This is a genomic window from Paenibacillus pabuli NBRC 13638, assembly GCF_001514495.1.
GTDB classification, from domain to species: Bacteria; Bacillota; Bacilli; order Paenibacillales; family Paenibacillaceae; genus Paenibacillus; species Paenibacillus pabuli.
On record NZ_BCNM01000008.1, the window covers coordinates 1 to 230,686 of the forward strand.

At 45.3% G+C, this 230,686-nt stretch carries 189 protein-coding genes, 6 pseudogenes and 1 riboswitch (1 of these 196 cut by a window edge); of the genes and pseudogenes, 36 read left to right on the plus strand and 159 right to left on the minus strand.

Going from position 1 to position 230,686, the window contains the following annotated elements:
• Window positions 1–135: 135 nt before the first annotated feature.
• The 5 genes and pseudogenes from PPA03S_RS12305 to PPA03S_RS12330 form a co-directional block, all read right to left on the minus strand.
• Entirely contained in the window at window positions 136–480 is a 345-nt protein-coding gene (locus PPA03S_RS12305; protein WP_062323242.1) for a hypothetical protein, read from the minus strand.
• 662 nt (window positions 481–1,142) lie between these two features.
• Window positions 1,143–1,481: a VOC family protein gene (locus tag PPA03S_RS12310; RefSeq protein WP_062323243.1), complete on the minus strand. Its 339-nt coding sequence runs from the start codon at window positions 1,479–1,481 to the stop codon at window positions 1,143–1,145.
• Between the two features lie 361 nt (window positions 1,482–1,842).
• A complete protein-coding gene (locus PPA03S_RS12315; RefSeq protein ID WP_062323245.1) occupies window positions 1,843–2,802 on the minus strand; it encodes an L-threonine 3-dehydrogenase in 960 nt (319 codons plus the stop codon).
• 37 nt (window positions 2,803–2,839) lie between these two features.
• Window positions 2,840–4,030 carry a glycine C-acetyltransferase gene (locus tag PPA03S_RS12320; RefSeq protein WP_062323247.1) on the minus strand — a complete coding sequence of 397 codons (1,191 nt, stop codon included), beginning with the start codon at window positions 4,028–4,030 and terminating at the stop codon, window positions 2,840–2,842.
• Window positions 4,031–4,756: 726 nt separating this feature from the next.
• Window positions 4,757–5,907: pseudogene (locus PPA03S_RS12330) on the minus strand (IS3 family transposase).
• A 314-nt stretch (window positions 5,908–6,221) separates the two neighbouring features.
• On the opposite strand from PPA03S_RS12330, the gene PPA03S_RS12340 reads away from it, so the two are divergent.
• Window positions 6,222–6,737 (plus strand): hypothetical protein, encoded by a 516-nt coding sequence (locus PPA03S_RS12340; protein ID WP_062323252.1) that lies wholly within the window; start codon window positions 6,222–6,224, stop codon window positions 6,735–6,737.
• A 106-nt stretch (window positions 6,738–6,843) separates the two neighbouring features.
• On the opposite strand, the gene PPA03S_RS33285 is transcribed toward PPA03S_RS12340, so the two are convergent.
• Window positions 6,844–6,984 carry a hypothetical protein gene (locus PPA03S_RS33285; RefSeq protein WP_167666018.1) on the minus strand — a complete coding sequence of 47 codons (141 nt, stop codon included), beginning with the start codon at window positions 6,982–6,984 and terminating at the stop codon, window positions 6,844–6,846.
• An 18-nt stretch (window positions 6,985–7,002) separates the two neighbouring features.
• Here PPA03S_RS33285 and PPA03S_RS12345 point away from each other — a divergent pair, with 18 nt between their 5' ends.
• The gene (locus tag PPA03S_RS12345) at window positions 7,003–7,347 is read left to right on the plus strand and encodes a peroxiredoxin-like family protein (protein WP_245683586.1); all 345 of its coding nucleotides are present in this window, start codon (window positions 7,003–7,005) and stop codon (window positions 7,345–7,347) included.
• A gap of 694 nt (window positions 7,348–8,041) precedes the next feature.
• Here PPA03S_RS12345 and PPA03S_RS12350 read toward each other — a convergent pair.
• The 21 genes from PPA03S_RS12350 to PPA03S_RS12450 all read right to left on the minus strand — a co-directional run bounded on the left by PPA03S_RS12350 (window position 8,042) and on the right by PPA03S_RS12450 (window position 41,233).
• Window positions 8,042–9,613 (minus strand): response regulator transcription factor, encoded by a 1,572-nt coding sequence (locus PPA03S_RS12350; RefSeq protein ID WP_062323254.1) that lies wholly within the window; start codon window positions 9,611–9,613, stop codon window positions 8,042–8,044.
• A gap of 75 nt (window positions 9,614–9,688) precedes the next feature.
• Entirely contained in the window at window positions 9,689–11,539 is a 1,851-nt protein-coding gene (locus PPA03S_RS12355) for a sensor histidine kinase (RefSeq protein ID WP_245683587.1), read from the minus strand.
• Between the two features lie 73 nt (window positions 11,540–11,612).
• The gene (locus tag PPA03S_RS12360; protein ID WP_062323256.1) at window positions 11,613–13,247 is read right to left on the minus strand and encodes an extracellular solute-binding protein; all 1,635 of its coding nucleotides are present in this window, start codon (window positions 13,245–13,247) and stop codon (window positions 11,613–11,615) included.
• A gap of 49 nt (window positions 13,248–13,296) precedes the next feature.
• Entirely contained in the window at window positions 13,297–14,169 is an 873-nt protein-coding gene (locus tag PPA03S_RS12365; protein ID WP_062323258.1) for a carbohydrate ABC transporter permease, read from the minus strand.
• Between the two features lie 79 nt (window positions 14,170–14,248).
• Window positions 14,249–15,205, minus strand: coding sequence for an ABC transporter permease (locus PPA03S_RS12370; protein ID WP_062323260.1), 957 nt, complete (start codon window positions 15,203–15,205; stop codon window positions 14,249–14,251).
• A gap of 220 nt (window positions 15,206–15,425) precedes the next feature.
• Complete coding sequence (locus tag PPA03S_RS12375) at window positions 15,426–19,220, minus strand: family 43 glycosylhydrolase (RefSeq protein WP_245683588.1); 3,795 nt, start codon at window positions 19,218–19,220, stop codon at window positions 15,426–15,428.
• Window positions 19,102–19,509, minus strand: a complete 408-nt coding sequence (locus tag PPA03S_RS33900; RefSeq protein WP_245683589.1) for a hypothetical protein — start codon at window positions 19,507–19,509, stop codon at window positions 19,102–19,104. The genes PPA03S_RS12375 and PPA03S_RS33900 overlap by 119 nt, the downstream gene beginning before the upstream one ends.
• A gap of 314 nt (window positions 19,510–19,823) precedes the next feature.
• The gene (locus tag PPA03S_RS12380; RefSeq protein ID WP_245683590.1) at window positions 19,824–21,101 is read right to left on the minus strand and encodes a Gfo/Idh/MocA family protein; all 1,278 of its coding nucleotides are present in this window, start codon (window positions 21,099–21,101) and stop codon (window positions 19,824–19,826) included.
• Complete coding sequence (locus tag PPA03S_RS12385) at window positions 21,098–21,919, minus strand: sugar phosphate isomerase/epimerase family protein (RefSeq protein ID WP_062323264.1); 822 nt, start codon at window positions 21,917–21,919, stop codon at window positions 21,098–21,100. The genes PPA03S_RS12380 and PPA03S_RS12385 overlap by 4 nt, the downstream gene beginning before the upstream one ends.
• A gap of 38 nt (window positions 21,920–21,957) precedes the next feature.
• On the minus strand, window positions 21,958–23,127 hold the full coding sequence (locus PPA03S_RS12390; RefSeq protein WP_062323266.1) for a dihydrodipicolinate synthase family protein: 1,170 nt from the start codon (window positions 23,125–23,127) through the stop codon (window positions 21,958–21,960).
• Between the two features lie 15 nt (window positions 23,128–23,142).
• Window positions 23,143–24,294, minus strand: coding sequence for a Gfo/Idh/MocA family protein (locus tag PPA03S_RS12395; RefSeq protein WP_062323268.1), 1,152 nt, complete (start codon window positions 24,292–24,294; stop codon window positions 23,143–23,145).
• Between the two features lie 258 nt (window positions 24,295–24,552).
• Window positions 24,553–25,389, minus strand: a complete 837-nt coding sequence (locus PPA03S_RS12400) for a helix-turn-helix transcriptional regulator (protein WP_062323270.1) — start codon at window positions 25,387–25,389, stop codon at window positions 24,553–24,555.
• Between the two features lie 854 nt (window positions 25,390–26,243).
• The gene (locus tag PPA03S_RS33290; protein ID WP_167666019.1) at window positions 26,244–26,486 is read right to left on the minus strand and encodes a hypothetical protein; all 243 of its coding nucleotides are present in this window, start codon (window positions 26,484–26,486) and stop codon (window positions 26,244–26,246) included.
• A 93-nt stretch (window positions 26,487–26,579) separates the two neighbouring features.
• Window positions 26,580–31,346 (minus strand): polysaccharide lyase family 8 super-sandwich domain-containing protein, encoded by a 4,767-nt coding sequence (locus PPA03S_RS12415; protein WP_062323275.1) that lies wholly within the window; start codon window positions 31,344–31,346, stop codon window positions 26,580–26,582.
• A gap of 880 nt (window positions 31,347–32,226) precedes the next feature.
• Window positions 32,227–33,285 carry a BtaManbiosPhlase gene (locus tag PPA03S_RS12420; protein WP_062323276.1) on the minus strand — a complete coding sequence of 353 codons (1,059 nt, stop codon included), beginning with the start codon at window positions 33,283–33,285 and terminating at the stop codon, window positions 32,227–32,229.
• A gap of 17 nt (window positions 33,286–33,302) precedes the next feature.
• The gene (locus tag PPA03S_RS12425; RefSeq protein WP_062323278.1) at window positions 33,303–34,835 is read right to left on the minus strand and encodes a response regulator transcription factor; all 1,533 of its coding nucleotides are present in this window, start codon (window positions 34,833–34,835) and stop codon (window positions 33,303–33,305) included.
• Entirely contained in the window at window positions 34,810–36,498 is a 1,689-nt protein-coding gene (locus tag PPA03S_RS12430) for a sensor histidine kinase (protein ID WP_167666020.1), read from the minus strand. Before PPA03S_RS12430 ends, PPA03S_RS12425 begins: the two co-directional genes overlap by 26 nt.
• A gap of 150 nt (window positions 36,499–36,648) precedes the next feature.
• Window positions 36,649–37,485: a carbohydrate ABC transporter permease gene (locus PPA03S_RS12435; protein WP_062323282.1), complete on the minus strand. Its 837-nt coding sequence runs from the start codon at window positions 37,483–37,485 to the stop codon at window positions 36,649–36,651.
• A gap of 15 nt (window positions 37,486–37,500) precedes the next feature.
• Window positions 37,501–38,376: a carbohydrate ABC transporter permease gene (locus tag PPA03S_RS12440; RefSeq protein ID WP_062323284.1), complete on the minus strand. Its 876-nt coding sequence runs from the start codon at window positions 38,374–38,376 to the stop codon at window positions 37,501–37,503.
• Window positions 38,377–38,465: 89 nt separating this feature from the next.
• Window positions 38,466–39,788, minus strand: a complete 1,323-nt coding sequence (locus PPA03S_RS12445) for an extracellular solute-binding protein (protein WP_062323287.1) — start codon at window positions 39,786–39,788, stop codon at window positions 38,466–38,468.
• A gap of 674 nt (window positions 39,789–40,462) precedes the next feature.
• Complete coding sequence (locus PPA03S_RS12450) at window positions 40,463–41,233, minus strand: ANT(4')-I family aminoglycoside nucleotidyltransferase (protein ID WP_062323289.1); 771 nt, start codon at window positions 41,231–41,233, stop codon at window positions 40,463–40,465.
• A gap of 598 nt (window positions 41,234–41,831) precedes the next feature.
• Between PPA03S_RS12450 and PPA03S_RS33905 the strand changes: the two are divergent.
• Window positions 41,832–42,074: pseudogene (locus PPA03S_RS33905) on the plus strand (IS5/IS1182 family transposase); the annotation flags it as partial.
• 355 nt (window positions 42,075–42,429) lie between these two features.
• Here the strand turns inward: PPA03S_RS33905 and PPA03S_RS12460 are convergent.
• The 4 genes and pseudogenes from PPA03S_RS12460 to PPA03S_RS12475 all read right to left on the minus strand — a co-directional run bounded on the left by PPA03S_RS12460 (window position 42,430) and on the right by PPA03S_RS12475 (window position 49,314).
• Window positions 42,430–42,948, minus strand: a complete 519-nt coding sequence (locus PPA03S_RS12460) for a GNAT family N-acetyltransferase (protein ID WP_062323293.1) — start codon at window positions 42,946–42,948, stop codon at window positions 42,430–42,432.
• A gap of 81 nt (window positions 42,949–43,029) precedes the next feature.
• A pseudogene (gene tnpA, locus PPA03S_RS12465) lies at window positions 43,030–43,380 on the minus strand (IS200/IS605 family transposase); the annotation flags it as partial.
• Window positions 43,381–43,738: 358 nt separating this feature from the next.
• Window positions 43,739–47,878: a carbohydrate-binding protein gene (locus PPA03S_RS12470; protein ID WP_062323295.1), complete on the minus strand. Its 4,140-nt coding sequence runs from the start codon at window positions 47,876–47,878 to the stop codon at window positions 43,739–43,741.
• A 776-nt stretch (window positions 47,879–48,654) separates the two neighbouring features.
• Complete coding sequence (locus PPA03S_RS12475) at window positions 48,655–49,314, minus strand: TetR/AcrR family transcriptional regulator (RefSeq protein WP_062323297.1); 660 nt, start codon at window positions 49,312–49,314, stop codon at window positions 48,655–48,657.
• A 233-nt stretch (window positions 49,315–49,547) separates the two neighbouring features.
• Between PPA03S_RS12475 and PPA03S_RS12480 the strand changes: the two genes are divergently transcribed.
• Entirely contained in the window at window positions 49,548–50,546 is a 999-nt protein-coding gene (locus PPA03S_RS12480) for an aldo/keto reductase (RefSeq protein WP_062323299.1), read from the plus strand.
• Window positions 50,547–50,967: 421 nt separating this feature from the next.
• On the opposite strand, the gene PPA03S_RS12485 is transcribed toward PPA03S_RS12480, so the two are convergent.
• Together PPA03S_RS12485 and PPA03S_RS12490 are read right to left on the minus strand one after the other, a co-directional pair.
• Window positions 50,968–51,939 (minus strand): oxidoreductase, encoded by a 972-nt coding sequence (locus PPA03S_RS12485; protein ID WP_082704128.1) that lies wholly within the window; start codon window positions 51,937–51,939, stop codon window positions 50,968–50,970.
• Window positions 51,940–51,941: 2 nt separating this feature from the next.
• Window positions 51,942–52,322, minus strand: coding sequence for a MerR family transcriptional regulator (locus PPA03S_RS12490; RefSeq protein WP_062323303.1), 381 nt, complete (start codon window positions 52,320–52,322; stop codon window positions 51,942–51,944).
• A gap of 137 nt (window positions 52,323–52,459) precedes the next feature.
• Here PPA03S_RS12490 and PPA03S_RS34370 point away from each other — a divergent pair, with 137 nt between their 5' ends.
• A complete protein-coding gene (locus PPA03S_RS34370; RefSeq protein WP_167666021.1) occupies window positions 52,460–52,657 on the plus strand; it encodes a GerAB/ArcD/ProY family transporter in 198 nt (65 codons plus the stop codon).
• Window positions 52,658–52,828: 171 nt separating this feature from the next.
• On the opposite strand, the gene PPA03S_RS12495 is transcribed toward PPA03S_RS34370, so the two are convergent.
• From PPA03S_RS12495 to PPA03S_RS12515, 5 genes are all read right to left on the minus strand, one after another.
• Window positions 52,829–53,737: an oxidoreductase gene (locus PPA03S_RS12495; RefSeq protein WP_062323305.1), complete on the minus strand. Its 909-nt coding sequence runs from the start codon at window positions 53,735–53,737 to the stop codon at window positions 52,829–52,831.
• 69 nt (window positions 53,738–53,806) lie between these two features.
• A complete protein-coding gene (locus PPA03S_RS12500) occupies window positions 53,807–54,439 on the minus strand; it encodes an NAD(P)-dependent oxidoreductase (RefSeq protein ID WP_062323307.1) in 633 nt (210 codons plus the stop codon).
• Between the two features lie 104 nt (window positions 54,440–54,543).
• The gene (locus PPA03S_RS12505; RefSeq protein ID WP_062323309.1) at window positions 54,544–55,116 is read right to left on the minus strand and encodes a TetR/AcrR family transcriptional regulator; all 573 of its coding nucleotides are present in this window, start codon (window positions 55,114–55,116) and stop codon (window positions 54,544–54,546) included.
• Between the two features lie 306 nt (window positions 55,117–55,422).
• Window positions 55,423–56,439, minus strand: coding sequence for a zinc-dependent alcohol dehydrogenase family protein (locus PPA03S_RS12510; RefSeq protein WP_245683591.1), 1,017 nt, complete (start codon window positions 56,437–56,439; stop codon window positions 55,423–55,425).
• Window positions 56,440–56,686: 247 nt separating this feature from the next.
• Window positions 56,687–56,989: an ArsR/SmtB family transcription factor gene (locus PPA03S_RS12515; RefSeq protein ID WP_062323311.1), complete on the minus strand. Its 303-nt coding sequence runs from the start codon at window positions 56,987–56,989 to the stop codon at window positions 56,687–56,689.
• A 675-nt stretch (window positions 56,990–57,664) separates the two neighbouring features.
• Between PPA03S_RS12515 and PPA03S_RS12520 the strand changes: the two genes are divergently transcribed.
• On the plus strand, window positions 57,665–58,198 hold the full coding sequence (locus tag PPA03S_RS12520; RefSeq protein ID WP_062323313.1) for a GNAT family N-acetyltransferase: 534 nt from the start codon (window positions 57,665–57,667) through the stop codon (window positions 58,196–58,198).
• A 28-nt stretch (window positions 58,199–58,226) separates the two neighbouring features.
• Window positions 58,227–59,066, plus strand: a complete 840-nt coding sequence (locus PPA03S_RS12525; RefSeq protein WP_062323315.1) for a MerR family transcriptional regulator — start codon at window positions 58,227–58,229, stop codon at window positions 59,064–59,066.
• A 349-nt stretch (window positions 59,067–59,415) separates the two neighbouring features.
• Here the strand turns inward: PPA03S_RS12525 and PPA03S_RS12530 are convergent, their stop codons facing one another.
• The 3 genes from PPA03S_RS12530 to PPA03S_RS12540 form a co-directional block, all read right to left on the minus strand.
• Entirely contained in the window at window positions 59,416–60,135 is a 720-nt protein-coding gene (locus PPA03S_RS12530) for a hypothetical protein (protein WP_245683592.1), read from the minus strand.
• Between the two features lie 113 nt (window positions 60,136–60,248).
• Window positions 60,249–61,631 carry a sensor histidine kinase gene (locus tag PPA03S_RS12535; protein WP_062323319.1) on the minus strand — a complete coding sequence of 461 codons (1,383 nt, stop codon included), beginning with the start codon at window positions 61,629–61,631 and terminating at the stop codon, window positions 60,249–60,251.
• Window positions 61,632–61,672: 41 nt separating this feature from the next.
• Window positions 61,673–62,380 carry a response regulator transcription factor gene (locus PPA03S_RS12540; protein WP_062323321.1) on the minus strand — a complete coding sequence of 236 codons (708 nt, stop codon included), beginning with the start codon at window positions 62,378–62,380 and terminating at the stop codon, window positions 61,673–61,675.
• A 154-nt stretch (window positions 62,381–62,534) separates the two neighbouring features.
• Here PPA03S_RS12540 and PPA03S_RS12545 point away from each other — a divergent pair, with 154 nt between their 5' ends.
• Window positions 62,535–62,792 carry a GlsB/YeaQ/YmgE family stress response membrane protein gene (locus tag PPA03S_RS12545; protein ID WP_062323324.1) on the plus strand — a complete coding sequence of 86 codons (258 nt, stop codon included), beginning with the start codon at window positions 62,535–62,537 and terminating at the stop codon, window positions 62,790–62,792.
• Window positions 62,793–62,990: 198 nt separating this feature from the next.
• On the opposite strand, the gene PPA03S_RS34225 is transcribed toward PPA03S_RS12545, so the two are convergent.
• Window positions 62,991–63,149, minus strand: coding sequence for an alpha/beta hydrolase (locus PPA03S_RS34225; RefSeq protein ID WP_082704129.1), 159 nt, complete (start codon window positions 63,147–63,149; stop codon window positions 62,991–62,993).
• 70 nt (window positions 63,150–63,219) lie between these two features.
• Window positions 63,220–63,768, minus strand: a complete 549-nt coding sequence (locus PPA03S_RS12550) for a TetR/AcrR family transcriptional regulator (protein ID WP_062323326.1) — start codon at window positions 63,766–63,768, stop codon at window positions 63,220–63,222.
• A 174-nt stretch (window positions 63,769–63,942) separates the two neighbouring features.
• Here PPA03S_RS12550 and PPA03S_RS12555 point away from each other — a divergent pair, with 174 nt between their 5' ends.
• Complete coding sequence (locus PPA03S_RS12555) at window positions 63,943–64,692, plus strand: SDR family oxidoreductase (protein ID WP_062323328.1); 750 nt, start codon at window positions 63,943–63,945, stop codon at window positions 64,690–64,692.
• A gap of 454 nt (window positions 64,693–65,146) precedes the next feature.
• Here the strand turns inward: PPA03S_RS12555 and PPA03S_RS12560 are convergent, their stop codons facing one another.
• From PPA03S_RS12560 to PPA03S_RS12600, 9 genes and pseudogenes are all read right to left on the minus strand, one after another.
• Window positions 65,147–65,710 carry a GNAT family N-acetyltransferase gene (locus PPA03S_RS12560; RefSeq protein ID WP_062323330.1) on the minus strand — a complete coding sequence of 188 codons (564 nt, stop codon included), beginning with the start codon at window positions 65,708–65,710 and terminating at the stop codon, window positions 65,147–65,149.
• A gap of 278 nt (window positions 65,711–65,988) precedes the next feature.
• Window positions 65,989–67,962 carry an elongation factor G gene (locus PPA03S_RS12565; RefSeq protein WP_062323332.1) on the minus strand — a complete coding sequence of 658 codons (1,974 nt, stop codon included), beginning with the start codon at window positions 67,960–67,962 and terminating at the stop codon, window positions 65,989–65,991.
• 592 nt (window positions 67,963–68,554) lie between these two features.
• Window positions 68,555–68,918: pseudogene (locus tag PPA03S_RS33915) on the minus strand (IS66 family transposase); the annotation flags it as partial.
• 55 nt (window positions 68,919–68,973) lie between these two features.
• Window positions 68,974–70,227 (minus strand): macrolide family glycosyltransferase, encoded by a 1,254-nt coding sequence (locus tag PPA03S_RS12575; protein ID WP_062323336.1) that lies wholly within the window; start codon window positions 70,225–70,227, stop codon window positions 68,974–68,976.
• A 70-nt stretch (window positions 70,228–70,297) separates the two neighbouring features.
• Window positions 70,298–71,662: an MFS transporter gene (locus PPA03S_RS12580; protein WP_062323338.1), complete on the minus strand. Its 1,365-nt coding sequence runs from the start codon at window positions 71,660–71,662 to the stop codon at window positions 70,298–70,300.
• 196 nt (window positions 71,663–71,858) lie between these two features.
• On the minus strand, window positions 71,859–72,146 hold the full coding sequence (locus tag PPA03S_RS12585) for a HesB/YadR/YfhF family protein (RefSeq protein ID WP_062323340.1): 288 nt from the start codon (window positions 72,144–72,146) through the stop codon (window positions 71,859–71,861).
• A gap of 21 nt (window positions 72,147–72,167) precedes the next feature.
• A complete protein-coding gene (locus PPA03S_RS12590; RefSeq protein WP_082704130.1) occupies window positions 72,168–72,527 on the minus strand; it encodes a HesB/IscA family protein in 360 nt (119 codons plus the stop codon).
• Window positions 72,517–72,852, minus strand: a complete 336-nt coding sequence (locus PPA03S_RS12595; protein ID WP_062323342.1) for a winged helix-turn-helix transcriptional regulator — start codon at window positions 72,850–72,852, stop codon at window positions 72,517–72,519. Before PPA03S_RS12595 ends, PPA03S_RS12590 begins: the two co-directional genes overlap by 11 nt.
• Window positions 72,853–72,946: 94 nt before the next feature.
• Entirely contained in the window at window positions 72,947–74,308 is a 1,362-nt protein-coding gene (locus tag PPA03S_RS12600) for an MFS transporter (protein ID WP_062323344.1), read from the minus strand.
• Between the two features lie 166 nt (window positions 74,309–74,474).
• Here PPA03S_RS12600 and PPA03S_RS12605 point away from each other — a divergent pair, with 166 nt between their 5' ends.
• Window positions 74,475–75,134 carry a helix-turn-helix transcriptional regulator gene (locus PPA03S_RS12605; protein ID WP_062323345.1) on the plus strand — a complete coding sequence of 220 codons (660 nt, stop codon included), beginning with the start codon at window positions 74,475–74,477 and terminating at the stop codon, window positions 75,132–75,134.
• 216 nt (window positions 75,135–75,350) lie between these two features.
• On the opposite strand, the gene PPA03S_RS12610 is transcribed toward PPA03S_RS12605, so the two are convergent.
• The 5 genes and pseudogenes from PPA03S_RS12610 to PPA03S_RS12630 all read right to left on the minus strand — a co-directional run bounded on the left by PPA03S_RS12610 (window position 75,351) and on the right by PPA03S_RS12630 (window position 81,237).
• Window positions 75,351–77,282 (minus strand): fructose-bisphosphatase class III, encoded by a 1,932-nt coding sequence (locus PPA03S_RS12610; protein ID WP_062323347.1) that lies wholly within the window; start codon window positions 77,280–77,282, stop codon window positions 75,351–75,353.
• 360 nt (window positions 77,283–77,642) lie between these two features.
• Entirely contained in the window at window positions 77,643–78,581 is a 939-nt protein-coding gene (locus PPA03S_RS12615) for a VanZ family protein (RefSeq protein ID WP_082704132.1), read from the minus strand.
• Between the two features lie 209 nt (window positions 78,582–78,790).
• Entirely contained in the window at window positions 78,791–79,222 is a 432-nt protein-coding gene (locus PPA03S_RS12620; protein ID WP_062323349.1) for a universal stress protein, read from the minus strand.
• A 5-nt stretch (window positions 79,223–79,227) separates the two neighbouring features.
• Window positions 79,228–80,455, minus strand: a pseudogene (locus tag PPA03S_RS12625) (CynX/NimT family MFS transporter).
• 221 nt (window positions 80,456–80,676) lie between these two features.
• On the minus strand, window positions 80,677–81,237 hold the full coding sequence (locus PPA03S_RS12630; RefSeq protein WP_062323351.1) for a helix-turn-helix domain-containing protein: 561 nt from the start codon (window positions 81,235–81,237) through the stop codon (window positions 80,677–80,679).
• Window positions 81,238–81,576: 339 nt separating this feature from the next.
• On the opposite strand from PPA03S_RS12630, the pseudogene PPA03S_RS34375 reads away from it, so the two are divergent.
• Window positions 81,577–81,669, plus strand: a pseudogene (locus tag PPA03S_RS34375) (hypothetical protein); the annotation flags it as partial.
• 67 nt (window positions 81,670–81,736) lie between these two features.
• Here PPA03S_RS34375 and PPA03S_RS12635 read toward each other — a convergent pair.
• Window positions 81,737–82,462, minus strand: a complete 726-nt coding sequence (locus PPA03S_RS12635; RefSeq protein WP_062323353.1) for a PA5033 family protein — start codon at window positions 82,460–82,462, stop codon at window positions 81,737–81,739.
• A 732-nt stretch (window positions 82,463–83,194) separates the two neighbouring features.
• Between PPA03S_RS12635 and PPA03S_RS12640 the strand changes: the two genes are divergently transcribed.
• Window positions 83,195–84,139 (plus strand): NAD(P)-dependent oxidoreductase, encoded by a 945-nt coding sequence (locus tag PPA03S_RS12640; protein ID WP_062323355.1) that lies wholly within the window; start codon window positions 83,195–83,197, stop codon window positions 84,137–84,139.
• Between the two features lie 699 nt (window positions 84,140–84,838).
• Here PPA03S_RS12640 and PPA03S_RS33295 read toward each other — a convergent pair.
• A complete protein-coding gene (locus tag PPA03S_RS33295) occupies window positions 84,839–84,985 on the minus strand; it encodes a hypothetical protein (protein WP_167666022.1) in 147 nt (48 codons plus the stop codon).
• 721 nt (window positions 84,986–85,706) lie between these two features.
• Between PPA03S_RS33295 and PPA03S_RS12650 the strand changes: the two genes are divergently transcribed.
• A complete protein-coding gene (locus PPA03S_RS12650) occupies window positions 85,707–86,081 on the plus strand; it encodes a hypothetical protein (RefSeq protein ID WP_062323359.1) in 375 nt (124 codons plus the stop codon).
• Between the two features lie 88 nt (window positions 86,082–86,169).
• Here PPA03S_RS12650 and PPA03S_RS34230 read toward each other — a convergent pair whose 3' ends face one another.
• From PPA03S_RS34230 to PPA03S_RS12720, 15 genes are all read right to left on the minus strand, one after another.
• On the minus strand, window positions 86,170–86,304 hold the full coding sequence (locus PPA03S_RS34230; protein WP_281189044.1) for a hypothetical protein: 135 nt from the start codon (window positions 86,302–86,304) through the stop codon (window positions 86,170–86,172).
• 166 nt (window positions 86,305–86,470) lie between these two features.
• The gene (locus PPA03S_RS12655) at window positions 86,471–87,646 is read right to left on the minus strand and encodes a serine hydrolase domain-containing protein (RefSeq protein ID WP_217998938.1); all 1,176 of its coding nucleotides are present in this window, start codon (window positions 87,644–87,646) and stop codon (window positions 86,471–86,473) included.
• Between the two features lie 210 nt (window positions 87,647–87,856).
• Window positions 87,857–88,525 carry a pentapeptide repeat-containing protein gene (locus PPA03S_RS12660; RefSeq protein WP_245683593.1) on the minus strand — a complete coding sequence of 223 codons (669 nt, stop codon included), beginning with the start codon at window positions 88,523–88,525 and terminating at the stop codon, window positions 87,857–87,859.
• A 112-nt stretch (window positions 88,526–88,637) separates the two neighbouring features.
• Window positions 88,638–89,303, minus strand: a complete 666-nt coding sequence (locus PPA03S_RS12665; RefSeq protein ID WP_062323361.1) for a TetR/AcrR family transcriptional regulator — start codon at window positions 89,301–89,303, stop codon at window positions 88,638–88,640.
• A gap of 245 nt (window positions 89,304–89,548) precedes the next feature.
• Window positions 89,549–90,715 (minus strand): MFS transporter, encoded by a 1,167-nt coding sequence (locus PPA03S_RS12670; RefSeq protein WP_062323363.1) that lies wholly within the window; start codon window positions 90,713–90,715, stop codon window positions 89,549–89,551.
• A gap of 16 nt (window positions 90,716–90,731) precedes the next feature.
• Complete coding sequence (locus PPA03S_RS12675) at window positions 90,732–91,124, minus strand: MerR family transcriptional regulator (protein WP_062323624.1); 393 nt, start codon at window positions 91,122–91,124, stop codon at window positions 90,732–90,734.
• 398 nt (window positions 91,125–91,522) lie between these two features.
• Window positions 91,523–94,780: a hypothetical protein gene (locus tag PPA03S_RS12680; RefSeq protein WP_157284129.1), complete on the minus strand. Its 3,258-nt coding sequence runs from the start codon at window positions 94,778–94,780 to the stop codon at window positions 91,523–91,525.
• Between the two features lie 25 nt (window positions 94,781–94,805).
• Window positions 94,806–95,813 (minus strand): zinc-dependent alcohol dehydrogenase, encoded by a 1,008-nt coding sequence (locus PPA03S_RS12685; RefSeq protein ID WP_062323365.1) that lies wholly within the window; start codon window positions 95,811–95,813, stop codon window positions 94,806–94,808.
• Between the two features lie 26 nt (window positions 95,814–95,839).
• Window positions 95,840–96,703 carry a carbohydrate ABC transporter permease gene (locus PPA03S_RS12690; protein WP_062323366.1) on the minus strand — a complete coding sequence of 288 codons (864 nt, stop codon included), beginning with the start codon at window positions 96,701–96,703 and terminating at the stop codon, window positions 95,840–95,842.
• The gene (locus PPA03S_RS12695; protein ID WP_062323626.1) at window positions 96,697–97,674 is read right to left on the minus strand and encodes an ABC transporter permease; all 978 of its coding nucleotides are present in this window, start codon (window positions 97,672–97,674) and stop codon (window positions 96,697–96,699) included. The genes PPA03S_RS12690 and PPA03S_RS12695 overlap by 7 nt, the downstream gene beginning before the upstream one ends.
• A gap of 88 nt (window positions 97,675–97,762) precedes the next feature.
• Window positions 97,763–99,352: an extracellular solute-binding protein gene (locus tag PPA03S_RS12700; RefSeq protein WP_062323368.1), complete on the minus strand. Its 1,590-nt coding sequence runs from the start codon at window positions 99,350–99,352 to the stop codon at window positions 97,763–97,765.
• A 70-nt stretch (window positions 99,353–99,422) separates the two neighbouring features.
• Window positions 99,423–100,295 carry a Gfo/Idh/MocA family protein gene (locus tag PPA03S_RS12705; RefSeq protein WP_062323370.1) on the minus strand — a complete coding sequence of 291 codons (873 nt, stop codon included), beginning with the start codon at window positions 100,293–100,295 and terminating at the stop codon, window positions 99,423–99,425.
• The gene (locus PPA03S_RS12710) at window positions 100,292–101,383 is read right to left on the minus strand and encodes a dihydrodipicolinate synthase family protein (protein WP_062323372.1); all 1,092 of its coding nucleotides are present in this window, start codon (window positions 101,381–101,383) and stop codon (window positions 100,292–100,294) included. The genes PPA03S_RS12705 and PPA03S_RS12710 overlap by 4 nt, the downstream gene beginning before the upstream one ends.
• The gene (locus PPA03S_RS12715) at window positions 101,383–102,399 is read right to left on the minus strand and encodes an NAD-dependent epimerase/dehydratase family protein (RefSeq protein ID WP_062323374.1); all 1,017 of its coding nucleotides are present in this window, start codon (window positions 102,397–102,399) and stop codon (window positions 101,383–101,385) included. The genes PPA03S_RS12710 and PPA03S_RS12715 overlap by 1 nt, the downstream gene beginning before the upstream one ends.
• A 181-nt stretch (window positions 102,400–102,580) precedes the next feature.
• On the minus strand, window positions 102,581–103,954 hold the full coding sequence (locus PPA03S_RS12720; protein ID WP_062323377.1) for an extracellular solute-binding protein: 1,374 nt from the start codon (window positions 103,952–103,954) through the stop codon (window positions 102,581–102,583).
• Between the two features lie 551 nt (window positions 103,955–104,505).
• Between PPA03S_RS12720 and PPA03S_RS12730 the strand changes: the two genes are divergently transcribed.
• Complete coding sequence (locus PPA03S_RS12730) at window positions 104,506–105,396, plus strand: hypothetical protein (RefSeq protein ID WP_062323627.1); 891 nt, start codon at window positions 104,506–104,508, stop codon at window positions 105,394–105,396.
• A 725-nt stretch (window positions 105,397–106,121) separates the two neighbouring features.
• Here PPA03S_RS12730 and PPA03S_RS12735 read toward each other — a convergent pair.
• The 7 genes from PPA03S_RS12735 to PPA03S_RS12765 form a co-directional block, all read right to left on the minus strand.
• The gene (locus tag PPA03S_RS12735; RefSeq protein WP_062323381.1) at window positions 106,122–106,760 is read right to left on the minus strand and encodes a DedA family protein; all 639 of its coding nucleotides are present in this window, start codon (window positions 106,758–106,760) and stop codon (window positions 106,122–106,124) included.
• A 23-nt stretch (window positions 106,761–106,783) separates the two neighbouring features.
• Window positions 106,784–107,428 carry a hypothetical protein gene (locus tag PPA03S_RS12740; RefSeq protein ID WP_062323384.1) on the minus strand — a complete coding sequence of 215 codons (645 nt, stop codon included), beginning with the start codon at window positions 107,426–107,428 and terminating at the stop codon, window positions 106,784–106,786.
• Window positions 107,429–107,445: 17 nt separating this feature from the next.
• Window positions 107,446–107,748, minus strand: coding sequence for a PadR family transcriptional regulator (locus tag PPA03S_RS12745; protein ID WP_245683594.1), 303 nt, complete (start codon window positions 107,746–107,748; stop codon window positions 107,446–107,448).
• Window positions 107,749–108,090: 342 nt separating this feature from the next.
• Window positions 108,091–108,513 (minus strand): DoxX family protein, encoded by a 423-nt coding sequence (locus PPA03S_RS12750; RefSeq protein WP_062323388.1) that lies wholly within the window; start codon window positions 108,511–108,513, stop codon window positions 108,091–108,093.
• A gap of 160 nt (window positions 108,514–108,673) precedes the next feature.
• A complete protein-coding gene (locus PPA03S_RS32295) occupies window positions 108,674–108,979 on the minus strand; it encodes a phosphotransferase-like protein (RefSeq protein WP_082704133.1) in 306 nt (101 codons plus the stop codon).
• A 171-nt stretch (window positions 108,980–109,150) separates the two neighbouring features.
• A riboswitch (ZMP/ZTP riboswitch) is annotated at window positions 109,151–109,233 on the minus strand.
• Window positions 109,233–110,873, minus strand: coding sequence for an SNF2-related protein (locus tag PPA03S_RS12760; protein ID WP_062323390.1), 1,641 nt, complete (start codon window positions 110,871–110,873; stop codon window positions 109,233–109,235). (Overlaps the previous riboswitch by 1 nt.)
• A gap of 63 nt (window positions 110,874–110,936) precedes the next feature.
• Window positions 110,937–111,467 (minus strand): DUF6022 family protein, encoded by a 531-nt coding sequence (locus tag PPA03S_RS12765; RefSeq protein ID WP_245683595.1) that lies wholly within the window; start codon window positions 111,465–111,467, stop codon window positions 110,937–110,939.
• 110 nt (window positions 111,468–111,577) lie between these two features.
• Here PPA03S_RS12765 and PPA03S_RS12770 point away from each other — a divergent pair, with 110 nt between their 5' ends.
• Window positions 111,578–112,279, plus strand: coding sequence for a MerR family transcriptional regulator (locus PPA03S_RS12770; RefSeq protein WP_062323394.1), 702 nt, complete (start codon window positions 111,578–111,580; stop codon window positions 112,277–112,279).
• A 74-nt stretch (window positions 112,280–112,353) separates the two neighbouring features.
• Here the strand turns inward: PPA03S_RS12770 and PPA03S_RS34235 are convergent, their stop codons facing one another.
• Complete coding sequence (locus PPA03S_RS34235; RefSeq protein ID WP_281189045.1) at window positions 112,354–112,479, minus strand: hypothetical protein; 126 nt, start codon at window positions 112,477–112,479, stop codon at window positions 112,354–112,356.
• Window positions 112,480–112,859: 380 nt separating this feature from the next.
• Here PPA03S_RS34235 and PPA03S_RS12775 point away from each other — a divergent pair, with 380 nt between their 5' ends.
• Complete coding sequence (locus PPA03S_RS12775; protein ID WP_167666024.1) at window positions 112,860–113,468, plus strand: DUF6597 domain-containing transcriptional factor; 609 nt, start codon at window positions 112,860–112,862, stop codon at window positions 113,466–113,468.
• A gap of 108 nt (window positions 113,469–113,576) precedes the next feature.
• Here PPA03S_RS12775 and PPA03S_RS12780 read toward each other — a convergent pair whose 3' ends face one another.
• From PPA03S_RS12780 to PPA03S_RS12800, 5 genes are all read right to left on the minus strand, one after another.
• Window positions 113,577–114,656: an alkene reductase gene (locus PPA03S_RS12780; RefSeq protein ID WP_062323405.1), complete on the minus strand. Its 1,080-nt coding sequence runs from the start codon at window positions 114,654–114,656 to the stop codon at window positions 113,577–113,579.
• A 42-nt stretch (window positions 114,657–114,698) separates the two neighbouring features.
• On the minus strand, window positions 114,699–115,397 hold the full coding sequence (locus tag PPA03S_RS12785; protein WP_062323406.1) for an SDR family oxidoreductase: 699 nt from the start codon (window positions 115,395–115,397) through the stop codon (window positions 114,699–114,701).
• A 216-nt stretch (window positions 115,398–115,613) separates the two neighbouring features.
• Window positions 115,614–116,192, minus strand: a complete 579-nt coding sequence (locus PPA03S_RS12790; protein ID WP_062323408.1) for a TetR/AcrR family transcriptional regulator — start codon at window positions 116,190–116,192, stop codon at window positions 115,614–115,616.
• Between the two features lie 73 nt (window positions 116,193–116,265).
• On the minus strand, window positions 116,266–117,060 hold the full coding sequence (locus tag PPA03S_RS12795; protein ID WP_245683596.1) for an SDR family oxidoreductase: 795 nt from the start codon (window positions 117,058–117,060) through the stop codon (window positions 116,266–116,268).
• A 35-nt stretch (window positions 117,061–117,095) separates the two neighbouring features.
• Window positions 117,096–118,097: an NADP-dependent oxidoreductase gene (locus PPA03S_RS12800; protein ID WP_062323411.1), complete on the minus strand. Its 1,002-nt coding sequence runs from the start codon at window positions 118,095–118,097 to the stop codon at window positions 117,096–117,098.
• Window positions 118,098–118,349: 252 nt separating this feature from the next.
• On the opposite strand from PPA03S_RS12800, the gene PPA03S_RS12805 reads away from it, so the two are divergent.
• Window positions 118,350–118,898, plus strand: coding sequence for a TetR/AcrR family transcriptional regulator (locus tag PPA03S_RS12805; RefSeq protein ID WP_062323413.1), 549 nt, complete (start codon window positions 118,350–118,352; stop codon window positions 118,896–118,898).
• A 565-nt stretch (window positions 118,899–119,463) separates the two neighbouring features.
• On the opposite strand, the gene PPA03S_RS12810 is transcribed toward PPA03S_RS12805, so the two are convergent.
• A complete protein-coding gene (locus PPA03S_RS12810) occupies window positions 119,464–120,342 on the minus strand; it encodes a hypothetical protein (RefSeq protein WP_062323415.1) in 879 nt (292 codons plus the stop codon).
• A 124-nt stretch (window positions 120,343–120,466) separates the two neighbouring features.
• Here PPA03S_RS12810 and PPA03S_RS12815 point away from each other — a divergent pair, with 124 nt between their 5' ends.
• Entirely contained in the window at window positions 120,467–121,408 is a 942-nt protein-coding gene (locus PPA03S_RS12815) for a zinc-binding dehydrogenase (RefSeq protein WP_062323419.1), read from the plus strand.
• A gap of 106 nt (window positions 121,409–121,514) precedes the next feature.
• On the opposite strand, the gene PPA03S_RS12820 is transcribed toward PPA03S_RS12815, so the two are convergent.
• From PPA03S_RS12820 to PPA03S_RS12925, 21 genes are all read right to left on the minus strand, one after another.
• Entirely contained in the window at window positions 121,515–122,309 is a 795-nt protein-coding gene (locus PPA03S_RS12820; RefSeq protein WP_062323421.1) for an undecaprenyl-diphosphate phosphatase, read from the minus strand.
• Between the two features lie 347 nt (window positions 122,310–122,656).
• On the minus strand, window positions 122,657–124,048 hold the full coding sequence (locus PPA03S_RS12825; protein ID WP_062323423.1) for a (Fe-S)-binding protein: 1,392 nt from the start codon (window positions 124,046–124,048) through the stop codon (window positions 122,657–122,659).
• Window positions 124,041–125,456 carry an FAD-linked oxidase C-terminal domain-containing protein gene (locus PPA03S_RS12830; protein ID WP_062323426.1) on the minus strand — a complete coding sequence of 472 codons (1,416 nt, stop codon included), beginning with the start codon at window positions 125,454–125,456 and terminating at the stop codon, window positions 124,041–124,043. The genes PPA03S_RS12825 and PPA03S_RS12830 overlap by 8 nt, the downstream gene beginning before the upstream one ends.
• A gap of 166 nt (window positions 125,457–125,622) precedes the next feature.
• On the minus strand, window positions 125,623–126,102 hold the full coding sequence (locus tag PPA03S_RS12835; protein ID WP_062323427.1) for a PTS sugar transporter subunit IIA: 480 nt from the start codon (window positions 126,100–126,102) through the stop codon (window positions 125,623–125,625).
• 55 nt (window positions 126,103–126,157) lie between these two features.
• Entirely contained in the window at window positions 126,158–127,174 is a 1,017-nt protein-coding gene (locus PPA03S_RS12840) for a sugar kinase (protein WP_062323429.1), read from the minus strand.
• Window positions 127,167–127,922: a 2-dehydro-3-deoxy-phosphogluconate aldolase gene (gene dagF, locus PPA03S_RS12845; protein WP_062323431.1), complete on the minus strand. Its 756-nt coding sequence runs from the start codon at window positions 127,920–127,922 to the stop codon at window positions 127,167–127,169. The genes PPA03S_RS12840 and dagF overlap by 8 nt, the downstream gene beginning before the upstream one ends.
• A gap of 1 nt (window position 127,923) precedes the next feature.
• Window positions 127,924–129,027, minus strand: a complete 1,104-nt coding sequence (locus PPA03S_RS12850) for a DgaE family pyridoxal phosphate-dependent ammonia lyase (RefSeq protein ID WP_062323432.1) — start codon at window positions 129,025–129,027, stop codon at window positions 127,924–127,926.
• Window positions 128,993–130,105 (minus strand): amidohydrolase/deacetylase family metallohydrolase, encoded by a 1,113-nt coding sequence (locus tag PPA03S_RS12855; RefSeq protein WP_082704134.1) that lies wholly within the window; start codon window positions 130,103–130,105, stop codon window positions 128,993–128,995. Before PPA03S_RS12855 ends, PPA03S_RS12850 begins: the two co-directional genes overlap by 35 nt.
• Window positions 130,106–130,135: 30 nt before the next feature.
• On the minus strand, window positions 130,136–131,008 hold the full coding sequence (locus PPA03S_RS12860; protein WP_062323434.1) for a MurR/RpiR family transcriptional regulator: 873 nt from the start codon (window positions 131,006–131,008) through the stop codon (window positions 130,136–130,138).
• A gap of 49 nt (window positions 131,009–131,057) precedes the next feature.
• Entirely contained in the window at window positions 131,058–132,107 is a 1,050-nt protein-coding gene (locus tag PPA03S_RS12865) for a DUF871 domain-containing protein (RefSeq protein ID WP_062323436.1), read from the minus strand.
• A gap of 182 nt (window positions 132,108–132,289) precedes the next feature.
• Complete coding sequence (locus PPA03S_RS12870; RefSeq protein ID WP_062323438.1) at window positions 132,290–133,762, minus strand: PTS transporter subunit EIIC; 1,473 nt, start codon at window positions 133,760–133,762, stop codon at window positions 132,290–132,292.
• A 20-nt stretch (window positions 133,763–133,782) separates the two neighbouring features.
• The gene (murQ, locus tag PPA03S_RS12875) at window positions 133,783–134,667 is read right to left on the minus strand and encodes an N-acetylmuramic acid 6-phosphate etherase (RefSeq protein ID WP_157284132.1); all 885 of its coding nucleotides are present in this window, start codon (window positions 134,665–134,667) and stop codon (window positions 133,783–133,785) included.
• A gap of 486 nt (window positions 134,668–135,153) precedes the next feature.
• Window positions 135,154–137,565 (minus strand): glycosylhydrolase-like jelly roll fold domain-containing protein, encoded by a 2,412-nt coding sequence (locus tag PPA03S_RS12885; protein WP_245683597.1) that lies wholly within the window; start codon window positions 137,563–137,565, stop codon window positions 135,154–135,156.
• A gap of 355 nt (window positions 137,566–137,920) precedes the next feature.
• A complete protein-coding gene (locus PPA03S_RS12890; RefSeq protein WP_062323446.1) occupies window positions 137,921–139,492 on the minus strand; it encodes a type 2 periplasmic-binding domain-containing protein in 1,572 nt (523 codons plus the stop codon).
• A gap of 63 nt (window positions 139,493–139,555) precedes the next feature.
• The gene (locus tag PPA03S_RS12895; protein ID WP_062323448.1) at window positions 139,556–140,425 is read right to left on the minus strand and encodes a carbohydrate ABC transporter permease; all 870 of its coding nucleotides are present in this window, start codon (window positions 140,423–140,425) and stop codon (window positions 139,556–139,558) included.
• A 2-nt stretch (window positions 140,426–140,427) separates the two neighbouring features.
• Entirely contained in the window at window positions 140,428–141,309 is an 882-nt protein-coding gene (locus PPA03S_RS12900; RefSeq protein WP_245683598.1) for an ABC transporter permease, read from the minus strand.
• Between the two features lie 173 nt (window positions 141,310–141,482).
• Window positions 141,483–143,066: a helix-turn-helix domain-containing protein gene (locus PPA03S_RS12905; RefSeq protein WP_062323453.1), complete on the minus strand. Its 1,584-nt coding sequence runs from the start codon at window positions 143,064–143,066 to the stop codon at window positions 141,483–141,485.
• Entirely contained in the window at window positions 143,044–144,882 is a 1,839-nt protein-coding gene (locus PPA03S_RS12910) for a sensor histidine kinase (protein WP_157284135.1), read from the minus strand. Before PPA03S_RS12910 ends, PPA03S_RS12905 begins: the two co-directional genes overlap by 23 nt.
• 320 nt (window positions 144,883–145,202) lie before the next feature.
• Complete coding sequence (locus PPA03S_RS12915; RefSeq protein ID WP_062323455.1) at window positions 145,203–146,057, minus strand: carbohydrate ABC transporter permease; 855 nt, start codon at window positions 146,055–146,057, stop codon at window positions 145,203–145,205.
• Window positions 146,058–146,061: 4 nt separating this feature from the next.
• Window positions 146,062–146,934 (minus strand): carbohydrate ABC transporter permease, encoded by an 873-nt coding sequence (locus PPA03S_RS12920; protein ID WP_082704148.1) that lies wholly within the window; start codon window positions 146,932–146,934, stop codon window positions 146,062–146,064.
• 127 nt (window positions 146,935–147,061) lie between these two features.
• Window positions 147,062–148,372, minus strand: a complete 1,311-nt coding sequence (locus PPA03S_RS12925; protein ID WP_062323459.1) for an ABC transporter substrate-binding protein — start codon at window positions 148,370–148,372, stop codon at window positions 147,062–147,064.
• A gap of 121 nt (window positions 148,373–148,493) precedes the next feature.
• Here PPA03S_RS12925 and PPA03S_RS12930 point away from each other — a divergent pair, with 121 nt between their 5' ends.
• Entirely contained in the window at window positions 148,494–149,453 is a 960-nt protein-coding gene (locus PPA03S_RS12930) for a helix-turn-helix transcriptional regulator (RefSeq protein ID WP_245683599.1), read from the plus strand.
• A 119-nt stretch (window positions 149,454–149,572) separates the two neighbouring features.
• Here the strand turns inward: PPA03S_RS12930 and PPA03S_RS12935 are convergent, their stop codons facing one another.
• The 3 genes from PPA03S_RS12935 to PPA03S_RS12945 form a co-directional block, all read right to left on the minus strand.
• Window positions 149,573–153,556: a DUF5695 domain-containing protein gene (locus PPA03S_RS12935; RefSeq protein ID WP_082704136.1), complete on the minus strand. Its 3,984-nt coding sequence runs from the start codon at window positions 153,554–153,556 to the stop codon at window positions 149,573–149,575.
• 120 nt (window positions 153,557–153,676) lie between these two features.
• Window positions 153,677–155,662 (minus strand): glycoside hydrolase family 127 protein, encoded by a 1,986-nt coding sequence (locus tag PPA03S_RS12940; protein ID WP_062323462.1) that lies wholly within the window; start codon window positions 155,660–155,662, stop codon window positions 153,677–153,679.
• Window positions 155,663–155,907: 245 nt separating this feature from the next.
• The gene (locus PPA03S_RS12945; RefSeq protein ID WP_062323465.1) at window positions 155,908–156,828 is read right to left on the minus strand and encodes a ketopantoate reductase family protein; all 921 of its coding nucleotides are present in this window, start codon (window positions 156,826–156,828) and stop codon (window positions 155,908–155,910) included.
• 150 nt (window positions 156,829–156,978) lie between these two features.
• Between PPA03S_RS12945 and PPA03S_RS12950 the strand changes: the two genes are divergently transcribed.
• On the plus strand, window positions 156,979–157,530 hold the full coding sequence (locus PPA03S_RS12950; RefSeq protein ID WP_062323468.1) for a TetR/AcrR family transcriptional regulator: 552 nt from the start codon (window positions 156,979–156,981) through the stop codon (window positions 157,528–157,530).
• A 309-nt stretch (window positions 157,531–157,839) separates the two neighbouring features.
• Here PPA03S_RS12950 and PPA03S_RS12955 read toward each other — a convergent pair whose 3' ends face one another.
• The 4 genes from PPA03S_RS12955 to PPA03S_RS12970 all read right to left on the minus strand — a co-directional run bounded on the left by PPA03S_RS12955 (window position 157,840) and on the right by PPA03S_RS12970 (window position 161,665).
• Window positions 157,840–158,208, minus strand: a complete 369-nt coding sequence (locus PPA03S_RS12955) for a VOC family protein (protein ID WP_062323470.1) — start codon at window positions 158,206–158,208, stop codon at window positions 157,840–157,842.
• 658 nt (window positions 158,209–158,866) lie between these two features.
• On the minus strand, window positions 158,867–159,730 hold the full coding sequence (locus tag PPA03S_RS12960) for an SDR family NAD(P)-dependent oxidoreductase (RefSeq protein WP_062323472.1): 864 nt from the start codon (window positions 159,728–159,730) through the stop codon (window positions 158,867–158,869).
• A gap of 45 nt (window positions 159,731–159,775) precedes the next feature.
• On the minus strand, window positions 159,776–160,726 hold the full coding sequence (locus PPA03S_RS12965) for an NADP-dependent oxidoreductase (RefSeq protein WP_062323474.1): 951 nt from the start codon (window positions 160,724–160,726) through the stop codon (window positions 159,776–159,778).
• A 180-nt stretch (window positions 160,727–160,906) separates the two neighbouring features.
• Window positions 160,907–161,665 (minus strand): SDR family oxidoreductase, encoded by a 759-nt coding sequence (locus tag PPA03S_RS12970; protein ID WP_062323476.1) that lies wholly within the window; start codon window positions 161,663–161,665, stop codon window positions 160,907–160,909.
• A 182-nt stretch (window positions 161,666–161,847) separates the two neighbouring features.
• Between PPA03S_RS12970 and PPA03S_RS12975 the strand changes: the two genes are divergently transcribed.
• Window positions 161,848–162,486, plus strand: coding sequence for a TetR/AcrR family transcriptional regulator (locus PPA03S_RS12975; RefSeq protein ID WP_062323478.1), 639 nt, complete (start codon window positions 161,848–161,850; stop codon window positions 162,484–162,486).
• 272 nt (window positions 162,487–162,758) lie between these two features.
• On the opposite strand, the gene ilvB is transcribed toward PPA03S_RS12975, so the two are convergent.
• The 3 genes from ilvB to PPA03S_RS12985 form a co-directional block, all read right to left on the minus strand.
• On the minus strand, window positions 162,759–164,489 hold the full coding sequence (ilvB, locus tag PPA03S_RS12980) for a biosynthetic-type acetolactate synthase large subunit (protein WP_062323480.1): 1,731 nt from the start codon (window positions 164,487–164,489) through the stop codon (window positions 162,759–162,761).
• A 262-nt stretch (window positions 164,490–164,751) separates the two neighbouring features.
• A complete protein-coding gene (locus PPA03S_RS33305) occupies window positions 164,752–164,949 on the minus strand; it encodes a hypothetical protein (RefSeq protein ID WP_167666025.1) in 198 nt (65 codons plus the stop codon).
• Between the two features lie 357 nt (window positions 164,950–165,306).
• Window positions 165,307–165,783, minus strand: a complete 477-nt coding sequence (locus PPA03S_RS12985; RefSeq protein ID WP_062323482.1) for a MarR family transcriptional regulator — start codon at window positions 165,781–165,783, stop codon at window positions 165,307–165,309.
• A gap of 266 nt (window positions 165,784–166,049) precedes the next feature.
• On the opposite strand from PPA03S_RS12985, the gene PPA03S_RS12990 reads away from it, so the two are divergent.
• Together PPA03S_RS12990 and PPA03S_RS12995 are read left to right on the plus strand one after the other, a co-directional pair.
• Window positions 166,050–166,475, plus strand: coding sequence for a RidA family protein (locus tag PPA03S_RS12990; RefSeq protein WP_245683600.1), 426 nt, complete (start codon window positions 166,050–166,052; stop codon window positions 166,473–166,475).
• Window positions 166,476–166,499: 24 nt separating this feature from the next.
• Window positions 166,500–167,996, plus strand: coding sequence for a monooxygenase (locus PPA03S_RS12995; protein ID WP_062323484.1), 1,497 nt, complete (start codon window positions 166,500–166,502; stop codon window positions 167,994–167,996).
• Between the two features lie 186 nt (window positions 167,997–168,182).
• On the opposite strand, the gene PPA03S_RS13000 is transcribed toward PPA03S_RS12995, so the two are convergent.
• From PPA03S_RS13000 to PPA03S_RS13015, 4 genes are all read right to left on the minus strand, one after another.
• Window positions 168,183–169,358 (minus strand): MFS transporter, encoded by a 1,176-nt coding sequence (locus tag PPA03S_RS13000; RefSeq protein WP_062323485.1) that lies wholly within the window; start codon window positions 169,356–169,358, stop codon window positions 168,183–168,185.
• Between the two features lie 128 nt (window positions 169,359–169,486).
• Window positions 169,487–170,554 (minus strand): Atu2307/SP_0267 family LLM class monooxygenase, encoded by a 1,068-nt coding sequence (locus PPA03S_RS13005; RefSeq protein ID WP_062323487.1) that lies wholly within the window; start codon window positions 170,552–170,554, stop codon window positions 169,487–169,489.
• 148 nt (window positions 170,555–170,702) lie between these two features.
• On the minus strand, window positions 170,703–170,984 hold the full coding sequence (locus PPA03S_RS13010; protein ID WP_015736966.1) for an ArsR/SmtB family transcription factor: 282 nt from the start codon (window positions 170,982–170,984) through the stop codon (window positions 170,703–170,705).
• Window positions 170,985–171,101: 117 nt separating this feature from the next.
• Complete coding sequence (locus PPA03S_RS13015) at window positions 171,102–171,707, minus strand: TetR/AcrR family transcriptional regulator (protein ID WP_062323489.1); 606 nt, start codon at window positions 171,705–171,707, stop codon at window positions 171,102–171,104.
• 195 nt (window positions 171,708–171,902) lie between these two features.
• On the opposite strand from PPA03S_RS13015, the gene PPA03S_RS13020 reads away from it, so the two are divergent.
• Complete coding sequence (locus PPA03S_RS13020; RefSeq protein WP_062323491.1) at window positions 171,903–172,682, plus strand: nuclear transport factor 2 family protein; 780 nt, start codon at window positions 171,903–171,905, stop codon at window positions 172,680–172,682.
• Window positions 172,683–172,988: 306 nt separating this feature from the next.
• On the opposite strand, the gene PPA03S_RS13025 is transcribed toward PPA03S_RS13020, so the two are convergent.
• The 5 genes from PPA03S_RS13025 to PPA03S_RS13040 form a co-directional block, all read right to left on the minus strand.
• Window positions 172,989–174,728, minus strand: a complete 1,740-nt coding sequence (locus tag PPA03S_RS13025; protein ID WP_062323493.1) for an ABC-F family ATP-binding cassette domain-containing protein — start codon at window positions 174,726–174,728, stop codon at window positions 172,989–172,991.
• Window positions 174,729–174,864: 136 nt separating this feature from the next.
• Complete coding sequence (locus PPA03S_RS13030; RefSeq protein WP_157284138.1) at window positions 174,865–176,454, minus strand: glycoside hydrolase family 32 protein; 1,590 nt, start codon at window positions 176,452–176,454, stop codon at window positions 174,865–174,867.
• 342 nt (window positions 176,455–176,796) lie between these two features.
• Window positions 176,797–176,925, minus strand: coding sequence for a hypothetical protein (locus PPA03S_RS34240; protein ID WP_281189047.1), 129 nt, complete (start codon window positions 176,923–176,925; stop codon window positions 176,797–176,799).
• A 156-nt stretch (window positions 176,926–177,081) separates the two neighbouring features.
• On the minus strand, window positions 177,082–177,429 hold the full coding sequence (locus PPA03S_RS13035; protein ID WP_062323496.1) for a winged helix-turn-helix transcriptional regulator: 348 nt from the start codon (window positions 177,427–177,429) through the stop codon (window positions 177,082–177,084).
• A gap of 43 nt (window positions 177,430–177,472) precedes the next feature.
• Window positions 177,473–178,219, minus strand: coding sequence for an SDR family NAD(P)-dependent oxidoreductase (locus PPA03S_RS13040; RefSeq protein WP_062323498.1), 747 nt, complete (start codon window positions 178,217–178,219; stop codon window positions 177,473–177,475).
• A gap of 492 nt (window positions 178,220–178,711) precedes the next feature.
• Here PPA03S_RS13040 and PPA03S_RS13045 point away from each other — a divergent pair, with 492 nt between their 5' ends.
• Together PPA03S_RS13045 and PPA03S_RS13050 are read left to right on the plus strand one after the other, a co-directional pair.
• A complete protein-coding gene (locus tag PPA03S_RS13045; RefSeq protein WP_062323500.1) occupies window positions 178,712–180,079 on the plus strand; it encodes an MFS transporter in 1,368 nt (455 codons plus the stop codon).
• 205 nt (window positions 180,080–180,284) lie between these two features.
• On the plus strand, window positions 180,285–181,751 hold the full coding sequence (locus PPA03S_RS13050) for an MFS transporter (protein WP_062323502.1): 1,467 nt from the start codon (window positions 180,285–180,287) through the stop codon (window positions 181,749–181,751).
• A gap of 149 nt (window positions 181,752–181,900) precedes the next feature.
• Here the strand turns inward: PPA03S_RS13050 and PPA03S_RS13055 are convergent, their stop codons facing one another.
• The 4 genes from PPA03S_RS13055 to PPA03S_RS13070 all read right to left on the minus strand — a co-directional run bounded on the left by PPA03S_RS13055 (window position 181,901) and on the right by PPA03S_RS13070 (window position 187,336).
• The gene (locus PPA03S_RS13055) at window positions 181,901–182,773 is read right to left on the minus strand and encodes an AraC family transcriptional regulator (protein WP_062323503.1); all 873 of its coding nucleotides are present in this window, start codon (window positions 182,771–182,773) and stop codon (window positions 181,901–181,903) included.
• A gap of 114 nt (window positions 182,774–182,887) precedes the next feature.
• Entirely contained in the window at window positions 182,888–183,250 is a 363-nt protein-coding gene (locus PPA03S_RS13060) for a hypothetical protein (protein ID WP_062323505.1), read from the minus strand.
• A gap of 98 nt (window positions 183,251–183,348) precedes the next feature.
• The gene (locus PPA03S_RS13065) at window positions 183,349–185,262 is read right to left on the minus strand and encodes a serine hydrolase domain-containing protein (RefSeq protein WP_062323507.1); all 1,914 of its coding nucleotides are present in this window, start codon (window positions 185,260–185,262) and stop codon (window positions 183,349–183,351) included.
• Between the two features lie 34 nt (window positions 185,263–185,296).
• A complete protein-coding gene (locus tag PPA03S_RS13070; RefSeq protein WP_062323509.1) occupies window positions 185,297–187,336 on the minus strand; it encodes a serine hydrolase domain-containing protein in 2,040 nt (679 codons plus the stop codon).
• A gap of 348 nt (window positions 187,337–187,684) precedes the next feature.
• On the opposite strand from PPA03S_RS13070, the gene PPA03S_RS13075 reads away from it, so the two are divergent.
• Window positions 187,685–188,287: a DUF7010 family protein gene (locus tag PPA03S_RS13075; RefSeq protein WP_062323511.1), complete on the plus strand. Its 603-nt coding sequence runs from the start codon at window positions 187,685–187,687 to the stop codon at window positions 188,285–188,287.
• Between the two features lie 660 nt (window positions 188,288–188,947).
• Here PPA03S_RS13075 and PPA03S_RS13080 read toward each other — a convergent pair.
• From PPA03S_RS13080 to PPA03S_RS13085, 3 genes are all read right to left on the minus strand, one after another.
• Window positions 188,948–189,466, minus strand: coding sequence for a P-loop nucleotide/nucleoside kinase family protein (locus PPA03S_RS13080; RefSeq protein WP_245683612.1), 519 nt, complete (start codon window positions 189,464–189,466; stop codon window positions 188,948–188,950).
• Between the two features lie 54 nt (window positions 189,467–189,520).
• Window positions 189,521–189,679 (minus strand): hypothetical protein, encoded by a 159-nt coding sequence (locus PPA03S_RS33310; protein WP_167666026.1) that lies wholly within the window; start codon window positions 189,677–189,679, stop codon window positions 189,521–189,523.
• A gap of 631 nt (window positions 189,680–190,310) precedes the next feature.
• Window positions 190,311–191,546, minus strand: coding sequence for a CynX/NimT family MFS transporter (locus PPA03S_RS13085; protein WP_062323516.1), 1,236 nt, complete (start codon window positions 191,544–191,546; stop codon window positions 190,311–190,313).
• A 489-nt stretch (window positions 191,547–192,035) separates the two neighbouring features.
• Here PPA03S_RS13085 and arr point away from each other — a divergent pair, with 489 nt between their 5' ends.
• Together arr and PPA03S_RS13100 are read left to right on the plus strand one after the other, a co-directional pair.
• Window positions 192,036–192,452 carry an NAD(+)--rifampin ADP-ribosyltransferase gene (gene arr, locus PPA03S_RS13090; RefSeq protein WP_062323518.1) on the plus strand — a complete coding sequence of 139 codons (417 nt, stop codon included), beginning with the start codon at window positions 192,036–192,038 and terminating at the stop codon, window positions 192,450–192,452.
• Between the two features lie 680 nt (window positions 192,453–193,132).
• Window positions 193,133–194,437, plus strand: coding sequence for a hypothetical protein (locus PPA03S_RS13100; protein WP_062323522.1), 1,305 nt, complete (start codon window positions 193,133–193,135; stop codon window positions 194,435–194,437).
• Window positions 194,438–194,594: 157 nt separating this feature from the next.
• Here the strand turns inward: PPA03S_RS13100 and PPA03S_RS13105 are convergent, their stop codons facing one another.
• The 8 genes from PPA03S_RS13105 to PPA03S_RS33925 form a co-directional block, all read right to left on the minus strand.
• Window positions 194,595–195,068 carry an HIT family protein gene (locus tag PPA03S_RS13105; RefSeq protein ID WP_062323523.1) on the minus strand — a complete coding sequence of 158 codons (474 nt, stop codon included), beginning with the start codon at window positions 195,066–195,068 and terminating at the stop codon, window positions 194,595–194,597.
• Between the two features lie 113 nt (window positions 195,069–195,181).
• Entirely contained in the window at window positions 195,182–195,748 is a 567-nt protein-coding gene (locus PPA03S_RS13110) for an NUDIX domain-containing protein (RefSeq protein ID WP_082704138.1), read from the minus strand.
• A 445-nt stretch (window positions 195,749–196,193) separates the two neighbouring features.
• Window positions 196,194–196,973: an alpha/beta hydrolase gene (locus PPA03S_RS13115; protein ID WP_062323524.1), complete on the minus strand. Its 780-nt coding sequence runs from the start codon at window positions 196,971–196,973 to the stop codon at window positions 196,194–196,196.
• Between the two features lie 395 nt (window positions 196,974–197,368).
• The gene (locus tag PPA03S_RS13120) at window positions 197,369–197,926 is read right to left on the minus strand and encodes a dihydrofolate reductase family protein (protein WP_062323526.1); all 558 of its coding nucleotides are present in this window, start codon (window positions 197,924–197,926) and stop codon (window positions 197,369–197,371) included.
• A 110-nt stretch (window positions 197,927–198,036) separates the two neighbouring features.
• The gene (locus PPA03S_RS13125; RefSeq protein WP_062323530.1) at window positions 198,037–199,059 is read right to left on the minus strand and encodes a hypothetical protein; all 1,023 of its coding nucleotides are present in this window, start codon (window positions 199,057–199,059) and stop codon (window positions 198,037–198,039) included.
• Window positions 199,020–199,607, minus strand: coding sequence for an RNA polymerase sigma factor (locus PPA03S_RS13130; RefSeq protein ID WP_062323532.1), 588 nt, complete (start codon window positions 199,605–199,607; stop codon window positions 199,020–199,022). Before PPA03S_RS13130 ends, PPA03S_RS13125 begins: the two co-directional genes overlap by 40 nt.
• Window positions 199,608–199,827: 220 nt before the next feature.
• On the minus strand, window positions 199,828–199,986 hold the full coding sequence (locus tag PPA03S_RS33315; protein WP_167666027.1) for a hypothetical protein: 159 nt from the start codon (window positions 199,984–199,986) through the stop codon (window positions 199,828–199,830).
• Window positions 199,987–200,126: 140 nt separating this feature from the next.
• A complete protein-coding gene (locus PPA03S_RS33925) occupies window positions 200,127–200,597 on the minus strand; it encodes a glycoside hydrolase family protein (protein WP_245683602.1) in 471 nt (156 codons plus the stop codon).
• A gap of 31 nt (window positions 200,598–200,628) precedes the next feature.
• On the opposite strand from PPA03S_RS33925, the gene PPA03S_RS34245 reads away from it, so the two are divergent.
• Complete coding sequence (locus PPA03S_RS34245; RefSeq protein WP_281189049.1) at window positions 200,629–200,763, plus strand: hypothetical protein; 135 nt, start codon at window positions 200,629–200,631, stop codon at window positions 200,761–200,763.
• A gap of 3 nt (window positions 200,764–200,766) precedes the next feature.
• Here PPA03S_RS34245 and PPA03S_RS33930 read toward each other — a convergent pair whose 3' ends face one another.
• The 12 genes from PPA03S_RS33930 to PPA03S_RS13185 form a co-directional block, all read right to left on the minus strand.
• The gene (locus PPA03S_RS33930) at window positions 200,767–201,078 is read right to left on the minus strand and encodes a hypothetical protein (protein WP_245683603.1); all 312 of its coding nucleotides are present in this window, start codon (window positions 201,076–201,078) and stop codon (window positions 200,767–200,769) included.
• A 226-nt stretch (window positions 201,079–201,304) separates the two neighbouring features.
• Complete coding sequence (locus PPA03S_RS13140) at window positions 201,305–203,605, minus strand: chondroitinase-B domain-containing protein (protein WP_062323533.1); 2,301 nt, start codon at window positions 203,603–203,605, stop codon at window positions 201,305–201,307.
• A gap of 141 nt (window positions 203,606–203,746) precedes the next feature.
• Entirely contained in the window at window positions 203,747–204,877 is a 1,131-nt protein-coding gene (locus PPA03S_RS13145; protein ID WP_062323535.1) for a glycoside hydrolase family 88 protein, read from the minus strand.
• A 21-nt stretch (window positions 204,878–204,898) separates the two neighbouring features.
• Window positions 204,899–205,774, minus strand: coding sequence for a carbohydrate ABC transporter permease (locus PPA03S_RS13150; RefSeq protein WP_062323537.1), 876 nt, complete (start codon window positions 205,772–205,774; stop codon window positions 204,899–204,901).
• A gap of 12 nt (window positions 205,775–205,786) precedes the next feature.
• Complete coding sequence (locus PPA03S_RS13155) at window positions 205,787–206,740, minus strand: ABC transporter permease (RefSeq protein ID WP_062323539.1); 954 nt, start codon at window positions 206,738–206,740, stop codon at window positions 205,787–205,789.
• Window positions 206,741–206,842: 102 nt separating this feature from the next.
• Window positions 206,843–208,513 carry a type 2 periplasmic-binding domain-containing protein gene (locus PPA03S_RS13160; protein ID WP_062323541.1) on the minus strand — a complete coding sequence of 557 codons (1,671 nt, stop codon included), beginning with the start codon at window positions 208,511–208,513 and terminating at the stop codon, window positions 206,843–206,845.
• A 174-nt stretch (window positions 208,514–208,687) separates the two neighbouring features.
• Window positions 208,688–211,042, minus strand: coding sequence for an AraC family transcriptional regulator (locus PPA03S_RS13165; protein WP_062323542.1), 2,355 nt, complete (start codon window positions 211,040–211,042; stop codon window positions 208,688–208,690).
• A gap of 21 nt (window positions 211,043–211,063) precedes the next feature.
• Entirely contained in the window at window positions 211,064–212,245 is a 1,182-nt protein-coding gene (locus PPA03S_RS13170) for a polysaccharide lyase 6 family protein (RefSeq protein WP_062323544.1), read from the minus strand.
• Between the two features lie 279 nt (window positions 212,246–212,524).
• On the minus strand, window positions 212,525–213,235 hold the full coding sequence (locus PPA03S_RS13175) for a metallophosphoesterase family protein (RefSeq protein ID WP_062323546.1): 711 nt from the start codon (window positions 213,233–213,235) through the stop codon (window positions 212,525–212,527).
• On the minus strand, window positions 213,232–213,441 hold the full coding sequence (locus tag PPA03S_RS33320; protein ID WP_167666028.1) for a hypothetical protein: 210 nt from the start codon (window positions 213,439–213,441) through the stop codon (window positions 213,232–213,234). The genes PPA03S_RS13175 and PPA03S_RS33320 overlap by 4 nt, the downstream gene beginning before the upstream one ends.
• A 903-nt stretch (window positions 213,442–214,344) precedes the next feature.
• Window positions 214,345–215,847: an alpha/beta hydrolase family protein gene (locus tag PPA03S_RS13180; protein WP_062323548.1), complete on the minus strand. Its 1,503-nt coding sequence runs from the start codon at window positions 215,845–215,847 to the stop codon at window positions 214,345–214,347.
• 357 nt (window positions 215,848–216,204) lie between these two features.
• Complete coding sequence (locus PPA03S_RS13185) at window positions 216,205–217,236, minus strand: NAD(P)-dependent alcohol dehydrogenase (protein WP_245683604.1); 1,032 nt, start codon at window positions 217,234–217,236, stop codon at window positions 216,205–216,207.
• Window positions 217,237–217,623: 387 nt separating this feature from the next.
• Here PPA03S_RS13185 and PPA03S_RS13190 point away from each other — a divergent pair, with 387 nt between their 5' ends.
• Window positions 217,624–217,899, plus strand: a complete 276-nt coding sequence (locus PPA03S_RS13190; protein ID WP_062323555.1) for a hypothetical protein — start codon at window positions 217,624–217,626, stop codon at window positions 217,897–217,899.
• A 44-nt stretch (window positions 217,900–217,943) separates the two neighbouring features.
• On the opposite strand, the gene PPA03S_RS13195 is transcribed toward PPA03S_RS13190, so the two are convergent.
• The 3 genes from PPA03S_RS13195 to PPA03S_RS13200 form a co-directional block, all read right to left on the minus strand.
• Window positions 217,944–219,179, minus strand: coding sequence for a glucoamylase family protein (locus PPA03S_RS13195; RefSeq protein ID WP_411835395.1), 1,236 nt, complete (start codon window positions 219,177–219,179; stop codon window positions 217,944–217,946).
• Window positions 219,176–219,307, minus strand: coding sequence for a hypothetical protein (locus PPA03S_RS34250; protein WP_281189050.1), 132 nt, complete (start codon window positions 219,305–219,307; stop codon window positions 219,176–219,178). Before PPA03S_RS34250 ends, PPA03S_RS13195 begins: the two co-directional genes overlap by 4 nt.
• A 299-nt stretch (window positions 219,308–219,606) precedes the next feature.
• Entirely contained in the window at window positions 219,607–222,708 is a 3,102-nt protein-coding gene (locus PPA03S_RS13200; RefSeq protein ID WP_062323556.1) for a glycoside hydrolase family 2 TIM barrel-domain containing protein, read from the minus strand.
• Window positions 222,709–222,847: 139 nt separating this feature from the next.
• Between PPA03S_RS13200 and PPA03S_RS13205 the strand changes: the two genes are divergently transcribed.
• Window positions 222,848–223,681, plus strand: coding sequence for an AraC family transcriptional regulator (locus PPA03S_RS13205; protein ID WP_062323557.1), 834 nt, complete (start codon window positions 222,848–222,850; stop codon window positions 223,679–223,681).
• A 511-nt stretch (window positions 223,682–224,192) separates the two neighbouring features.
• Here PPA03S_RS13205 and hmpA read toward each other — a convergent pair.
• A complete protein-coding gene (gene hmpA, locus PPA03S_RS13210; RefSeq protein WP_062323558.1) occupies window positions 224,193–225,413 on the minus strand; it encodes an NO-inducible flavohemoprotein in 1,221 nt (406 codons plus the stop codon).
• Window positions 225,414–225,616: 203 nt separating this feature from the next.
• Here hmpA and PPA03S_RS13215 point away from each other — a divergent pair, with 203 nt between their 5' ends.
• The 4 genes from PPA03S_RS13215 to PPA03S_RS13230 all read left to right on the plus strand — a co-directional run.
• A complete protein-coding gene (locus tag PPA03S_RS13215; protein WP_082704142.1) occupies window positions 225,617–227,134 on the plus strand; it encodes a spore germination protein in 1,518 nt (505 codons plus the stop codon).
• 13 nt (window positions 227,135–227,147) lie between these two features.
• Window positions 227,148–228,365, plus strand: a complete 1,218-nt coding sequence (locus PPA03S_RS13220; protein WP_062323559.1) for a Ger(x)C family spore germination protein — start codon at window positions 227,148–227,150, stop codon at window positions 228,363–228,365.
• A 31-nt stretch (window positions 228,366–228,396) separates the two neighbouring features.
• Entirely contained in the window at window positions 228,397–229,527 is a 1,131-nt protein-coding gene (locus PPA03S_RS13225; RefSeq protein ID WP_062323560.1) for a GerAB/ArcD/ProY family transporter, read from the plus strand.
• Window positions 229,528–229,663: 136 nt separating this feature from the next.
• On the plus strand, window positions 229,664–230,686 hold the 5' portion of the coding sequence (locus PPA03S_RS13230; protein ID WP_245683606.1) for a methyl-accepting chemotaxis protein. 717 nt of this gene lie beyond the right edge of the window; the window shows 1,023 of its 1,740 coding nt (coding positions 1–1,023); its start codon is at window positions 229,664–229,666; its stop codon lies beyond the right edge, outside the window.

The window sequence follows — 230,686 nt, forward strand, 5'->3', positions numbered from 1 at the left end:
CTTGAAAGTATCCTGCCCGTTAGTTGAATAAAAGCAGCCGATCACATGGATCAGCTGTTTATTATGCTATCGTTTCCCGTTTAGCGTAATGATGTATGTTCATATTTCTCTAATGATTCAAAGTCAATTCTATCCCTAATTAATCCCCTTAAGTCGTGACCTAATTTCCCTAATCGTCAAAACACCAGATATGAGGTACATAAAAGAAGTAACTCCAAACAACTTAAAAATACTTGGAGTCATCGTCAAATATAGACTGATAGGAAGTGACCAGACAAATGCAACAAACATAAGTGATGGTTTTTTGATAACGGATGCTAACAATGCTAAACAAGCTGGAACCAAAAGCGAAAATAATGTGCTTATGATAACATCATTCTCAGCACGTTCATGAGTGTAAGGATTTAATAAAGCTAATATAATCCATAGTATCATGGTGCAAATTGAAGATACTACCCCAATACTTTTTGCTATTCTCATTTCCATCCCCCTGTTTTACTTTATCATAAGTATGTTGAAAACAAAGAAATCATTAAACTAACCTACCCGTTAGTTTAATGAATTAACGACAAAATAACGATTAGATATACGCCTAATCGGCAATAGGAACTTGTTCTTGTCCATTTCGGCTATCGGAACAAGTTCTTGTCCTCAACAGCTAGTTTCAGTCCGACATTTCGCTCTTTAATACGCGTCTTTAACCTCTCATCGTGTCTGTTGTTCCATAACAATGTGAACACATTCTTGTATTATGGTACTTAATGAGATTTTAAGTGCATGTGCTCATCGTTAGATATACATCTAATCGGCAATCGAACTATGTTCTTGTCCATTCCGGCAATCGGTACAAGTTCTTGTCCTTGGCACGGGACAAGAACTTGTACCGATAAAATAAAAAAAGCCGCTAAAATAGCGACTTCAATGGGACCATGTTCTTGTCCCTTGACACCTTTCCTCCAAGTCGGACTTTCTCGACACGAAGAACGAACCAGGTCGGAGGCTTCTTCGTGTTTTGATGTTGAGTTTGCGAACGCGTTCGTGGGGACTTTTTTTCTTAGCTTGAATACTCGGACGCGTTCTTCTATCTAGATTCTTTTCCATACGATTAGTAATTGATGGTGAAAATCACTCAGACCTAGAGATTAACACAAGACTTCAACAGTAAATCCACCTGGGGCTTCAACATAAAAAGTATAACCGTGTGCATGCTTAGGTGCGTCTACTTCGAAGCCATTGTCTTTTAAAAGACTATATATCCTGTCAACCTCTTGTTCGGTCGGTTGGGGAAATCCGATATGAAAAGTCACTGGATAGAGTACGTTTTTACCTTTCATTAGAGTGAGAATAAAGCCTTCATCATCAAACATAACTGCAAATGCGTTTCCCCTCGTACCTTCACATTTCATACCAAAATAAGTCTCTAAAAACTCGCGAGCAGCTGGAACATCAGTAACTGTTAGGTTCAGATGATTTAATTTCATAATTACACCCTTTCCTACATATTTTGTACGTCCTCCGTAGAGCTTTATCTTCAATCCAAATAATACCACATAATGGAACTATTCGGTCCGTTACTTTAATGAAAAGTCGTTTTATTTTTGTTCTATACAGACGATAATCTAAATCAACAAAAAGCCGCCCTATTAGGCGACTATGAATAGAACAATGTTCTTGTCCTTCAACATTGTCAGTGTTCTTTATCTGATAAGCCACAGACACGGAAATGTCTGGGCTGGAGGATGAAAAAAAGAAGCTGCAACAAAAGGTCCGGGTAACGCCAAACCTCTTGATGTAGCTTCATTTGTACTTCTACTCGCTTTGCACAGCGAATTCATAATAACTTTAAGCCTTGCGAAGCATTTGTCGCTCGCTTAGCTTTGAAAGCATATCCTTCGTCATCGCCTTCAGGTCGTAGCGGGCATGAAATCCCCATTCTGTTTTCGCTGCCGTCGCATCAATGGAATGCGGCCAGCTATCGGCAATCGCCTGTCTCTTCGGATCAACGTCATAATCGAGAATAAAGCCGGGAAACTCATCCCGAATCGCTTCAGCGATCGCCTCCGGATCCACGCTCATTGCGGTGACATTAAATGAATTTCGGTGCATCAACCGGGAAGAATCCGCTTCCATCAATTCGATGATAGCGTTCAGGGCATCCGGCATATACATCATGTCCATGTTTGAGTCCTTGGCGATATAAGATGTATACCGGCCAGCCGTCACGGCTGCGTAATAAATTTCCACCGCGTAATCCGTCGTTCCTCCGCCGGGAGGCGTCATATAAGATATCAAACCTGGGAATCGCAGCCCCCTGGTATCCAAGCCGTATTTGTGAAAATAATAATCACAAAGCAGTTCGCCAGACACTTTGTTCACGCCGTACATCGTATTGGGCCTCTGGATCGTATCCTGCGGGGTATTGTCTTTCGGAGTCGAAGGACCAAAAGATCCAATGGAGCTTGGAGTGAAAAATTGGCAGCCGAGCTCCCTGGATATTTCAAGTGCATTCATCAATCCGCCCATATTCAAATTCCAGGCAAGCAGCGGTTTCTCCTCTGCGGTAGCCGACAGCAGCGCAGCCAAATGGATGACGGTATCAACTTCGTACCGCTTGGCGATTTCGAACATCGCCTTATCATTCGTCACGTCCAGCAGCTCGAATGGCCCGGATCGGGTAATTTCGTGGGCTGATGACCTGAGATCCGTAGCAACGACGTGATCCGCACCATAAATTTCACGTAATTTAACAACTAACTCAGAACCGATTTGGCCCAGTGCTCCGGTCACCAAAATCTTGTTCATAAGACATTCCTCCCGAAATATACTCCCGCGAATGCAGCTAAATCAGCTTCATTTCCTTGCCAACTTTCTCATAAACGGAGATCACCTGGTCGAGCATCTCCTTGGTATGGGCAGCTGTCGGCATGTTGCGTATTCTTCCGGTTCCTTTCGGAACCGTCGGAAACAGGATTGCCTTGGCGTAAACGCCTTCTTCATAGAGCCGTTTGCTGAACTGTTGGGTGGTTACTTCATCGCCAATGATACAGGGTGTGATCGGCGTTTCGCTTTGGCCTACATCATATCCAAGCCGGCTCAAGCCATTTTTCAAATCATTGCCGTTCTCCCACAGCTTCTCGATCAGCTCTTTGTCATTCATCAAAATGTCGACAGAAGCGCTGCAAGAAGCGATTACAGCCGGAGGTAGCGATGTCGAGAACAGAAACGGACGGCTTCTCAGCTTCAACCATTCGATCAGTTGTTTTTTACCCGCCACATAACCGCCGACAACGCCGATCGCCTTGGAAAGAGTACCAATTTGAAAGTCAATGCGGTCGGACAATCCAAAATGCTTCACGGTTCCCGCACCTGCTCCGAGAACGCCCGAACCGTGGGCATCATCCACATAAGTAATCAGATCGAATTCTTCTGCTATTTTCACGATTTCGGGCAGCTTTGCTATATCACCATCCATGGAGAAAACCCCGTCGGTGATGACCATAATTTTATGGTACTGACCGGATTCCTTGGCATCTTTCGCCTGCTGTCTTAAATCATTCATATCCGAATGCTTAAAGCGAATCACCTTGGCTCTCGACAGGCGGCAGCCATCAATAATCGAAGCGTGGTTCAGCTCATCTGATAAAATCGCATCATGCTGGTCCATTACCGCGGATATAGCAGCCATATTGCAGTTAAATCCCGATTGATACACGATAACGGCTTCCGTTTTTTTGAAACGGGCCAGTTTTTCTTCAAGCTCAATATGAAGATCCATCGTACCATTAATTGTTCTCACAGCCCCTGCGCCTGCCCCGTATGTCTGCGACGCCTTAACTGAAGCATCAATCAGGCGGTAATCTGTTGCCAGTCCCAAATAGTTATTGGAAGACAAATTGATTAGGGACTTTCCGTCGATACGAATAACAGGACCATTTGCGCCCTGCAGCGTATCGATGACGTTATATAAACCTTTAGTCTTTAGATCTTCGATGTTCGAACTTAAAAATTGGTCCAATGCTTGACTTGACATTCCATTCCCTCCTCGATATACGTATGTCCTCGTACAGGAGACATAGTATTCTTCAAAAAAACCTGTTATAAAAGGAATTAAACTAATTTCAATGTATCATCTTTTTTATTTATTGTACACATGTGGCGGACAAAAAATAAAAATATCCGCAAAAAAACATAGCGATTGCTTCCCCCATTCCCGGAAGCAATCGCTACTAAAACTTTGCTTATATCTTTTGCTGCTCGGTAACTTCTTGTGCAGCCATTATTTCTTTTGCTTATTCCTTTAAATCAATCGATTTACCCCGGTTCAAACGGGATTCTTCCGCGGCAAACGCAATGAGATGACTCCGTACGGAAGCGCTAGCCGAGGTTAGGCTCTCCTGACCACTATAGTTCCATAGCTACAAACTCCTTAAGGTGCTAGCATTACCCATGCCAACAGCGCTGTTCGGATCATCATGTTCGCCTGTAGCACAAGCTGCCTCTTCAATATAATAGACACTCTTTTCTTTTGAAAAATGCCGACGCCATCATGCGAGAAACGGGTGGCCGCGGAGTCGATGTCGTGTTCGACACCATCGATGGCAACACAATGCCGCGCAGCCCCGACACGCAAGCACTCCTTGAACGAAGCTATTTTTCAAGCCCTTGCGCAAGGGATACTGCCTTAGCAAAAAAAGACATCACTCAACCTTAGGTTGGTCATAGCCCCGTCAAGTAGACAATAAAAAAAGAAATTTTATTAAGCGGCGACTTTTTCCCGGAATTCAATCGGGGAGAGGTCGCCCAGTTTGTTTTGGAAACGTTCCATGTTGTAAAACGAAATATACTCCGTAATTTGGCTCCTTGCTTGCTCCAGATTCTGAGGTTTCTCCAAATACAACTTCTCCGTCTTTAAGTGGGAGAAGAATGACTCAATACAAGCATTGTCGTAGCAGTTCCCACGCCGAGAATGGCTTCCGGTGAGCTTCTTTTCTTCAAGCAACTTGGCATAACTCTGTGTTGTATACTGAAACCCCTGGTCCGAATGGAGCAAGGAAGATCCACATTTCAGTTTCTTCACCGTGTCCGTAACGAATCTTAAGTCATTTTGCTCGGAGAATTCCCAGGCTACAATTTCGTTGTTGTAGAGATCCATCACCACCGAGAGATAAGCAAAAATCATGCCCAATCCGGACATACGTAATATCCGTCACGAGCTTCTGCACAGGAGCTGCCGCCGAGAATTCCCGATTTAGGACATTACGGAACAGAACTGACGGTTTCCGGCCAGCAAATGGGCGTTTCTTGCGAATCACGGAACGAATCTGAAGTTCTCTCATTAAGCGGCGTACCTTCTTGTGATTCACCACGAGGCCTTCCTTTCCTAACGCGGTTCGCATACGTTTGTAGCCGAAATAAGGACGAAGTCGGTGAATGCCAATAATATGTGCTTTAAGTCCGCATCCCGATCTGCTCGTTTCTCTCTGAGGGCAGCGTTTTTCTTCCATTTGTAGTAACCTGCACGTGAAATTTCAGCCATTTTACACAGCCAAACCACAGGTGCCCACTTGCTTATTTTTCGAACGGACTGGCACCGGGCTTCGAAATCCAGCTTCCCTCTCCGTGCAAATTCGGATTGAGCTTTTTTAGATATTCTACCTGCGCTTTCAAATAAACATTTTCTTCTTCTGCACCACTAAAATGCTTCTTCGTCCAACGTCCCCGGTAATCCTCAAAACTCTCTCCGTTTTGACTTTTACGAACCCATGTAATAATCTGACTCTCGCTCTTAATCCCAAACTTCTCCATGATCCGACTGTACGCCCAACCTTCTTCCATTCGCAGACGAACGGCCTCTTTCTTCGTTTCTTCGCTATATCGATTAAAGGTTTGGCCTTTCTTCGCTGACATAACAAAAATCCCCTCCGGTATCCAGTGTTTGAGTTCATTGTAACATGTCCTCTTTTTTCACTGTCTACCATGAGGGGATAATACCACCTCAGCACCGCTACCCACAATTTTAATATTATATGGCTTACAGTGGGTCATGACTAAGAGAAGGCGGACTCACGATGCCGGCACATTCCTCATTAGATGTGCAGGTTTAAATGTCGATGCTTCCTGTCATTACCGATTAGTTCATAGACACTGCCAGCCTCTAGCATCGACTCGCATAAGACTAAAACTAATCACCGTTGTTCGTAAGGACTGAAAGGAGACAAAATATGTTTGGAATCTCATCACTAGGCTGGGTGCATACGCTCAGTAGCTTGCCCGCCATTCCACTGGCTGCCTATATGTTTGTACGCTTCGGTCGGATTGTCCCTCGATCAAGGTCCGGCATCCTCTACTTCATTTCGATGATGGTCGGCGCTATCACGGTATTCCCCATCGCTCATCAGTCGGTAAGCTATGTCATTAGTACAGCAACGATCTTTCTTTTGCTCGCCGGATACAGTGTCGGGCGTATTTCAAGCTTTGGGCGAACCGGTAAGTACCTTGAAACCATCTTCCTCAGCCTGACCGCGTTTCTGCTGATGTTGCCGACTGTTACCGAAATACTGACCCGTGTTCCAGACGAAAACCCCATCGTCGCCGAACTGAATTCACCAATTCTACTTGGTTCTCAAGCCGCTCTTCTCACCATTCTCACCATTGGTTTGACAGCCCAAATCATCCATTTGCGCAGGCAACACAGGTTCAATTCATATGACGACTCATCAACTGAAATATCTGCCTAATGATGTGGCAAGAAAATAAATTAAGGCTTTAACAACGATGATGGAAGATTAATAGGGGGAGTATAATCCCCTCTTCCAACTAAGATGACACATTTTCCTCGCGACCTCACGGATTTTGACCATCAATCAACAGGTTGAGCTTCCAGTCTAAAATGGCCTTAGCACCCTCATGTTCTACTGGCTGAGACATGCCCTCAGCCAATTCGCCACATTTTATTTTATGCTTCGGCAAAATACGATAAATCATAATAAGGAGGAGTAATACATGTCATTAACTCAAGATTTAGCAAAAGCGAAGGATCTCACACTCAAAAATGCTTTGGGAGAAACGGTTAACCTTTATGATGAACTGTCCAAAGGACCTGTTGTCTTGACCTTCTACCGAGGTGGATGGTGTCCATTCTGTAACACACAGCTTAAGAGCTATCAGAAAATACTTCCGGATATTGAAGCACTGGGAGGCCAACTGATCGCAGTGAGCCCGCAAAGTCCGGACAACACGCTTTCTCAACAGGAGAAAGAAGAGTTGTCCTTCCAAGTTCTTAGTGATACAAATGGCCTCGTAGCTGCTTTCTATAATATTCTTTACGACGTTCCAGACTACCTCTAGAACATTATGAAACAAGTAGGCATGGATCTAACCGAATACAACGCTATGAACAGCTGGGTCTTGCCCATTCATGATCGACGAATCTGGAATTATCCGTTCCGCTTATGTGAATCCTGACTTTATGCAGCGTTTGGATCCGGAAGATATTTTGCATGAGTTGAGAAAGCTTTAATTTACAACGGTTTCTCAGGTTCTAACATACTCAACTAATTTAAATCTTTGAAGTCACAAGCATAAAAGTTTTGTTCTTAGTCAGAAAAAATATCTGCGCAGCAGCCTGCGAAGCCTCGGTGTATAAGCTACTTTGAAAGATTTGCTATGATTAATAGGCATTTCCAATAAACAGTAATTTCTCCAATAAGACCACTGTAGAATATACAGCAAGTCAGTTGAATAAATGCAGCCGATCATTGATCGGCTGTCTTTGTTTTTATCCAGCTAACGTTTCTTCGTTAGTTCAATGGGTTAATTGAAATCAAGGTAGCCTGCAAGCCATTCTCCCGGAGAAGTCTGAGCGTTGTATCCAGCACTTTTTTGGTGAATTTTTGTATTTGTCGAACATCGCGCTTCTCCTTCGCAGTCTATTAGAAAGAATGTTCAATCTAATTTTAATACGTATTTATTATTTACAACTTTGATCATAAATGCCGCGGTATTCCAAGCTACCTCAAGAGAATCAGACTGCCCCTCCGCATCAAAATCCATCCGCGACTCCCTGCGGCGGCTCTGCTGTCCGCTTGCGGTATTCCTTGGGCGAGAGCCCTGCTACCTTGTTGAACGTATGCGTGAAGTAATTGGAATCGTTAAAGCCGATGGCTTGGGCGATTTCGAAAATTTTCATGTCGGTGCTTTTGAGCAGGATCTTCGCTTTCTGTACGCGCAGGTTTTGGATATAGCCGGTGACGCTTTCGCCGGTTTCTTTTTTGAACAGGTTACTGAAGTAGCTGGGGTTGAGATGAACATGCGCCGCCACCTTAGCCAATCCGCATTCGTCCATATACTTCTCTTCGATAAACCGGATGGCTTGCTTGATCGGATTAGCTTTTTTGCCGGCAAGCCAGTTGTTATGTGAAAGTAGGAATTCATGGCTGTATACCTGCAGCCAAGCCACAATCTCTTCGAGCGTCTCGCATTTGTAGACGGAACCCCACTCGATGGAACGTGCAGCCATCCGCCATACAGGAAACTGTACTTGCACCAGCCGGAGAAGGGCTGTGGCCAGGAGCAGGGCTTCGATTTTAGCGGTTTGCAGGGGCATACTGCTGATCCGTACCTCTTGATCTAGAAGCTCCTTGTTCAACCTGCCGTTGTCTCCCGACATAAGCCAGGATACGATTTCCTTCTCCTTTTCGTAAAGCGCCGTCTGGTTAAGTAAAGATTTATAGCCAGTACTGCGCTCAGAGGCCGCCTCCCGGTCCAGCCCGCTGCAATACCGCTCGTAAGCCTGACGCAGGTCCTCCGCCGTACGGCATCGTCCTTGTCCGCAGCAGGCAAGCGCCAGTTTCAGATACTGCTGAATCGAATCGGTGAGGATCTGCAACCAGGAAGTAGGCATTTCCGGCTGGGAATCCGTCCTATCCGCCAATAAAGCCCATTCCGATGAACTCAAGGAAAAAAACCTGAAGCTGCTGCCATACCACTTATGCAAATGCTCTCTGACAATGTTGCCGAGAGCAAATTGCAATAGCGGCATATCCTGGGCGGCATAATGTTTTTCCGAGGAAATATAGGAAGGGATGCTAAGAAAGTAAAGCTCGCATTCCTTCATCCTTCCGAGCAAAGCCTCCACCTCTCCGTTGTTGCAGGACATGCCCATAATCGCTGAGTGAAGCTGGCTGTCCTCATGCTGGCGCTTCCAATCCTCCACTAGCCGCCCGGACTGATTCTCTTCGATCAGCCGTAAATAGGTCCGGTCGAGCATGTCTAATACATCCGCTTCTACGCAAGGTTTCGTGATAAAATCCAGCACTCCAAACTTGAGGGCGGACTGGGCGTAAGCAAAATCTTTGAATCCCGTGATGATCACAATCTTGGTTCCCCAGCCGCGAGCCTTGATTTCCTCGGCCAGTTCGAGCCCATCCATATGGGGCATGCGAATATCGGTTAACAGCAAATCCGGGACGCATTGCTCCATTGAAGACAGAGCGGCCCGGCCATTTGCCGCTTCTCCCGCGACCACCCACTCGGCGGACCGTTTCCCGGCCAGCTTGAGCAATCCTTTGCGAAAATTCGGCTGATCCTCGGCGATAAACAGCTTGGCTTTCATCCATTTCCCTCCTAAAAGTTTTGTGAGCGTTACCTCTTGATAAGCTTCGTGAAAAACTCGCTTCGGAAGTATAGCCTAGTACTCTTGCGGCATCGTCTGAATGGGAAGCCTGATGTGTACGGTCGTTCCTTTTCCCTTGACGCTGGAAATCTCTACTTCGTAAGGAGCCCCGTACACCAGTTCAATCCGCCGCAACACGCTGTTAAAGCCAATTCCCGTTTTGTTGTTCTCCGGCAGCGCATCCTTAGCTTCCCTCAAAGCATATAAAGTGCTGTCATCCATGCCGCAGCCGTTGTCAGCCACCTCGATATGCAGCGCTCCGTCCCGTAAAGCCGCCTTCACCCTGAGCACCCGGTCTTCATCCATATTTCGGAAGGCATGCACAAAAACATTTTCCACCACCGGCAGCAACAGGCATCTCATCATCCGCAGACCCAGCAACGATTCTTCGGCCTGAATAATCGTTTCAATCTCGCCGGTAAACAATTCGGTCTGTATCTTAATGTAATTCCGTATCTGCTGCAGTTCTTCTCCCAGTGTCGTATCGGTCTTGACGGATTTAAGCGAATACTTCAGCATCTCCGAGATGGCGTTGATCAGTAGAGCCGCCTCCGCCTGGTCGTCGTTATACAGCTTCCAATACAGTTCATTGAACAGGTTATGCAGATAATGAGGGTTCAACTGTGCCTGAATGGCTTTTAATTCCGACTCCCGCTGGCTAATCTGGGCCAGGTACACTTTATTGATCAGAGTGCTTACTTGCTCCGCCATGCTGTTGAAGCTCTCGCCGATAAAACCGAGCTCATCGCCGGAACGGACGCTGATCCGAGCCGAGAAATCCCCCGAGCGCAATTTGCGCAGTCCCCGCAGCAGATCGGCCAGAGGCTTCAGCAGGGTTCTGGTAGAAATCGTTATCAGCAGCGCGCTAAGAAGCACGACGCCAATTCCAGCAATAACAAAGATATGGATGATGTCTTTGTTTTTACGTTGAATCTCTTCCAGAGAAACCCCTCCATATAACGTGAATCCTGCCGGTTCCAGACGATGACGGACAAATAAATAGGTGACCCCACTCATCTTGACATATTCGGGATCGCCGGCTTCGATCAAGCGCATGAGTTGTTCCGTCTCCTCCTGATTCATATTGGCGTAGAGCAGTCCCTCCAGAGGCTCCAGCAACAGTACCTTACCGTTGCCGTTCTCCGTAAGATCCCGCAGTATCTTGGACACCAGTCTTTCCTCCATGACCACCACCATGGTTCCGTACGGGATCAGCTTATCATTGAGCATCCGTCTGGCGGCGATCAGCACCGTCCGGCCGCCGCCGGGATCGACGGCACTGGGCAGACTGGTCCGCCCCCAGACCAAGTTCCCCCGATGCGATTCCAGCTTGCCCATCAACATGGCCATTTCTTCAGGTCCGGGTTCCCCTGATGCCCCATTTTGGGAGCGAATAGCCAAATCTCCATTTTCATTGAACAGAAAGATGGAACGGATCGACGGCGTATCCACTTGCAGCGTGATCAGCTGCTCTTCTACGTACTTACGGTTCTTGTATTGCGTATAGAGATCACCTCCGGGATCAAGGCTCTCTGTGACAAACAATTCTATAGAAGGGTTCAGTATAATGGATTGGGATACCCGGCTTACCTCTTGGAAGGTGAGTTCCAGCCGGGCCAAAGCCTGTTCATTGGCAATGGAGAACTGCTTGCTGATCTCGTCCTCCATCAATTGGACATTTAAGCGGTAGACCAGCCATCCCGCTAATGCAAAGGCTAGCGTGACCATACACGAGAGCAGTACAATCAGCTTCAACTTGAAGCTGCCCTTCATTTCTCCGGCAATTCTCCCCGGCCAACTTATCGGATTCAGTCTGGCTCCCTCCCCGAAACGATGATGTAATCCGATTGTAACCCCTTTCATCATGATTTAAAACAAAACTTGGCCCGGCTTCTACCGGACCAAGTCCTTATTCTATTCCCAGTGCTCCGTCCGAACTTTACTTTAGCTGGGAGCGGACCATTTCCAGTACATCATCGCCCAGGAAGGCCGTGTCTTTATTTTCTTGATACCACGTATTCATGTATTCCTCGATCTGCTTGCCACCGCCTTTATCCCAGGCTGCTTTTGCATCCGCAATAGCTTGCTCGGCCGTATATTTGGACCCACCGATGATTCCTTTGACAATGATGTCGCTCACTTCTTTGCTCACGTTGGTATTGATAACCACCAGATCGCTTGGCAGAACCGGCATATGCTCGTAGTGACTCAGAGCGGGATATTTGGCGTCCGGATTGAGCAAGAACTGGTCCGCCTGCTTCATCATCTCCAGCCCCGCCTTCTGATCCGGATCCTCTACATTAAATGCCGATACGGAGGTCAAAGATTCGTTCTGCGGGAGAGAATAGAACATGGTGTAGTCCGCGGCCCAATCCACTTCCTTCGTATTCTTGTCGGGATCAATCACGATGGGTGCACCGTCCGCTGACTTGTTCCAATGTTCTCCCTCCAACCCCTTTCTCAACGTCAGCGACGTATCCGGCTGGAGCATAAAGTTGATATATTCCATCACAGCCTTGGGATCTTTTGCTGCGGCGTTAACCACCGTTGTCATCTGTATCGGGTTGGTCACGTGATGGGTAAACTGTCCCACAGGAGACTCGGGCTGCATCATCGGCGCAATTTCCGCATCCGGGACCACCTTTCTGATGGTCTTGATATCGGTGACCGTACTCTCAAACCAGTTGTTGATTTGCGGAGGAAGGAAAACGCCCACCTTGCCGTTCAAATAATCCTTCTTAGCTTTGGAACCGTTCGTGTCCGCCAGGTAATCCGGATCGATCAGTCTTTCGTCGAACAGTCTCTTCTTGAATTTCGTCGCCTCCAACGTGTTATCCCAGCTGCGGATGATTTTGTCGTCAGCCGTGATGGCCCAACCGCTCGAGCCGAACATGGAATCGACCATGCCGCCGGAGGTATAGCTTATATTCGTTCCGTACGTATCCTTCTTGCCGTTGCCGTCAGGATCTTGCTCTACAAAAGCCTTCAAGACTGTAATCAGCTCTTCGGTCGTCTTCGGCACCTCTAGGTTCAGCTTTTTCAACCAATCCACCCGGATAAACGCCACGCTTTGCAGATGGGGCTCGTTAATTTTGCCGATTTCGTAAAGCTTGCCATCCGGCTTGGTGCCCACCTCGCGCAGCTGGGGATACTTCTCCAGCAATTTTTCATATTCAGGGGCATACTGCAAGTAATCGTCCAGGGGCAGCAGTTGCTTCTGCTGATATAGGGAATCCCTGAAGCCCGTATCATAATCATTGACCATATCCGGCGCGCTGCCGGATGCGAACATCACATTTAGCTTCTGAGTCGATTCCGACCGGAGCACGGGCACAAACTTGGCCTCCACCGGAGAATGTTCATTAATCCATTTGGTCCAGCGGTTCTCCTCCACGGTTCCCTCCGCGGCCGGGATATTGCCTCTGTCATAGTTTGACACGGTAATGACAGGTTTATCTCCGCTTTGCCCCTCTTCTTTTGGCTGGCTGCAGCCGGCAGCCCCCACCGTCAACACGATAGCCAGTACTGCGGATGACCAGACCCTTTTGTTCCACTTGGATGTTTGTTTTAACATTTACAAGCTCCTCTCGACCCATGATCTATAATGAATAGATGTGTTGCCGCTAACCTTTAATGGAACCCAGCATAATCCCTTGAACGAAATACTTTTGCAAAAACGGATATACCACCAGCATCGGCACCACCATCACCATAACTCCTACCGCCTTCAGTTTCTCGGAGATCAGCTCCTGCTGCTGCATGATATCCATCGCCATCATATTGTCCATGCTCTGAATCTGCAGCATGCTCTGGACAATGACCGTGAGATTCTGCAGTTCCGTTCGATTGATGTAAAGAATGACATTCATGAACATGTTCCAGTAACCAACGCCGTAGAATAACGTCAATGTGGCCAGCATGGGCAGGGATAAAGGCAAAATAATGCGCAAAAGCAGTTGCGTCTCTCCGCAGCCGTCAATCTGAGCCGATTCCGTCACTTCACTCGGAATGTTTTCAAAGAAGCTTTTCATGATTAACATGTTATAGGTACTGATCAGCCCAACGAACCATAAGGACCAGTACGTGTTCGTCAAATGCAGATTGTTCATCACCAGATACGTGGGAATCATGCCGCCGCTGAACAACATCGTAAATAGCGCGGCCGTTGTGAGCGGCTTGCGGGCATACAGATAACGGCGGGACAAAGGATACGCCGTCAGAACCGTAGTCAGCATGCTAAGCGCCGTTCCGCCCAACGTGATGATGACGCTGTTGCCAAACGCCCGCAAGGCTGGCGTGTTCTGAAAAAAATATTTGTAAGCGGTGAAATCAAGGCCCGCCGGCCAGAACAAGACTTGTCCCAGATCCACTGCCTGCCCTTCGCTTATGGACAAAGCGATCAAATGCAGGAAAGGCAGAATGCAGGTGAGTGCGATGATAATTAAAACAGTGTGAACGAAGAACGAAAAAACCCTTCCGCTAGCCGACTCTCTCAATGCAGGTCCCCTCCCTTAAAGTTTTGTGAGCCCTGCTTTCCGGATAAGCTTCGTACAAAACTTGCTTCGGAAGCATGGGCTAGAATAATCCCTGGTCGAATTTCCTGGCCAGTGCGTTAGCCGACAACAGCAGCACCAAGCCGACAATGGACTCGAATAGACCCATGGCCGTGGTCAGACTGAATTGGGCCTTCTGCAGCCCCACTTTGTACACATAGGTGCTGATGACCTCGGCTTTTTCCAGGACTGTGGGATTCTGCAAGTTGTAAACCTGATCGAACCCTACCTCCATCAACCGGCCCATGCCCAGGATCAGCAGAAGGATAATCGTAGGACGGAGGCCCGGCAGCGTAATATGCCAGATCTGTCTCAGCTTACCCGCGCCGTCCAAGGCGGTGGATTCGTACAAGCTGGGATCAATGGACGAAAGGGCGGCGAGATAGATAATGGCACCGAACCCCATTTCCTTCCACATCCCGGAGCCGATAAAGATCGCAACCCAGGATTCGATCCGATACAAAAACGGCACCGGCTCCATTCCCCATTGCTCCAGCAGCTTGTTAACGGTGCCGCCATCGATCGAAAACAAGGTGAGAACCAGCCCTGCTACGATGACCCATGACAGAAAGTGGGGAAGATAAATAATCGTTTGAATCCATCGCTTCAGCCATCTTTTTCGAACCTCATTCAGCGCGATGGCGATAATGATCGGCGCGGGAAAACCGAAGATCAGATTCAGAATACTTAATTCGAGGGTATTCCAGATGATCTGCAGCGTAGCGTCGGACTGAAATAAAATCTTGAAATACTTGAGTCCCACCCAAGGGCTGGACAAAATGCCATCGCGGAAATTGTAATCCTTGAAAGCGATCACAAGTCCGCCCATAGGAAAATACCGGAATATCACGTAATACAGGATCCCCGGTACGAGCATGAGGAACAGCGGAATATTCTGCCGAAACCTCTTGGTCTGGTAAAAGGCTTGTTTGGCCATCGGCACACTGTCCGTTTCGGCGGTCGCAGGTGTTGTTGGCATGTTCTAACCTTCTTTCTTGGTTAATTGCTTTTCGATGATGTTTATACTGTATCGTAGTCCCACCGGTGCATACCTTAAAAATCTCTAGGTTTTTCTATAGTTTTTTTTGTTTTTCACGTACCAGAAAAAAAGACGCGAATTCGCTCGCGTCCTTTTGGGCTTACCTTTCCCGTTTGCGTTAGCTTTTCATTTAAATGCCAGAGTTAATGCTTCCTTCACATTATTGCCGGGACAACAAGAAGCGTGCGTCCCTAAGTAAATAGTTTGCCGCATCGTTCGATATGTGTTTTCCGTCTTGCGCCCGCACCTCGTTAACAAAACTGTTCAAATTGCCATTCTCCAGTTTTTTCTGCAGGCTACGGGCGATTCCGGCATTATCGATTTCCTTGCTCTCGGCAAAACGCGTCACCAATGCCTTTAATGAATGGATGCTTGCCACAGTATGGAAAACAACGCTTTTACTGCCTGGATTGCCGGCTAGATCAACTGAAGACACCTCAAGCGTATGTGTTCCCAGCGGCAATGAAAAGAGTGGGGCCGTCGTGCCAACCGGATAAGAATACGTATCCAGCGTCACCATCGTCTTGCTGTTGTCGACTCCCGATGCCGTATCCAGCATAGTCACCAAAGGGGTCAAATCCCCGCTATCTTCATGGATGCTGCCGTCTTCAGGAATGGCAACTTCTATAGTTGGCGCCTTCGAATCCAGTTTAAAACTGACGGCTTTCGCAATCTCCTCATTCCCTGCTGGATCAGTCGAACGATAGGTAACCGTGTAAGTACCGTCTTGGCTGAATGTGATCGGTGCCGTATAGGTTTGCCAAGTTGCCCCGCCGTCCAGACTGTAGACGGTTTTTGCAACGCTTGCCCACGGGGCCTTTGCTGACAAACTTACCGTTACAGGATGCGTGTACCAGCCATTTTGGCCATTCGGAACTTCAGGCGAAAGAACCGCGGATGTGATCTGCGGGGTTTCCGATCCTCCCTTAACCATGACTTTGAAATCGTCGAAGTCGATTGAAGCGTTGGCGTAGCCGTCGATGCCGAACAGCTGGCCGGTCAACTTACTACCGCCTGTATGACGGAAGAGGAAGTCAGTGGCCGCCGGAACAGGATCATCGTTGATATAAACGGTATAAGTCTTAGCGTCCCAGTTTGCCACCATTTTAATTTTGTACCATGTATTGTAGGAAACGTCCTTAACCGGCTTCTTGGAAGCTCCATTCTGCACGATCATTTTACCCATATCAAAAGCCGTGACCATGGAATAATTACCTGTGCCACTGTCATTTCTCACCATGGCACCATTGGCGTACTGAAAGCTGCTGTTTAATCTGGCACGATACTCTATGACGATGTGCTGATCCGCTTCTGCCTTGACCTCGCCTGCATAGGGCAGGAACAGGTTTGCCTTGCCAGAAACCGTGGTAGTGGCCAGCCGAAGAAACTTATTACCATCCTCTTCTTGCACAGTGGCAGTAGCGCTATTGGTCAGAGCTTCGATGGTAATGCCGTAAGGGTACTTGCCCGTCTCATCGCCGGAGAAATCCCGGTAGGCGTTATAGGTCACGCCATCCTCGGTAAGGTTAAGTGAGTCTAGCAGGGCTGCTTCCGCTTCAGCAAGGCGATCCAGCGCCTCCTCAAACTGCTCTTCACGCAGATCAGGGTCTACGGACAACTCTTCCGCATGATCCAGCTCAGCCAAGAGAGCATTATACGCATCTTGACTATAGGTTCCCAAGCCTTTGCCCAGCGGATATGAGAAACCGACTATCCTGCTGCGCATGATATCTACAATCTCATCAAGACCCCATCCCGGGATCACTTCTACGGGAATGGTAGCTGGATTCTTCTCGCCATTCAGTGTCAATATAACAGGAACCTGAACCGTGCCTAGTGAGTTGAAGGATATTCCTTCCAGCTTCCAGCTGACCTCGGCGATGCTTATCTCACCCTTATAATTGACATCAACAACGCCGGGCAGCCTAGGTGTCACTCCGGAGGGAGTCTTTACTTGAGAAAGAATCTGAGGAACCTGAGACGGATCAGATGTTACCGTCAAGTTGAATTTTGCTTCCTTGCCGCCGTATACGGCTGTAATCACCGTATGCCCCGGCCCAGTGTCATATACCTGACCGGTGACCGTGACCTTGGCCACGTCTGGGTTGCTGCTGAAGTAAGTGGCGTCGGCGGTCACATCCTGAACTTCATGGGTGTTGTAGTTTGCTGTTAACTGCAGTTGCCCTGTCAGCCCGCTGGTCAGGATGTGGTTCAATCCGCTGATGGCAATGGACTGCACAGACTTAGGTTCAGCGGCAACGGTAACCGTGGCTGTAGCCGTCTTTCCGTTATATGTCGCGGTGATCGTGGCGCTGCCTGCCTTGAGTCCCTTGACCCCAATCCCATCAATATCAGCGACCTCTTTGTTGGAAGAACTGAAGGAAACTCCGCTGTCCACAGGGGAATAGGTAGTACCTGTTACCGTATACACGGGCAAACTGCGGCTTTCACCTAACCCCAGCGTGTACCCTGGAGAATCGAAAAGAATTTCCGACGCAACATCAAGCTTGAATATATCCATGCTGTCAATTTCGGCAAGGTTGGCACCCGTCGAGAAACGGATGGTATTGTTGCCTTGTTTAAGATAGACTTTCGCCGTGGAGGCTCCCCAACGATTCCAACCGGCATAGACGATGTTCAAACGGGCGCCGGAACTGCCGTTGACCGACAAGATATGGGAGGCATCTGCCCCATTCGATGAACCGTTGGCATTGCGCACAGACAGCACATAAAATCCCGCCTCTGGCACGTTGACTGTAAACTGAGCATAATCATTGGCGTTCTTGATATTGGCGATCTTCTTCCCGTTGGAAGCGGTACCTTCCCACCAAACGCCGGGACCGGTTCCGCCGCTGGGATCTTTCACCAACAGGGCTGCTTCCGCCTCATAGCGCTGACGTGCCGGCTCCCCTGAAGGCGTGGCAATCGGTTTGTTCGGATCGACGGGTTCCCCCAGGATTGGCGTTCCATCTGCGTTCCAGGTGAATTTCTGCGCTCGGACATTGCGGGTCCACCCTGATCCTGGCCAGCGGGCGGAATGGTAGATAATCCAGTCCTCACTGCCGTCGGGAGAGGTGGTGAGACTGTGGTGACCCGGGCCGTAAACGCCGTTGGCGCTGGAGAAAATCGGCTTGTCCTGTTTTACCCAGGAGCTGGGGTTCATCAAATCGTCGCCAATCTTGGCCGTGATCAGTCCGAGGCAGTAACTGTCTGTCCAGCTTCCGTTTGCGGAATAGACTAGGTTGATGGTGTTGCCGCGTATATTGACTTGGGGACCTTCGTTGATCCTGCCCGGGGACGTTTCCCAATCATGGTCAGGCGTCGAAATCAATACCCGCTGCGAGCTGATGGTCCGTGGATCGCTCATTTCCGCAATATATAGATTTTGGAAACTCCCATCCGTTTCCTCCCAGCCGGACCAGATGAAATAGTGTTTCTCATCTACAGTCAGCACCGTGCCGTCTATTGCCCAGCGGTTGGTGGAATCGGTTATTTTCCCTTTGAACTCCCAGGTTCCGGTCATCGGACTCTCACTCGCGTTCTCCAGCACATACATGCGGTGGTTTGCGTTGGTTCCGTTGTCAGCCGCGAAGTAAATATACCATTTGTATTTGCCATCGGTATCTTTGAGATAGTGCATTTCGGGCGCCCAAACATTGGAACTGTACATGGTACCCTTAACCGGTGTCCAGGCTAGTCTCCTCTCGCCCGCTTCAATGCCGGTAATGGTCATCGATCTGCGGATCATGATGCCGCTGGCGTTGACAAAAACGTTGTAATAATAGCCGTCCGTATGCTTGTAAACCCAAGGGTCGGCTCCTACCTGCATAATCGTATTATACAGATTTGACACCTCCGACACCGCCGTTGTCGACGCCGACATCGAATCTTTCGCATCGGGCGCCTTGTCTGCCGCCGCAGCCGCACCGCTCCATTGCGGCAGCATCAGCAGCATCGCGAGACAAAGCAGCAGGTACCTGAATCTTTTCCTGAGCATTAACAGTCCTCCTTGGAATCATATAGCTCTCAGCATTCACCGAAAACACTTTACACTCCTTATTTGCTTTATTGCCGGCGATTCGTCCGAACGTTCTTCGCACCCTCAGGTTCAGTTTTTTCAACCAATCCATCCGGGTGAACGCATTGAAAATGATTTCAATCCCGCCCATAGAAAAATACCGGTAAAAGGCGTATTTTTGGCCTTCGGGACGCTGTCCATTCCGGCGGCTGCAGGTTGTTGGCATGTTCTAACCTTCTTTCTTGGTTGAATGCTTAACGATATCGTGTATACTGTACCGCAGTCCTTCCAGTTCAAACCTTAAAATTCTCAAGGTTTTTCTTTATATTTTTTGTTTCTCGCATACAGATAAAGGGACGTGAAATCTGGTCATAGCTCTGCCAAGTAAACCCTTCCTCTAAATAAAGACGTACAGCCTGCCTTGATCTCAACTGATAGGGGGATAAGTGAATCAGAACCCTACTAAGGAAGAGGCAAGAAGGAAACCAAGAAAAGGGGCCCCTGCCGCGAAGCCGCAACAAGAGCCCGGAAGTGACACATCTAATTAGTCAGTCGACCGCTACTTGCACGCATGTCGGCAGGCAGCTCGAATCGGCTGTAGCTCTCCATCCTGAACGGAAGGGTAGGCGTTGCCCAAGGAAGCGGATATTCACTGTACAGTTGCCGCTTCGCTGCCGCGTCTCTCATCTTCTCGGACAAGCTAGGCAGCAAGCGCACCGTGGAGTCGCTACCCTCCTGCTCGGTCACGAACCGGTCGGGAATGGCGCGAACGGCGCGGGCCGACTCATAGGCTCCATTGGATACAAGCACGAAGCTTCGGCTTGCCTTGAGCGGCGAGAAGAGTGGTTTCCTTGGGGTTTCAATCGCTTCCATCAGGCTCAGATACATGCTGCACATCAAATCGGTCGGACCAAACGCCAAATCCTCTTCGGCGTCCTGTGCGCGAATTGTCAGCTTGTTCTGGTAATTCCAATGCGCTTCCCCTCGCGTTCCGTAAACGGCAATCGAAGGCACTTCGCTTACTTCGTGACAAAGCATGGAGTAAAAATGAACGTTCACACCGTTAGCCATAACGGCGCGAATACAGGAGACATCGTCCCCCTCGATGTCATTGACGTGGTAAAGCTCGGCCTGCACCGATTCCGGGTACAAGCCTGCGGCGCCTCCTCCGGCTGCTAGCAAGCTATGGTGCAGCAAGTGGGCGAACGGATTGTTGAACGTCCCGTCCAACACATACTGGCCGTCGCTGACCAGTTTGCCGGCCCAGCGGGTTCGATCGTAGTACGAGCGAGAGCGTTTCCACATGCCAATGCCGACCACATGCTCCACCTGCCCGAGCACACCGGAGCCGATCCTTTCCAGCAGCGCTCGGAACGCCTGGCCCGACGTATTCTGGAAGTTCACCTGGCACAAGCGCCCGGTCTCCATCTGCACCGCGATCATCTCGTCCAAGTCCTGAATCGTTACCGCCGGGGGCTTCTCCACCAGCACGTGAAAGCCCATCCGCATCACCTGGATGCACATCGGCTTGTGGGTGGGGATCGGCGTGACGATCACGACGAAATCGATGTCCGGATGAAGCGTGAGCATCTGTACATAGTCCGTATAATGGATGGCCCCAAGCGCGGTCAGCTTGCCGTAAGACTCCTGATGGGCGCCGACATTAGGCTCCGCAAAAGCGACAACCTGCAGGCCGCCCTCACCGGCCAGCTTCTGCATGATATTTACATGCTGAGCGCCGAATCCCCCGATCCCGATCAGCGCGGTGCGACAAATCTTCACATTCCTTCCCTCCAAAGCTGCAAATTTATAATTCATACATGCTGCAAATAACGTTCCTTGATGAGCTTGAGCGCCTCGTCTCCCGGCATATCCCATACTTGCTGGTTAAAGATTTCCACCTCGATCGCCCCTGAGTATCCGGCCTTCTCGACGGCATGACGCATCCGGCGCAGCTCGATAACGCCGTCCCCCATCATCCCTCTGCCCATTAGCAGGTCGGGTACCGGCACGATCCAATCGGAAACGTGGAAACCCAGTATCCGCCCTCTGGCAAACTCAATTTGCGCGTATAGCTCAGGATCCCACCAGACGTGGAACGCGTCAACAACGACGCCGACGTCCTGTGGGTCATGCTGCTCCGCGAGCGTGTTGGCTTGCGCCAGCGTATTGATGACGGAGCGTTCAGCGGCGTACATCGGGTGCAATGGCTCGATTCCGAGCTTGACTCCGTGCGAGCGGGCGAAGGGCACAAGCTCCGCGATTGCCTCTTCGACCGTCTTGCGGGCAAAATCGATATCCCGGTCAGGAGCTGGTCCGCAAACGAGCACGAGTACGTTCGTGCCGAGCTCAGCCGCTTCCTCGACAGCCCGACGGTTGTCATCCATCCGCTCTTTGCGCGCAGCCGCGGTGGACGCCGGAAAATAACCTCCTCGGCACAGGCTGGAGACGCGCAGGCCCGCGTCCCGTACAAGCCGCTTGCTCTCGGCCAGGCCGGTCTCGGCCACTTTATGCCGCCACAGCGCGATCCAAGGCACTTCCGCATGAACGCATGCTTCCACGGCCTCGCGCATATCCAGCCGATCGGTCGTAATCTGGTTCAAGCTGAGTCTGTCTATGGAACGAAGCAGTTCCATGCTGATCCCTCCCGGATTTCAAATATTGCTATAGATGATTACAGCCGAATACCTGCCAGCGCTAAGACAGGCTTCATCCGCTCGGCGGCAAGCTCTGGATCGGCCAATAGCCCGGCCCGGTCGGCAAGCACGAACAGCTCGGCCAAATGGACGATCGAGCGCGATCCCTCAGCTCCCCCGATCATGCGGAAATGCGGTTGGTGACCGTTCAAATAGGCCATGAACACAATTCCCGTCTTGTAGGTGTACGTCGGCTTCTGGAAAATATGACGCGACAAGGCAACGGTAGGCTCCATAATCGCCTCATAACTGACCAGATCGCCTGCGTCTAGCGCATGAAGCGCCTGGGCAGCGGCCGGCCCGATCGCGTCGAATATGCCGAGCAGCGCATGGCTGTAGCCGTGCTCATCACCCTTGATCAGTTCCGGGTAGTTGAAGTCGTCGCCGGTGTACATCTTGACGCCTTCCGGCAGCAGCCGACGCATCTTGATTTCTTTACCGGCATCGAGCAGCGAGATTTTAATCCCGTCGACCTTGTCCACGTTTGCCCGAATGACGCGCAAACAAACGTCCATCGCCTCATCCAGATCGTCCTTGCATCCCCAATAGCCGGCCAGAGCGGGATCGAACATGTCGCCAAGCCAATGCAGAATGACCGGCTGTTTCACCTGTTCCAAAATGCGCCCATACACCCGCTGGTAATCCTCGGGCCCTTTCGCGCAAGCGGCAAGCGCGCGGCTCGCCATCAGAATGACTTGACCGCCCTCGCCTTCGATGAAGCCGACTTGCTCTTCATAGGCGGCTTCCACGTCGGCGATCGTGACCGACGGTCCCGGGAGCAGATGATCGGTTCCCGCGCCGCAGGCGACTTTGCCGCCAACCGAGCGCGCTTCCACGATCGAAGTGCGGATAAGCTCCTTCGAGCGGTTCCAGTCGAGGCCCATCCCGCGCTGCGCGGTATCCATCGCTTCCGCCACGGCCAGACCGAGCGACCACAGATGGTGACGGTAGGCGAGGGTCGAGTTCCAATCGATCTGCGCGTGATGCAGCGGATCGGCATCCGCAAACGGATCGCATACGACATGGGCGGCCGAGAAGGCAATACGGCCCGTAAACGGCTTGGTCGACACAGCAAGCGAGCCGGCTTTGCCAAGAGCATATTCATACAACGCTCCCCCTGCGCGGGGGAGGAGCAGCGATTTAGTCATCTGGACTCCCCTCCTTTACAGGCTCAGCTTCGGCACGTCGATCCAGCGGCGTTCCTGCCACGACTGCAAGCTTAGATCGGCAAGCTGGGTTCCCTTCGCACCTTCGAGCAAATCCCACGGAAACGGCGTGCCGATGACGACATGCTTCAAGAAGAGTTCCCATTGCACCTTGAACGCGTTGTCGTATGACGCGTTGTCCGGTACCTCCACCCATTGTTCACGGAACTGGAACGGGTTCGGAATGTCCGGATTCCATACCGGCTTCGGCGTATTGACCCGATGCTGCGTCTTGCAGTCCCGCAAACCCGCCACGGCGCTGCCTTCGGTGCCGTCGACCGTAACTGTGAGCAGATCGTCGCGGTCTACGCGCACCGCCCAGGACGAGTTGGCCTGCACGATAATGCCGCCTTCCAGCTCAAATATGGCGTACGCCGCATCATCTGCCGTGCAGTCGTACGGAACGCCCTGCTCATCCAGACGTTTCGGAATATGTGTAGCGGCAAGACAGGAAACAGCCTTCACTTCCCCGAACAAATTCTCGAGAACATAGCGCCAGTGTGCAAACATGTCGACGATAATACCGCCGCCGTCTTCCTTGCGGTAGTTCCACGATGGCCGCTGACCCTGCTGCCAGTCGCCTTCGAACACCCAATAGCCGAACTCCATCCGCACGGACAAGATACGCCCGAAGAAGCCGGAGTCGATCAAGCGCTTCAGCTTAAGCAAACCGGGTAAAAATAGCTTGTCTTGCACGACGCCGTTTCTCACGCCCGCCTCGGCGGCGATGCGGGCCAGTTCGAGCGCTCCTTCGAGATCGACGGCTGTCGGCTTCTCGCAATAAATATGCTTGCCCGCCGTGATCGCCTGCTTGATGCTTTCCGCGCGGCGCACCGTCGTCTGGCTATCGAAATAAATTTCATTGTATGGATCGGCGAGGCATGCTTCAAGATCGGTGCTCCAACGCTCGACGCCGTGGGCGGCGGCCAGAACCTGCAGCTTCTTCTCCTGACGGCCGACCAGAATCGGGTCGGGCATGATGACGTCTCCGCCCGATAGCGCGACGCCTCCCTGCTTGCGAATTGCAAGGATCGAACGGATTAAATGCTGGTTGGTTCCCATCCGTCCGGTAACGCCGTTCATAGTAATGCCGATGTTGCGAACTGCCATCGTTCATTGCCCCCTTCGCTTCGTATATCCGTATTATAGTCGGTGCGAAACCGCTTTTCTTACGATTCCGGGAACACGATTCTCAATTTCGGAAGCGAATTGTTCAAGCGAAAAACAACATCCCCCGCGGGCGCTTAGCCAATGGGGGATGAAGGGGAACTTACGTTTCAATCAATCGGCCATTCGGCCGCTGATTGCATTCTTGTTCGTTTGATCGCACGATTGTGCGCTCGCTTGTCCTTTTTGACGGAAGGCTGCCTACTCGGCTTGCGCGGGTGCGTTCAGCTCCCGGTACGTTTTTGGTGACAGCTTCGCGACAGCTTTGAACGACCGGTAAAACGTAGATACGGAATCGTAGCCGACCTCGAAGCAGATCGAAATAATGTCCTTACTTGTTTCCACCAGCAACTTCTGGGCGATGCGAATGCGTACCTCGGTCAAATATTGCATTGGTGTCATGTTGTACCGTTCCTTGAAGATGTTGTTCACGTGCCGCGTGCTGATGTCCAGCTTGGAGGCGATGTCCCCCGCGGTCAGCGGATCAAAATACTTCGAATCGATATAGCTGCGAATTTTCTCGGCACGAAGCTTGTTGGAGCTGGAGCCCGCTCCGGCGGCCTCCGTTCCGGCCGATCGAACCAGCAAGAGCAGCAGCTGAGAGAGCTGGACTTTGAGCGAAAGCCGGACGAGCAGCGACAGCTCCCTGGACTGCTCGAACAGCATTTTCCTCAGCAGCTGACGCAGTTCGCTCGCAGCAAACAATCCCGGCTTCATCAGACAGGAGGCCGGAAAGTAGTCGTGGAGCAGCTGCGCCCTCATATCCGGATCGAGCACCGCCTCATCAAACGCCAACACTAGCAGGGTCAGCCTAGAGTCGGACATGACCGAGTGGACGGAATACGGCACGATCAGCGCCGTATCGTCGACCACCAGCTTCCGTTTCTCCCCCCCCAGCCGGATAGCGCCTTCGCCCTCCAGCACAAACAGCAGCTGGTGCGTCTGGTGATAGTGCTCAGACACGAGATGTCCGCCAGTATGCTTCTGCTCGTATAAATCTATCGCATTCCTGGACAAGTCAATCCATTTAATTGTCACGGCGAAGCCTCCGTTTTATTGAAGCGTTTCATTTAAAGCCATTTTAGCGCGATCGGCGGCTTCGGACAACATTTTAGAATAAGCGCAGCCCGGACACCGCAAGCACCACCGCTTTCTCACTAATTTCCTATTTACTCATCATGCATTCGTTTTACCTGATCCATTTTCACCAATCAGAGTGTTTACCTCACATATGGTTAATTTAGAAGTATGCATTGAGGTGGACCTCCCAAAACCCCTTTTTCTATATTCCACCATACGAATACAACAACAACACATAAAAATCTTATGAGCAAAGAATAGCGATGCTCCTAAGAATTTGCTGACACGAACACTTCCGATCCCGTCCGCGTGCTCGACTTTTGGTCAGACAAGCTCGGGGGCAGCTCTGCATAGAATTTCAACTCTTCCAAATAAAACAAATGATCTTAGAGGATCAAAGTCTTAACTATCCACATACCTTTCAGCACTCTTGCAAATTCCCCACAACAAAATTTCTCACCGTAACTTATATTCATTAATCAATCCGACTAAATATTTATAATTATCCTCTGTAATTCCAAAAGTATTTTGGAATTTTTTTGATAAAAATCTTCTGCAAATTTTATAGTATCATCGCATAATTGATTTGCCTCAAGAATATTCTCCTTCCAATATTCAATACATTTAATTGCTTTCTTGTCTTTTGAAGACAATTTATGCTCTAAGCAAAAATTCAAGTCTTTTATAAATTTATTCCAACTTTTATATTGAAGAAAAATTTGCATCTTTTTTCTGTGCCACGTTTTCAATCTGCAATTTTGAAATTCTAGTATCATTTGTTATTTGTGAGAAAAACGGAAAAATATAAGGGGTTATATCCTGTTTTTCGCTAACTGCTCATCAAGACTGGACAATCGCATTAAATGTAATTGTAAATCTGTAATTGCTGTCTCAATCCTACGTTTTTCTTCTTTAATAATAAGCCGAATATCAAAATCATTATTATTTACATATTGATTAATGTTATTTAAACTCATCCCCATATTTTTAAGTGAAATGATCACGAAAATTTTTGAGTAAAGAATTTGAATCATAAAATCGATGACCATACTCATTGATAATTGTAGACGGGTTGTAGATGACCGGGAAAAAGCGCCGGCACAGCATGAGGAACATATCTGTTCCTACGCTGTGCCTGCTGTTATTTGTTATTGTTCCAATATTCGAACCAATATGGTCACCGCTTCCGCCCGGGTCGCAGTACCTTTCGGAACGAACTTATTGTCGCCGCGGCCGCTCACGATGTCCAGCTTGCGAACCGCCTCAATTGCGCCTTTCGCCCACTTCGGGATGTCCTTATCGTCCGCGAAGCCGGTCGTTACGCCTGCTTCAGCAGAATGTTTAAGCGCTCTAGCGATCATCGCTGCCATTTCCGCACGGGTTATACGCGCATTCGGCCGGAAGCTGCCGTCCGCGTACCCGCTCACAATGCCTGCTTCAACAGCATTCGTGATTTCTTGCTTCGACCATCCGCCGATTTTGGCCTCGTCCGTAAACGCAGCCACTGAACTTGCTCCTTCCAGACTAAGCGCCTTGGCCAGCATGAACGTAAATTCGGCGCGGGTAATGGCGGTATTCGGCTTGAATGTTCCGTCCGGATAGCCGCTAACAAGCTTCATGCCCGCCGCGCTCAGGATGGCGCTCTTCGCCCAATGTTCCGCGATGTCTGTGAACGATGGCGCCGGTGCGTTCGATTCGCCGCTTTCGTCATTCTTCTCGCCTACCGCCATGACCGCAAACTTGGTGAAGTGATCCACCTCGGCCGTAATTCGATCGCCGTTCACAACGCTGCCTATTTCAACCCATACTTTATTTGCTTCGTCATAGTAGAAAATAGCGGCTCTTTGATTGTCTTCTACGAGAGACGGATCGAACTTCATCGAGATGACGATCGGCTTCTTAAAGTTGCCGGCTGTATTTTTCGTCAATTCAAAGACGTTGCTGATAAGCGTTTCCTTATCGAATATGAGGTTTGCCGTACTGAGCAGCTTCTCGATCTCGATGCGCAGCTCTTGCTCCGCCGCCCCTGCGCCTATCGTTAGGATAACTTCTTTATCAAGGCTGACCTCGCCGGCCCGTCCACTCGGAATAAGAATGATGCCGTTAGTCGATTCGATGACGGAAGTATCATTGCCATTACCTGTGCCGCTGACCGGCGTTTCCGGTTGCGGATCCGTCGGTGTCTCCGATTGCGGAGCCTTCGGTGTCCCCGTCACGGCATTGGAGAACTTGCTCTCGCCCCCCACTCCCACGGCTTTCACTGAGAATGCGTATTGCGTTCCATTCGTCAGACCGGTTACGGTGTATGCGGTTTCCGTGACGTCCGCCTGTACTTGCACCCAATCGGACGGATCCACCGGAGCCGCAGACCCTGCATACTTGTAAACGACATAGCGATCCGCTCCAGCCACGGCATCCCAACTCAGTGAAACTTTCCGGTCGTCCGCCAAGGCGGCAAGACGAACCGGCGCTGTCGGAACCTGCGACAATGTCGAACTCGGCGTCGCCGTCACGGCCATGGAGAAATCGCTCTCGCCTCTCGCATCTACGGCTTTTACCGCGAACGCATAGCTCGTTTCATTCGTCAATCCGGTTACCGTATACGTGGCTTCCGTTACGCTGTCTTGAACCAGCTGCCAGTTGACCGGATCGGCCGGCGCCGCCATGCCTTCATATTGGTACACGGAATAGGTGACGCTTTCCGCCGAAGCATCCCATTTTAAGGTTACGGATTGGTCACCGGGCGCTGCTGTCAAATTCGCAGGCGAAGCCGGAACAGTTGCTTCATCCGACGACGGGATCACTTCGTTCGACGGAATGGATGCCGCCGAATCGCCTTGGGTGGTTGTAGCGACTACCGTAAAGGTATACGCCGTACCGTTCGTCAGACCGGTGACGGTGATTGGGCTGTCCGAACCTTCCGCCGTCGCAACAGCTTCTCCGTTTGCCCACGCGGTTACCTTATACCCTGTAATTTCGCTTCCGCCGTTATGAACCGGCGCGGCAAAGCTCACCTCAGCGGACGCGTCATGACCGACGGCATGCACATCGGCAGGTGTGTCCGGGACGGTAGCAAGAGCCGAATATACTTTAAATTCCCAGAGTGAGTAGCCGTATGTGGTTCCTCTTTTCGCGCCATTCATCTGAACGTATCTTGCATTCACGGGTTCGAAGGAGATTGTATCGACTCCGCCGTCTCCGGTTGTGGTGCCATAAACTGGAGTCCAATTCTTCGCGTCGTCGGAAACCTGAATTTCGTATGCCTTGCCGTATGCGTCTTCCCAATGTAGGGCGACCTCCTGGATGGACTGGCTAGAGCCAAGATCAACATAGATCCACTGCGGATCGGAATAGTTAGATCCCCAACGGGTACTAAGTGAGCCATCGACTGCATAACCGGGCCCCACGTTCGCGGCTCTGGATGAGCTTGCCACTACCGGCTTGCCTTCTGCAAGATTGGGTGGTACTGCTTCATACACGTTAAACTCATTAAGCGAGTAGCCATTTCCGGTACCCTGCTGAACTCCTTGCATACGAACGTACCTGGCACTGACCGGACTAAAAGAAATGTCTTCGATTCCGCCTTTACCCGTCGTCGTTGAGTAAACATCCGTCCAGATGACAGCATCGTTCGATACTTGAATTTTATAACTCTTCCCGTATGCTTTCTCCCAATTTAGCCTAACTTTATTGATCAAAAATTGATTTTGCAAATCAACATAAATCCATTCATTATCCGAATCGTTTGAACCCCAATACGAAGTTCTATAAAGATCCGTAGCCTTCGAGGCATATAGGTTGTCTTTGCTGGATGAAGCGGTTGCACCTTTATCGTAAGCGAGATCGAATCCGCTGTCGTCGATGGAGGATCCCTCATTCAAAGTAATGCTTCTGCCTGTGAACGTATCCTTGCCGAGCGTATAGCTTGTCGTGGATGTTTCTCCGTTCCGATCCAGCGTCACGTTCACTGTAATCCCCGGTGTTTCGGGATTGGCAACTGAAATACGGACAGGTGCTGTGGATTCGTCAACGATAACCATTGCGGGTTGATCTACTGTGACAGTCAAACCGTCTCTCACCGTCACCGTTCCTGGTTGATAAAACAGCAACTCCGCAATTCCCAGAGACGTATGCCGGACAGCCTGGACGGACGATGTATTCGAAAGAATACTTATCGGGTTGTCGCTCGCGTAGCTGCTGACCTCTCCGGAGGTTTTATTCGGCAATACAATGTATTGGTAGGAAGCGTTTGTGGGATTCACGCCATGATCTAGCCAAAGCGAAAAAATCGGCTTGGTAATCGCCTCCGTTGAACTTCCCGAGATGACGTCGCTCCATTTTCCGGTTTTCGTCTCCCGTTTTACTTGAAAATCCGTCGGATTCGGGAATATATATCCGATATTATCGTTATAGGCCCAGCGTCCGTTAGTTTGCATCGTTCCGTCCGCTATCGGATTGCCGTCTACGAGAACTTCACCTATCGCCTGACTTTGGTTCAATGTCGTGTGGATCGGCGCGGTATTCGTCGAAGCGATTCCTGCACCAAGCGCCACCATTTCATCATCGAAAAAGAAGTAGCCTTTCTTTCCGCTTGTACTCAACTTGTTAAAATCAAATGCGGTGGCTCCGTAACGCTCGTTTGTCACTCCGCCTACAAACGTTTTGGGATTGTTGAAATTCCCGTCTTTCGTGAGTGCGTACGGGGCCGTCGTACCGGGAACATGAGCCCAGTCCATCAACGGGTAAACGGGTCTGTATTCGTCGCCGGTTCTCTGAATGGCGGTAGCTCCTTGCGGCGTCCAGTACAACAGGTTATATCCGCTGGGATTAATCGTTCTCCATTCGCCGCCTTTAACCGTGCTGGAGGACATCTTGACCGTAATTCCGTAGTCGGTCCGCATATGGGAGGAGACGAGCGTCTGCCATTGCGTCATATTGTTGGCGTTCAGTCCGTTGCTCGTGTTCGTGCCGATCATGCGAATATTATCAAGGAAACTCGCAAACTCCGCAGCTCTCTTCGGATTCGCCGCCTGCATCCACTGCAACGGATCTTCATAGAAGGTCAAAGCCGCGCTCGCATAATCCGGCCAGTCAGGTCCATTCATCCCCATGCCCAGATCGGCAACGTCACCTCTCACGAGATACCGGGTGCCGTCCAACAAATAGGACGATAACGAATCAATCGCCGCCTCGCTGTATGAGAACATGGTGCCCGAGGTAATGAACGCCCAGAATGACATATCTCTGGCAAAGCTTCTTCCATAGCCCGTCGTATAATTCGTTTTGCCATGCATGAAAAAAGACATGTCCGACTGGATTCCCGTCAACGTCGTCGTCACATTCGACAGTACGTTAAACGCATTCACGGCGTTCCGCACGATCTGGGCATCCTCCAGCAATAAGCCCCGGTACATATAATTTTGATTGTACCAGGACGAATTGGCTCCATCGACAGTGTGAGGGCTGCTGTCTAACGTGTCAATAATATTGGAGACTTGCGTTGCCGTTAAATAGCCTTCACATAGAAGCGCAATTTTTTCCAGCCTTAGTTGTTTGCCGATTCCGGTCTCCCACCAGTTGGTTGAAGTCGGCTTTACCGTGAACCAATAATCCAGCGCCTTTTGAATACCATCTAACAACGTTTCACTATGATAGTTTGGATCATTCGGGTCAGCAAACGCCTGCGCCATCGACTGCAACCGGTCTAATGCAAGGTAGGGTGACCAACCTCTCCCATTGGCGGCGGAAGTTGTACTCGCATAATCGACATCGCCCCAGCTTCCATCCGGTTTTTGATTGGATAAATAAGTACCTGCCTGTGACTTGAAGGTCCATTCGACCCGGCCGTTCGTTCCGTCATTTATGATATCTTTGGAGATGTAAAAATCAACCATACGCTTTTTCATCATTTTCATATCAACGATTTCTTGAGAAGCATTCGTTTCCTCGGGAGTGCTCGCCGATACGGGCGAGTATAAAAATATGGACGATATAATTGAACAAACAATAACAAGACATATCCACCTCTTTACAAACCTTTGCATTTGGTTAGTCATTCACATGCGCTCCTTTGTTTAACTAATCTTAAAAATTTGATGATAGCGCTTTCCACTTCATGGATGGAAGACCGTTTACTTGTCAAGTTGCTTTTTGCATCGCTTTCCTCCTTTCATCGAGACCGGCCAATCGCATCAGCGTCCCGTTATCTATGCCGTTACTTTACAAAGCCCTCGTTGCAACGGCAATTCCGGATAGCTCCAATTTTTCCTGTAAGCGCAGATTTACGAACTTCCCAAAAACAAACGATTTTACTCTCTTGACACACACAAATCATCGTTAACACTCTATTACCGACAGGCAATCGGTCGGTAGTAAAGGAGGTCCAATAATGAGACTAAAAAAAGAAACAGATGAACGCTGAGCTATTCGGTCAGAAAGGCTTCGACGGTACGAGTACTTTAAGTATTCAGCCCCATTGTAAGGATCCGTACGAACCATCATCTCAAGCGGCTCGATGAAGTCCGCAGAATAGCTAGTTACTCCTTTGATCGGGTCTTTGCTAGCGCTACCCGTACTGGATGTACCTTCGCTAGTTGAACCTTGGCTTGAATTGTCTGATCCACATGCTGCTAGCATTGATATGGTCAGTAATAGAATGGTTAGCAGCTGTACCCCTTCCGCTCAAATGTAAGCGCATACTTTATTTCGCTTATGTTAAAGACTATCAACTAACAGAGTTTAACGTAATCCCAAAATACTCTAAAAACATCCAAAATTGTTCAAAGAAAATCAACCTTATACATAATCCAAGCTATCCAGCAGCTCCGTTATGCTGAATTCACAGCCAGCCATACTTGTATCCGCTGCTCCGTAGTACATCTTTACTGTATCTCCTACGACTATTGCACCGCAGGAGAACACAACCCCGCCAAAAAATCCTTTCATCTCATACTCAGCCTCAGGCACAAGAAAAGGTTTAGTTGAGCGTGCAATCACCTTCGATGGATCATTCAGATCAAGCAGTATAGCGCCCATACAATAACGATTGTCCTTAGAAGCACCGTGATACAGCTCAAGCCAGCCTCTCTCAGTCTTAAACGGGACTGCTCCTCCACCGATTCTGCCATCGTCCCACATGCCTTCTCGGAGCCCTATTAAATGCTGATGATTGCCCCAATACAATAAATTGTCAGATTCAGCTATCCAAATCTCAGGATCAGCATTACTCTTCGGCACAGGTCTGTGCAGTGCATAGTATTTTCCGTTGATCTTCTCTGGGAATATGAGCACGTCCTTATTCTCAGGTGCAAATATCATGCCTCGCCGTTCGAATGTAACAAAATCCGCAGTGTATGCAAGAACCTCACCAACCCCATAGGAGGAAGCGGCGCTATAGTAGATGTAGTAGCCATCGTCCATTGCTGTAATGCGCGGATCTTCTATCCCATAGACCTCTAACTCACTGAAAGGATAGATTGCAGGCTCGTCATCTACAGTAAAATGACGTCCGTCTTTACTTCTTGCGATGCGAAGATAGGATAATGAAGTGAGAAACTCCCATTTGGACTCTCCTCTCCTGCATATAAACCGAGGATCGGAAAAATCATAGCGCTCATCACTCGTGTGAAATTCTAGAATCTCCAGTTGATGGGTATCTGCTCGATAGACAGGTGCCCTCACAACATCTGGCTCGTAGCTAATGGGTCTTTCAGCAACGCGAAGCAGCATGATGATCTCATCACCATAACTAGTTATTCCAGCGTTAAAGGCCCCTATTACCTCATACCCTTCCTTATGGGGCTTCACATCTTCTGGCCCGACAAGCGGATTGTTTTCATATCGGTAGATTTTCAATTTCTGTCACTCCTAGATTAAGTAGTTGAGGACTCACCATGCAGGATCTTTCTATATTCTGTTGGTGTGACCTTAGTAAATTTTTTGAATACTTGTACGAAATATTTATACTCTTGATATCCAACTTGGCTAGCAATATGCCTTACCTTGTCCGGTGTTTTTTCCAGCAGCAGCTTTGCCTTCTCAATTCGAAATTCATTTAGATATTCATTGAAGCTTATGCCTACATCCTGCTTAAATAAAGAGCTGAAGTAGTTCGGAGATAGATTAATAAGATCTGCAACCTCTGAAGCTTTGATGTCACTTGCATAGTACTTTTGAATATATTCAATCGCACTTTCCATCGCCCAATGTTGATGTCTGGTCTTGCCTTGACCCACGAAATAGGCAGCAGCAGCCATATCTTCCTCAAGCAATTGGCGCAGCCTGTTATAGGAACCATATGAAGTAACAGACTGAATTTTAAATTCCCGAATAGGAAATTCTTTATTTCGAACTAACTTTTCATATTGAAGCACGATCTTTTTCTCAATGTATTGGCATTGCTTATATGCATCTGGCAATAAACAGACGTTCTGTATAAAAAATTCAATCAACTTTCTAACCAATTCCATAATTTGATTGATATCCGACTTGAATACACCCTTAATTAATTCATCAACCAATTCTGTGGGCACATCATGCTTGCTGTTCCATGAAAGATTACTTGGATTATGATGCGATCGCACATAGGTGAAGCGACGATTGCGTGCAATACTCTCAGTTAAAGTGGATCTAAGATTAGAATAAATGTGATTCACTTTACTTATAAGATGAGGAGTAGTGTTTAATGCAATGAAGTCCACATTGGATTTCTTAACTTCCTTTAGCAGATGCCTCAACTCTAGCTGAGAGAGCGTTTGCAACCATTGATAGATACAGATGAATGAAAGATGCTCATCCAGTTCGATAAACAGTGCTTTTAATTGGTATTGCTTCAATACAGCTTGAATACAAGCGTATTGGCTATCACTCCTCATGATGGATTGATCAGTCTTGCTGCTTAGTGCAAAATAAGCGTTCCTTTGTAGGAGTTCATTATCCTGATTAAAGAGGCGCTCATCGCCCTCAATTTTCCCAAAAATGATATTTCGGAGTTCCATCTCCAAATAATATTCATCTTCTTGTTCCTTACGATTGATCTTTTCCACAACTGTACGTACGGTTTCTATTAACTCACTAATTTCTACAGGCTTCAGCAAATAACTTTTAACGCCTACCCCCATTGCTTTTCTGGCATACTCAAAATCATCGTATCCACTAAGGAGTATGACTTTAGGCGTTTTCGGTAGCTTATGAAGCCTTTCAGCCATCTCCAGACCGTCCATTATAGGCATTCTGACATCACTTAGTATAATATCGACGTCCCCATATGCCTCCAGCCAGTTAAGGGCTTCAAGACCATCCTGGGCAACGCCAACAACTTCTGCCCCGCATTCTTCCCATGGTACAGTCAGCCTGAGACCTTCACACATAATAGGTTCGTCATCTACCAAAAGTATCTTTCTCATTGTGTGATTCCCCCAAAGGTTGATAGAGCCTTTCCACATTTATATCTTTTGGAATGATCGGTAAACAGATTGTGATCCATGTTCCCGATTTGTTAGGTTTATTCCATCGGAGTCCGTAGTTGCTTCCAAAGGCTAGCACCAAACGATCTTGAAGATTTTTGAGAGCATGCCCTTCATTTTCATGGATACAGCGATTGAACTGCTTGAAAGTCAGTCCACAGCCATTATCAATCACATCAATGACCAGCATCGAGTTCTCTTCATAGCAGCGAACACATATCGTCTTAAGTGCTCGTTGCATTTTGAACCCATGAACGATCGAATTTTCAACCAATATTTGAATGGTTTTCTTCATCAAGGTTAAAGATTCGATGGTACAGTCATAAAAGATGTGATATTGCAGCGTATTGCCGATTCTTTTCTGTTGCAGATCCAGATAACTAGATAAGAAAAGAATTTCGTCTCCAAGGGAATTCCATATTTTTTGCTGCAGATTGACTCGAAAAATACGAGACAATTGTTCAATTAAGATACTTGTCTCTTCTGCCTTCTCCAGCCTCGCTTTCCAGCGAATCATATCAAGTGTATTATAGAGAAAATGAGGATCGATTTGGCTGAACAATGCCTTCATCTCAAACTCTTTCTGCTTGATCTTCAAGTTATACTCAATCTCAATATAGCTCTGAATCGTTTCTACCATCTGGTTGAATCTCGTCCCGAGTTTGCCGATCTCATCCATAGCAGTGACATGAACCCTCACGGAGAAATCGCGCTTCACCATCCGCTCTGTCTTTCTCGTTAAGTCGATGATGCGACGAATAATAGAGTAATAGAAACCGAACAGCGCAACCAGTCCTAATATCGTTAAGGTGATAACCATATTACGGATCAACGCACTAATTTGAGCGAGTTGATTTGCTACTGACTTTTCATTGACCACAGCAATTAAGTTCCAATTGACATCTGCAATTGACCGCTTAACTACAAGATAGTCCTTTTCATCTGCTGAATATTGGAATGATGATTCTTGCGTGTTATCGATATTTTGAAGCAACTGCCCCAGCTCTGGACCATCATTGCCCACTTTAAGAATGGCTTGATTATGTTCATTCGTCAGATACACTGCTCCACTAGTTCCAATATTTGGTATTTCCACAAGCTTATTCAGTTGCTGCACATCCAGTCTGATGCGGATAAGACCAATTTGTTTCCGAATATCGTTATAATCATTAATCACTCTAGATAACGAGATCACCTCTTTACTCTCACCGCTCCATGCGCTTTGTAATTGGTAGGCATCACTCCATACCATACGACCCTTCTGCTGAACTGCAATTGTATTCCATTGCTGCTCATCTCCATTCATAGGTTCGCCAGCATCAATGGATTGACTATTTACACTCTCAAGTTTAATAGATGTGATAAATTCTTTGGACTGCAACTGAAAGAGCAAATAACCATTAATATTAGCAATGCGCTGCACCATATCCCGATCATTCAGTTGCTCTGTTGATGTCAACATATATCTTCGGATATCATCATTAAATATTGCGTAGGCTGAGATGTTCTCCACTTCCCTAACAATAGAAATCAGATTGTTTTCAATTTTGTCCAGTACATCTTGAGTCGATTCCAATGCTTGCTTTTTGAATACTAGATCCATCTCATAATAGATATAGGTTCCAATAAGCATCGTTGGTAGTGTAATGACAAGTAGAAACACAATGAGAAATTTATATTTAAGGCTCAAGTGCTTGTAGTATTTGTAAAAAGGCCATCTGAACATCGTATCAGCCCACAATCTATTGATTTCTTAACCTTTGACTGCCCCTGCTGTCATACCATTTACAATATATTTTTCCAACAACAGATAGATTACTAGAATAGGTATCAGTGCCATGGTAAGACCAGCCATCTGACTTACATAATTGGTTGTATATTGCCCTGCAAAATTCTGCAGACCTAATGGCAGTGTCATCAGCTTAGGATCATTAACCAATACTAGTCCGAATACAAACTCATTCCAATTATTGATAAAGCTGAGTATAGTTACTGTTGCAATCGCTGGTCTTGTCATGGGCAGAATGATGGACCAAAAAATACGTAGTGTCTTCGCCCCGTCCATAACAGCAGATTCCTCTACGTCTTTGGGGAAAGCCTTCATAAAGCTAACTAACAAAAAGATAGCAATAGGCAGGTTAAATGCTGCATATGGAAAAATCAAAGCGCTTCGTGTATTAATCAGATTCAGCTGCTGCATAAGCAAAAACATGGGAATTAAGGTAGCATGAATCGGTACAAGCATGCCAAATAAAAAGAAGTTATAAGCCCATTTGTTTATTTTCAAATTGAATCGGGCAATAAAAAATGCGGCCAATGCTCCAAAAATGACAGTAATAAGAACCGAAACCACTGACACAAATATACTGTTGCCAAAATAATCACTGAAATTTGCTGTACTCCAAGCGTCCACATAGTTTTGAAAATTCATGCCATCTGGCAGACCCAACTTGTCTCTTGAAAACTGCTCTTTCGTTTTAAAAGAATTAATAACCATCCAGATAAGTGGATAAAGATTGATCAGCGAGTATGCTACTAATATCAAATAAATAGTTACTTTTTTTATTTTTTTTACATATCCAAGTTTCACCTCTCATCACTCCTATTAATTCGTTCTTTGTCCCATTAATTTGTTAACCATCGCAATCAAGGCAATACCGACTATAAATATAACGACAGCTACTGAACTACCATAACCAAACTGAAGCGTGTCAAATGACTTGTTGTACATGTAGATAGCCGTTACTTCCGTGGCATGAGCTGGACCTCCAAGAGTCATGACAAATATCTGATCAAAAGTCTTTAAGCTACCAGAGATTGCTAGGACAATGGCAGCAAAAATGGTTTCTTTCATCATAGGAATAATAATTTTCGTGGTTTTTGTCCATTCTGAAGCCCCATCTATCGCGGATGCCTCCAAGATCTCACCAGATATATTCTGAAGCGCTGCTAAAAATATCATTAAATACAATCCGATAAATTGCCAAATTATCGTTACACACACCGACAACATAGCGTATTTCGTATCACCAAGCCAGTTCTGAGCCCACGAATCAAGACCAATTAGTCTTAAAAACTCATTAAGCAAACCGGTTTCCGAATTATAGATCAAGCTCCATGTCAAGGCGACGACAACGGAAGAGAAGATGACTGGAATGAAGCCAACTGTACGAAAAAATTTCAGACCTCTTAATTTACGATTCATCAACAAGGCGATAAATAAAGCTATCGACAATTGACCAACAACCGAAGCCAGAATAACGTATCCATTATTCAGGAGAGAATGCCAAAATACAGAATCTCCAAACAACTTTTTAAAGTTATCGAACCCAATATAGCGCATCTCCGAGAAGCCATCCCAGCTCATAAAAGAATAGTAAAAGGAGATAAATATGGGTGCGATGGAAAACACAGCGTACACAAACAATGCAGGTGCTAACCCTGCCAACACGATCCATTTTGTATTTTTATTTGTAATCATACTGTCACTCCTAAGGAACTAAAGTAGACTGTGCGTACTACAATTCAATCTTACGAAGCACGCACAGTCGGTGCATGGTGAACGATGATCTATGGAACTTGCAATTCCTTCTGCATATCAGAAGCCAGCTGTTCTGGAGTGATCGCCCCCAGTGTGATTGCTTGTAAGCCATTGTTCAGCACCGAGATGACCGTTGCTGGCAATACCGAATCGTATACAGGCGCCTTACCATCATTCGTTGCCTCAATTACTTCCTTCGTCACTTCTGACACACCTTCTGGTATCTCAATGTTAGCTGGAATCATCAAGCCATCTAATACGAGATTCGCATACAATTCCTCGCTATAGAAGTACTTCAAAAATGCAAACGCTGCTTCTTTTTCCTCACTGCTCAGATCAGCATTCAGCGCAATACCCACACTGCTAACACCTGAGACGTTCTCCGCCCTGCCTAATCCGCCTTCCAGTGCCGGGAACCGCGCTACACCGATATTCTTGCCTTCTGGCTTCACTTCCAAGATCGGTCCTACATCCCATGATCCTCCGAAGAACATAGCTCCCTTACCTTGAATAAAGTTATCTCTCGCTTGGAAGTCGTCCAGCGTATTCATATCCTCATTGAATGCCTTCAAACTAGTCATCTCTTGGATAACGGACAATCCTTGCAGAAATTGTGGATCAGAGAAAGTGGCGCTGCCATTCAACACCTTCGTCAAATAGTCGCTTCCCGTCGCGCGATCCGCTATTGTTGACAAGTAAACTGATTGCAATACCCATTGTCCTTTGTTTCCCAGTTGGATCGGCGTTGTGCCTCCCCCAACCAGCTTGGCGATCATATCCTTGAAGCTTGTATAGGTATCTGGAAATACATCGTATCCTGCCGCCTTCAGCATATCCTTGTCATAGAAGATCAAGCTGGTGTAGCTCATTGTTCCAGGTACCGCATATTGCTTGCCGTCATGCGCATACTCTGCCATGATATCGTCAGCAATCAAGTTGCTCCAATTGGACTTGATCTCATCAATCGGCTGTAACACTCCACCTCTTGCCAGCGGCTCCAGCTCTGCTCCTGGCCAGACTTGAAGCAATTCTGGTAGTTGCTTGCCAGCTGCTTGCGTTTTCAGCTTCGTCTTGTACTGGTCATGCGTCGTCGTCTCCATCTCAATCGTAATTCCCTCTTGACTTGCATTGAAGGCTTCAACACGCGCCTTCGCCGCCTTGCCCTCGGCAGCCTCATCCGTCCAGGTGTTCCACAGTACCAACTTGATCGGGTCTTTGCTAGCGCTACCCGTACTGGATGTACCTTCGCTAGATGAACCTTGGCTTGAATTGTCTGATCCACATGCTGCTAGCATTGATATGGTCAGTAATAGAATGGTTAGCAGCTGTACCCCTTTTCGTTTTCCTAGCATTGTGATTACCCCTTCCGCTCAAATGTAAGCGCATACTTCATTTCGCTTATATTAAGTCTATCAACTAACAGAGTTTAACGTAATCCGAAAACACTCTAAAAACATCCAATATTCTTCAATCTGGGCATTGGAAAGGTTATTGCACAATACAAGAAGGTCAGTCTCATCAAGTAAACATTTTAAATTTACTGAACGATATGCTACCATCCGATTAATAGAATCTATTACTATTCAATAAGTTGGGGTTAAGCGATGAAAAAACTAATTATTGGAGGCACTGCATTCGTTATCCTTGCGTTTGGGGTTGCAGTAACGTTTGTATATTTATTCCAAATCCTTCTCGCACTACCCTGCCTGTTAGCTTAATGAAACAGATAAAGATTCTTATCAACATTGGTACCAAGTTCTTAAATAAGATACAAGGCACAACCGTTTCCTGATGGACATCAAGTCCAGTGCATGTTTCTAAAATCTCATCCATGGATGTGTCACAACCTTTATGTGAGGTTAGACTGATTGCCTAATCGGCATTTGTGTTACTGTTGGAATTTTTGCGTATCCAAGTACTAGCTTGCCCGTTTGTCTTAGCGATAGAAAAAGGCTGCCGGTTTAAAAAGTAAAAGCCCCCTCGTGATGAAAGGGGGCCTCAGTCTAATCAAAAAAGGATTTGTCGGTTAAAATGGGATTCGTTTTGTACTAATAACATAGCCATGTTTGGCTGCCCAATTCACAAGGCCACTCCAGAAATTTTCACAAGCTGAAACGATCTTTGAAGGTTCTGCTAATTCTCCAGACATAACCATTCGCGCAACATTGTCGAATCCTTCTGGACGACTTGGCAGTTCCAATGCCTCCGGTAGAACCAATGAGCCAGTCGAGAAAAGTTTTTGGTGGTGTAACCCGACTAACATGGCTCCGTATTGGGCAAACTCCACTGCCAAGTAAGGCAAGTAGGTATGGGGACCACTTAGACTAACATTTCTTAGTTTCCCAACAAACTCGTACATTTCCCCTACAAGGACTTCATTGATTGCATGACGGAAATCTTCCATTGTTGGTGATTCAGCAACTTCCTTCAATTTTGGGAAAAAGCCTTTAGGATCATACAGGCTTAGTTGGGAAAAGAACGGACCATGCGTCAACGGCCATTCCCCCTCAACGGTAGAGGCGGTTTCAAGAAGAACGTCCGCACTACAGACGTTCACTTCAGCTTTCCAAGGCCCGGCCGACCATTCATAGCTAAACTCCACGGATTCGCTTGATTCACATAGTACGCAAAACATCTCAATGTCTGAAAAAGGGCCGTCAGTACCTCTGGATACAGAACCGTAGACTCCAATGGCTAGGATTTTTTCTCCATACACCTCATGTAATCTCGAAGCAATTTCGTTGCAGGTTTGAATTCTTTCGTTTCGAGGAATATTTACTGGTCCATTCATGTGCATTAGCTCATATCTCCCTTTGATATATTTTGGTGATAGTCACTAACACATGGATGGAGGACCTCGGGCTTAACGGGGGACTTTTTGGGGATGCATTGGATTTCCTCCTACAATGTTTTCTTATAAAAATTATATCCATAGTAATTTGATTTAACAAGGTTTCTCAAAAACTTGCCGCTGCTTAAAGCGCTTTGAACCTTATCATTATTTTAAGAATCTACTTAGTTATATAAGCAATATCTTCTCCTCTATACGTTTACATATGAACTGGTGAACCATGAACCTGTTAAGCTGCACTTTGAAAAGGACAACTTCTGTCACCTGTTGGGTCTGGAAAAGGAGGTCGTGGGAAAAATACGTTTTATAGACTTGAAACTGTATAGGGGGCCAGAAGGCAGGGACAACTATTAAAAACGGCACGATTGAACTTGGCATAAGAATCCGAATTCAAAACGTGGTGTCCGCGAACCATTCTGGAAGAAGGCAAACCCCTCCGCTATACGGAACCAAACATATTAATGGGCAACCAACACTTCAGAGTGAGCGGGGAGTGAAGTAACATGAACTATTGGCGCAAGAACCAGGATCGTAGTTGCTATACAGAACATACTCCGTAAGTATTAAGTCGAACGAACATGCGGAGCAAGCAATGTTTCAAGAATATGGGAACTTTAGAGCAAAGTCGAATGAGCGCTACAAAATAGAGGCAAAAAACAGTGAATTAAAACACAGGCACTCGTACGATGTAGCGGCATTCTTGGGTCTAATCGGTATGGAGATACAAGGACCACTTGCAATATTTATAGTAAATTTGCAGCGAATATTGAAACTCAATAATGTATGAAAATAGAAAAAAGACGACTCCGTCCATCAGAAAATGGAAATAAGTCGTCTACTAAATTAGCACTCTCGCTGAGATCGATGCTCAGATCAAAGAACTGTTCCGACCCTGCCGAACAGCCTGCCAAGCTGGTGGTCGATAAACGGGATTGACCCATAATACCAATCCGGGCTCGCCGGATCAGCCCATGGTTCATGACGCCTCGCCAAGCGTCAAAGGCGGCAGCGCGTCAGTCTGATCGTCCTGTAGGGATACCAGCGTAACTGACACCACCCGCAAACACATGGATAGAAATGTAAGAACCCTCCGCTTCTGGAGAGTTCTTTTTATGAGTCCGTTCGTTAAACTACCGTTCCCTTTAGTTTATAAGTCGCAATCTTAAAATCATTAAGTCTTCATCGAAATACTGTTCATCAAACTTTAATGCATGTGGTTCTATACCGTAAACTTCAAACCCAAGCGAGACATATAAGCGTTTTGCTGATTTGTTATTAGACACAACCGTCAAATGAATCTGTTCCAACCCTTCACATTCTTTTGTTGCTCTTTCAATCAAGGCTAATAGAAGGACTTTACCTAACCCCCGTCCTCGAAATTGAGGCTCTACGTACATACCGTAAATGTTACCTTTATGTGCCGTCTTAAGCCTGTTTTCACGTGAAAAATTGACAATGCCAACTAATTTGTTACTGTCGTCAAAACATCCCATTGTAAATTGATCTTTTGTATGGTGTATCCTTTCTATAATGTGCCCCAGTGGTTTAGTTTCTTCTTGCTCATACGTTGATCCAAATGCATCGGGGTCATTTTTCAATGCACGCAACCTTACTTCTCTATACACTTGGGCATCAGAGTCATTCAACAGACGAATGTTCATTAGTCACTTCCGATCATTTATCAAATTGTTCTAAATAAAACTTGCGGATTGAAGTAAACTACCCGTTAGGTTAATCCGCCCTCAATATGGAATTAATTCAACATTAGACCGATAAACCCTCCATTCTCTCAAATGACAAAGTTCCGAATATATTTTTGTAAATGGAACATTGGGATTTTTGAAACTTATATTGTCTAAAATTTGCCGTTTCGATATTACCTTGGGAATATACTTTCTTACTGTTGCTTCGTTTAGACCCACTGTGCTCACATCGTACCCTTCTGCCCAAAACTTTCGATTTCCATATTTATACTTTAACTGGGCATGTTTTTCGAATATCTTTAGCGAACTTTTCCCCTTTAGATATCCCATGAACGTTGAGACTGCCATTTTCGGTGGAATCGCTACCAACTTGTGAACATGATCGGGCATCATGTGACCTTTTTATGGGAATGGTCATGGTGGTCAAACCCTCAATCCCTCCACCCGCATAGCGGGTGGTTTTTTGATTCGTGCGTTTCACGCACTCAACTGGCTAAAGCCATAATCAAAAAAAGCCGCTATATAGCGACTTTGAATGGAACAATGTTCTTGTCCCTCGACAATTTTATACAGATAATATGGTCGGATTGACTCCCCTTTATTTTGACATGCTAATTCTCTCTGATGCGATCTATTTATCCACAAGTCGATAACCATCATAACTTCCGGTACAACAACGCAAAACGTCCCAGCACCGAGTCTCCTTCGGTACAAGGACGTTTTTATTATTTTGTCGCCACTTGGCCGGCTACTTGCTTAGATTTGCGCTCCACACCTCAATGAGTGCTTTAAGGGTCCGATTAAGCGTTGTCTTTGCTTGATCAGAAACCTCTTCCTGCTTACTCTCTTTATTCAGCTTCTTCAGTAAATTCTCCAGATGCTTGATCCCCTGCTTCCAGTCCGGCTTCTTCTTGCTGACCGCATCGACGGCATGCTCAAAACCCTTATCCAGCTGCTTCCAGATCTTCTCGTCTAACTGCCCGGCTGAGCCAAACCATTCCAGCTGCTTTCCGATGGCTGGAGCATTAATGGGGGCAGGGAGAACCGTGAAATTGTCATAGCTCGTTTCATTCATGAACGTCCGCATGCCGACTTTGCCGTGTGTGAATGGATTGCCGCTGCGGTCCGTGTAGTCGATAATCGGCTTGTTCATATCATCGACAAACACTTGGATGCGGGCACCTTGCGCAACGACTTTCACATGCTTCCATTCATCTGTCTTCTCCTCGAGTGGCGCCCCTGTCAAATAGGTCCAGCTATAGTTCAGCTTGCCGAGATGAACGCCCTGTTTGTTCAGGTAGGCGACATATCCTTGCACGAAATCCGCATTATTCTGATTCAGCTCCTTGCCGTGAGCCGGGTTGCTCGCCCGGAACAGAATGCCTCCGTCACCTGTATCGCTAATCAGCTTGATATCGGACTCCACGCTGTAATCCGACCAATTGGCATCGCCGATCAACGTTTTCCCGAAGCTGCCGACCGCTGCTTGATATTCGCCGATATGAGCAACCTTCGGTTCGACCGGATTCTGATGAATCCGTATTCCTTTGAAGTCGAATTCGCCTTTCACGGTTTCGACCTTCAAGGTATGTGCACCTGCAGGGAGATAAATGCCTTGCTTCGTCGTTGTCGCCCAGTTCTCCCAGGTAACGGAATTCGGAATATCGACTTCACCGGTTAGATCGGTTGCATCGTCGAGCCACAGACGGACCTTCGCGCCGTCCATCGATGTAGCGGTCACGAAATCGACGTTGTACACGCCGGCCTTGGCAATATCTACGTTGTAGGCCAGCCATTCGCCGGTAGCGTTCCACCCCACATTGTAGCTGCCGCCCGCATTTCGGCGGATGTCGACCGCATCACTCCGGTATTCCGCACCGATGTTAGCGGGAGTCAGATCATGGTATCCCGTACCTTCGCCGCCTGCCTTATAATCAACAGCCTGGATAAATCCGGGCAGCACATGCGGCTTATCGAACTGGGTGAGCGATAGTCTCGTCATGTCAAACTCGCCTTTGACAATTTCGACCTTCAGTTCATGATCACCGGACGGCAGCCTAATACCGGATTTCGTCACCGACTTCCACTTATTCCAGTCGCCTGAAGCAGGAACATCCAGTATGCCTGTCAAATCAGTTGTATCATCCAACCATAGCCGGACTTGTGCATCCGTGAACGTCGTAGCTGCCCACAAGTCAAGATCGTACAGCCCCTCTTGCGCAACGTTTATGTTGTACTTCAGCCATTCGCCGGTTTGATTCCAGCCTACGATCTGATCGCCGGATGCAGCGGATCGAATGTCGACGCTATCGGTGCGGTATTTGCCCCCAATGTTCTCAGGCGTCAAATCATGGTAGCCTACACCTTCACCGCCGGGCTTGTAATGCTCGGCTTCGATGACGCCGGGTAGCGGTATCGGCTGATCCGTCCTCGTCATCGCTATACTTGCAAAATCAAATTCTCCGTAGACCGTCTCGGCTTTCAATGTATGCTTGCCTGCTGGCAGTGTAACACCGGATTTGCGCACTACATTCCAGATGTTCCAGTCACCAGTTTTCGGAATGTCTACAATGCCGGTTAGATCGGTCGTATCGTCAAGCCATAACCGGATCTGACCTCCATCGAGCGTAGTAGCTACTTTGAACTCTGCATTATAGGTTCCGGCTTCCGCTACGTCAATGTTAAACTTCAGCCATTCGCCCGTCTGGTTCCAGCCGACGTTGTAACCGCCGCTGACCGGATTGGAGCGAATGTCGACTGAATCTCCTCTGTACTGGCCGCCGATGTTTTGAAGTGTATTCTCATGATAACCGACACCTTCGCCGCCAGAGATATAGTGAACCGTACCAATCTCACCCGGGATCGGATGATAAGCGTCGTAAGCCTGCTCCTCCTCGGCAACGTCGCTCTTCACACTCCAGAAACCTTCATAGCGCTGCCAGCCGTCATCCTGGCCATCATCGAAGTTATCATAGAGAAGCGGAACGTCCGCGTGTCGGTGGAACATCAACTTGTCCATCGAGATCGTGCCCGATACGACAGCGACCTTTATGCTATGCTCACCTCCCGGCAGTTCTACCCCATTCAGCTGTGCGGTTTCCCATCCTACATCAGCAGTATTGGTTTCTCCAGCCAGCTCAAACTCGCCCAGCGGCTGTCCATCATCCAAAGTGAGCTGTACTTTGCTGCCCGGAGCTGCATCCGCATAAGAAAGATCGATATCGTATTTAGCCTTTTCCGCGATGTTCAGCCGGTATTGCAGCCATTCCTCCTTATCGAAAGCGGTGACATGTGAGGTGCTGTCATCTGCTTTGCCTGTATCCACACCATCTCCGCGGTAATTACCGTTGGTTCCCGGTGTCTGGTCGTGATACCCGACCCCATCGCCACCCGACAGGTAATGGACGGCCTCGACTTGGCCCGGTACTGGTTTTGCGGCGTCATAATCGCTGCTGCCGTTCACGTCGTTGCTGAAAGCGGCATAACCGAAATTAGCCTTCGCGTTCTCCGTGACGTAACCGATGCTACCGCCGCCAAGCATCACGCTGCGCGTCTCCTTCAGCATGCCGTCGACGTAGATCTTGAACGTATCTCCTGCCTTCTCAACGCGGATATTGTGCAGCTTCGTATAATCGTACCCTTCCGGCAGCGGGCTCTCCACCCATCCCAGATCGGCGCCGTTCACCCGGAACAGCGTCTTCAACGAATTGCTCGCTGGATCTAAAAGCGCTGTTCCGAAATTGTTATCGTCATTATAGGAGAATACGACCCCGAGCCGTTGGCCACCGGTATTGCTGGACTCAGCCAGCTGCAGGTTAAATTCTGCCGTATAGCTGCTATCGGCCGCAGCAGTGGTCAACAGTCTGTTAGTACCGGCGGCTTGCTGCCGCAAAAGGCCAGAATCAATGCTCCAGCTGACACCGTCCGCATTCGTCCACGTCGGGCTGAGTTCTGTACCATTGAACCGATCCTCGAAATCCGGCATTTCCGGATCCGGCTGTTCGGTTGCCGTCGGTCCGAGCACTGACATTTTATCCCCGTTGAACACGATCCGGTCCATTCCCAAATGGCGAAGAGGTCCGACAATGCCCTTTCCTTCGAGATTGTGGTAGATGATATAGCGGGCATCCAAGTTCGGTCCAACGACGACCGTATTATGGCCGAGACCGACTGTTGGACCTTCCGTACTGATTAAAATCGGGTTATCCGTATCACGCACGAATCCCGTGAGCGGGTTTGAGCTGACCGCGTAATCGACCCGATAGCCTTTGCTGAATACATGGTTGCCGGTATACGTCATATAGTATTTGCCGTCACGCTTGAACAACGTAGACCCTTCCGTCCAACCTTCCATGCTTGCACCTGTATTGACGCTGTTGCCGATCGACGTTGGCGTAGGCATCGTAGCCGCTAGAATTCCCGCAGCGTCTGCATGATAGAAATACCACTTGCCATCATCGTCAATGAAGACATTGCCATCGATCGAATGCCCCAAATTGCCCGTCTGCACAGTGAACGGGCCGGTTGGGCTCTCGCTGCGCAGCACGTAATGACCATTGCCGGCAGGAGAGGTATACATGTAGAAATATCCGTTCCAATAAACAACTTCAGGAGCGTAGGCTCCCTTCGTAACCGGATCGGTTGCGGCCAATCCTCCATAGCTCCAGTGGGTAAGGTCTGGAGAGCTCCACACTTTGACTCCGATATCGGTATCTCTTGTGCTCACATATAAATAATATGTACCGTTAAACTTCAGCACGTAAGGGTCGCCAAGTCCATATTGTCCCCATTCATCCGGCAGCGATGCCGGATTCTTATAGGCGAATGCCGCATTAGGGGCAATCAATAGCAGCACACACAGCACGACCGTAATACTTCGTTTTAACATCAAACTTATCACCTCATCGATTTAATTAAAACGCTTTCATATTATGATTGTATGGATCTTCTTTACCTGAAACCGATATCTCATCACCTCTATTCATACAATATATTTGTAATACATCGTGAGTATATCGGCATTTCCCAGGAAAAGTCAACATTTTGCTTCGAAATTCTTGAATAATCCAACGAAATATTTACTTTATTTAATTTAATACAGAATTATTGTATTTAATCAGAGAACGATGAAGTAGTTATTTGACAGGTGACCACACCCCTAGCGAATATAAAAAGAAGCTGTCCGCGACAGCTTCTTCAAGATCTTAGTCAATCAACCTCATCAGCCAGACTTCCTGTCAGAGCGGCAGACAATCAGGACTCATTATCGCTGCCATAGCAGGCCGTACTTTGTACTCGTTGGTGTGAACATATCAACCCAGCCGTATCCGAGTAGGTCGTCTCGAAATTATAGAAGGCTCCGTTTGCTGATGGACATCTGATCTTTCCACTTTTCCGAGCTCCTTTCAGCTAGGTTGAAGCCGGTATGCTGTAGCAATACATTGCCATACATAACCGCTAGATCTCCAGCTTCACTCAAAATGTCGCAACAGCCAGGCTACTCATGCCCTTCTATGTCTAATGGGTAAGCGGATTATGTTCTTGTCCATTCCGGTAATCCGTACAAGTTCTTAGCACACTGGTTAAGTTTCCACACTCCTGTGGCTTAAGGTAAGGCGTGGCGTGTTCACTTTATAGAAAATTAGATAATCCAAATTGCTAAGATTAATATAAGTTTTTTGAAATTTTTTGTGCCATGCACTCAATTCTAGGGATCATCAAGTTGTCATCCATCAATTTGATTTTATCAGGTTTAAACAACTGAATTTTCTTTAGATTGTAATAGTCAAATAGCACCTGATACACAGTCAAATGGTTCTCCATCAGGTACTTTACATCTAAAATGTTACTTAGAATCTCATCTTGCATAATGATAAGCCTACCATCAATCTTATTAAAAAAACCCTCTTTTATTCCTTCATCATAAAAAGCCAATTCCTGATATTCTCGTTGCTTCATGGCTTCTTTTAGTCGCTCATAGTTCTCAGGATAACTATTTTCAAGTTCCCTTAAGAAAATGTCTGTGATGAACTCTTTTAATAAGATTGTTTGTTCAAATGTTTGCTGAAATCGCTGAACAAATACTTGATCAGCATCAGAATCTTCAATAATTTCGTGGATGTATTCGACAAATGTACTCACAATAAACGAAATAATATCTTCTTTGGTAGAGAAATATTTATATAAAGTCGCCCTGCTTATATCCATAATCTTTGAGATTTCATCCATTTTCAAACCTTGAAACCCATTTTTTCTAACGTGGAATAACAATCTATTAGTAAGCTTTTGCCTCATCTGATGTTGTTTTTCAATCTGCCGTTCCATCTAACTGCCCCCTTATAAATTATATTATATCTCATAATCATCATTTTAAACAAACTATACTAAATAGACATTTTATATACTTTTTGTTTACTTTATTCAACTCCCATGATATTATGTTTTTTGTTCCTATGAATAACAGTGATGAAAATTCATATTGAACGAGCTAAGATTGGATACCTTTTTATCTAGGCTTTAAACACTTAGGTGATAGAATTATTTAAGGAGGAACAAAAATGCAAACCCGAAGTCTTGGTCAACAAGGTTTAAAAGTCTCTTCTATTGGTTTGGGTACGATGGGGATGACAATGGCATACGGTCCTTCAAATGAAGATGAAGCAATAGCAACTATTCGTCGAGCTTATGAGCTTGGAGTTAACTTTTTTGATACGGCAGAATTATATGGATATGGAAATGGTCACAATGAACAGTTGCTGGGTAAAGCTGTAAAGGATTTTCGTGACAAGGTAGTACTGGCTACCAAGTTTGGCTTTGATATGACAGCCGAGCAGATTGGAACACGTTTTAACAGCCGGCCAGAAAATATTCGTAAGGTAGCTGAGAACAGTCTTCGCTATCTGCAGACTGATTACATTGATGTGTTCTATCAGCATATCCCAGATCCCGATGTTCCTATCGAAGAAGTAGCGGGGGTCGTCGGAGACCTTATCAAAGAAGGCAAAGTTAAATATTTCGGTTTGAGCAACACGGGTTCAAACACAATTCGTAAAGCTCACGCGGTTACCCCGGTCTCTATGCTTCAGACTGAATACTCGATATTCGAACGCGAGATTGAGGACAACAATATACGAAAGACATTGAATGAACTCGGTATAGGTTTAGTGCCTTACGCTCCTTTAGGCAGAGGGTTCCTGACAGATGCTGTTAAACCAGCCCAAGAGTACGCGGAAGACGATATGCGCCGTTACGACGAGCGCTGGCAAGGCGAAAATTATATTTACAATTTACGAGCAACGGAACAACTTAATGAACTGGCTTCTAACAAAGGTATTTCTGTAGCTGAATTGGCACTGGCTTGGCTTCTCGCCCAGGGAGAAGATATCGTTCCGATCCCGGGCACACGAAGTGCTAAGCGGGTTGAGCAAAACGTTGCTGCTGCTAACGTTAAACTTACAGAAGTTGATCTTCAACGTATTAAAGAGATCCTTCCACACGGATCAGCCGGTAGCCGGTATCCAGCTGGAATGATGGAGAATTTCACAAGAGATTCATAATTTTTATAGAAAATTAAAAAGATGAATAAAAAACAGCTAACTAAAGACATAGTCATAGTTAGCTGTTTTTTTATCAACACACTTAAAACTCAGTATCATCCTGTTCGAAAAATCCTATAAACTATATTTCGCTTTTTTAATACCTAACCGACCGTGTTTAACCTCTCGTCGTGTCAGTTGTCCCATATCAATGTGAACATCTTCATGTATTATGGTACTTAATGAAGTTCTAACTGCATGTGCTCTATGTTTAGCTATGCATCTAAATCGGCAATCGGACCATGTTCTTGTCCCTTGACATCTATAGAAAAGCTTTAAGGCCATCCATCCTCTTCCGGGATGGCCCTTTCTTTGCTTAGGTTCGCCATTAGTTTCATTGATTAAGATTATTCCTCGGACATTTTCATCAAACCTAACTTTTCTAGTCCTTAAATTCCATGCGGGTCAACTTCTCGCTGATTTGCCAAAGTCGTTCCGCAAAATCCGGATCAATCGCCCAAGGAAATACACCTGTTAGCTTTTGGCTCAGTCCTTGTGGAGCTTCTGCCGTAATGACTTCGGCAATATCAACATCTAAGCAGAAAACGCCGCCTTTGTCCTTAAGTTGAGGACTGGTCGCGCACCACACGCTAGTAGCAGCACCTTGTTCAGTGGTCTTTAATTCTCCAGTTGCTGCAGCCCTTTCTTCTTCTGACATAAAACGTACTAAATCGGTCATAATTCTTCCTGGATGTACGGAAAAGGCACGGACACCATACTCATAACCACGCTTGTCCAGTGCAACGGCGAATAGCGCGTTTGCTGACTTGGATTGGCCATAGGCCTTCCACTTATCGTAATCCCTCCTTTCAAAATTAGGATCCTCAAAATCAACGCCACCGAAGCGGATACCTGTAGAGGAAACAGATACAACCCGGGCGTTTTTCGCCTTTTTCAAGGCGGGCCATAGCATTAACGTCAACTGAAAGTGCCCCAAATGATTAGTTGCAAATTGGGATTCGTAGCCTCGCTCGTCACGTACTAGCGGAGGTGCCATGATACCCGCATTATTGATCAAAATATCCAGCTGTCGTCCAGAGTCCAGAAACCTTTGCGCGAATGTCTCGATAGAAGCAGGTTCGATTAGATCCAACTCTTCTAACTCAACTCGAGGGATGCCTACAACCGATGCGAGAGCTTTCACTGGTGTACGGGCAGGAACAATGACTGTCGCTCCTGCATCAGCTAAGGCGCGGGTTGTTTCCAGTCCGACCCCTGAGTATCCCCCAGTTACAATGGCGACTTTCCCATTCAGATCAAAGCCTTTGAGTACTTCCCGTGCTGTTGTTTGCGACCCAAAGCCCGAATGGATTGGTTTTTGAAGTGTAACTTGATAGTTGTTTGCTTCTTTCATGTTCATTCATCTCCTAGTCCTGATTTTTTCATTAGGTCCTTAAAATGATCCAGTTTATAATTCACCAATTCCAACGTTGCTTTTATTTCTACCATTTGCGATTCAATTTCGTGTTTATGCTTATAAAGTAAATCATAACATCTCTCATAATTTTGAGCAGTTGCCATGGTCAGGTATTGTTTAATTTCCTTAAGCGGCATGCCGGTTCGTTTGAGATGTGAAATAAAGATTAGTCGTTCGAGATGGATTGTGCCATATTCCCTCTGCCCGTTTTCCTTACGCTTCGTAGGCGGCAGGAGGCCAATCTTCACATAATACCGTATCGTATCGTAACTTAATCCTGACTTTTCCAAAATCTCTGCGATGGAAAACATAGAATCCATCTTATCCCTCCCTTCTAATTTCAGTTAAGCTGTTTCGTATCAACCGCACCTGTATCTTAAAATATGGAGTTTACTCCATGTCAATGCTTGGTTGTCTGCACTAATAGCACCTATCACGGGAATCGTTAGTTTGGGTGATGATCGAGCTTGCGAAACGGTATCCAGGTGAGACTATTACTCATTACAGTTCGAAAATCCTCGGTAAGGGCCTGGGAAAATTAGTGGTAGCTAACTATGTATATTATTGGTTTATTTCTGTCTCAACCATTACGATGCGCGTATATGAATCAACTCTTTATCTTGGGATGGCTCCTTCCATATTTAAATCATCCTAAGATAGCATACAAAGTTTCGTATATAACGAAAAAGGAGCAGCTGCAAACCAGCGAACTGCTCCATGCTATTTTGAATTAATGTCTCCCGTTTGCGTAATGACCTGGCATATGTGATACGGTTCATCTTAACGGTTCTATGAGCGAAAAAAAGGATCCCTCTTTGATAGTTTTTTACAAGTCATAATGTACTCCGGTTAAATTCTCGGATAGTAACCAAAGTTTTTCCGCAAGCTGCACATCCAATGCCTTTTTGGGGAAATCTACAAACTTCGGTTTCTTAGCCTTTAGAGGATTCATTCCTAGCCCTACGTAAATATCTCCGGTGATTGTCGAATCCGTCGCCGCAATAAGTGATGGCCAAGATGATTGATCAGGAGGAGTTCCAAATATTTTCATTAATAGCAGTCCAAATGCTTTGGTTCCCTTCGGTGCGTTTCTCCCGATTCCTGTAGGACTTGTACCAGGATGTACTGCTATAGAAGTGATACCCTTCTTCTTCGCACGTCGATTTAATTCTCGGGCAAACAGTATGTTTGAAAGTTTCGAGCGATTGTATCCTGCCATTGGTCTGTATTTCTTGTCCATTTTTAAATCAGAAAAATCTATATCACCCATTTGAGCTGACTGTGCGCTAACTGTAACGATTCGACCGTGGTTCTTTTCAATTAACGGCAATAACAGACCTGTCAACGCGAAGTGTCCAAGATGATTGGTTCCAAAGTGCATCTCAAAACCATCGGCCGTCAGTTCACGAGTGGGAACTGCCATTACCCCGGCGTTGTTTATAAGGACGTCTATTCCTTTCACTTTCCCGTGGATCGTGTCGGCAAAGCTTCGAACTGACTTCAGATCAGCCAAGTTTAATGGCTCCACTGTTACATCTATATTTGGTGCCGTTTGTTTCATCTTTATGATTGCTTCTTCGCCGCGCCTAGGATCACGGCTTCCAATGATCACTTTGGCACCGTGCTTCGCTAGCTCTAATGCCGTATAATAGCCTACCCCGCCATTGCCTCCCGTCACGATAGCGGTTTTTTCTCTTAAGTTTGGGAGATCGTCAGGCGTCCAGTTTAGTCTCATGATTTATTCCTCCGAAGGCTTATATTTTAAAATGTAATTGGGTCATTACTACATGCAAAGCTGTTTCAGTCAGTCGTGAATAAACGAGGATTGTTTAATATACCGAGCATGTTCGACTGAATCGATCATGAATCTAGCCACATCGTCACGAGAAATTTTAGCTAACATGGAAGGAGTAAAAGCACCGTGCTCATATCGCCCTTTGCCCGGCTGATTGGTGAGCCTTGAAGGCTGAACGATAGTCCAGTCCAATCCACTTTTCCGCACAATACCATCCTGCCTTTCCTTATCGTAAAACTCTCGGAATGTTATTAAAGAAACTAGTTTTACAATCATTCTCATCCCAATTCCGAGCTGATTCCTGCTTTCTCTGCTGGTTCCAAAGCCCGTAAGAACGACCAGTCTCTTTACTTTATGCCTTCTCATCGCGTTCACAATTGAACGAGTCCCACGTAAGCATAGATCTGAAGGGCTTCCTGCTGTGGCTCCTAAAGCTACAAACACCGCGTCTTGCCCCTCAACAGCCGATCCTACATCCTCTTCACTAAATACATTGCCTTCTACAACTGTTAATCCCTCCCGGGTAAATGGGATTCGATCTGCGGCACGTACAAAGGCTTTTACGGTATGTCCCTTGTTGATCGCTTGGTCAATTAGCTGTAAGCCTGTACCCCCGCTAGCTCCAAAGATGGTAAACTTCATTGTTCTTTGCCTCTCTTTTATCTATAGTGTACCATTAATAAGTGAATATTCATTTATTAATGGTGGAAAGAACAGCGATGCTACGCATCGCTTAAAATACTTTTCTATGCCTTAATAGCGTCCCAACTCATCTTGATGGCAGAATCTAATTGTTTACTATTCAATATGGTCCCGTTCTTCAAATGTGCTTTCAACAATTCGGCTATGGGCAAGATGGAGTAAACAACTAGCATGTTAATATCCTCCTTCTTCAAGATCTCCTGTCGGATGCCGGCTTCAAACATCTCGAAGATCGGTTGAAACTGACTTGCCGTATCCTCTAGGCACCATTTCTGGGGCAAAGGCGAATTCATTATTTGCTCCAGAAACAAAAAATATTCTTTGAAGGATTGAATAAAATCAACATAGTTGCGGATGATAGCCTCAAATCGTTCGTATACTGTTCGGGTATGATCCACTCCCTGAAACATTTCCTCGCTCATCTTGCCTTTAATCTTCAAGTAGGTCTTGTAGAGCAGATCCTCTTTGTTCTCATGGTAAATATAAATCGTCGCTGCCGATACACTCGCTCTTTTGGCAATTTTTGATATCGACGTATCAGAGAAACCGATCTCATTAATTAGCTGTATGGTCGCGTCAAATATTGCTTCGACTTTGTTATCATCTCTATATCTCATGAATCAATAATAAACGATCGTTTATTTATTGTCAACGTTAAGGTATTGCTTGATTGGTTAGGGCTTTTTCTTTACCCGCCCCCAAACTTGACGCCCATAGAAAGAATCTCAGCCTAAAAATTCGCTCTGCTTGTGATACGGTTCACCTCGCATGACCTTAAAGTAACCTGCCCCTTAGTTGAACAAAAACAGCTGATTAATGTAATCAGCTGCTTTCTTAATTGTATTGAGCTATCGTTTGCCGTTAGTGTAACCCAAACCATAGGCAACTTCTAAGACCTGTCGCCACAAGATCTCAAGAATTCTTTACTCTGACACTTTAATTACGATCTTACCGAACGCTCCGCGTCCCAAGTGCTCATATGCTTTAATGGCTTCATCAAAGGAATAGACCGTATCGATCACCGGATTAATGTTTAATTCATTAAAAGCCTTATTCATTTCATCAAAAGATTTACGATGCCCTACATAGATTCCCTGTACGCGAGCTTGTTTCGCTAACAAAGAGAACAAATTCACTTCTGCTGTCATACTCTCTAAAAATCCTACAATAAAGATATTCCCTTGCAGGGCTACTGCATCAATAGAGCGATTAATACTGCTCCCCCCAACAACTTCAATGATATGTTGTGCACCTTCACCGTTCGTAAGTTTTAACACCTCTTTCTCCCAATCCGGTGTTTTTACATAGTTGATAATTTCTTTTGCACCAAGCTTACGTACTCGTTCGCCTTTCTCATCACTGCTTGTTGTTACAATGACTTTCGCTCCCAGTGCTGAAGCCATTTGAATAGCGTAAATAGATACGCCACCCGTTCCTTGAACTAGAACCGTGTCGCCCGCCTTAATCTTTCCATACTCCACTAGAGAAAACCAAACTGTCAGGGCTGCAATAGGGAGTGTAGAAGCTTCTTCATCTGTCATATTTGATGGTGACATTACCGCTGCATCCTCATCAAGTAGCACATACTCAGCAAGTCCACCGTTGTTTGGTCCGCCAATAGCAGTTGGAGCATAGTCTTGGCTCGGTGCACCATCAATCCATTTGGTATATAGGTGAGATACAACTCTGTCTCCATCTTTAAATCGAGTAACTTCAGAACCTACGCTTACCACAACCCCCGCGGTATCAGACACGGGTACAAATGGCTTACTCATCAAGTCCGGTAAGTAATCACCGTCCATGATTGATTTATCACGAAAATTTAGTGAGACTGCTTTTACTTTCACTAAAATTTGTTTGGGGCCAGGATTAGGAACTTCTAAGTCAACCAATTTTAAATTTTCGAGCCCTACGCCTTGTTTTTGCCATGCTTTCATCATTATTATCTTTCCTCTCTATTCTTGGTTTTATTTAAAAGGGAACGAAGGTTTACTTTAAACATTTGTGTAGCCTTTATGCCTTTATGCCTTTATGTGAACCAAACATAACAAGTTTCACCCCCTTTCAAATTCAAACACATTGTAATATTGCAAAACGTCAATATGTTAATTTAAAAAAATTTACACTTTGCAAATTGTCAAAATGTACTCCGAAGAAAAACTGAATTCCTCAGAATTCAGTTTACTATTAGGTATTCTTTTTTAAGAATAAACCAATTTGATCAATAGCATCTTCATTTCTTTTGTAATACGTCCACTTTCCTAAACGAGTGGCGCTAATTAAACCGGCTCGCTGCAACATCGACAGATATTGAGAGGCTGTAGATTGATTCATGTTTAATTTTTTTGTAATTTGACTTACGCAAACCCCCACATCAACTAAATCAATCCCTTCTTGGGGAGAAAAGTTAGCTTTAGGATCCTTCAGCCAATCTAATATCTGAAGACGTGCTTCGTTAGACAATGCTTTAAAGACTTCAATTTGTTCCATATTGCTTATTATATAGTCATATTGTAAATTGTAAATATGTTATTATTTACCAAGTGTAAGGTGCTCACTCATAAAATCGAACTTATGGTTTATTGGCTTACATCGGCAGTCAATAAACTACTCTTAAAATTTAAAGTCAATCTTTATTTCCATTATACTAACCTGCCCGTTAGCTTAATGAATTAACGAGGAAAAGAACCGTTTAGTTATATGTCTAATCGGTAATCGGCTCATGTTCTTGTCCTTTTCGGCAATCCTGTACGAACACCCTCTACTGCTACTGAGGATTCCGTAAAAAGATTCTAGCCATATATATAGATCAAATGAGTTCTTTTTTATAAATATCTAAGCAAATATTTACCTTTATCTTCTGAGTAAAACTTATACACATTACTTAGACTAGACTTTAGGGTGGTATGTCTAGTGTGAATTGCCTCTTGTCACATGTGAGGTTAAATATTCACTTCTACTCGGTTTACAGCACTGGCTAGAATATAAGTATGAAGTGAGAGCTTATTTACTTGAAATCGTCGGTTCCAAAATCACATAATGACATCTGCAGCCCTGCTATATCGCTTGTTGTTATTCCTCCGCTTGACTCTGGTATAATGCCAGGGTTTATCGTAATTCACATCAAGTCGTTAAGTCGTTATACAAAAACCAGGGGGAACACTTATGACATTAAATCAATTTGATCAAGTATTTTCAATTATGAAACAATCCTTTCCTGAATCAGAGTATCGAGAATACTCGAAACAGAAGGAGTTGCTGGCTAATTCACATTATCGACTTTTTACAGAAGTGAACGAGCAGAATGAAGTAATTGGCTTTTTGGCTGCTTGGGAATTTGAAGAATTTAGATATGTTGAAAATGTAGCAGTGTCTCCAGCCATTCGCGGAGGTGGTATAGGTAAGAAGATGATGAATCATTTCATGCAGCAGTCCGACAAACCCATAATTTTAGAAGTTGAATTGCCTGAGAATGAGCTAAAACGCAGAAGAATTGGTTTTTATGAAAGACTAGGGTTTCACTTGGAGGATTATGCATATGTTCAGCCAGCACTTCGTGTGGGGCAGGATGCCTTACCTCTTCGGATCATGAGCTACCCAGCACGAATGACGTCAATTGAATTTGAAGCGATGAAGAAAATACTGTATAAGGAAGTGTACGGTCTTTCCGACGCTCATGTGTACGCATTGAATAGATAAGTGGAGATTGAAAGGAAATCAATAATCAATGAAAAACGATTATAAAATTAATGAGATATCGAAGCTTTACGGCATAGGTGTTGATTCACTTCGTTATTATGAGAAGTTGGGCTTGCTTACTCCTCGTCGAGACAGCAATGGATATCGCCTGTATGGTCTTCATGATATGTATAAATTGAACATCATACGCGACCTGCGGCAGTTGGACTTCACGATGCAACAGATAAAGTCGTATCTCGATCACCAAAGTGTTGAAAACACGCTTGAATTGTTATTCAAGGAACAAAGGCTAATTCAAGAACAAATCGCCAAGCTTGGAAAGACTCAGCAGATCATCCAAGGTAGAATTAAGGTACTAACTGAAGCTACACAAATGAAGACGGGCATTTTCTCTATCAAAACATATTCCGAAAGACCATGCTTGCAACTCAACACACGAATCACCAGGGATGAGGAGATGGATTACGCCATTAAGAAGTTGCACCAGATGCATAAAAATCATATCCTGGACTTCGGCAATCAGTTGTACGGGGCATCGGCCTCACTTCAGGATTTGAAGCAAGGTATAAAGGATGTATTTAATTCGGTTTTCTTCATATTTAATTCTGACGAAGCTGAGCTAATTGATCCCGACTATGCCCTGCCTGCTGGTGAGTATTTGTCGCTCTATTATCGGGGAGATTATCGTCAAAGCTATGAAAGAATGTTGGACATTATCACTTATGCAAGCGAACAAGAGCTACGTATTCTAGGAGACCCTTTTGAAATTTATGAAATTGATAATCGAGATACCGTTGTTACTGATCAATTTTTGACCGAGATTCAAGTACAGGTTTCCGCTGACTCTGGCTCTGAAAATAACGCATAAAAAAGAGGGTATAATCCTTTCTCGATAGCAAATAAGAAAAGTAACATTTTTTCCTCCCGCTTTTTTAGATAACTCATTTTATCTATATCACTAGAGTATTTTGTTCAGCTAACCTGCCCGTTAGTTTAATAAACAGATAAAATATAATATTCTAATCGACATTGATACCAAATCCAAAAAAAGTTGTGTATGGCAAAATTGTACCATGTCTATGTTTTTTCAAGAGAAAATCTGTCAGCTCGATACCATTCTATAAGCGAGTCTATAAACGAGAAAATACCTGCCCCTCTCCCGGGCAGGTATTAAAGGTGAATCGTATGAATGGCTTACCAACATCGATCACTAAATATTAGTCCAGAAGGCTGTAGATCTGAATGCTCTCCACCTTGGCATTCTTGATATGAAACGACATCACATCCACATAATTGGATGGCTCGTAACGGAAATCATCCTCCTCATCAGGGGCTCCATCACCAAGCAGTTTTCCCTCAGGATAGGCCGTTTTGAGTGTGTCCAGGCTGTCTCCTACTTTAATGTTTCGCGCTGTCGCGTACTTAGGATCTGTAATTTCGATATGAAAGATGGAGTCTTGTTTCCCCTCCGGTATACTGATTGTTTTAATCTCCAGACCAGGATATGTGTATACTTTTTCCGTGAATCCAATTAAAGTATCCATATTTGTTCCATCATCTGCAGTATACGTATGAGATTTCAGGTTATCCGGTTTGCCCAGCATCTGTTCCATCTGATCTTCATTCGCTGTATCCGAAATCGCAATGGTGTGCTCATTATAGACAAAAGCAAGCTCCTTCAGCACCACATTGCCTTCCTTCTCCATCGAACCTTCCTTAATAACTTCAGCACTCTGACCTTCCGAATTTTCTGAAGCAGGCGAAGTAGAATTTGATGCTCCTTCGCCTTTGGCCTGTTCGTCGGGCGTGTTTTTTTCAGCCAAGTTCTGCGCCGCTTCTGGCGACTTGGCACCATTGGACTGACAGCCCGTCAGTGCCATCGTTAGTAAAATACTCAGCAGGATAACAGCTGTGGCTTTGTTTATCCATTTCATCATGATCCCTCCATAAATGTGTGATTTCTTCTTATGAAGTAATTATAAAAAAAACATTTGTTAGTCTCATAACAGAATTGTATCAATCTTGTAACGTTAACTATTTACGAGCGTGGTTACGCACGGGGTAACACAATCGTAACGGTCGTTCCTTCCCCGATTTGACTTTCCATGTCGATATATCCATTAAACCGCTCTACAATCTCTTTGCAAATAGAAAGTCCAAGACCTGAACCGTTCGCTGTGCTTGCATTTTTCGCCCGGTAAAAGCGTTCCTGCACTCTCTCCAGCTCATCGCCCGCGATACCGATACCTTGATCACGTATCCGTATAACTACCTCGCTTGGCGTATGTTCCAACTTTAATTCGATTAGCGATGGACTGCCTGAATATTTGATGGCATTGTCCACAAGGTTGGCGATCGCATGGGACATCAGCATTGGATTCACGTTGGCGTGGACTCTCGTCAGAAGCTTATCCTCCGGTTCCGCTTCCGCCTCCCTGAACATAATCTCGATTCCTTTATCTTTGGCCTTGGCACCCATACTCACTGCGACTTGCTGAATCAGTTCGTTCATTTCCGTCTTCCGGGCTTCCAGTTCGTTAGAACCAGCCTTGTCGAATCGGGATAGCAACAACAGTTCATTAATCAAGCGCGTCAGCCGATCCGATTCCTGCAGCAGATGAGCATAGACTTTTTGCAGCTCTTTGTTCTCGTTCTCCCCTTCATACAAATATTGAGAGAAACCACGAATTGCTGCCAAGGGTGTTTTTAACTCGTGAGATACGTTAGAGACAAATTGTTTCTGGTACTGAATGTAATCATGAAGCTGCCGCCCCATGGAATCCAGCCCGTCTGCCAGCATGCCCAGCTCATCCTTCCGGTTTAGATGAACTCTCCGAAACTCCTGTCTAGAGAAACTTTGCGCAGCGCCAAGCAACAGCTTAATCGGCTTGGTTGTGTTGCGGGCAATCCACAGACTGGATAACGTAATCAGTACAATAAATCCGCCTGCACCGACAAACAAGATATAACGGATTTGATCCATGATCGCATAAAAGTAGGAAATGTCCTCCACGAACTCATACACATAAGCGTTTTGGTAATATTGATCCTGAATGGGAGTGGCAAAATAAAGCAGATGATCTTCCGTTACGGAGTAGGCATAACTGCCGCTCAGGGCTTTCTCAATATTCTTTTCAAAAATAAGAGGTTTCCCATCATTAATGATGATGCCATCCACAGCCAAGCCCAGCAACTGCTTGGAGCTATCATAGATACGCACTTCCTTGCCTGAAGCTTTCAGCTTCTCCAGAGCAAGTCTGACGATTTCTTTTGTCTGCGGCTCTCCTGTCGATGATCTATGCTGTGCCAACACCTCACGGAAGGACAACTCGGACAGATCCGCCTTCTCCATCATCTGTTTTTCAATGGTAATGAAGCTGTAGTAATCGATGGCTTTATTCACCGCAAAAATGATGATGCCAAAGGACAGCACGGAGAAAAATAAATAATTCAGCAGTAACCGGGTTGCATACTTCAGGCCTCGCCACCTCCAAGTTGATAGCCAAATCCATAGATTGTCCTGACATACTTCGGTTCGTCCGCGTTATCCTCCAGCTTCTTCCGTAATCGCATGATGGTCATATCCACACTGCGACTGTCCCCCATAAAGTCATATCCCCATCCGATCTGCAGCAGCTCATCCCGGGTAAAGATTTTGTCTGGCCTTTTGAGTAACGTTTCCAGAATTTTAAACTCTTTGGCCGTTAAAGACACGGGTACACCGTTTTTCAGCACCCTTCGGCTTTCCAGATCAAATGTCAGCTCTTCATGAATGATGCGGGTAGATTTCACTTCTGTACCTTCACTTGATTCCTCCTTGCTCTCGTTTCTTCTCAGAATCACCTTGATCCGAGCGAGCAATTCACGATTGTCAAAGGGTTTGGTCATGTAATCTTCCGCCCCTAGCTCTAGTCCGAGCACCTTGTCGATTACCTCATTTTTGGCAGAGAGCATGATCACAGGAACGGCACGCTTCCCGGTGATTTCCTTGCACAGGTCATATCCGGAGCAGTCAGGCAGCATCAAGTCAAGCACCACCAGGTCCGGCCCAAAAGCATCCAGCAGCTGCAGGGCTATTTTACCGTTTTCAGCCGTTTGAACGAAGTAGTTTTCTCTTCTCAGTACGAGCTCAATTAAATCTCTGATTGCGACTTCATCGTCAATGACAAGTATTTTCTTCAATGTGCACCCCTTCTAGCCTTGTTCCCCAGCTTGAATCATCATTTACCCTCATCTTAGCACAGACACTTTAGATTCCTCCACCAACTGGAAGATGAGGTATATTCCACTGAGCCCATCATAACTTGTAACAAACCCGAAGAAAGGAGAACAATCCATGGATCTACTCTGGGTACTCATTGTTGGTGGACTTATTGGCTGGTTAAGCGGCAACTTGATTGGGCGGGACGTACCGGGCGGTGTACTTGGGAACATTATTGCGGGTTTTATCGGTTCCTGGTTAGGAACGGAATTGCTGGGACCAAGGGGGCCGGTGGTTGGCGGATTTCATATTATTCCAGCCATCGTTGGCTCGATTATTGCCTTGCTCATCTTCTTCGCTCTGGCACGTGGCGGAGCCTTCCGAAGACGTTAACAAAAAGAGGAGGAAACCGATACCGTCGTTCATTAGATATTTTATAAAGATGCTGCCAGGGCATAAAGGTACAGGATAAACATAAAAGGACCAAAAGCATTCATCGATGGAAGATGAACACTTACGGTCCTTTTTTTATTTTTGTACTCATTTCATCCATTTTTTCAGTGCCTGAGCAACCTGCTGAAGCTGTTCCTGTTATGTAACCTTAGGCGCGCTGTCTCCCTTTTGCATCCCGTAGGAGCCAAATAGACCATGGTTGCCACTCTTTATACTCACGAATGTCGTGTTTTCCGGATCTGGGTGTGCTGCGGCATATCTTGAGGCAAACACACCCCCTTGACTATTAATTATCACCCTATCTTCTCAAACATAAGAAAACACAAAAGAAGCCGCCAAATTAGCGACTTCCAATGAAACGATGTTCTTATCCTTCGACAACTGGGTTCAGCAAATTCCAAAATTGTTCAACCATGACGGATGGCGGATACGGCATCGAACGGATAATCCACCATTCCAATACACCCACTGATGCTGAAATTAAAAATTTTACTGTAATGTCCCTGTTTCTGTCCTGATCGAGATGGATTGAATTCAGATGTTCAATCAGACTTTTTCTGAACATGGTCTCCATTTGGTTTCGAAATACCATGCTTCCCTTGCTCTTCAGCATAATCGAGTAGAAAGAAGCATGCTGCTCCAAATATTCAAAAGTGTGAAGTAGTGCGGTTTTGGAAGGAAGATGAACTAGGTCATCTCCAGACATACAATGTCGAAGCAACTGGTTAACCTCAGCAGAAATGCATTGCTCGCGCAGATCGTACTTGTCATCGAAATGCAGATACACCGTTCCTCGATTGACATTCGCTTCTGCCGCAATTTGATTAATCGTTATGCTCTCGAATTCCTTTTCTGACATTAGCCTCATAAAAGCATCACTAATCGCTTGCCTTGATTTTGGAATACGCTTGGCCATAATCCTGCTCCCCTTTATCCCATCCTACAAATGGTCACTTTGAAGTCCTGTGTTGAAGAATCAACAACTGAGCTTGTTTTAACCATTGAACCCCATTTATCGCTCTGATACATTCACTATATAAAACTCATGTTGATAGATCAACATGTGATAATTCAAGAGGAGGTTTACAACATGAAACTTACAGGAAACACGATTTTTATTACAGGCGGCGGCTCGGGAATTGGACGTGCGTTAGCAGAAGCTCTCCACCATCTTGGAAACAAAGTTATTATCTCTGGTCGACGTAAAGAGCGATTGGATGAGACAATCACAGCGAATCCCGGTATGTCCGCAGTGGAATTGAATGTACAAGACCCTGCCAGCATAGAGGTGGTTGCCAAGCAGCTAATCGAAGAATTCCCGGATCTGAATGTCTTGATTAACAACGCAGGCATCATACAGCCCGATGACGCGGCGGGCGTGATCGATGAGGATGTTTTGATTTCGACGGTCGAGACAAACTTGTTAGGCCCAATTCGGTTGACTTCTGCATTAATCGACCATTTGAAGTCCAAAGAAGAAGCCGTTGTCATCAACACGACTTCGATACTTGGATTTGTACCGCTAGCGGCTACTGCTGTATACTCCGCGACGAAGGCAGCACTTCATACCTATACGCTGGCCCAAAGATACATGCTTAAAGACACTTCGGTAAAAGTGATAGAAATTGTGCCACCGTGGGTTCAAAGCAACAACGATGAACCACGTGCGATGCCACTCTCGTCATTCATTGATGCGACGATAAAGGTACTTGGTACGGATACAGAGGAAGTTCTGGTCGAAGAAGCGAAAATGTTTCGAAATAACCCTGGCCCGAACGAAGGTGTTTTTGTGACCCAACTTAACGATACGATGAAGTCTGAACCTCCAAAGATTCATTAAATGTGTTTGAACCCTTCCTTTACTCTGATTGGTGAGCGCCTCAATCGTTATTCCATAACGTTGAGACTGTGGATTTTTCAACTTCCAGGAGCTTTGGCGGGTCATTCCGTTGCAGCACCCAACCTTTGTTACGTAAAGTTTAAATTCTGACAGCATCTCTATATAGAATGCAGTTAAGTCATATGAGCATCAAAGCATGTTTTTTGATCTTAATGCAGCCTTTAGCGTTTAGTCACTCAAAAGAGCTACACTGCCCATACTTAGATATACATCTAATCAGAAATCGGACTATGTTCTTGTCTATTACGGTAATCGGTACAAGTTCTTGTCCTTGGCTCGGGACACGAACTTGTACCGATAACATAAAAAAGCCGCTAAAATAGCGACTTCAATAGGAATATGTTCTTGTCTCTCGACACGCTACCTCTCGTGTCATTTGCGTTAGCCTAATGAACTAACTCTTCCGGTAAGCAACCTTGTGAAAAGCATTGATATAACGAAACAGTGCTTCACCATCATCAGGCACATGCGTGCTTTTATCCAGTGGCAGCATCATTGCCTGATACGGCTCTGGCACCATTCTATATTGATAGACATAGGAGGTCAGGACGAACCCGTTGCGTTGCCAGAACTGAATGCGTTCCTGATGAGCCTCCGTTGCCCCGGACTCCGCTTCGATAATCACACCTTTGATCCCGTGTTCCCTTAACGCCCAGACTCTGAGCTGCTCCAGCATCCAGGTCCCTATGCCCAACCCGCGCTGCTTCTGTTCAACCGCGAGGTAATCGATGATCAGGATGCGGTCCGCAGCCTTTCCCTCCAGTCCAGTAACAGCCATCGCAACCACTTCTCCATGATGCACGCCCGTGTGTAAATAACCAATCCCCCGGTCCAGCATACTGCGCAGAATCGCTTTTGTCTTAGCGCCGCTTTGAAAAGCCTCATGATAGATCCGCTCCATCCGCGCCCACAATGCTTCATCCCACTCCTCTATAGTAGTAAACTCTAATTCCAGCATCTCATTCGCCTCCAGATCCACGTTCCATAAAGGTATAAGCTTTAAGGATATGTAAGATAAAAAACTGAATTGACCCTCCGTTATTCCAATGTATTCTATTCTTTCACATGGTGACTCATCCAACTGATGCAGCTTTAAATCCAGTTCGTGTGCCTTAGCCCTAAAGCTTTATTCAGATTTATCGTGATCACTCTTTTTCTGTCTAGTTCTTCTATAAATGAGTCAAAGAAAAAGCAGTGTACAACGCATGTACGCTGCTTTTTACTCGCTTTATCAGCTTACACCGAATTCAAGACATGTAAGAGATATTCCTTCCGATTTAATGGATTATGATCGTATCTTGTACATGATGGCACTTCACCATCGAAAGGCTGATAGCCATAAAATTCGGATAGAAATACACCTTCACCTTGGGTCCAACCTGGAAGCTGGTTCTTGAATGACTGAATATTCTTAATCGGGATCATGCCATATATCATAAATACCTGGTCATTCTGGATAGGATCCTGATAGGTTGAGGAGGCTTGAGTTAGTTTAAATAAAATCCTACTTAGATATTTAGCCGGAACCTCTAATTCGAACCGATGAATAGGTTCATAAATTTGAGTAGTTGCTTCAGCTAGTGCTCTCATTAACACAAGAGGCGTTAATTTTCGAAAATCACCAGCCGTACTAACTGCACTTGCATAGGCGGTATCAGTAAGTGTCACGATTAGATCGCGAACTTCCCAACCATATAGTCCTTGCTTAAGCGTCTCATAGACGGTTTCTTCAATTGCCTTATGAAACGATAAAGGTAGGGAGCCGAGCTCTACTTCTAGATGATATTCAATACCGGTTGAACGAGGATTCGGATCAATCCGAAAGCCTACAGTACTATAAAATGGGTTTCCCTTGTCTCCCATTCTCTCAACTGCCTCCCCTGTAAAGATAGGCTTTTCAATATAAATAGGCTGTGTCGCAAGAAATTCGATATCGATTTGAGCGTCTTTTTTCAATTGATCCCGAATCACTTCTTTTTGAATTTCACCATAAAGATGAATAGATAGCTCTCTTTGAAGAGAATTCTGTTTGATATGAATAAATGGATCCTGTTCGGCTAATTTTTTCAATGCTCTGAATAAATGAATGGTCTCGTTTTCGTCAGAGGCTTTGATCGTTGTTACTAAACTAGGCGGCGAGAACAGAGTTTCAGTCATTTCATTGGAAGGAACACCGATGTCATCGCCAACCTGGCACTCTGTTAACCCCATAATCTTTACGATATCTCCACTTGCAGCAATTGTTCCATCTGTTGTTTTTCCAGAAAAGAAGTGTTTCAACCCCGTGACCTTGTTGGTAAATTTGATAATTTCTCCTGTTTGATTCATCCGATAATAGGAAAGACTCTCACGTATCTTGATTTCACCAGAGAAAACTCGTACGTAAGCGATCTTTTCGTCGTTCTTTCCACGTTCAATTTTAAAAACTTTCCCTCTTGTAAAAGAAGTATTTTCATAATGAACGGAAGAATGGCAATTCTGTATGGCTGTAATCAAATGGGAAATGCCCTCACCAGTCATTGCTGAACCAAATAGGACCGGATACAGCTGTGCTTGCTTGAACTGTTCTAGAAACTCCGATTCAAAGTCAACGGGGGCTAAGTCTTTAGCGCTGTAAAGATATCGTTCGAGAAAGCGTTCATTATTATCAGCTAAACGATTTGCTAGGCCCTCCATAAATTTCTGATTATTTTCCGTGAACAATTCCATATGGGCGGCTGATGTGCCGATATTATAAACAAAGCCCATTGCTAAAGCATGGGGTGTCAATTTATCATGGATCTCAGTTAGTAACGATTCGTACCTAGCACCCACCCGATCAATTTTATTGATAAAGAAGATTGTAGGGATTTTCAATTTAGCAAGTGTCTTCATCAAAACTCGTGTCTGAGTTTGAACACCTTCGACAGATGAAATGACAAGGATGACTCCATCTAATACTCGTAAAGCCCTCTCAACTTCAGAGATGAATTCGGGGTGACCTGGTGTATCAATCAAATTCACTTTCACATGATTAACCGTAAAGGAAACGACAGCAGATTGAATGGTAATTCCTCGTTGTCTTTCCATTTCCATAGAATCTGTTTGCGTATTTCCTTTATCAACACTGCCGATTTCAGATATGATACCAGTTTCAAAAAGTAATCTTTCAGTTAAACTCGTCTTTCCTGCGTCTACATGCGCAAGAATCCCTATATTTATATTTTTCAATCGTTATCATCCTTTTTATTTTCATAGTATTCTCCTTTTGTATAGTCATAGTATTTTTTCGCATACTATTCACGCTCCTTATATGTAATACTCTTATTATACTTTTTATGAATTTTATTACAAACCTCCAACATCGGCGCAGCCGTGAATCCGACCCACTGGTTGGGCTAATGGGAATATGTTCTTATCCCTCGACATCAATCCTCATTTCATAGATGTTGGGATTGAATTCGTTCCATAACGCCTTCTTGCGGCGGTTAGAGTCCTTCCTCTTGCGATTCAGCATCATCCTAAACATTCTGGGAGTCACGGGTCTTATTGCTGGCGGGTTGAATTGGGCTAGAAAAATGCCCAGAATGAACTTAATCAGTCTGGGCATTTGTTTGAAACTTTTTTGAAAAAATTCGTGCTTTATATGCCGTATTTTGTTTTCAATCGGTCGTTACTTCTTTTAATGTAAAGTTTGACAAAAATTTTACCTCTGGCGTTACATTAATTTTATCTGGATGTTCATAATCTTCTGTCTTTACATCGTCTCGCACCGATCAAGGAGCCACAGGGGAAATTGTCATCGGGTTACTATGATCGCGAAGCTGTAGACCGCTGCACTTGCGGTTGCACCCCGTGGGCTGCCACTGAATAACCAGTTTTTACGTCCCACTGTAAAGGGACGATGCTCTCAGCTAGATTGTTCGAGATCACACAGTCCCCATCTTGTAAGTAATACACCAACTCTTGCTTATGGTTACGTGCATACTTTAGCGCTTCGCCTAGCTAAGATTTGGGAAGTACCTTGCCTTTGACCGTTTCTACCCATGACCAAAAAGCACCGAGTACAGGCTTTTCTGCACCAGACGTTGTTCCTTTCGCTCTTCAGGAGGATGTGAGGCAAACTTTGCCTCCAGCTCAAAATGCTTGTTGCAATAGGCTAGCTTTTTAATGTACAGGGTTCTTTCGTTTTTGACGTGAGATAACTTTACTCTAAATTAAAGTTCCTTATTGATTGGAAACCTATTTAGTAATCAACTTGGTATTGGAGATATTACCATGGACTGAAGCCATATGACTCATAATCATTTCGGCGGCCCGCTTATAACCGCCGGACTGCCGTAAAGATTCACCGATGAGGCAAGCCTGCTGTTTATAAGATGGATTGCTTAGGACTTCTGATAATGCCTCTCTCAGATCAGTTGCACTGAGGTTATGTTTATTTAAAGTGATACCCGCCCCCAACTCCTGTACCCGATTGGCAACGAGTGGCTGATCCGACGTTAATGGAATCATCACCAACGGAACGTTGTAATAAAGCGCCTCACTCGTACTGTTCATTCCGGCATGTGTAATAAAAACATCCGTATGCTGTAGCATTTCCAACTGAGCGATGTATGGCCTGACGATGAAATTAGAAGGAATTTGATCAGCCAGCGGTTCCATATCCGTGTATTTTCCTGAAGATAGAACAACGTTTAATGGCAGATCTCCCAGTGCTTCAAAGCACAGCTGGTAGAAATCCAAATTTTTATTCAAGATGGTTCCCATGGCAATGTACACCGTATGCGGATGACGTTCATGAAGCAACTCGAACGAGAAGGTTGGAGCATCTTGGCGCGGTATGATCGAAGGACCCGTGAAAATAAAACTAGGATCCAGCTTTTCGGCCTGCGGCTGAAAATAACGACTTGTATACACAAGCTTTAACCGACCTGCATGTGCCGGAATCTCTTCTATGGCTGGAATACTCACTTGAAACTCTTGCGCTAACTCATGCGTTATCTTCATCGTAGCCTCATACAGTTCCTTCGTATCCGTATCCGTTTCCTTCTCATTCATGCCTTCGCCAGCCCCTAGAGGATCTACAAAAGCAAAGGAGGCAATCGAACACACCGCGGGAATTCCCAGTTTTTCTGCAAGAATAGTCCCTCCCCAGCCCATCAGGGAATCAAAGATCAAATAATCGAACTTTTGATTTTCGATCACTCGAAGCACCTCGGGGATCACCCTCCGAATGATACCGCCTACCATCATATAAATGAACTGATAAGCATGTTTGTACTCCTGCGGTTTCAACACTGGATCATGAGAGAAGGCATCTTGCGGAAATGGATAGGTCATCAACTGGGCACCGGTTTGTTCAATTCGGGAACGGTACTCCTCCGTGCACACATAGATGACTTCCTCACCATTGTTCGCCAACTGAGTAACTAATCCTAATGATGGATTCACATGTCCTTCAGCTGGAGTAATGACTACTAATACACGTGCCATCTTACCCACCTCCCAATGCAATTAGTCCCCCCGTTCTTCATGATGTATTTAACGACGCGGTCGTCATCCGTTACATGGAGATGTTATCCTTCACTTGGTTGATTGGATGATGTTGTTGATGAACGAGTTTGGTAATTCGTAGTGATGCTAAGAAACTTAACAAGACCCATAGTAATTGTAGTGTTAACACGATCAAAACACCTGTAGATATGCCCCACTGTAACGTTTCGGACAAGGCAATCAGAGCGCCACCAACTCCAATGCTTACTCCCATATAGAAGGAATCCACAAATTGCAGATTCGCGGACATTTCTCCCTCTTTCCTGGGCAAGGCATGTTGTAAAGCAATGGCTGCCGTTGTAGGGTTGGCCAATCCAACACCAAACCCTGTAATCATTTGTGAGAGAAGGATGAGTATAATCCCGCCGTCCGTCAAAATAAGAGCCAGGATCACAAGTACAGTTCCAACGATCATAATCCCAATGCCCGTCATGACCCTACCCTTTCGGGCACGACCTTGATCTCGTGCATCAAGCTTGGCTTGCAACCACGCTGCGGCGGACCAGCTCAGAGAACCTGCTGCTACAATGAGGCCGGCAAGGTCAGCTGATAACCCCTTCATTTCGGTTAGTGCCAAGATCACAAAACTTTCCGTTGTAAAATAACAAGCAACATATAGACCCCTCGATACCAAAGTAGCAGGCAATCCTTTTTTTACCGAAAAAGTGCCCACAGGCAGCAATTTACGCATTGGTGTGATCATGACGGCTAATCCACCCAAAGTGAGTACTATACCTTTCCAATCGGTTATCATACCAAGTCCTGTGAGTAACAGCCCCGTTCCAACGGCAAGCAGAATCGCATACATAATCTTTGAGTCGGTTGCTCGCGCTGGACCTGACAGATCTTGCTGAAGCTGCAAATTATGGAAAGAACGGAATGTGAGACTCAACGCTATTCCAATCAAGGGTAAAACGATCCAGAAAACATATCGCCACGAGATGTAGGAAGCAATAAGGCCTGCTGCATAAGGTCCGATTAAGGTTGGTAGGACAAATGCCATAGAGAATGCGGCCAGGATTTGAGTACGAAGTGTATCTGGATAATGTAACGTCACACAGGTATAAACACATGTGATCAGGGCCCCCGCTCCAAAACCTTGAAGGGCTCTTCCCGCAATAAGCATGTGCATATCGAAAGAGATAGCGGAGACCACAGTTCCTAACACAAAAACACTAAAAGATATCAGCATGGATGTAAAAACACCGCGCTTGTCAATCTGCTGACCCATAACCAAGGTTCCAATAAGCTGAGATAACAAAAATGCGCTGAAGATCCAACCGTATAAATGAATGCCCTCTAAACTTTGTGCCATTTTCGCAGCAATCGTTGTGATAGCCAGTCCTTCGAAAGCTACGGTTGCCAGAACCAGCATAATCCCAATTGTGGGCGCCCTGTACTGAACATCAAAAATCCCAATCTGATTGTTATTTGTCTTCTACACCTCCATTATTTGATGGAAATTATGGTAAAATAAACCTATCAACTTCCTGAATATACATGAAGCGTTATACTTTGTAAAGTTAAATGTTTAAAAAGTAAGATTATGGTCTAGAATAGGGTTCCCATGTTCAATAGGAGATTTTGCTTGAAAATATGCCGTCTTCATTACAGTCAATTTGGAGAAGTTCACCCTCCAGAATCCAGGCATCTGTTTTTTCAACAAAGAAATGAAATCCTCCAATGGATTGAACCAATGCGGGATCGACCGGTGTAGCACTCGCATTTATGCCAATTGAAAAAGCATCGGAGCCTCCTCCGACATATTTTGCGTAAATCCTTACATATTGGTCCTCTTCCAATTCCCATTCATTCTGAAATGAATCGATTGCTTGTTCAGATACTACAAATGAGATCATTGCTCTGCACTCCTTCCTTCATTAATCACATTTTTTCACTTCGCCACGATAATTGGCCATTCTGAAACTGGCCCCGCATCCACACGAAACTTTGGCATTTGGATTATTCATGGTGAATCCGCCTAACATTCCGCTCTCTTCATAGTCAATCTCAAGACCATCAATATATGGAATACTTTTCGCGTGAATCAATATCTTAAATTGCTTTTTATTTAACACAATGTCTTCTTCTGCCTGCTGTTCATCCACGATAAGGGTATAAGATAAACCACTGCATCCCCCTTCATCAACGCCTACTCTAAGAAAGGCATTTTGGATATCCGCACTTGATAAGATCTCAACGATTTTGTCCGATGCTGTATCACTGACCTCAATGATCATCTTTATTCCTCCCGGTGGTAACATTTTGAAATTTGGTATCCCAGTCCATTAGACAGGGTATGAATGCTGCAAGAGCAGCTCCTTTTGGTGTAAGTTCATAGATGGTTTGTGTAGGGCGTTTCAGACTTGTTCTTTTAACCAAATGATGATGTTGAAGATCCTTTAAACGTTTGGAGAGGATCATTTCCGAAATGGAAGGAATACTCTGGGAAATTTCGCTAAATTTCTTCGGACCGTAAGAAAGAGTGAATAATATATGGATAGTCCATTTAGTCCCGATGATGCGATAAGCTATAAAAAGTTTCTCCGTATCTTCAGTGGACAATGATCGGTACACCCTCTTTCTTATGATCAGCATTCTTTGAAATGTATTTAAATCGTTCCACGTCTTTAATGACGTGGAACGTTTTTTTATCATCCTAGATGGATTGTTGTGAGATCCGAGTGCTCGCAGTGATACTCATGACGATTAACAAGAGATGGAAACCCATGGCTGCAATTAAGCCGGATTGCAGTGACATTCCGCCAGCCTGACAAACTACAAGGATGGAACCACCAATTCCGATAACTACGCCGGGTGTAAAAGAATCCGCAAATTGCAGATTTGCCGAGGTTTGGCCCACGCCTTCTTCCCCCGTTTGGGAAAATGCCACAACACCGCTAATCGGATGCGCCAATCCAATACCGACTCCTGCGATGATCTGACCAATAACTGCAATGGTAATGGTCACAACAGGTACCCAAAATACGATGGCAATCCCTATCGCAAGCAACAATACCCCAAGAATAATTCTCATATGACGTCCACGGCCCTGGTCTGCCGCATCCCACCGTCCTTGCAGATACGCAATGATACACCAACTTAATGCAGCACTAGCCACAATTAATCCGGCCAGAGAAGGTGTAATTCCTTTCACATCGATCAGAGCCAATACCAAGAAATTCTGTGTGCTGGTATAGGCAGCGAAGAACAACCCGCGTGTTGCCAAAATAGCTGGCATTCCTCTGCGCAGCGTAAGTGTACCCTTCGGTAGCAACTTACGTAGCGGAAATAACATCAATACGAAGCCAATTATGACTAAAACAAATCCCATAATGCTCGGAAGCATACTTAGACCAACCAGGAAAATCCCTGTACCTAACGTTAAGAGTAACGCCATCCAAGTGGATGAAGATCCGCTATCCCCTCCCTTCTTCTGCACTTTCAACTTCCTAAATGCTGGTAAACTAAGCAATGCTGAAACCACCAGCACAGGTAAGATCCCCCAGAAAACAAAGCGCCAGGACCACTGATCTGCGATAAGACCGGCTACATATGGACCGAGCATGGACGGAAGAACATAGGCTGTACCAAATGCTCCAAGTATTTTGGCACGTAACTCATCCGGGTAACTTAAGGATATAGCCGTATACACACAAGTCATCATAGCTCCGGCACCCAAACCCTGCAGGGCCCGTGATCCTATCATGGTATACATGTCGCCTGCGGTTGCGGCAGCGATCAGCCCTACGATAAACAACAGAAGTGCAAACGTGAACGGTGCTGCAGGTCCTCTTTTATCAATGATTCGACCGACGACCAGTGTTCCGATAATCTGCGCAAGCAGGTATGTACTGAATATCCACCCGAACAGGCTAAGGCCGTTCAAGTCTCCTGCAATCGAAGGAGCAATGGTGGTTACGGATAGACCTTCGAATCCAACGGCCATCACTGATAAAATAATCCCTATGGTTAGTGCAAAATAACGCGGGCTGAAAATACTTTGATGATTAGACGACATGAAATGTGACCTCCAAGAAAATTGGTATGTATACATCGTATCCGGATACTTAGTAAACATTTTTGTTTATAATGTCTAAGCTACAGTTCGGCTTTGACTTTGTCAACATTTTTGTTTAAAATGTAGTTAATCATGAAGATTCAGTTGCGTCACAAGGAGGTGCACCATGAGCGAAAATCAAACTAAAAAGGATGTCTCGACCAGTACCCGGAGAGCAATCATTAATCTGTTAAAAGAGCGCGGAGGAATGGATGTTGTCACTCTCTCCTCTCAGTTTTCGTTATCCGGAATGGCTATTCGTCAACATCTGAATGCGCTAAAAGGAGAAGGATTGGTTACGAATGTGGAAGAGGCCCGTCCTATGGGGCGACCTACCAAGCTATGGATATTAACTCCCGCGGCTAATCGTTTTTTTCCAAGTGGGTATTCGGATTTATCTGTCAGCCTCATCCATTCGATGAAAGAAGCTTTTGGTAATGAAGGGCTGGACAAGCTGCTGGATGTTCGAAATAAAAATATGCAAGAACAATATCTTCAGCATCTTGGCGATGCATCAGGAGTCAGAGAGAGATTGGAGAAATTGGCAGAGATTCGTACCAATGAAGGTTATATGGCTGAGGTTAAGGAGCAGGATGATGGCAGTCTCCTATTCATTGAGAAACACTGTCCAATCTGCGAAGCGGCGGCTGTATGTACTGGGTTATGCAAGAATGAGTTACATTTATTCAAAACGGTTCTAGGCGATAATGTTCATATTGAACGGGGAGAATACATCTTAGCAGGCGGAAGAAACTGCGTATACGCCGTTAGGCAAAATAAGCCGTGACAAAAAGAGCAACCTCATTGGAGATTGCTCTTTTGTTTACTTTACATCCTTAGATACGAGCCTTCCTTCTTGTCCTCTCTTCCTATCAGCCTATGGACGAATGGGGCAGGCAGAAGCCGCTAAAATAGCGACTTCAATGGGACTATGTTCTAAGGTTGCGTCTACGTCAAATTGCACTCAAACGGTTGATCCGGGTGTGTACTTTTAGCAATTGTTTCATTTCATGTAGCGATATTCCAGGAGATCCTTCAAATTTGTGATTTTCTGCAGCAGCTTCTCCCCGACATTGGTTTCCCTCACCAGCTTCCGCGCCAGTTCTTTGTCCACCAATCTTTTTACAGACAATACGTCCGTTCCGTTACATAACACATCTTCTTTTGAATTAAATTTCTGATGGGCGACGAGCTGCATGCCAAAGGAGTTATACAACAAGGTATATCCGGCGATGCCCGTTGTGGATTGATAAGCTTTGGAAAAACCTCCGTCAATGACGACCATTTTTCCGTTTGCTTTAATGGGGCTCTCTCCACGAATTTCCTTAACTGGCGTGTGGCCGTTAATGATATGCCCATGATCCGGATTCAAACCAAACTCCAGCAGGATTTTCCGACAGATCTCCTCATTTTCACGTAAATGGTAGTAAGGATTCTTTCTCTCCTTGTGTGCTTCTTTATCTTGGATAAAATACCGTTCAAACGTGGTCATTTCTCTCTTTCCAAAGAGCGAGGAACATTCCCCTGTCCAGATGTACCATACCATATCCGTCGCCAGATCTTCTGTCTCTTCCGGATGCGCAAAGGCGTAACGTAAATGATTTTCAAGAACATCAAGAAGCTGACGGCCCGAATACGTCTTGTTCTCAATCTGCATTTCTTCCATATTTCCTTCTTCATCCAAAGGAATACAGCCGTGGATTAACAAATTCCCGTTGTATTTTAAATAAAGGCTGCCCTTTTTCATGAGAAAATTCATATGTCTGGACAGCTTTTCGGAATGCTGAACGGAGAACAGCAGCTTTTCCATCACTTCCTGTTCTTCCTCCAGCAATTGTTCAGGCTGCTGCGGATTTACGGTTGCAAAACAGGTGTTTTCAAGCGGGTACGTTTTTCCGCCGATCTTGATTTCATTTTTGTCGTAATCAATCTGCTCAAGCAAAAGTCTTTCAGACATATTAAAGTATGGGCGTCTCTTGATAATCGGGATTTCAAGTTTAAACTGGATCATGGCAATGGCTTGGTGAATTTTGGTGATCTGCAGAATTTCCTGCTCCGATACGCTATGGCCAGCCTGTAGCTTAGGTCTGAAAGGCGGATTGTCTTCATAGTATTTCTCCGCCAAGTTTAGCAGTGGGCGCAGATTGATTCCGTACACATCTTCAATGATGTCGAGATTGTCGTATCTGGCGCAGATCCGGATAATATTCGCAAGGCAGACCAGAGAACCCGCGTAGGCACCGATCCAGAGGACATCATGGTTCCCCCACTGAATGTCTACTGAATGGTAGTTGATTAGCGTATCCATAATTTTATCGGGGTCTGGCCCCCGATCATAGATATCTCCAACCACATGAAGATGGTCAACCACCAGGCGCTGGGTCGTATAAGCAAGGCCGATAATGAGCTTGTCCGCCTGGCCCAAGGATATAATTTGCCGATATATTTCCTCGTAATAAGGATCCTTATTGTTGGTCAAATCCGTCTTGTATAGAAGCTCTTCTACAATATATACATACTGCTCCGGCAGAGCTTTACGCAATTTCGAGCGCGTATACTTGGAAGAGGCATAAGAAATAAGCTTAAGCATTTGTTCAATCGTTAGTCTATACCACTGGTTCAAAGCCTGTTTATTGCTCAGTTCCCCTATAACCAGCTTTATTTTTTCTTCCGGATAATAAACCAATGCCGTAAAATCATTGATTTCTTGATCCGTCCAAACCTCCCGAAATAATTCTTTGATTTTCTCTTTGACGGTACCCGAACCGTTTCTTAGTACATGCTGAAAAGCCTGGAACTCCCCATGCAAATCACTGACAAAATGCTCGGTTCCCTTCGGGAGATTGGAGATCGCTTCAAGGTTGATGATCTCTGTGATGATTTTTTCTTCCGTATCATATTTCTCGGCCAATAAATCTAGAAACTGCTCATCCAAAACAGATGTCCCCCTTCAAGGAAGTATGGTGATTATTCAGCATTGCCTTCCCCTATCGTACTCCAGTTCCTCATATTTGAACAAATTTCATTGAAAGGATGTATTTTGGAGTTGCTCATTTAAGCCCACCGACTCACGTAATATCCCGCTTTTCGTGTATTATGATACTTAATGAAGTTTTAAGTGCATGTGCTCATACTTAGATATCCATCAATTCGGCAATCGGTCCAAGTTCTTGTCCTTTGCTCGGTACAAGAACTTGGACCGATAACATAAAAAAGCCGCTAAATTAGCGACTTCAATGGGAATATGTTCTTGTCCCTCAACATTCCAGGCGGATCAGAATGGAAGATCAAGCACTCAGCTCCAAAAATATTGCATCCTCCGATACCCGACATCCCATACTTTTTCGCTCCCTTCAATGGTAATCTTCAGTTCACTCCCCGGTTCGAGAGGAATCTTGAATATCAACGGGAATAGTTCAGGATCACTCCGCTGATCTTCTCCAGAGCCGGTCATTATCTCGCTTCCATCGAGGGTAACACGGATACTTCCGGAATAATCTGTTGGTTCAGGGATTCCGTAATAAAAAGAGAAAATCGTCTCCCCCTCAGACGTATACGTATACGTTTTAGAATCTCCGCCTTCAGCGCCGTACATGTTATAGAGAGGCTTTACATTCTGATCGCCTATTTTGATGCTGTCCGGCTTGTCTTCAGGTGATGAACTCCCCGAACTGTCCACCCATTCGTTGATCGCCACAAACGGGCCTTCTACTTTAGTTGCTGCTTTATCGATCACCCCGAATAATCCCCATACGACTAATAAAAGAACCATACCGGAAATAGCCGTTGTCGCCAGATTGCGCCAGAGATTCCGGGAGCGGAAACCAAGTTTGTACGCCCCAAAACCGACGGCTGCTCCTATCGTATTCTGAATGGCATCGTTTATATCGAAACTGCCAAGTAAAGAAAGGGCCTGGATGGTTTCCAGCACAAGAATTGCTATAAAAAACAAGGTCATGAACCGGGCAAAGGTGATCTGGTACAACCATGGAATTAATATACCAAACGGGATAAAGGCGGCAATGTTACCGAGATCCACCAAAGTCATGAGGCTGGGATGCAGGAGATCAGATAGAGCCGGCAGCCTAAAAAAGTTTTCGGGCAAAAAAAGAAAGGTGTAGCCAGCTGTTGTCTCTGCAGCATCTCCTCTACCGAAGGCGAAGAACATAAAATAAAGAATAAACAATGTGTAGAATATGGTTATGGTTAAAATAATCTTACGTGGTTTAGTCATGATTGACTCCTTTGCCGGATGCATGTTATTAACTGGGCTTACTGCCCATCTATTCTACCACATATTAGTATCAGCAGTTGAGCAAATAAAGGGATATCGAAACAGCGGCATTGTAGGACACGAATATCCTGAATGCCGCTGTATGATTCATACTATAAACGCTCCCCCATTAGTAAAACAATGCATCATCTCAACAGTTCCCGAAGAAGTTAATGTACAATGAGGACTGGGCAACTTGATAACTGTGAAACCTTGTGACTGACACTTCCAAGCATCATTTCTTTTACGCCCCTTAGCCCACGGCTTCCGATAATAATAAGTTGCTGCTCGGTATCCCTTGCATATTTCAAAATCTCATGCCCAGGATCTCCCTTAAGATGAACCGTTTCCGGGTTAATCCCCGCAGACTTTAATTTAGATTTGGCTTGGTGCAACTGTTCCAAACTCGCTTTCTCCATTTCGTTCAGTACGTCTTCCAAAAAATTCTCTGGTACAAATGTCATGCCGTTCGACACATAATCCTGGCTGACATTAACCAAGGTAACTTGAGTTTGTTTATTTCGGGCTATTTCAACGGTTGCATCAAGGAGTTTGTTCGTTATTTCAGCTTTATCAATGGCCACCATAATTTTGTCAAACATCGTTATCATCCTTTCCGTGGCAGCTCGTAACTACTTCGGCTACCTACAAAACGATTACTTGCTGCTCCTATACCCACTAAAAAGAGTAAGACCGAAGCCCCTAGCAGAATGAAAAGTGGCAGGTTCCAACTATTTGTCGCATCATGCAGATATCCTATAAGGGCGGGACCGATTGCGGCAAGAAGATATCCGATCGATTGGGCCATGCCAGATAGTTCCGCTGCTTGATGCGCATTTTCAGTCCGCAACCCGAAAAACATCATGGACAAACTAAAGGCGAAGCCTCCACCAATTCCGAGTATAATGATCCACAACAGAATGATATTGGAGTTTCCGTAAAGAAGTCCGAGCGTTCCCGTCAAAAGCAAAATGGTTGTGATGACCACTAACAAACGTTGATTAAACATGCGCCCGGCAATAACGGGGACAATAAAGGTAAATGGAAGCATCGCTAACTGCATGATGGAGAGGTACCATCCTGATTGGTTTGAGCCAATTCCTTGCTCTTTTAAAATTTCAGGCAACCATGCGATTAGCACATAGAAAACCATGGACTGTATACCCATAAACAAGGTTACTTGCCAGGCAAGCGGGGATCGCCAAACATTGACATCGTTGCTGACCATCTTTTGACTCGTCTTGGCTGTTTGTTTCGTTTGATTTCTTAATTGGGGTAGCCAACAGAGGATCGATACAAAGCTTAGAATCCCCCATATTCCCAATGCTCCCTGCCATTTTAGACCTGCGTTCACGGCTAGCGGTACACTGATTCCCGATGCAATTGCTCCACATAAATTCATTGAAATGGAGTAAACACCTGTCATGGAGCCAATTTTATCTGGGAAATCCCTTTTGATTATACTTGGCAATAATACATTACATACGGCAATTGGCCAATCCAAGAACTGCTGTCCCAATAAACAGATTAACTGCCCCAGATAATGAACGTATTACAATACCAGCAGTCAGAAAGATTAGGGCAATCAAAATGATACGCTCTACCCCATATCTTCGTCCTAATTTTGGTACCAGAGACGATAATAAAGCAAAGGTAAGCAAGGGTACAGTTGTGATCAGGCCCGCTAATGTATTTGAAATATGAACGTCATCCCTTATAAGACTCACTAATGGTCCGACTGAGGTTAAGGGAGTACGTAAATTAGCTGCAATAACAATAATGCCGAGAATGATCAGCCCTATAGAGGACGGTACGTTTTTTTGTTTATTCGGCATTCTTCATTTCTCCTTCCTGAATTCTTACGTATTATATTTGCTTCCTGCTGATTGAAAAAAATTTGCTATAACATCCGCGCGAACAACAAAAGTATATTATAATACATTATTTTTAACAAGAAGTATTTTATAACAGACTGGAACTTATCTAAAACAAAAATAAAACTCCGAATTCCCGTCATGGAATTCGGAGTTTTATTTAATAAGCAGATTTTCAACTTTTAGAAACCATATTTCAAGGATATATGGAGCACTGTTTCGCTATTCGTATGATTGGTATAAGAGTGAGGATAATCTGCACGGAAACTGATCGTATCATATTGATTCAATGTGTAAATATCTCCATTGACTTGTATCTCAATGGAACCAGTCATTACAGTCGCAATTTCAGTTGTATTCACATGATGACCTTCAGGGTAATACGAGCTATTTGGCTGTAAGTATGCCCGACACATTTCAATATCGTTGCTTTTAAAGACGGGTTCAATGATCCAATTTTTTTCATCATTAGAAAACCGCAGTCCTTCGCCTGCGCGATACAAACTAACAGGTTTCTCTGATTTGAACAAAGCCAATAGCGGTAAAGATATGCCTTTTGAAATTTTCCATATCATTGCCAAAGTTGGATTTGTATCGCCACGTTCGATATTTCCCAGAGTAAGTTTGCTTACGCCCGTTAATTCCGATAAGTCGTCTAAGGTCATGTTTTTTTCTTTTCTGTACTTTTTCAAGGCACCGCCGATTTGTAATACAATTTGTTTTGATTCATCGATTTCATCCATTTAATATTCACCTCAACAAAAAACTGTATAGCTAGTATATTGTTTATCTAGATTCTTTTCCATACTTCCCTAACGTACTTAAATGGTTCACAAGTTCAATATAAAATAAAATCTCGATAAAAGAAATTGTCTCTCATCTGTATAACCAATTTTTCAAATCCAGGAAAGAACCCCCACATCAATATTTCTGCCGATTTTCATTTGATAATTGAAGACAAGAACAAATAACGGGAAATTACAACTTGGCTAGATGTATTTTCCCCCTTCTTAAACGACGTTTGAAAGAACATACCTATTCTATTCTTTGTCTTTGGTTCATTCAAGTAACTTGATAAATTTCACGTCATGAGACTGGTGAATGAAACCGTTGATGAAGTTCGAATCGCAGAGCAGAAGCAACCGCCAGCGTCGAAGCACATCAATCTGAAATAAAAAAAGCCCAGGAAGAACTTAATCAGTCTGGGCAATTTTTTGATATTTTTTTGAGAAAATTCGGACTTTATATGCCGTAATTTGTTTTCAAACGGTCGTTGATAGCAAAGGTACCTAAGTATGTCGAATAGATAATTTCATTTCCTGCAACGTTATCATGGTTATAAATACCCGCAAGCGTCCAATTGGCAGGCATGTCGTAAGTGTCCCAAGTGCCTGTGATTTCGTGGAAAATTTTAATACCGCCGACGACTCCCATATTCAATGCGATTTCGGCACCGGGTACACCGTCCAAATCGGAAATGCCCCCTGATATGAGAATCCAATTGGCGCCCACGTCATAATCTTTCATGGTTCCTGTTTTATCATGCAGGAATCTAAGGTTTCCGTTAACGTTAAACACTAACTCTGCTCCAGCAACGCCGTCTGTATCTGCAATGCCTCCTTTTAAGAGCCACCAATTGGTGTTCATCGGGTAGCTGCTCGTTGTCTGTGACGCGTCATGTACAATTTTTACAGTACCGCTTACATTAAAGATAAGATCAACCCCTGGAGCTCCGTCCGTATCCGCTGCACCCATTATAAACCAGTTGCTTGCAAGTGGGTATGTACGGGAGCTGCCGTCGGATTCTTTAATGGTGATATTGGAGCCGCTATTATAGACGGTTTCAATAGCTCCGTCGCCATCCGTATCCCAACCGCCCATTACAATATCGGCTGCGTAACTCGTGGGCAAATACGCGAAGAACAGTAGTGTGGCCATTACAAATAGACCCAGTAACCTTTTTTTCATTTGATAATCCCTCCAATAGTAAATTTGTACTTACGAAGAGAATACTTCTATTTATAAGATGAAAACACCTTCTTTTAATGTAAATTTTGACAAAAATTTACCGCTAGCATTTCACTAATCTTATCTGGATGTTCATAATCTTCTGTCTTTACATTGTCTCGCACCGATCAAGGAGCCACAAGGGAAATTGTCATCAGGTTACTATGATCGCGAAGCTGCTTAATATGTGCAGGGATCTAATAAAGAATATTCATGGCTGTATGCGGCTACGCGTCTAAGAGCCAGGTGTATTGAAAAAGAAAAAAAGCCCCTGATTCTTGAAGATCCACACGCTCTGTGTTATGTACAATGTTGTTGAACAGCTGAAGGTACACATCAAATCGTTCTGGCTGCTGACGAAAAGCAACCGCTGGTTAGTGTGATTCGAATAGACTCTAAATTACCCATATTATAGTTCACAAAGTAGTTGAGTTTTACAACATTATACTTTATGTTTAAAATTATTCTTAATAAAGACGTGGGGGCAAATGTTTTTTCACTGGAGAGTCCTCGTCCTGATTACTGTTGAAATGGCAAGAACAGCAAAGTCTTTTCCATTGCTCCAAAAGTTCTTTTATTATCTTATATTACGTTAGCTTGGAAATAATTATAGCTTCATTAAATGGATAAAATGACGAGCACCCAAACGGGTTTCTTCGAAGAATGATAAAGGTTATGAAAGGTGGTTTAACAATGAAGATTCTCATCGTTGGCTATTTTAACGAGACCGCAAAATCAAATATTACAAGGTATTTTCCGCAAGACTGGAACGTTGTTGTTGTCCCGCCCGGAAAAGAAATGCTGCATCATGTTGAAGATTGCCAGGTAATCATCCCTGAACATATTAAAGTGGATCACAGCCTGCTTTCTAACGCAAAAAAACTAAAATTGGTCCAGACGGGTGCAGGATTTGATAATGTAGATGTCCCTGCCTGTACACAGCTCGGCATTTGGGTGGCCAATGCTGCAGGAGTGAATGCACAGGCAGTGGCCGAGCACGTAATGGCACTGATATTGTCTTATTATAAAAACATACCGTTTCTTGATACTTTCATGAAAAACAAGATGGATGAAAATCAATTGGATTATACAGGGAGTGAATTAAAGGACAAAACGATTGGGATTATCGGTTTGGGCGCTATCGGAAAAAAGGTAGCTGCGTTTTGCAGGGTTTTTGATATGAATGTGCTGGCTTATGCGAGAAATGCTGTTGTACAATCGGACGGTTTTGTGAAAATGACGGATTTCGATACTCTTGTAAGCACATCGGACATAATCAGTGTACATATACCCTTGAATCAGCAAACCAAACAGATGTTCGACAAAGCGGCATTCAAGAAAATGAAGAATACCACTCTTTTTATCAATACAGCCCGCGGCGGGATTGTCAACGAAAGAGACTTGATTGATGCATTAAAAAACGGGGATATTTCAGGCGCTTGCCTGGATGTGTTTGAATCTGAACCGCTTCCTATTGACAGTGAGCTCCGGAATCTGGGTAATGTGATACTTACTCCCCATACTGCAGGAATGCCTGATGGTCGGAAATTTCATAAAAAAAGATATGATTTCTTTATAAATAATATAAAACGTATAGAAAACGGTGAAGAGCCTGAAAGCAAGCTTAATCAGTTATGATAGTTTTGGTGCAATAAAATATAATGGAAAGGGGGACACGGCAGCGTTGCAGACAGGCCAGCAGTTGCATAATTTGTTTCAATCGAAAATTTCGGCGATCACCTTCGGAACCTCCTCCACGATACCGGCTTGGAAGAAAGCACCGACGGGATGGGAATCCACACCTGCTGGTTCTCATAGAATCATGCTAATCCAACTTTTACAGTCAACAAAAATGGTTGATCTATTGCGCTAACCTGCCCGTTAGCTTAATAAAACAGATAAATATTCTAATCGACATGGTACCTTGTTCTTAATCTTTACGAATGGAACAAGTTCTTCCTTAGACATAAAAACCTGTTTCCTGATACAAAAAAGTTTTTAAACAGTGAATTCTTATATTCATGTGCTTTATTTAGCCACATGAGTTCCATCATGATACTATTTAGATATATACCTAATTCGAAATGACACAATGTTCTTGTACTTTTCGGCAATCGGACTATGTTTTTGTCACCCAACAATTTATTTTTCTATGCTTATTTCATTATCTTATGCATTTTTTTCAATGCATAATGATAATGAAATAACCTCAGCTGGGTTAACCGAGCTGAGGTTATTTCACTTACCACTATTGGAGTCTTTTGATTCCGTTGATTTTCGCATCAGGGGCTTCGAATCCCCCCTAATTGGGAACTACCAGAGTCACACCTAGCTTCTTCATTTAATAACTTCAACCTTTTTATCCCCTGCTGACTTCGCTACCTCTAACGTTGTTTTACCTTGGATAGCGACTATCACGCCAGCAGCCAGCATAGAGACGATTAAAGCTGCGCTGAGGGCTGTGGAAATTTTCTTCTTGACCATAACCATACCTCCCATATCTATTATTGTAATAAGCGACTCAAGACTATGACGAGCCGAGGGTGACTACATGACTGTGAAAAGGAGATAATCCAACCTAAATTTACATGGTGTCCATCACCCAACACTATGTTTCGTTAATCAAAATCGGTTATTACTGAGATTTCACTAATATATTACAATATTTTACTTTTTTTGTTGGGTAATCCACCTGATGATTGTATTATAACGTACTGACAATGATTGTAAAACGATTTTTTTCCTTGGTTCAAATAAAAGAATTACCATTTTTATCATAAAATCTTCTGTGAGTAAGATTACCTTTCTCATCTATTTTATCCATATTAAAAAAGCGGAACGCACTCTTCCATGATTCAAGGACCGTTGAAAAATCATCATCATCACGCATTCATTATATGACTTCCCCATTCGCCTCATGACTAATCATTAATAGGACCCTGTTCTTGTTCATCGACATTTAGACCTTCTGAAAGAAACGGAATGTATTCATCATTGTAATCCGACCAATGAATACAACACCCCCATTCATTACTCCGTGTCCCCAAGAATAAATGGTCGCCAGCTTGAGCATGACTTTTTTTGAACTGTCTACTTTACTTGACAGGGTGTGACCAAATTAGCGCCCTTCTATGGGCCCCCACCCATTCCCCTGCTCGAATGTCTACATACAATACACTAGACTAATGAACAGGAGTGATGTTATATGACATTTTTACCTCCTTTTGGACCTGGCGGAGGATTTGGCGGACCTGGGAGTCCCGGAGGACCCGGTGGAGTGCCTGGTCCTCCATCATTCCCTGGAGGTGGAGGCGGCGGACCACAAGGCGTGCAGGCACCTACCGGGCCGCCCCCATCATTCATTCCACAGCAACCCGCTTCGTTGTTTGCAGTAGATCCAAGAGCCATATCCGGCTGTCTGTTTCGCTACACATATATTTGGCCGAATCGTGGTCCCGGCTTCTGGATGTTTCCGGTATTTGTCGGCAGAAATTCGGTGGCTGGCTTCCGCTGGAATGGCTTCTTCTGGCTGTACAGCGGCATTGACCTGCAGCGAATCAGCTCGTTTAGCTGTTTCTAGAATTAATCACCCTGTATGCGGATCAATCCGCATACAGGGTGATTGACATTTATTTTATAAGGATAAATATCCGTTAGCTACTCAACCATTAAGGTGCCTTCATTATATATTGCGGATGAAACAGAGAGGCTGCTCCAATCAGCCCTGCTTTATTGCCTAGCTTAGCTGGAATGATCTGCGTATGTTTAAAAACGATCCTACTTACAAGCCATTCTTGCTCCATAATACCGCCACCAACACTGCAAGAGGACTGAAAATATCAATCAGCGTTGCAATTCCTCTAGATACTTCAAGCTCCGAGTTTTACAACAAAGAAAGTATGTCAAGTTCGCTTTACCCCATGCGTATTCGGAAGGAGTCCATCCTCAAGGCGTACGGGGCCACGCTGCTCAGCCCTGTTTACCGCCCGCGTCAGCCGACCCGGCCAGCCCGCCGCCGAACACCTCTTCGACGAGCCTCTGCGTCGCCTTCTGGAATGCAACTGCCAGGGACATTGCGACGTCGTCCACATAGTTCACGGAGGCGGTCAGGGTCTTGCTGCCGTCGGGCGTACTGTACATCAGTGCCGCGTACCCCGAGATGCCGCCGTTATGGGTGATGATGGTACCATCGCCGTTCGGGCTAACGTCCTGCACGAACAGCCCCAAGCCATAGCCGATTTTGGGATACGGCTTGCACATCTCGGCCAGCAGCGAGGCCGGGAGGAGCTTGCCGCCCATCAGCGCGGAGATGAACGTGTGGAGATCCTGGGTGGTCGAGATCATGTCACCTCCGGTTGAGATCCAGGAGGGGTTCTGGCGGGTGACGTCGACCGTCTTCTGCTCGCCGGCGTCCTCGTACCTGTAGTAGGCGTGGGCGTGCGGTCCGGGGATCTCCGGCTGGGTGTCTGGTACCACGGTACCCGACAGCCCAAGCGGCCCCAGAATCAGCCGCTGCATCTCCTCGGCGAGCGAGCTGCCGGAGACCTTCTCGATCAGCAGTCTGGCCAGCACGTAGTTGGTGTTGGAATAGCTCCAGTCCGTTCCCGGCTCGAATCGCACCGGCTTGGACAATGCCAGCCGTGCCAGCTCCTCCGGCAGGTAGGTCTTGAACCGGTTGTCTACCCACTCCTGGCCCTGCCAGGGGATCCCCGGCACGACCGTCCCGTCTTCGTAGTATTCGCCGGTGAAGTTGAACACCCCGCTGGTGTGTTGCAGCAGCATCCGCACCGTGATCCGCTGGTCCAGCCCGAACTCGGGCAGGTAGTCTACCACCGGGTCATCCAGCCCGATCCTGCCCTCGGCAACCAATTGCAGCACCACGGTCGCGGTGAAGGTCTTGGTGTTGCTGCCTATCCGGAAGCGCCCGTTTGTAGGCGGCTTCGCCGCCTCGCCCAGCCTGCTCACCCCGGCGCTGCCGACCCACTCGCCCTGCTCATCGTGCACGCGCAGCTGCACCCCGAGGAAACCGGAATCGACGATCTCCTGGATGGCCTTCTGCAGCTCCGGGCGATCCTGCCCGGCAGCGAATCTTTTTTCCTTCATATTTTCTGACGAACTAAAGTCTTCTGTTGTTATCTTTTCCATTTAGTTTCCCTCACTTTACTTTTTTATCAGTCCTATTGTTTTAAACTATAAATTCTCTTCCTGCTTGGCGTTTTCCCGTATCTGAGAATCCGCTTGTGTTCTTTTACTATAGAAGGCTCCGAAACGTCACCTTTCAGCACTTGGAGCTGCTTGTTGGATTTTTGCAGTCCTTTTACTTGAATGGTCTTGGTTTGCATCGGATCCCCTCTCTTAAATGACTGTGACTTTTGACAAATTGGCATCCATGCCTTTGAGAGAAGCAAATGTCAGTTTATCCATCGTCGCGCCCTCAAAGCAGATCGTTTTGATCATGCGATAGTACTTCTTAGTAAAGGTAAACCCCGGGTGGAAAGAAACATTATTTAATGTAGCACCCTTGAACGAAGCATTGCTTAATCCCGCTCTGTCAAACTTCACTTCAATAAACGTCTGTCCGTCGAAACGCTGCCCGCTCAGATCGGAGTACTTGAAGTCAACCCCGTCAAATAAACAGCCTTCAAATAACGTTGTTTTAAGAGCGGTCGTCGCTAACGTGACGTCGGTCAGTCTAGCTCCCGTGAATTTAGCTCCTTCAAGCTGCGAACTGTTGAAATTGGTTCGTACAAGAATCGACTTGTTGAAGCTTGCATTCGAAAGGTCAAGCGCTAAGAAGCTGCAGTCCGTTAGATTCGCGCCATCAAAATTGGCATTGCATACATCGCTGCCCTTAAACGAACTGCCGGTCAAATCCGCGCCCGAAAAGTCGGAACGGTGAAGCGCGCTGCCGTTAAACTGTCCTTTATGGGCCGTAACGCCCGCTAAGTCGCTCTTCGCCAGGTTGCTTCCGCTAAAGTTGATCACGACTTGCCGCTCCAGTGAGCGGGAGGTCTTCTGATTCATAACATTTACATCTCCTTATAAAATGTTTTCTTACAAGCGCTTTAAGTCTGAATCACTTATACATACCAACCGACGGTATGTATAGGTGAAAAATAAGCTGCCTTTCGACAGTTTACTTCTCTATGCTGACTTCTCTAGCCGACATACGAAATAGTTCCTCGTATCGTTGAAACATTTGCTCATCGAACAGGTCAAGCCCCAGACCTTTCAATATTTCATCGAAAAACCTTACCTTGCGCAACATCATCTCGGGCGAAGCTGGGATAACCGCCGGGTTTAGCCACAGATTGGTGAGAATTATCAACACTTCGCTTAGCTCCCTAGGATAGTCGGTTCGGATCGAGCCGTCTCGCATACCTTGTTCGATAATGGGCTGGATATAGACGGGTATGGCTTTTTCGATCATGTTCTCGATCTGTGCCGCCAGCATCTTCGGATTGCGTAAGAGATTCGGAGTCACCGATGCCAGTTCATCTTGGGCGGGATTGTCGAGTGAGACGCGGGAAATCTTGCGAAGCTTTTCCAGTCCGTTCAGCTCTTTGTCGTCCCGGATACCGGACAGCATATTATCAGCACCTTGGAACAAATGGTCGGTGACAGCCTGCAGAATCTCCTCCTTCGACTTGAAGTGATGGTAAATTGCCCCTTTTGTCAGCCCACCCAGCTCATTAATGATATCCTGAATGGACGTCTGCTCGTATCCTTTTTGTATGAACAGGTTAAGAGCCACGGTTAGAATTTGGTTGATAGTTTCTTCAGGATATTTATTCCTTGCCATTCGCCTTCTCCTTTCATACATTCGGTTGGTATGTAAAAAATATATCCGATCATCCTTTTAATGTCAACACCAAAACAAAAACATTTGATTTGGGTGTTCGGGCGCGAAGCAGCTCTTCAGTTAACCTTTCAAGATCATTTAGTGGATGAATGTATCACCTACCAACGTAATCCACCTTATATATCCTTACCACGCATTCCACATGTATTGAAGTGCTATGTGTGGGAGACTTGTAATCCTGTTACTCAGTAGTGACCTTCTATTCTTTTTGCATCAAAGAGCTTGATTTTCATTCTAATGCACATAAATGCAAGGGTCAGAAACAATAAACCGCTCCATATAATCTGGTGTGTTCCAATCCGAGATAGGAACCAGCCTCCCAAGGTGGTTCCTATTGTGACACCCAAATTTGCAAAAGATACGAATAAGCTATTGGAAAACTCGGGCGCTTCTGAAGCCTCTGAGGTTATCCATGTTTGACTTACAATGAGTCCTCCGGTGAACACTGCTCCCCATGCCATAATAATAAGGATCATCGGAATGGTATGGCTTCCCGCAATAAATATCAGCAAATAAATAATTCCGAGAAGTATAGGATAAAAAAGGATTGTTTTAACGACACTTTTGCCTAATAACTTAGCTGCCTGTAGATTGCCGATCACTCCGCTTGCTCCAAAAAGAATCAACATAATGCTTATCATTTTACCGTTCATGCTTGTCACTGCCGTAAGATATTCAGCAAAATAGGAGTATACAGCGTACAGTGCAGCAAGAATGAAACTGGCTGCAGCAATATTAAGCCATAATTGAGGTTTTACCAGAACCTTCAGCTGGTTCCCGTAGGATAGTTTCTCTTCTACTGGCATGGATGGGATCCATTTTAAAATTCCCGCAAAAGCGATGGCATTAATGACAGCGGAAAAGAGAAAGGCAGCTTCAAGTGAAAACTGATCACCTATAAATGATGTGATCGGTACGCCCAATACCATCCCCACTGTTAGCCCAGTAAAAACTTTGGCCACAGCTGTGGCACGTTGCTCTTCTGGAACTGAGCTTGCAGCTGCCGCAAATGCGACTGAGAAATAAACCGGATGAAAAAATGCGGGTAGTAGTCGAAGTAACAATAAGACCGTATAGTTGGGAGCAAAAGCCGAAAGTACATTGGAAATCACAAAAATTACAAGTATACCTGCTAGAATTTTTTTGCGGTTTATTCCAGAAAATAATAAAGTCATGAATGGACCAGAAATGGCAATGATCAGTGCAAACAGGCTAACAAGCATACCTGTTTGCGAAACGCTGACTTGAAAGTGCTTCGAGATCTGCGGTAAAATGCCCACAACGCCAAACTCGGTATTCGTTATGCCAAATACGCCGAGGGCAATGATGGATGTTAGCAATGACTTTTTCATTAGGATGTCCCCCTGTCTATTTATTTGGCCGGTTATTCAAATAATTATTTTCCATTTCCTTATATGTAACGATTTTATTTGCAAGCAAATTTAGATTGTTCTGAAGCTCAATCATATGTTGTTGAACTTCTTTATAATGCTCTTCGAGAAATTTCCTCCTTGCTGTTAAAGTTGAATCCCCCTGCCTCCTAAGTTCGGCGAGTTCAATCATTTTTTTGATTGTCATTCCTGTGGCCTTCAGTCGATTCAAAAATTCAATCCAAGTGATATCTTCTATTGAATAACACCGATATCCATTTTTATCGCGTTGAATTGAAGTAATAAGATTCATTTTTTCGTAATACCGAAGTGTATGAACACTTAGACTTGTAGCAGCAGCAACCTGTTGGATGGTTAGTAATTTGTCCATGAACACAGTATAAACTTTCGAGTTAACTCTAATGCAAGCTCTTTTGATAAATTCTCTTTCTCGTCCATTGAAAATAAACTCAAGCAATGTTGAGCTTGAGTTTTACGAATTTTTAAGGTAAATGTGGCTTCAATATGTTACTTCCTCACCAGCAACACACAGCATTCCAAATGTCTCCCTTCCTTAAAAGAGTTTTCATCCATTTATCCTATCATAATGCCTCAGAGCGAGTAGGAGAAACCATTATTGGAACCGAAAAAAAGACATTGTCATGTGCTATGACAATGCCTTATCGTTTACAGACTTGCTATCCCCTGCTCCAAACCTGTATTGAGCGTATTACGCATGCAAGTCTGGTCGTTATCTGGATGTGGACGAACTCCTCTTTTCAAATAAAATTAAAATTGGGACCCAAACTGTACCAACAGCTCAGCATGTTCTTGTGCTAATTCCTTACCACTTTTGGCTTGCACTTGATGGATAAATCCGTTTATTGCGCCTTTTTTTCCTCCCTCGTTACCCGATTCCTCGGCTCTTTGTACTTTTAACAGTTGATCCTTCAGTCTCTCAGCCAGCGCTTGATCATTAGCTAGGAACTTGTCTATAAGACCTGCAATGCCTTCATAGGTAAGGATCACTTCATAAGAAAAAGAGGAGTTTTCCACGTTCCCGGCTATATCATTCACGGAAGCATTAACCAAATGCCCCCCCATACCCGTTAAATAGGCGGGGCTATCTGCAAGCACAGCATCGCAATCACTTTTGGCTACACCTGATAATGCATCCTGAGCGGAGCATTCGATCCGAATCACATCATCCACTTCATAAACGGGTTTTCCTGAAAATTCGATGACGGGGGCTGTTTTGTCTATCTTGACTTCAGTAGTCGAAGGCAGCCCGGATACGCCATAAGCCGATTCTGCCCAATACGTTACTGAAGTTACGCCTTCTCTGCTTACTGTAAACTCCGTGGTACCGCCTGCGGTCTCATGCTGTTCAATCCTCTCAGCACCCGTAGTCTCGTAGAAGAGAGAGGCTGCTCCTTCCGAGTTCAACGTTATGGAAACATCTCCATTGTTCCAACCTTGCTCATTTGCCTGTGGACTAAAGGCAACTTCAGTCAAGGGAGCAGGAGTATCCTTAACAGTTACGGAAAAATCGTCATAGTACGCTGTTGAGATATTATAGCGGCTGGTTACTGCGATCAGTCTGGCATAAGCCGTTCCTTCCGGTGCCGTACCGCGCAGGGTTACTTTTTGCCATTGGTGGAGTCGCGATTCATCCAGATGCGTTTCCAAAGTGGACAAACTCTGCCCTTCCGCATTATAAAATCTGAACATGAACCCGGGCTGGCCGGATTCAATATAAATTTGGGTGCTTGCGGTATACTCTCCTCCAGGTGATACTGCGATAGGATCGCTTTGCACCGCGACGGACGCAGTACGAATCAGATCCGTTGTTTTCAGGCTGTAATCACCCGCATAACGCTTGTCGCCGCTTCGCTCAAAATGAGCATCCCCGCTGGTCGCAAACATCGAAGTCCAGCCCGGTAGCTTTCCGTTCCCATCCGGCGCCAGCTCCACCCCGGCATTGTTTACCGGCAAAGGCACCCCCGGCGGATCGGGTACAATCTCTCCATCGATATTAATTCTATAGAGAACCGTATTCGTTGCGAGATCGGTGAAATACAGATTGCCATCCATTCCAAGATCGAATCTCGATGCATCCGTTAACGTTCTGAAATCCAGCGTTTCTGGATCAATTACCGTTAGCTTGTTGTTAAACAGTACATACAAAAGTCCGTCTTCCGACCAACGCATCGGATGATGGTGCCACTGGGTGTAATAAAGTTTTGGATAGATTTTTTTATATTTTACAAGTTTGTACGTGTCCGGATCGATGGCAAAAATATATTCATAGGATGCTCCCCAGATCAGTCCATCCGGTCCGAGAGACAGGTCCCCAATAAAGATTGGATCGATAAGTTCGGGAATATCCAGGGTAAACTCCGTAATTTTTTGCTCGTTCTGGACATCCCATACGAAAATTTTGGCCTCCTGCTCGCTTGGCGTGGAGCCCAGTCCGCCCCTGATGGTCGTAGATCCAAAAATCTTTCCGTCCACATAAGCGGTACTGAGCACACTCTGATTCTGAACCACATTGCGATGGACTTTGGTTTCCCCTGTCACTGTATCATGGACCGTAAGTGATCCTCCCAGCGTACCGTATCCGGAGATGGTCGAAATAAACAGTTTACCGTCCCCTTCAGACATATGCACAAGCCGTTCCTGATCGTTCCCGAGCACCGCGAGACGCTGCGGATTCGTACTCCCAGGTTCTTGATTCAGATCATAAACGTACAAGCCACCTTCCGGATAAACACCCATATAGACTTTGTTTCCAATCGGGTACACACTGTCCGCCTGACCTATGCTGAAAGGTTTTGCCGTCATAGTTTCTAAGTCAACCAACGAAGATCTAGCTTGTGAACCCGTTGTTATCAGTTGCGTATCCGATACACTTTGAAGCCGATTGACAACGCCCGGCAATCCCGGGATAATCGGCGGTTTTACAATTACTTTTTTGGTATCGATATTCAGCATGGCTACCCCGCCGTCATAACGGACCGTAACGAGCGTTTTACCTGGCAGTTCTGGATTGTTCTGAAACTCTACCCAGTCCGCCCCCCTGAATCCGCTCTCATAGGTCATGCCGGTTTCCTCTACTTGGTGTGTGGAAAGGTCAAAGGTTTTCAATTTTTTCTCTGACATGTAATACAGCTTTCCATCCACCGAGTCGGTCGCATGAAGACCAGTTACCTGCTGGAGCTCCACATCAAGCCATGATCCTGTTGTCGTATCGTAGATGTAACCTTCACCCGGTATACCGCTTCCGTCCGTATAACGGGCGAACAAATAACGGTTATCAATCGTACTCAGATCGTATACCGTATCGTTTTTGACGGCAAGCGAAGCGGCGATATTCGTTTTCTCGCCTGTAACCAGATCCACACGCACGATCTGTTCGTGGGCGGTACCGGCATAAATATATCCTCCCTGGTAAGCGATGGAGCGGACATATTCCTGATCCAGCGCGCCAATAACGCGGTCGTAATCCCTCACTTGCTTGGTAGCAGGGTCATATTGCCAAACTTTGCCACCAGGATAAGTCCCGACGTATACTCTCCCCTGTTCATCCGTCGTGATGCTGTTGGAGACAGACTGCCCCTCAAATGCAGCCACTTGAACGGCCTCATGGGTGACTGGAGAATACTCCCATAATCGTGCGCCCGATCCTTCGGCCGCCACATAAAGCGTACCATTCGGCGCAACGGTATGAGCCCATGAGCTTTCGGATGGCGCAAGAGAAACGGTCCGAAGCAGTTTGTACTCATCCAGGTCTATCACATTCAGATAACCTGGCTTACCTTTGCTCGTGGCATACATCACAGGTTTTCCATCCTCGTAACCTACGGTTCCGTTAAAGACAGCTACGGTGTAGTTGTTGGGAACAAGCAATTCTTCGGGTTCGCTGAAGTTTTTTTGAGCAAGTTTGGATGCCTCCGCTTTGGCAGGAGCAGGCTGTACGGGAAACATTACAAAAACAAGTAAACAACTCATGAACATGGTGATCAGGTTGAAAAAAGGCTTTTTCATCACTTATCTCCCCTTCCTCATGTCATTAAAAATACTTGATCAACGTAGCTAGTGCCCCTTGAGCCGAGTCGGATTGGTAATTTCCGTAGGCTTCAAACGCCTCTTCCAACGCAAACATATGCGTGATGGCAGGACTTACCGTGATTCGCTTATCGGCAAGCAACCTTACGTACTCTTCCATATTTCTTCCTTCCGTCCACCGCACGAAACCGATGGGATAATCCTGATTGTCTTTCTCGTATTGCATATCGTACCTTCCGGGCCCGCCCGCTCTCGAGATCAGGATCTGCGCTTCTTTGCGAAACATCAAATCTCTTGAAAACTCCATGGACAAATCACCAACGATCACGACTTTCCCCCGGTCACGAAGCCACTCAAGCGACTTGTTAATCAATGTTTCTCCGGGTCCGCCAGCACACAAGAGGATGGAATCAAATCCGACTCCCCCCGTCTCGTTCAACACAAAACGTTCCACTTCCTCTTCACTTGAAAAGCCTGCTTCAATTCCCATCTGCCCCTGAAGCAGCTGCACCCGTGCTTCGCTCAAATCGTATGCAGCAGTGTGGCATGCAGCCGCTGAGGCAATTTGGGCGACAAGATTACCGAGGATACCCAGTCCAACGACAAGCACCTTGTCGCCGAACCTCACGTCGGCTGTACGCAGCGCATGTATGGCAATAGCCCCGAGCCCTGTAAATGCGGCCTCCTCAGGTTTGACATGATGAGGCACTTTGGTTACCAGATTGGTCGGTACCGAAATCACTTCTGCATGTCTTACGAAAGGCACACCGTAACAAGCCACTCGATCTCCCGGAAGAATATCCCTGACTTCACTTCCCGTTTTTTCCACAATCCCGACCGCACTATAGCCAAGATATACGGGAGATAAGCCAGATCTCTTAATGGCACTCATCTCCGTACCGGGACTAATACCTGAATATTCCGTTCTCACTTGGACATGTCGTTTGTTCAGTTCGGGTATCTCCTCTTGCAGTATCGTGACTTTTCCTTCCTTCGCGGCAACGGTTTTCATTCGATATGGCTCCTCCTTATGTCTATTTAGCCTTTTTCCGAACCGAGCATCACCCCTTTAGCGAAATACTTTTGGGCAAATGGATAGATGAGCAGAACGGGGATCATGGAAAGCACGATGGTTGCATTTTTGATGGACTGAGGGGCCAGAGCTGAACGATCCACGAGTCCCGCGTCGTTTTCTGCGCTGTAGATTAACATATCCCGCAGCACAACCTGCAAAGGGTATTTATCCGGATCGTTCAGGTAAATCAGCGGCAGGAAAAAGCTGTTCCAATGCCCCATGAAATAAAAAAGACCGATGGAAGCAAGCGCAGGCTTGGATAAAGGAATAACAATATTGAACAGAATCCGGTATTCGGAAGCGCCGTCGATCAGGGCCGCTTCGCGTATCTGGGAAGACATGTTTTCGTAGAAGCTTTTTAGAATGATCAGCTCCATTGTCCAGATGGCATTGGGAAGCACGAGGGCCCAAACCGAATCCGTTAACCCCAGCTGCTGCACGACCACATAAGTGGGAATAATGCCGGGATTCAGGAACATGGTTAGAACAATGGTCATCATAAAGAACTTACGTCCGAAAAATCCTTTTTGGGACAATGGATAAGCGGCGACAGCCGTAAAGAGTAAATTCACAAACGTACCGAATGCCGTATAAAAAATTGAATTCAGATAGGCTCTTGGGATCGTGTCATTTTTAAGCACCTCGACATAAGCCTCCAAGTTAAGACCCTTTGGAAAAAGGAACACCTTACCCTGAACGACCGCTGCTGTATCGCTTAAAGAAACGGCTGTAATGTACACGATGGGATAGAGTGTCGCTACAGCAACAAGAATGAGTACCAGCGTGTTAATGACTCCAAAAATAGATATTCTGCGCTCTCCTACCATAAGCCGTTTCCTCCCAGCCGTTTGCTGATCGCATTAGCGGATAATAGCATCACCATTGCCACCAGCGCTTCGAAAAGCCCTACAGCAGCTGCGTAACTGTAATTCGATTCAAGCAGTCCTTTACGGTACACATATGTTGAAAATACGTCAGCAACGTCATAGGTCATCGGATTGTAGAGCAGCAGTACTTTCTCATAACCGACACGAATCATGGAGCCGGTTTTGAGTATGAACATGATGAGCATCGTGGGAAATAATCCGGGTAGCGTAATATGACGGATCATGTGAAAACGACTGGCCCCGTCCACCTTGGCCGCTTCATAGAGTGTAGGACTGATCCCCGCAATCGCCGCTAGATAAATGATCGATTCGTATCCCGCGTTCGCCCAAATTTCCGAAATGACATAGATCGGACGGAACCACCCCGGATCAACGAGAAAGTATTTTTTCTCGAAACCGAACGCAGCCAGCATTTGATTCAAAATACCATGGTTCGGAGACAGAAAATCGATGATCATGCTGCTGATAATGACGACGGACAGGAATGCCGGCAAATAACTGAAGGTTTGAACGGATTTTTTAAACCATTTGTTTCTGACTTCGTTAAGAAGAAGGGCCAGCATGATTGGAAAAGGAAAACCGAAAATAAGCGTATACAACCCAAGCAGCAGCGTGTTCCGGAACAGCATCCAGAAATCTTGGTTCGTAAAAAACTTGATGAAATGCTCAAATCCCACCCATTCACTGCCAAGCACTCCCGTAAACACACTGTAGTCTTTGAAGGCAATAATCAGTCCATATAGTGGCCCGTAACGAAAGATGACGTAAAATAGGATGCAAGGAAGAAACAGCAGAAGCAGCTGCCTGTCGCGCTTGATATGATTCCACGTTTTTCTAAAACGGCTTCTGAAGCTCTTCTTTGGCACTGCTTTATGATAAGCTGTCGGATGTTCCGTGCCGATGTCTGCCATAAGATTTTCGCCTCCAATACCTTTTCCCATAAGGAGAGAACCGTTCCATGCATCGTCCCCTCCTGTTGATTCACAGGCTTAAGGCCTTTTATTTGGACTCATCGTATCTTTTTTGAGCTTCATTATAAATCGCCATCAGTTCCTCCACGCCGCCTTTGCTGATTTGGGCTTTGAAATCTTCCCACTCGGCATCTCCGTATCCGGCGTCAAGAATATATTTCGCGTTAAATTCTTCAGCTGATTTTTGCAGCGAGGTCTGCAGCTCGGCAATCTTGGAAGTTTCTTCGTCCGTAAAATTAAGGATGGGATCAAGCGGTTCGAAACGATCCTCGTTCACGATTTTATCTTGCGCCTCCTGCTCTTTTTCCGAGAAACGATAGTAAATGCTTCGATGGTCCGGTCTTAGGTAAGCTCCTTCCAGCCACATGGCATAACGATCCTCAAGCACGGTAATATCCACAAGTGGAAGATCCTTCAGTTCAGGGTATACCGGATATCCATCTTCGCCCCATTCGAAGTTAACCCCTTCCACCCCGATGGTCATCAGTTCACTTCCGGATGGGCTGGTCAGATAGTCGAGCAGTTTGAGCGAGGTTTCCGTATTTTTGTTCTTGGCTACGGCAACGCTGAAATCCGAAACTTCTGGCAGTGTTCTGATATTGCCGGTCGGTCCGACGGGATTCGCATACCTGAGATCATAGTCTGGATTTTGCTCTTTGATCTGGTTGTAAAAGAGATCCAGGCGTCCAATCCAGTCAAATGTGACAAACGATTTGTCCGTCGTCATCTTGGTCGTCCAGGAATCCTGCGTATCCGTCAAAAATTCCGGATCAAGCAGTTTTTCGTTGTACAGTTTCTTCATGAAATCGAGCATGTCTTTATGCTCTTGCTGTACTGCAGCGTACTTCCAGGTGCTGTCTTTTTCATCGTAATAGGCCGGGTACTGATCCGTGTTGCCGAGCCCCCAGCCGAAAGCCCAGTCCCTGAAGATATTGGCCAAGCTTTTTGATGCGTAGGGGTAAGAATCGGGATAAGCTTCTTTTACTTTTTTCAAAGCTTCGTAAAACTCATCCGTATTTGTCCATTCCTTAATACCAAGCTCATCAAAGATATCCTTCCTGTACATGAATCCGTGATTCACTTTGCGATTCAGATTGTAAATAGGCCAGGTATATACATTGCCGGCTTCATCGCCGAAGGATTTGATGACCCAGTCGTTTTCTTCCATATATAACTTTTGGAAGTTAGGGAGTTGATCGGCGTATTCATTGATGGCAACTACACCATTTTGTCTACCGATTTTTTTGAGTTCGGCCGGTTTTAACCCTGTAAAAATGTCCGGCAGCTTACCGGATGCGACAATAACTTTTAATTTATCCTGATAGGTTTGCGGGGAATAGGTTTGAAAGTTAACTTTAATGCCGGTCCGTTTTTCAAGCTCCTGGACGACCAGTTTGCTCGGACCGAGATCTTTCGCGTTGCTTGGCAGCATGTAAGTAATGGTAGTCGGTTCATCTACAAGGGGCAAAGTCAAGCCGCCGGTATCACCGTACTGTCCGGGCTCCTGAGGCGGCAAGGCGGCAGAACCGCCTTTGTCCGTACCGCTGCTACATGCGGCAAGGATCGAGGTTAACAGCGTGGTCGCAAGCAGCATGGAAATCCTCTTTTTCAGCTTCATCAAACATTCCTCCTTCAGATAGGTGGATCTGATTAACTAGAATGCAAGGGTCACCCCATATAAGGCCATATCACATTTCCATGAGGGCGGTGCGTTTTTGAATACGGCTTTGCTCTGCACATTCCAAAAACCGGATGACTTCCAGCGTTTCAGAGGGATGAACAGTGCATACACCGTTTTTGAACAAATTCATGACAGACTTTAAAAGTTCTTTATAACTCGGTTCAATCGGGACATGCTTGGTGGCATTTCTGGTGTGCAGGCTTAGTCCAAAAGACTCTGCACCACGTTGGATTCCGCGGATCGTTCCCATTCTCCCCTCTTTCCAGGTTCCGGTAATGAGATCGTTGTGATCTGTGGAAAAGGCGGTCACTTCCCTGCATCCGGGGCCCATGATTCGAAACAGCAGTTCTGCCGCATGGATGCCGTACCAAAAATAATGCCCCTGTGTCGATTCAACGTGCATTGGGCCATATACGTCGACACCCAATATGTCCCCTCTTGTGCATTCAGGCAGGGCTTCTGCATAACGTAAACTTGAAGCACTCATTAACGGGGTTTGATACTCTTCTGCAAGTCTGATGATTTGACTTGCATCTGCCGTTGTCAATGCAAAAGGCTTATCGATAAATACAGGCTTCCGGTAAAGGCAGATTGCCCTGAATTGATCCAGATGCACCCTTCCGTCGGCACTCAAGATAAGGATAGCATCGGTGCTTTCCGCAACGTGCTGAGCGGTGGGCATCAATCTCACTCCGTATTCTTGCGTCATCCGGGCAGCGAAAGTGTTAACACGGCTCACGCTGAGCGGAAAATCCGGAGATCCGCCCGCATATGCGGCCGTCACGGTCACATTTGAAAAAAGAGTCTCCTGGCTTTCGTGAAGAATACGGGTGAATGCCAGGGCATGCGAACTGTCAAGTCCGATAATTCCGATATTCATGGCTGAGAAGCAAGCCTAAGCCACTCATCCAGATGCTGCTTCACAAAATCGTCATCATGGAGGTGAGGATACTGGCGGTATACACGATCGATTTCCTCTTTTTGTCCTTTGGATAAGGTCTCCTGCGGATTCAAGCACCAGATCCCTCTCATGAGACCCTGTCTTCGTAGAACTTCATGTATCCCTGGTATGCAGCCGGCAAACTGATGGGCGGGATCAAAAAGAGCGGCATTGGCATCCGTGATCTCCACGCTGCGCGTGAGCCATTCCGGTGACAACGGCGATCCCTCTTGCTTGCGGAGACGTTTCACTTCTTCCAGCAGCTGGACCGCTTTATGTGTCCAGACAGCGAAGTGACCCAGCAACCCGCCCACGATCTGTTTCTCAATGGTGCCTTCTTCCGTTTGGAACCGATAGGTAGTGAGTAGATCAATGAGGATGTTGTCGTCGTTTCCCGTGTACAGCGCAATTTCATCCCGACGGCTTGAGCAGCAAACCGCGCGCACGACATCGATGGTTTGATATCGGTTAAAAGGAGCCATTTTGATGGCGACGACATTATCGATTTCGGCAAAAGCCTGCCAAAAAGCGAAGCTCAACATACGGCCGCCGACGGAAGGTTGAAGATAAAATCCGATCACCGGCATGATTCCGGCTATCCTTTCCGTACGTCGAAGCAGGTCCTTCTCGCTCCATCTGTCAAGTCCACCCATGCTCAGCAGGGCAGCATCATATCCGAGGCCTTTGCTGATCTCAGCTTCTTTCGTCGCCTGTTCCATGTCCCCGCAGATGCCTGCCACTTTAATGAATGGCCGTTGCAGGCCGGCTTGCTCCGTTTCCTCCGCGGCCAAGCGGAGCACCCGTTCATAGAGGTTAACGCTGGGATCCCGAATCTCGAACTGGGTTGAATGCACGCCAACCGCAATTCCGCCGGCTCCTGAAGCGATATAGTATTTTGTCAGCAGTCTTTGATAAACTTCATCCAGCTCTCTGCGTTCATTCAAGGCCAGCGGATGAGCCGGGATGACCAGGCCTTCATGGAGAGCAGATGCCTGCTCCGGGGTAAGTGATGCTTGTGTTTTGTGCACTAAAACCTCCCCTTCCTTTCCGAAAAATGGGTTGGTTTGTTCCACGTATGTCCGCCTGATTCAACCCATTCGGCAATGAAATCAATCATTTCCAGCAAGCTTACTCTCGGATAACCGAATTCTCGATATGCCTTGGCTGCATTGCTGAGTAGAGCCGTTTCGGATTCGCTTCCATCAAACGATGGTGCAAGACCGAACCGTTTGGCAAACTGCTGCGCTGCCCAGCGAACCGAAATGGTTTCAGGGCCGGTTACATTCAAAATTTCGGGAGGGCTCTGGCACTTGAGCAGACTTCTTAACGCAATTTCATTGGCATCTCCCTGCCATATTACGTTGGCATGCCCCATCGCAAGCGACACTTCCTTGCCTTCGTGCACCTTTTTGGCAATTTCGAGCAGCACCCCATAGCGTAAATCAATGGCATAGTTCAAACGATACATCAGCATCGGCGTGCCATACTTGTGAGAGAAGTATTCAAATATCCGCTCTCTCCCCAGTGTGGATTGTGCATATTCACCGAGAGGTTCAGGGGTTACCGATTCATCTACTCCGCCGAGACCCACTGGGGAGAAGGGATAAACATTCCCTGAAGAAAAAACGACGATCCGCGAATCTTTATACTTTTCTGCCACTCTTCCGGGCAAGTAAGTATTCATTGCCCACGTAAAATATTCTCTACCCGTTGTACCAAATTTGTTGCCTGCCATGTATATGACGTTGTCCGCTTCAGGCAGCTGCATGAACTCTTGATCGTCTAAAAGATCACAGGAAATCGTCTTTACTCCAGCGCTTTCTAGATCGTTCTTCACCTCCTGATCCTGAAATCGGGATACAGCTGTCACCTTTTTGTTCATTCCTCCCGCCTTGATGGCTTCCGCGGCCAATCTAGCAAGACTTGGACCCATCTTTCCACCAGCGCCTAAAATAAGAAGATCCCCGTCCACTTTATGTAAGTCGTTGATTAGCCGGTCTGATGCCTCCGAAAGCTTTGCTTCCAATTCAGCCACGGTCTTCATCCGAATAAGGTCACCTCTCCTTGTTAAATCCTTATGATTGGATCATATGTGGTACTTATTTTCAATAAGAAATTAGCATATGCCACATTATCTGTCAACTGGTTCTTTTGTAGTTCATATAAAATCTCAAAAAAAGCACTACCCAAGGGCAGTGCTTTTTTTGGAGCTGCTATATGTTTTTTTATGAATTGAGACTGTTGGATGGAAGCAACACTTCAGCGAGTCCCTCTTCATCCGTTAAATAAGACATGTACTGCTTTAGAATTTCTCCGAAACGGATCTGGGTTTGCATGGATATCGACATCTCTCGATACGTCGTATATTTCGAACTGTAATCTCGATGAAGCTCCAACCTGGACGGTTTGTTTTTAAGCTCTACAGAAAACGTTTCCGTAATATATCTGCTTGCAGGTAAACTGAATGTGTGCTGTCTGATATAGGTCTGTGCCTCGTCTGAAGTGAGATAATTCACAAAGCAGGCTGCCGTATCCCTATGGCTCGATTCTGCACTGAGAGCAATAGCTGTAGACAGAAGGAGTGTCCGATCATTCTTAAAATGTGGCAGTTGAGCAATATCAAAGGAAAAATTCGCATTCTTCAGCTCATTCAGCATGTAATACGTGGTGAGCATGACCGATACCTTCTGCTCCTTGAACAATTTCTCCGCTTCGAATTCACCTTGGGCTAAGGCAAGCGGAAATATTCCTTCCTCCGTCACAAGATCCCTGAGCCAGCGTAATCCTTCTGTAGGCAGGGATGTTCCGTTCTGGGCTGGACTGTAATCGAGCGAAGATGGATCGTCCTCATTTTGCATCCAGAAAATAGGCCATCGGTTCATGGAAAATAACTGAAAAGCAATGCTGTAGCGATGAGGCGCCTTGAGCTCCCTGAGCAGCGTTGCCAGCTCATCCCAGCTCCAACTGCTGTTAGGTTCTCCAAGTCTTTTCTCTCTCAGGTGCTCCTTGTTGTAACACAAAATAACGGGTGAGTACACGAAAGGCTGGGCAGCCAAAATACCCGATTCCTTCTCAAAATAAGGTGTAAGAAAAGGATATATATGATCGTGTCGATCCTGGTCGACAAGCAAATCAAGGTACTTTCTTTCCTGGAATTGGTACATATCCTGCAGGTTGATCGTTAATGCATCCACAATCCCTAGTTTGATGAGGTTGGCGATACTGTCCGAATTCATGTAAGGAAGCTCAATCGTTTCCACATGAATATGTGGATATTTCTCGTGGAATCGTTCAATCAATTCCTCCATCCCCGCTTCCTTATATAACGACGGGTAAACGCCAAAACGGATGGTTTCCTTGGCTGTAGGCTTTGCCACCTGTGTGCCCACCCGGGGAATTTTAATAATCAATCCCTCCTGAACAAGCTCATCCAGAACGTACCTTACGGAATTTTTGCTTAGTTTGTACAACTCTGTTAATGCCAACTCAGAAGGCAGGTATTCTCCCGGACTGTAAGCTCCGGAGTTAATTTTTTGCTTCAAATCGGCAGACATATGTCTGGTTCTGGTCTGAAAAGTATGACGATCTATTTTCGCCATTGGCCGTTCCACCTATCCTCTTCATCTTTTTATAGTTTAGCTATAATTCAATGTATTTCCTGATAATTATTTTTATTATACCAGATATGAACCAGTTTCACAGTAGTGAGTAATTAATTTTCTAAAATAAATTTTTGAAATTTTTACGCCTTTATGGATATTTTAGATACCGTTTACATGGGGTTCTACACCACTCATTCCATTAAGGATTTATCAGATTTAAAAAACCGTCACAGGAAAAGCACCTTTGCAGGTATTTACGATACGGTTCAGCTTAACGGGGCTACAGCGGACAACCTTATAGTGGTAAAATATAGATATGGAACATTGGGGGTGAAGTTATGTATGGCTGAGTACAAAGATAACAGGAAGTTGAACTTTCTATTACGGCACCTAGAATATCATAACACCTACAAAAAAACGTTCAATAATGAGGAAGAAAAATGAAAGAAACTTATCCATTTTATAGTGGATCGTCCCGGCAGCGTCGCGGGGAATCCCCCTCCGCCGCTCAGGGTACGAGTATCTTCTTCCTCGGGGGGGCGATGTCGATGAGGGATGCTGCGAAGGGTCAGCAGAAGCACGGGCAGCAAGAACATATGGAGACGCTGCCGCTGTTCTCCACCATGGATAAGAACGGACGAATGACTATGCTACGGCCGGGACATCACATCGGACGCGCAGCTCCGCTGATACCGTGGCTGCTTACAGCCGCATCCCTGTGGGCGCTGGCAGGCTCCGTGCCGTTCGGCGCACTGCTCGGCATGGCGCCGACACCGGCGATCGGCATGTTCCTCGGTCATCCGGTCACAGTGGGCGTTGCCGTTTTGCTGCTGTTCGTCGCGATCGGTATGACCGGTGTAGTGTACTCCCGATCGATTGAGCAGTTCGGACAGATCAGGGTGGCAGGCCTGTTCAAGACGCTATCGGTAGCAGGAGGGCTCGCAGCAGTTGCGGGAGTCCTCCTGTTCTGGACGCTGAAAAGCGACCTGTCGCGCCCCTTTGACTTTGAGGCCATAGTGACATCGCCGACGATCCCGAAAGAGCTCGGCGCTGTCGTCGGAGCTACCTTCGCCCTCTGGGCCGCCATCGCACTCCTGCGGTTGCCCGGCTCTATAGCCCACGCCCGGCGGCGTCAGGCGGACATCGAGCGACTCCGCGTGGAAGGTTCGTCATGCACCGGGACGTTGAGCGCCGTCCATTTTACTAACAGTTGGCTCTTTAATCTCCCGTTGTTCACGGTTGAGGTAAATTATATCGTTGACGGTGCTCCTCGTGTCGTCTCAGCACACATGCGCACCAGCGACGACCGCGTTCCCGTCGTCGGGTCGCAAATGATCGTGCTGACCGACGATCGAGGAACCACCCACGTGGAGTTGGACCTGGCGAGTGGAGCGGCATTCGAGCCGGACGTGGGTAAGTACGCCCCGTCGGACGGTTGATTTTACGGCCCTGATGGCAACATGGTTATAAGGAGTTCAGGCAACACGGAGCTAAAGCTTCGCTCAACCATTTTTAACGAAGGATAGATTGAGCGCTCTCTCGGTATTCCTATGCCCAGCAAGTAGAAAGAGAGGCCTTGGTGGATCATCCGTATCACCACATGGAAATTATCGGGTTATTTTCTAGTCAGAAAGAACTAAAAAGCCTCTGAAACTAAAGGTCTCAGAGGCTCCCACCAAGACAATTTTTCGCCGTCACTTATGATACGGTTCACCGTGATGTATCTAAGCACAAAGTACAGTTTGACCACAAGATATACATATCAAACATTCTGGGAGAGGCCGGTCTTGTACAAATTCTGTAGTCACTTAAGCTACGACATTACTTGTTGACCTGGCTTAAAAACAGGCACCGATGTCCTGCGAGCGCTTCGTTTAAATTCAATATCATAGATTTTTCGTATTTAGCCCATAGAAAAATCCCCTCCAAGTAGACTTTAATGCGCTTTAACCTGTCTGCTTAAAGGGGATGATATTACACGGCAGCCTTTCGTTATTGCTTCTTCCCTTCCTGGATTACTCCCGCGGGCCGATTGTTAAAAAGTAACAGCTTCTTTAGAATGGCTTATGGACCATAGTCGGATGAAATGATTATGATCACATTGCTTAAAGATTCATTGATAATGGGAGTATCCTCAGATTAACAAGATCATGTATCATAGCATTTATACTTTTCTTTCGTTGTTTTTTCCATGGACCTTAATGATCCGTTTACGAATAAATATAAACCCAAAGACTGCCAGGCTAAATGCTAAAAGACCATAAACCGCATTAGAGTATATATCCATGTAACCCACAATAGAATCCCAGGATGCTCCGACGGCAGCCCCAATATAGACGAGACCGATATTCCAGATTAAGGATCCTAAAGTTGTGAGAAGAAGGAACGGGAGAAAACTCATATGCGTACTACCTGCAGGGATGGAAATCAGACTGCGGATCAACGGTACCAAGCGTCCGAAGAATACTGCCTTTGCGCCATGTTTATTAAACCACGCCTGTGCTCTCCGAATATCTTCTGGCTTCAGTCGTAGAATTTTACCATAAGTCGTGATAATCGTTTCCAACCGAGAGGTCGAAAATATCTTTCCGACACCATAGAGACAGATGGCTCCGGCAATCGAGCCGGCAGTTGCAGCCAAGACGACGCCGAGTATTGTCATTTCTGATGTTGTGGTCATAAACCCGCCAAATGTCAGGATGACCTCCGAAGGGATCGGGGGAAATAAGTTTTCCAATGCAATGAGTAGAAAGATGCCCAGGTACCCGTAAGCGTCCATCATCTCCGTAATCCAATGTTCCATTCGTCATCACACTCCTTATTTTCTCAAGAGAAATAGTCCTTTATTTTCCAGAAAATAATTCTGTCTAAGACTTTATACAGGATCAATAAAGCAAAGAAGCAAGTGCCGTAAACTGCTAATACGGTTTTTATAATTAACATAAATAGCGAGAACGATGGAAAAACATAATCGATCAGTACAAGGAAGACAGAAGCTGCAATAGCCAAGAATCCGTAACCAAGTAAATAATGATGACCATGAGATTCGAACGGACTCGTATATTTTGACATGGTAAGGAACTCTTTGGCTTTAAACTGGTTAATGGCTTCCTTAACAGCCTCTTCCTTTATCATGCCGTGGAGTTCGAGATCCGTTGCAAAATCCTCTAAATAATTCTTCAACTCCAACTTGTCCTCCCCGCTTAACGCGAGTTGATCGACATAAGTATGAATATCGTTTTGCTTCCGAAATAAATTGTTCATTCGAATATGTCCGACGTAGTTCATACCGCCCCAAATAGCTGCCAACGTAAAAGATGTAAAGTAGGCTATTGATAACCAAAATTGATCGCCGGGATCATAATGTTCATCAACGTAGAATGTAGCGATGCATATAACGATGGAAATGAGTAGTAACCAACCATATTTCAGCTCCCCCATACTGAATATTTTTCGTGTCAAATTCGTCATTTTATCACCTCCGTCTTTCAAATGAATCGATTAACGATCTCGGTTGTCTTCTCCCAGTCCGCAATAAATTTTTTTAGCATGCTCTGACCGTCGTTTGTTACTGAATAATACTTGCGTCGTCCTCCATGACTTTTGTCTCCCCAGTAAGCTGTAATCGCTCCCTGCTTCTCTAGCCGCTTCAGGGAAAGATAAAGCGTAGCTTCCTGAATTTCAAACTCGCCCTCTGTCTGTTCTTTGATTGCTTTAGAGATTTCGTAACCATAGTTGTTTTGTCGCACAAGCACAGACAGAATGAGGAGATCAATAGTTCCTTTCAGCATTTCCGCATTCAAAGGCATTACCTCCAGATCAATTACTCAATTTAATTGAGTACTTAATAATAATATGTTATTTTACTCAACATTGCAAGGTACTTTGATAAGGTTTTATTTACTCGGCTGGTGGAGGAATATGGCCTCACCTCTCGGCTTTAATATGTTTTGTGCTTAAGGTGCTTCTCCATAAGCTGGATTACATACCGAAACGATGCTGGAGCAGGTAAGTAAACAAGTTTAAAAAAGCCGCTATAATAGCGACTTCAATAGGAATATGTTCTTGTCCCTCGACATGGTTCCCTACTAACTTCTCGAGCCATTCACGGCTTTGTGTTATTTCCCTACCCATTACAGTTTGCGGCTTTTCGGACGCAGCGCCCAGGAGGCAATGCCAAGCACGGCATAGAAAAGCGGAAGAATAATATGAAATCCGTAATCGCCGTAATCGTTAGCGAACGCATGGGATAGGGCAGCACCCGTCATTAGAAAAAAGAGACCGCTATAAGCCCATTCCTTAAGCCGGGGAAAACCTGGCATTACGATCGCGATGGCTCCAAGCAATTTCCAACCTCCAAGAATGTTCGTGACATATAAAGGGAAACCAATATCGGTCACTAGATCGACATTCCCCCCATATCGCATCAGTTGCCCGATACCGCTTAATGCAATGGAGAATGCGAGTACTATTGTGACAACCCAATAAGCAACCATCCTTCCAATAGGACGGTATTCTTCTTTCGCAATTTTTTCATTACCAATGATCGTACTCATTTTCATTCCTCCAATGATCTCTTTTATTTTGAATTAATCAAATGATTTGTTATTTCACTTGATACGTTTATAATAGCTATAAATCATGTCAAAATAAGATACTGTTTAGAGGGCCAAATGAAAAAAAAGAACGGATTAACATAAGGACTTTCATCAACGTTCATCTCCGGATGAGTTGGCCGAAATAACAAATTGCTGCTTTCCCCAAGTCAGATATCAAGGGCAGATAAGTGTACTCAGCTAATAATGAACTTTTGTGAGTTTTATGGTATTGGGAAAAGGCATCTAATTTTCTTGTAGGTTCATCTGGAAATTTTTTATTAACAAACTCATTGTAATTATTAAAAAAATCATCAATTGATAAATGATAAAAAGGAATATCTTTCTGATTTTTCAGTTCAGTCGATATGGAGGATTTTCCAGAACTTGAGGTGCCGTTCAAAAACACAATGAGTCCTCGGTCCACATAAATCACCCTTATCTATAAGATTTGCGCTGAACATCTCAAATTTATTGGAATGGGGTCTCAGTGGTCAAACCCTCAATCCCTCACCCGCATAGCGGTTGGTTTTTGTTTCGCTCGTTTCACGCATTCAATTGGCTAAAGCCATAATAAAGTGTTTGATCAAAAGATCAAACACTTTGCCCAGGCGTACGGCATATAAAATATGTGCTTCTCTCGTGGTATACTCCATGTTTACGCCAGTCATACCATTCTTTTATAGGACCTGATTGATAAGCGCTTGGGTCCTGTTTAAATTCTGAACTGGTTTAGTGTTCGATAGATCGTGAGGGTCGATTATTTCTTCTGATTGGGCTTGCTTCAGGCCTAATACGTCTAGCATGACCGGATCGGAACCTTCCTCTGCGTTTAAGTATACTATTGTAATTTTCTCCTCTTGGCCTTCCCTGTTTAATCGACCAATGACCTGCTCATGCACCTTAGGCGACCAATCCAACTCTCCGAACAATATCGTCGAGCAGCGATACTGCAAACCGTCCAACCCTGCACCGCTACGCAACGATAGTATGAATACATTTGTCTCCCCTTGGACAAACCGCCTAACGGATTCGATCTTCTGCATATCTGACTCACTGCCCGTATACATAGCTGGTCGATAATCTGCCAATTCCTTCAGCCATATCTCATAAACATCGCGGTGCCACCCAACAAGAAGCAGGGGGATCCCTGCTCCCAACAACTGTTTCGCATATTGCGCAACACCTGCAGCCTTAGCCACACCAGTTACCTGTCTCATCAAAAGGTCCAGCTCACGAGCTGCTGGACCACGTTCCAGGTATGTCCCTTGGGAAGCTTTTAAGGCAAGTTGCTTTGCTTGTGCTTTCACTGATTTTAACTTTGATAGATCGGGCTCGACGATCTCAACGATCCGGTTGATGGGGGGCAACTGTTGTCCAACTTCGCTTTTCGTCCGCCGGAGCATGACATTCTGCTCGCGAAGGAAACTGCCTAGTACAACCGGGTCATGTACTTTCCGATCATTGCGGCACCATTCTCGAACAAACTCCGAATAGGTTCCCAATAGGTCGGGATCGAGGAATTGTAAAACATTCCAGATTTCAGTACCGTAGTTATAAATCGGTGTTGCCGAAAGACCCAACCGAAATTCTGCTGCATCGGACAACATTTTCGCGGCCTCACCTTTTTTACTGGTGAGACCGGTTCGAAGTTCTTGAATCTCGTCATAAATGACACATTGGAAGTTACCGTCTGCAAAAAAGTTCTTCCAACCGGCAAGCTGGCTATACTTGAACAAATAAACATCTGCAACGGGGAGCGAATACGGTCTTGTTCTTTCAATTTTATGAACAATAAGCTCCGTAAAGGATTCAATCTTCTCTTTCCACTGGTCTTGGAGATGTGCCTGAACGACAACAGCAGCAGGATGTGTATCCGGTTCCAGCAGCATGCCAGCCGCTGCGTATGTCTTTCCTAGACCAACATCATCACCGAGAAGCAGAGAACGGCGTTCTAAGCACAGATCGATAGCCTGTGATTGATAGTGGCGAATCTTTTGTCCAGGTTTAAGTCCCGTGCGCAGGATGGGATCATAATCTGGAGTGAGTATATGTTCCATGTACGCTTTCTTCTCAAAGAACTTATTGTTGCCACGCAATAGCTTAGCCCTGTCTTCAGAAGTTATCTCCATCGGAAATCGCTGAATAAACCAGGCTAGATCCGCGCATATATTCGATCTGTTCGAAAACAAAAATGTGCCCACTTGTTTCATTGAAACCCCTGGAAACAGCTGCTTCAAGCGAATCGCAACATGCGGATGAACTTCACTTAACTTCCACCTTCCGCTCACTAACTCCAGTTTTCCATACATCATTCCCATTCAACCCCACCTTCCAATAGATCATATTATGCCAGCACAGCGTTCATCCATAATTCCCTCAATCTATCCCTTGATACGTCGGATTTCTTGCATGATCTGTTCCCTCTTACTCTCCCTCAACGAATAGAGTACAGGTGCTGTAGGGATCTCAAACTTCAGATGAGAATGAGGAATTTCCATCAATAAAGTTCCAACAGGCTTTTGGCTTTTTTTACTACGTACAACATTCCAAAATATCCTGGATCTATTTTCCTCGGATCCCCATTTTTCAAGCGAATTTCGGAATAGTAAACATTTGCCGATAACGAAATCATCCTCCTTGAAAGATTCGGTTGCTTCGAAACCGACGTCCTCAAGGCCATCAAATAGTGCTGGCATCAGCCGGTCCAAATACAGCCCATAAGCAGCATCTTCGATCTCACGAAAAGCGACCATTAGTTGATCGTGCATCGAATCGTACAAGGGCTTCCAAGCCGATTCAATATACCGATTACCTACTTGGCCAATCTCCTCAATTGTCATCTCGTAATGGAATACTGGATTAAAAGTCATTTTTATTCCTCCTTGATTTGAATTGTCTTCATCATACAACATGTAAGCCAATTGGAAGGTTTTTCGATAATTATCAAATAAAACACCATAATTATTGGGTATACGTTACAATAGTTTTAATGTTCTTTTATTCATTAGAAAGGTGGGATAACATGGGAATAGGACCCAAAAAACTGGCGAATAAATTTATGATAAGCGCTAACACTTTGCGAAATTACGAAGCGAAGGGATTAATCCCACCTGCTGAGCGTTCTGCCAATGGATATCGTATGTATACCCAACAGCATGAGGCCTATCTGGCATGTATTCAAGCCATGGTTCCTGCATTCGGGATGGAAGTGACCACCGAGGTGCTTTGTGGTCTCCAAAGAAATGAGTTGGACGACGCATTGTGGGTCGTCAGGGAAAGGGAGGTCATGTTGCATCGGGAGAAAGCGAGTTTGGATCAATTGGTAAGGGAGTTGGATTCGCATGCCGGCGGAAGTCAATCTTACGACTTGAATCAACACTTCCGCATCAATGAGGTCTCTAGACGGACGGGGGTCCCTAAATCAGCGATCCGTTATTGGGAGGCAAGTGGCCTTTTCACTACTGCGCGTGACTCTGGTAACCAATACCGTCTATATAATGAAGCTCACCTGTTTAAAATTAAGATGATCCAGATATTACAAAGTTCTGTTTATTCCGAGGAGACCGTAAACTTAAAGCAATCCATTGCACTTGTAGAATTCCAAAACATCGAACAGGCAATGAAGCTTGCAGAAGATATCCGAACTTATCTGAACAAAACGATTAAACTTCAGATGAGAGGTCTCTACTTCCTACAGCGATTGATTCAATCACTAGATTTTTAATCATATAACCGAAACCCCGTACATGTTGCCAACACCGGATAGTTTTATTGATCTATCGTCATGGAGTTAAAGAATTATTTAGAATCACCTCTTCGGAAAAGTCGAATGTCCAACCTGACTTCCTCGACGTTTTTGGCATCTTCCACGATTGCTTCAATGTTCTGCATCGACTCTTCTGTTTCTGGGTCTAAGTAATCCATGACGTCATCTCCCTTTGCGCCGTCCTCACTTGTTATAACGTAAGATTGCGTTATGTGACATTCGCGAAAAAAGAAAGGCAATATATTCGATACGTGAGTGGAATTCGATACATTTCCATTCAGATTTCTTTGTGATTTATTCAATAAATGAAGACATTCCTCTTGGTTTGGTAATTAAGCTAAACTTTCCGTTAGCTTAAGGTTTGAATCCTTCTTCTGACTCACACCATAAGTTAACTAGATTTATAGCCTATATTGAAAATCATTTAAATAAGCTGAGTTTTCGTTAACTGAAGTATAATAAGAACTATGGAACAAATTACAGTAGACAAGATGAGGTTAACATGAATCATTCCTATCACCCTATACATTCTCCCAAATTGCAGCCGGAATTGCATCGCCCTTGGTACAATTACCGGGAATATAAGCCGAGTCGCCGCTTGGAATCGCATGTTGCTTCCTTTTGGACAATGGATTTTCAGCCTGTGACGGAGGAGGACCAATGGCATCGGATTATACCGGATGGCTGTGTCGATATCATTATCAATCTTCTTTCTCTCACAAGCCGAAAGTCCACCCATGTCCTAGGGCTTACGACTCGATCTGAAGTTTTGCATTTCTCTGAAGCTCGTTCTATATTCGGCATACGAATTTATTCAGAATCGGCCCGGGCTTTATTAAAATTTCCCCTCTCGGCGTTTATGAAACATCATGTCTTTCTGGAAGAGGTCTGGGGTCTTAACGGGCTGTATTGGGTCGAAGCAATCCTGACAGCTAAGACAACGTCGGACATTATAGAAATTGTCGAGCATAATTTATGCAAAATGCTAACTGACAGCAATATTCATACTCCTTCTTTGGTGTACCAAAGCATGCAGCATATGTATGCCTACAAAGGGAATCTTACCGTAACGAATCTGGCGGATAAGGTGAATTTCAGCGAAAGGCACCACCTTCTTAATGTGCAAGATACAAATCTTCTTTGGTAGGTCGATTTTTACATAACCAGATTATCTGCTAAGAAAACTATGGCGTACAATTGAATATATGTACGCCATAGTTTCTGTAAAATATTGATTTTTTGATTTAACTACTCCTTAGCTCTTTTGTGCTTCTAATTCTTTCAAGGTAGGATAGTCCGTGTAACCTTTGCTTCCCGCTGCGAAGAAGGTTTGGGGATCTGCATCATTTAATGGAGCCCCTGTTTTAAGGCGCTCTACTAAATCCGGGTTGGCTAATGACCATGCACCGACCGGTACAATATCAGCTATACCGTTATCAAGATCAATACTCAGATCTTCCAGTGCACGTCCCGCCCGGTTGACTAATAGTGGATTGGTCCAAATGGAGCGGACGTTCTGGAGCAGCTTTTCATTTCCAAGATGCATCACATGAAGGTAAGCCAACTCCAGCTTCGCTAATTCTTTGACCAGGTAGAGATACAGTTCAGGGCCTTGTTCCCCATCCTGAATTCCTCCGAGAGGTGTTCCCGGTGAAATACGGAAGCCTGTTCTTTCTGCGCCAATTTCTTCTACGACGGCTTTCGTCACTTCAATCGCGAAGCGGGCCCGGTTTTCGATCGATCCCCCATATTCATCTGTCCGTGTATTCGAATTTTCACCGATAAATTGATTAATGAGATATCCATTGGCTCCGTGAATTTCAACGCCGTCCGCACCGGCTTCAATAGCCGCTGCTGCTGCTTTGCGGAAATCGGCAATGGTCGTCTGAATATCCTCTTTGCTTAACTCGCGCGGAACAGGGATGTCTTGCATTCCTGTAGCGGTAAACATCTGAACACCGGGAGCAATCGCTGACGGCGCAACGGGCTGACGATGATGGGGTGTATTGTCGGGATGCGACATACGGCCAGCATGCATTAACTGAATGTACATAAATCCGCCTGCCGCATGAACGGCATCCGTGACTTTTTTCCACCCTTCAATATGATGTTCCGTATAGATCCCCGGCGACCATAAGTATCCTTGACCATCGTCAGAAGGTTGTGCACCTTCCGTAATTAGAAGCCCCATCGATGCTCTTTGCGCATAATACAGGGAGCTTAATTCTCCTGGTGTACCATCTTCTTCTGCTCTGCTGCGTGTCATGGGGGCCATGGCTAAACGATGCGGTAAATCCATGTTTCCGACTTTGATTTCACTCCATAATTTTTTCATTTTGTACACTCCTCTTTAATTTTAGTTTAAACCGTAATGTGATTAGGAAAGATGCGGGTATAGTGTAGAAACGCCGCCTGCAAGCCCAGCTTGGATCATCCGGCTGTTATCGTCGGCAAGAATTTCAAAGCTGCCCGCTGCTATGCCATCAATAGCCATTTTCGCAACATCTGAAGGGTTCGATTTGGGAGTGTCCAGGCCGGCTGTCATGTCTGTCTCCATATAACCCACATGTAATCCCGCTACTCTAATATGACGAGGATACAAATTCAAACGGAGATCGTTCGTCAACGCCCATGCTGCAGCCTTCGCAGCTGTATACGCTCCCGCAGCTCCGCCACTAAACCAAGATAATGCGGAAAGAATATTCAGAACCGATCCTCCCCCGTTGTTTTCGATCACCGGTGCAAAAGCGCGAACCATGGATAACGTACCGAAGAAATGCGTATCCAATTCCAACTGGATTTTTTCTACATCCCCTTCCAGCAAAGAAGCACCTGTAGATGATCCTGCATTGTTGATCAAAATCGTAACATCCTTAGCAAGGATGGCAGCTGCTGCTACCTCTTGAGGGTTGGTTACATCAAGCTTTACAGGTGTAACCCCTGGAATATCGATGGTATCCGGATTTCTTGCTCCTGCGTAAACCTTGGCCCCTCTAGATAGTAGTTCAAGCGTAAGATGGCGGCCAAGCCCCCGGTTTGCTCCAGTAACAAATGCGACTTGTTCAGAAATGTTCATTGTATTAGCTCCTTTTTATGAATGTAATTATTCAGTTTATAAATCAGGGATCGAAAGGCTAAATAATTCAAGAATGATCATTCTAATAAGTGTAGAATAAAGCACCCTTTATAAAGGTTATTTGAATGAAGGAAAGACGAACGATTCAAGAACGATCATACTAGAAAATGCACAGGGAATGATACAATAATTTTTTCTCAACCAGAACTTCAATAATTATTTAGATAAAAGTTTAATCGATACATCGGCCATATGTTGCAATTTTTCTTTGCGTATAGAGGTTCTTGTCATAACTCTTATCCCTACATAAACCGCATGCAAATGTTCTGCTTGGTCTTCGGCACTATATTCAGCGCTAAACTCTCCACTCTGCTGTCCCCACTGTATAATATCTTTGAACAATTGTTCCGATAAAGCAAACAATTCAGTGGTTTTTAAATCCACATCAGCATCCCGCATTGCCAATTCCACTGCCGAATTTACCATCATACAACCGGAAGGTGAATCATCTACACTACAGATCACGGAACTGAAAATAAGCTGTAATGCCTCCGTAGCAGTCTTAGAGCGTTTAACTTCTCCTACAAGCCCATCACATAACTTATCGTGAAATCGGTCCAAGGCTTTCAAAAATAGCGTGTGTTTATCGCCAAAGGTATCATATAAACTTCTTCGATGAATTCCCATATGCTCAACTAAGTCCGATATCGATGTTTTTTCGTAACCTTGTTCCCAGAAGAGCTTCATCGCCTTTTCTAATACCTCATTATCTTCGAATTCTTTGCTTCTTGCCATTCGATTCCCTCCCTGTTTCTCAATATAACATATTGAGAACGATCGGTAAAGAATTTTATAAATATCAAACTTATTAATGTTCTGTTCCCTTTGACTTAAGAAGCATATGCCCCCAAGTATGTGTGATAAAATCTGGAGCAAACTTCATGGAAAAGCGCATAACTTTCGTAAATCCCGCATTCACTCGCAGTTTATTTTTCTGCATCCCTTTAATACCGACATGTACAAGCTTCTCCAATGGCAAAGAAATGATCTTATTCAAGAAGCCTTCGTCAAAAGTGTCAGTGAGATTGGTTTCAGAAATAACCGGTGGACAAAGTTCCATTACATGGATGTTTTTACCTTTGGCCCGGATTTGCTCACGCAATGCATCACTGAACATGTGAATACCGGCCTTTGTAGCAGAATACGTTGGTGCGTTGGCAACTGTAATACTAGCAAGTAGAGAGCTAACGTTTACAATCATTGCCTCCTGTTGTTTGGCTAACAATGGCAATAATGTCTTGGTAATATATATTGTTCCGTTCAAATTTGTGGCGATTTCAGTAGTAAGTTGCTCGTAGGTGACAGTTTCATCAAACAAGTCGAATTCGTGTATAATACCTGCATTATTCAAAATAATATCCAGTTTGGGATAGTGAATTATTAGTTCCTTAGCAAGATGCTCTACACTATTGGGATCACTAACATCAGCCACTATGCCGATCAGCCCGGGATTGTTTTCTACGATCTGGTCGATTCGTTGCTGCGAACGCCCCGTTATGATTACAGTATTCTCCATATCGAGTAAACGTTTCGCAAAAGCAAAGCCGATTCCAGACGTACCGCCGGTCACCAAGATTGTTCTGCCTTTCAATTTCATGATCATTACCCACTTTCAATATGGCCTTTATTGCGTGTTCTTTAAAATCGGATAATTACTTTCCCTTTAGGATGACCTGCAGCAACAAAATTTAGAGCTTCATTGATATCTTCAATGTGGAACACTGTAGGGTCCACCGCGGGTACAATCCGGTTCTCTTCAATAATCTTTGTAATTTTCCGTAATTGCTCTCCATCGCTGCGTACAAAGACGAAATGATATTCGATCTTCTTTTTCTTTGCTTTGTGATCATACTTAGCCCCAGCAATACTGAATAGCTTTTGTTTCCAGCCCGGCAAGCCCAATGCTTTAGCGAAACGTTTGTTAGGACCAGTCCTTAGAGAAAGAAGATGACCGCCTGGTTTAATAATAGAGAGTTCACGATCAAATTCACTGGGTCCCAAGGTATCAATCACATAATCAAGATCACGAAGTCGTTCCCAGTAATTCTCAGTCGTGTAATCAATGTATTGATCCGCTCCCGCGGCCATTGTGCGTTCGCGCGCTTTTGGACTTCCACTAACGATAACCTTAATCCCCATGTTTTTAGCGATAGGAATAGCCATTTGGCCAAATGAACCAGAGCCGCCGGGAATGAACAAGCTTTCGCCAGCTTTAGCGGCTAGCTCTTCATGTAAACTTTGATAGGCTGTCAATCCTGTTAAAGGCGCAGCCGCACCGGTTACAAAATTCAGATTAACAGGTAAGTGAGCGATGGCATCCGCATGAATCGCCGCGTATTCGGCAAATGCTCCGATTTTTTGCAGCGGCAGGCGTGAATAAATGGCATCACCAACTTTGAAACCAGTGACGTTCTTGCCAATCTTCTCGACAATACCTGTGAGCTCATTACCGAGTGTCAGTGGGAACTCATAGTCCTGGATTAACTTCACGCTTCCAGTAGCGATAAGCAGTTCCAAGTGGTTGACCGCCGCAGCTTTCACCTTAACCAAAACTTCCTGATCCGTTATTTCCGGGACTGGGATATCACGCACTTCAACTTTAAACTGTTTTGAATATTTGGTAATCTGTGCTGCTTTCATAAAATATCCTCCTATTCGTAATTTACCAAGTAACATTTATTATGTTTTGTAACTTGCACAGCAAGCATAATATCATTGGTTACAAAAGTCAACGTTTGTTACTATATATTTTATATGCTAAAATAAATTGAAGGTATGATTACCGGTTGGTAAAAACTAATTAACGAAAGAAGGGTTGGCAGCACGGTGTGAGACTGGGGTATAACAGTAACTGCTCGCTTCAAAACGCCCCATATTCACCTGCCATAACAAATGGCTAAAATCACGCAGCAGCTTATTATTGAAACTGCCGAGGCATTAATTGAGCGCACGGAGAAACCCGAAGTGACGCTCTCACAAATAGCGGATGAATTGAATATCACCCATGCAGCACTCTATAAGCATTTTAAAAATAAACAAGAACTCTGGGCAGCTGTAGCTAAAGACTGGTTCAATCGGATGATTTCAGAACAAATCAGTATAAACATGGTTAATTTGGCCTCACCGCAGGAAGTGCTCCACGATTGGCTTTGGGCATTTGTGAATGCCAAAAAACGCGCTTATCAGGAGAATCCCAAAATGTTCGCTTTGAATACACAATATGTGGACAATAATCCATTGGTATTACGTGATGTGCTCTGGGATTCATATCAAATTATTGATGAATTTATGGATTATCACGATCCTCACTTTGAACGGGCAGAGGCAATCCTTTCTGCGTTTGCTGTGTTTAGTCTCCCCTCTTTTAAAGAATCCTGGAATTCACCAGACTACCAAGAGCGGTTTGAACGCATCTGGAGTTTAATCAAACAGGGTGTTTGAAATGATATTCTATATGAATTATTGAATTGAGTGGGAATTAAAGTCTTGATCTTTTGTCGAGGTATGTCAGGTCCATGGTATATTGTATATACAAAGAAACCGTCTCCTTTCAAATGGTGGGTCGCACTCCATTTATCAAAGAACGGTTTCTTTTTGTTTTTAATTTTGAAAACAGAGCTGTCCCTAGCCATTTTATAACTTATGGGACTGCCCCTGATTAGAAGATTCAAGTGGCTCTGAATGTCGACCCCGATAATCGATTAACAGCCGCTGCATTTTCTCCAACGTGCCGTCATGATGGGGAACATGGATGGAAATGGACAAATTTAAATCGTTCAAATACTGAGACGATACAAGATCAAAATTTAATTTCCCTAGATTCGGACAATGCAGCGTCTTCGGGGAAGTTTCATGAATTTATGCTTGAAGGTGCCCACGAAACAATTGAACTATTCTGCCATTAGTTTTAATAAAAGGGCGTCTTCCATCGTGGATGAAATCATATCGGGAATGTAATCAAGTTCCAATAACTTTTTTTTGATATCATTCTCTTGTTCGTGTTGGGCTAGAGAAACGCACAATCAGTTGGACATCCCAGGGCCTCGAAAACTGTACGCGCGGCAGAATCTACTGGCAGGAAAACCTCAATTTGCGGATACAAGCGGCTGCCTTCGGAAATCGAAACCTGCCTGTAGCGAATGGGAATAAGCTCGCCGGCGCTTTTCATTCTGGCTAGTATGGTTTGTGTATGATCAACCACTGCCTCTGCATCCGGTCCATTCAGATATTCATCCACATTATATTTCTGAACTCTATCAAACAATTTTTGATACCACGCATCATAACGCGAGAGCATATGCTCCCTCTTGAAGGTGTGTATCCCGTTTTTGGCGTGCTGCTCCCACTGCTTAAACGAAGATTTGTCGAAAGTGGAGCGGGGCCGGATTGGCAAATCGGAATTAAAATGAAAATCGACCCTATTCATTAAAGCGTCATATGAACGGTCGAGAGGAATATCGAACAAATGACGAAACGGCTCGTTAACCCCCTTGATATCCTGGGTATTTGTTACGATCATCGAGGGGAAAGGAATGCTCCTCATCGTTTGCTGAGCCCATTCCAATGCACGTTCCAACGACCGCCCCTCCAATTCGATCTGGATCGGAAGATAGCCGGCTGCCAAAAGTAAATCGTTACGCTCGTCGGATGTACACTCAAGATAATCAGCAATATGGATAATCGTCTGACGATTCGGTATGCGCCGGGTACGTCCAACCAGCAGATTTTTATACGAAAGAAAAGCCTCGTCATTCAGCTCTTGTTGAGTAAATCGTTTTAAGGACGGGTGAGGTTGGTCAGCAAACTTCTGCTGACGTTTCATCCGCAACGCTTCAATTTCTCCCATTACCATCTTATGTCTGGATTTCTCCGTATCTATATCCACCTTCTATTCCCTCCTTTTAAGAAGTGTAATTCTGCACTTGGGCCGAACATTTATTTAAAGTATACTCCTCATTAAAGTGTCAGTCATTTAAATGACACTAACCATACAATGGAGGAGAAACCATATGATTCGTACGATTGTAGTTGATCCGCTTGCCCCGTCATATTTGGCATTTAAGGAAGTTGACGCCCCGCAGGCCAAGCCTTGGGAAGCACTCGTGCAAGTGAAGACCGTCTCTCTCAATCGCGGTGAAGTGAAAGACGCTAAGGATCAGGAATCATTCAGCCGCCTCGGTTGGGATTTCGCCGGAATTGTCATTGAGCCGGCCAAGAGCGGCGAAGGACCACAAAAAGGGGCCAAGGTTGTTGGTTTGCTCCCGATGGGAGCCTGGAGCGAACAAGTCGCTGCCCCCATATCGATGCTGGCCGAAATCCCGGAAAAGCTAACTTTTACGGAGGCTGCGACCCTTCCCGTAGCAGGGCTCACGGCGCTTTATGCACTCCGCAAAGGCGGCATGCTGCTTGGCAAACGTATTTTCATTACAGGCTCTACCGGCGGAGTTGGACTATTCGCCCATCAGCTTGCGGCCCAATCAGGCGCATACGTCGTAGGTACGGCAAGCACGGAGGAGAAGGCAGATCTTGTTCGGGAGGCTGGATCCGACGAAGTGATCATTGGATATTCCGCAATTTCATCAGCCCGCAAATTCGGGCCGTACGATCTGATCATCGATTCAGTAGGCGGCAATACACTAGCGGTGTTACTACCGCAGCTAGCGCCCCAAGGGATTTGCGTTGCGGTAGGATTTTCCTCTTCAAATACCTCAACGATCGATATGATGAATCTGGTGACCAGCGGAGGAAGAACCTTGTACGGCTTTTTTCTAGGTGAGGAACTCACTCGTCAATCCGCTGCGGACGATCTGAGTTTGCTAGCCCGACTGGTCGCTGATAAGCGGTTAATCCCCCGGATCGAAGTGGAGGCTCCTTGGACCGAAATTAACACCGTTGCAAGGAAGATGATGGAACGTAAATTCTCCGGCAAAGCCGTGCTTCACATAGGCTGATCGTATAAACTTGCTATGCAAGTAACGCGTTACTCCCTTACTCGTTTCGAGTAGGGAGCATCTTTGCTTTACGATGAACCCGGCTTTATGACAATTATAGTTTAAATTACAGTATGACGATAAAATAGAAAAGAGCTGCTAATACAAAACGGTATAGCGCAAACCACTCCAATCGAAGTCGCTTGATTAGTCTAATAAACGTCACTACCGCGATAATAGCCACAAGGAAGGATGTCATAAAGCCGATTAGCATTAGATATAAATCTTCTAGATTAAGCAAATTGCGGCTATCGTATAAATCCAACAAGCTAGCACCCAACATAACAGGTACAGAAATAATGAACGTAAAATCTGCGGCAGCTTTTTGACTAGTACCGAGTAGAAGGCCACCAGAAATCGTCGAACCCGATCTCGAAAAACCCGGCCACAAAGCTAAACATTGGAATAAGCCAATCCCAAATGCTTGTTTGTAACTAATCGTATCAACGCTGTTTTTTCTCTTACTCCGTGCTGCGATGATCATTAACAAACCACCAGCAACTAGACCAATCAAGACAGGTGTTGGGCCGAATAATTGGCTTTTTATAGTGTCCTTTAGAAGAAGATATAGGATTAATGCTGGTAACATAGCCAAAATCATATGTATAACGTTTAATCCTTTACTTTTTGAAAATTCCATTTTAATTAAGTTTGACCCAATCTCCAAATAATTTTTCCAATACAGAATTAGAACTGCCATCACTGCACCCAATTGTATAACAATTTTAAAGGTTATTGCTGCGTCTCCCTCAAAGTTAAGCAAATTGCCTGCTAAAATAAGATGTCCTGTAGACGATACTGGTAAAAATTCTGTTAAGCCTTCTATGATGCCAAGTATTATTGCTTTTATTACATCAGTCATCAGAAGATATCCCCTTTACTAAAATAAACTCGTTCAACAAGTTCAAGTATAAGGGTGAGTGGCTATATATCCCCATCGATTCGCATAACATTATTGATTTCAACGTGACATTTTTGTCACCTCATTTAAATGATACACAGATATACAGATCATATAGATGCATCTTGATAAACTAACCTGTCCGTTAGCTTAAAGAAGGCCGCCGGTCATTTAGCTGGCTGCCTTCTTGTAAGGATGGGGTTAGATTTTCCGGTTAACTTAATAAATCTCGAATTATCAGCTACCAATAAGCTGGAATATGCCGAGGAAGATCTAATTGTGAAACGTAAAGCCGTTTATAACCCGAATTAGCAATTGGTTACTTCATCACGGTGACATATTCTTTCATACAAGAAATCCACAATATGTTTGATCTCCATCTGCCTGTTTACGCCATGCTTCTCAACACCCAGTTTCATCTGCAACAAACAACCAGGGTTACTTGTGAGCAGGTAACGGGCCTGTGTTCGGTTGGCATGCTCCATCTTATGCTCCAAGATCTCATTGGCCATCTCGGGTTGCGTAACATTGTAAATCCCCGCAGACCCGCAGCAACGATCTGCTTCTTTCATTTCGATGAAATTAACGTTGGCGACTTGCTTCATCAGCTGTCTGGGAGCGTCAGAGCTTTTCATCACATTACGTAAGTGGCAAGAATCCTGGTATGTAATCGTCATCGGTTGAAAAGCAGATTCTTCCGATTCCACGAACAAAGGAATTCTGCCGTGATCGTGCAGCAGCTCGCTAACATCAATCACGCGTGAAGCAAACCACTTGGCCAGAGCGGAGTGTTCCATATCATCGTTAAGCAAGTGGTCGTATTCCACCAGTAAAGCGCCGCAACCGCCTGCGTTGGAGACGATATAGTCGATACCCGCTTCTTTGAATACGTTCACATTCGTGCGCGCCAAACCTTTTGCCAACTCCATTTCTCCGCTGTGTGCATGAAGAGCTCCGCAACAAACTTGCTCATTCGGAATGACGACTTCGAATCCAGCTTCCGACAATAATTTGACCGTATTTACATTGGTCTCAGCAAATAACACATCCATTATACAGCCGCGGAACAAGGCGACTCGAGCAATGACATCCCCCTTAGCAGGATATACAGTGCCAATTCGTTCCACAACGCCTTTGGAAGTTGCATTCGGTAAGATTCGCTCCATTTCCGCCAAATGCTTCGGGAACATACGCATCACTCCACTGTGTCTAGCAATCTTCCTAAGACCGGATTTTTGGTAGAATGCGAGCGTTCCCCCTAATACTTTTAATCTGCCTCGGTGTGGGAACATCCCTTCGAACACCATTTTACGCAGACCTTTCACGGGAATACTATGCTTGGCATGGTCTTCAATAGCTTCTCGAGCTTGCTCGATTAACTGTCCGTATTTTACATCGGCGGGACATGCCGGTTCACAAGCCCTACAACCAAGACAATGATTCATTTGATCTTGGAATGCCTGATCCGGAGTCATCAGACCATCAGCAACTGCTTTCATCAGTGCGATTCGTCCTCTAGGAGATTCCGGCTCCAGTCCCGTTTCCCGGAACGTTGGGCAAGCCGGCAAACAAAAGCCGCAGCGCATGCAGTTTGTTAACTGATCATAATCAAGCTTGATGTGGAGCCTTTGAGCCAACGAATTATTAAGCTTAACGTCAGGTTTATTCGGAATGGGGGTTGTGCGATTCTCATTAACCACGGTGAATCACCACCCTCTTTCTCGTCTCCTTCGCAAACATTTTACCTGGATTCAATAAGTTATCGGGATCAAAAGCCTGCTTTATCCCACGCATGACTTCAATTCCTGACTTCCCGACTTTCCATTCCAGAAACGGCGCCTTGACGAATCCGACGCCATGTTCGCCGGTAATCGTTCCCCCCAGTTCGATTGCCGCTTCGAAGATTTCCTCGAAGGCTTTCTCCACACGATGTACTTCATCGTGATCCCTAGCATCCGTTGTTGCTGTCGGGTGAAGGTTCCCGTCACCCGCATGCCCAAAAGTAGCGATGGAGACATCGTATTTTCTTGCAATTTCATTGATTCGCAATACCATGTCCGCAATTTTCGACCGTGGAACCGTAGCATCTTCCAGAATCGTTGTAGGCCGTAAGCGCGCTAATGCCGTAAAAGCGCTGCGCCGTGCTGTCAACAGCCTTTCTGCGTGTTCCCGGCTCTCCGCCACTTCAAGCCGATCAGCAAGTTCCAGTTTGCATATAGCACAAATTTCATCCATGTCCCGCTCCACCGCTTCGGGGTCTCCGTCTTGCTCAATGAGCAGAATCGCCTCCATATCCCTCGGTAGACCTAATTTAGCGAAGTCGTCCACGACCCGGATTGTGGGATTATCCATAAACTCCAATGTCGCAGGGATAATACGAGATTCGATGATTCGAGATACAGTCCTGGCAGCTCCATATAGATCTTTGTACATGGCAATCATCGTCTTTTTCGTTTTAGGAGGAGGTACTAACTTAATTGTTGCCTCTGTAATAATAGCCAATGTCCCTTCGGACCCGATAAGCAGCTTGGTTAAATCATACCCGGCCACATCCTTCATGAGTTTTCCTCCGGTACGTAGTACTTCCCCATTCGCGAGAACCGCTTCGAGACCAATTACATAGTCCTTTGTAGTTCCGTATTTTAAACCACGCAAGCCTCCCGAACACTCGGCAATATTTCCACCAATTGTCGATATACGCATACTGCTCGGATCCGGAGGATAGAACAACCCAAGCGACTCAATCTCTGCTATGAATTCCGCAGTAATTAACCCTGGCTGCACCGTTGCCGTCAAATTTTCCAGATCCACTTCGACGATCCGGTTCATACGATGCATCACCATGACTATACCTCCCTCTATAGGGACCGTTCCGCCACAGAGATTGGATCCTGACCCCCGCGAAACCAATGGTATGCGGTGCGCAGCGAGCGTTTTCATGATTTCAACTACCTGAGCCGTATTTTCCGGATAAATAACGCCCTCCGGTAAACTTTGCAGCATCGGTGTCCCATCGTAGGAGTGAGTAATCAATGCTTCATTATCGTCTCGAAAATACTGCGCTCCTACAATTCGTCGAAGTCGATTCTTTACTTCTAGCTCCAACATGAATGGCATCCCTCCGCATATTGCGTTCACAGTCAGTTTATTACGGATCTGGTTGAACTTCTGAACCGATTATCAGGTTTATACGACCTTGTCCATTTCATAATATGATCATGGATCATCGTGCGCTTGCTTTATCACTAGTAATCGTTTACTTTGGACTCATTTTCTAATAATAAATACGTAACGCAGCTTCCGCTTCCTGTAAACTTTCAATCCGCTGCACCTTTTCTTGACCGTGGGGTACAATTACCGAGGTGATATCGGATAACCCTGCTTCTTTAATTTTGGCGATATCAAATTCCAATAGCAGTTGCCCCTGCTCAACCCTTTGCCCTGTTATGACATGGGACGTAAACCCTTCACCTTTCAACGATACCGTATCTACCCCAACATGAATGAGAACCTGAATGCCAGCCTCGTTTTCCAGCAAAAGCGCATGCTTGCTTTTATTCATAATATGAGATATTTCACCTGAGAAAGGCGCTCTCACTTCGCCTTTGACGGGTCGAACAGCAAAACCTTCCCCCATGGCCTTGGTGGAAAATGCTTCATCCGGTACTTGCTCCAGATTTACTACTTCTCCAGGTATGGGCGATATAATATCAAGGGTATTCACTTCAATTTTCTTCTTTTTCCATCCAAACATATAATCCTCTCCTGTTTTGCAAATATGCCGATTAACTATTGGTGTAATTCACTGATCATCTCTCAATATCAACGATCACCGGGGCCATGGCCCGGATAACATCCGTTTCGGTTGCCGTCGGTGAATCACCAGGTATCGTATGGGCCAACATTCCTGCCGTGACGGCAAATTGCACAATCTTTTCCGCGGAATAACCCGCAAGTTCACCATGGATAACTCCGCTTGCAAATGCGTCCCCAGCGCCAATCCGGTCATAAACCGGAAATGTAAGCGTAGGAGAAAATACAAGGCTCTGATTTTTCCATATAAATCCCTGCAAGGAGTGGGAGTTGTCTCCGTTAATTCCGCGAAACGTGCCCGCAATGACAGAAATATGAAACTGCTTGGCCACCCGTGGCATCAAGTCCGCAAGCTGATCTTCCCGCTTGGTCTCAACAGACTTCAAATCCAGGATAAAAAGGGCATCCTTTTCGTTCATCAGGACGATATCGGCCAGCTCCAGCATATCTTCATAATGCGGCTTCGCCTTGTGATGCCCGTCTTCTCCCCACAAGGCAGGCCGATAATTGGCGTCAAAAACAACCAATCCGCCTCGACTTTTGACAGCCTGGGCTAATGTCTTCATATGCCAGCGAACTTCTTCATTCATAGCCAGCGTAATCCCGCAGAAATGAATGACATCTGCTTGCTTCGAAATTTGTTCATAATCATAACATTTCGCAGGGGCACGATTAAAGCTGCTCTCCAGTCGATTGGTATAAGTGACTCGGCTTGGTCTTCCCCCGAAACCTTGTTCCAGGAAATACATCCCGAGGTATTCCCCGCCACGCAAAACAAGCTCGGTCGATATCCCCAATTTTCTAATCTCTGCTACGGCTGCATCACCTAACGGTCCCAAGGGTAGTCTGGAGATTAAGTAACCGGTATGCCCCAAACGAACTAATGCAGCCAGTACATTAACCCCTGTCCCGGAAAATGAATAATTCAAGGCATTGCTTTGGGAAAGCAGGGCATAGCCCGGAACTTGGAGGCGCATCATCACTTCGCCAAAAGCAGCGATAACTTTAGGCATAGTGATCCGCCAACTTTTTCATCATGGCTGTTAGCCTACGTACATGCTCAATATTGGTGTTTCCCGAATCCTTATCAATAATGGAAGAATACACGTGCGGAATGACCTGAGGCACGCCGGCTTCAAGAGCAATGGTCAGAATTGCCTCGAAATTATCCATATCAATTCCTCCGGTTGGCTCCAGAGCAAAGCCTGCCGCTGCGCAGCTTTGGGCTACAGCACGGAACTCTTGCTCCCGACTTAAGCCTTCCATCGGATAATATTTCAAGGCATTGCCTCCCATGTCACGAACCAAAGCAATCGCCGATGACACGGGCACGAGAGCACTCTCCTGTTCGGCAGCGCTTATGGGGCCAGTCGAAATGTTTACTTTCCCCACTTGTCCGGTTGGAGATACCAGGCTGTTAATCCAGCTATCCTTTGTCCCCAAATTCGCTCGGGTTGCCCCCACTGCAGGAAACACCTGATTGATGTGACTACCGGAATAATATTTGGCAATCTCGGCCACAACAGTAGCCTGACGATTATCACCTGCACCAAGTCCAATGGATACGGCATCTTCCAACTCTTTACCATATTCACACATTGCTGTCACGGCTTCCTGAACGGTGGCATAATTTTTGGAAAGGACGCCCACCACTACATAACCTTCTGCTGCTTCAAAGATTTCCTTGGCATTGGCAATATCCTTGGCCAGCACATTTAGTGCAACGCGGTTTCTGTAAAATCGTTGTGAAATCAAGGACAAGTTAATTCCTCCCTACCAAATTCCGTATTTGTCTCACAATGATCGTCATATCATCGCCAAGAAGCGGTCTTGGATCAATGTCAAAATACCCCTGCCTTACTCCGTAATCACGCGTATAAATGGCTATTTCGCCTTGCTGAAGACGCGTTGCAAGCACTTCGGCTGTGATTTCAGCCTGCTGCGGATCGATATGCACCCGCCCACGATAAATGCTTCTTCCCGCTTCATCCTGTACGATTGATATTTGGACGCCAGGAATATCATTTAACTGGAGCAGCAATTGAAGGCTTTGCCGTTCCTCTTCGCTGCGATCGGGCTTTTTCATATATTCATCCAAGGCTTCCAGCAGGCCAAAGGTTGTCTCCTTGCCCACCTTCATGCTTCTTCCAATGCCGGACAATTGCACCTTAAGCCATTCAATATAGCTTCGCCGCCCGGCTACGATCCCGGAGGTAGGTCCTTCTATCGCCTTAGAGCCGCTATAAATAGCCAGATCGGCATACTGGACATATCTGCGAAGATCTTCTTCCGCCGCAGCATCAATAATCAGCGGTACGCCATTTTGGTTGGCTATTTGCGCTGCTTCTTCCACCGCAATCATGTTTTTCTGGACAGCATGGTGAGATTTTACATATAAAATTCCTGCCGTCCTATCGGAAATCGCATCCTCAATATGCTCGCAACGTCCCTCGTTGGCGTATCCTACCTCGACCAGCTTGCCGCCTCCTAGATAGACCATCGTCTCTACAGGCGCACCATATTGAACATTGTGACCCTTCAGCATAATAATCTCATTGCGAACAATTTCCTCCTGATGCAGCCGTTCGCTCAATCGGCGATTCCCCTGCGTAACCAGAGCTGCAACAGACAAAGCAATGCCGCTTGACGCAGAATTAACTATAACTGCTGCTTCCGCACCCAGAATTCGTGCAGTGTAATCACCAGCTTTGTTTACTAAATCGGCGATCTCCACATAGCTTTGCGCTCCCTGCCTCATCGCCTCCATTACAGTATCGCTTGGCGCGGATACACCAAGAATACTCATTCGCCCGCTGGCATTTATGACCCGTTTAAGTCCGTACTTCACATTTAATGAATTCTCCACCAGTAACGACTCCTTCCGCTCTGATTATTTGATCAGCCGCTCTTTGTTGACCTTGCGAATCACTGAATGTCAATGGATTCCGAGACAGTGAAAATAATGTTAGATTGGCAGGGTCACCAACCTGGATACGGCCCAGTTCAGGGCGCTTTAACCAACGAGCAGCACTTGTCGTAACTGCTGCAATCGTGTCCTCCAGCGAATAACCCAAGCAAAGAAACTTGGAAAGGACACAAGACATGCTGTATACAGGCCCATTGAGACGATTGCCACGGTAAATATCCGTACTGATCGTATCCGGATGAATTCCGTGCTTTTTGGCAGACTCAGCCACTCTGAAAGAGAAACTCGCCGTCCCATGGCCGACATCCAGATGAACGCCTCTGGCAATAGCCTCTTCAAGAATCTCCAATGGTTCATCCGATTCGTTAAACAAGTTATTGTTTTTGCCATGGAGATAATGAGTAATGATATCTTTGCGACGTAATAAAGGAACGATTTCTTTTATATCCGGGGGAGCTGAGCCGATATGGACCATGAGTGGCAACCCCGTTTCATCCGACATTTCAAGTGCAATTTCAAGCGGTTTAATGCCTTGATTGCCGACTACGCTGCTGCTGATCCTTGCCTTAAGTCCCACGATAAAGCCTTCATCCTGCCGAAGAGTCTGTATTACCTTTTCCTTGTTAATCCATGTCAGAGAAGATAATTCATCGATTCGCTGCAGTCCGATTGTCGATATATTAAGGAAGGCGAATACGCGAGTTTTGGATTGCCTGGCATGCGCCGCCAATTCGAAGATCCGGTCAGCGCCACAACTTCCCGCGTCCACAATTGTAGTTACCCCTTGATTCACACCAATGAGATCAATTTCATCACCGTAAGGAGTGAATTCCTGAAAAGCATGGACATGCATATCAATCCAACCGCTGGACACGTATATACCTGAGCCGTCCCATTCTACAGGAGCGTGGCCTTTGCCCGATTCAGTGATTTCCGTAATAATTCCATTATTCACAACAATATCAATCATCTCTCCGCCGATTTGCTTAAGATGACGGAGCACAAAGTTATTTTTCACTTGCCTCACCTTTTTCGGATGATGCCCGAGTTATGTCTCCGGCTCCAAATTTTTCAATTCATACGTCGCCTTACGAGTTCTCGTAATCTTATCGATCGAATCGTTAATATTAATTGAGGCATATACATAGTACAGCAGATCCACGATAAAAAACTGGCTGTGCTTGGAGCTGGTCGCTGCACTTCTTACCTTTGCTTCTGGAGCAAGCGAGGTGAATAGATTAAAATCGCTTATATCCGATAGCTCACTGCGGCCAAAACCGGTAAAGCTAATGGTGGTCAAACCACTTTTTTGAGCAAATTTCATCAGCTGCAGCACCTCCTTGGTAGCGGCGCTATACGAAATGCCAATAAATACACTTCCTTTAGGTGCATTGGCCATGCTCATCGTCAGAACATGGATATCATGAAGCGCATACACGTTTTTTCCGAGACGCAGCCATTTTTGAGCAATATCCTCTGCAACCAATGCCGATGCACCAATACCGTAGGCAAATATGACTGGGGCTTTGTACAGGCTGTGTGCCACTTCTTCAATCATTTCTACGTCAAGCTGGCCAACGGTATCCCTCAGAGACTGGATCACATTAGACAAAATTTTATCGACTAACTCCGCCGTATTTGCATTTTTATCCAGATCGAAATACCCTGTTTTTTCCCCTTGAGCCAGATCAGCCGATAAGGCTACCTTTAATTCGGGGAAGCCTTTCAGGCCGATGGAACGGCAAAAACGGACAACTGATGCACTGCTGGAAAGAGAACGTGATGCCATTTCCTGTACGGACATAAACATCACTTCATCCGGAGCTTCCATTACAAAGCGGGCTACCTTTTGCTCGGATTGTGTTAATTTAGGCATCAGATTTTCAATTCTCGATAAAATTTGACCTACTCCCACTCCCATTAAAAACGCCTCCAATTAGTACGTCAACAATAAATTTTATACCTTAATACTATTCAGAATTGGATGTTGTGGCAAGGAATTGGAAGGGATGACCTTTCTTTTGCAGAAACGACAGCAGAGGAATATCTCTTGGTGCGACATACCCAATGACGTTAACCCGTTCATCGGCAGGCAAAGGACGGAGTACAATTTGAAATTCACCGCAATACCGCAAATATTTATCATTATCGATCGTTAGTGCACCGATTGGACGTTCCACGGTATGCTCTGGAAGAATGCTTCCTCTAAAATGATGTCGTGCCTCCTCTGAACGAATTACATCACGTGCGATATCTGGACGATTATGGTGGGCACCTTCCCATACATGTGATGGTCTTTGCTTCTCAACACCCAATAACACTGTTCCTTCATTCCAGGCAAGAAACTGCTGCATCGTCCACGGGCTTATCGATAAATCGCCAATGAGAACATTATCCACAAAGCACTCCTGCACTAATTCCAAGTAACCGGCAAACGGAGACATATGACGATGCTTCTCCAAGCTTGGCAGCCCCTCATGCAGCGGGCCTCTTAAATCTCCATCTCCAGGAATAAAGGCAGCTACGGTTAAGCCTTGGGATTGCAACCACCGGTTCTGGCTCTGAAAAACGGTCAGATCAAGACCTGTCTCCGGTCTCGGGTAATAATTGTGCCAGGCCTCTAAGGATGCGAAATTCGCCTGCTGCTCGCGCAAGCCGTCCAAAAATGCCTGATCGATCGTACTCGCATTCAATGCCACACGCCACTCATGGGACAGCTCAGCAATCTCATCTATCTCCATGCCATTATCAATTCTTAATCCCGTAACACCGCTAGCCTTCAACTGTTGTAACGAGAAATGGTTAAAGGTTCTTGGAGATACATCCACCATGAAGAGCATATCGTGTCTGAGAGCAAACTCCCCAATCCGGGTTAGCGGCTCCAGCAGCTCCCGTGGGTCCTCCTCGGGAATCTGTAGAGATGTAAAAATGGATTTGAATCCGTTTTTTTGCATATAGCTCAAATATTCCATTGTTTTTTCAAGACTCTGCTCGGTTAAGGACACCAATACTCCACTCATTTTGCTAGCACTCCTTTTCATCTAGAAGACTATTTATCTACATGAATCAAACTTGCTGGTGCAGCTTAAGGCATAAATCATAAGTTCGTTTGTCCATCTATCTGCCTCATTACTCCACCAGCAAAGCAATATTCACCCTTCACGAGCTTAATAGAAGTATTAAAACCGTATTGTATGTTGTCTCAGGATTCCTTTGGCTCACGTGCTTCCTTCGGTGTACCAAACAAATAGGTGCAGATAAATCCAAAGAAGTATGCTGTAATCAAGCCCAGCAGGTACACCCACCATTTACCGTCAGCAATCAACAGCAGCATTTCAATACCGGACGCACCAATGGACATGGCGCCTACATTGCCAAAATACCCAATGACCGCACCACCAAATGCCCCGCCCAGACACGCAGTTACGAATGGTTTACCCAAAGGAAGGGTTACGCCGTAAATCAACGGTTCGCCAATGCCAAGCACACCTACAGGCAAAGCTCCTTTAATAATACCCGTAAGCTGCTTGTTCCTACGACAGCGGATCCAAAGTGCCAGTCCCGCACCTACCTGACCTGCCCCAGCCATGGCCAGAATCGGCAGCAATATAGTCATCCCTGTCTGTGCAATCAATTCGATATGAATGGGTGTCATAATATGGTGAAGACCAAGCATAACCATAACCAGCCAGATTCCACCGAGGAAAAAGCCTGCAAACGCCCCGCCTACAGATAATATCCAGTTAACGGCTATTAGCAGATTGTCAGCAACAAACCCGGCAAATGGCATGATTAAAAAGATAGTCAGTAATCCGGTTGCTATTACACTCAGAAACGAAGTAACAATCAGATCAATGGAGTTAGGCATAATTTTATGCAATCTTTTTTCAATTAAGGATAAAATCCAAACCGCCAATACAACACCAATGATACCGCCTTGCCCGGCTATCAAGGGTTCTCCCGTAAATAAATTGTGAATAGGCAGTTCCGGCTTCATGCCAGTGAGAAGAGTCGCGCCGCCAATAACACCACCTAATGATGGGCTAGCACCAAATACTCTGGCAGAGTTGATGCCCACAAAAATAGCCATATAGGAGAAGATGCCGTTTTTGATGACATTGAGAATAAGGTTAAATTGCGCCCAGCCTTCACCGGACAGATGCCCCGCTGTGATGAAATTGCCAATCACGGAGGTAATCCCCGCCAATAGACCAGCCGCAACAAATGCGGGTGCAAGCGGAATAAAAATGTTTGAAACCGATTTCAAGAAGTTTTTCACAGGAGTATTGTTTTTTTCCTTATACTTCTCCTTATTTTGAGCCGCAAGTTGCTCCGCCCTCTCCTTGTCGCTTATTCCGCCAGTCTCACTTGGCGGGTTAGTCTGGATAGCATGGACATTCTGTAATGGAATCACTTCTCCCAAATCCACACCACTGATGTTTGCAATCACTCCAGAGACCTTCTCTACCAGACCAGGGCCTACAATGATTTGCAATGTTGATTCCTCGATCACCCCCAACACTCCGGGAACGCGTTTTAATTCTTCAACGCTCGCCAAGCTTTCGTCTCTTAAAGTGATACGGACTCGTGTCATACAGTGGGTAATTAATTCCACATTTTGAATCCCTCCCACAGTACTCAAAATCCCAAGTGCCAAGTCCTTTTCTTTTGACATGGTTATACCCCCTCATGATGTTACACTGCTTGACGAATAAATCCTCCCGAATTGTGCAATCTTTGCTGTGCTTCTTCGTAATCAATTCCCGCAAGCAGCATAACTACAGCAACTTTCACCTGGTGATTACTTTTTTCGTAATAAATGGATGCCGTGTCCATATCGCAGCCTGTGATCTCACTTATGATTGATTTAGCTCTAAGAACCAATTTCTCATTGGTTGGCTGCACATCTACCATCAAATTGCTGTATGCCTTGCCTATACCGATCATGGCTGTGGTGGAAATCATGTTCAGCACCATCTTCTGAGCCGTTCCGGCCTTCAAGCGAGTAGAGCCAGTTAATATCTCCGCCCCTGTCAAGATTTCAATCGGGTATTGCGCATATCTGCTAATCTCTGCATTCTCATTGCAGGACAAGCTGGCTGTATACGCTCCAATCCGGGAAGCATATTTCAGTGCACCAATGACGTATGGCGTTCGTCCGCTGGCGGCAATCCCCACTACAGTATCATTAGGCGTCAGATTTAGTTCCTTAAGGTCTGTTTCTCCTTGTTCTATTGAATCCTCTGCACCTTCTACCGCCAGCCTGATTGCTGTTTCTCCACCTGCGATCAACCCCTGAACCATATCCGGCTTGGTTCCAAAAGTAGGTACACACTCTACTGCATCGAGAATGCCCATTCTCCCACTTGTTCCTGCTCCCGTATAAATCAGACGGCCACCCTGCTTAAAGCTTTGGATGACACAGGTTACAACCTTCTCGATATCCTCCAGCTTTTCTTTCACTGCCAAGGATACCTTCTCATCTTCCTCCTGCATAAGCTTAAGAACAGATGCAGTCGATAGCTGGTCTAGCTCCAAAGTGCTCTGATTCCTTGTTTCTGTGATCAAATTTTCTAGCACTTCATTCATCCTTTCACCTAAAGCAATTGTTGATGAGCTTATTATATCTCCTTCGTAATAATATTACAATAAATTAATTATAATCATGTAATATTATTACGTAAAATTAATTGGATTCCGTTGCCTAGATTTTCCCGAACTACAAAACCCCTTACTCCCACCATAATTTTTCACGCCAAATAACTGTTGTGCCTGGCAATCCGAACCAAAAAAAACGGCACCAAATCGTAAAGATTCGGTGCCGTTTTTTTGGTTGAATGGAGAATATTCTTTTTTTCAATAATTCCTCCGGCTTTTGGCCGATTGGATCACTGTGGAAATCATAGTGGATAACTCCATCCTTAACATAGTTAGCGATGGACCCCATAATCATCCCCTGAATTTCTTGCTTATTCCATGTTCATTTCCTTCATTGGATGCCGCATCTTCCTTTTGAGCTTTGGCACCTCTATCGGTTAACAGAGCCTGAAATTAAATTACACTTATTCAATAGATCATTCGTATAGGCCCAATAAGTCCACTTGGTTCCTGCTGTGCGAATGATGACAAAAAATCTCGCTGATCTTTAACCAATGTATTCGTAACTTCGATGGTCATTCTGTTCCTCCCCATTCTAATCAGACCGGTGATCTCAAACCGGTATGGTGGACAGATACGAATTCCTACATGCTCACCGTTTAACCATACTTCTGCCGTTTCAAATACCTCCCCGAGATCTAAATGCACTTGAGTCACCGATTCGTTCCATTCAAATTCTGTTTCATAACGAAATGTGCCAGAGAAATACGGTAGATAATCAGGTAAACTCATATTAGTTAAACTATTCAATTTTCCCCATTCGACAAAGTGAGGATAGTGTTCAGCATCTGCAGTGGAAACCGTCCATTCTGCCTCGAAATCCATGACCTTCATTTTCTCTTTCTCTATATAAAGTGGTGTTTGGTCATAACCTTCAAGGTCGTTTCCCTGAATCAAGACAATGGATTCATATGGGTTCAAAACAAGTGACAACGACTTGAAATCGGTCTCTCTCGAACTTAAGCTGTTCAAGCGATTAAGGAATGCATCATAGGCAAATACATCACCTTCTACAGGCAAGACAACCTTCGTACGTACGGTATCAAATGGACTTTCATTAAAGAACATAAAAACATCCAGTTCGTCATGGATATAGTGGTAGTTCCGTAGATACGGTTGAAAGTTATCCACTTGAATATCGAAATGTCCGTCTGCGACAAGATCTTGTGCCAATTTGTCCAAAGACAAGACTTTAACGTTCATGTGACTGGCGAGTCGTTGAAGTTCATTGGAAACTTCCAGGCCTTCGCTCGATCGTGCTGGCAGCCCATCAACGAACCGAACGGCAAGTCCTTGTTCGACAAATTGGACTAAACGCTGGAGCATCGCTGCAGGAAGTGCCTCCGAATAGGGTACAATCAGACATCTGTAATCCTCTTGAGGAACATGCAGTCTACCTTCAATCACATTGGCACCTTCTAAAAGAACATCGATAGGAAGAATGTCGCAATCAATTTGACGCTGCATCAATGCCTTTACAGGCTTTTGAAAATACATGGATTCCCCCGCCCATTCGGCTTCTGCATGATACAAGACAGCAGCAGATGCCACATGTCTTCCGCCGGAAATCAGGTGACTCATCCTATTCATATATTGATTTAAATACCTATAATGACGATACTGCGGATTTTTCCCACCTGCATACATATGGGGTGGACAATCCGGATCCGGGAACGATTTTTGTGTAAAGGCATGTGGTACGAAGTAGTTAACGCCGCGGACCAGCATATGGTCGGTAAGCCACTTCATCAGCTTCAGCCCTTCTGTCCAACCATATGCTCCATACAATTCGCACATCGTCCGTCCTTGTTTTTTCGGATCAATATGCCCTAGAGACACACCAAGCTTAGCCAAGCCATAGTGGAAGAATTCACTATCTGTCTCCCCAAATGTTGTGCGGAAACTCAATTCATCGAAGCCAGGGACGATTTGCCACAGTACTACATCAATACCCGACATGTCTTGGCCCCAGAGGGAGCGGAAAAAGTGGCCCGCGCCGGGACCTAGTCTTGCATGGACGTTATTATCTTCGAGTACATGTCCGATATATTCTACTCCACGGGCTCTGCACCAGGTTCCAATTTGATTGCAGAAGTTGTCCGCGTACAGTTTGCTGACGATATTCATATAAGCGTATCGTACGATATTGGATTTTTCCCCCACATCCTGCCAAAGTAGATATAAATGCTTTCGATAATCCTCACCCAACGCCTGCTCAAGTAAAACGGATACTTCCTTGCTCCAAGGCAGCGATACTTCTCGTTTACCGGGTTTAGAATTAAAGTCAAACGTGGTTTTATCATTGTAGAATCCAGGTTCGTCCGAAAAGAATCCAGCAAAAGTTTCCCCAAAATCTTCTTTGTAACGTTCATAAACAGCCTCATAAACCGTGTTCAGCAGAATTTGTACTGATTCACGTACTAAGGGGTTCAGATATTCTTCCTGTGCCTTGCTACCGCCCTCTCTATTTTCCGAAATAATAAACATACGCCAATACCCATCAGGGACATCCCAATAAAGGGTACCATTATTCACAAATTCTGTTATATCTATATATTCAGGAAGCAATGTTCCATCGGTTGGATTTCGGCGGACAGCCACAACGGCAACGAGTTTGTTATGACTACTCGCGTTTTGGTTAAGGGACACGGTAGGTCGAAGCCCGGTCATCAGCAAAGTATCTATCAAAAAAGATGCTCCTTGAGCAGGCCCAATCGTATCAATATAACGTTCACCCAGAAACAAGCGATGGAGCTCATCCGGAGCTTCCTTTACTTTGCCTGCCGCGTGTCCCGTTGGGAAATGATCATCATCAAGCAACCATACCTTCATCCCGCGCTTACGGGCTTCATCCATAATAATGTCCATGTCTGTCCACCACTTCGGTCCCAGAAAATCAGGATGAGGCCGGGCTTCAACGCATATGGCGCCGATGCCTGCTTCATGAACGCGAGCCATCTCTTCCCGTATCACGCGTTCCTCCTCCCCATGCTGCCATAGAAATGGGAGGATATAATTATGTTCCCTTCCCTCAAGCACGTCCCTTAAACGATTTCTCATGATTTCCTCCTATTTCGGTCTAATTTCAACCAGACGATGTCCATCACACCCTGGCAATATGAAATATCCGCCCGTCTTCAACTGAATAGAGGGCGGATATCCGTTTTGATGGTTATTATTTCTGTACCTTGGCATACCATTCTCTTGCGCGCTTTGTAACCTCTTCGCCACCTGATTTATTCCATTTATCTACAAACTCATCAAACTTGCTGATCGGGTACTGCCCCAGAATGATTTTGGTGGCGTATTCCACATATAATGTACGATTGTTAATGTCCGGGAAGCTGTCGTATACGCTGGCTGGCATACCGTCACCGGCAATGACTTTCGCGTATTTCTGGGCCTCCTGCATATTTCGGGTCACCTGGTCGATCGCCCATTTACTGTCTTCCGATGACGTACTGTTAAACAGATCTATCGTAAAGTCAAGGGTCGCCAACGTTGAATACGGATTCAAAATTTGATTTTCCTGACTGCTCTTGTCATCGGGAAGTTTAACGGCCTTGCCGTCCTTCATCTCATAGTGCATGCCTTCCACGCCCAGAAACAGGTCCTTCCAGTTCTTTTTGTCATACATATTGTTCAGCAGCTTCAGGGTAGCCATCAGCTTGTTCTCGTCCTTATTGTTCTTGATGACCCACTGCGGAGGTGCGAATCTCTTCATCGTGTAGAAACCTTCATATCCCTCGACTTCCGGTACAGGGAGCACGGTAAAGTTAGCCTTCACGTCGGTGTTCTTCTCCAGATTCTCCAAAATCAAATTGCCATGCTCAACCCAGTGAAAATAATTCCCTACCTTGTTGGACTGAATTTTGCCATCCCACTTATCCTTTGTATTCAAAAGTGATTCCTTGTCAATTAATCCTTCCTTGTACAGTTTGGCCGCGAATTCCAGCGCTGCTCTCATATTCGGAGTCACTGCGGAATAAGTCAGCTCACCATTGTAGATATCCCACTCCGGATAACCTTCGAACATGGCTACCCCGTACATGGCGAACAGGTGATCCATCCACCTAGCCTGCTCCCTGCCGCCGGTAGCCAGCTCATCCTTCTGGCCGTTACCATTCGGGTCCTTGTCCCGGAATGCTTCGAGTACCTTAACGTATTCGTTCTGCGTCTTTGGCATCGTCAGACCCAGCTTATCGAGCCAATCCTGACGGATCATGCCAGCGTATCTCCCATACTCCACAACACCGGGAATATAATAGATTCTCCCCTGACCCGTAGGATCGTTCGCTTTGACCACATCCCACATATCCTGCGGAATGGCCTCCCATACATTGGGCGCATATTTGGGCAGCAGGTCGGTCAGATCGGCAATGGCACCATTTTTAGCCAAGCTGTCTTCAATCCCCTGCTGGGGTATGAATAAGTCCGGCATTTCATTGGCGGCGATTTTCAGATTCAGCTGGTTCAGATAATTGGTGCCCCCGTTCCATTCCACATACGGATGAATCACACCCACGCCAAGCTTTTCCTTATAAAACTCATATAACTTGCTGCCCTTGGTAATCGGTTTATAACCAATGTTCGTTCCCCATACTTCGATATCCACCGTTCCATCCTCATTGCCGGAAGTCTGGCCAGAAGCGGAAGTATCACCCGGAGAGCTTGAATTGCAGCCGGTAATCGTGCTTATCGCAAGAACACCTGCGGCCATCAATAAACCCATCTTTTTAAGAATCATAGCTAATCCCCCTTCATCACGGTTATTCTTGGACATTCTTCCTGTTTCATTGGTAAAACGAGATCAGCCCTTCACCGAGCCAAGCATGGCTCCTTTGACAAAATACTTTTGCAGGAAGGGATACACAATGATGATCGGAATGATCGCAAAAATGACTGTTGCCGCTCTCAGTGTCCGCTCATTATAATTCAGTTCCACCGTTGAAGCAGCACCTGCCATCATGACGCTATCATCGGTGATAAACTGCCTGATCTTGATCTGCAGCGGAAACCAGTTGGTATCCTGCAGGAAAAATAGCGGATGCTGAAACTGGTTCCACAACACTACACCGTAGAATAAAGCAAGAGTTGCCATAACGGCTTTGGATAATGGAAGAACGAAATGGAACAGCATTCGGAAATATCCACAGCCTTCAAGAAAGGCTGCCTCCTCCAGCTCCTTGGGAAATTGTTTGAAGAAGGTTCTCATGATGATTAAATTAAAGGGATTCAGAATATGCGGCAGGATCAGGACCAACGGATTATCATAAAGTCCAATGCTGCGGACCGTCAGGAAATATGGAACGATCGGCGCTTTGAAGATCATTGCAATCACAACGCATACCATAATCACGGAGCCCCAGCGAAACTCTGACTTGGACAGTGGATACGCGAACAAGGCTGTCATCAGAAGAGCCAGTACCGTCCCAATAACCGTAGTGCCTACCGTCAGAAAGAAGGACTTCCACAGATCCGGTCGATCAATGATGTACTTCCATGAATCAAGCGTAAACTCTTTTGGCCACAGTGTTACCAGGTTCATGTCCACGACGTTTTTGGAACTAAATGACGTGGAGATTACGGACAGAAGCGGTACTATGGCTGCAATGGAAAACAGGATGAGAAAAATGGTAACTCCGGTAACAAATGCTCGTTCTCTTTTGGATTCAACCATCCCTACCAAAGCCCCCCATCCGACACTTTTTTGGACAGTTTATTAAATACAAATACCAGGATAAAGCCAATCACCGACTGAAATAATCCAACTGCCGTCGCGAAGCTGTACTGTGCTTGCTGAATGCCCGTCCGGAACACGTAGGTGTCCAAAATATCTCCCACACTGTATGTCATCGGAGTGAGCAGATTAAATACCTGATCAAATCCGAGATCCAGGAAGTTTCCGATCTCCAGCAGGAAAAGCACAAGTACGGTTGGTAAGAGCAGCGGGAACGTGATATGGCGAATTTGCCTGAGTTTCGATGCACCATCAATCATTGCAGATTCGTAGAGTTGGGGATCGATTGCGCTAATTGCTGCCATGTACACCACAGTTCCCCACCCGGCGTCTCTCCAGATGGACGAGATTGCATAGATGGGTCTGAAATATGCACTCTCCTGCATGGCCAGCACAGGTTCTAAACCAAACCACCCAATAACGATATTGAACAATCCGCTTAAAGAAAAGAAATCGAACAGGATTCCGCCCACAATAACCCAGGATAAAAAATGCGGGATATACAGCGCCGTTTGGATTCCTTTCTTTAACGCCGATTTGCGAATCTCGTTAATCATCAACGCCAACAATACAGGCACCGGAAAAACCAATACAAGTTTGAGAAAGCCGAGCATTAGGGTATTTCCAAAAACCCTGGCAAAATCGGGATGGTCAATTAAGGTCTTAAAATGTTTGAGTCCTACCCACGGACTATCACCGAACCCTTGAAATACCGAGTAATCCTTGAAGGCGATAATCGCACCGCCCAGCGGGATAAATTTAAACACAATTAGAAAAACGATGCCTGGAATAGCCATCACGTATAGTGGCCAAAACACTTTCATTCGATGAAACGCAAAAACCTTCAACTTATCCCCCCCAGTATTCTCTAATGAATCCGCTTACAATCCAACTATACAGCCAGAATAATCCTCTCTCAATTAGGCATTTTTAAGTTAAAACAAGTGATTTTTAAGAAAAAGGATGCCACTTCGAAACGAAGTGGCATCCTTAATTTTTATTGTTCTGCAAGACTTTTCCGATAATCCCTTGGTTTGAATCCGGTCCATTTTTCGAACATGCGTGCAAAATGCTGCGCATCCGAATAACCCACCTTATGGCAGATTTCATATATCTTCAAATCCGTCTGTTCAAGCAATTCCTTGGCTTTGCTGATCCGTATGTGGGTCAAGAAATTCAAGTACGTTTCGCCTGTCTTTTGTTTGAAAAATTGGCTCAGGTAATAAGGATTCATGTAAAAGCGAGCAGCTAATTCAGCTAGACTGATGGGTTCATCATAATGGGCTGTAACATATTCCTTAATCTCTGAGATCATGTCCCTCTTTTTGGAAGTACGATGTTCCAGCATAAATGCAATGATTCCGCCAATGACTTCTACCATCCATTGCTCCAGAGACGCCAGTGTCTTAAACCGTGATATACCCTCCAAAGATAACAGCTGACGACTCAACAATGTATTCTGCTGAAGCTGCTGAAAAGATACCTTTCGAATGCTTAGCAGAAGCAAGTTCAAGCATTGCAGTTGGAGATCTGCCGGACTGAAACCTGGTTCAGCTTCTATTCTCCTAAAGATTCGGTGGATCATATCCACGCTTTCTCTCTCATCCATACTGTCGATCGCGGCCTCCAGGCCCGCGATCATCTCCTCTGTAACCAGCTCGCTTTTCCCGGTCATATTCATGATCTGTGTAAACGAAAAGACGGGTTCTCCGCCCTTGATCACCTGATAGCTGAGCGCATTTCGCGCTTCCTCAAAGGATTGGCTAATACCACGAGGCTGTTCCTGCACGCTTCCGATGCCAATCACGCTCGACACGTTCAGTTGTCTGAACAGGACCTCATGAAGGCGCTGTGTCGTGTGAACCATATCTCTGTTCTCCAAAGCTGCACCGTGGATCACGATCACCGCAATTTGTGCGCCTGTATAGCGAAAACGATATACACTACCGTAATGTCTGAAGACGAGATCAATCTGCCTAAAAACGGAATCAAAACCAAGTTCCTTCAGACCTTCTGCGTTACTATTGATTTCAATCAGGATACACGCAAAATGTGCTCCCTCCCCAGGCATGCATCCGATCCTTAGCAGCTCCTCTGCAATTTCGGTATGGTCGTTGCCCATATCCAGAATATCTCGCAAGCCATCTTCCTGAATGCGGAGATACGTTGCCTTCTTTAAGGCATCCATTTCCTGGACTTTGCTTCGCTCTAGGCGAATCATCTCCATGACCTGACAGACACAGTCTCGCAACTCCTGTTCCTCAACCGGCTTGTTTATATAAAAATTCACCCCCAGCTTTATGCCTTTTTGGGCATATTCAAAGTCGGCATATCCGCTTAGCAAAATAAATTTGCTCTGGATACCGACCGTTTTGAGCATTTGGATCATGTCCAGTCCACCGGCCTGCGGCATTCGAATATCGGTAATAACGATGTCCGGCTGCCATCTTTGAATCAGCTCGAAGCCTTCAAGCCCATTGTAGGCTGTTCCAACCACTTCACATTCCGGAATATAGCGATCTACCATCTTTTTGAGTCCTTCCAATATCCCTTTTTCATCATCCACCAAGATCAGTTTCATTTCTCTCACCTTCCTTCTTCGCATTGGAACTTATATGCTGAGGTATGCCTATCCCTGGAATCCGAATTTCGATGGTCGTTCCATTTTTGATACCAGACAACACCTTAACGTAATATGAATCTCCATAATGGAGCATAATCCGTTCTGCAATGTTGGTCAGACCCAGACCGTTCTCTCCCAAATCATCTGGGTTATCCAGGCTGTATCTATTTGAAGCCGCCTGTTCCAGCAGCGCATCCAGCTCCGCCAATTTCTCTGCCGTCATTCCGGTTCCGTTGTCTGAAATTCGGATCAGAATCTCTCCGTGTTCCGTCCAGCTCCCCTCAATTTCGATACATAATGCCTGGCTGTAGCCTGCAAAACCATGGTTGATGCTATTCTCCACGATAGGCTGAAATACCAAAGGAATGATGCTGCACTCCAGCATTTCATCCGGCATGTTAACATCCAATTCGAACATATTATCGAATCGGATGTTTTGAAGCTGCAGATAGTTGGCTGTGTACTCCAGTTCATGCTTAATCGAATGGTGCCTTCCCTCTTTCCCAAGCGTTAACCGAAACATACGAGCCAGAATTTTAATCATCCCTGCCGTTTCCTCGTCATCTTTCACCAATGCCTTCATTCGAATGGATTCCAATGTGTTGTATAGCATATGGGGGTTAATCTGATTTTGAAGAGCAAGGAATTTGGCTTGACGCTGCTTGATCTCTCCCACGTACACCTCTTCAATTAACGTTTTGATCGTGATAATCATTTTGTTGTAGCTATATACCAGGTTTCCAATCTCATCGTTGGTATGTTCTTTCTCTATGGGCAGATATTGACCTACCTCTGCTTGCTTCATGCTTCTTCGAAGTGCCTTGATGGGTCTAGTAATCGTATAGCTTAGCCACAGTGAGATCAGGAAAATAATCAGACAACTTGCCATGATCACGATCATGGTCAGCCCTTTCATCTGATTGATTTTATGCAGCAATTTGGACCTGGGAATCTCGGTTTTGATGAATAATTCCCCTTGTGAAGTTTGTTCCGATAAAATAATCCGCTCTTCAGTTCCGCTGTCTCCAGTGAGATCGAATCCTGAATGGAGCAGCTGCTCCCATGTGATCCGGCCACTGGCTGCTTCGGAATGATAAACGATCTCTCTTCGATCATTGCTTATAATTACGCTAATACCATACTTGTCGCGGGCCTGCAAAAACTCAAGCTCAAGCTGAAGTAGCGTAAATGGATCGAGATCAATAAGAAGCATGCCGGCGTATGCCCCCTTGGAGTTAAACAGAATCCTCCCCACAGTCACAACAGCACCTGCGCCTTTGTCCTCATAATAGGAACGATCATGCAGGCCGCTAATAAAAAAGGTCTGATCGGAATGACGGATCTGTTTGTACCAATCCCGGGATAATAGTCTGTTCTCATCCACTCTGCTAGTCGTAGTCGTATATTGGTATACACTGTTATCGCGGCTGATCAGCATTACGGTACCAATTTCGGATTTGAGCAATGAAACTCTCATGAGAAGTTGCTGTACAGCAACCCGTTGATTAACCTCCTCGTTCATGGGTACACTTGACCCTTCTCCGAGCTTATAGATCAATTCGTTGTCAACCAGTACGGACTTTGTAATCTTGTCATATTCCTTGATGAATTCATTCAATGAAGATTTGATCTGGGACGTATACAGGGAGGCAAATTCCTGTGAGGATTCTTCCAGTCCTTTGGCTGACTGCTGAAATATGAATACGCTTACAATTAATACTGGAATGATGCACGCCAGAAGGTAACTTATCATTAACTTGTTTTGAAATCTCATATTCTTAATCCATATATGTAACTTTCTGATCCGGTTGTTATACTCCATATTTAGCTCTCCATTAGTATTGTCAGTAATTCCGTTAACTTTACATCCGATTTCTGTTTCTTGTAAAGAGTCTATTGGGAGATTTTATATATTTCTCAGCACTAACTGGAGTGAGATCGCTCATCTCCAAGGTCCGTATCCAGCATTTTGAGTCAGCTGCATAGCATAAGTTCACAATTAAATTTTGACAAAAAAATTGCACCCCAATGGCTAGATGGTGTCTAACAATTGGGGTGCAGTTCAACAAAGATCAACTACCTTTCTTGTTTGCTTCAGCCTTTCACCCCTCCAACCGTGAGACCTGAGATAAAGTAGCGCTGAAAGAAAAGAAACAGAATTAGTATAGGCACAATGGCAAGCACTGCTCCTGAGATCAGTTCCTCATAATGATTGCCCAGCGGGGATACGAAGGAAGCCAGCCCGATCGGCAGGGTGAACTGTTCCGTTGTCCTCAGGACAATGAGCGGCCAGAGAAAGTTATTCCAGCTGTTCATGGCCTGCAAGATGGCGATTGCACCAAATGCCGGGGCCATCAGGGGCACCATGATACGGAAGAAGATGCCAAACTCGGTACAGCCGTCTATTCTGCCTGCGTCCATAAAATCCTTGGGCAAGCCCTGAGCGAATTGTCTGAAGAAGAAGATCGGCAAAGGGGCCACCACAAAAGGCAGAATGATGCCCCACACCGTGTTGATCAACTTCAGTTTAATCGTCAATTCATACAGAGGCAGGATAATAATTTCCATCGGAATCATCATCACAACCAGCACAAGGGTAAAAATTAGATTTTGTCCTCTGAACCGGTACACGCCCAGTCCGTAACCAACCATGGACGAAAACAACAGGCTCACCACCGTGAACAATGCGGTGATGACCAGACTGTTTTTGTACCAAGTGAAATAGTGGCCTGCCGCTCCGGATCCGGCAAATATCGTCTTATAATTGTCAAGGCTCATCAACGCCCAGTCCCAACGCACGTTGAGTCCGTACCGGAACAATTCAGCAGCAGGCTTCAGTGAGGCTAGTATTAATGCATACAGAGGAAACAGCATCAAGACAGCTAAAACCGCAAACAACACCAGTAATACCAGAGAAGCAGCACTTATTTTAGTTCTCCGACCACTCAAGGTTCTAGTCCTCCTTCCTGAACATGCCCAGTACGGTCAGCTGAAGTATGCTAATCACAAGCGTGATCACGAGCAATGTGATGCCGATGGCTGCACCGAATCCGAGATTAAAATATTGGAATCCCTGCTGATAGATATAACCAACCATCGTCAGTCCGATATTTTGCGGAGAAGGTTTGCCTGCCCAGAGCATGTAGCTTTCCGTGAACATCGCATACCCACCATACAGCGTAATCGTAATCACATAGATGGTAATTGGCTTAAGCATGGGCACCGTAATACTTGTGAATTTCTTCATCCCTCCAGCACCATCGATATCTGCCGCCTCATACAGATCCTTGGGGATGCTCTGCAGCGCTGAGAGAAAGTACAGCATATTAATGCCCATCCAGCGCCAGCCTGCGAGCACGATCAGTGCAACCATCGCCAGTGACGAACTGTATAACCACTGCTGGCTCGGAATGCCAAAGACATTCAGGATGGAATTCATCAGCGCTCCGTCGAGTTCTCCGAAGATGAGCCGGAATACAACCCCCGCCACTACAACCGAAGTCAGTGCAGGAATAAACAGGGCTGAACGAAACAGGTTCCGCGCCATCATGCGACTGGAATTGAGCCATACGGCAAGCACCATGGGTACCGGAACCAGCAGCAGCAGCGTCCAGAAGGTGTAACGGGTACTATTCCAAAGTGCGGCACGAAAGTCGGCGTTCCAGAGTTTGCTGTAATGCTCAAGCCCCACAAACTGTATATCTCCAGGAAGAACCTGCTGAAAGCTCATCATTCCGGCTCGAAATAACGGATAAGCAAAAAAAATGAGAAATGACACGATGAACGGTAATACAAAGCAATACGGAGCCCATGTCCTGGCATTCATTCTGATGCTCCGGCGCTTGGTGGCACGTAAAGAAGCTGTTGTTTCCTTATGAAGCTGCACTGTGGACCAACCTCCAACCTGGAATAAGCCATATACTCTAGATCAAAAACGTTCCCAACAACACCGTTTACCGAGTCAATTCAGCCTGCACGTCATTCAAAACTTGTTCAGGATCCTTCAGGTTAATGAAGATCTCTGGCATCGCCTTATTACGCACTGCATCGAATACCTCAGGTGACTTCTCCCGAATGTGGACTGGAGCAATCTCATCCTTCACCCCCAGCAGGGTGTCAAAAATATCATCACCGAAGTAATCCGTATATTTGTTCGACTCCTTCATAGCTGCATCTGTCCATACATCTGTGCGAATCGGGTCAAATCCAAGCTGCTTCCAGATCTGAATGTTACCCTCTTTGGACAGTTTGGCATAAGCGAGAAATTGTTCGGCGAGTTCAATCGAAGCAGACTGGTTAGTAATGGACGTTGCTGTACCTCCCATGCCTGCAGAACGATTACCGCCCTCTTCCCAGGCCGGCATTGGGCGGATGATCATCTTGCCCTTGAGATCTGGAATGTGATCGGTGAATCGGTTCATGAACCAGAACGGCATAAACACCGCTGCTGCACTCCCCTTATCCATGTATCCGAAGTACTCTTCCGTGTCATGCCCTGCACCGGGTGCAACAGCGGCAACACCTTCTTGGACCATTTGCTGAAAGAACTTCATTGTTTTAATATTGATGGGCGCATTCACGGTTACATTGCCATCGGCATCCACCTGATCCGACTTCTGCTGGCTAATAGCCGGCCACCAGGACCAGTTCCCGTTTCCTTCAAACGTGATCATCGGTTTGCCTGTCTTCTCCAGTACCTGCTTCCCTGCCTGCTCGAAATCGCTCCATGTTTTGATATCATCTGTGTTAACGCCCGCTTGATTCAGAATGTCCCGGTTGTAATACATAACGGTTGCACCGACATGGTAATCAATGCCGTAATACCTGCTGTCCTTGCTGTAGATTTCCACCCTGGATTGTACAATGTTGTTTAGCTCCGGCTGAATCATGTCCGTCAGATCTACCAGCTGCGGTACACCTTTCATAAAATTGGGGAACTTGCTCTGCTCGATATCAACCAGATCAGGTGCGCCAACACCGGATTGCAAGGCAAGCAAAAGCTTCGTATGCATATCGTCATAGGGAATTGTGGTTGCTTCCAATTCAATCTGTTGATCAGGATGGTCCTGATTCCACTGCTTTGCCATGCTCTCATAAAACTTCTGATGGGCATCCACAAAAGTCCAAAAGACCAGTTTGGTCACTCCTCCGCTTCCTGCCTCTCCAGATGTCCCGCCTGATGTTTCCTTTGTTGTACTGCAACCGTTCAGAGCCACCACCATGACAAGAAGACATACCCCGAACCATACCTGCATTTTCTTCATGTGCAAACCCCTTCCCAAAATTGTAATCTGAATCTGTTTAAGGATAGAAAACCGAAATTCGTAAGCGCTTTATTTTCTATGTTACTTGCTGTATCATATAAAATAAATGCTCGATGCCAACATGAATTTTAAATATTCCAACCTGTTCGGAGGTGCCGGATTGAACTCGCCCATCCTTCATTTCATCACCCCGCCCATTCCCTATTTTATTGATTGCGGACGTGCTTACTACGAAGCCGGTGAATATCACATCAGCCGCAGTGACATCGGTGTCTTTGACCTGATTGTCGTTACACGCGGTTCACTTGCCATTAGCGAGAACGGGACGGAATGGCTTCTGAAGCAGGGAGAAGCACTGATCCTTAAGCCGGATGGACACCATTACGGCAGCGCAGCCTGTAAAGCGGAAACGGAAATGATCTGGATTCATTTTCAAACCTATGGCAGCTGGAGAGAGTCTGCTAACATGGACGAATGCCTCGCTAATCAGGCCGAACTAATCGAGACCCATAAGGTAAGCGCGTATCTGAACCACTGTGATGTCTGTTCCATTTTCATCCCCAAACATATGCACATTTCAACCAAAGACATGGAACTGCTGGAGCATTTCTCTCAGCTTGATCGAGAGCCTCATTCCATGCGCAACTGGAAACGACAGGCGACCTTTCAGCAATTTATGCAGCATCTGGACCTTGGACTGTCCTCACTGTCCGACGTTGCCGCCGTCCGAATTGCCGAGAAAATTGAACTCTACATCCGCCACAATTACACTCTACCGATCTCCAATCCATTGCTGCAAAAGGAACTCAACTACCATCCAAACTATCTCGCACGCAGCATGCTGAAAGTGTATGGCATGACGCCTATGGAATATCTGCTGCATTACAGAATCGAACAGGCCAAAAAGCTGCTGCTGCAAACCGCCTGGTCCGTTGCTCGGATCGCCGAAGAGATCGGCTTCAATCATGTATCCTACTTCTCTTCCTCTTTCTCCAAAAAGGAGGGCATCTCTCCTTCCAACTTCCGCAGCAAGTTCACGAACACAGAAAATAAACCGACTCATTCAGAAGCGATACTCTGAAAAATAAAAAGCGTCCGCTCACCAGAGATCGCGTTATCCTGCAACGCGCATCCCGGGCCTATCGGACGCTTTCCCTTTTTTGTCTATCTTTTATGAAGGAGCACTAGACACATTTAAACCTAAGCTTCATCTTCACCTTGCCCTGCTTCTGGTTCCTGTTCTGCAGGACTGATTATCGTCACTGTGGCAACTGCTTTTAGATCGGACCCTACCACTGTTCCTTGAACGGTAAAAGTACCGACTTCCGCAAACTGTGCAGCCGTAATCTCATCCCAGATCACTGCAGTCTCCTGAACCGAATCATCGCTGTAAGTCGCAGAGAGGACCGCTGGCAGCACTGGCATTTCACCAACGGCTGCTGTGACTTCGAAGGATTCCAATGCTGTAATGTACGGCTGCTGCGTTTCACCTTCTTCCAGATCCGGCAGCATGATGGATTCATCTGTACCCTCCAGCCCCTGGGTGCTGCTGGAAGCCAGAGCTGCCACTTCCGTTGCACTAAGCGCGCGGCTGTAGATTCTGAAATCATCAATCAGTCCGTTAAAGTACGGGTCGGGATATTGGGATTTACCAATAAAATTGTTTTTGGTCTGACCCAAACTGGACGGCTTCAGCGTCATATTGTTGTTGCGCCCTGCCTCCACACCGTCCACATAAATGATTCCCGTGCTGCCTGTCAGGGTTACGGTTACATGCTTCCATACGCCTACAGAAAGTCCTGGAGCATTAATGACCTGCTCCTGTCCTGCGGCATTGCCTCCGGTTGTGATCGCAAACCGCATGTTGTTACCCACCTTCGGCGTGAGAAACATGTACGTTCCTGTTCCTGAGCCAAAATCAAAGATACGGGTAAAATCACTAAGCGCATTGGCTTTGACCCACGTTGCAATCGTTATGGAATCAGCTCTGCTGACAATCCCTTCAGGCAATTGCACATAGCCGTCATTGCCTGACAAGCTGATTGCCCGATTCTTCTTGCCTGGCACCCAGGATGTGGAGCCTTTCACTGCTGCATGACTGCCTGCTCCAGAGGAGTCTGCTGCAGTTATTCCACTGCTTTCATCAAAATTATACTGTGCCAGTTTCTCGGGAAGCGGCAGTGCAGGCAGAACTGTAACCTGAACCGTGTCAATGGCTGACAAGGCAGAGTCACTAGCCGTAAGACGGAATGTATAGATTCCGGCTGCAGAGACAGTAACTTGGGTATATGCCGCATTAGGTGAAGTAAATGCAACTTGTGCTCCTGCCGGCCCATTCGCCAAGCTCCATGTCATCGTAAGTTGCCCATTCGGAAGTCCATCGTCCGAAACGGTCCCCTGTAAACGAATCCGTTCCGGCAATGTTACGGATGCTGCTGTGCCTGCATCCACCGTTGGTGCTGCGTTGGCATCAGGGGTCGTTGGTGTAAGCTCGATGCTGAATGCAGCGGATGTACCGGCGTCCACTTTCAACGTGTTCACCGCCTGATACGCATTAAATTTGCCTTTCGATTGTCCGTCCACCTTAATTTGATATGTGCCTGTTTTCAATCCATGGAACGTAATGGATGTCTGATGAGGTTGGCCCGGTGTCAGATTCTTCATATCCAGCCAGACATAATCCTTTGCAGGTGCCAATTTGGCCCCGGTATACTGGTCTTTGTCCAGCTCAATGTATAGCTTCTCCGTAATCAGATTGAGCCGCTTAAACAATCCATCCAATGGTGTAATGTTGTATCGTCCATTTGTCATAGTAACGTCTGCTCCATACCCCGTTAGTCCAAAAATCGGATCCACGGCAATGTCGGCGCTCAAAGTCTGAAGCGCACCGAACAGTCCCAGATCAGCTTCACCTGTCATTCCCCGCCATCCGTTCAGCAAAGGAACATTCGTTCCGCCTCCGGTTCCGTTCGTTCCGTAATTTCCTTTCTCAGCCTGATAGGTCCACGAAGCTGCACCGAAATTCTCAGGATCGGCACTAATCTGACCCGAATTTATGGCGCCAACATTGGCGATCTTCGCCGCATATGACAGACGCTGCTGCTCTTCGCGCTTGCTACTCTCGTGGAATCTGATCCAGTCGTCCATGGCGTATCCCGCCAGCGAGGTCGTGTATTGGAAGTTAAACCAGTTCTCTCCGGTGATTGTGACCGGATCCGTGTAGTAATACCAGACCGGCATGTGTCCGCGGGAGGCACGGGTCTTGAGGTTGATTTTGCTCATAATCTCCACTGCTTTTCCTTGTTCTGCCGCCTGATCGGCATGCAGCTTCGCCAGCGTATATACCGCTTCTTCGCCTGTATTGTCATAGCTGTATTCCGAACCATACGGATAAGTCGTATTTTTGAAGTTACCATATTTCGTACGCATTTTCTCAATCATATCATTCGCTTCACTGTCGTAACCCTCAGCCTTCAGGGCTTGAATGATCGCGGGGGTTGTCAATTCGCCCATTAATCCGGTGTTCCAATTGTAGGCAACGGGCCCTTCATATAAGGCTTTGAAAATGTTATAGGCACGCAGCAGATAGGTTTGCTTATCATGCTTGTAAGTTACGAGATCAGGATATAAATTTGCGATCTTATACATGCTGAAATAGGTGTTATAGACATGTGGATAGGCGTATCCCCGATAGGTTGGCGTGGTATTGGGCTCAGGCATCAGAAAATCGTGAATCAGATAATCTTCATGATGTCCATTCATCAGATTGGTCCAGATCGCCGTCTCCAGGTAGTCATCGACTGCACGAATTTCTCTGGCGACAGGCGTGAGCGTGTTCTTTTCGGCGAGAAACTGTCCATGCGTCAGTCCCCAATCATCACCCCAACCCCAGTACCCGTTAAAGACATTTCGCTTGGACTTGGTATTCATCATCCAGTCATCAAACACTTTATCCCGGATGTCTCCCGGCAGATTCCACTGGGTTTTATCCACCATGAAGGTCGCGTGATCCTGCAGTGCCTTATCCACCGGATCGATGGCGTAGAATTGCAGTACTGTTTTCTTGCCTCCGTCATATTCCACGGTAACGTTATTTGGACCGAGCTGGCTGAACTGCAATTCATAGATTTTATGATCACCCGGTTTGCTCTCTTTCAAAGGTACGACTGTTCCATTCGCATACTGCACCTTGGTGATGGTTTTGGAAGTCCGCAGATCCACCTTCGCCTTCTGATTCGTTGGCACAATCATGCCGGGGACTACGGTTACATCAATCAGCCCTGCTTCATACAGGGCATTTTTCGCGGCGTGTTCGTCCGTAACGGCAAGGAACTTGAAGCCATACGTCTTGGACTGACCGGCTTCCAGAACGAGACTCGTATTCGGCAGATATCCCCGGTTGGTGGATTTAATGACGTTCGAATGGATATAGAAGACATTAAGGCCTTCAATCCATTTTCCTTCATTCACCGGATTCCAGGCCCACTTGCTGTCTGGGTGCTCTTCGTTACGCCATCGGTCCTGGTATTCGAATCCTGCTCCAGTGGCTGCATCCGGGATCAGCATCAGGTAGGAGCCAATGCCGCTTGGACGACTCGCTGTAATGTAGGAGCTATTGTTGCCCACAAACGAATGAGTTACCACCCGCGTTTCATAGATGGCATCGCCGTATGTCCACTGTTCATTGAATGGGAGCGGGAGTCCGAAGTCTCCGATTTCAAGCTTTTGGCCGCTCGTATTCTGCACTTCGATATTCCACAGAATGGAGCCGTCGGTCTGGGTCGTGTACGTCTCAATGACTTTGAAATTGCGAATTCCCTGAGCATTCGATGCATTGGCATACGTTACCGTCACCTGATTGCCTGATTTGGTGATGGTCCGTCCGTCTGCAGACAGATTGGTCCAGGCTTTGGTCCACGCACCGCCATTCAGTCGGTACGTAAACATCAGCTCACCCAACCACTGATGATCAGTTGTATTTTGCTCCGGCGCAACCGCTGCATTCATGACGTATTCCGTAGGAAACGCATCTCCCTTGATCTTGATTGAAGATATTTCACCGTGACTTCCTGTCTGGAGAATCAGCTTGTCAGTGGATAATTCGTGAGCATAGGTTTTGGCAGAAGCGAACATAAACACGGCCGCTAGAGAAAGAATGGCGGTCAGCACCATTTTGTACCTCATGAACTTAGCCTCCTCTTCATCTTGGTCTATACACCAATTCGGATCAGGTCTGAAATTGAAGGTAAGACGGATTTTTAGTATTACAGCTCGCTCCCCACCTCCTCTCCTGTTACACTGCCTTTATTCGCATTCCCGAATCCAAACGCTCATTTCCCCTTCATCCCGATTGGCCCAAGTGAAATAAGGAATGAAGTGAAGCTCGGCAGGCTGGGCATTCCAATGGACATCACTGCGATACAGATGCGGTCCCCAATCTTCATGGGATACCATCCGCCGCCCAATGGTTGTGAGTGCCGGAACCCCCAAGGGCATACGCTCACCACTGCCAATGTGAAACTTGGCGTCTCGGGGCAGCTGAATGCGATGCAATCCGCGGCCATTGTCCACTTCTTCGAGACAGTACATAAACGGCCCCCGTTGAAGGGCTACTTTACCGAAAGCATCTCTGATTTGCTCATGTCCTTTCATCCGCAGCAACTCCATAGGAAAATGAAGCCTGATCTCATCACCAGCTCTCCATGTACGGGTCACTTTCATGTAACCGTATTCAAAAATAAATCCACCATGTTCTGTCTTCTCCCCATTAATCCATAACACGGGAAATTTACACCAGTCCGGCTTTCTCAGAGCTATCGTAAACTCCATACCTTCCGAGGAATCGGGTCGAACCATCAGCTTCACTTCTCCGGTAGATGTATAGTCAGACGCCATGGTTAACGCTGCTCTTCTCCCCTTTAGTGTGAATTCCCCTTCCCCGCCGATGTACAATTGCACATACAACGTAGCCTGTTCCTCAGCTGAGGTATACACATATTGATCCAATGAAGCAAGTAATCGTGCAATGTTCGGTGGACAGCAGGCACAACCAAACCACCCTTGCCGGCGTGTTCGCACATGAGCATAAATAGGATTGACACGTTGAATCTCCGGATCGACTTCAAGCGGATTCACATAGAAGAAGCGTTGACCATCCAGGGACATTCCACTAATCACCGTATTGTACAGCGCCCTCTCCATAACGTCAGCATACCTGCTATCCGGGTTCATCTGAAGCATGCGCTTTGCCCAAAAGATCAGTCCAATCGAGGCACAGGTCTCTGCGTAGGCCGTATCTCCCGGCAGGTCATAATCGCCTGTAAATGCTTCTTCTTTTGCCGATGAACCAATGCTTCCCGTAATGTACATTCGCCTGCTCACGGTATTGTTCCACAACCGTTCACAGGCTTCTTTCAGCGATGCATCCCCCGTCTCTGCAGCTACGTCTGCCACAGCCGCATACATGTACACGAGCCGCACCGCATGACCTTCTGCTGTCGACTGCTCTCTAATGGGAAGATGAGACTGGGAGTAGCTGTGCCGATGAACCATGTCCAACTCGCCAAAATGTACGGTACGGCCCCTTTGTTTCCATTCCTCTACAAAAAAATGCGGACTGGCTCCCCGCTGATCTAGAAAAAAACGGCACAGGTCAAGATATTTCTCTTCCTTTGTCGTCTCATACAGCTTGAAGAGTGCAAGTTCAATCTCTTGATGCCCATCATAACCTGGCAATTGTCCCGGCTCTGTGCCAAACATGGTTCCTATATGATCCGCCAGGCGAATAACCACATCCAGCAGCGTGCGCTTGCCCGTGGCATGATAATACGCTACGCCAGCCTCGATCATATGTCCTGCACAATAGAGTTCATGGCATTCGGCCAGGTTCGTCCAGCGTGCCCCAGGTTCACGCAAGGTAAAGTACGTGTTCAAATAACCATCGGCCTGCTGTGCCCGTGCTATGGTCTCAACAACGGAATCCACAAGGACTTCCAGCTCCGGATCAGGCTTCGCAGAGAGTAAATACGAGGCTGCCTCCATCCATTTCGCAACATCACTGTCCTGAAATACCATGCCATAATGAACGCCCTCTTCCTCCCCTGCAGCGATGCGGAAATTCCGAATGGCCCGGCTTGGTTCAGCTCCTTCGATACGGTCATTAAGCGCTTCCCATTGGTAGGGAACAACCACGTTGCGGACCAGTTCAATATAATGCGACCAGAAGGGATCATTGATTTTATAGCTATACCCTGTTGTCTGTGGATAGTGCGGTACATCTGGTTTTGTCATGGGAACCTCTCCTTGTTCTATTCAATATCCTTATTTTACAAATCATTACATCAGGGTGAAATCATCATTTCCAACTGAAATTTATATGATTACAACCTTGGCTCGGAACACGAACTTGTATGGATAACATAAAAAAGCCGCTAAAATAGCGACTTCAATGGGAACATGTTCTTGTCCCTCGACAAACACTGACAGAACAAGACTTGATAACTAAAGTCTTAGACTGCCGCTGTTGTTTCGTTAGTTTAGTCAAGGATTTCTGATTTGATATCATGTTGACTTAAAAATTTCATTAAATCATCACGCAGCTGCCCAATTTCATTGCTAGCATTATTCGCATACTCCGGCAGCATCATATCCCTGACCATATTAGTTCGCAGCCATGTCATAAAGAAAAGATCTATAAATGTGTTTGGAAGTTTAAGCACCAATTTAAGTATTGGTGGATCAATTGAAACGCCAGCTTTTTGTATTGCCCTAAGATATGCTTTTAAAGTGACTGTTATTTGGCTTGCCTTCTTTCTGGTTCTGGCTGTTTTTTGGTCAATGATCCTATTCTCAGAGTGCAGCACGCTCAACATGGCAATGTCGGATACGGAATGTGTGATTAGATACGCTTGCATATCCTTTTTAATAACGTAGGGAAGCTTTGCTGTTTTAAATAATGTTGCGAGGTTTTCTATCCGTTCTGTCACTACACCATTAATTTCTCCAAATGCAGTTGCCGCTATAAACTTTGGCAGAAATCGAGCATGCAATACTCCATCTTTAATCTGTCCGCCGAAGCCGGGAAAAGCCGGTAAAAGTCGATCCCCTACGATATCCATCCACGAAGAAAATCCAATTGAATTACTAGTCATCGTAACTATATTTTTGCTTTGATTATCTTTTAGTGCTAACAACGCCGATTCGGACCGATCATAACGAACGGTAACGAAAATAAAATCGTAAACATCATCATTTTCGAGCGTATCAATGACACTCACTTGTATCGATCTAACTGTACCTTTTTCTATATATTGCAGGCCATTTTCTCTTAATGATTTAAATCTATTAGAATGTGCAAACAAGGTAACATCATACCCTGCTTCAATAAGCTTTATTGCGTACATGCTACCGATAACACCTGCACCAAAAATTAAAATTCGATCTTGTTTTGCTGACATGAAAACCACCCCTACACGTATTAACATTTCCTTTTGATTATCAGACAACATGTTGTATGATATGATTGTAAATCTTTAGTATTCCTTGATCAACCATCAGTTTTTTATGATTTGTCGGATGATATCCTTATTCGCTAGTAGGAGGGAAACATGAAAAAACAACCCCAAATCACGGAGAAAACAAGACAAACGTTTGTAGAAGTTTTTTGTGAGTTATATAGCCAAAAGCCGATTGAGAAAATTTCGGTTCAGGAAATTGCGAATAAGTCAGGATATAACCGCAGCACCTTTTATCAATACTTTACTGACATGTACGAATTGTTAGACTCTGTTGAAAATGACTTATTAACTGAAATGAAAAAAGAATTGGCGAATAAAGAGCTATCGATGCATACGGTTCAGGATACGCTCTTTTGTCTGGACAAAAGAGAACATCTTCTAGTTCTTAGTGCCCTTTTGGGTGATTACGGAAGTGCCCGTTTTTTAAAACGCTTAAAAAAAGAAATCACTTTGGATCAATTAGAATTAAATGTTCCGCAAAACCATTCCTTAACGCCATACTTCATTGAGTTTTACCTGACCACTTCCCTTTCTTTATTTCGTCTTTGGCTTCAGCGTCAAAAAGATTTATCGTCAGAAGAATTTTTCAAGTTAGTGGAGAACCTATCTTCAAGAGGGATTACGCCCTATTTTAAAGAATGAGTCTGTCATTCAGAGCCAGACGTAACGAAGTACGCCGCACCGGACTATTAATTTTTGCCTCTGATGCAGCGTGAGTCCGCCTTCCCTCCTCAACACTCCAATTTTTGGCCTCACTTGTGGTACCGCTCAGAGGTAGACAATTCGTCAATATGAAAAAACTCCCCTCACAGTAACAGGATTCATTATTTCACCTGTCTACCGTATGGGGAGAATACAACTTTTAAGAATAAGGTCTTAATATTGTAAAAAAATTTGGCTCACTGTGACAGAAGAAGTGATCACTAATGTTAAGCTAGATACACTTTTATATTAGGATTTACTGTGAAGGGTAATCAGGTAACCGTCTGGGTCGGCAAATGTAAAAGTTCGCCCGAATGGTCCATCTATAGGTGAAGATGTAATCTTTACGCCTGCTGTAATAAGCTTGTCGTGGATTTCTTGCGTATTGGGGGCATGAAGCCACAGAGCGACACCAAGTCCAGGCTGAGTACTTGAACCGAGTTCTGTTCCTGGCATCAGGTCACGAAGAGCAAATGCAATAGGCTTTGTTTCAAAGACTACAGCATGAGGTGGCCCTGCCTGTGAGCGAACCAGTCCAAGATAGTTTTGATAAAATTCTGCAGAGCTTTCAAGATTACTCACTTGAAGTGAAATGAAGTCGGGTCCAATTGCTGACATAATGTTAATGTCCTCCTTTGTTATATGGGGTTGTTATGGTAATCTTTTCAAGGAAACCGCCAATACACTGCACAGGGTCAATGGAAGCTCATTGTGATCATACGGCATGACTATAACGCACTATTCGTGTCGAGAGCTTTTGTCTCAAAACCCAGAGCTCTCTACTCATAACTCGCTCGTAGGTTATTCGCCATCGCCTCGAAATAAGCATCGGCGACCCATTCGTTTCATTATAGAGTCATGTAAATAACCTCTCTCTCACTTTGGATGTCTTGATTATATAAGCCCCCTACTGCCAACAGTATGTCAGTAGCGTTCTTTCATTTTCTCGACCTTCGACACAAAAAAAGTCGCTAAACAAAACTTTCCAGAACATTCTTTACAGCTATACATCCTTATACTCTTATCAACTATTGGGGCACTTTGAGCCTGAACATCTCAATTTTATTGGAATGGTCTTGGTGGTCAAACCCTTGATTCCTCCACCCGCATAGCGGGTGGTTTTTTGTTTCGCGCGTTTCACGCACTCAACTGGCTAAAGCCATAACGAAAAGCTCAACCAGTAAAAACTGACTGAGCTCATAAAATGACTATCCCTGTATGACACTTAAAACGTGAACGCATATCTCGATCGATTCAAAGCCCTTAACTCAGTCATTTAACTTGAAAACGCCCCGACAAGAAATTCATGGCTGTATATATCAGATATTTTTTCCAGCACACGCTGCGCATGTTCTGTAAATTTCAAGTCCGCAATCCGATCTTTAAACAGAAACACGCCGGTCTCATTGCTGTTTTTGCCCAAAGCTCCCTCATATAATAGGTTAGCTCCATGAGTAGGCGGGGAGGAAAAAAACTTCATAAACAGTTCAAACCCTGCGGTCAGTCCGGAATCTTTTCCTTTTCTTAGCGTGTTGTTAATGCCCGGGTCAACGCTGCGGATCTTGATGCCTTCCTTGGCAAGCTGTGGTGCGACGGCTTGGGTCCACAACGAAAGAGCCAGCTTTGAAGTCGCATATGGTCCATACATTTTTCGAAAGGTTTTGGGATGCTCCAATTTTTCGATCGTAAACTCCTTCGTAAATCTAAACACCTGCGATGAAGTGTTAATCACCGTTTTTAAGCTGCCGTTCTTCAACAGTTCCTTCAATTCCATCAGAATAATATAAGGAACGACCGTCAACAATTCATAATGCAATTCGCGGTCTTGTTTCGAATAGCGCAGCTCACTTAAGCCTCCTCCGGCGTTGTTAAACAAAATATCGATCCGCTGTTCCTTGCTTTTTATTTCTTCCAAAGAGTGTCTCAAGCTGCCATAGTCGGTGAGATCCTTCACTTTATAGGCTCGGAGCCGTCCGTCCTTGAGATGATTTTGGAGGAATCTATCGTCCGCTGGAAAATCCGACCGGTTCAAAGCAACTACCTGCCAGTTCTCTGAAAGCATTTTCCGGGTCAATGCCAACCCGATCCCGTTACTTGCGCCTGTAATCAGTGCGATATGTTCTCTCTGGTTCGTATTCAATGTATGTCCTCCTTCATTCAGAAATTCATCGGTTTTATGTGAGCATCAGTCGGAGTCGGGCAGGAGGATCAATTTCCCGTGTGCACCCCCGCTCTGGCTGATTTCGACGGCTGAACGCCATGCGTCGAGTGCGAAAGTCTTGGCGACCGGAATAGTGAACTTGCCGTCTGCTGCGTATTGGGCGAAGTCGCCGACAACGTCATAACGTAAGGTATGTAATTCTCCATAGCTGGCGCGAACGTTAAGTTCAGCGGCTGCGGCGAAATCGCTGACGGTTAGGACATGCTGGGGATGCCCATTGACAATTTGGACCAGATCTTTCAATGAACCGCTGATTGGTGCCGTATCCAGGGCGAGATCAACCGGCTGCTTTGCCAGTTCGGTCACTCGTTCGACCATTCCATCACCGTACGAGGTCACCAACGCCCCCATTGAGCGGAGCTTGTCGGCGTAGGTGGGACCAGCAGTTGCGATCACGCGGGCACCGCGCATGAGGGCGATCTGGACGGCGGCGAAGCCTACCGTTGTTCCAGCTCCGTGCACTAGTATGGTCTGGCCCGACCTTAACCCGAGAGTATCAATGCCTCGGTAGGCGGTTTCGACCGCCAATGGCAGTGCTGCAGCCTGTACGAAGTCGAGTCCGTCCGGTATGCGGAACCAGTAGTACATGATCGCCCGGTCGGAAGCACCGGCGCTCGATCCATTCATGAAATCTGCGGCACCCAGAACGGAATCGCCGATAGCGACATCGGTTACACCTTCTCCAATTGCGTCTACAACCCCTGATACGTCCAGCCCTATCCCGCGAGGCAAGGGGAGTTGACCGGCAAAGTGGCCTTGGCACATCCCCCAGTCGACCGGATTTAAGCCGCAAGCGCGTACTCTCACGCGAATGCGTCCCGGCCCTGGCTCTGGGATCGCCACCTCCTCCAGACGCAAGACATCGGTTGGTTCGCCGTATTCGTGAAACCGGATTGTCCGGATAGTATTCTCCATTGGGATGTTCCCTCCATTTTGCTCTGATAAAATCGTGTTCTCTGTGAATTCGAACGGTCTTTCAAATGAAAACAACGAAATCCTAAAATTATAAAGTTCACTAGAAGGCAGGGTGTCATGAGGGAAAGCTATTCCCTCCCCTGCCCTCGCTTTAATAGTCAGGTGTTCGAACGGAGGAGCCTAGATCTGGGAGCCACCTCCATCGACAGGGAACTCAGCCCCCGTGGTATAGGTGGCCTCAAATGCTAGGAATGCTACGGCTTTGGCGACCTCGACTGGATCGCCGAAACGCAGCATCGGGATCTGCTGTCTTATCTGCGCCCCGGTCTGTTCTGCAGCTTCCTTCGGCATCGACCTCTCCAAGATGTCGGTGTCAATGGGGCCGGGGCTGACCGCGTTGACGCGAATCTTCCGCGGTAACAGCTCGCGGGCTAGACTGCGAGTCATGGAGCGCAGCGCTGCTTTACTGGCCGCGTACGCACTGATCATCGGGATACCCAATACGTTCGTGATTGAGGTGGTGAGCACCACGCCACTTCCTGCGTTTAGCAATGGGGCGAGTTTCTGCACGGTGAAGTACGGACCTTTGGCGTTGATTGTAAGTAGCTCGTCGTACACTTCTTCGGACATTGACTCGAAGGGGACATAGCGCGTGATACCGGCGTTAACGAACAGTGCGTCGATCGTGCCGAACTCGGCCTTGACCCGGTCGGCCAACTCGTCAATACCCGTCAACGACGCGGCGTCGCTCAGCACTGCGACCGCGTTGTTGCCTAGTTGTTCACGAGCCGCGTCAAGCGTCGCCTGAGTACGTCCAGTAATCAGAACGCTTGCTCCTTCATCCACTAACAACTTCGCCGTCGCGAGGCCGATTCCACTGCTACCTCCCGTGATCACGACTCTCTTGCCGGAGAATTTGCCCTTACTGAATGGTTCCATTTGAATCGTCCTCCCTTTGGTTAATCCGTAATCGGATGATTAGGTACAAGAGCGATTATATAGCAATAAATTTAATAAGTAAACTAAATTAATTAAATTAGTTCATTTATTTAATTCCATACATAAAGGGCAGCGAATTTGTTATAATGTGTTTTATAGGCATCTAAGGGAGGGACTTATCCGTGAGAAAAGCTGTGAGTGTAGATACATATGTGGAAAAAATAAAACCTGTTATAAGAAAAACAAAATTCAGCCAACTGAAAGTCGACGATCTCGCAAAATATATGGATATCAGCAAAGTGACACTCTATAAACATTTTTCCTCCAAAGACGACATCATTGAACAAGTCGTGGATTATTACATTGATTATTCGAAAAAGGCTGACACCGTTGTCAAAGACAATTCCGTCTCTTTTTTGGATCGTTTTCAATTAACATTTTTACAATCTTTGATGTGTGCCGCGTTTATTTCTGATTTGTTCTTGCAAGATCTGAAAGAATTTTATCCGCACCATTTTGAGAATCTGTCCGTTGCCCTACAAAATCGGAATAAAAGTTTACAAACTTTTTTTGAATCCGGTATGGAGCAACAGATTTTCAATAGATTGAATGCCGTGATATTTATGGTTCAAGATGACGCTGTGCTGCGACGCTTTATCGAGCCGTCATTTTCGATTCAGTATGATATCACCTTGAAACAAGCGATTATGGATTTCTACTACATGAAGCAGTATCAATTGCTAAAACCTGAATATCTGAAGATGATAGACGACTCCGATATTGAAAGGAAGATCGTTCATATTTTGCAAGCCATTTCATAAGTGAAGCGTCCATATCCGATTCCGTTGTGGACTACATAAGTTTCAGTTCATAATCTGTAATAGGAAGAAAATGAGGATAGGTCGAAGGGCATCAAGAAAAAAGGAATTCCCCTTGAGGAATCCCTTCGCTATAAAAATTATAATGTTAGACTTACATCCTCTTTTAGTTAGAAGCTGGGGCTGGGCCAGCACCTTCTGTTGGAGGTGTGTTTTGCATTTTTTTCTTTGCTTTCTCGATTCCTTCCTTCTTCAGAGGTGCGCCAACCTTGGAATTATTCGTCGTACCCTAGAATCATTTGGTCCAGCGGCGTGCCGGCAAGCACCATTGGGTACACATTCTCATTGGTCGGGATGACGAACTCGACGAGCACAGGTCCTTTCGTCTGCAGCGCCTCTAGCCAGACCTTGGAGGCTTCGCCTTTGTTCGTTGCCCTTAATCCCTTGATTCCGTATGCTTCCGCAAGCTTGACGAAGTCAGGACTGCCGGACAGATCAATCTGGCTGTAGCGTCGTTCGTACATCAATTCCTGCTGCTGCTTAACCATGCCGAGCACCTGGTTGTTCAAGACCACGATCTTGACCGGAATCTGATGGATCGCGCAGATCGCCATCTCCTGCGCGCACATCTGCATGCCCCCGTCGCCGTTGATCGAGACGACGAGACGATCTGGATTTCCGACTTGAGCGCCGATCGCGGCCGGGAAGCCAAAGCCCATCGTGCCAAGACCGCCCGATGTGATGAGTGAGCGAGGATGCTTAAAGCGGTAAAACTGTGCGGTCCACATTTGGTGCTGGCCGACATCGGTGGTGATGATCGCATCTCCTTGCGTCGTCTCGCTAATCATCTCAAGCACATATTGCGGCTTAATGACAGTATCCGAATCGGTATACCGAAGCGGATGCTGCACCTTATACTCTTGAAGCTGCTCGAGCCAGGTATCCGTCTGGGCTGCTTGCGCTTTCGTGTTCGCATAAGCCACCACGTTTTTAATATCGCCGATGCATGCGAGATCTGTCTTGACGTTCTTTCCGATTTCCGCAGGATCGATATCGATATGGGCGATACGTTTGGCCTGAGGCGCAAACCCGTCCAGCTTCATCGTGACCCGGTCATCGAAACGCGAGCCGATCGAAATAACGAGATCCGCATTCTGTACCGCCATGTTCGCCGCATATACGCCATGATGTCCGAGCATGCCCAGCCACATCTCGTCATCGCTCGGAAACCCGCCGAGGCCGAGCAGAGTCGTCACGACCGGAATCCGCGTAGTGTGGACGAACTTGATCAGCTCCTGCGAGGAGTTCGAATAGACAACGCCGCCGCCCGCGATAATAACCGGCTTGCGCGCTTCTGCAATCGCCTGAAGCAGCGCATCCATTTCTGCCGGATTCGGTTCCGGGGCTCCATGGTATCCGCGCAACCGAACCGTGTCCTCTGGACGATATGCCATCCGCTGATTGGTCACGTCTTTTGGAATATCGATCAAGACAGGACCTTTGCGGCCCGTATTTGCAATGTAAAACGCTTCATGAATGATGCGAGGAAGGTCGTGTACATCGCGAACCATGTAGCTGTGCTTCGTGATCGGCATCGTGATGCTAATAATGTCCGCTTCCTGAAAAGCATCCGTGCCCATGACATTCGTAGATACGTTCCCCGTTATGATCACCACCGGCACCGAATCCATATAGGCGGTTGCAATCCCGGTCACCAGATTTGTTGCTCCTGGACCGGATGTCGCGATGCATACCCCAACCTTCCCCGTCGACCTAGCATAGCCGTCCGCCGCGTGGATCGCGCCTTGTTCGTGCCGGGTCAAGATATGCTTGAAGTCTGGCTGATGTACCATCGCGTCATAAATATAGAGCACATTTCCTCCAGGATAGCCGAATACGCACTCTACGCCTTCCTGCAGCAAGCCGCGCAAAAGCACCTCCGAACCGGTGATATAGTCCTCTGACGGCGTCGTTGTTTCATTTGTCATGCCTAATTGCTGTTCCATTGGGCAGCCTCCTTTGCAAAATAAAATCCCCTCTCCTCCTGAGCAAACTGACAGCGGTCAGCTCATACAGGGACGAAAGGGGATTTTTTCGCGGTACCACCCAAGTTCGCTGCCACTCTCGCGAATGCAGCCTCATGAGGTAAGGCCGATGCCTTACCTGCGGTGCGTTAACGAGCACCATTTCGGTTAAGTCTACTTGCGGGCATGAATATGAGACCAGCCGCTTTCGGTTAACAGCTCCGAGACGACACCATACAAAGGGTTAAGGCAAAGGTTTCAGCGTTTCCTCTGCTCTCTGGGCATAACCGCCCTTGTCGGCTTTCTCTTCATCGCCTGTTGGTATTAAATAAATAACCCCTTCCTTCCCAAGGCTCGAAGCTACTGCTTGAAGCCTTGGGACGAAAGGGGAATGTTCGCGGTACCACCCAGGTTTACTGCAATCTCGCAATTGCAGTCTCATGAGGTAAAGCCGATGCTATACCTGCAGCATGTTAACGGATGCCAGGCCGGTTGATCCTACTTGCGGGCGTGCAATCACGCCTTCCGCGTTCGGTCAACAGCTCCGAGACGACACTATACATGCGTTACGACGGAGGTTTCAGCAATCCCTCTGCTCTCTGGACATAAACGCTATTGCATAGCCTTCTCTTCTTCGCTATATTTGTATTTTTCTGATAGTAGCACAGACTCGACTTTTTTTCAAACCGAATTAATACTAAGCTGCTTTATGATTATTGAGTTCTTGTACCCGGTAAGTTTAACCCATTTATGCTCCGATGAGAATTCACTGTTTAGAAAATGTCTAACATATGGTACGTTAGCGATAGAAATCAACCATATCTCCAAACAGCCGTTTAATAAATTCGAGCTCGCTTTCGTTATATCTTTCCAAAAATTCGTACATTCTTTGCTTTTCCTTCGCATGAAGCTCATCATGAGCAGCAAATAGCTTTTTGCCCACAGGCGTTAGCCGAAAATACACTTCCTTTTTGTTGTCGTTGAGCTGGGCTTTTCGCACCCAACCTGCCTTTAGTAATTTATTTGCGATCTTGGAGGTATTTCCTTTACTTAAATTTATTCTCTCCGCAATGGAAGTGAGATTAATCGGCTCCTGCTCTCCGATGCACGCAATGGTGTGCAGTTCCGTCATATTTAAACTGAATTCCGACTCAATATGCTTCCGGATATCCTCCAGGTATGTGGCAGTTATTCGGGTTTCATATTGCTCTTTTTGCTCAAGAAACTGAACGAAAAATTCATGAATGGCGGTTTTGTTTTTACTGGCAGTATCCATGATTATGCTGGCTCCTCAACTTATTTTTTTTATTATATCATAAATTGTTCTCCGAGAAACAAACGGGCATACTCATATTGAGATTGGGGTTGACAGAACAAAGAGTAACCAAGTACAGTATTATTGTTTCATATGAAACGATAATTTTATATAATTTTCATCACACTTGTTTTAACAAGCAATAAAAAAGGTTCTAACGAAACAATAATGGATGAAGGAGGTCAGCCGGAAATACTTGTCCACTTTTCAAGAGAAGATTTATAAGTATGGAAATGGAGCACACCCTGCCTATGGAAATCGTGAATCCGAAGACATTGACGGATAAGGTTACATCTGTAATTTCTCATGTCGTGGTAACTACTGCCTCCAAACTGGCCTTCATCTCAGGTCAGGTTTCTGTAGATGAAACAGGAGCATTGGTCGGTTCAGGGGACTATTACGCGCAAGCGATTCAAGTGTTCACCAATCTTAAGTATGCATTGGAAGCCGTGCGAGCGGATCCATTGTACATTGTAAAAATGAATATTTTTGTGGTAAACCACAACCCGGAATTGACTTCGATTATTTTTGACGCAGGATTTCATGTGTTTGGCCCTAACTGGCCGAAGACAGCAAGTACCTATATAGGCGTTCAAACACTAGCCGATCCTGAATGGCTTATCGAAATAGACGCTATCGTAATCTTCCCATAATGTTTAAGAAAAGAGGTTATTTATATGAAATATGAAGTCATCCTTATCGGTGGCGGATCTGTCGGCATGCTGTTGGCTGGGGAATTGGCATTAGCCGGTGTAAAGGTCTGCGTCATTGAGCGATTAAAAGAGACAACCCCATATTCACGTGCGCTTACCGTACATCCACGAACCCTTGAAATATTAGATATGCGTGGAGTGAAATCACAATTAATCAGTCAAGGCCGCTTACTTTCGAGAGGACATTTTGCCGGATTAGATACCCCTTTGGATTTCTCGGTGTTGGATTCTTCTTCCAATCACACCCTCTTTTTACCGCAGAGTGAGACGGAGAAGGTGCTGGAGGAATGGGCGCTTAGCCTTGGCGCAGAGGTCTGGAGAGAGGTTGAGGCTCTATCTGTGCACCAGGATGAGGATGGGGTTGACGTTAAGATCGCGGGACCTCATGGAGAAACAACGTTAAGATCAGCTTATGTGGTAGGTACGGATGGAGCTAGAAGTTTGGTTCGCAAACATGCAAATATATCATTTGAAGGTACAGCTGCGACCTTCACGGCTATTCTGGGGGATGCCGTTCTATCTGATTTGGCTCCTATGAGTGTCATATCCCGGATTACAGAAAAAGGATTGGTCAGCATTATGCCAATCAATGATCATATCTATCGAGTCTTGATGATCGATATGGAGAGACGTAACATCTCTAAGGATGAGACCGTTACATTGGAAGAGTTTCGTTCATCGCTCATCCGTATGACCGGAAGCGACTTGGGATTGAACGATGTGAAATGGATGTCGCGTTTCGGAAATGCGACGCGGCAAGCGGGACGCTATCGGAATGGTCGATTGTTCTTGGCGGGAGATTCGGCGCACATTCATTTTCCGGCTGGTGGACAGGGAATGAATGTCGGCTTACAAGAAGCAATGAACTTAGGCTGGAAGCTTGCAGGAGCAATCAAAGGCTGGGCTCCGGACTGGCTATTGGACAGTTATCATGCCGAACGTTTCCCTTGGAACACCGCCTTGCTTCGGAATACCGAGGTCCAAACCCTGCTTATGGACGTGACTCCTCCCATCACGGAACTGCGAAGCATGCTGGCTAATCTGATTCAAATACCGGAGGCTAATTATCAGATCGCAGCACAAATTTCCGCAATGGATGTACATTATGCTCCCGACGCCGAAGCGCCTTCCCATCCTTTAAACGGGAAACGGTTCAAGGATCTCAGCATAAAGCTGAAAGACGGGCAATTGATTAACGCCTATCCGCTCCTGCACAAAGGTACTTTTCTTCTGCTGCATTTCCATTCTAATGAACAGCATAGCGGCCAATGGGAAACGTATAGCAACCTTCAAGTTGTACATGCCTCTTTGGCTGACGCTGACGCGGATTGGAACGACGTCCACTCGGCGCTTATTCGGCCGGATGGACATATTGCCTGGGCGATTCCTCTATCCGATCCGAATCCAATGCAAACTATAAATGAAGGAATCACTCGCTGGTGCGGAAACATTACGGATTAGTAATTCGTTTGAGGTGTGTAACTGCCTTCCAGTTTGGTGAACTTGTATTTGGGGCGTCTGAATGAACTGAAATCACGGTACGCTGCACTCAAAAAAACGCAATGTTCCCCATGAGTATGAAAATACCGCTCAAGCGTTATTCAACAACGCTTAGGCGGTATTTTCATTTCTGAGGAAGAAGGTACTTTACGCTCCGTTTCGTTCCGCCGTTGCAGATCGGCGACGCATGGATAAAGAAATAATAGCCGGGATGAGTGCGATTGCGACGCCAACTCCGCCAAACCAACCAACTGCTGCAAGAGAGATGCTTTCTACAACGATACCCCCAATTACAGCCCCTACGGCCATTCCCAACTGCACGATAGAATTGTTCAAACTCAGGACGATCCCCGAAGCCTGAGGAGCCATGCCGATTAAATATACTTGTTGAACCGGCCCCATCGACCAAGCAAAAAAGGACCATAACATAAGAAAAGGCAACACGAACATGGACGAGTGGGAGAACGCAGTCAGTAACAATAATATTCCGGAGTGAAAGAGCAGGCCCCCAATCATCGTACGGGGGATACCCCATTTATCTGCACCGTAACCGCCAACTTGGGAGCCTATGAGACTGGCCAGCCCAAACGCAAACAACCCGACGTTTACCATCCCTTCGCTCATCCCCGTAATGTCCAGAAGAAACGGCGTTATATAGGTGTACAGAATCGTATAGCCCAATATCCAGAAAAAACTGATGGAAAGCGCGACAGCGATTCGGGGGCTTTTTAATAAGGCGAGCTGTTCCCGAATAGGAACGGGAGCCTCTCCTTCCGATTTCGGAATCGTAAGCAAAAGGACCACCATCGCGACCAAGCTTAGGGCCCCGACTCCCGTGAAGATGATTTTCCAATCATGTGAGCCCGCAATGATCCTCCCAAGCGGGACCCCTAGAATAAGTGCGAGGTTAAAGCCCACTAGAACCGTGGCGATAGCGCTGCCCTGTTTTCCAGGATGAGACATTTTGGCGGCAACCGTCATGGCGACGACCATAAATACCCCCGTGCTGATCGCCAAAATAATTCTTGCTCCGAGCAGCATGCCATAGCCTGTAGTTGTGACAGTGATCAAATTCCCAACGAAAAATAATCCCAAAGCTGATAGCATAAGCTTTCTTCGATCCATTTTTGCCGTGAGTGCAATAAGAATCGGGGTACCGATGGCATAAGCAAGCGAGTAGACCGTAATCAACTGCCCGGCCGCTACTACCGACACTCCAATATCGCTTGCAAGCATATCCAAAATGCCAGTAATCACAAACTCCGAAGTTCCGACTAAAAAGCTGACAATAGCCAGAATATAAATTTTCCATGAATTCCTCATCTATTTCTCCTCTTTTCATTTCAACAATTCTAAATCTATAGAAATCTTAATTAAAAAATAATGCCCAATTCGCCGACATCACTTCTCGGCTCAATCAAGCATCCTCGTTCCAAGCGTTCGTACCTGCTTTAAGCGTTATGGTCAGACGTCTGACGTGCCAGCTCCTTACGGACAATCGGCGCTACTTTGGTGCCGAGAAGCTCAATCGTCTGCAGCAAGTCGCGATGCGGCAACGAACTGAAATCGTTGTACATCATGAAGCGAGTCAAGCCAAGATTCTTATGCAGCAGCACGATTTTTTCTGCGACGTATTCGGGATCACCGACGTATAGAGCGCCGTGAAGGCTGCGGGCTGAATCGTACGAGTCACGTGTATAGGCAGACCAGCCTCGTTCCCGTCCAATGTGGTTCATTTGGCCAGCCATGACAGGGTAATACCGCTTAGCTGCCTCTTGTGCCGTATTCGAAATAAAGCCATGCGAATGTGTAGCAATTTGCAGCTTATTCGGATCGTGACCAGCTTTCACGGCGGCTTCTTTATAAAGCTCCACTAAGGGTGCAAATCTCTGTGGTGCTCCGCCCAGGATAGAGAAGGCAATCGGAAGTCCCAGCAAGCCGGCCCGAACCGCCGATTCCGGGCTGCCCCCTGTTCCGATCCAGACAGGCAAAGGCTCCTGCTGTGCACGAGGATAGACGCCCATGTTGTCAATCGCCGGGCGATGACCACCACGCCAGGTCACCTTTTCGGAAGCGCGAATCTTCAACAGCAGTTCCAGTTTCTCTTCATACAATTCCTCGTAATCTTTCAGGTCATAGCCGAATAGCGGGAACGATTCGATGAACGAACCCCTTCCGGCCATGATCTCCGCTCGCCCGTTGGACAGACCGTCCAGCGTTGCAAAGTCCTGATATATCCGCACCGGATCGTCCGAAGATAGCACCGTCACTGCGCTCGAGAGCCGGATCCGCTTCGTTGTAGCTGCAGCTGCTGCCAGAATGACGGCTGGCGACGAGCTTGTGTATTCGATGCGATGATGCTCGCCGATGGCATAAACATCAAGGCCGACCTGATCTGCCAATTGGATTTCTTCGATCGCTTGGCGCAGCCTCTCGGCATGCGAGACACCGCCATTTCCGGGATTAGCATGGAGGAAGGTGCTCATTCCAATCTCCATCGTATTCGTTTGACCGCTCATAGTTATTCTCTCCTTCTTAATATGGAATAGGGATGATTAGCAAAGATCATTGAAGGATCATTCCAAGTCGACTCGTACGCCAAAACCTCATTCAATGAGCCCCACCATTTCTACTGTTCTAAATATATAGAAATGATTTCGAAAAAAATTACGCCAACAAAAAGGGCGCAAACTTTTCTGCTACTTCTCGATTGACGTTATAGTGAATAAACGATCCATTCTTGCGAGAATCGATCAAGCCAGAGTCCGTCAATTGCTTTAAATGATGCGATAGCGTCGAGCCTGCAACCGATTCAAGCCTTTCACCGACCGCGGTGAAGCATAAATTGCTCTCTTTCGCAAGCAGTAAAGCGATTTTCAGCCGGGTTGGTTCCCCCAAAGCTTTATACACTTTAACCGCTTGCCCGATAGCTTCTTGATTTTCTCCCATTGTACCCACCTCCCCGCATATCTTCTGCAGTTCTATAACTATCGAAATCAATATTAGCACCATGTCATTCAAATGTAAAGGGCAGATCTGAACCCTGCTCCTTCTACTTCGCTAATTTTATTCCTCGACGGCGATGCCGGCAGCTCTTAAATGCCCGTAAGCAACGATACTGCTAAACTGAGATGAAACTTCATCTGCAGGAAGGGGTCTATCGTTTTTAATCCACCAAATGACAATCCCCATGAAAGACGACCCAAGGTATTCGAGCAGCAATTCCTTGGATATCGCTAATGGGGAGTTTCCCTGAGCAGGTTTCCTTCCCTCAATTAATTTATCTTTAATGATATTCTCCATTTTCGCTTGAAACGGATAGATTCTATTCTCTTCAATTAACATGGAATGGTAAAAGGTCATATTTTGAGAAATATGTTCCAGTACAGTTTGCATGACTGTCTTGAGTAGAGAAATACTGAACGGATTCATGCTGATGGGACAAAGAACGACTGCATCCTTTAATTCGCTCAACAATTCATTCATACATGTATCTAATAGATCAGGCTTATTTTGGTAGTGAAGATAAAAAGTGTTTCGATTGATCATAGCCCGATCGGCAATATCCTGGATCGTTATCGCTTCATATCCTTTTTCTTGAATAAGCTCATAAAACGCCTTTCGAATCGATTGTTTCGTACGCAGTATTCTTAGGTCGGTTTTCTTGTTCATTGTTTTTGTTCCCCCTAAAATTATTTATAGTCGTTAAGCGACAAAGTTTTATGAGTTGTCTGTTATCCATCAAAACTAAAAATATTGAATATTGAGCGTTATATTAACCTCTATTATAATGAGCAACAGATAAATAAACAACGTGTTGTTCATTATTTATCTAATGACCAAAAAAACTCTAAGGAGGATTTTCCAATGAGATTCAACCATCAAAATGAGCTTGTTCGTAAGGCAGTCGCTGTGCTGGAAAGTTTTGAGAACGGCAACCCCGAAGCGATTACGGCTTACGTTCATCCAGATCAATATATTCAGCACAACCAGGCCTTACTCGATGGTCGTGCGGCCATGCTTGGTGCACTTGGCCATTTAAAGGAAATGGGTACAAAGGTAAGTGTTAAGCGTGCTTTGGTCGACGGAGGTTATGTGGCACTTCATTCTGTATATGATTTTCACGGCCCTAAAGCCGTTTTTGATATTTTCCGTTTTGAGAATGGACTAATCGTCGAGCATTGGGACAATTTGCAAGAGATGGTGGAAAAGACACCAAGCAATCATACGATGATTGACGGACCGGTTACGATTAAGGATATCGACAAGACGGAGGCCAACAAAGTATTTGTCAAAAGCTATGTTGAGAACATCTTGCTTGGGAAGAACCCTGACCTGCTTGCCTCTTACTTTGATGGAGATCACTACATTCAGCATAGTCCGCATATTGCAGACGGCCTTTCTGGTCTTCACGCTGCATTGCAGGCTCTGAAGGAGAAAAATATTGAGTTTCAATATACTCACGTCCATCAAGTCATCGGGCAAGGCGATTATGTTCTTACCGTGAGTGAAGGTCTCTTTGATGGTCAACACACCGCTTTCTACGATTTGTTCCGCGTTGAGGATGGAAAGATCGCTGAGCATTGGGACGTAATCGAGGGCATTCTGCCGGAAGAAAAACGAAAAAATACGAACAGTAGATTTTGAAGTTTGTGCAGCTGAATCGCAAGAAAGACATCGCCGAATTTAATTTCGGTGATGTCTTCGCTTCACGAATGTACTTGAATGGAACAATGTTTTGGAGCGTTTAGGCATGAGAAGTGAAGCGCATTTGCGCGAAAATTACATGTCCAAAGGCAGGGCAATAAACCCATCAAGGTTGCACTGAAAATAAACTAAATGCAGTAAAAAGACACTGATATTCTAGTCATCAGTGTCTTTTTTTGTTGATACTTTTCCACCAACATCATGTTTCATCGTTGAACTCAGACTAATTCACTTTAGTCCTTTAATTTAAAGCAACTTAATTAGCTCTTCCAGCTCATCAACCAAACCTTTTGCAAGTTCAAAATTAGTATCTTTTAAAGCCAATTCTATTTTCATTTCAACTGATTTTTTCTTTTGTTCAGTTTCCAAATAGCCTTTATCAAAATGACTAGCATAAATCATCTCTCTAAATTCTTCCATACTCATTTTTCTAATCGTCTTATCGTCAATGATTAATACATAATCCATCCCATTTACAACAGAATAGAAATCATGAGAAATCATGAGAATCGCACCTTTGTAGTCCTCAATGGCTTTCTCTAGTGCTATTTGTGTATAAATGTCTAAATGGCTTGTCGGTTCATCAAGAAGCAGTACGTTTGCTTTACTGGCAGAAACTTTAGCCAATTGAAGCATGTTTTTTTCGCCGCCAGATAAAGATTCTATCTTTTGATTAAGGATTTCTCCTTCAAAGCCATAGTTTGAAATATACGATCGAATCTCATCATAAGTTTGAAACCCAGCATCGATGAATTCTTCCAGTATAGTATTGGAATCGTTTAGCACTTCGCCTTGAAGCTGAGATAAATAAGCCACTTTAACATCCGAATTTATTTCAATTGAAGCATGATTATTATTAAAGATTTCTCGGAGCAAAGTCGTTTTCCCGGTACCGTTTGAACCGATAATGGCTACTTTATCTGTAGATTTTATCTCAAAGTTAACATTATCCAAAAGCAACTCATCAAAAGCAACGCTATAATTGTTGACATTTACCGCAATGGTATCTTCCATTTCCTTATCGATACCAAAACTGATATTCGGCTGCTTAATATCGACAAATGGCTCTTTTATTCGCCGTGCTTCCAATCTCTCCTGAAACTTGACTCTGGCTTTTAACGCTCTGCCTCTGGAAGCTTCCGAATTATACGTGGCGATCTCTCTAAGATTGTCAATGATGTGATCGTATCTCTTAATTTCTTCAGCTTCAGCTACCGCGATTTCTTGTAACTCAATTTTAGTCTGAAGTAGTGAGAAGTTATAATCGATATATCGTCCATCAAACTCTTGGATCTCCGTGTTTTCAAGGTGGATAATTTTGTTGAAGCAATGATTCAATAAATATCGGTTGTGCGTAACCACCAGCAGCATGCCTTTGTGGGTATTTATAAGTTTTTTAAGCGCATTTAGGTTTTCAAAGTCTAAAAACACATCTGGTTCGTCCATAATCATGAAGTCTGGACGATTCAGCATTTCCTTCATCACTTGAATAAGTTTGAATTCCCCACCACTCACGTCGGATATACTAAGATCTTTTAGCTTCATGAGGTTTGCCAGATTTAGCTGCTTATTAATGGTGTTCTCAAAATTATCTCCGCCCATCGAATCGAATGCGTCCAAAGCCAATTGAACCTTTTCCAGAAGCGAATCCATATCTGATGTGGTTTCCATTTCAGCATAAATCGCTGTAATTTCATCTTGTATCCTGATAAATTCTTCTCCGATATACTCAAAAACGGTCATTTCTTTGTTTTTATCTACTTGAGAAAACTGACTGACATACCCGATTTTGCAATCCGGGTCTATCTCTAACTTGCCCTCAAACAAATATCTTTCCGGATCCATCAGTATATCGATTAACGTACTTTTCCCACTGCCACTCGTTCCGATAAAAGCGCAATGTTGGCCTTCTTCAAATGTAAATGAAATGTTTTTATATAGTTCTTTTTGCGGAAATGAGAAGGATAAGTTATCAACTTTTATCATAGTGTTACCTTTCTTTATAACTAAAATGGTGGTGAGTATTATTAAATGTCTTGTCGAACACAGACTTTTAGAGTAACACTGTTTACCACCAAGTACAATTCATTTTTAACCCTTACCCTCGGGTCCAGGCTAAAGTCTAAACTGACTCATTTCCCCAAATGCTTACAAGATCATTGATTTGAAGCGAAACTACCTTTAGTTCGCCGCCAAGAGTATAGAGTTCTAACCCTCTACTTTCCAAGTCCGGGAAAATCATGTCTGAAACGATTGCTTTTCCTTTATTGCCGAAGACCTCGACACTAGACCAATCGACGTAAATGCTCAATTGTATTCGTTCATGCTCTGGCTTCATAGGGGCCTTGTGTTTTGCAGCAAAGTCAGGATGGAAATCAATGTCGTTCGACTTGGTCCGATCGACAAACAACTCCTCTTTCAAGATACTATATCCGATGATCGTCTCCTGATTGGCAGACGTTCTCACCTTGAACCCAAATTCTTCTGCAGTACCGATTTCAAATTCCGCAATAATTTCGGCCTTTGCAGTAGAAATCTCAGATAAGACATTGCTACCTGGCTTAATTGTTATATCTTGCAGAGATATAATCGGTCTTCTGAGTTGACTTAACTCACTTATAGGTACTTGGATTAAGCGAATTCCTTCCGGATATGTCTTAAGCTGAATCTCTCGGGGGATTGACATGTGGCCACGCCATTCCTTTGAAGGAAGAGTAGAGGCATAACGCCAGTTGTTCATCCAGCCGACCCAAATCTTTCGTCCGTCTTCTTTCGGAATACCATCCCATGTCACGGCCGCGTAAAAGTCAGATCCGTAATCTATCCATTTGATAGCATCTAAAGATTCCAACGTATCATCTGGTGTGAATGACCTGCCATCAAAGTTCCCTATGAAATACATCATACCCGAACCGCCAGCCGGTGGTTCTGGATCCGATGGATTCACACCATTTCTATCCCCGACGCTTAGTATCAGAATCCATTTAGTAACATCAGGTTTCTCATCTACTTGGATTTGAATTAAGTCAGGACACTCAAATACTCCTCGGTGAATCCCAGCAATGTCGGAACCGAATTCGCTTGCATAAGACCATTCCTTAAGATTTGGTGAGATGTAAAATTCGACACGGTCTTTTACAGCAAGAACCATTACCCACATCGAGGATTCATCATGCCAAAATACCTTCGGATCACGGAAATCTAGCGTTTTCATTGGGAATAATACAGGGTTACCTTCATATTTAGTCCAGGTTCGCCCCTTATCCCTGCTATACGCAATGCTTTGCACCTGCGGTTTTCCATTCTGAGCACTGTTGCCATCATTAGTATAAATGGCAACCAATCCTGATCCGTTCTCGTTGAAAAATCCGCTTGTATTGTTTGTATCCACCACCGCACTTCCCGAGAAGATCGCTCCATCTTCACCAGGAAGAATTGCCGGAGGAAGTTCCTCCCAATGCACTAAATCCTTGCTTATCGCATGCCCCCAATGCATCCTGCCAAAATCAGGTTTAGTATCATGAGGCGTATGTTGGTAGAAAAGGTGATATTCTCCTTCATAGTAAACCATACCGTTGGGATCGTTCATCCAATTTTTCTTAGGCGAATAATGTAATTGGGGCCTGTATCTGTTCTCGAAAAAAATAATATTTTCCGATTCTTTTCTACTACTCATTTCTCCTGATAAATGTAATTCTTTAATTTTACTCACTCTCCATTTAATTTTTTTTATATCTTAATAGAAGCAATTCAACTAGCTTGCCAACCATAATTCGAGGATAATTTCTTAGAGTAGTTATGAAATGCAACTCCTATTAACAAAATAATCCAATAAGGTGCATTTGTCAAAGTATTATTATTTATTGCACATATTTTTTCTGTTTTTATCACTCATTTATTTTACATTTGCACATTTTTTTCAATGAATTAGTCGGAAAAATCAGATTTTCATCAGTTTATCTAGCCTTACTTCTTTATTGGATAACCAAAATATTTACAAATGTACATTAAAGATGCAGTTGAAAGGCGGGACCCTTTCCAGCAATCATATTCGCTAATCATCATATTCTTGATTAATCTGCAAAATGAAATAGCCGTATTCTTGACGAGTAGCACTCGTGAAGGATACGGCAATCTTTATCTGGACAAACTCTACTCTGCGGATCATCGAAAACTTCGACATTTTCGAGTTCTCTTATTTCAATAACACCGTCTCCGGATTGCATCAATCTCCTCTATCGGAACCGAAAATTCGTCGCAGGGGTAGCTCTGCCCAATGGGAAACTGGGCGACAAGCAGACGGCACACGAGCACCTCATTAATCCGCGATCGGAGACACTTAATCCAGGTACAGAATCTCAATCTCGCCCGGGGCGTAGGATTGCTCTGCGTAATTCCCTCCCCAATTACAAAGTGATCTCAAAATAGGTTCAAGTGATTGACCCAGTTCCGTCGTTGAATATTCCACCTTAGGTGGTACTTGATTGTACATTTTTCTGAAAATTAGTCCGTCTGTTTCCAGTTCGCGAAGGGTTTGAACCAACATCTTTTGCGATATATTATTAACGAGTCGCTTAAGCTCCCCCGTCCGTTTAGGTCCTTTTATTAAATAGTACAGAACAAGTCCCTTCCACTTTCCTCCGATAACTTCTAGTGTAACTTCCAATTCACAGTGAAAAGTTTTCATATCAATGCACCATCTCTATCGTTTAAGAAATATTATATCCTGGTTAAACTTGAGCTACTCCGCCATCTACGAATAATTCAACGCCATTCATATAACTGCTTTCATTAGAGGCTAGGAACATGACAGCATTTGAGATCTCTTCAACCTGTCCCACTCTGCCGAGCGGAATATCATGTTTTGCCTGTTCAAGATAACGATCTAGTTCGGAGCCAAATAACTCATCGTACGCCGGCGTTACGACGGATCCTGGACTAAGGATGTTCATACGAACTTCGGTCCCTTTCATATCAAGAATCCAGCTGCGGACGAGCTGTCTGATCGCTGCCTTGGAGGCACCGTAGATACTAAACGCGGGTATCCCCGTCGAGCCAGCAGTGGATCCCGTTAGAATAATCGAACCTCTTTTATTTGGAAACAAAGGTAATGCCTTTTGTACTGTAAAGATGGTTCCTTTCACGTTGACATCGAAAGTCTTGTAGTATTGTGCTTCTGTAATTTCTCCTAATGGAAGCAATGACCCTAGTCCGGCATTTGCAAAGAGAATGTCCAAATGTCCCTTCTCTCGCTTTACTGTTTCAAACAATTTATCTAGATCTTCCGACTTTGATATGTCACCTCGGACACCTGTAACATTCTTGCCGATCTGCTGTACTGCCTCATCCAGTTCACGTTGTCTGCGTCCTGTGATAAAAACGTAGGCTCCTTCTTCTACGAACTGCTGTGCCGACGCGAGACCGATGCCGCTTGTACCTCCGGTTACAACGGCTACCTTTCCGTCAAATTTCCCCATTCTATTACACTCCTTTTATAATTTTTTATATTGTATAGGATGCTCCGTCTACCTCATGAACTTCCTATGAACGATAGTATGGAGGAAAAGTTACAAGAAAAACAGTACCCACTTTTTTGTGATATAGTCACCAAAAGGTGATAATTGAGGCAGCACAAGTTCGTAGCAGCTCTTTTTTTGATTTACCTTTTAGAACTATTACAACCTCCATTCATAAAGGCCCCTTTTGTTTGCGAGAATTGTAATCCTCAGTTACAAATTTACGCATCAGTCTAAGATATATCTGGGTTCAATAATTCACTTCAATGACAATGAATATGGCTTACGGCTTTTAAAAGCATATGATAAAATGGTGTTGGTTTATTTTTCATTTCACATATTTGGAGGCGTATTATATCATGCGGCAAAACCATTCTGTAAGGGTACAACAATTAGGGGAAAACGCATAATTGACCCTATAAACTGCGATTCCCCTTCATCTTAAGGGGTTATATGCAAGTGCTACATCAAAATGAGGTTCACGCGTCACGTTTCATCCTTTGGCTGAGCATTTTAACGTTTTTCAGCGTTATGAACGAAACCATGTTTAACGTATCATTGCCGGATATTGCCGCTTATTTTGATATTGCACCGTCGGCGGCCAATTGGACCAGTACCTGCTTCTCACTATCCTTCGCCATTGGCATCGCTGTGTACGGCAAGATATCCGAACATACGGGCATGAAAAAATTGCTGTTTTTCGGTATGCTGATCTACGGTTTCGGTTCGATTGTCGGCCTATTGTGTCATACCTGGTATCCGGGTGTACTGATCGCGCGTTTCTTTCAGGGAGTTGGCGCTTCGGCAGTACCGTCGCTTATTATGGTGATCATCGTCAAGAATGTCGAACCGGGAAAACAGGGCAAGGCGTTCGGCCTGATTGGCTCTGTGGTTGCATTTGGCGAGGGGCTCGGCCCTGTCATCGGAGGTGTGATTTCCGACCATGTTCATTGGTCCTTGTTATTTGCACTGCCATTGCTATCGCTGCTGGCCCTTCCTTTTGTACTGCGAACACTGCCTGACGAGACTTCAGAAAGAAAACCATTCGATATTACCGGGGCCGTTCTGCTATCCGTCGGCATTCTCTCGTTTGCGCTGTTCACGACGCTTTATCATTGGATTTACCTGACTGCAAGTCTGGTTTTGTTCGGGCTTCTCACTTTTCATATCCGCCGGCAGCAGGCACCGTTCCTGGAACCGTTCCTATTTCGGAAGAAAAGATATATTGCCAGTGTGCTCACTGGCGCCTTGTTGCTCGGCACGGTCGCCGGTTTCTTTTCCATGGTGCCTTATTTGATGAGAGCAGTGTACCATATGCCGACCGGCCTCATCGGAAGCGCCATTCTGTTTCCAGGCACATTGAGCGTCATCTTGTTCGGGATCCTTGGTGGGATGCTTGCTGACCGCCAGGGCCATATCACTGTGATGTTATCCGGGCTTGGCATGATTTTCGCCGGTTTTCTTATCGTACTCTTCTATACGGATCGAGTACCTTGGCTTATTACATGTTCGATGATCCTGACGTTTGGCGGTCTTTCGTTTGTAAAAACTGTCATTTCGGCAGGTGTCGCTCAGACGCTGGAGCCGGATGAAGCAGGTTCCGGAATGGGCATGCTCAACTTCACCTGTTTCCTTGCTGAAGGTATTGGCATTGCCGGTGTGGGTGGACTGCTGACGAAGCCATGGCTAAACTCCCCCCTAATCACGACCGTAACCAGTCAAGCAGCCGCGCTTTACAGCAATATGATGCTGATATTCATTGTGCTCCTGACATTTGGCGGTCTCCTGTTCACCCTGTCGTACAAGCGCACTCGTCAATGATTTGCTGCTCTAGGAATTTTCCGATATATATTAATTAGAACATGAAGCCTCCAACTCCATTTCAATAATGGTTTTGGAGGCTTCTTCATGCTTATAGAGGGGACTACTGGCTAAAGCCATAGCAAAACAGTTAAAGTATAATCAAAACCAAATTAGTTGCTAATGCAACTAAATGTTTTTAAAGATAGTAAGGAGTGATTATTTAATGAAACCGGAAGGTGAGAATCGTTACATTACTTATCAAGATGACCCAGTAATCCAGAAAAGACGTTGGATCATCCTGATTGTGCTGAATTTATTTACATTTATGTCGACGCTCGATGGCAGTATCGTCAATATTGCTCTGCCCGTTATCGCGAAGCGGATGAATCTGACAGTCGCCGAAGCGGAATGGGTAGTCACTGCTTACTTGATGACCATTTGTGCAGCGATCCTCTTTTTCGGCAAGCTCGGAGACATTGTCGGTAAAATTAAAGTGTTCAAATGGGGTATGATTATTTTCACGGTTGGTTCCCTTCTGTGTGGGTTCAGCTTCAGCCTTCCACTTCTTCTAGGTTCACGATTACTCCAAGCCCTGGGCGCAGCGATGACGATGGCCAACAGTCAGGGTATCATTACAGACATCTTCCCAGCAACTGAAAGGGGAAAAGCATTGGGACTGATCGGTACGTTTGTCTCGCTTGGCAGTATAGCTGGACCGAGCCTCGGCGGTATTCTCGTATCTGGACTGGGTTGGGAATATATATTTTTGGTAAATATACCGGTAGGGCTGATCGCGATTGCGATTGGGTGGAAGGTACTTCCTGCTGATCGTACCAAACTGAAGGTCCGTATCGATAAGGCCGGCGGTGTCCTATTCCCTCTATTTATCCTAGCTTTATTTTCAGGTCTGCTGCTCGGTCAGCAGGTCGGTTATGAGGATGTGCGTATTATTGCTGCGTTAATCATCTCTGCAATTGTTTTTGTTATTTTCCTTTTCGTTGAGATTCATAAACCGGAACCCATGCTAAAGCTCACCCTGTTTAAAGACCCGCTGTTCAGCTTAAGCATTTTATGCGGTTTTCTGGTATTTGTAGCCAACTTTTGTTTTAACATCATCGCACCATTCTATGCCCAAAGTATTTTGAATCTTGACCCCTCTCACGCGGGGCTCTTGCTAATGCTGTTTCCGATTGTCATGGTGATCGTAGCTCCACTCAGTGGCGCACTCTCGGACAAAATTGGTTCCGAGTCGCTCACTTTCGCAGGACTCATTGTGATGGTCATCGCTCAAGTCGGACTTGCTCGACTTCATAGCGGCAGCTCTCTCCTTCTGGTTGGGAGTTGGATCGGTATGCTCGGTCTCGGCAGCGGCTTGTTTCAATCGCCGAACAACTCGTTGGTAATGTCGAAAGTGCCCAAAACCCAGCTCGGAATTGCAGGGAGCATCAACTCGCTCGTCCGCAATATGGGCATGGTCGTGGGAATTACGGTTGCTACTACCACCCTGTTTGGTGTTATGAGCAACTTGGCTGGCCGTAGGGTTACAGGACTTGTGCCGGACCGCCCCGATCTTTTTCTATCGGGCATGCACGTGGTTTTCATGACCTCCGCTTCGATCTGCATAGCAGCTGCAGTACTTACGGGTTGGAGGCTGTGGTCGGCAAAAAGGGTTTTACGCAGTGAACATTAAAACAACTTAACAGTATCTAGCAAGTGGATTCATGCTTTTATCCGTCATCTTTTATGTAATGTGATTTCCATTAAAACGTTGTCGTACACCAAAAGATCTCTTCAGTAGTGAAGAGATCTTTTGGTATTTCACATAGAAGTCATGCAGCTTTATTGCTTCCGTATCGGTATCCATATCTCGCTTTTGTATTGCGGAGAAGTGACATCCTGGTGCTCATTCCACAGGAGTTCTGGTCCTTCGCTCAGCTCATAATCCGATGAAGGAAACCACTCGGAATAGATTCGTCCCCATACATCCTGAAGCGTACCCGGAAAAGGACCAACGGCAGTAAACACTGCCCATGTTGAGGCAGGCACTTCCAGTTGTACCAAACCCTCAGGAGCTGCTTGGGTCGTGGCTGCACCGATATAATGATCGAGTTCCCCTTTCTCCTGCATCCGTTCCTCACTAAAATGAGCCGAAGCACTGATTAGCCCGGTCGGCTGAACGTTGGATAATCCCTTAATCGTCTCGATTAATTCCGGCGTAAGACGTTGGTACATCGCAGCAATTTCCGGGTTCACTCCGTTGAACACGATCGGCACCCTTTTGCTGATGCCCACAATCCGAAAGGCCTCTTTGTCTTCAATACGGTAATTCATTTCGCTTCCTCCTTGAATGGTCAATTGAAATGTCATCCGAGGGAAGGCCTTGAGTGATGGACCATGAATTCTCGCTTCGGAAGGTGTAACCCCATGCATGCTTTGAAAAGCTCTAGCGAAGGAATCCGGAGAGGCATATCCAAATTTGAGAGCAACATCAATCACTTTACTGTCATTCCGGCTTAGTTCCAGTGCTGCCAGCGTCAAGCGCCGACGTCGGATATACTCTGACAAGGTAATGCCACTAAGAAAGGAAAACATTCTTGTAAAATGATATTCCGAGCAGCAGGCAATCCGTGCAACCTCTTTCATATCCACGGAATCCATTAGATTCTCCTCAATGTAGCTTAAGCCCTCATTCAGTCGTGCTAGTGTATTCATGATCTTACCTCCCTCGTTGATCCAAGCATATCAAAGCCTTTCTTCTCACATCCGACATTCCCTGCACCATTCTGCAGGCATTGGCCCACATATGGAGGTTACGGCATCATCATTTTAAAAAAAAGAATATCTGATCAACCCATAGTATAGTGGTCCCATCAAAATAACAAATGTTAGCAACATCCATAATCTTCTCGTTACAATCGGTAATTCTTCCAGGATTTCTTCACCTTCGTAGTCTTTTAAGAACATTGCAAATGATAAATCCCATAGAAAAGCTGTAACGGTAACCATCTTCCACACAGTAGAATTTAGAATATCGGTTTCGGTAACGAATCCTAACAAACCAATCCATGTCATAACAGATACGACAAAATCTATTTTTCCAAGTGTTGTTTTATACTTTCCTTTTAATAAATATGCCAGGGATGCTGTTCCGAGCAATCCAAGGTAGATAGTCCACAAAAAATTAGCCACACATATTCCTCATTTTTATAATTTTCACATCTCTTTTTTATCCTTTTGCATTATAGCCAATCCTCCTCGCGATGAATATATTAAATTCCTTCCAGTGCTTACGGGATAAAACTATAAAAATTCCATAGCGCCATCATCAGAGCAAAGCCAATAAACAGCACTCCTGTAACGGTATACCACACTTTCTTCCATATCAGTTGCGGGCATTTAACAATGGCAACCCCCAACAACGCTGTGCCAAGCAAGGTCAGTGCCCAATTTATAGTGATCCCGAAGTTCATTTGGTCCACTGTTACGTTTTCATTGATCACTGCATTCACCAGCTGATATATGACATTGGCTACCAAAAGGGTCCCGCACAAGATAACAGACGACATGATGCGGCCAGTTGCTGACGAAGCGCCCTTTTTACTACGCTGAAGCCATCGAATCAGTAGAACGAATGGAGCAACCAGAAAGAATACGATAGCTAAGAAAGCCCATACCAAATAGATGATCAGGGCAGGAAGCGAACGGCTTCCCTTGATCGGTAATATATCCGTGGCGATCCCCTTGCTCAATCGTTTTACACCTTTGTCAGAAATTTCTGCATACAGAACCGGTGCCAACCTTTCAAATCTTGGACTGTCGGATTTGGCAAATTGGTATACATTCGGACGTATTTGTTTGAGTTCTCCCGTCATGCCCATCACACTCAGTACAAGGTCATGCTCACCTTTCGGTTTCACCTTAATCAAACCCAGATAGTTAATAACCTCATGATACGAAGAGTAAGTACCACCCGACTGTACATAATATCCAGCCAGTTCCCCGGATGGAGACAATTCTGCAGGGGGAGCAGGATTTTCAGCTTCTTTCATTCGGTCCTGAATCAGCAGTTTAATGATACCAGAGGTTAGCTCCTGCTCTATCTCCATATTCGTCAAGACGACGATACCGAGCTGCTCCTCGGGAGCGATCGCAACGTTGCCGGAGAATCCCTTAACATTCCCACTGTGTCCAACGACGTGAGGATCTGCCCGATATTCCCAAAAGCCGTGCGCATTCGACAGGATCTCTTCGTTCGGGGTATAACTCCGGGAGAGCATCTTTCGTGCAGTGTCCGGCCGATTGAACAGTGAACTATCTGATGTATACAATGCCATCACGAACCGAGCTAGATCCTCCGCCGTACCTTCCATGGCTCCCGCAGGATACAGAGGAACATAATAATGTGCCCTCGCTTCAAATCCTCCTTCCTGCTTACTGGCATAACCCGTTGCTTTTTCCTTAAGCAGATCCCGGTGATCCTCTAAAGTGGGATGACCAGAACTATGATTCATTCCAAGAGGCTTAAGTATATGGTTCATCTCGTAGTCGGAGAATGATTCCCCGCTCACCTTCTCTACCGCCAAGGCAGCCAGTGCCGTGGCAAAGTTGGAATAGGCTATTACTGTGCCGGGTTCATAGATTTGTTCCGGCTGGTTAGACAGTATCGTTTCTTCCAACGAGGTCAGACTCTCTTTTGACCGCGTAAATGTACTAAGCGGATGCTGCTCATAGCCAGCGGTGTGACTCATAATGTCCAGCATAGTCATCGGCTTGTCATAACGCAGTTTCTCCGCGACCTCTTTTGGGAAATAGGTTCGAATGTCTTGATCTAGCCTCATCTTGCCCGCTTCCACCATCTGCATCACAGAAGTCCAGACAAACGCTTTATTAATGGATCCGTAGGCAAATACGGTAGAAGCAGGATCAACAGCAGACTTACGCTCCATATTGGCATAGCCATAACCTTTGGAGAAAACAATCTTGTCGCCCTTCGTGATCACAACCGCAGCGCCGGGAGTTGACTTTCCAATGTGGGAATTGACGTAGTTATCAATCTCTTGCTCCAGCCGGTTATAGGGAATTCCAGAAGGGGTTTCTCCTGTTACTATTTGATCTGCGGCATAGGCCGAAACCGAGAATTGAGAAAGCAGACATACACTAATACAGAACAATAAAAACGGCCTACATAATTTAAAATTCATCTTGTTGTTCTCCTTCCTACTTCGTGACTCCATTTTATAATCCTGAAGTCAGAATTTTGCTGAAGCAATCCCAAATTACTGCACTTTCCTTACGCAGCAAAGGCTCTTGCGACCGATAGTTGACAATTCCCTCTTCGTTTCTGGTTACATCAGGTCCGTATATTCCTGCCCCGACTAAAAATTTCACGGCGTCAACTGCCCAAGGTGCTGGTTGATCAGCGATTTCTGCCGAGATTATAGGTAAGTTCACGCTCGATGAGAGCCTCCAGAGAATTGTAGCTGCTTCTTGGCGAGTGATTTTACGATCCGGATAAAACATCTGAGTTGAAGTGCCGACTAATATTCCAATGTCTGCGAGGGTTTGAATTGAAGATGCATACTTGTGTCCTTCAGCATCTTTAAAGATTACCGGCTTATCAGAGGGTCTTAAATTAGCAAACTGAATCAATTGGGATGCAAATTCACCTCTCGTCATAGCCTCATCAGGATAATAGTGGGTAGAACGTTTTTCATTGTGCTGTGGCATAAACAATTTCGTTGATCGGTAAATAGCCTCAGCATATTCGTCGTTAGCTACGTCAGAATATTGAGGGAGCTCAGGTATTTTTCCGAACCAAGAGTCAGGTAAAATGTAATCCAGATAGGTGATTTTACCGTCCGTGTCTTTCTTGAAGGCGGCTTGGTTTCCTTCTTCATCAACGAACAACTGATCTCCGACTGGTTTTAATGTATGTGTTCCATTTGGACCTGAAATCGAAAGTTCCCCTTTCTGTTTCACGATGTCAAAGAACAAGTAAGGCTGGCGAAGATATCGATAGGTTCCTGTATACTGATCCAGCTCATTTGAATTCAGTGGCCATTCCTTTGCTTTCTGTTTTTCTTGGGGGTAATAGTGATCCATAAATGCAGTAAACAATTCTTCCCCTATGTCTTGGCTCGCGTCACTATTGGTGATGACGAATCCACCAATCTTTTGGTCTGGAATCAACCACATCCATGAATGATAGCCGGGTAAATCTCCCCCTTTTCCAATAACCATTTGGCCGTGATATGCATGCCGGTAAAATTTTTCGAAACCCAAAGCCATAGTGGGCACCTGCTCTTGAACTTGGACTTGCGTGCGATGCATTTCTTCTGTTGTCGTTTTAGAGAGGATTTGAGATGTACCGTAACTTCCTTCATTCAAATGGGCTAACATGAATTGAGCGATGTCGCCACTCGTGCCAAACATTCCTCCGTCTGGCATAATAACAGGGTCATTTGGATACTGCTCCTTGGGTTGGCCATTTGTTCCGTAGCCCGTGGCCAGCTGTTTTTTGACTTGTTCAGTCATGAGGAAATCACTATTTTTCATATTCAATGGTTTAAAAATATTCTTTTGTATGTATTCTTCAAAGGGATAACCAACCATTCGTTGAATAATGTATCCCTGAAGATCAAAAGCAAAATTATCATACCGGTAACTCTCGCCTGGTGTTCGTATAACAGTCGGCAGGTTATCTTCAATAAACTCCTCTAATGATTGTTTGTCATTTACATTGTTAGATGAAATATAATCAGTGAAATCAAACCCTGATGTATGTGTCAACAAATGTCTCATGGTGACAGGTGTTCCCGTTTGATTCGTAATCGTCATCCCACCAAGATATTTTTCAATGTCCTCGTCGAGATTGATTTTCCCCTGCTCTACAAGCTGCATTACAGCAGTGGCAGTCATTACTTTGGATATGGAAGCCATCCGGAAAATCGTCTGCTCAGGGTCCACTAAAGTTTTGGTTTCCAGGTCGGAATAGCCATACCCTTTGTTTAATAATACCTTGTTATCTGCAACGATTGTAAAAGCTGCACCTACTAGCTTTTTTTTGATTTCCGGCCGATTAAAGAAATCATCTGCAAATTGCTCAACTTCGACCGAGGACATCGGCCCTGTATGGGCGGCTGTCTGTTCTAATCCGGCCCTACTCTCACTCAATAAAACCGAGTTTCCAGATGCTGTTGGGCCAGCCAGTAAAGAAGAAAATAACGCACCAACTGTTATTAAAGTAAATCCCTTTGAAACTCTTTTCTTTTTCATTGAAAAACCTCGTTTCTTAGTAATGTTTTACATATATATCATAATAGTAGACCCTTTATTTTCCATCATTCTAAAGCAGGATTGCATCTGCGATTAAGGTCTGAGAAACTTCCCCCGCTTAGGTCCAGTACTGACTCGTCTTTGGTCTAGATCAAACTGGAGAAACGCTGCTTGTTCCTTGTTCTATTAACTACTTCCTTATTTAATCTGTGTAATTATATCCGTGATTAGTGGGTTCTCCTTACCGCGTTTTTCAGGAACCGAACTAATTAAAAAAAACTAGACAATAAGGAGGAAGGATGGTTAGATAAATAGAAATATAAAATTCGATCAAGGAGTCTTAAAATAATGAGTGTGGTAAAATTACCGAAAGCTGCGGTCTTTGGTGCTGCAAATGGTGTGATGTTCATGACTTTTTTTGGGGCTCTTTGGGCTTCCATTGGTATTATTGGTTCACATGGACTTGGAGATCCTTGGTCACTCGTTCTTTCAGGAGTTATGACATTAATCTTACTTAGCGGAGCGATATCACTTTTTGGTAAAGCACGTAATATAAACCACGCTATTGAACCAGAAGAGATAGTACATAGGAGAAACATAAATCGAAAATTTGGGTTGATCTTTGGTCTAGAAGGGCTTGCTATCTTTATCGCAAGTGTAATTTGTAACATGATTGATTATTTTGAAATCTTTTTTCCTATCATGGCAATCATTGTCGGGATCCACTTTTTCCCTTTAGCTCGTTTGTTTCGAGAAAACTTTTATTATGGTACAGGAGTAACACTCTGTATTATAGGCGTTATTACTTTATTTTTACCAATTAACGCTACTATTAATAATGTAACCCTGATTGCAACATCTACTTTTGTCGGTTACAGTTCTGCTCTGACGCTATGGGTGACGGGCCTAAGAATTTGGACTGCTATGCTTAAAAAATTGAAACAATCATAAAAAATTGAGAGGATCAATTGTTCTTTACTATTTGCTCTTCTCCCACAAAGGAAAAAGCTACACTCCCCTTGACCACCTACCAGTCTACTTAACTTTTGACCGTTTATGGCGCAGCCGAGTAGGTGAAATAGCTGTAACCCAATAATCGGAAAATGTTCTTGTCCATTCCGGCATTCGGTATAAGTTCTTGTCCTCGAATCAGTACAAGAACTTGTACCGATCAAACAAAAAAGCCACTAAAATAGCGTCTTATAATGGAATTATGTTTTGTCCCTTGAAACTTCCCTTAAATCATAGTTTGTTAAACGTGTATATATCATCGTTGTTAGCCTTAGGCATACCACATCATACGTTGGTTTATTTCACTTTAATTGTTTTACATATTGCTCCATTACTTGTAACCACACTCTTAATTGACTCAAATGTTCTACTGGATGAGAGCCATATGGAAACAATTCAAATTGATATAGCTCTGGACTCCCAAATACATAACTAAAATTAACTTCGATCTCTTAAAGTAATATCCAATCCAGAGATTCCCCGGCAGCAATCGTTCTAGCGAAATACACTTTACTACCATCTAAAGTGCTTTAAATTCTAATATTGACTTCATGGCTGCTATTGTTCTTCTTTCTTGGTTTAATTGATCTATCGTTTTCGTTAATCCACTAACCTGTATTGTTTATTGTTCTTTATATCCTCTATAATTTGGTCAATGTCATCAACGCTATTTTCTCTTGTATCTAGAAGATGTTTGGTATCTAATCCTGATTCCCTGAACTCGTTGATTAAAATAAGACAACGTTCTCCCATTTGATGTTCTGGTTTTCTAAGTTTGTCTCTTTTTAATAGGGTCTCAGGATCAACCCACAATATCGTATAAACAACATTTACAGATAACTCCTCTAGCCTGTCTTTCAACCAATAAGCTCCACTTGGGAAAGTTACGTAATCTATTACTACGTCAATCCCCTTTGAAATGAAATTTTGCGCTAAACTTAGTATATTATTCCAAATTAGGGATAACTCCTGTTCGCTTTCCCAAGGTTTCTGACGACCGTTAACATGCATATTGCTAACATAATCTCCTGAAATATATGCACTGTTTTTTAAGGTGCGAACTAATGCTTTTGAAGTTGTTGACTTCCCTACTCCTGCTGGTCCCGACAATATGTACACCGACCGCACTTGAAATCCCCCTCTATTCACGTCAATTCTCTTTAGATAACTTTATCACACTTTCTGATCGTTAATCGGAATAAGCTCTTGCTCAAGAACCGCATCTTTATGATTAATTAGTACTCCCGTCAGTTTACCCTGAGGGGTATTGATTTCCACGATTTGTTCATCCATATCGAAATTGTTTTGTTGTAAAATATAGGCACTGGTCATGCCCAACAACAGAAGGATGATCAGGATTGAAATTCCCCATTCTGTTCATCAAACCACCATGCCATGAATGTACTGCGCTGTACGTTTAACCTTTGTCTGCTTCGAACCCTCAGATCAAAACCTATTTGGAACAACAAAGCATCGAAAATACTTACATCCTGGCAGTTGCTGATTATCTGTCACTCTTTAAACGGGTAACTCATGACGAATCCAAAGAAGGTTTCCCGGGATGCTTTTCATGAGTTCGACTTCGGGTAGGATCGCGGCTAACATTATGATGGCTTACCCGCAAGTCCTTACAGATAAAATGAAAAAGCCGCTATAAAATAGCGACTTTCAATAGAATCATGTTCTTGTCCCTCGACGTATATTCCACGGTGACGCAGCCACGCTGCGAGGAACCGGCCGTCAGCTGTGTTTCTGGAGCTTCCGGCGATTCGGAGTATGCAGCCCTGCCAGATTGAAGACGATCACACCTCTCAGCGATTCATTCGCAGGATCCCCCTTAAGATGAACTATTACCAGGTTAATCCCCCATGGCAGCTTGAGTTTGTTTGTCTCGGGGCATTTCAACGGTTGCATCGAGGAGTTTGCAGCTTTTCAATGCCCACCATAATTTTGTCAACCATATTTATGATCCTTCTCCTGGCAGCTCGTAACTATTTCGGCTACCTACAGAACGGTTTCTTGCTGCTCCTATACCAACTAAAAAGAGTGCGACTGAAGCGCCAAGCAGAATGAGAAGTGGCAGGTTCCAACTATTTGTCGTGTCATGCAGATATCCTATAAGGGCAGGACCGATTGCGGCAAGAAGATATCCGATCGATTGCGCCATACCAGAAAGTTCCGCTGCTTGATGCGCATTTTCAGTCCGCAACCCAAAAAACATCATGGACAAACTAAAGGCGAAGCCACCACCAATTCCGAGTATGATGATCCATAGCAAAATGATATTGGAGCTTCCGTAAAGAAGTCCGAGCGTTCCTGTAATAAGCAAAACAGTTGTGATGACCACTAACAAACGTTGGCTGGACATGCGCCCGGCGATAACGGGGACAATAAAGGTAAATGGAAGCAGAGCTAACTGCATGATCGAGAGGTACCATCCTGATTGGTTGGAGCCAATTCCTTGCTGTTTTAAAATTTCAGGCAACCATGCGATCAACACATAGAAAATCATGGACTGTATACCCATAAACAAGGTTACTTGCCAGGCAAGAGGAGACCGCCAAACATTCACATCGTTGCTGGCCATGTGTTGACTCGTCGCAGCTGTATGCTTCGTTTGATTTCTTAAGTGGGGTAACCAACAAAGGATCGATACAAAACTTAGAATCCCCCATATTCCCAATGCTCCCTGCCATTTCATACCTGCGTTCACGGCCAGCGGTACACTAATTCCCGATGCGATTGCTCCACATAAACTCATTGAAATGGAGTAAACACCTGTCATGGAGCCAATTTTATCTGGGAAATCCCTTTTGATTATACTTGGCAATAATACATTACATACGGCAATTGCGAATCCAAGAATTGCTGTCCCAATAAACAGATTAGCTGCGCCAGAGATAGAACGTATTACAATACCAACAGTCAGAAAGATTAGGGCAATCAATATAATACGTTCAACCCCGTACCTCCGCCCTAATTTTGGTACCAGAGGCGATAATAAAGCAAAGGCAAGCAAGGGTACCGTCGTGATTAAGCCTGCCAATGTATTTGAAATATGGACATCATCCCTTATAAGACTCACTAAAGGACCGACTGAGGTTAAGGGAGTACGTAAATTGGCTGCAATAAAAATAATGCCGAGAATAATCAGTCCTATAGAGGAAGGTACGGCTTTTTTATTTTGTTTGTTCGGCATTCTTCATTTCTCCTTTTTGAATCCATACGTATTATTTATTTCCATTATTTGTTTCATGTTGATTGAAAAACGATACAATAATATCCGCGCGAATGATAAAAGTATATTATAATATATTATTTTTAACAATAAGTATTTTTTAATATACACAAATTTATTTAAAAATAAAAATACAACTCTGCATTCCTGTTATGGAATTCGGAGTTGTATTTAAAAAGTAGAGTTCTCTACTTTTAGAAACCATACTTTAAGGATATATGGAGCACTATTTCGCATAAAAATCAAATAAATAAGGAAGATCAGCAAAAGCTGCTCTTCCCCCAAACCTATCTGCTAACGAATTAAAACCTAACAATAGGTCATTTCCGTTCAATATCATTCTCTCTACTTAAATTATACCGTTATTTTATATTTATTTATAGACTGTTTTTTTGGTACTTCCTACACTATACTGCTAAGTACAAATCTAAAAAGAAGAGGTGTATCCGTATGGATGACAAAAAAATTGTTTTAGATCAGGGTCCTTTTTTTCATGGTACAAAAGCAGATTTGAAAATTGGTGATTTATTAGAACCACAATACTTATCCAATTACCAAGAAAAAAAATCTAACCATATATACTTTACTGGAACACTAAATGCTGCCAAATGGGGTGCTGAATTAGCAAAATCTAATTCAAAAGAAAGAATATACATTGTAGAACCATTAGGAGATTTTGAAAATGACCCTAACTTAACGGATAAAAGATTCCCCGGAAACCCAACACGCTCCTATAGATCTAAATCGCCTCTTAAAATAGTAGCTGAATTAGCTTCATGGGAAAGACACTCCGATGAAGAAATCAATCACATGCTTACATCTTTAAAAAAATTAAGTGAAGAAGGAAAAAATGTAATATATGATTAATTTTCAAATTCAAGAAAGTTCTATTGCCATATAACTAGCTGCTTGCCTAAGCATCAAAACTTATCCGACATATTGAAGAATTAACTGGTATATTGCTATGGAAAACCCTAAAATACTCGCTTTCATTTTAGAGGGATGATATCTTTTGCTGCGAAACAAGTAAAGGAAAATCAATATAAACCCTAAGGGAATCCAAAGCTGAAAGACACCTTCTGTTGTATATCTAGAGTAAATAGGATTAATGGAGGTACTGATCAAAAAGTAAAAGAAAATCGTAAAACGTCTTGTTTCTAATTGTTTGCTCCACCTCACTAATAAGAAAATAATAATGATTCCGATAATCGTCATGTGTAAAGGGGGGAGAAGAATAGCTGCGTTCCCAAATCGGAATTCCATTTTGCATTACCCTCCTCTTTTTTAGTGCATCTACCACGGTAATGAATCAAATCATGTGATATAATTGAAAGGTTGATTTTACCAGAAGTAAGGAGGAATGTAAAAAACGCATGATTTCTCAACGAGCAGGGATCTCCCAATCGTTATGAAACATTCAGGAGGGACACTTGAAATGTGTGCTGCCGGAACAAGCTCCCCTTGATATGATGAGCTTAAATCAAAAGATTGTCCAATTTCTAATAAAATATCGGCCAGTACAATCAAGACGAGGAGGACCTTATGTCATGAAAAGGATCACCAAACGTACGTTTCAAATCACGACTTTAGCAGCTTTCCTTACGATTCCCTTAGCTCTCATCGCCACTCCCGTATCTGCTGCGGATTACAAACAGCTACCAAAGCCAGAGTGGACCTATGACGTGCCGACCGATACGACAACCCAAATACATAGTAAGAACTATTATTTCACAGGAAAAAGTGTCTACCCCATCGTGTCAGAACAGACCAACTCTGAAACTGCATATACATTCTTGTATCAATCAGGAAGCTCTAACAGCAAATCCAAATCTGTACACACATTACTCGCGATAGACGACAAAACAGGGAAACAGAAGTGGATTCATAATTCGCCTATGCCGTACAATTCATTTGAAATAGACCTGAGCGGTAACGTCTACTATTTCGATGAGGTAAAGTCTGGTAACAAAAAGGTATATCAGTTGATCTCTCTCGATTCAAATAACAAGCCACGCTGGGTCAAGACATTCAAAGAGTACTTTCAATTCAACATCCTGGAAGATGGGCGCATAGCCGTGGTTACTTTCACCAAAGACACCAGTGTGATCTCCCTTTTTACAAAGGAAGGCAAGCAGCTTATCCAAAGGGAGTTTCCCGGTCACGTACGACATATTCAGGAGAACTACGTCGGCTTGATAAATTCTAATGCTCCGGGAAACACGACGACCATTGATATTTACTCCATTCCTACAGGAAAAAAGATTATTTCCGCTGTCCAACCGCAGGATCACGTCAATATTGTTCATGCTGACTTTGAGGTTCTAAGTGGGGGAACTCTAATTGTTCCCATTTATGATGCGAAGACGGAAGTGGAAACCTTGCACGGCTACAAGCCGAACGGGGAAAAAAAATGGATCAGACCATTGCCCAAGCCAGCACAGGATGCTGTGTTCGGTACTACGTATGCGCATAACATGTACGATTCTTTATACGTATCCTTAGGAAATAACTATCTGATTCAAGAGAAAAATAAGCTTAGTCTGTACAATACGAACAATCAATTGATTGCGACCAAGAGGTTTACTGATTTACCTGCACAAGGACTATTACAACGACTAAATGATCAGAGCATCGTCTTCGGAGCCGTCGACAAGACACAAGCTTGGTATGATTCATCTAAACCAGAGCCGAAGAAAGCTGCCTACTATATTCTGGACTCTCGTACACTAAAAATAAAAAATGCTATTGTACTGAATGACGCACTTTTTCACCAAGCTGACGTTCGTTTTCACGATGCAAATACATTCTATATCCACATGAGTGAAACCATTGCCAAATATGTTCTAGAATAGCGTATGCAAGCCGGAGTCCCCCCCTTAACGTTGACTTCGTCCCTATTGAGGAGCAAAGTCATAAGTCATTTATTATTATCAAATGAGCAGTCTGCTGCATCGCAGACTGCTCATTCATTTTTTGAACTATCGTTTCCGGGCAGCTTAATGAGAGAACTTAAATGTTCTCCTTTATCCAAGAACGCAACTTTTCAGCATATAAAGAACGTTCATCTGGATCGGACTGAGAACCCTTTGACAGATAGAGCTGATCATTCACATATCTCGGGTAAACATGAAGATGATAATGCCACACATCTTGATTGCCAGCAGGCTCATTATGTTGCCGTGTAGAAATCCCATCACATCCATATGTACTTTTCATTGCAAATGCTGTAAGCTGAGCCGCGCGATGAATTTCAACAGCGTAATCCGCAGGGAGTTCAAAGATGTTCTCGAAATGTTGATTAGGAACGATAAGAACATGCCCTTTATTGTTTGGCCACCACTTGCTCGCTATAAATGCCGTTACCTTTTCATTCTGATAGATGATATCCCTTTGTTTTGTTCCCTGATTAGGGCGCTCGATACCCCAAACACGACAAAATGGACATTCGTATCCTTCGGGCTTATGTGAAAATGATGCTGTCATCTTTTTTATTCAACACCTTTCATATCTTTCCAATCAGCTATTAGACGCAGGTTCTCCACTCTTCCAATAACAATAAATGGATACTCCGTAGTTAAATCAGCCTTAAATTGATTCTAAACAGACAGGGTCTCCAGGCCAGGTTCCTCATTTCCTAAATACATTTCTGTTTTTTCTCCCTTGGATAACCTTAGAATCTGCTTTCTTAATTTGGACGGATATAATGGTTCTTTAGTAATATTGTTAATATCAAGCCATTCATATCGGGTTTGGTTTTTGTCATCTTGCAGAACAGAATTGTCGATTGACCCTACGTATTCGCATAAAAAAACCAAATCCACACGATGAAAAGCCTCGCCATATACCCCTTCAATTACAAATTCCAACGATAACGGTTCTACATCCACTCCGATTTCTTCCGCTACCTCACGTTTAACCGCCTCGGCCAGTGTTTCCCCTGCATTTTGGTCTCCACCAGGCATAATGTAGAAAACATCACCATGATCATCGAGCTTAATTGCGAGCATTTTCCCTTCTTTAATAATTAGTGCTTTTGCAGAATTTCGAATTTTTCTCTCCATTTTTAAACCTCCGTTTGCCAATAACTCCATATCAAGTTTTGAAATAAGCAGTATAAAGGCCCTCACAATGGAGGGCGTTCTTTCCTTGATCAAGTCAAACATACTCAGCAAGTTCCGAACCAGCCTTTCCAATCTCCAGCCTAGCCCATTCCGCGTGCCTTCACGCTTCTCATGAAGATTTTAACATGTATTCCTGTACAAATTCTGAACATCAACATAAAAATAAACAATAGCTAAATCTGTATTATCCCATTTAACCACCATTCTACGTACTTCGTTACGGATGGGGCGACCCACATACGGCTATCATTTTCATGATTCGTATACCGAATTCAGCCATCATAGGCATGTTCCCAGCAGCTTTAAGCTGATCTAACGCTTAACATTAGCTCAAGGATAGGTGCTGAGAACACTTAGAGTAGGTGGTTTAAAAAAAATGCCGGTCCAGGGCGCGACATTACGTCCTAGACCGGCTATTTATTTTTTAGACAAGAGGATGACTCCCCTTCCAATTGAAAGGAATGAGGAGTTTATTGGGCAGTAAATGTTACAAACGATCCAAGGGAAGCCATTTCAGTACGTCTTGAATGGTCTTATCCCAGAATGCCCAATCGTGTACGCCCGACTCTTCAGCGTATGTATAGTTCAGTGAAGATCGCTCAAATGCTTCCTTCATTCCGATATTTAGATCGTAAAGGAAATCTTGCGTACCGGATGCTTGGTAAAAGGCAGGTTTCGGTCCAGCTGCATGATCGCAAGTCTGGACAAGGTGATAAAGATCGTTATCGGTTCCCGCATGCGGTCCTTCTCCGAATGCAAGCCGCAGAAACGGAGGAGACTCTCCTCCCGGCCCGGGACTCCAAAAAGGAAAATTACCGGTCGACAGTCCAGCAGCAGCGGCGAACATGTCAGGTTTGCTCAGCGCCCATCTGAGTGCGCCGTAACCTCCCATCGATAGCCCAGCGACAAAATTATCTTCACGAGCATCCGACAGCGGGAACAAGGACCGGGCAATCTGGGGAAGCTCTTCCATGAGAAATGTACCGTACTTTCCTCCGTAAGCCATATCCGTATAGAAGCTTAATTGGACTTGAGGCATAACGACAGCAAGTCCCAACTCGGAAACATACCGTTCAATCGATGTCCGTCGCATCCAGATCGTATCGTCATCGGACCCTCCATGCAACAGCCAGAGGACGGGATGCCTCTCCCGGTTGGCAGCGCCTTTCATTCCGACTTGCCCCCTCGTCGCTTGAGGCAGAATAACGGTCATTGACGTGCTTAGTCCTAACGTTTCCGAGAAATAATTGCATCGAATCATTGCCATTATACATTCTCCTCATATCGTATTATTGAACTGAACAACCACATCCCTTTGCAAGTCAGTCGATGTTGGTTGTTATCGTTACCATTTCGGTCCCTACTTGTGTTTGATTCTATTGTAACGGAAGCGCTTTCTTCGCTATATACCAGAAATTCGACTAATCTTCATTTCATAATTCGAGTTTCTGGAAAACGATTGCAAAATTCAAAGGGCTCAGTTAGTTCTTCATCATGGATTGTTTCAAACTTGTTCTTTCTAATGCAGAAAGTTCTTGTCTCTCGACACGGAAAACCTATTGGCCGGGTTCTACCTAAAAAACAGCGAACAGAGATCATAGAATTTACAATTCTAAGACTTGCCGCTGTTAATATGAAACTAACATTCTGCCATTGGCAATATTATTTGTTCCCGTCTATATGATAAATTAATTGTACAACGCCTGAAGAGAACGTTCTTGTATTAACCAGTTTTAGATTCAACCTCTGTTTTATATCAACAAACAGTGGTTTTCCTTCCCCTAAAACAACAGGGTGAACAGATAATCTTAATTCATCAACAAGTCCTAAATGGATAAAAGTTGTAATCAGACTTGCTCCTCCATATAGCCAAATGTCTTTACCGGGTTTATTTTTAATTTTAATCACTTCTTCAAGAATATCATCGTTTATGAAAATGGCTTTATTATCCGTTCCTGTTCGTGACCTGGAAAACACATATTTTTCTTTACTATGGACTAATCCCCAAAATTCTTCATCCATATCACTATGGTCAACTTCCGGGGTATATTGCCCCCATAAATCATAGCTTTTTCTCCCATAAAAAATGGTATCAATTTGATTTAAAAAATGAATAAAGCCCAGCTCCGAGTCCATAATGCACCAATCAACTTCACCATTTGGACCTTCAATAAAACCATCTAGGGTAACTGCTAAATCTAAAATTATTCTTCTTTTCATGATGTGTTACTCCTCTCGTTAATATAGATTCATTATAGATCTAATTTACGACAAACTGTGTCATAGTTAAGATAGGAATTTCTTTCACCACCGCAGCAGGGATGTTGATACTAGCGAGATGTAAGTAAGTCCTCAGCCATTCTGACCAGATCTTCTTTTCGTAGACTGCTGTCCGCGTTATCATAAATTTCGTACAGCAAATGATTGTGCTCGTCCCTCCATCCAATTCGGTGATGGGTACCGGAGTCAGTTTGCTGATCGCTGGATTGGTCGGATTGAATGTAATAGGCCTCCATGCCCTGAATGTTCAGCTTCTCGGATTTAGCCTGATGCCCCTGAAAAATGGTTAACTTGGAGTCCGGAAGCAGTCGCGTAGCGGTAACATTCACATAATTCTTCCCTTTGACATAGCGGGCTAAAGAGAAGTCAGCCTTGTCCCAATTCAGTTTTTGGATAAACAGTCTTTCCTCTTCCAGCGAGGATTCGGATTGTCTTATGAGGTCATCTGCTAATTTCAAGTAGGAAGGATCTTCGAGATGATTTGTAAACATATCGGCAGGATACACGTATCCGTAATCAAATTGGTATCCTTCCGGCAGATGGGTTAATGCTGTCAAAACGGGAGCCTGCGTCCGAGTCATTTCATCTTGAAAACTGCTGAAATTTCTATGTTCAACCCATTTATATTCAAATTTTATGGGATTTAGCTTATCCGCGCTATTAATTAAATCATCTTTGACATAATAGGCTGCATATTCACCCGGTTGCAGTTGATCTTTAACCTGTTCCGTGTAAACGCCCAGCCTGTTCGTATATTTCGTAACAAAGTCCGTCGGCTCTTTAGCGGCAGCAGTTTTTAGAACGACCTCGCCTTTTTGGTTGAGGAATTCAACATATTGTGAGGTCGCGTATCCTGTCACCGATACGCCGAGAACTAACAGGGCGGTCAGCCCGGTAACCGCGATTCTCGGTCGCATTCGTGTTCTGGCATCCATTCCTCGCTTGCGAAGTCCCAGCTTATGGACTCGGGCCATGACTTTGTCTGTGACATCAATATCTTGGAGCTCCCCATCGGTCAAAAGATCCATCTTTTTCAGACTTTCGTTTTGAGAAGTACGTTGTAATCCAGGCATTTTTCTTCCTCCTTTAACTCGCTCATCATTTTTTTAAGTTTGTTTTTGGTTCGCGTATACTTTTTCTTGACAGATTCCGGGCTTTTGTTCAGAATTTCACCTATTTCTGCAAACGACTTCTCTTCATAAATGCGCAGAACAAGTAAGTTCCGTTCCACGGTATTTAATTTTCCGAGCGCCCGGTTCAGTGGTTCGCTAAACAGCTGGCGTTCCATTATCTCCGCAGGACTATTAGCGGTTTGGTTTGGGTTAACCAGGCCGAGCTTCCATTTCTGTTGCATTTTCTTTCGGCGGATTATATTGATGCAGTGATGATATGCCATTTTGTATAACCATGAGGAGAAATTCACATTAGGCTTGTACAGGTTGATTTTCTCATAGGCCTTGACCAGGATGTCCTGAACCGCATCCTCGGCCTCCTGCCTGCTTGAAAGAAGCCTCCAACAGTACGTGAAAATCTGTTTTTGGTATTTTTGGACGATGTAGACATAATCCTGAATCTCGCCCGCTTGAACCCTTTTAATTCTATATTCGGTTTCCTCATCCATTTCTCTTTAAGGCACCTCCCAGGCGATCATGATGAAGTTTACATATGTATAACAAACGAGGTGGTTCTAAAGGGACACTATTCGCAAATTTTTTTGTCCGTTCTGTTACCTAAAACAAAAAACCGCGCTATGCGCGGAGTTGAATCCATGTGTCCTTCTATATTCATTATAAAATGATTCTGCCTTATGTTGCCAAACGTTGTACCTATTCCGTAATTTATTATAGCGAGGTTACGAACTGAACCTCCGGAAATCGGCTATCCGGTCCTTTCATTAAGGTTCCACTTTGATTTTTCAGATACATATCGATAATCCAATCCACCTGACTGATGACGTCAAGGCTATGCTCGATAACGATGACTGTATTGCCCTTGTCCACGAACCGGTTCAGAATTTTCCACAGCTCCAGTGAAATCGCCGATAGCTTCAGTCCATTTCTGCCGCAGCGGTTATACGTCCTCGTCGCATAGCGCTCGCTTGGACGCCACGTAGTTGATCATCGTAAAAGCCCCCCGTGAATCATTGCTTTAAAGGTACAACCATGTTCCACGTATCGGAAGCGTCCTTAAAACCATCACTGCCGTCCGAGACGGCCGCGAACAAATGAGTCGGCTTGCCGTTCTGGAACAACAGGAACGGCCGCTCCAGATTGCCCAGCGTCTGCACCGTGCCGTCATCCCAACGCACGGTCCGGGAATAGCCTTGCGGCTGCCCATGCAAGCTCCATTTCAGCCCGTCCGGCGACTCGGCGTAGATGCCGCCGTATTTTTCTCCGCATAGATGCCCTTCCATATCTTTGGCGATCAAATTGTATCCTTCGTTTGTTTGCCAGATGAAAGGGTCTTCGATATGGAACAACTCTGGAGGAAACACCGGCTCGTCACTCAACACCCGGTACAGCCCCTCGTAGTGATCCGCATACGCAACGCCAATCGTCATGCCGCCATGCAGGTTGCCTTCGTAGTGACGTGCTTTGTAGATCAGCAGCACGGAACCGTCCTCCCGGACACACGGAGCCGGATTGGAGGTCAGAAAGCTATCGAATCGGCCGGGACGTGTTGGTAATATCGGTTGGTCCGCTCTGCGCCACGGGCCCAAAACGCTGTCCGCTATAGCCAGACCTACCCGTTTGTTCGCCCTTGCCACGATGCATTGAGGATCAGTTAACCCGAAACTCCCGGGCGGCTCTGGATCGCTTAGCGGATGGGTCGAACCCGTATAATAAAGCAAATATTTGTTGTTGTGCTTGACGATATGAGGGTTGTGCGTGCAGCGTCCGTCCCAATATTCCGCTCCCCTCGCCGGAAGCGCCACCTCGCAGAATCGGTACGGTCCCTCGGGGGTATCCGAGTCTGCCCTGACAATCTCTGAAGCCGTCATCCAACCGGGATGCATCGGCAGTGTCTTCGGCCAGCGCGAGGCAAACATATGGAATTTTCCGTCCTCGCCCTGCACGACGGAACCGCACCATACCCAATAACCTTCCATACGGAAGCCGCCGCCACGCGGAGCCGGCAACATTGTGCTAGTATGCATGTACAGTCACCTCGTTTTTTCCCGCTGCTCCATATTTGCTGTGAAACATGGTCTCCCATCCTTCCATATGAAGTGAAAAACAGGACTGTTCCATACATCAATAGACTCGACATAGTCATACCAGCGAACCAACCGCCGGCATGCTTGCACATATATCGATCCTAAGGCGTATTCAGCCCCACATCGCCGGCCGCGAGCGGGCGATTCAGTAGAGATGCCCCGGAATATTCGTCCGCCCCCACATCTGCTATCGCCCGCATTTGCCCGTCCATATCCGCCAGCACGAACGCGTATGTCCCCACAGCTGCATCAATTGCCGGGCTGCTCGCGGACAGTTTCTGAATACCGCTCACCGCAGTCAGGAGCGGATTGATATTTCGGATCTGCTCCGAGCTCCGCAATCTGTTACTAATCGTGCTGCCAAACCCGATATTGCCTTGGAACAGCGTATTCGTTGTCACGGTCTCGTAATAAAGCGTGCCGGTGCTGTTGTATACGATATTGTTTGCCACAACGGAATCCTGTGGAGCATACGCTTTGCCTGATCCGATGACGATACCGGTTTTGCTGTTTACAATCGTATTGTTGACGATAAGCGCCCGGTAAATTTTCCATTGTTTACGCAATTCTTCGACCGTCGGACTTGGAGGGGAGCCTCCAGTACCGCCGTCGAAGTCGCCGTTAGGCAAGTAGATTGCTTCGCCAGTCAAATTCTCAAAGTAGTTGTTATAAATCTTATGGTCATTGCCGAACATCCGGATGCCTTCCTGATCCGACTCCACGCCGTCCCCGAGGAAGAAGTTTCCATATACGCTGTTGTTATGGCCATGCCGCAGAGTCAGGCTGCCCTTGGACGTGTGGAATGTATTGAAGCGCACCGAGTTGCTACTGCTCTTGACCGAAACGATTTCTGGCTCTCCATCGCAATTCTGAAATACATTGTATTGTATCGTATTATAGCCGTGGGATAGCGTAAGACCTGACAAGCCGAGACGAATTGTCTCTTTGCCGTTAGCTACCCATGAGCCTACATCATGGAAATAGTTGTATTCGATAATATCGTTTTGCGAAATTTGCCCTGAGCCGTCCTGTCCTTCGTAAGCGATCAGCGGTTCGGTGTCGCTCTTCAGTCCGAAGTCATTCCGGTCGATGCGGTTATGATGGCTGTTCATGCCCCGCACTTGCAGCCACATCAGGCCGCTCCCCGAGCTTGGAAGCGCAAACGTATTACGGGTCAGTCGAACATGGTGCGAGCCTTCCAACACCACTGCGCCATTGCTTGTGTTCGTAAACTTTAATCCGTCCATCACCACATGCGAGGAGTTCTCGAGGCGGAAGCCTGACGCTCCTGATATGATAGCCTGACCGCGGTTTTTCGCTTTAATGACGATTGGCGCGTTGGCAGTGCCGTTTTTGTTCTGAACAGAAAATGGGCTTGTATGTGAATACGTGCCGTTTGCCAACACAATCGTTTTACCCGCCGTAGCGGTTGCAAGCTCGGTAGCCAACTGCGTGGAAGTGTTAACTTCGACGACCGCCCCTTCGCTACCGCTGCCGCTTGAATCGCTACCATAAATTTCGACCTCGGCAAAGCTGTTCCAGGCGTTCACCGAGTTGCCATGGCCAACAATACGAACGTAGCGGACAGGGGCAACATCGGCAAAATCAAACGTCTGCAAGCTGTTGCTCTGACTGCTGACTGCTCCCGAAAGCACTGTACTGAAGTTGTAGCCATCATATGAAGTCTGGATATCAAAAGCGAAAGTTCGTTCCGCCCCGTTGGTGAAGGCGATCTTCACGTATTCTATCCGCTTGCTCGATCCAAGGTCGTATTGGACCCACTCCCCCTCTCCACTCGCTGACCAGCGCGTGTTAAGATCGCCGTCGATTGTATACGCGACGATATTGCCATCATCTCCGCTGGCCATAAGTTGTGGCACGGTAATCGCGAACTTGCTTGCGCCTGGCGGAGATTCGCTCGCGGTGCCGTAGAGTTCAACTTCAGAATAGCTGTTCCACAGGTTGGAGGAATTGCCGTGCCCAACGATCCTCACATAGCGGGTAGAATCGACATCCGGAAAATCGAACGTTTGTAGACCTTCCACATTGCTGCTTACAACTCCGCTGCTGACGGTCGTAAAGGTGGAACCGTCCCTAGACGTCAAAATATCAAAAGTAGAAGTGCGGCTTGACCCATTCAGAAATGCAATTTTGATGAAAGACAGTTTGCGATTTACGCCCAAATCGTACTGGATCCATTGCATGTCGCCATTCGCCGACCAACGTGTTAAGAAATCGCCGTCCACCGTATTGGCTGGAACGTTGCCGTCATCTCCGCTCGCCGTCACGTCGGAGCTGCCAATTGTGAACTTCGTATCAGCCGCCCTCGCCGTACCCGGCATTAACGCAACCAGCATACAGATCAAAATAATGAACGTCACACTTTTGGTTCCGGTTCCCATAATTCTTTTTCATCCTTTCCATTATGAAATGATGGTTATTGAATCATTCCCTTCGTTCCGTCCGGCACCTCCTCTCAAGAATACGGAAGCCCGGAGGAGATTCCTGTCCTCCTGGCTTCGTGAGTATGCCTTTGATCCCGCTTAAAAAACATGCTGGCTCCAGCCTTTGCTCTTCGCCAAAGCTTCAATATAATAGTAATCGCCGTAAATAAGCGATACGTTGATGTTGGTATTGACTGGCTTATGACCGGTTGCGCCGAGCAGGATACCTTCATACTCCGGCTTGTCGAGCGCACTGTAGTTATCCGACAGCGAGCGAAGAATGCGCGTGGCCGCGCGCTGATATAAAGCGGCTTCCTCAGGTGCCACCTGCGACGCAATATCGATCAAGCCAGATGCTGCGCAGCTCGCCGCCGAGGTGTCGCGCGGCTCGTCCGTCAAATCGGTCGCCGCACGGAAATCCCAATGCGGCACATCGTCTTCCGCCAACGCGCTGATGAAATAATGCGCCACTCCCTTGGCCGCATTCAAGTAACGCACTTCTCCCGTATACCGGTAAGCACAGCTCATCCCGTAGAGCGCCCAAGCCTGGCCCCGCGACCAGGACGATTGCGGCGCGAAGCCCTGTCCGCCGTCATAACGCTCCACTTCGCCCGTCTCCGGATTGAAGATAACGATATGATGCACCGAGCCGTCGCCTCGGATGAATGAGCGAAGCACCATATCTGCATGGGCAACCGCAATATGTTTGAAGCGCGGATCATCGCTTTCCTCACTCGCCCAGAACAGAAGCGGTAAATTCATCATCGAATCGATGATCGACCAACCCGTCTGGTTGCGGGGCCAGGCTCGAATGAACTGTCCTGCCGGGTTGTACCTGCCCGCCAGATAGTTGGCGGCGAACAGCCCGCGCCGCCGAGCGTCCGGGTCGCCGGTCAGCTTGTAGCGGATAACCGATGTCGGCAGAAACTGAAAGCCGACGTCGTGGTGGAAATGGTTGTCCCGCAAGTAACATTGCTCCATGCGTTCGTCCCAGGGCTCTGCCTCCTCCCGATAACGTTTCTCGCCGGTCATATCGTACAGAATCCATAGAATGCCCGGCCAGAAGCCCGAAATCCACTGATCCACTTTGATCTGGTCATATTTGCCCGCCGCCGAAACATGCGGCGCTTCTGTCCAGCCCGCTTCGATCATATGATCAACTTTAATCTTCACTTTATCCCACCAAGCCTTCAGCTCGGATGGTTTCAGTTTCACATTTTCATTACTCATCTCTGTATTACACCCCTTTTCCTAACCTTTAATGGCACCGATCAAGGCGCCTTTCACGAAATACTTTTGCAAAAACGGATAGACCAGAAAAATGGGAAGGGTTGCTACCATAATCGTGGCGTATTTCAATGTCTCGCCCAATATAATGATCTCATCCTGGGAGGCTCCTTCCGCCATGGAGTTTGCCTCGCCAATAATCAAAATTTCTCGTAGGATCAATTGCAACGGATATAAAGACCGATCCTGAAGGAAGATCATTGCGTTAAACCAGGAGTTCCAGTGGCTTACTCCGTAATACAGGCCTACCACTGCAAGCACGGGTTTGCATAGCGGCAGGAAGATGCGGAACAGAATGCCAAAGTCGTTGGCGCCGTCGATCTTGGCCGACTCTTCCAGCGCATCCGGCACTGCCTCGAACGATGTTCGCATGATAATGAGGTTAAATGCGCTTATTGCGGTAGGCAGGATAAGCGCCCACAGCGTATCTGTAATGCCCAGCCCTCTGACCAGCAAGTAGAACGGAATTAATCCACCGCTGAAAAACATGGTAAACACGATAAACAACGTAAGCTGCTTGCGATATTGCAACGTTTTTCTGGACAAGGCGTATGCGGCAAAGGAAGTAAGCAGCAAATTGAGAGCCACGCCTACAATGACAATAAATAACGTGTTGCGGTAGCCGAGCAGGATCATCGGGTTGCTGAATACCGCCCCATATGTTTCAAGCGAGAAGCCCAGCGGCTTCCAAAGAAAGCCCTTATGCGCCATCATCAGCGCTGGTTCGCTGAATGAAGCAAATGCCACGTATAGAATTGGGTACATTGTTACAATCATGAGCGCGGACAAAAACAGCGTATTGCAAACCCGGAATAAATGTTCACCCAAGCTTACTCGCATATTAACCCTCCTCTACCACAAACCCGTATTGTTCAACTTCCGGCTTATCCAATTGGAGCCGATAACAAGCGCGAAGTTAATCACGGAGTTGAATAATCCGACAGCGGAGCTGAAACTGAATTGAAAATCTTGAAGCCCGATCCGGTACACATACGAGGAAATGACATCAGCTGTCACATAGGTAGTCGGGTTGTACAACAGAATAACTTTCTCGAAGCCAACGCTCATAATTCGGCCAATGTCCAGGATGAGTAATATAAAGAACACGGGGAGCAGACCGGGTAGAGTAACATGAAGCATCTGCTTCCAACGTCCAGCCCCGTCGATCTTGCAAGCTTCATATTGCTCAAGATCGATCGCTGACAGCGCGGCCAAATAAATAATTGTACCCCAGCCTATATGCTGCCATATATTCGACGAAACGAAGATTGTCCGGAAAAAAGACGGTTCCAGTAGCATCGTAACCCGCTCACCGCCGAAAAATGCGATAATATCGTTGATGACGCCGTCACTGCTCGTAAAATCCTTGATCATACCGCAAATAATGACAAGCGAAATAAAGTGCGGCAAATAAGTAATCGTCTGAACCGAACGCTTGAACAGCGCATTTTTCACCTCATTAAGCAACAGGGCGAGAATAAGCGGAGCGGGAAAACCGAAGATGAGATCGTACAAGCTAATCATCAAAGTGTTTTTAAACACCCGCCAAAAATACATCCCGCCAAAAAAGTCTTTGAAATGCTCCAGTCCTACCCACGCGCTGCCCCCAATTCCAAGCCGGGGGTTAAAATCCTTGAACGCAATAATCGAACCGTACATCGGGATATAATGGAAAATAATGAAATATAACAAAACAGGAGTAAGCATGATGTACAAATACTTGTTCTTAACCATGTCTTTCGCGATATTAAGCGGCAGACGACCGGCATGCGTGACTTTGCTGCGTCCCAGCTTCAACTGAGCCATCTCCTACTCCTCCTATCCACATCCAGCATCATCGGGAGGGGATGCTGCACCATTCCCTTGCCCCACGGCAGCCTGCAGCCAACCATGGGACGATACATGGAGTTATCTGTTGTTGTAGCGATCCAAGGCGCCTTGATAGATGTCGATTACATCGCGTATCCCCATATCTTCCAGCTGCTTCACAAAGCTGTCGAACTTGTCGAGCGGCTCGTTGCCCATTACAAATTTGATGAACATTTCTTCCAGATACGTATTAATTGCCGTCATCGTCTGCGCTACCTTCTTGCTCTCATCTACAGTAGGCGTAATGAACGCGGGCAAAATATGTTTCGCCGCATCGGTCTCCGACCAAATCTGGATCGCCTCGTCCTGTTGTGGGAACGTGTTGGTCGTTTTTTGCTCATGCATCGGAAATGGACCGTTGGGAACTGTATATTGCGCCAACATCTGCTGTGAAGTGTACTTATCGTTTTTTACGATCATATCGGTAAATTTCGGAACCCCGTTGTCCATCGTGTAGCTTTCGCCTTCAACGCCGAAGTTGTATACCATGGTTCCTTGCTCGCTAAATGCGAAGTCCAGCCATTTTACGATCGTTTCCAGGTCTTTCGCCGATGTTGTCACGGCCGCGCTTGCTTTCGGGTTATATTTGAAATCGAGCTGTCCGATGAACGGTTTTTCGCCTGCGTTCAATACCGGATAAGGAGCCGCTACGAGATCAAAAGCCGGATTTTGGGCTTTGCCGGACTCCAGCCATTTGCCCATGCCGCCGCCCAGCAGGAAAACAGTAGCGCCGGACTCGCCGTTCAGAAGCCGCTTATCCAGCGTGTTGCGCTCGACGATCGGGAAGTCTTTATCAATCAGCCCTTCGGAATACCACTGGCGGAACAACGCCATAACATCCTTGTATTGAGGATCTAACGGGCCGTATTTCACTTTGCCTTGGTCGTCAATATAGAAGCCGTGCGAGGTTTTGTATGCGCCGAAGAACGCGTCCTGTAAATTCATTTTGTTCGCGTATAGCGCCGTCAGCGGTGCTACGGCGCCTTTTTTCTCTTTGAACGCCGTCAGAACCTTATGCCAATCGTCTATCGTTACAGGCAATTGCAGCCCCAGCTCATCCAACCAATCTTTGCGCAGCATTGGTCCGCGGAAGACTAATCCTTCCGCGTTACGCACCATCGGGAAGACGTAATATTGGCCACTGTCAGTTTTGACCATTTTGTCCAGCTCCGGATTAGCTTCCAGCATCTTCTTCAGGTTAGGCGCATATTGGTCGATCAAATCGTTTAGCGGTACGATAACCCCGTCTGAAATCGCCTTCTCCGGTCCACCCGGATAAATAGTCCAGTCGTACTCCAGCACATCCGGCAGCTTGCTGGAAGCCAGCAACAAATTAAACTGCTCTTCAGCTTGACCGTCGGTCGGGTGGATGTAGTTCACTTTCACGCCGGTAGCTTCTGCAATGGCCTTCCCGATCGGCGCTTCCGCCAGATTCGTTGTAAATGTAATCAGGTTTCCGTTGATTGGAGCCCAGTACGAGAAAGTATCTTTCGTATCCAGCGGATACACCGGCTTATCCGATCCCTCGTTGCCTTTGCTTACTCCATCGCCTCCCTTATTGCTGACGGCGCTTTGAGTCGGCTCTGTCTTAACCTTGTTTCCGAAGCCCCCATTACTGGAGCATGCGGTTAACAACAATGAAAGTACCATTACGATCCCCAGTGTGAGCTGCAGCCTTTTACGAATCTTGCCGTTGCGATTTTTCGCCATTGAGCCCCTCCGTTCTTTTCGTCTCGAATAAGTTGGTTTGAATACGCTTTCAACATAACGTTAATCCAGCGCCTCAAGCCATCGTTAAAACCTAAAATATACTTCATTTTCTCAAAAATGAGGGTAACAAAACCACATGTTTACCACTTTTTCTTGAAAAGAAAAGCCCGAGAGCTACTTGACTTCCCTGTAGCGCCCGGGCGTTATCCCTTCAAATTTTTTGAATATGCGGTGGAAGGTATTCACATCGTTGTAACCAACCTTCAGCGATATTTCGCTGACCGTATATTCCCTGCTAATAAGCAGCAATTTGGCCTGCACCAGCCGCGTCTTGTTAATATAATCGAGCAGAGATTCGCCGGCTATATCCTTGAACAGTTTGGAAACATATGACGGCGTCATGGAGAAAGCTTCCCCGATCATCGAAATGTTCAGGTTCTCGTCCTGGTAATACTCGTTGACATATTTCATGACCTTATCGATTAGCGGATTGCTGCAGTATTCACGGTTATTATTAACGTAGTCGCACAGAAGCTCTAGCATATCGTAAAGCTGGCTGCGCATCTCCCCTACCGTCTGGCATTGCATCAGGCGTTCGATGGCGCGCACTCCGTCAGGCATATCCGGCTTGCCCGCGATGCGGATTTCACCGATTACTTTTTGCAGCGTAGCCATTAGATCAAACATGAGACATTTGGCTGTATGAAAAGGAAACGGCTCCGTCGTCACATTTTTCTGAACGATCTCCCCGACGAACGCTTTCGCCTTATCGAGCTGCCCTTCGCGAACCATAACGATCAATTGCTGCTCGGCCTTGAGCGGATAAAAATAACCACCTGGAGCAGCCCCTGGGTTGTCGTTGCCGCTCAGGTCCCCATAATGAATAATGCCCCCGCTGCCTGCAATGATACGGTATTCCATCGCCTCGATCGCTTCCTGGAACGCCTGGAAGATGCCATATTCGCCCTCCTGTTGCGCACTGATAGCAGCGGTCAACTGGACATGGGCATGATTGGAGATGAACGACATCGTTTCTTCCGCGATGTGCCCCAGCTCCTCCCGCTGCTCCGCCAGCGATGCAAGCTGATGGTTGACGATGCAGGCGAGCAACTGCTGGTCCAGCTCTACCGCATAGGCGTTTACTGACTTTCGCGCGACCTCCTCGACCACATTCGCGATCAGAAAGTGCAGCAACCGCTTGTTATAGACCTGATCCTCATCCTTCCAATGGAACTTGCCGAAATGCTCGATGCGCAGCAAAATAACAGAAAATCCGCCCAGCGGGAAATGCAGATCATAGGCTGAGAACGATTCATGCAACGGGATATGGCTGTCGAGTTGCCCCTTCAGCAGCCGCTGCAAAAAGTGCGATCTAAGTGTATTGTTATGCTGATTCAGCTTGTAATGAAGCTCCTCCTTCTCATGGAAGGTACTGCTCAGCGCCTGCTCCAGAAAGGAGAATTCATTGGAGCCGCGATCAAAGGTAAAACCCGCCTTGAACGACAAGTTCTGAATCAGCGCATGGATTGGCAGGTAGTTTCGCTTGAGGAGCCAATACGTCACGCCACCGCCAACAATAAGACAAAGCAAGATGCTGGCAATCGTCAATTGCTCTACCACGTTCATCTTCTGGTGATATACGTTCGTCGGCAGCGTCATCACATATTTCCATCCCGTAATGGATGAGGTTGTGTAGGATGCAACAAGCCGGCGACCGGCCGTCTCGATCTCAAGTTGTCCCGATTCTCCCGGCATATCGCCGTATAGTAGAGCAGGTTCCGACAGCGACTCGCCCGTAGACGCAATGAACCGGTTGTCTTCATCCAGAATAAAGATCGTACCTTTCTCAGGCGCCGAAGCTTGCTCCAGCAGCTTGCTGCGGTCAATCATAAACAGTAAGACAGCTCCAGGTTGATTCATGATTGTTGAGTTTACATTTTGGGCATACATGACCGTAGGCCTCCACTCATTCTCTTCAGACACAACAACGGAGTCGTAGCCTTTAATGTACCATTGGTCAAAATATTCTCGAAACGACTGGAACGGCATATGCTCTTCAAGGCGAATATGGTCGTATAACGCTTCGATGTTCATACGATTGTTGCGGGCGATGACCGTATCGCTATTTTTGTAATAAATATAAATGCCTTCAAGAAAATCGTTAGCGATTTCGTATACGCGCAAATCATTAGCGATTTGATATATATCGTAGTGGTCCGAATCAGACAAATTGGTATCAGCCGAAATAAATGCGGCGATTCGCCTGTTGAGGCTCACCTCGAGGCTTAGATTCTCGATTCCTTTGAACTGGCTATCTATGGCTTGCTCCATCTGAAGAAGAATAGATTGGTTGGCACGGTTAATTTCAGCCTTTACAACGTTCAGCGTCGCGCCGTATATAACGCCACTGATCAGAATGGGCACGAGCAGCACGGAGACGTAGGAAAGCATCCAGGTCAGGAATACGCTGCGATTTTTATGCCGGAGCTGCTTCAGATAGATTGTCCACCGGTTTCGAGTTTGGGCCATAGATTCTCCTCCATGTTAGCTTTAGTCGGAGTCGGGACCGACGTCATTTCTTGTCCGAATAGCCGGACAACGAACATCCGCGACATCCGCTTTATGATTGTTAATACAAACCGCCGGAGACGGCCGGTATTCATAGATGGCCGGCTGCTTCTTGCCGCATATTCGGTTGTAAGCGATTACACATTGCTCCGGCGCATAAGGAACCCGCTTGCCGAGCGTAATACCGTGACGACAATTGACAATCGTATTATTCACTACACTGGCGCGATAGACGCGCCAATGTTTTCTCAGTTCCTCCTGCGTTGGCGCCTCGGGATAGCCATCCGGTCCGCCATCGTAGTTGCCGCCGTCAATGAGCAGCGGATCCAACGTCAAGTTTTCCATATAATTATCAAAAATGTGATGGTCGTTGCCGTAAATGCGAAATCCGCCCATTTCTTCCTTCACACCATCGCCGATAAATACATTATTATGAAAACGATTACCATGTCCGTGACGCGCTGTCACTTGGCCGGCGGAGTTAAGGAATGTGTTGTACCGAACTGTATTATAGCAGCTTTTTACCGAAATAATCTCGGGCTCTCCGTCGCAATTTTCAAACAGGTTGTGTTGAATTGTAATATAGCCGTTCGAGAGAGAGATGCCGGACAGACCGAGCCGGATCGCTTCAAGTCCATTGACGACACGCGGGCCTATATGATGAAAATAATTATATTCAATGACATCATGCTGCGAGATTTGTTCACCGTCGCCATCAAAAATAACAAGCGGTCCGAGGTCGGCCTTTGGCCCGAACTCGTTGCGTTCGATCCGGTTCCAGCCGCTGTCGCTTCCCATCACAGACAGCAGGCTATACTCCGTCCCAACCTGTCGCGGCTCAAATCTATTCCGCGCAATCCTCACATACCGCGAACCGTCCAGAATGATAGATTCGCGCTGCTCGACCTGGAAATGCAGCCCCCATACCTCTACATAAGCAGAGTTCAAGATGCGTATACTTGATTCTCCAGTTATCGTCGCTTTTCCTTTATTTACAGCGCGAATGCTTAATATTGCGGTGTCCGATCCCACTTTGCCTTCAATAATATAGTCTTCATTCCGGTCGTAAACGCCGTCTGCCAACAAGATCGAAGAACCAGGTTCTGCCTGGCCAATGGCTGCCGCCAACTCGTCGCTACTCGATACCCAATAAATAGTAGTCATTTTCCACCTGCTTCCTATAGAATAGGCGGATATGATCCGCAGCCTCTGCAGGATCATATCCGCAACTTAACAACATCTATTATGAAAGATACGTTTCCCATGCCATAGTGTAAAAAAATGAAGCAATCATAAAAATGTAAACTGAGACGCAAAATGAGCTGGAATTATTGCCTGCAAGCTATAAATCACAACCTGCCAGTGTACAGCAAATGAGAAGGGACGTATCCCGGCAGCTAACCGTGGATACGTCCCCATTGTTGTTACCCGCTCCCCCGCCTCTTACCCGAAAAAGAAGTACGCAACCTTCATCTCTTCTTCTTTCAAAAGCAATCTTTGTGCCGCTTCGAGCAAAGGCGTACGGTCATAGACAAGACTTTTCATCGCTATTTTGCCATCGGTAATCGTGAAATAATGTGCTTCTTTCGATGGATCGTCGCGACGGCGGTAGGACACGCTTCCCGGATTCAGCCACAAACTGTCGTCACTCAAATAATGAATGCATCTGCGATGTGTATGTCCGAAAATAATGCGGCGACCTTCTTCGGCCCCAATTGTCCTGCCGTTGCGCTCGGCCCAGAAAGCATCGTACTTGGGCAAGCTATCAATCGTCAAATAGTTTTCATACAGATGCTGCATTGTATAGCTATAGCCGTCCATCTCGAATGTGCGGTAGACAGGTATGCTTTCGAGGAAGGATATTTCCGTTTCGCCGAGCAGCCTTGCATTGTAATGCGCCCACTTGATCTCATCCTCCGCCACATCATGACCATTATTGCCGTTTCGGTACAGGTCGATAATAATGTCGTCATGGTTGCCGCGAACGCAATTCACATCGTTCTTATGCACCCATTCGATAACTTCCCTTGGGAAAGGCCCGTAGTCTACAAGATCTCCCGCGCAATAAATCACGTCACAGTCGGATTCTGCCTTGTGGATCGATTCCAGCGCTTTGACGTTGCTGTGAATATCCGAAATAATTAAAGCTTTCATATTCGATTCAACTCCCTAAGATTCAACATTCTCAGCAGTACCGTCGCCACATTCGCCCACGTAGTTGTATCGCCTGGCATGAAATGGTCCCACACTCGCACCTCAATGATTCCCGCGGCAGACACCAATGATACATCTTGCCTTTCCCAGTGGGGTGTCTGCGCTGTCCGCAAACCACTGCGGGGCAGCGACACCATCCACAACATTGGCCGGGACGTAATTGGTGGCTGGTTGCGACGAAATGGCCGTAAGGAGCCTGCGTGTAACCTTATTTGACCATTCCCGTCAATCGGTAGCCTTCGGACAATATTCAGCTGTAGACATTGCGTATCAGGCTGTTCTCTTCGTTTTTTAATTCCATGTTCAATCGGTTCACCCCTGGCTAATGCAGAATCCTATCTCCCAAAGACAGCAGCAAACACTCCGACATTACGGATTTAAGTGTTTCCCCATTTGTCGAGCGCACTCTCCCTCCTTTATATAAAAAGATGAAACCGTGATACAGCGTCAAAAGCTAAAATCGCCCTCAAATATTCCAACTTGTTATCAACAATTTTTGGAATGGACATCAAATCTTAAAAAAGTCACTCATATGTATCGGTATGTTTGGATGAACAGCCGCTGCCACAACTAAATAATCAAGCCTCCTTGTCATGGACTAATCAACAACATGATCTTTTTCATTAGGAGAAGTAAACAAAACGACATCCGACCTTAGATGTTTTAGCAAGGTTCCATCCGAAAGTGAAAATAGTATCGTATTCAATTTAGCCTTTACCATCAAATATTATAGATTCCATTCGTCTATGGTGTCTTCAGCATTAACCATTTCTTGATTCCTCCTTGTTAATTGTGTTGTTAAACGTAAAAGGAGTGCAATTGCTCAAGAAGTTAATTTACTTTATTTTACTTTCTATAGAAGTTAGATAAAACCTTTTTTCAACGCAACTAAACTGCCCGCTAGCTTAATGAAACAGATATCAAATTCCAATTAGCTATTTGTCTAATCAACGGTGACACAACGTTCTTGTCCTTTTCGGTGATGGGACCATGTTTTTGTCCCTCGACATCTAGGCTGCTCTGTCCTGTTTTTAACTCCTATGTGATGGCTAGTTTCTCAATCGCACGAAATTCACCTCCGGAAAGCGGCTATCCGGTCCTTTCATTAAGGTTCCACTTTGATTTTTCAGATACATATCGAAGAAATCCAGCATATACGCATTGATAACGGAGTTCGCTCTTTTGGGCGCAATCTTTCCTGTAATACCCAGCATGTTGAAAATCGGAGAAATGAACTGTACGTCGGCAAAATTCAAATGCTCGGTATTTTCGATATAGAGAACTTTCCCCCCTTCTTCGGCCGTTTCGCGCATCCGTTCAAGCTCCAACTTTTTTTCTTCCGTTACCTGATCCTCCCACTCTCTTGTTGAGCCCATACGGTTAAGCTCTGCATCCGTGTAGACCCGGTTATCCACCACCATTCTTAATTTTTCGAAATAGCTTTCCGAGTTAATGAACAAAAACGGCTTTCGCAGACCCTCTCTGTCATGCAGACGATAAAGCCCTCCATCAAGGTCTATTCCCACCGCGATTCGCGGATCGTAAGCAGCGTCATAGGCCGTCGCTCCGCCGATGGAATGACCGAACACCCCGACATGACCAAGATCCATCTTCCCTTTTAGAAGACTTGGAATCTGTCCCGATTGGATGAGCTCGAATTGATCCAGCGCAAAAGTTACATCATCGGTTAAAACTTTTCCCAACTTGTCGCGAATTCTTCTACCCGTCTGGTAATCCTGGTCAGGCGAGAATAAGTCGTTGGTTGTGCTGGTTGTGATTCGACCGTCCGGAAACTCGGTTGCAAATGTATTGTAAGTGTGGTCGATCACTGCCACGATATACCCGTGACTCGCGAGATTTTCAGCTTGTGACGTGTGGAGGAACCTGGAAGAGCCGTTGCCGGGATTCGCAAGGATTAGCGGGTATGAAATCTGTGCCGAATTAACTTCGGCCCCCGAATAAGCATGGCTGGATACGTACTTCAGGTGTTGAAAAACAAACCCGGGAAGGCCATAGTCCGCGGCCATATAACGTAAAATCTGGGTATCGGGAATAAAGGGAGCGTACTTGCCGGTGCCTGCTTGAGCCGGATACCATACCTGAACCATCAATTCTCTCTTACCATCTCTGGCTTCGTCGAACATCTCTTCCCTATTGGTATCCACGAAATGAAAAGTTTGCGTTCCCACCTTAAATTCGCCTGTCGGTTCAGGTAGTTTAAATACAGGAAAAGCATACATGAGACACGCTGTTACGACCAGCATTATCGCTATAGCGGTATAAGCTGAACCCAACATGAATCGCGGGATTTTTTTTGGACCGTTTTTTCTAAAATAGCTATAACTTGAAATGGTCAAAAAAATGATCGTTATGCAATATGGGAAAAATAGCTGAACTCTGTATCCTTCCACCGTCCAATGAATGACGAGTAAAAGTGTGGCGATCCCGCTTACAACGGATATTGGAATTCTACGCCGTCCTTTTTTTAATAGGACTATTAATGTAAACAAGCCGATGTTTGACAAAAAAAGAAACAGTTCAAACAGCCTCATCTCGATTCTCCTCTTAAAAAGTTCTATTGTCGTTGGTTACAATATTATCCTGACAGGCTGGACTAAGCTATCGATTCTCCTTTCATCTACCTTTCAATTTTGTAAGATTATTTACTTCGTACGTAATCATGAAGTGATAACACAAAACCTTATATTGTAGTGCCCTTTTATGGTATTGCATTTTCTTCACACGACATGGTTGCACCATACAACAGTTTAGGTATTCGTCTAATCGGTAATCTGTAATTGGTACAAGTTCTGGTTCCCGGCTCGGGACAAAAAATTATTGTTCAGCTAAAACAAAAAAGCCGCTAAAATAGCGACCTTCAAAGGGACCTGTTCTTGTCCCTCGAATTTCTATATTTTCATCTTTAGCGATACGACGGCTTTCCCTTTCAATCGACCTTCTCCAATATCACGAAGCGCCTGAGCTGCTTCACTAAATGGGTACTGCCGATCTATAACCGGCAAAACTTTGCCTGATTCGATAAGCTCCTTCCAGACTTTCTGATCCCCATCGTTCGGTTTATGGACGAGCAGCATTATTTTCTTTTTTTCAAGCCAGGAAATGAATGGAGCCCACAAAAGATTTTGGAGAATGCGTGACATAGGGCCTCCAATCATGACATACCTACCGCCATTCTTTAGTGCGCGCTTCAAAGCTAAAACAGAACGGTTTCCAACGACATCAAGGATTAAGTCATATTGTTGTCCTCTTGCTGTGAAGTCTTCTTTCGTATAATCCAACACATGATCAGCGCCTAATTCGTGCAGCATATCCAGCTTCTCGCTGCTGTCAACTCCAGTTACTTCTGCCCCATGCAATTTTGCATATTGGATGGCAAACGTCCCAACTCCGCCACCGGCGCCATTAATAAGAACGGTTTGCCCACTTTTAAGACCTCCCGTATCACGAAGACCTTGTAAAGCCAACACGGCTGCCTGTGGGATAGCGGCTGCCTGTACAAAGTTAATTGCAGCAGGTTTTGGCGACAAAACATTCTCTCTGGCACATACATACTCCGCGAATCCACCCCATCCGCAACCGGAAAGATCTCCGAAAACCTCATCTCCTGGTTTAAAGCGTTTGGCAGACGATCCAACCGCGATTACCCGCCCTGCCACGTCTGCACCAAGAATTCTGTAACGCGGCTGACGGATTGCACCGATGCGGTTTATGAATGGTTTCCCACGAAGGAGGTCCCAATCCCAGGAATTTACCGAAGTCGCATGAACCTCAATCAAGACTTCATTCTCCCTGGGCACAGGGATTGCTACTTGTTCAAATCGGAGAACTTCAGATGTTCCGTACGTATCATACACCATCGCATTCATTGAGTTGGTTCCCAGTTTGCTGGATAATCCCGTATCAAACCTGTTTTCTCTCATGATCATTCTCCATTCAATAAACGTGTGTGTACCGATACTGCAACCTCCGTAAGAAACCATCAATTTAAAATAATCATTCTCATCGTATTTCTTCACAACTCATCCAGACGTACCCATGTGTTTCCTTCAAACCTCTAATACGTTGGAAATATTTAGAGGTTTCATCATCAGTTCATTCCGTTATTTGACACAATCCAGCCTGCTTTTAGTCTGCCATCAACCCAACCGATTGACCTCCAAAGTATCTCTGTGTATGAAAAATAGTGATACTCATATCTCCGACAATTAACAGCTAATATAAATACCACTTTCACAGAACATATGTTCCTGTTATAATAAAATTATTCTGTTTTTGTTTAAGATCTCCACGTAGAAAGGATGCATCATATGAATTTATATAAGTTTGAATTAACCGTTAACGGATTTCTCTTACGCGTCCATTTTAGTGCATCTGAAGAAAGTGGGCTAAAATGGTGTAAACGAATTGCTTCTGAATTCCAGAGTAATGTTGCTAATTTGGAGATAAAGGTTGATATACATAAAAAAGCGAAACAAAAGAATGCATGGGAGTATCACGGAAAACCATATTTATATGATCGAACACTAAGGAAAAAACCGCTTACAAAGAAAAACAATGTAACTGAATCAACTACTGCGATATAAAGGGAATTAAAAGAGCCTGTCCGTTTGCGAAACGGTGCCGTTTATTATTGAATAGAGAACACTTCTTTTTGCAATAATTCTTCCGGCTTTTGGCCGATTGGATCACTGTGGAAATAATCGCGGATAACTCCATCCTTAACATAGTTAGCGATGGACACCATAATCATTCCCTGATCAAGTGCAAGATAGGCTTTGGCAAGTTCTCCCGTTTCTACATTCACAGAATCATAGAAACCGTACTTCCCGTACATTTTGAATTTTTTTAAAGTTTTCATGTTTTTGCGCACACTTTCAGGCGCATACTCTAAGGCAAGAAATGTGGCATGTGCCGTCACGGTTGCCCCGTCTTTATAACCTGATGTACCCAGCGGTGTTGCCGCAAACTCGCTGTACCCGGTCGGTGTTGCAGCCGGTGAGAACCCCCATGCAGGATATCCTTTTTCCTTGGCATAGGCAATTTGCAGCTCAACATGACGTTTATTGTTTAATCCCAATGCTTTTGTGCCAAGCTCTTTTTCTTTCAAAACCAGGCCAGGCATAAGCCCTTCAAACATGCTTCCTCCCCAGCTCGGCACAAACTTTACCCCATTATATTCATAGCTTCCCTCGAAAACGTTCACTCCATCGTACTGTAGATTTTCCCCCTGCGGAATCTGAGCTTGCCAATCCCATTCTATGGGCATAGTACGATACAGTTTCCACCAATGCTCCTTAGGTACGTCCCCTTTCCCAATAGCGATGTAACTTGCAACACGCGGCTCCGTATAGAACATGCCGTAATGGTGATCAGTCAGTTTTCCTTTAGCGACATCATAGCCACCACGGAACTGCCCGACTTCTGGATCATATAAGGAGGTATAGTCCATATCCTTAACCAACTTGCTTGTGTCCCCGCGAAGTTCTTCATAGGCTTGTCCGACGACAATTAAACCGGCGGACAGCCAGCCATTATCCAACTGAGAAATAAATTGCCCCCAATCTCTCTTCACAGTACCATCGTCCGTGTTATACCAGTTGTAGTAGAGACCGTTCCATTTTTCCAGCTTCTCAAGTGAATGTAAGGTGATTTGAATGCGCTTAACCGCTTCTTCTTTTGAAAGAATACCCAATTGTTGTGCTGAAACTGTACTCATCATATACATGCCGATATTTGTCGGGGAAGTGCGCTTTGCTTCCTGTGTTCCGTCTTCCGTGATCCGAACCTCATCATAAGTCATTCCGGTACTCGGATCCGTATAATCCTCGAAAAACGAATAGGTCTTGTAAGCAAGCGCTTTCAATTCTGCTTTGTATTCGAAAGTCTCGTATAGGTATAGGATCCGATGAAAATTTCGGTAAGCATGATAAGCAGCAAATAAGGAATCATGATCTTATAGGTAAACGGCACATAAGTTCTCGATTGATTCAACAATCTTCCTCCTTAGTCACAAAGTAAAGCAAACCGCATCACAATGTGTAATGCGGTTCCTTGTTATAAGCTTATCTATCCATTTACGGATGCCGTACACGCATCATTTCAGCTTTATGATCTGAACGGCCTTGTGTCCAGTTGCGGCAGTTTATCGGATTATTTCATTTATTTCCTTTTTGGCTCGGATGAAAATAAATAGACATCCTTCAAGTCCAACCTCGGAAATAGTATTGGATTTTTTATCTTATGAGAGATCACAAGCAGATCTTAACTGGATCGGTTTTGCCGTGCTGCTGTTAATTCATGACCTCTAAGGTTACCTTGTAAACATAGACACCTTTAACAATTTTATAATCATCGTGAATGTTTTTGGACCAACCATTGTCTCCTCCAAGACCGGCGTGCTTGTGGTCGATATTCAGATAAACGCTATCAGAAGGACCCAGCTCGTCAGCATAGGCGGCACTGTCATATGCCATTATGCTATGATGATGAACATCGAAATGGAAGTTGCCCACGGCAGTCACTTTTACTATGCGCTCGTCGTCGGTGGATAAATTTAAATAGCGAACATCCTCCTTGCCTCCGCATTCGACGGGCACGATGTATGGCGTGTGTTGCTCTTCTACTGAACCTTCATAGATCCCGACGAACGCCGACATCTTACGGTCTGCATAATTCTCCCAAGGTCCGCGTCCATACCACTTGATATTTCTCCATGCATCAGATAATTTAAAACTTAAACCGATTCTTGGAATGGAATCGACACTGGCATTGTTTACGACCGTATTCACGATTTCGATGCCTTTCGCCCCAATAGCATAGCTAGTTTTTGTTTCAATGCATCCATGATATAGACAATGAACTTGAATGATGATGGTAGCAGAAGCTGAATATACCTGGATCTTCTTGATTTCCTTCTGATTGACGTCCAACCCGAGAGCTCTCCACTCATCTGCATAATTTGGCGACTCAAGATGTACGCCGGAGTCAATTCCCGTTGGCGGACGATAGAAGTTGTTGGCTCCGCCCGTAAAATAACACTGATCATTGTATTTTACAGAGATGAATTCTGCAGTTTCTTTCGAGAAGACAACATCTACTGTTTCATTAAAGATATGAATTTGATGTGTTGTTTCTTCAAACTCCAAGGAATCATGTTCAATGTCACCAGTGTATAGACGATAGACAGAATCTTTAATTTCTATCTGGCATGCATAAATACAAGTTCCCTTTTTCGCATAATAGGTATCCTCGTCCTGATATACATAGAAATTAAGGTGCGCTTCCCCATAAACCTTCGATGAACTGTAAGGTACATCAATACTATCGAGGGATCCAGCCAATATAGTTAATTTGTGTAATTTGCCCCCTTCGACAACACATCCATCACAAAGCAACTCCCAGCAGATATCCAAGTGGCTTAAGTCTCGATGCGTATAATGATTATAAATTTTATAACCTTTTCTTTCAGGATCATAAGGCGATTCAAAGTATTCGATCTGGACGGGTGATTGCACATATTTGATTTCATTTGCAGCCGGTTTCGGTGTTAAATCCGGGAATACAATGCCATTTAGGCACATATCGGGCGCAGAATCTATGATATCTTCATCAAAGGCGCCGCCATAGACATATTTTTTGTTCCCTGCTTTGTCGTACTTGACGAGCGCTTTATCCTGGAAATCCCAAATAAATCCGCCCTGAAATCGCGGAAACTTATATATTAAGTCCCAAAATTTCTTGAAATTACCGTTGCTGTTGCTTTTTGCATATGCGTATTCACACAAAATAAACGGCCGCAAGTCTTCGCTGTTAGCCATGACATCCAGGATCCAATCCTTTTGGGGATACATAGGCGCAATAATATCGGAAATATTTGCTGGAGGATTAAGCGATTCATACTGAACATACCTTGTCTTGTCATATTCCTTGATCCAACCGTACATTGCGGCATGATTCACACCAAAACCGGATTCATTCCCCAGAGACCAGAGAATGATCGAAGGATGATTCTTGTCTCGCAACACCATCCGTGTTGCCCGTTCCATATAGGCATGTGTCCATTCGGGAGATGAGCTTAATTGGCCGCCGATACCGTGGGTTTCAAGATTGGCCTCATCCACCAAATAAATGCCCAATTCATCACATAGGTCGTACCATTCGATTGCGTGAGGATAATGGCTTGTTCTTACCGCATTGATATTTAGCGATTTCATGACCTTAATTTGCTCGCGCATATACTCCGCGGATACCACGCGCCCTGTTTCGGGGCAGAAAGCATGAAGATTAACCCCACGAATGATAAGACGTTTCCCGTTAATTTTCAAAATCCCTTTTTGATCGATGCTGACTTCACGGAAGCCAACATTCGCACTCTCAATGTCGACAACATTCCCAGTTGGATCGATCATTTCCAATACCAATTTATAAAGATAAGGATCCTCATCGCTCCACAATTGGGGGTTTTTAATGGTTTTTTTGACCTTCGCCACATAATTGTCTTGCAAGTAGGAAACGCATTCCGCAAATTTCGGCGTTTCAAACTGAGTGACCAGCTTTTGACTGCTATCATACAGAGAAGCGCGTACATAAGCTTCCCCGTAACCGCTGGCTTGTTTATTGGGATAAACCGTCACAGCTAATTCGGCATTCTCATAATTCCCAGCGAATAGCGTTTCGATTTTATAATCATGGATGCGCATATGAGGTTTCGCATAAATCAGAACATCTCTGTAAATACCCGATAGATGCCAGTAGTCCTGGTCTTCCAGATACGTTCCGGCGCCAAATCGCAACACCTGAACAGCCAAACGGTTCTGTCCACTGTGGATGTAATCCGTAATTTCGAAAGAAGCGTTAAGCTTACTGTCTTGGGAATAACCCACGAATTTGCCGTTCAACCATAGATAAAAACAAGACTCCACACCGGCAAAATCAATGTAGACGTCGCGGCGATCAAAATGTTCGGGGATGTCGAAAGAGCTAACATAACATCCGGTTAAGTTATCTTCAGGCACAAATGGCGGGTTCAAGACATATTCATCATTTCTTAACAGGATTTCGTGATTAGAACCCTCTCCCTCTCGAGAAAAGGGATACAAAATATTCGTATATACAGGTTTTCCATATCCGGAAAGCTCCCAGTTGGAAGGAACCACGATGTCATCCCACCGGGATACATCATAATCAGAATGAAAGAAATTTTGGCTTACGGCTCCAGGTGACGAAAACATTTTGAACTTCCAAGTGCCGTTTAGACAATGTACAAATTTTGATTTTCTGCGATCTCCTCTTAACGCCTGTTCCACGGATTCGTAAACGCCGTACGGCTCATGCATGGGGTAACGGTTTATCTGAGTGACTTGCGGATTCTCCCAGTCTCTGTTCAGCTTCATACGTAAGGGTAACACTCCTATCTTTTGTTCTTATTGGTTGTGCTAATAATAACGATACCTTTATAATATAAGGATAATTCTTTATGTAAAATGGTTAAACTGGTATTTCATTTATCCATTTTGGTAGGAGTGACGAAAGATGAATTATGAAGATATTAAAGAGAATGATGTCATATACCGATGTATTGGCGACGATTTCGACCGAGGCATTTTGTCATGCGGCTTTATGAGAAAAAGAACGGCGGAGCGTTCTCAATACGACTTTAAAATAGGTTATTACAGCTGTTTTTTGATCCTGAAGGGTAATGGACGTTTTATCTCAAAGGACGGTACTGTTACGCTCATGCAAGCAGGCGATCTGGTTCAACGTTTGCCTGACCACTTGCACTCCACAGAAGTTGAACCCAATGGGGATTGGCTGGAGTTTTACATTAGCGTTGGGTATCCTGTCTATCATTACTTGAAGACGCTTGGAATAATAAATTTCGATCAAGAAGTGCAATCGGGTCAGCTTACAACAACCGAATTTGTTTATGACTTTGTTGCCCTGCTAAACACCCTCAAAGGCGCGACGAATGAAAAGTTACCTTATCTATTGATGAGGGCACAGGAGCTCATTATCCGATTACACGGTAGCATTAATTATATCCAGAGCGAGCAAAATGAAAGTAAGATAATGAAAGCTTGCCAGCTAATCGGCAGCTCTAGTAATATTCATTTTGACATTAAACAAGCCGCGGCAATTGTAAATATGGGCTACGAGAATTTCAGAAAGTTATTTAAAGAAACGACCGGGCTATCGCCTAAGCGGTATCATATTGAACAGATCATGAAGCAGGCAAAAATGATGCTGCTTTCAGGACTCCCCATCAAACACGTAGCTTTTAGCCTTGGCTACGAAGATGTTTATTCCTTTACCAAACAATTCACGAAATCCGAAGGAATATCTCCGGGACGTTATATCCGTGATTAGTCGGTCCCCGATGCGTGATCCGGCGGGTGCTCAAGAGTTATGTAATATGGCTTGCATGATAGGGCCACTTATTCTGTTCGTAGCTAGGTATGATAAAAAGGCCCAAACGGACAACCGACTTTCCTCCAGTTATCAATCAGGGACCTCCTTACAAAAAAAAGCTAGACAAGATTCTCATGGAAAGCTCTTCTTGTCCGGCTTATTATCATGTTTGCTTCATCATTTCTGTTACTTTGCAGTCTCCACTTCCTATCAGTTCAATTGTTGATGAGTGTTAAATGGAGGATGGTAACACGAGGAACTATATACAAAAATGAATATCTTTTCAGATTGACTTAATCTATATAGACAGATGAATAACCCGATGCACTAGATCCGGCAATGAATTGGACTCCAATTCATTTACAACTTTTAGATTAGTGACATCTGACAGGTTCAGAGTCAAGACAGTACCCTCCATAAAACGGAATGGAATCAGATATCAAGTGGGAAAGCTGTCTCAAATCAATCCCTACTCCTCATCTAACATCGCTATTGGACTAAAGGATTCATACTGAACATGCTCTTTGGGCACATTTAATTCACTAAGCTTTTTTAAAATATCCTCCATAAAAGGGATCGAACCACATAAGTAATATCGAGCTGGTTCATCAGGCTTAATTGAAAGCAGCATATCTAAATCAATATGTCCCGCTTTATCGAACCGGTGAGATACAAGGTCATCCTGCGTTGGTGCTGTATAACATACGTAGAATTTTACATGGCTGTTTGATTGTGCAAGCTCTGCCAAATGTGATTGAAATGCATGGGTTTCACTATTCTTTGTAGCGTGAATAAAATAGACCATACGCTGGGGTTGTCTTTTAACAACGTCATTTAACATACTGAGTAATGGAGTGATTCCAATCCCTCCACTGATGAAAACGATTGGGAATTCATCTGCACTCAAGACGAAATCACCTGCGGGAGCAGAGAAAAGCAACGCATCTCCTATTTGAACTTGGTCATGCAAATAATGGGAAACAATCCCCTCTGGATCATTGCTTAATGCACCCTCGCGCTTAACGGAAATTCGATAATAATCCTTGCCTGGCGCATCGGACAGACTGTAATGGCGGATATGTGTGTATGATTCTCCAGGAATCTCCGCTTTTAGGGTCAAGTACTGTCCAGCTTTATATGAGGCTATGGCCTTTCCGTCCTCCGGCTTGAGATAAAATGAGGTAACTTCCTTGGTTTCTTTTTCTCTTTTATCTACGATAAATCGCCGATAACCTGACCATCCACCAGCCTGTTTCTCAGTCTTCTCATATAACTCCCCCTCCATCTGTATAAAGAGGTTGGCAATATATCCGTATGCCTGTCCCCATGCATCCAGAATCTCCTGAGTAGCCGCATCTCCAAGTACATCCTTTACTGCCTGCAGCAATGTCTCGCCAACTATTGGATATTGATCGGCACGAATCCCGATAGCCCGGTGCTTTTCATTAATTCTTCGAATAACTGGGGTGAGTGCCCCAAGATCGGTAATATATTCGCCTGCAGCATAAACAACATAACCAAGAGCCTCCTGCTGAATGCCCTTCTTCTGATTGGTTTGATTGAAAATATTCATTAACTCTGGAGCTGTGCGGAAAAGTAATTCGTAAAACCTTTTTCCAATCTGGTGACTGTGTTCCTTCAGAACCGGCGCTGTTATTTTTACAATTTCTATTGTTTTGGAATTTAGCATGTAAATTGATCCTTTCAACGAAATGAGTATTTTATAAGTATTTCTGTATTGAGTAGAGGTTATACCCGAAAATTCCCAACATGAAATCCATTTTAGAGAGTAGCTACACCAGCCAAGCCAGACGGTCTTATGCTCTTTATAATACCTGAATAAAAGATATGTAAAGAGAACAATATAGTTAAAAAGTGTAAAGAGGTCTTCTAATGAACGTATATGATATCGATGTATCTCTTGTAAATACAGTTGAATGGATTCGTTCAGAATTAGGTGAAAGCCCCGACGTAGTGATTCGTTCTTTTACACCTATGGTAGATAAAACAGTTGCTGTAGTCACTATCTTCTATATTGATGGACTTATCGATCAACAACTACTGACCAAGATGTTGGACTCGATGGGTAATACTTCTGACGCCTGTGATCTAAAAGATTGGATTAAAGGATGTCTTCCCATAGGCAATCTGAAGACTGTAAATATTAACAATCAACTCCTAATGTCCATCTTGGAGGGTCAAGTGGTAATTATTGTGGAGGGATTGAACGAAGCTTTTACGGTATCTATGGCGGGTGGAGTTCGGAGGTCTGTAGAAGAACCAACATCTCAAACGGTTATCCGTGGACCAAAAGAAGCTTTTACTGAAGATTTTTCAACGAATATGGCATTATTGCGAAGAAAAATCAGAACACCCGAACTACGTTTTGAATCCATGACGATTGGAGAGTATACCCAAACCAAGGTATGTGTGGCCTTTATTAAAGGGATAGCCGACCCAGAAGTGGTTAGCGAGGTTACTCGAAGACTAAAGTCCATCCAAACGGACAGTATTCTTGAGAGTGGATACATAGAAGAATTTATTCAGGACGGTGTTTATACCCCTTTTCCAACTATTATGAACACGGAACGGCCCGACGCAGTTGCAGGCGGGTTATTGGAAGGATTAGTGGCTATCATAGTCGATGGGACTCCCTTTGTGTTACTCGCCCCTGTCACATTTTTTAGATTTTTTATATCAAGTGAGGATTATTACCAAAGATATGATATTTCCTCCTTCTTACGTGTCATTCGCTTTTCATCGTTTGTGATTGCCCTACTGTTACCATCTATTTTTATAGCCATTACAACCTACCATCAAGAAATGCTGCCTACAACCTTGTTAATTAGTCTCGCTGCTCAGAGAGAAAATACTCCCTTACCGGCACTTCTTGAAGCCTTTGTGATGGAACTCACTTTTGAAGTTATTCGCGAAGCTGGAGTACGGATGCCAAGGGCAATTGGTCCTGCCATTTCTATTGTAGGAGCATTAGTGTTAGGGCAGGCGGCTGTTCAAGCAGGACTTGTGTCTGCTGCGATGGTTATTGTAGTATCGTTTACAGCCATATCCAATTTTGTGCTTCCTGCTATCAATATGGCTGCAGCTGTCAGGCTTTTACGTTTTGCCTTGATGTTGTTAGCTGGTTCATTAGGTCTTTATGGAATTTTAGCCGGTTTAGTTCCGATCTTGGTTCACTTGGTATCCCTACAAACATTCGGTATCCCCTATCTTCTCCCAGTATCTCCACTGGAAGGTGCTAATATGAAGGACTTAATCTTTAGATTCCCCTGGTGGAGCATGCGTAAACGGCCTGAGATGATCAGTGATCGCAACCGAGTTAGGCAAGCGCCAAATCAGAAACCTAATTCAAAATTGACTAGTGATGAGCAAGATAATGACTCAACAATATAGGAGGAGAACGGATGTGACAGTTTTTAAAAGGGTACTCATCGCAGGACTTTCCTTGCTCCTTCTCTCCGGTTGCTGGAATCGAATAGAACTTAATGAAATTGCTATTACTTCAGCTACGGGGTATGATCGCTCCGGAGATGACTGGGTGGCCACATATCAGTTTATTGTCCCTTCCTCCATCACATCAAATACAGGGGGCGGGGCTGGAGCCTCTCAACCTGCCGTACATGTGTTTTCTACAACTGGTAGTACGATTACAGAGGCAGCAAATTTAAGTAATTTAGAAAATCCCCGCACATTATATTTCGCCCACAATAATACTGTTATCATTGGCAAAAAGGCCATGGAACACGGTATACAACAACTAATGGACAGGTATTTTCGGGGAGCAGATTCTCGTGAAACGGTATGGGTACTCTTAACAGATCAAAAAGCAGGCGATATTCTTCGCAAAGCAATTCCTCCTGAAAAGGTACCTGGATCAAGCATTGCTCAGATTCTACTTAAGGAAAAAAGAATATCCTCTATTTTTCCCCCAATAACCATATTGGATTATGCAAGTAAAATGAATTCAGATGCAAAAGCTATAGGCATACCGATTATCAATACTGCAGGAATTGATAATCCCGAAAATGAGAAGAAACTTGAATCGTTAGACATTTACAAAGAACTTTCTCCACCGTTAAAAATTCGTCTTACGGAACTAGGCGTGATCAAAAATGACCGCTTGATCGGAAGAATGAATCGAGAAGAGAGCAGAGGACTGAGCTGGATAACAAATAAAGTAAATGGAACGGTCTTATCCATTCCTTCTTCAGAATTAAGACAGAAAAAAGATATTTCGATTGAAGTTATCTCATCTAAGACTAAACTTAAACCCATAAAAGTGGGGTATCACTATAATATGGATGTCCATGTTAAAGTGAAGGCTAACTTAAGTGAATCCGGATCCAGATTAGACCTATCTAAGAATAAGATCATTAAAATAGTAGAGCACCAAGCTGCGAGGCAAATTACCAAGGAGATTAACTCCAGTTGGGAGGTCATGCAGCAACTTGGCGCAGACTTAGGTGGATTTGCAGATCTAATTCACAAGAAGAACCCCAATGAATGGAAAGAATTAAAAGCAGAATGGGAAAAAGAATTTAAAAAAATGGAACTAAATGTTCATGTTAATGTGATAATTAAGCGTCCAGGCTTGTTCCAAAACTCGTTTCGAAATTTAGAGTAAAGAATAAACGTCATATAAGAGAGAGTGAACCATGAGTAAATTAACCCCCAAATTATCAGATTTAGTGATCACTTTCTCCCTTTTTGAAGTAGGGAGCACCACAATGTTTTTATTAGGGGCAGATGCCAAACAGGATGCCTGGATTGCTATGTTAATCAGTGCAATCTTAGGGCTTTTCCTTTTAGTACTCTATCTTTGGATTCACCATTTGGATAAGGGCAGAGATTTGTTTGAGCTTTTACAATATTATATGGGAACAATCCTGGGACGAGTAGTAGGCTTTTTGTTTACGTGTTACTTTATGTATGAAACTTCACGTAATTTACGTGATTTGGGGGAACTTACTGTACTCACCTTATTAAACAAGACACCAATTGCAGTTATCATGCTTATAGCCATATTGGTTGTTGGAAACTCAGTGTGGTATGGTGCTGAAGTACTTCTGAGAACAGGTACTATTCTCCTCCCTATTGTTCTTTTTGGATATATTGTTTTGATTTTATTGATTACATCAACCGGGTTGTTACACCTGGAGAATATGGAACCGATTCTCGAAAACGGAATTAAACCTGTCTGGAATGCTGCCTTTCCGGAAATCGTATCCTTCCCCTTTGGTCAGACCGTTCTGTTTCTAATTTTTTTTAAAGTCTCAAAGCATCCTTCCACGTTCAATAAGGCTCTAATCGTTACATATTGTATTGTGGCTGTAATGCTGACCGTAATTAATCAATTAAATATACTGGTTCTTGGGCCTTCAATCGCTGCAAATTCCACTCATCCTTTACTTCAAACGGTCCAACTTATCCAATTTGCTCAGGTACTAGAAAGAATGGATGCAATCTTCTCTTTAATTCTCTTTCTAGGTTTAGGCATGAAAATGGCTGCATTCTTTATTGGCACTGTGACAGGACTCACTCGAATAACAAGTATTAAATACAAAAAATTAATTATACCTGCCGGGATTGCCATTTACGTATTGTCATTTCTGTCCCCAAGGTATACAGAATATATTTGGTTAGGGTTAAATGTTTCTGTAAAGTGGATTTCACCATTCTTTCAAATTCTTCTCCCTGTACTGCTTGTGACAGTCATGCTATTACGAAAGAAAAAAAGGGGTCAAGCTTCACAGAAAACAGGAGGAGAACGCTCTAACCGCATATAGAATTATAAGATCTTCTAGGATTAGTCTTCATTTCCCGCTTTAATTTTACGATAAATAGTATGGGGTTATACGAAAACCATATTGTTTTAACACTTCCAAGGGGGAACAGAACGTGAGACAGGCTCGCAAAAAAAAGATGGATTTAAGGTTCAAACTGTATTTGATCATTCTGATTCCGCTACTGGCCATGGGCGGTCTAATCTTGTGGGCCACCATCGACTCCAGTAAAAATGCTTCATTAATGACCATGCAGCATAACAATCAGCAGTTGGCAGTGAATACCGCCTCCCTGCTAGGCCAGGAATCGGAATTAATCAAGACATTATCCTCCACTGCATCGGAGGAGAGCAACGAATACAGAAGTCTTAGAGACGAACTCGTTAAAGTCAGGCTTCAATCGGGGGCCTTATATGTTTATATGTATAACAAAACTTCGGACGGGTGGTTCTACACCGTAGATGGAGCGAATTGGGACGATACGGAATACAGCCCTTACGGGACTGCAATGGAATTCAATCCCCAGATCCAGGAACGCTTGTTACGCGGTGAAGTCGTCACAACAGGCATTGTAGACGATCCAACATGGGGGCAGCTATTATCCTCCTTTACACCAATCAAGGATTCGCAAGGTTCTGTCATTGGCTATCTGGGCATTGATATTTCTGCTGGAGAAGTGAATCAAGTCTCCGCAACATCCGTGAATAATGCTTATCGAACCATAATCCCGATTTTTGTGATTGTACTGATTCTATCTTTGGTCATGATGCTATTCGTAGTAAGAGGCATTCTCAGACAAGTACGCGATATTAAGTCAAGCCTCGAACAGGTTGCTGATGGGAATCTCAAAATCGTATCCATACATATGACAAACGATCAGCTCGGTGACATCAGTGATTTGATTAATGTCATGGTTGCCCAATTGACGAACATTCTGATGGGAATACAGCAAGGGTCCAATACCTTGCAGGAATCCTCGAAAAATATTGCGGAAACGGCTCAAATGAACCAGCGTCAGACCGAAGAACTTTCCAAAGCAATCGAAGAAATTGCCATAGGTTCCATGAAACAGGCCGAAGAGACAGAACAATCCGTACAGCACTCAGAGAGTCTCGGCAAAATAATGGATGAAGTAGGTTCATATGTGCAAGAGTTTACCCAT

Bases quoted from the DNA above. Each gene is read 5' to 3' on its own strand.
- PPA03S_RS12305 (WP_062323242.1), bottom strand. From the start codon at position 480: ATGAGAATAGCAAAAAGTATTGGGGTAGTATCTTCAATTTGCACCATG.
- PPA03S_RS12310 (WP_062323243.1), bottom strand. From the start codon at position 1,481: ATGAAATTAAATCATCTGAACCTAACAGTTACTGATGTTCCAGCTGCT.
- PPA03S_RS12315 (WP_062323245.1), bottom strand. From the start codon at position 2,802: ATGAACAAGATTTTGGTGACCGGAGCACTGGGCCAAATCGGTTCTGAG.
- PPA03S_RS12320 (WP_062323247.1), bottom strand. From the start codon at position 4,030: ATGTCAAGTCAAGCATTGGACCAATTTTTAAGTTCGAACATCGAAGAT.
- PPA03S_RS12340 (WP_062323252.1), top strand. From the start codon at position 6,222: ATGTTTGGAATCTCATCACTAGGCTGGGTGCATACGCTCAGTAGCTTG.
- PPA03S_RS33285 (WP_167666018.1), bottom strand. From the start codon at position 6,984: ATGATTTATCGTATTTTGCCGAAGCATAAAATAAAATGTGGCGAATTG.
- PPA03S_RS12345 (WP_245683586.1), top strand. From the start codon at position 7,003: ATGTCATTAACTCAAGATTTAGCAAAAGCGAAGGATCTCACACTCAAA.
- PPA03S_RS12350 (WP_062323254.1), bottom strand. From the start codon at position 9,613: ATGAAAGCCAAGCTGTTTATCGCCGAGGATCAGCCGAATTTTCGCAAA.
- PPA03S_RS12355 (WP_245683587.1), bottom strand. From the start codon at position 11,539: ATGATGAAAGGGGTTACAATCGGATTACATCATCGTTTCGGGGAGGGA.
- PPA03S_RS12360 (WP_062323256.1), bottom strand. From the start codon at position 13,247: ATGTTAAAACAAACATCCAAGTGGAACAAAAGGGTCTGGTCATCCGCA.
- PPA03S_RS12370 (WP_062323260.1), bottom strand. From the start codon at position 15,205: ATGCCAACAACACCTGCGACCGCCGAAACGGACAGTGTGCCGATGGCC.
- PPA03S_RS12375 (WP_245683588.1), bottom strand. From the start codon at position 19,220: ATGCTGCTGATGCTGCCGCAATGGAGCGGTGCGGCTGCGGCGGCAGAC.
- PPA03S_RS33900 (WP_245683589.1), bottom strand. From the start codon at position 19,509: ATGCCAACAACCTGCAGCCGCCGGAATGGACAGCGTCCCGAAGGCCAA.
- PPA03S_RS12380 (WP_245683590.1), bottom strand. From the start codon at position 21,101: ATGAATTATAAATTTGCAGCTTTGGAGGGAAGGAATGTGAAGATTTGT.
- PPA03S_RS12385 (WP_062323264.1), bottom strand. From the start codon at position 21,919: ATGGAACTGCTTCGTTCCATAGACAGACTCAGCTTGAACCAGATTACG.
- PPA03S_RS12390 (WP_062323266.1), bottom strand. From the start codon at position 23,127: ATGACTAAATCGCTGCTCCTCCCCCGCGCAGGGGGAGCGTTGTATGAA.
- PPA03S_RS12395 (WP_062323268.1), bottom strand. From the start codon at position 24,294: ATGGCAGTTCGCAACATCGGCATTACTATGAACGGCGTTACCGGACGG.
- PPA03S_RS33290 (WP_167666019.1), bottom strand. From the start codon at position 26,486: ATGAGTATGGTCATCGATTTTATGATTCAAATTCTTTACTCAAAAATT.
- PPA03S_RS12415 (WP_062323275.1), bottom strand. From the start codon at position 31,346: ATGAAAATGATGAAAAAGCGTATGGTTGATTTTTACATCTCCAAAGAT.
- PPA03S_RS12425 (WP_062323278.1), bottom strand. From the start codon at position 34,835: ATGAGAAAGATACTTTTGGTAGATGACGAACCTATTATGTGTGAAGGT.
- PPA03S_RS12430 (WP_167666020.1), bottom strand. From the start codon at position 36,498: ATGGATCTAGTATTCAAAAAGCAAGCATTGGAATCGACTCAAGATGTA.
- PPA03S_RS12440 (WP_062323284.1), bottom strand. From the start codon at position 38,376: ATGATTACAAATAAAAATACAAAATGGATCGTGTTGGCAGGGTTAGCA.
- PPA03S_RS12445 (WP_062323287.1), bottom strand. From the start codon at position 39,788: ATGCTAGGAAAACGAAAAGGGGTACAGCTGCTAACCATTCTATTACTG.
- PPA03S_RS12450 (WP_062323289.1), bottom strand. From the start codon at position 41,233: ATGCACATGAATGGACCAGTAAATATTCCTCGAAACGAAAGAATTCAA.
- PPA03S_RS12460 (WP_062323293.1), bottom strand. From the start codon at position 42,948: ATGAACATTCGTCTGTTGAATGACTCTGATGCCCAAGTGTATAGAGAA.
- PPA03S_RS12470 (WP_062323295.1), bottom strand. From the start codon at position 47,878: ATGTTAAAACGAAGTATTACGGTCGTGCTGTGTGTGCTGCTATTGATT.
- PPA03S_RS12475 (WP_062323297.1), bottom strand. From the start codon at position 49,314: ATGGAACGGCAGATTGAAAAACAACATCAGATGAGGCAAAAGCTTACT.
- PPA03S_RS12480 (WP_062323299.1), top strand. From the start codon at position 49,548: ATGCAAACCCGAAGTCTTGGTCAACAAGGTTTAAAAGTCTCTTCTATT.
- PPA03S_RS12485 (WP_082704128.1), bottom strand. From the start codon at position 51,939: ATGAAAGAAGCAAACAACTATCAAGTTACACTTCAAAAACCAATCCAT.
- PPA03S_RS12490 (WP_062323303.1), bottom strand. From the start codon at position 52,322: ATGGATTCTATGTTTTCCATCGCAGAGATTTTGGAAAAGTCAGGATTA.
- PPA03S_RS34370 (WP_167666021.1), top strand. From the start codon at position 52,460: ATGATCGAGCTTGCGAAACGGTATCCAGGTGAGACTATTACTCATTAC.
- PPA03S_RS12495 (WP_062323305.1), bottom strand. From the start codon at position 53,737: ATGAGACTAAACTGGACGCCTGACGATCTCCCAAACTTAAGAGAAAAA.
- PPA03S_RS12500 (WP_062323307.1), bottom strand. From the start codon at position 54,439: ATGAAGTTTACCATCTTTGGAGCTAGCGGGGGTACAGGCTTACAGCTA.
- PPA03S_RS12505 (WP_062323309.1), bottom strand. From the start codon at position 55,116: ATGAGATATAGAGATGATAACAAAGTCGAAGCAATATTTGACGCGACC.
- PPA03S_RS12510 (WP_245683591.1), bottom strand. From the start codon at position 56,439: ATGATGAAAGCATGGCAAAAACAAGGCGTAGGGCTCGAAAATTTAAAA.
- PPA03S_RS12515 (WP_062323311.1), bottom strand. From the start codon at position 56,989: ATGGAACAAATTGAAGTCTTTAAAGCATTGTCTAACGAAGCACGTCTT.
- PPA03S_RS12520 (WP_062323313.1), top strand. From the start codon at position 57,665: ATGACATTAAATCAATTTGATCAAGTATTTTCAATTATGAAACAATCC.
- PPA03S_RS12525 (WP_062323315.1), top strand. From the start codon at position 58,227: ATGAAAAACGATTATAAAATTAATGAGATATCGAAGCTTTACGGCATA.
- PPA03S_RS12530 (WP_245683592.1), bottom strand. From the start codon at position 60,135: ATGATGAAATGGATAAACAAAGCCACAGCTGTTATCCTGCTGAGTATT.
- PPA03S_RS12545 (WP_062323324.1), top strand. From the start codon at position 62,535: ATGGATCTACTCTGGGTACTCATTGTTGGTGGACTTATTGGCTGGTTA.
- PPA03S_RS12550 (WP_062323326.1), bottom strand. From the start codon at position 63,768: ATGGCCAAGCGTATTCCAAAATCAAGGCAAGCGATTAGTGATGCTTTT.
- PPA03S_RS12555 (WP_062323328.1), top strand. From the start codon at position 63,943: ATGAAACTTACAGGAAACACGATTTTTATTACAGGCGGCGGCTCGGGA.
- PPA03S_RS12560 (WP_062323330.1), bottom strand. From the start codon at position 65,710: ATGCTGGAATTAGAGTTTACTACTATAGAGGAGTGGGATGAAGCATTG.
- PPA03S_RS12575 (WP_062323336.1), bottom strand. From the start codon at position 70,227: ATGGCACGTGTATTAGTAGTCATTACTCCAGCTGAAGGACATGTGAAT.
- PPA03S_RS12580 (WP_062323338.1), bottom strand. From the start codon at position 71,662: ATGCTGGTTCTGGCAACCGTAGCTTTCGAAGGACTGGCTATCACAACG.
- PPA03S_RS12585 (WP_062323340.1), bottom strand. From the start codon at position 72,146: ATGATCTCATTTGTAGTATCTGAACAAGCAATCGATTCATTTCAGAAT.
- PPA03S_RS12590 (WP_082704130.1), bottom strand. From the start codon at position 72,527: ATGATCATTGAGGTCAGTGATACAGCATCGGACAAAATCGTTGAGATC.
- PPA03S_RS12600 (WP_062323344.1), bottom strand. From the start codon at position 74,308: ATGTCGTCTAATCATCAAAGTATTTTCAGCCCGCGTTATTTTGCACTA.
- PPA03S_RS12605 (WP_062323345.1), top strand. From the start codon at position 74,475: ATGAGCGAAAATCAAACTAAAAAGGATGTCTCGACCAGTACCCGGAGA.
- PPA03S_RS12615 (WP_082704132.1), bottom strand. From the start codon at position 78,581: ATGACTAAACCACGTAAGATTATTTTAACCATAACCATATTCTACACA.
- PPA03S_RS12620 (WP_062323349.1), bottom strand. From the start codon at position 79,222: ATGTTTGACAAAATTATGGTGGCCATTGATAAAGCTGAAATAACGAAC.
- PPA03S_RS12630 (WP_062323351.1), bottom strand. From the start codon at position 81,237: ATGGATGAAATCGATGAATCAAAACAAATTGTATTACAAATCGGCGGT.
- PPA03S_RS12635 (WP_062323353.1), bottom strand. From the start codon at position 82,462: ATGAAAAAAAGGTTACTGGGTCTATTTGTAATGGCCACACTACTGTTC.
- PPA03S_RS12640 (WP_062323355.1), top strand. From the start codon at position 83,195: ATGAAGATTCTCATCGTTGGCTATTTTAACGAGACCGCAAAATCAAAT.
- PPA03S_RS33295 (WP_167666022.1), bottom strand. From the start codon at position 84,985: ATGGTCAAGAAGAAAATTTCCACAGCCCTCAGCGCAGCTTTAATCGTC.
- PPA03S_RS12650 (WP_062323359.1), top strand. From the start codon at position 85,707: ATGACATTTTTACCTCCTTTTGGACCTGGCGGAGGATTTGGCGGACCT.
- PPA03S_RS34230 (WP_281189044.1), bottom strand. From the start codon at position 86,304: ATGGAGCAAGAATGGCTTGTAAGTAGGATCGTTTTTAAACATACGCAG.
- PPA03S_RS12655 (WP_217998938.1), bottom strand. From the start codon at position 87,646: ATGGAAAAGATAACAACAGAAGACTTTAGTTCGTCAGAAAATATGAAG.
- PPA03S_RS12660 (WP_245683593.1), bottom strand. From the start codon at position 88,525: ATGAATCAGAAGACCTCCCGCTCACTGGAGCGGCAAGTCGTGATCAAC.
- PPA03S_RS12665 (WP_062323361.1), bottom strand. From the start codon at position 89,303: ATGGCAAGGAATAAATATCCTGAAGAAACTATCAACCAAATTCTAACC.
- PPA03S_RS12670 (WP_062323363.1), bottom strand. From the start codon at position 90,715: ATGAAAAAGTCATTGCTAACATCCATCATTGCCCTCGGCGTATTTGGC.
- PPA03S_RS12675 (WP_062323624.1), bottom strand. From the start codon at position 91,124: ATGGACAAATTACTAACCATCCAACAGGTTGCTGCTGCTACAAGTCTA.
- PPA03S_RS12680 (WP_157284129.1), bottom strand. From the start codon at position 94,780: ATGAAAAAGCCTTTTTTCAACCTGATCACCATGTTCATGAGTTGTTTA.
- PPA03S_RS12685 (WP_062323365.1), bottom strand. From the start codon at position 95,813: ATGAAAACCGTTGCCGCGAAGGAAGGAAAAGTCACGATACTGCAAGAG.
- PPA03S_RS12690 (WP_062323366.1), bottom strand. From the start codon at position 96,703: ATGGTAGGAGAGCGCAGAATATCTATTTTTGGAGTCATTAACACGCTG.
- PPA03S_RS12695 (WP_062323626.1), bottom strand. From the start codon at position 97,674: ATGGCAGACATCGGCACGGAACATCCGACAGCTTATCATAAAGCAGTG.
- PPA03S_RS12700 (WP_062323368.1), bottom strand. From the start codon at position 99,352: ATGAAGCTGAAAAAGAGGATTTCCATGCTGCTTGCGACCACGCTGTTA.
- PPA03S_RS12705 (WP_062323370.1), bottom strand. From the start codon at position 100,295: ATGAATATCGGAATTATCGGACTTGACAGTTCGCATGCCCTGGCATTC.
- PPA03S_RS12715 (WP_062323374.1), bottom strand. From the start codon at position 102,399: ATGAAGACCGTGGCTGAATTGGAAGCAAAGCTTTCGGAGGCATCAGAC.
- PPA03S_RS12720 (WP_062323377.1), bottom strand. From the start codon at position 103,954: ATGGCGAAAATAGATCGTCATACTTTTCAGACCAGAACCAGACATATG.
- PPA03S_RS12730 (WP_062323627.1), top strand. From the start codon at position 104,506: ATGAGGGATGCTGCGAAGGGTCAGCAGAAGCACGGGCAGCAAGAACAT.
- PPA03S_RS12735 (WP_062323381.1), bottom strand. From the start codon at position 106,760: ATGGAACATTGGATTACGGAGATGATGGACGCTTACGGGTACCTGGGC.
- PPA03S_RS12740 (WP_062323384.1), bottom strand. From the start codon at position 107,428: ATGACGAATTTGACACGAAAAATATTCAGTATGGGGGAGCTGAAATAT.
- PPA03S_RS12745 (WP_245683594.1), bottom strand. From the start codon at position 107,748: ATGCTGAAAGGAACTATTGATCTCCTCATTCTGTCTGTGCTTGTGCGA.
- PPA03S_RS12750 (WP_062323388.1), bottom strand. From the start codon at position 108,513: ATGAGTACGATCATTGGTAATGAAAAAATTGCGAAAGAAGAATACCGT.
- PPA03S_RS12760 (WP_062323390.1), bottom strand. From the start codon at position 110,873: ATGGGAATGATGTATGGAAAACTGGAGTTAGTGAGCGGAAGGTGGAAG.
- PPA03S_RS12765 (WP_245683595.1), bottom strand. From the start codon at position 111,467: ATGTTGTATGATGAAGACAATTCAAATCAAGGAGGAATAAAAATGACT.
- PPA03S_RS12770 (WP_062323394.1), top strand. From the start codon at position 111,578: ATGGGAATAGGACCCAAAAAACTGGCGAATAAATTTATGATAAGCGCT.
- PPA03S_RS34235 (WP_281189045.1), bottom strand. From the start codon at position 112,479: ATGGATTACTTAGACCCAGAAACAGAAGAGTCGATGCAGAACATTGAA.
- PPA03S_RS12780 (WP_062323405.1), bottom strand. From the start codon at position 114,656: ATGAAAAAATTATGGAGTGAAATCAAAGTCGGAAACATGGATTTACCG.
- PPA03S_RS12785 (WP_062323406.1), bottom strand. From the start codon at position 115,397: ATGAACATTTCTGAACAAGTCGCATTTGTTACTGGAGCAAACCGGGGG.
- PPA03S_RS12790 (WP_062323408.1), bottom strand. From the start codon at position 116,192: ATGGCAAGAAGCAAAGAATTCGAAGATAATGAGGTATTAGAAAAGGCG.
- PPA03S_RS12795 (WP_245683596.1), bottom strand. From the start codon at position 117,060: ATGATCATGAAATTGAAAGGCAGAACAATCTTGGTGACCGGCGGTACG.
- PPA03S_RS12800 (WP_062323411.1), bottom strand. From the start codon at position 118,097: ATGAAAGCAGCACAGATTACCAAATATTCAAAACAGTTTAAAGTTGAA.
- PPA03S_RS12805 (WP_062323413.1), top strand. From the start codon at position 118,350: ATGGCTAAAATCACGCAGCAGCTTATTATTGAAACTGCCGAGGCATTA.
- PPA03S_RS12815 (WP_062323419.1), top strand. From the start codon at position 120,467: ATGATTCGTACGATTGTAGTTGATCCGCTTGCCCCGTCATATTTGGCA.
- PPA03S_RS12820 (WP_062323421.1), bottom strand. From the start codon at position 122,309: ATGACTGATGTAATAAAAGCAATAATACTTGGCATCATAGAAGGCTTA.
- PPA03S_RS12830 (WP_062323426.1), bottom strand. From the start codon at position 125,456: ATGTTGGAGCTAGAAGTAAAGAATCGACTTCGACGAATTGTAGGAGCG.
- PPA03S_RS12835 (WP_062323427.1), bottom strand. From the start codon at position 126,102: ATGTTTGGATGGAAAAAGAAGAAAATTGAAGTGAATACCCTTGATATT.
- PPA03S_RS12840 (WP_062323429.1), bottom strand. From the start codon at position 127,174: ATGCCTAAAGTTATCGCTGCTTTTGGCGAAGTGATGATGCGCCTCCAA.
- PPA03S_RS12860 (WP_062323434.1), bottom strand. From the start codon at position 131,008: ATGGGAGTGGGAGTAGGTCAAATTTTATCGAGAATTGAAAATCTGATG.
- PPA03S_RS12865 (WP_062323436.1), bottom strand. From the start codon at position 132,107: ATGAGTGGAGTATTGGTGTCCTTAACCGAGCAGAGTCTTGAAAAAACA.
- PPA03S_RS12870 (WP_062323438.1), bottom strand. From the start codon at position 133,762: ATGTCAAAAGAAAAGGACTTGGCACTTGGGATTTTGAGTACTGTGGGA.
- PPA03S_RS12890 (WP_062323446.1), bottom strand. From the start codon at position 139,492: ATGATTCTTAAAAAGATGGGTTTATTGATGGCCGCAGGTGTTCTTGCG.
- PPA03S_RS12895 (WP_062323448.1), bottom strand. From the start codon at position 140,425: ATGGTTGAATCCAAAAGAGAACGAGCATTTGTTACCGGAGTTACCATT.
- PPA03S_RS12900 (WP_245683598.1), bottom strand. From the start codon at position 141,309: ATGAAAGTGTTTTGGCCACTATACGTGATGGCTATTCCAGGCATCGTT.
- PPA03S_RS12905 (WP_062323453.1), bottom strand. From the start codon at position 143,066: ATGAAACTGATCTTGGTGGATGATGAAAAAGGGATATTGGAAGGACTC.
- PPA03S_RS12910 (WP_157284135.1), bottom strand. From the start codon at position 144,882: ATGAGATTTCAAAACAAGTTAATGATAAGTTACCTTCTGGCGTGCATC.
- PPA03S_RS12920 (WP_082704148.1), bottom strand. From the start codon at position 146,934: ATGAATGCCAGGACATGGGCTCCGTATTGCTTTGTATTACCGTTCATC.
- PPA03S_RS12925 (WP_062323459.1), bottom strand. From the start codon at position 148,372: ATGAAGAAAATGCAGGTATGGTTCGGGGTATGTCTTCTTGTCATGGTG.
- PPA03S_RS12930 (WP_245683599.1), top strand. From the start codon at position 148,494: ATGAATTTTAAATATTCCAACCTGTTCGGAGGTGCCGGATTGAACTCG.
- PPA03S_RS12935 (WP_082704136.1), bottom strand. From the start codon at position 153,556: ATGAGGTACAAAATGGTGCTGACCGCCATTCTTTCTCTAGCGGCCGTG.
- PPA03S_RS12940 (WP_062323462.1), bottom strand. From the start codon at position 155,662: ATGACAAAACCAGATGTACCGCACTATCCACAGACAACAGGGTATAGC.
- PPA03S_RS12945 (WP_062323465.1), bottom strand. From the start codon at position 156,828: ATGTCAGCAAAACAAGATCGAATTTTAATTTTTGGTGCAGGTGTTATC.
- PPA03S_RS12950 (WP_062323468.1), top strand. From the start codon at position 156,979: ATGAAAAAACAACCCCAAATCACGGAGAAAACAAGACAAACGTTTGTA.
- PPA03S_RS12955 (WP_062323470.1), bottom strand. From the start codon at position 158,208: ATGTCAGCAATTGGACCCGACTTCATTTCACTTCAAGTGAGTAATCTT.
- PPA03S_RS12965 (WP_062323474.1), bottom strand. From the start codon at position 160,726: ATGGAGAATACTATCCGGACAATCCGGTTTCACGAATACGGCGAACCA.
- PPA03S_RS12970 (WP_062323476.1), bottom strand. From the start codon at position 161,665: ATGGAACCATTCAGTAAGGGCAAATTCTCCGGCAAGAGAGTCGTGATC.
- ilvB (WP_062323480.1), bottom strand. From the start codon at position 164,489: ATGGAACAGCAATTAGGCATGACAAATGAAACAACGACGCCGTCAGAG.
- PPA03S_RS33305 (WP_167666025.1), bottom strand. From the start codon at position 164,949: ATGAGACTGCAATTGCGAGATTGCAGTAAACCTGGGTGGTACCGCGAA.
- PPA03S_RS12985 (WP_062323482.1), bottom strand. From the start codon at position 165,783: ATGGATACTGCCAGTAAAAACAAAACCGCCATTCATGAATTTTTCGTT.
- PPA03S_RS12990 (WP_245683600.1), top strand. From the start codon at position 166,050: ATGGAAATGGAGCACACCCTGCCTATGGAAATCGTGAATCCGAAGACA.
- PPA03S_RS12995 (WP_062323484.1), top strand. From the start codon at position 166,500: ATGAAATATGAAGTCATCCTTATCGGTGGCGGATCTGTCGGCATGCTG.
- PPA03S_RS13000 (WP_062323485.1), bottom strand. From the start codon at position 169,358: ATGAGGAATTCATGGAAAATTTATATTCTGGCTATTGTCAGCTTTTTA.
- PPA03S_RS13005 (WP_062323487.1), bottom strand. From the start codon at position 170,554: ATGAGCGGTCAAACGAATACGATGGAGATTGGAATGAGCACCTTCCTC.
- PPA03S_RS13010 (WP_015736966.1), bottom strand. From the start codon at position 170,984: ATGGGAGAAAATCAAGAAGCTATCGGGCAAGCGGTTAAAGTGTATAAA.
- PPA03S_RS13015 (WP_062323489.1), bottom strand. From the start codon at position 171,707: ATGAACAAGAAAACCGACCTAAGAATACTGCGTACGAAACAATCGATT.
- PPA03S_RS13020 (WP_062323491.1), top strand. From the start codon at position 171,903: ATGAGATTCAACCATCAAAATGAGCTTGTTCGTAAGGCAGTCGCTGTG.
- PPA03S_RS13025 (WP_062323493.1), bottom strand. From the start codon at position 174,728: ATGATAAAAGTTGATAACTTATCCTTCTCATTTCCGCAAAAAGAACTA.
- PPA03S_RS34240 (WP_281189047.1), bottom strand. From the start codon at position 176,925: ATGTCGAAGTTTTCGATGATCCGCAGAGTAGAGTTTGTCCAGATAAAG.
- PPA03S_RS13035 (WP_062323496.1), bottom strand. From the start codon at position 177,429: ATGAAAACTTTTCACTGTGAATTGGAAGTTACACTAGAAGTTATCGGA.
- PPA03S_RS13040 (WP_062323498.1), bottom strand. From the start codon at position 178,219: ATGGGGAAATTTGACGGAAAGGTAGCCGTTGTAACCGGAGGTACAAGC.
- PPA03S_RS13045 (WP_062323500.1), top strand. From the start codon at position 178,712: ATGCAAGTGCTACATCAAAATGAGGTTCACGCGTCACGTTTCATCCTT.
- PPA03S_RS13050 (WP_062323502.1), top strand. From the start codon at position 180,285: ATGAAACCGGAAGGTGAGAATCGTTACATTACTTATCAAGATGACCCA.
- PPA03S_RS13055 (WP_062323503.1), bottom strand. From the start codon at position 182,773: ATGAATACACTAGCACGACTGAATGAGGGCTTAAGCTACATTGAGGAG.
- PPA03S_RS13065 (WP_062323507.1), bottom strand. From the start codon at position 185,262: ATGAATTTTAAATTATGTAGGCCGTTTTTATTGTTCTGTATTAGTGTA.
- PPA03S_RS13070 (WP_062323509.1), bottom strand. From the start codon at position 187,336: ATGAAAAAGAAAAGAGTTTCAAAGGGATTTACTTTAATAACAGTTGGT.
- PPA03S_RS13075 (WP_062323511.1), top strand. From the start codon at position 187,685: ATGAGTGTGGTAAAATTACCGAAAGCTGCGGTCTTTGGTGCTGCAAAT.
- PPA03S_RS33310 (WP_167666026.1), bottom strand. From the start codon at position 189,679: ATGACCAGTGCCTATATTTTACAACAAAACAATTTCGATATGGATGAA.
- PPA03S_RS13085 (WP_062323516.1), bottom strand. From the start codon at position 191,546: ATGCCGAACAAACAAAATAAAAAAGCCGTACCTTCCTCTATAGGACTG.
- arr (WP_062323518.1), top strand. From the start codon at position 192,036: ATGGATGACAAAAAAATTGTTTTAGATCAGGGTCCTTTTTTTCATGGT.
- PPA03S_RS13100 (WP_062323522.1), top strand. From the start codon at position 193,133: ATGAAAAGGATCACCAAACGTACGTTTCAAATCACGACTTTAGCAGCT.
- PPA03S_RS13105 (WP_062323523.1), bottom strand. From the start codon at position 195,068: ATGACAGCATCATTTTCACATAAGCCCGAAGGATACGAATGTCCATTT.
- PPA03S_RS13110 (WP_082704138.1), bottom strand. From the start codon at position 195,748: ATGTTTGACTTGATCAAGGAAAGAACGCCCTCCATTGTGAGGGCCTTT.
- PPA03S_RS13115 (WP_062323524.1), bottom strand. From the start codon at position 196,973: ATGGCAATGATTCGATGCAATTATTTCTCGGAAACGTTAGGACTAAGC.
- PPA03S_RS13120 (WP_062323526.1), bottom strand. From the start codon at position 197,926: ATGAAAAGAAGAATAATTTTAGATTTAGCAGTTACCCTAGATGGTTTT.
- PPA03S_RS13125 (WP_062323530.1), bottom strand. From the start codon at position 199,059: ATGCCTGGATTACAACGTACTTCTCAAAACGAAAGTCTGAAAAAGATG.
- PPA03S_RS13130 (WP_062323532.1), bottom strand. From the start codon at position 199,607: ATGGATGAGGAAACCGAATATAGAATTAAAAGGGTTCAAGCGGGCGAG.
- PPA03S_RS33930 (WP_245683603.1), bottom strand. From the start codon at position 201,078: ATGGTGCGGTTCCGTCGTGCAGGGCGAGGACGGAAAATTCCATATGTT.
- PPA03S_RS13140 (WP_062323533.1), bottom strand. From the start codon at position 203,605: ATGGGAACCGGAACCAAAAGTGTGACGTTCATTATTTTGATCTGTATG.
- PPA03S_RS13145 (WP_062323535.1), bottom strand. From the start codon at position 204,877: ATGAGTAATGAAAATGTGAAACTGAAACCATCCGAGCTGAAGGCTTGG.
- PPA03S_RS13150 (WP_062323537.1), bottom strand. From the start codon at position 205,774: ATGCGAGTAAGCTTGGGTGAACATTTATTCCGGGTTTGCAATACGCTG.
- PPA03S_RS13155 (WP_062323539.1), bottom strand. From the start codon at position 206,740: ATGGCTCAGTTGAAGCTGGGACGCAGCAAAGTCACGCATGCCGGTCGT.
- PPA03S_RS13160 (WP_062323541.1), bottom strand. From the start codon at position 208,513: ATGGCGAAAAATCGCAACGGCAAGATTCGTAAAAGGCTGCAGCTCACA.
- PPA03S_RS13165 (WP_062323542.1), bottom strand. From the start codon at position 211,042: ATGGCCCAAACTCGAAACCGGTGGACAATCTATCTGAAGCAGCTCCGG.
- PPA03S_RS13170 (WP_062323544.1), bottom strand. From the start codon at position 212,245: ATGACTACTATTTATTGGGTATCGAGTAGCGACGAGTTGGCGGCAGCC.
- PPA03S_RS13175 (WP_062323546.1), bottom strand. From the start codon at position 213,235: ATGAAAGCTTTAATTATTTCGGATATTCACAGCAACGTCAAAGCGCTG.
- PPA03S_RS33320 (WP_167666028.1), bottom strand. From the start codon at position 213,441: ATGTTGTGGATGGTGTCGCTGCCCCGCAGTGGTTTGCGGACAGCGCAG.
- PPA03S_RS13180 (WP_062323548.1), bottom strand. From the start codon at position 215,847: ATGAGGCTGTTTGAACTGTTTCTTTTTTTGTCAAACATCGGCTTGTTT.
- PPA03S_RS13185 (WP_245683604.1), bottom strand. From the start codon at position 217,236: ATGAGAGAAAACAGGTTTGATACGGGATTATCCAGCAAACTGGGAACC.
- PPA03S_RS13190 (WP_062323555.1), top strand. From the start codon at position 217,624: ATGAATTTATATAAGTTTGAATTAACCGTTAACGGATTTCTCTTACGC.
- PPA03S_RS13200 (WP_062323556.1), bottom strand. From the start codon at position 222,708: ATGAAGCTGAACAGAGACTGGGAGAATCCGCAAGTCACTCAGATAAAC.
- PPA03S_RS13205 (WP_062323557.1), top strand. From the start codon at position 222,848: ATGAATTATGAAGATATTAAAGAGAATGATGTCATATACCGATGTATT.
- hmpA (WP_062323558.1), bottom strand. From the start codon at position 225,413: ATGCTAAATTCCAAAACAATAGAAATTGTAAAAATAACAGCGCCGGTT.
- PPA03S_RS13215 (WP_082704142.1), top strand. From the start codon at position 225,617: ATGAACGTATATGATATCGATGTATCTCTTGTAAATACAGTTGAATGG.
- PPA03S_RS13225 (WP_062323560.1), top strand. From the start codon at position 228,397: ATGAGTAAATTAACCCCCAAATTATCAGATTTAGTGATCACTTTCTCC.